Consider the following 169,536-nt stretch of genomic DNA (forward strand, 5'->3'; position numbering starts at 1 on the left):
ATTGCAATATCATTAAGCTTGTGTTAATTTCCTAGCGCTTTTTTATCAAACTTAATTTGTTTAATTCTAATAATCTCTTACGGGGAAAGGACATTGGCTACTGCATTTAAACTTAATTCACTCACCAAAGTTATGCTTGCATCATTACTTGTTGCACAGGGCTCAGCATGGGCTGATGACGACCAAAGCAGTCGAAAATCCATGGATACCATTGTTGTTACAGGTGAAAAAACAGAGAAGTCACTTAAAGAGACCATGTCGTCAGTGGCGGTTGTTGATAAGTCTTTACTAGAAAACGGTCAACTTGCTTCGATATCTGAAGCGCTGTCAGAAATGGCGAACGTCGTTGTGTTAACGGGCTCTGTACCAGATATGCGAGGTGTGTCAGGTAATGGTGGTGCAACGGGTTTCAACTCATTTAGTGGTGGCTCTAAGGCTCGTGTTTCAACCTTGATTGATGGTGTTAGCCAACCATTTGTAGCCGATTTAACCGGTGATACGGGTCTGTGGGATGTAGAACAAATTGAAGTTTACCGAGGGCCGCAATCAACCAGCAATGGTCGTAACAGTATTGCGGGGGCTGTCTACATGACAACCAAAGCACCAACTCAAGAATTTGAAGGGGCAGTGCGTGTCGGTTATCGCAACCAAGATAGTTACCTAGATACTGCCGCAGTGGTATCAGGGGCGTTAGTTGAAGATGTATTAGCATTTCGTTTATCAACTCAGTATGTTGATGGCGAAACGTTTTCAAACCCATCGGTATACGAAACAAACCCAACTGATCGTGAATTAAACAAGTTAAATACCAGCAGCACACGCGCTAAATTACTTTACACACCAAGCGAAGATCTTGCTGTACAGCTAACTTATTCAACTTACAGTGAAGAAGGTAATTCGGGTCGTAAATACTTTTTAGCGGATGAGCCATTTGATTATGAGCCGCTATATCAACGTATTATGGATACTGAATCTGATACCACGCAAGTGAATGTTGATTACAAGATCAACGATGATTTCTCGTTAGATGTTTTAGTTGCTTACATGGATTACAAATGGGGCTTTGAAGCATACGAGCCACTTGAAAGCGCAGAATCTGATGTATCAATGGATGAGAGTAACATCACGGTAGATACCAAACTTAACTTTGGTTTAAGCAATGATTTTTACTCAGGCTTTATTGGTCTTGCTTATTTTGACCGCGACCAAGACTTTGAAAGTGTGGGAGCAACAAACTATTACGGCGACGATAGCAGTAAATCGACCGCAGTTTATGGTGAAACAAGCTTTAACCTAAGCCGCGAATTAACATTAACAGCGGGCCTGCGTATTGAGCGTGAAGAACAATTACGTAATTTCAATATGGCATTTCGTGGTGATATGCTCGTAGAGCAACTTGATAATTCACACACACTACGTTTACCAAAGCTCGCGATTCAATATGATATTAGTGACGAAACGACGTTATTTGCCAGTGCGCGTCGTGGCTACAACGCGGGTGGTGGCGCACTCGATTTTACCGCTGAAGATTATTACTACTACGATGAAGAAACTGTTAATACCTATGAAATTGGTTCGCGCAGCGTTTTAAATAATGGCGATATGAATATTAGTGCTAATGTGTTTTACAATAACTTCAACGGTTATCAAGCGCTTAGCTCAGCACGTAAAATCACTAATATTGAAGATGCTCATAGCTATGGTTTAGAAGTTGAAGCCTACAGCATGTTGGGCGATCAGTGGCAGTTACATGGCGGTTTCGGTTTATTGAAAACTAAAATTGATGAATCATCAGCCTTTCCTGATGCCGTTGGCAATGATTTAAATTCTGCACCGGAGTTAACGGCGAGTTTAGGTCTGTCGCATTGGTTTACCGATAGTCTAAAAGTGAATTTAAGTGCCAATTATGTTGATGAGTTTTATGGCGACTTAACAAACACAGAAGAGCGTGTTGCGGGTGATTACACTATTACGCGTTTATCGATGACTTATGATACTGAACAATGGTTGATAAGTGCCTTCATCAACAATGCCTTAGATGAAGAAGCATACACCTCACAAGAACCTGTCAGTGGTCGTTACCCACAAGGCTACGTGGCTGTGGTTAACCCGCAAACTATCGGTGCATCTGTAACTTACCGATTTTAAACTAATCGCTAGTCGCTGAGCTGGATCAGCGACTAGCTTAATTTAAAGCGATTAATTTGCCCGTTTAAATTATTCGCCAAGTTAGCCAGCTTACTCGATGAGTCCGAAATGCTTTGCGTTTGTTGCTGCGACTTTCGACTGGTATCTTGTACTTCGTTTAAGCGCTGGGCGATTTCTTCTGTCACTTGAGATTGCTGCTCAGATGCAGAAGCTATGGTCATGTTTGCATCAGAAATGGCTTTTGCTTGTACGCTAATTTCATCGAGCATATGGCCCACTTTTTCTGAGTTTATCACTGCCTCTTTAATTTGATTATCGCTAGAGCGTATCCTCTGCGTCACAGCATTGGTTGCAGATTGTAATGAGTCAATTTTATCTTGGATCTCAAGAGTAGAGCTTTGCGTTCGACTAGCCAAAGTTCTTACCTCATCAGCAACAACGGCAAAACCTCGGCCTTGTTCACCTGCTCTCGCAGCTTCGATTGCGGCATTCAGTGCCAATAAATTAGTTTGTTCGGCTATATTACTTATAACACTTAAAATAACCGTGACTTCATTTACAGAGGACTCGAGTTGGTTAAGGTCTGTTAGTGATTTGGTGAGTGTATCGGCCACTGATTCAACAGAGCTAACTCCTTGTTGTACAACCTGTAGACCTTCTTGGGTTTTCTGATTAGCTGCGGTGGCACTGCTTGCCGCTTCTGCACAGTTTTGAGAGACTTCTTTAACGGCCGTTGAGTTTTCATAGACTGAGCTTGAAATCACCTCAATCGCTTGGCTTTGAATATCATTTAGCGTTTTAGCTTGCTGTGAAATTTCGTCGAGGCTTTTTGCAGCCACTTGCGCTTGCTCTGATTGATCATGTATTTCTTTAAGAAGCTGAGACAGCTTATCAACCATGATATTAAAGCTGCTCGCAAGCTGGCCTATTTCGTCATCAGCTTTATGATCAATATAACAAGATAGATCCCCTTCAGAGATACGCTTAGCTTCATCAATTAAGGCATGAGTTGCTTTAATCACTTTTTTCTCTAATTGCCAGTAACACAATATCAAGGTAGCAATAATAGTCAGGACTAAAGCTGTGCTAATTAAACTTAGGGTGACAACACGGTCGTGATTGCTTTTAACTTCTGCAGCACTTTTTTCCTCGATTGAACTTAAAAATGCTTTTACGGGTTGCTGAATTTTCTCAACTTCGGCCATGTAAGCATCATTGGTTAAAAGTTCGATAGCTTGTACCCACCTTTTATGCTCACTGACGGTTAAGTTATTTGTATCACGGCCAAGTAAATCACTGACTAAGCTAAATGCTTTTTCTTCTGTTTCAACTAATTTGAGTGATAAGTCGTTGGATTTTTGCAACAGGGCTAAATCATCAGCAGCCACATTAAATGCTCTTAAACGCTGTTCATAACTTTTCTTTTCGCCATTTAGCCAAACAGCTTTTCCTTGAATTTGATCAACAAGTTGATGGTATTCAACTTTATAGCGAGGATCTAAAGTTACCACGTGTTGACGAGCTAGTTCTGTAAGGTGAATCGAGTTTGAAGATGAAAACTTGGCAAGATGACTTAGTTCATAACGTTGTTGAGCCGACTCCATACTTTCATCTTGGCCTGATTGCAAAAACAAAATAATGAGGAGAAGTCCGGCAGCTAGGGCAATGGTTGCTGCGAAAACCGCTCTGAGTAAAAAGCGAATAGTCAAAATATTACCCTTCTCATTGAAAGTAAATATTATTAACCATAGTACAAAAATCTAATTTCGATAAAAATTACGAGTAAGTTAATTAGAAGACATCATTTAAGCTTGTAATTAAGGGTGCTAAAAATAACAAGGGCAGTGTCAACTACCCTTGAATAATACATTTATTGGTCTGCGGGGTACACAACGCCAAGTTGACTTCGTGCTTCATCAAGCACTGCCATGACTTGTTTTGACAGTGTATGAGTATTAACTGAAGACTCAATTTGTCCGGCATTCGCTGCTTGAATAAAGTGGCTTACTTCATGGCGCATAAAGTGTTCATCAAATGGCTCAGATAGCTCTTCAACCGTGCCATCATTACCGATAAATTGCATACGCTTTAATAAAGAGACTGCTTCGATACGAATACGGCCTTTTTCACCTTGGATCTCAGTAAAATTATCGCCTTGCGAGATTTTAGAATAGCTGATCACCGCTTGCTTATCAGCGTAATTTAATAATACATCGCCAGCTCCATCAACGCCGGTTTCAAGTAACACGCCGCTTGCTTTTACACTCTGAGGCGCGCCCCATAATCCGAGTAAAATATACAGCGGATAGATACCTAAATCGACTAATGCACCGTTAGCAAATTCTGGCAAGAAAGTATTTGGCCGCTCGCCATTTTTATATTTATCGTAACGTGATGAGTACTGACTATATTGACCAATATATTTGCGGGGTGTGCCAATTTTTTCGATGGCATTTTTTAAGCGTGCGAAGTTTGGTAAATGGGTGGTCATCATCGCTTCCATGTATAAGCGTTGATGTGTTTTTGCCGCCTGAATGATAGCCTCTAGTTCTTTACTGTTAGCAGCCGAAGGCTTTTCACCTAAAACATGTTTACCGGCTTTTAAACACATTACAGCATAGTCTTTGTGTAAGCTATTTGGTGCGGCGATGTAGACGGCATCGACTAATGGGTCTTGGCATACTTGCTCAATATTGGTAAACACTTTTGCGTCTATAGCGTCGTGCTTTGCAAGGAAAGCCTCGCCTGTTTGCTGCTCTCGAGAGCACACACCGTATAAGGAGAATTGTTCAATTTGTTTAGCTGCACTCAGTAGTGTATCGCTTATAAAATTGGTACCTACAATCACAAAGTTCATGGTTACTCCTCGCTGTTTTGTACAAGCCATGCTTGCCAATCCTGTTCAAACTTTTCCATTTGTTTATGTTTTTTGCTTAACAAATGTTTGTCTTCATCTTCTTGTGCCATATAAGGGCCTACTCGGCATAATGCACAGTGTTTATCACCTAAATAAGCGGGTAAAGTCAGCTTTTCAGTAATGCTATTGTCAGTTTTTTCGCTAAATACATAGGTAATGCCACTGGTGTCTTTAACGTGTTTATCGCGATCAACATTGCGAATTTTATAGCCTGGGAATAAGTTAATATCGAATGGCATTTGGCCAAGATATTGGCAAGTCAGCCCTTGATTTAAGCTGCCTTCAATATTCCATTCGCGGTATGGTTTTACATCTTTAGAGGTGATGAAGCAGAGCATCGGGCCGTTTTTATCTAATGCGAACTGGCTTGCGTAGTCTAGGTAGCGATGCAACAAAGCACGGTTTAAAACATTCATACCACCTTGTTGGGTATTTGCTTTAAATGCAGCTTCACCTTTAAACGCTGGTATAAGTGGAAATTGAAAAATAACCACATCGAAACAAGTGCCATCTAAGCGCTGCCACGACTCAGGATTTGTTACATCAAACTCGGTTAGTGTTTCAATGTTAAGTTGTTGCAAGGCGCTAAGGGCATTGTCGGCATATTTTTGTTCTATGATGTTTGCATCATCATAAGTTGAAGCAACAAGCTTGGCAGGTTTTATATAACGAGCAATAGAGTGCGAAAATGATAAATCACCATCGCCAACCGTTAATATGCGCCAACTAGGGTCTAAAAACATGTTGCTATTTGCCTTGTTCTGGCGTTGTTTCTTGCGCGATTTCAGGGCAAAGGGCTAAGCGAGTTTTAAGCCCTTCAATGGCTATTTGCTTAAAGATTAAGTTAAAACTAATCAATACGGCAATAACGATATGAATAGGACCATGGGTAAACCCCGCGTCTGTGTCAAAAAGCATTAAGCCGAATAACAAGAACATGGTAGCTAAAAATATTTCAATCAACTGATTTGAATATAGCTTTAAATTGCCTTGGTTTTTATGATCTTTTTTAATGTGAATCGCACAAAAAAACGGGATCACTTTTATTTTAAAGTGAGCGTTTTTTTCTACGTAATTTTCGCCAAGGTGGTCTAGTTTAGCGCGCAGTTGATCTATCATAGCAAGTCCTTAAAAAACTGAGCCGCGGATGTTACCGCAAACGTAAGAAAAGGGCTACTCAGGATAGATACTCATGCCAATTACAAATATGTGGCATACAAATACCACAGACGTTAAAACAAAACGCATTTTTTGATAATCAACGTGATAGGTTTGCCACTGCGGTGAGCTTTTTTCAAATAACAGTACTAACCAAAAACTTGCTGCTAGCCAAGCCAGTGTCCAAGTTGCTGGTAAAAAGCTTAAAAAGCCAATCGGTAAGATAGGAATAATCGCTTTAATAGCATCAGCATGCGTTTGCTGACCTGCATGCCATAAATTGCCAGCCATAAAGGCTAAAATAGCGATGCTATAAAAAGTGAAAAAGTCTAAATTGACGGCATTACTTCCTGCAATAAGTGGCCAACCTACGCAGCCTAAAAATGGTAGTAAACCTAAGTAACCAAGTTGAATGTGATTAATAAACTTTTCCATAATGACCTTTAAACCGCTTAAATTAAAAAGCATACCTAACGGTATGCTTTATTTAATAACTATTTTATACCAGTTAGGCGGCTAAAACGATCGCTTTATTATTGGCGTAATTCTCGACGTAGAATTTTGCCAACCGTTGATTTAGGCAATTGTTCCATAAAAATGATTGATTTAGGCACTTTGTAAGCACTCAAGTTTTCGCGGCAATAGTCACTCACCTGTTGCTCATCAATCTGCTCTTTTAAAGTAATGTAGGCACAGACACGCTCACCGGTTTTTTCATCTTTTGCACCAATAACGGCTGCTTCACAGATAGCTGGGTGCTGACAAAGTACGTTTTCAACTTCGTTAGGGTACACGTTAAAGCCAGAAACAATAATCATGTCTTTTAAACGGTCTACAATTTTGTAATTACCGCTTGGAAGCTTCAGACCCACATCACCGGTTTTGAAAAAACCTCGCTTCATACATTTGTCGGTTTCGTCTTGGCGTTGCCAGTAACCCATCATCACCTGCGGGCCTTTAACAACAATTTCGCCAGACTCACCGTCAGCAACAGGCTCGTCGTTTTCATCCCAAATTTCCACAGTGGTGTTTGAGAGTGAGCGGCCAATGCTACCAATTTCTTCTTTTTTAAAGTCGTTTAACGTTGCAACAGGCGAGGTTTCTGATAAACCATAGCCTTCTGTGATTGTACAACCTGTGGTGGTCATCCACGCATCAGCTGCAGCATGTGTTAAAGCTGCGCCCCCTGACACGGTCATTTTTAGGTTTGAAAAATTCAGTGCTTTAAACCCTGGGTGCATACACAAGCCAATAAATAAGGTGTTAATACCTGAAAAGTAATTAATTTCAAATGGTTCGATTTGCTTAACTAACGCATCTAAATCACGAGGGTTTGGGATCAGAACGTTAAATTGCCCCATGGCAAATAGGCCAACCATATTCACCGTAAAGGCGTAAATATGATAAAGCGGAAGTGGGCAAATACCCGTTTCTTGACCGGGCTTTAAAATGTCATCAAAGCGCTCATTCATTTGCTCGGCATTGGCTAAAATGTTGCCATGACTAAGCATCGCAGCTTTGGCAACCCCTGTGGTACCGCCGGTGTATTGTAAAACAGCAATATCGTCACGACTTGCTTGATGAGCATCAAGAGGGGCGAGTCTTTCACCTTGGCGAATGAGTTCGTTTAACGAAAATTGACCCTCTTGCAATGTTGGCTCAGCAACAGCCGCTGCAACAATAACGGTTTTGATCGACGTATCATTGATAACCGTTGCTAACTTATCGGTAAGAGCATCAAGAATAACAATGGCTTTCACATTTGCATCATTAAACTGGTGTAGCATTTCACGAGCAGTATAAAGCGGGTTGGTATTGACTACGATTAAACCTGCACGAATTGCTGCATAGGTAACGATAGGGTAATCAACAATATTAGGTAGTTGAATGGCTATTCTGTCTCCAGCAACAAGACCACTTTGTTGTTGAAACCACTGTGCCAAGTAGCGAGACTGTTGTCCAACTTGGGCATAGCTGAGTGTTTTACCTGCACTGTTATAGGCAGGAAGGTCAGCATAAGTTTGACACGTATGCTCTATTAATTGCGTTAGGTTATCATGTGTGTTCATGGGGATTCCTTAGCGTGTTGTTCTTATTAATTGTTGTTTTATGAGGCGATCCATCACAGAACCCATTATCCAATTCGGTAAGTAACGACTCATGATATAGGTTAGTTTAGATTGTAAGCTTAGGATCACCATTAATTTTTGTTTATCCAAGCTGCGCAAAATGTGTTTTGCAGCATAGGCTGGGTTGGCTAAAGCACTGTGCGATTTACTTGCACAAATTAAACTGACTTTTATGTTGTTAGGTTTAAATTTCTTACGTAGTTCTTTGGCTAATATCAAGGCGCTGGGCTGTGGTGTAAATTGAGTGGCATCAATAGACTGTGTGGTCAGTGCTAGGTGGCCGTTCATGCTTAAGTGTGGCGTTATTAGTGTTGCAAAGTGCTGACAAGCAATACTATTTTCTTTACTTAGTTGCACATTGGTACTGCAGCTAAAAATGGCTAAATCTGGTTTGCCTATCGCTGCGATTGCATTATTTACTTGAGTTTGCAGTGCTTCATTATCGCAGATATGCGTAGCAAAATACTCAATGTATTGGTAATCATCAGCAAGCTCACTTAACGATTGTTTTGTTTGTTCGTTGAAATGTACGTCAAATAAAGCGACATCGTCACCACGGCTAATATATTGCTTTGCCAATTCGAACCCAATGCCACTGTTGGCACCGGTAATAAACACTCTTCTTAACATTGCATGACCACTAATTAGCGAAACTAGCTAGTCAATATATATAAATTGTTAACAGAAAACTTAGCTTTAAACGACCCATTTTTAACTTTTTACGCCATTAACTCGAGTGTGTCTTACGATAATCTTTTGGTGGAATGCCATACCAGCGCTTAAAAGCGCGAGTAAATTCGCTGTAATTAGAAAAGCTTAGGATATCTGAGATGTTCGATAAACTGAGGCTAGATTCAGTTAAATATTGATGTGCTAGATTACAGCGTACATCATCGACTAATTCACGAAAGGTAGTGTCATGCTTTGTTAAGTGTCGCTGCAAGCTGCGAGCACTCATTGATAGCTTTTCGGCTATTAGGTTTACGCCAAATTCTTCGTGCAGTAAGTATTGCTTGATCAGCACTTCAACATGGTCTGCAATATTTTCGCGTTTTGTGTCTGCTGGCTGTCCAAGCTGCTGGCTAAGTATAGAAAACAATTGCTTATCTGAGTTCTTAATAGGAAGTTTTAGGTATTTTCTTTCAAATACAATTGCTGTGTGCGCACAGTTAAATACTGGAATTTGCCCTAGCGCTTGGCGATAAACACTTTGGTTTTCATCGCAGCTATGGGGAAGCTCCAAATGAGATAGTTTTATTTGATCATCGGTTAACTGCTTTAATAAATTGACCCCAACGCTTAAGGCTAAGTCGGCACCATGATAAACACTCACCTTTAGGCTAGTGCGAACTAAAAAAGATAGTTTTACATAGTCTTGGTCTACTTCAAGGAGTAAGTCAGCGCTATTTTGGTGAACATGATAGTACTTAGTTAAATTTTTTAGCGCCATTTCAAGGGTGTCGCAATTGCCCATCAAATAACCAACAGACCCTAAAATATTCAAGCTTTGCCAACGGCCTAATTCGAGCCCGAAATAGGGCAGGTTTAATTCTTTCGCCGTGAGTTCTAATAGCTGAATGAGTTGCTGATACTGCACAAAGTTATTGGCATCTTGTAATTGCTTTCTGTCTAAACCAACGCGCGATAATAGTGCGTCAGGGTTCACCAATTTACTTTCGATCAGTTCAATATAGCCGTGTAGAGCAGATACTCTAATAAGATCAGGTGCTTGTGTTAAACGGGGCATAGTGTGCTCTTTTTTAGTGCGTTGGCGTAAAAAGTAAAAAAATTGCGTGAAAAGTAAAGTAATACAGGTCATTAAAGTTTAACAATGTATTAACTATTTGGCCTGCTAGCTGCAATTAAGGCTGTAACGTGCTTAGAGGAACACACAATGAACTACTCAAAAGTTTTTATTAGTGGTGGTAATGGCTTTATTGGCCGCACACTTGCGCGCTACTTTAAGGCGCATGGAGTCGATGTATGCGGCGTTGATTTAACACCCTGTGAAGAATTTAACATTGTTGCAGGTAATTTGAATGAGCCAGCGAGTTGGCGCTCATTAATGAATGACTGCGATTTAGTTATTCATACAGCGGCTATTGTTTCAAATGCGTTTAGCTATAAGCAAACATGGCAGGCGAATGTGGGTTGGACGAAAAACTTACTGGATGCAGCGGTGGCTGTAAACACAGTAAAGCGCTTTATTCATATTTCGTCGACGGCCGTCTATGGCAGTGATTGGCAAACTGATATTAAAGAAGATGCGCCTTTGTTCCCTGATGGCAGAGCCTATAACGATTCGAAAATGATGAGCGAGCATTTATCGCTAAGCTATCACGCCAGTAAAAACTCAATGTCACAATAATTCGCCCGGGCGATGTCTATGGGCCCGGCTCAAGGCCGTGGATAGCTTACCCATTACAAGAAATCGGCAAAGGCATGTTTATGGTACCAGAGGGCATGTTTGGGCCTGTTTATATTGATGATTTAGTCAAAGGTATTTACCAAAGTGCCATGAGTGACGATGCAAGCGGAGAAATTTTTAACCTATCGGGCCCTGAGCAAGTAACTAACCAAGTTTATTTTAATTACTTAGCACAGGCACAAGGGAAAAAGCACGTCACAGTAGTGAATTTGGCTTTGGCGTTAAAGCTAACAAGGTTCATTGAGTGGTGTTATCACCTTGTTGGTAAAACCACAGATATCAATCCGTCGACCATGCGCATGCTAAGTCGTAAAAGTGCAGCGTACAGTAATGAAAAGGCGCAAAACATTTTTGGGTATAAACCAGAATTTACCTTACAGCAAGGTATGCAACATGCATTGCAGTGGGCGTATGAACAAGGGCTATGTAAAGAAGAGCCACGCACAGATACCGCCACAGCAAATTAAAGATAACTAGTTAACTTATTGAAGCAAGTGAAAAGAGGGCACACATATGGCATTACCAGATATTATTAATCATCAAGATTTCTTACTGACTATTCATACTAATGATGAAAAGCTAATTAAAAACGCTTTACCGGGCGTGCACATTTATCCACTCATGCTCGATTCTGAAAATGGGGTATGGGTATTACGTGTTTTATTTGAGCCGGGTACGGTTTTGCCAAAGCACTTTCATACTGGTGTTGTACATTTATATACCTTGGCGGGCAGCTGGCACTACACAGAATACCCAGACGATTTACAAGTGGCTGGTAGCTATTTGTTTGAGCCAGGCGGTTCGATTCATCAATTTCAAGTACCAGCAGACAACACTGAAGTGACCGATACCTTTATGGTTGTTATGGGGTCTAACATTAACTTTGACCCAGATGGAAACTATATGAACATTATGGATGCAGGTTGGATTGAGCAAGTGATGTTAGCAGCCGCAAAAGAGCAAGGAATTGAGCCTAACTACATTAAACCAAAGAGTTTATACGGTTTTAGTAAGTAATTTTATTCCCTGAAGTGAAAGCCCTTGATAACATAAGTGATTGAGGGCTTTGCAGTTTTTACTATTTTGTGTATTTCAATCTAAAAAACAAATCAATTTAATCTAAACAATCAATTTTATTTTAATCGCTCACACCTCTATTGTATTAATCAAGCAGACGCAAGGCTGCGTTAATTAAACATTTTTAAATACATCAATGAGGAATACTATGAGCACTTCATTAATTAACACAAAACTACAACCATTCAATGCAACAGCTTACCACAACGGTGACTTTGTAGAACTAACAGAAAAAGACGTGCTAGGTAAGTGGTCAATCTTCTTCTTCTACCCAGCAGATTTCACTTTCGTATGTCCTACAGAGCTAGGTGATGTTGCTGATTACTACGAGCAACTTCAAGAAATGGGTGTTGAAGTTTACTCAGTATCTACTGACACACACTTCACTCACAAAGCATGGCACGATACGTCTGACACAATTGGTAAAATCAAATTCCCAATGATTGGTGACCCTACAGGTCGTATTACTCGTAACTTCGGTGTGATGATTGAAGACGAAGGTCTTGCTCTTCGTGGTACATTCGTAATGAACCCTGAAGGCGAAATCAAAGTAATCGAAACTCACGACTTAGGTATCGGCCGTAGTGCGAAAGAGTTAGTACGTAAAGTACAAGCTGCACAGTACATTGCTAACCACGATGGTGAAGTATGTCCTGCATCATGGCAGCCAGGTGAAGAGACACTTGCTCCTTCACTAGACCTAGTTGGCAAAATCTAATTTGCCACTGCATTAAACGATAGCAAAGCTTTGCTTTGCTATCTCAATGCAACCTTAATTGCCCATCACAACTCACATTAAGCACATTAGCGGGTGGTGGGCAGTTATATTTAAAATTTTTCTAGATTATTTATTCTGAACTCAAGGGCTAAGCCATGTTAGATACGAATATCAAAAACCAATTAACAAGCCACTTTGCTTCTATTACCAGCCCTGTTGAGCTGCTTATCGCCTTGGATGACAGCAATAAATCAACAGAACTTAAAAACTTAGCAAACGATTTAGCTTCGTTAAGCGACAAATTCTCGGTGCGAGATAACCCTAACCAAGACGTACGTCGTCCATCTATGGTGGTATCTTCACCTATTAACAATACGCAAATCACATTTGCGGGTGTGCCTATGGGCCACGAATTCACCAGTTTGATCCTTGCTCTACTGCATACAGGCGGTCATCCGAGCAAGGCAACAGAGACTGAAATTGAACAAATTAAATCATTGCCTGGGCCGCTTAACTTTGAAGTGTATATTTCATTAAGTTGTCAAACATGTCCGCAAGTAGTGCAAGCACTTAACTTGATGGCGGCACACAATGAAAATATTACGGCTACGATGATTGATGGCGCCTTGTTCCAAGACGAAGTGAACGAGCGTAATGTGTTAGCAGTACCGGCTGTGTACTTAAACGGTGAGTTATTCAGCCAAGGCGCTGTAAACTTGACCGATATTCTAAATAAAGTAGATACCAAAGCGGCTGCACGCCAAGCCGAAGCACTGAACGATAAAGAATTATTCGATGTACTTGTTGTTGGTGGTGGCCCAGCAGGCGCTTCTGCGGCAATTTATTCAGCACGTAAAGGCTTAAATACGGGTGTGGTTGCAGAGCGTTTTGGTGGTCAGGTATCAGATACATTAGCAATTGAAAACTTTATATCAGTTAAAGCGACCGAAGGTCCTAAATTGGTTGCACAACTTGAAGAGCACGTAAAAGAATACGACGTTGATGTAATGCAAAATCAACGTGCGGCATCGCTTACTAAGCAAGATAATTATCAAATTACGCTAGAAAATGGCGCGGTTTTAAATGCTAAATCAGTGGTATTAGCAACCGGAGCACGCTGGCGTGAAATGAATGTGCCAGGGGAGAAAGAGTATCGCGGTCATGGCGTTGCTTACTGTCCTCACTGTGATGGTCCGTTGTTTAAAGGTAAAGCGGTAGCGGTTATCGGCGGTGGTAACTCAGGTATTGAAGCTGCAATTGATCTTGCAAACATAGTTGAGCATGTCACCGTGCTGGAGTTTGCTGATACCTTACGTGCTGATGAAGTGCTTATTCGTAAAGCAAATAGCTTAAACAACATTACGATTATCAAAAACGCGCAAACGACAGAAGTTGTTGGTGATGGTAAACGAGTAACAGGCTTAAGCTATATTGACCGCATCTCTGGCGATGAAAAATCACTTGAGCTTGCCGGTATCTTTGTGCAAATCGGCTTGGTGCCAAACACTGAATGGTTAAAAGATTCAGCGTTATCGCTGACTCGCTTTGGCGAAATCGAAATTGATAGTAAAGGTGCAACATCATTACCGGGTGTATACGCGGCAGGTGATGCAACAACAACGCCGTTTAAGCAAATCATTATTGCCATGGGCAGTGGTGCAACGGCAAGCTTAGGTGCATTTGATTACTTAATTCGCCATAGCGATGAGACTCAAAGCACAGAAGATGCAGCCTAATTAGTTGCATAAACAATGACTCTTGATTAGGCAGCTCACACCCATAGCTGCCGCTTTAAAGCCGCCCTCTCCAAAGGCGGCTTTGTTTTTATTAATCCAGCTACTGATACTGCGCTGCGGTTATAAATTCCTTAAAACTTTCACACCAAATAACCACTGTATTGTAATCACTGACATCAATACCTTGTGGTACAACTAATTTAAAGCCATTGAACGAGCGCACCCCTGCAACACGCTGCATAGTGCCTTTTTGTGCTAAAAAGTCGGCTTCGTTATCAATAAAGTTTCGCGATAGATAAAGTTGATAGTCGGGACCAGGTGATAACGTGCCCTGCATAGAAATAGCATCATTCGTTAGATACACCTTGCCATCACCATAATGTAAGCGATCTGAGCCTTTGAGGTCGGGCTTAAACGTTGCACTAAACTGCGATCGACCTTGGTGCTGCTTCAAAATAGCAATATCGGGTGCTGGTTGTTCAGTTAAAATAGGTAAACTGTACACTCCAGCTATAAAACCCGCAGCAAAAATCGCCAATGTCATAATGATAATTAGCAGCGCTTTTAGCATGCTTACTCCTTATTTTTTAGCGTTATGATGTGACGTTGCTTTAAAGAAAATTGTTTTTCAACATCACCAAAGTATTGCAAATAGAGCTTCTCAAGTTCACCTGATTGCTGCAGTTTTTGCATACCTTGTTCTAGTATATCTCTAATGTGTTGATTTTCTTTGCTTAAGTAAAAGTAATAGTCGCTGGGGTACTGCAACATAATGTTTGGCGCAATGACAAAATTGAACCGTTTTAGTCTATTCAGTTCGGTGCCAATTGCCAGTACTGAGCGTGGAAAGTAATCACCGAGCCCTGTTTCAAGGGCTTTTACCATCCCTGGGTAATCAAGCTCGCCATTAACTGTTAAACCATTGTTTTTCAGTACGCTATAATCAGACCAGCTCTGTTTTTGGAGGCCAACCAAGGGAGTTAATCCTGCAAGGCTTTTAATATCACTAAACTTTTCTTGGTCTTCGTGGCGAATAATAAGCAAACGTTTGCCGTGTAAGCCCTTGTAGAGAGGAATAGTCGTTCTGACTAATGAATCAACTTGCTCGTGAGGTAAAGAAAGCCATGCTAAGGTAATTGTTTTATTATGGCTTAGCTGCTCTACAACACGTTTATTATTCATAGGCTTAATATTGTAAAGCAGTACAACATCCGCACCCATTGCGGCAAAACTTTTGTCGAGAATATCGTGAATATATTGATTTTTCGCCGCATCATTATAGTTAGGTTTAGCAAGCTGAATAACAATTTGTTCATGAGCTAATACTTGTAGACTCGACAGAGCAAATGTCATTAGAAATATCAGTATTGCTCTGTTCATTAATTTAAGTCCTTTTTTGAGCGCACGTTTATACGACTATACTTTGAAAACATGCACCTGTTGTTGTAGACGCGAAGCCAATGAGGCCAATTCTTGGCTGGCTTGTGCATTTTGTTGCGAGCTTTCGCTAACCAGTGAAATGCTACTACTAAATTCATTAATATTACAACTTAGTTCGTTAGCAACAGTGGTTTGCTCATCGGTTGCGGTTGATACTTGGTTGTTCATATCGGCGATAAGTGCCATTTCTTGAGTAATTTCAGTCAGTAATTGTGATGAGCGTTCTGCGTATTCAACACTTTGTTTAGCACTTTCGTCAGCATTACCCATGGCGGTCACTGCTTGCTGCGCCATTGTTTGTAGTTTACTGATCATTTCGTTAATACTGGCTGTGGCTTTTTGCGTGTTGTGTGCAAGCTGCCTTACTTCATCGGCTACTACTGCGAAGCCGCGACCCGACTCACCAGCGCGTGCCGCTTCAATAGCTGCATTTAAAGCGAGTAAATTGGTTTGTTCTGCAACACCTTGGATCATCATTACCACCTGATTGATATCGGTTGATTGTGTATTTAACTCATTGATTAATATTGTATTCGCATTAACGATGTGTGATAGACGGTTTATTGAATCGATATTTTCTTGCACAGACTGCTGACCCAGCTTGGCTGTTTTATCAGTGTGAGTGGCTTTTTCTGATGTTGATAATGCATTTGCAGCAACTTGCTCAATAGCACTACTCATTTGCGTTATGGCAGTAGCAATCATTGCTGATTGATGTTCTTGCTCTGTGGCTGTGCTTGCAACTTGGTCGCTAATTGAGTTCATTTGCTCAGCAGCAGATGAAAGGGTGAGTGTTGCACTGGTTACATCATTTACTAAGGCATGAATGCGCTCCATCATGGCATTAAAGTGATGTGCTGCTTGGGCTATTTCGTCATTACCATAGGTTGTTGCACGCAGACGTAAGTCAGCATTTTCTGAGATAGAGCCTATCGTTTCACTAAGCGATAATAATGGGTTATGGATAGAGCGGTATATAATAAAGGCAATAGCCAATAATAAAATTATTAATACAGTGATAGAGGCAGTCATAGCGATACTGACTTGAGCAAAATCTTTATCTGCGGCGTTTTTAAACTTGTTAGCTTCATTGATTTGTAAGCTTATTAGCCCTTGATAGCTTTCGCTCAGTGGGTCAAACACATCATAAAGACTTTTTACGAACACCTCGTTAGGAATTGCTTTAAGCTGGTTACTTTTAACTTGGTTTAAAAACGTGCTTAGTTCGCTTTCTACTACAGCTAGATTCTTTTCCACGATATTAACTAAGCGCTGCTCTTCTGTGGTTAGTTTGGTCCCTAAGTAGCTTTTCCATTTGCTGTCAGCCACGTCTTTTGCATTTTCAACGGCGGCTAGAAAGTCAGTTTTTGAAATTTGCTCAGCGCGGTATTTATGAAATAAATCAACAATACTAACCGCGTAATTGTCCGATACTGTTTTTATTTGTTCAAGGGGGATGACTCTATCGTCATACAAACTGTCGATGCCTTTTACCATGTTCGACATAATAGACATTGTAAAAATAGAGGTGATCACAAAAACTGTAACCGGTAACAAAGCCAAAACGGCTAATCGCGTACGAACGGTGTAGTTATTTAACATGAGCGTGCAAATTTTTGTAAGGACTTAGTATTAAAGCTAATAGAGAAATGGTTTTAAGCAAGTTTTTGCAATTGTTTTGCTGGCTTTTTCTTGAGATACATATCTATTACGACTTAAAGGTAGCGACAGAGGGCGTTACCTTTCGTTAAGATAGCAAAGCCAGTATTTACACTGGCTTTGTTTTGTTCCTGTTTTTACATTAATGGCCGCGATTGGGCATTTGCCGAGGCATTTGTCTTTGTGTATTACGGCGCATTTGTTGGCGCTGCATACCTTGCTGACGTGCTCTATTTGCCCTATTTAATTGCTGCATACGATTTTGTTGCCTATTTTGAGCGTGCTGGCGTTGCTGTAATGTTTGCTTCGCTTTACTTTTATCTATGCTTTGCAATTTATTTTGCACTTGTTGGCGGTCAATATTTTGTGCCCGATCTTTGATTTGTTGCTGTTTATCGGTAGGTAATGTTTGCCATTTACCTTCAACACGTTGTTGCCATTTATCGGCATCACGCTTGAGCACGTTACCTTTTTGATCAGCGAACACATTGTTTGCTTTATCGCGTTGGCTGATGGCTGTTTTTAAATCGCGTTTCACTTGCTGCTTTGAAGCGAGACGCGATTTACTCTTATCACGTTTATAAATATTATGCCTTGGTTGTTTATTATGGTGGCCAGGTTTATGGCCAACATTAATTTTGTTACCAATATTGATATTGCCATTATTAATAATAACAGGGCCGCGGTAACCACCGCCATACCAGCCATTACAGCAATGATAAGGTCGATAATGGGTTGGCCATCCAACATTCCAATTCATCCCTAGATTTAAAAAACCATTGCTCCAACTTAAGCCAAACGACCAACCCGTCCAGTTGTTATAGCCAATATTGAAACCCCAAGTCGGTGGGCGAGGGTAGTAGTAGCCACCGCCCCAGTATGGTGGGTAATACCAACCTGTACCATACACTGGCACGCCATAATAAGGGTATGACCACATGTAACCTGGGTAATAACCAACATACACCACTTCAGGAGTTGACTCGTATATCTCGACATAAGTGACGTTGTAAACGGGGGAACTTGGAGGAATTTTTGCGATGTCATCTTTTGGAATGCTATCAGCAACTAGCCAAGGGCCTTGTGCGGAGTCTGCCTTAAACCACACTGCATTATCGACTGCATAATATTTGCCTTTAATTTTCAGCACTTGTGCATCGGTATTAATGGCATAAGAAACCTGCGTGCCCGGGATCCGTTCAAATTTAGGTTTGCCATCATAATACACAATTAAACTAGTATCTTTACGGCTAATAGCCGCTGTTTGCGGCACTTTTGCATCTAATACAGCTTCGTCAGCTTCTTCAGTGCCAGCAACTGAAACTCTGAGACCCCCTAAATCTGATTCAGGTGGAATATTGGCAAAGCTTTCGGGTAGTTCATCGCCACGTACAAAGGTCCATGGGCCTGTTTGTTGTTTTGCGCGATACCAGCGTCCAGATAACAAGACATACATGTTATTCGTTTGCATTTCACGTAGCCAAGGGGTTTCAGTGTTAAACACATACATGAGCTCGCCACCGGTTAGGCTTTTCCATTTCGCAGCGCCATCAGTTGCAATAAGCTCTGTAGGTTTAGTTGCTACAACAATGGCTGGTGGTGCACTTAGATCTGAGCTTTGGGTATCTTTAGGAAGCATTTTTACAAGTTCAGCCGGTGGCGACTGAATATACTCATAAGGCCCTTTGGCTTGTTTTGCCTGATACCAAAATTGCCCATCGGTGAGATAACAAAGTTTGCTTTTGCTATCTTTAATCACTGTCATGGCGGTGTTTAAAGCGCGCTCATATTGGCTGTTTTCAATTTTACTAAACTTAGGTTCACCATCAAAACTCAATAATACCGACAGTTGCTCTTTGAAAATAATCGTTGGAGGGTCGGTTTTTAACTGCGTTAAACTTTGTTCTGCTGCTTCTGCACTTTCAAGGCTGGCGGTGAGTTGCGAAAGCGAGGTTTCAAATTGACTGGCTTTTATTGCTTCATTAACGACAGCAGTAAATTTTTGTTCGCCTGCATCTTTTGACTCAGGCCAGCGTACATCGGTGACAGTCATATTGCGAACGGTGACGGTATCGTTTTCGCGATCAGTATCTAATTTAGCTCTAAACCAAAATACGCCAAACACAGCGTCACTACCTGAAACCGAAAATGACATTGCTGCACGGGCTGTTAAAGTATTACCGTTTAGTTTCTCGGGTTGTGGCTGATAAACAATGAGTGTGCCTTGTGATGTTTGCACTTGTTGCGGCCATTCAATAGCCTGGCTATAAAATGAAAATAAACACAGAAAAGAGAGTATTAAAACCCTGCAGGCAATAATAAAAGGTAGGGGGAGTTTCATGGTCAATCCTTGGCTAACATAACTCTTTAAAGTATAGCCAATGACATCGAAAACGCTTAAAAATTGTTCCTGTTTTTAAAGCGTTAGCTTAAGCAACTTGAGTTAAAAAATTTGAGCCCGCATTTAAACCCATTTCATAGCCCGCACTGAGTTTTTCAAATGATTTGGTTGTTCGACCAACTGCAAAGTTGGGTGGCGGTGCAATAATATTAATTTTACAATCGCTTGGTGGGTTGGTAATAAAATCAATGCTTTGATTGTAATTTTTTGCGCGTCTTAAGGTGGCTTCTGCTAATGCAGGGGTGTTTTTATAAAGGCGTTTAACGAACCAAGGCGCTTTTGAAGGCTTTTTCTTATAGCCAAGAGGCTGAGATAAAATAACGGTGATTTCTTTATTACCCATCTCGTATGCTTTACGAATAGGAATAGAATCTGCCACGCCACCATCAGTGAGTTGCAAATTGTTGATAACAGGAAATTCTCGATAAGCAATCGGCAGCGCACATGAGGCTTTTAATTGCTCTTCAAGATGAACCGCATTTGCTTTTAAGTACTCTGGCTGCCCTGTTTGTATATTGGTTGTGACTATATAAAATTCACTGGCTTGTTTTTCGAAGGTGTCGAGATCTAGACGAATATCACGGATGGTTTCTTGCCACAGCCAGTCTAAATCAAACAGGTGGCCACCTTTAATAAAGCGAATAAAATCGATGAACTCTGGTCGGCAAGAGTAATCGGTGATCACTGCATGGTTACGTTTGTATTGGGCGCACAAATAAGCGGCAATGTTAGTGGCTCCGGCAGAAACACCATAGCATTGATTAAAAGGTTGGTAATTAGCTTGAATAAAAGCATCCAGAACGCCAGTGGCAAAAATGCCACGCATTGCACCACCTTCTACAACGAGAGCCTTGTTATTGTTCATTTTCGCAACCTTGCTTGTAACCGTGAGTGCTTCTAACCATAGCAAACACGGTTACAAAACTAAATAGAGTTTTGACTCTAAATAAGGTTTGATTCTTGCTGAGTTATACTGCCTCTACCCAAAGTACGCCAACTTGTTTGTCGGTTACTTTTACTGTGCTACCAGCAGCAATGGGAGACTGACTCTTTAATTGCCATGTAATACCCGAATACTGATGTGTGGTTAACCCTTTATCATCAACATTGGCATTAACGACAAAGGTAAGCTCAGCAAAATCGCTATGTATCGGCTTAGTATCGGTTTTATCCTGCATGCGTTTGAGAGGTTTCCAAAGCACGAGAGCAAAACCAAGAGTAAACACGATATTGCTCCAAAGCGCGGTAGTGTAACTCGTATCAAGTAGACCTATATTCATTAGTAAGCCACTGGCAAATAAAGATAAGCCTAAAAACAGTAATACATAGGTACTCATACCCAGTACAGCAACTTCAACAATTAGCGCGATAACACCTATAATCATCAGTGCTTCGGCTAAATGGGTATCTAAAAATGCCATCAGCCCACCTAACTTTGTTGCTTTTTATTCAAAGAGTTAATAATAGACATACCTTGAGCTACAAGCGAGCTTGCGTCAGTACCATTTTCAGGAAGTAATACCACAGATGACTCACGAGCAATGGCTTCTTTAGCGGCAATGGCTTTAGTGGCTAGGTCGAGTTGAATTGCTTTTTGGCCTTGTTCGGTGTCAGCGGCTTCACCTACTTTACGTAGTGCATCTGCTTGTGCTTCAGCAACGGCGATAATCGCTTTCGCTTCACCTTCAGCGCGTAAAATTTGCTCGGCTTTTTCAGCTTCGGCAGCAAGGACTTGGGCTTGCTTTTTACCTTCAGCCACGTTGATGGCAGATTGTCGGTCACCTTCAGACTCTAAAATTTGCGCACGTTTTACACGCTCAGCTTTCATTTGTGCTTCCATGGCTTCCATTACAGAATTAGGTGGCACAATATCTTTAATTTCGTAACGTAAAACCTGAATACCCCAAGGCTCAGATGCTTGGTTAATCGCGGTAACTATGTTGGTGTTTAACATGTCGCGCTCTTCAAAGGTTTTATCTAGTTCCATTTTACCAAGTTCAGAACGCATCGTTGTTTGCGATAGCTGAGTAACTGCAAATACATAGTCATCAACACCATACGTAGCTTTATACGGGTCAAGCACGCGGAAATACAGCACACCATCGACGATAAGCGAGATATTATCTTTGGTGATAGCAGACTGCGAAGGCACATCTTGCGCTTGTTCTTTTAAGCTGCGGTCAGCGGCAATACGGTCGATAAATGGCACAATAAAGTTTAAGCCGGCTTCTTTGGTCGAATGGTACTTTCCAAAACGCTCGATTAACCAGGCACGATTTTGCGGCACAAATTTAACGCTACTTTTTAGTAGCACTAAAACAAAAATTAGAAGAAAGACTTCTACATTTAACAACAGGTCTAAAATGCTAGAAACGGGGTCCATGTACTTTCCTTAATACAATTAATATTATTTTTCACTGCTCAGATTACCACCACAAAGCAAAGCACGCTATTGATTTGTAATCGTTACCTATTTAAGTGCAGTTTTATTCTTTATGCATTGTATTAATAATTCAGTGCATGTTTTATCAAATACATGTGTTGATCAGCTTGAGCCACAATTTCATCGGCTGTTTTTTGCGTGCCTAAAAACATGGTGACGCCAACACTGGCTGAGCCCTTATAGTTAAGATCTTGGTGAATAAACTCAACTTCGATGGCTGTTTGCAGTTTATCGGCAACGCGATGGGCATTTTGTTTGGCTGTTTGCTCATTTCGGCTTAGCCCTTCAAGTAATACAACAAACTCATCGCCACCAATGCGGGCTAAACAGTCTTTTTCGCGCACAACGGTTTTCATTCTTTCAGCAATCTCAACAAGATAAGCGTCGCCGGTATTGTGGCCATATTGATCGTTTAATTTTTTAAACTTATTAAGGTCAATAAATATCACTGCACCATAGTTTTGGTCGCGCTTGCTCATTTGTAATGCCAGTGATAAACGAACATAAAAATAACGGCGGTTTAAAAGTTCAGTTAGCGGGTCGGTAGAGGCAGCATAGAGGAGTTGTTCTTCAAGGTGTTTTCGTTCGGTAATGTCTGTTGCAATACCTAAAATGCCGATGACTTTGTTAGGCTCTGTGTCGCAAATAATAGGGGTTTTCACTTCCCAGAAAATATATTGGTGTCCGTCGGGAAAGGTAAGCTCAACTTCTTCACGTGTACGCTCACCGCTGAGCACCCGCTTGTCTATTTTTGCTAGCTTTTTTACGTCAGGAACCGGGAAAAAGTCCACATCACTTTTATGCTGTAATTCTTGCTCAGAGCAAGCAAATAAACCCAAGGTAAGCTTATTAGCATAAACGTAATGCCCGAGCTCATTTTTTATGTAAACGTATGCGGGTACGTTATCAAGTGCAAACTTTAATTCAGCAACATGAACGGGCAATTTAGAGTTATTAAGTTCGGCCACAATATGTCCCTATATAACAAGCCATAAATTGATAGTGAACGAAAATATCTTATTAAACAAGACTGACCACAGAGCAAAAATTATAACTAATGATTTAGGTATAGTTATGAAAAATAAATAAAAAATTAATAGTTAGGATGGGTGATGAACTTTGTTATTAGGTGTGTTTTAGACTCATTTGGTTATCTCAAATTTTAACTATTTTTTATTACTGTGTGATTAAAAACTTCCTTGTTTTTAGTCATCACTTTGGCTTTTATGCCTTGTTGAGAATGGCAAGGTGTTTTGTATGATGCGCGCTAAATAAGCGACAAAAAATATAACCCGTTACAAACATTGATAAACTATAGGTTGCACCTGGAATTGCCATGGCGGCATTATTGATTAAGGTACTCGCAATTAAAATGGCAAGGGTGCCATTTTGTAGCCCAACTTCAACCGCAATGCTCATTTGTTGCTTGTGATCTAAGCCCGATATTTTTGCAAAAAACAACCCTAGTAACAGCGTGCTGAGGTTTAATGTCAGCGTTGCAATGCCACTGGTTGCAAAAAAGCTCAGCATTTGGTCAGCATTTTTATGAATAATGCTAAGCACTATCATAATTAAGAATACACTCGAAAAACGACGTATAAAGGGTTCTATTTTCAAGCTCAAATGGGGTTTAAAGTGATTAAATACCATTCCTAAGCAAACAGGAAGTACCGTTATTATCAGCATTTGCACTATGGTTTTAATCACTGGCAAAGCGAATTCGTGGCCCGGCACACTCAATGTTTGCATGGCAAAATGCATAATCAGTGGCAAGGTAAACGGTGAGATAAATGTTGCTAGCGTTGTTAGACTTATTGACAGCGCAACATCCCCTTTGAATAAATAGGTATAGAGGTTTGAAGTCACACCACCCGGGCAGCAAGCTACTAAAATCAGGCCAATAGCGAGCTCTGGGGTTAGGGTAAAACTCATTGCTAATAAAAACGCAACGCTTGGCAATAACAGTATTTGGCAGCTTAAGCCTATTGAAAGTGCTTTGGGGCTAATAAATAATGCCCCAAAGTCTTGCTTTTTAAGCCCTAACCCCATGCCAAACATGATGATAAATAGTGCTAAAGGCAGCACTATTTTAGTCATGATATCAATTTGCATGGTATATCCTTATTGATCGTAACCCGGACTTTTATTGTCGAGTAAGCGCAGTAAGGCAGGCCAAGCAATTGCGCCACCCAGTCCCTTAGTAGCAACTTCAGTTTGCCCTTTGATACCCTCAATAATCGCGCTAGGTACTTGTACGAGTTGCTCGGTATTTTGTGAAGTACGAGTTTGTACAGCGCATGCAGCTTCAAAAACATACATAAACAAAAATGCATCAGCGACCGTTTTACCTACTGTTAATAGGCCATGATTACGAAGCATTAGAAAGTTATTAGAACCTAGGTCACTCACTAAACGGTCTTGCTCTGCAGGATTAAGGGCAATGCCTTCGTAGTCGTGATAACCCAAACCTGAGTGCACAACAACAGCTTGCTGAGAGATAGGTAATAAGCCTTCTTTGTTGGCAGACACTGCCGTGCCATTGAGTGAGTGGGTGTGAATAACGCAATGGGCATCATCACGCGCCATATGAATACAGCTATGAATATTAAACCCCGCAGGATTAACTGGGTATTCGCTGTCATGCAGCTTATTACATTGTTGATCTACTTTGATAAGACTTGATGCGGTAATTTCGTGAAACATCATGCCATACGGGTTTATCAAAAATTCGTTTTCTGTGCCGGGAACGCGCATTGAAATATGGGTAAAAATTAAATCATCCCAGCCATATAAAGCAACTAGGCGATACGCGGCAGCGAGCTCAACACGGGCTTGCCATTCTTGCTCTGATACTGTGTGTTTCATGGTCATGGTGTTTTCCTAAAATGGTACTTTGCGAATAATAATGTCTTTAAACATGACCCAATCACCAATAAAGCTATAAAAAGGGTGTGTAAAAGTAGCGGGGCGATTTTTTTCAAAAAAGAAATGACCAACCCAAGCAAAGCCATAGCCCACAACTGGGCATAAAATTAGCCAGCTATATTGCTGCTGATAAATAGCGGCAAACAAAATAGCCAAAACAATCCAACTGCCAATGAAATGTAAGCGTCGACAGACTTTATTTTTGTGCTCTTGTAAGTAATAGGGGTAAAACTCTTTAAAGTTCGCGAACTCGCGTTTACTTGCTACAGTGCCCATATTGTTGTCTCCGTTGTTAATTACAGGTTAACAATAGGCTTTTATTCTTTTATTTACTTGATAATATAGGTCATTAAATTGTTTATTTAGGACGCTCATGAGAACCTTATCAAGCTGGTGGCTACGTGCTATGGCTGAGTCGTTTAAATGGCAGGGCTTACCAATTAATGAGTTGTTTGCAGCGGCAAATATTTCTTTAGCAGAATTAAGTAGCCAAACAGCCCGATACCCACAAGCCAGTGTCAGTATGCTTTGGAAGCAAGCGCAAGCCATGTTACCAAATACCCACTTAGGTCTTTATGTTGGCAGTAACATGAATGTACGCGCTATTCCGGTGGTAGGCATGGCGATTATTCAGTCAACACAGTTATTGAGTGCTTTTCGGCTGATATTGCGGTATCAAAAATTGATGGGCGATACACATAATGTATCTTTGATCGATCACGGTAGTGAGTATGAACTTCGCTTTAACTTTAGTGATGGTGAGCGGGATATGTCACTGCTAAGCTACGAAGCGCCCATGGCGTTTTGTGTGAAAATAGCGCGCACTGTAAAGGGAAAAGATTGGCACCCAACGCGAATTTGCTTGCAACGTAAAGAGCCACACAGCGAGATTAATGCGCACTTTAATTGCAAAGTTGAATACGGCGCAATGACCCACAGCCTGTTTTTTAGCGAAAATACCGATAGTGAACCTGTGTTATCAAGTCAGATGAAACTAGTGACGCAAACGAATGTGACGCAGGTACTGAGAATTTTACTTGAAGAGCATTTAATTCAAGGGCAAACAACCAGTAAAGCAATGGCAAAAGCACTTAATATGAGTGAAAAAACGCTGCAGCGCCGTCTTGCAAAAGAGGGCACAAGTTTTGGTAAAGAATTGGCAAGTTTAAGACAGCAAAAAAGTGTTTCGTTGTTAAACGAAACAGATCTTTCAGTTACTGAGATAGCCTTTTTATGTGGATACTCTGAAATTAGTGCATTTCATCATGCATTTCATCGCTGGTATGGCATGTCGCCAAAAGTGTACAGGCAAAAAAGTTAATGCCATAAGTCGAGTGCACTGTTGCACTCGACATGGTTTTTAAAACTAATTAGAAGCTATAACTAATGCTTGCAGAAATACTACGACCAGAACTTTCGAGCCCTTCTAAACTATCTGAAGCTGAATGGTTGGCAAGGCTGCCATGCTGATAATAAGTTTTGTCGAACAAGTTACGAATAGCTAAGTTTAGATTAGCTTGACCAAAGCTTGCTCGCGCTAACCAATCAACCGTACCGTAGCCCGGTGTTTCGTAATTGCCTTCGTTTACTTTGGTCATTTTTTTAGCAAAGTTCACGATTAAATCACTACCAAATGTGTCACCTTGGAAGCTCACACCCAAGTTACCTGATAGAGGGTTGATTGAGCTGATGTATTCATCGGTTTCGTCATTTTTACCGTCTTGATAACTGGCATTTAAAAACACAGAAATAGCGTCTGTTGCATAGTAAGTTGTAGAAAACTCTGCACCTTTGATGGTTACTGAGTCAATGTTCTGATACTGATATTTATCGTGAATATATCCAAATGAGCCGTCGTCATTAAATACGGTTTCACGATCTATTAATTCGGTTGCTAAAAAGTCATCAAACTTGTTGTGGAATACTGCTGCTGTAACTGTAAAATCGCCTATGTGGCCACGTAAACCAAGCTCGAAAGTATCGCTTTTCTCTGGATCTAAATCATCCGCAGGTAATACTTCATAAATGTATTCAGCGGTAGGTTGGTTATAATGCTCAATGTAAGCTAGGTCATAAGCAGGTACTTTAAAGCCTTGCCCGTATTGCGCATATGCGCTCAGCATATCATTGATATAATATAAGCCACCTAAATTAAATGAGAGGTTGCTTTCATCAATTTTAGCGTATTCTTCACCATCTGTTTTTATAGCGCCGTTTGGATCCATACTGTAATAATCAAAACGAACACCTGGCGTTACAACCAACTTGTCGTTAAGTAATGAGATTTCGTCATTGATGAATAAACCAGCACGAAGAGTATCGTTTTTAGGGAACTTATTGGTGGTATCGTCTTTGGTTGTTTTGCCTTCAACTTCACGATATTCATGCACAGTACGTAAGCTTTCGGTTGTTTCAACATCAATGCCATAACCAAGAGTGTGATGTTTATTTAAGGCTTTACTTGCATGAGAGATCAAACCATAGGTTGTTTGCTCATAGGTGCCTGTTTTCCACATGTCACGCATTTCTACAGTACCAAACATTGGCGCGTTGATGTCTAATAGCGCATATTCTTGGTCGTCTTGACGGTTATTAGTGTAGTAAAGGTTAAACTGAGCGCTATCCCATAAACGATTGCCTGAGTTATTGTTGTAACTAAAGCGATATGAGTCGCTATCTTTTTCTGTTTGCGTGTTTTCAGTGGCAATATTGTAACCATATTGCGCTAAGCCACGGAAATAGCTAAGAAGACCATCAGCACTGTCGCCGTTGACATCTTGGCGCCACAGATCAGCAGAGAAGTTAATGTAATCTTTATCGTTTATGTTGTATTTAAGTTTGTAAAGAAGGCTTTGTGAATCAATTTCGAATGGCGCATTGCTGTCGTGTTTATTCTGCTCTTCCTCGCCATCACGCGCTGTTACACTCAATAGGTGATCAAAATTACCATGTTGGGCATACAGTGTTGCACCTAAACTGGTTTGATCATCTAAGTCGCTGTAACCTAATTTCACACGGCCGCCAAACTGCTCACCGTCTTGTAAATAGTCGCTTGCATCTTTAGTTGTAAACACCACGATTCCGCCCAGTGCATCAGAGCCATAAAGCGAAGATGCAGCCCCTTTTGCAACTTCAACCTGCTTTAAAGTATCGGTATCAATAAAGCCACGACCCACAACATCGTTCAAGCCGTTTGCACCGTAGCCTTCGTTCATTCGCATGCCGTCTTTGATCATCAAAATACGATCAGAACCCATACCACGTACTTGAATGTTTTGTGCACCGCCAACACGGCCAGTTACCTGAATACTTGGGTCATATAAGAATAATTGACTCATATCAGTGACAACTTGTTTTTCAATATCGTCACTTGTTATTACAGAAATACTCGCAGCAACATCTTTTAATGGTTTTTCAGTACGCGAGCCACTAACAACAATTACTTCTAAATCGTCAGCTTTGATTGATTCATCGGCAATGGTAGGTGTTGCTGAAGCTGCAAGAGTCGCAGCGATTAAAATGCGTAAAGAATGTGTTTTAGCTAGGCGCATTATTGGTTTCCTTAGGAGCTTTATATTATTTGTGTACAGAGAACTGTTTAATTTTTGCCAGAATAATACGCCTATTTTTGTAAAGATCAATACAAATGCAAATTGTTATTATTTGCATTATTGTAATGGTGTGTGTTTTCACGTACATTTGTGCTGGTCAAATTTACTGGGGTAATAATGTGAATATCCAAATAATCGAACAAGTTATGGCTGATGTGTCAGCTCTTCTAATGGCACCTGTGATTTTAGTGATTGCAGTGCTCTTTGTTTATGCGTTTTTCGCAGCAGGGAGGTTCGTATCTGAATATCTAATCAGAAGAAAAAATCAACTTGCTTATCAGCGAGATATAGATACTAAAACGGCCACGAATTACAGAGGCTTTTATGTCCATAATTACTATGTAGCGAACCCAACAGCATCTGAAGATGAGCTTGAAGTATTTGCGTTAAAACAACTAGAAGTACTTAGAGTTGTTACTCGTATAGCACCTATGCTTGGTCTAATTGCTACTATGATCCCAATGGGACCTGCATTAAAAGCCCTTGCCGATGGCAACATTCAGGGGATCAGCGAAAATTTAATCATTGCCTTTGCAGCGGTTATTTGGGGTTTGGTTATTTCGACTCTAACGTTTTGGCCAGCTTCGGTTAAAAAACGTTGGTGCGCTCAAGAGCTTATCAATATTCGTAAATTAAGAGGGCAATAACATGCGCTTCTTAGACGAAGACGAAGAGTTAAACCCAATTGTCAGTGCCGTTAATCTTGTTGATGTATTTCTGGTGATTATTGCTGCACTTCTTATTGCAATTGCACAAAACCCACTCAGCCCTTTTACTGCAGAAAACGTGACTGTTGTTAAAAATGCCGGTGAGCCAAATATGGAAGTAATTGTTAAAGAAGGCAAAGAAATTAAACAATATAAATCTAACGGTGAAATTGGTTCTGGCGAGGGCATGCGCGCTGGTGTGGCTTATAAAATGGCTGACGGTAGCTTTGTATATGTACCCGAAAGTGATGGCTCAGCAACGAGCAAACAAGAGAATACACAATGATAAGAATAATAACGTTTGCGCTGCTTTTATTCAGTGCACTGACTTCACATGCCGCACAAAAGCCTGAAGTACTTATAATGATGTCGGGTCATGTGTCTAAATCGAAAGGGGCATTGCTAACAAGCCTTGCTGAAGATCAACCGTTCACCTTTACTAATTTTAGTACTAAAGGCAAAACAGACGAAGAGATTAAACAAGCTTGGCAAAATGCCGAGCTTATTTTGTTGGATGGTATAAACCCTGCGCTTTCAAAATATATGTTTGCTAAGTATCAGCCATATTTAACTGAGTACCCCAATGTACCAGTGATCTCACTCGGTGATATGGATAACTCAGCAATGAATAGCGGTTTATCTGAGCTGCAACATACTCACCTTGGTGGTTATTACAATAATGCTGGGCGCGATAATTATCGTAATATGATGCTTTATATTGCGAATGCCATTTTTAAACTCTCAGATGTCCCAGCAAAGCCAGTTAAAGTCATTCCAAACGTTGGTTTATATCATCCTGAGTTTGACGACCATGTTAGTGCTGATGAAACGCAGTTTTTTAATTGGTTAGATGCTAAGCCAGCTCAACCAGTTTTAGCGATAGCGATTCATCGTTCAGTCATTGATTATGAACAGCAACAAATAGTTGATGCATTAATTACTGGTCTTCAGAACAAAGGTGCGAAAGCATTGGCGTTTTTCTTTGAAGGCAATGACGAAGCATTAACCTATCCAGAGTTACTAAGTGATGAAACCGGTTCACGGGTAGATTTAATCATTAACTATCGTTCATTACACTATGTTGAGAAACGCCGCGCAGAGTTTATGCAAATTGGCGTGCCTGTTATTCATGCACTTAACTATACCGAAGGCGATGAACAGGCCTTTAAAGAAGATCATGCGGGTGTATCACCAGCACTCACTCCGTTCTTTCTTGTAATGCCAGAAGATACGGGTAGCACCGACCCAATTATTATTGCCGCCAATGAAAAGGGCAGTAAGGTGGCAATGCAAGCGCAACTTAATGCGTTGGTTGAGCGTGCATTTAATCATGCCAATTTAGCGCACATTAAAAACACAGATAAAAAAATCGCCACCTTCATTTGGAACTATCCGCCGGGTGAAAAGAATATTGGCGCTGCATTTTTAGATGTACCGAGTTCGATTGCTAACATCGCAAAAGCGATGAACGACAAGGGTTACCAAGTAAAACAAACGGATACAGCCACGTTAGTTGAGCAAGCGGGTAAATTGCTTCGCCCTTATTATCGTGGTGAAGATGCTGAGGCTTTGGTAAAACTCGGACTCGCAGATTATTTACCGCTAAGTAGCTATCAAACTTGGTTTGATAGCCTGCCTCAGCATGTCACTCAGCCAATTATTGATAAATATGGCCAACCAAGTGAAAGCGCTATGTTGCGTATGCACAATGGCGAAATGATGTTTGTCATTCCGCGCATGGAGCTGGGTAACATGATCGTACTTCCTCAAGGTGTGCGTGGTGAAACGGCAAAGCAGCATGCTGCCCAGTATCACAGTACTAAATCGGTCATCAATCATAGTTATTTAGCTATTTATCTATACGCACGTGATGTTTTTAATGCTGATGCGGTGGTGCATTTAGGTACTCATGGTTCACAAGAGTGGCTAAGTGGTAAAGAGCGTGGCTTATCGGTTTATGATGCGCCAAACTTAGCGATAGGCAATATTCCTGTTTTCTATCCGTACATTATTGATAATGTCGGTGAAGCGATGCAGGCAAAGCGTCGTGGTCGTGCCACCATGATCAGTCACTTAACCCCAGGCTTTGCAAAAGCAGGGCTATACACTGAAGTGGCAAAATTAAACGAACTGATCACCAACTATTTAATGTTGGATGAAGGGCAAACAAAATCAAATACGCAGCAAGAAATAATTAAGCTTGCTAAGCAATTGAATATGTTAAAAGACCTTGATCTTGATGAAGCTATTTTAGCTGCTCAATTCGCTGACAAGATTACTGTCTTACAAGATCACTTGAACACACTGGCACAGATGAGCCAGCCGCTAGGAGTTCATATTTTTGGTGAGCTACCAATCAATGCCCATCTTTACAGTACTATTTTGCAAATGCTTGGTGATGATTTCACTAAACAAGCAGGTGAATTTGAGCGAGAAATAGGTATTGCTATTAGCGAGTCTGAACGTGAAGACGAGCGCAAGGTTGTAAAGTTAGAGGCATTAGAAGGATTTCAGTTACTAGCGCGTGTGCTGGGTGAAAATAGTAACTTAGCCATTCCTGAGTCGTTACAAAGTGATATTGCGACAGCAAAAGAGTACTGGCAAAACTTTCACAGAAGTGAAGAAATCACCGGTTTGCTGAATGGTTTAAATGGTCAGTATATACCAGTAAGTCACGGTAATGACCCTATCCGTAATCCGGCGGCTGTACCAACAGGTCGAAACTTAATTGGCTTTAACCCAGCGAAAGTACCTTCAAAAGAAGCTTATCAGGCTGGGGTTAAGATGCTTGAACAAACTGTACAGCAGTATCAAGCAGAACATGGCCGTTACCCACAGAAGCTTGCTTTTTCACTTTGGTCACTTGAAACAATGCGTCATCAAGGTGCATTAGAAGCACAAATTCTCCATGCAATGGGGATAAAGCCGAAGTGGAATAATCAGGGCAACATTGTTGGCACAGAAGTGATCCCATACTCTGAGCTTGGCAGGCCACGTATTGATGTAGTGGTTTCTGCGACAGGCTTGTATCGTGACGCATTTCCTAATGTCATGCTATGGATTGCTGAGGCAATAGATAAAGTGGCAAAGATGAAAGAAGATAATAATTTTGTTTATCGCCACTCAATGACCCTTAAGCAAACACTATTAGATGAAGGTAAAAGTGAAGAAGATGCAGATTACTTATCTTCTGTGCGTATTTTCTCTAATGAAAGTGGTGCATACGGTACAGGGCTTGCGGGGGGAGCGCTTGACTCTGATAGCTGGGAAAATGACAGTAAGCTGGCTAATTTATATTTAGATCGAATGGGCTTTGGTTTTGGTAAAGATGAGGCTCGCTGGAGCGAAAATTTATCAGAAACAGGACTATATAAAAAGGTGTTGTCGGGCACAGATGGGGTGGTGTTTTCTCGTTCAAGTAACCTTTATGCACTCATGACGAATGATGATCCGTTTCAATACTTTGGTGGCATCGGCCTAGCGGTTCGTAATATTGATGGTAAAACACCACAAATGTATGTCTCTAATTTACGCCGTAAAGGGCAGGAGAAAATTCAAACTTTAGATCAGTTTATCAGCAACGAGATGCGCAGTCGTTATTTCCATCCTCGTTGGATTAAAGCGATGCAAGACTCAGGTTATGCTGGGGCTACCGCTATTTTAGACCGTATGAACAACATGTGGGGCTGGGAAGTTATGACCCCCGACGAGGTAAGAGATGATCAATGGCAAGAATTCTTTGAAGTGTATGTTGATGATAAATACGATATGCAAATGCGCGAATTCTTTGAGCAACATAACGCTGAAGCATTAGCACAAATCATTGAGCGAATGTTAGAGGCTGTTCGCAAAGGTTATTGGCAAGCTGATGCCGAGACACTTAAGAAAATGCTCGAAACCTACACTGAAATTGCTAATCAACATGATGTTGTTACAGACAATGAAACATTTACTGAGTTCGTAAAAGAGCAAAATGCTGGCTTTGGTCTTGCACCTTTAGTACCTGGGCAAGCTGCACCAGAACTTGCCAACAGTGTAAGTTCAGCTAGCCAGCAAGTGAGTGGCCAAAAACTCGAACAGGTTGAACAAGGTAAACCGACAGAATCTGACTATACATTATGGTGGCTATTAGGCGGGATTTTTTTCACAGGGATGATAAGCCCGCTATTGCAAAGAAAGGAATAGTCTAAGTTTGGCAAGGTAATAAGTGATGGCGCTTATTACCTTGCTTTATTTGTGTGCATGCCGGGTACAATTATAACGTTTAGCATAACTCATATTGTAGTTTTTGTACTTTGTATTGGTTTTTTCAATTATTAAGCGATTAAAAGCTTAAATAGCAATTGCTTAACACAGACTTGTTACCTAAAATTATTGATAGGACGCAAGGATGATCTAAAACCAAAACTCCACCATTAAGTATGAGGCTTGCTGAATGCGAAATCTATCGCTGCGCACTATTTTTATTAGTTTTGTGTTAATTGCATTGTTTGTTGTCACTGTGGTTAGCGCCTTAATCAATACCAGCCAATTTTCTCGGCTTTATTACCAACAAACAGAAGAGCAATTATTGCCTGACGCTGTGGGTAAAGTGGCTGCCGAAATTGACGCTCAAATGCGTTATCCGATCTCTGTGTCACAGTCTTTAGCTGAAAACAAAATTCTGCATACGTGGATGAGCGAAGGTGAGAAAAACTCGCCAATTCATCAACGTGTCATGGCGTACTTTGCTGACTTACAAAGAAAAAGCGGTGCTTCATCGGTGTTTTGGGTAAGTAAGAATTCGATGAGTTATTACACACAAGACGGCTTTTTCAAATCAATTTCACAAAGTGAGCCAAGAGACAGTTGGTTTTTTGACTTTATTAGCTCAGATAAACGCCAAGCGCTCGCTTTAGATGTGAGTGAGCAGGGCGGACACCTCACTTTATACGTTAACACGCTAGTTGAAATTGCAGGGCAACGCCTCGGTGTGGCAGGGCTTGGTTATGATATTTCAGATATTTCTAGCATTGTCACGTCGCGTAAAATTGGCGAGCAAGGGTATTTATTTTTAATTGATGACAGCAAGCGAATTATTGCACACGCAAATGATGCTTATATTGGTAAACAAGCCACAAGCGTCGCTTCATTAAGCGCATTACAAAGCTTTTTGAGCAGTAAACATACTGGCTTTACTCTATCGCAAGTCGAGCTCGCAGATGAAGATGTTTACGCTGGGGTTATGCCAATTGAAGGAACTGGCCTTACTCTTGTGGCGGTTCAGCCCAAGCAAGAGATATCAAGCGCGATTAATACAGTAGTTTGGATGTCGATTATCGTAAGTGTCGTGCTTGCAGGTATATTTTTAGTGCTAACGCTTTATTTTGCTAATTGGCTGAGTAAGAAAATACGCAGTGTTGGTGACGAGCTACTTGGTATGGCAGGTCACGGCGGTGATTTAACAAAACGTTTAGATGACAGTGTTGATAATGAGCTGGGTCATCTTGCTAAGGGCTTTAATGCCATTATTGGTAAAGTAGCTGAGCTGGTGGATGAAATCAGTGTCACCGAGCAAGCGATGCGAGAGGGGATTGACGATCTTGCGAACTTTGCCAACAAAACCTTTGCTGCTACCGAAGATCAGCGCGCGCAAACCGATCAAGTTGCCACAGCTATTACAGAAATGGGGCAAACAATTAACGAGGTGTCTGATATTGCTCATCGTACAGCAAGCGACACGGAAGAAGCAGTGCGAGAAACCGTGCAAACCAATCAAAGTATGGCTGCCACAGCGCAAACCATGAATGAGCTGAATGATATTTTGATCACGGTTGATAAAAGTATCGGTGAGTTTGCTAATCAAGCAGCTGAGATCAACTCGGTTGTTGAAGTGATCAATGCAATTTCAGAACAAACTAACTTATTGGCGCTCAATGCGGCAATTGAGGCGGCAAGAGCGGGTGAGCAAGGCCGAGGCTTTGCGGTCGTCGCTGATGAAGTACGCTCACTTGCACAGCGTACGCAAACATCGACTTCTGAAATTAGAGAACAGATTTCGCGTTTACAAAACTCATCATTGCAATCACAAGAAGCAATTGCCGAAGGCACGCAAAGTAGTCAAAAAGTGACTGAGCTTACGCATATTGCAGTGTCTGCGCTTCAGTCTATTCAGCAGAAGTTTGAAATTATCAGCCAAGGCAATCATCAAGTTGCAGCAGCAACCGAAGAACAGGGCACGGTGGTAGAGCATATCAATCAGTCTGCCCATGATATCTCCGATAGTGCAATGCAAATACATGATAACGCTGAGCAACAACAGCGTGGTACGCAAAGCTTATTATCGCGTGCTCAGCACCTAAAAGATTTAGTCAGTCAGTTTAAAGTTTAATAGCCGTCACTGAATCTACTTTGAGAAAAGGCGTTAACAACATGTGTTGTTAACGCCTTACTGCTTTTTAGCTTACAAGTGAGTGTTTCAGTTTACTTGTTTGCTGCTAATTCCTTTCTTATTACTAACACATCGTGCAAAAAACTTTCAAAAAGGGACTATTAACTAAGTTTTTAGTGCGTTTAAGTGCGCTGCGTATTACAATTGAGACTTTATATCATTACCGCATTTCCAGCTGATAGGTATTTCACTTCTTCATGACAGATATTACAACACACCAAGCATCTAGACGCCGCTTGTTGATTGCCTTAGCCATAACGTGCTCGTTTATGGTGATACAGGTTATTGGCGCCTATTATTCGAATTCGCTTGCTGTACTTGCTGATGCTGGGCATTTGTTTGTTCATAACAGTTCTTTATTCATCGCGCTTATTGCCTCAAGCATGGCGATATATTTCGCGAAAAACTTTAATGATGGCTACCAGCGCGCAGAGCTTACTGGTGGCTTGATCAATGGCATCTTATATTTAAGTATTAGCTTGATTATCCTTTATGAGGGTGGTGAGCGTTACTTTCATCATAGCGATGGCCATGATTTACAAATTAATAGCTATCTGATGTCGGTCATTTCAGCTATTGGTTTTTTGTTTCATGGTGCTGCAGCTTGGGTGTTATACAAAGGGCGCAAAGCCAGTATTAACGTTTATGCAGTGTTTTTACACTCGTTTTTTGATTTAATTTCAACTGTTTCAACCTTCTTTGCTGGTATTTTAATCCACCTAACTGGCTGGGCAGAAATCGATATTATTTCGAGTATGTTGATTGCTACCTTTGTCTTGTTTACTGGGGTCAAAGTGATCATTCGTTGTATTCAAGGTTTACTTGAAAATAGAAGTAAGCTGCCGAATGTAGCTGATATTGAACAAAGCATTGCCACTGTTGAACACGTAGAAAATGTCCACAATGTTACGGTCATGCGCCAAGACAAAGACATCATTGTTGGCGCGCATGTTGTTTTAAAGCAGCATTGCACCGTTGAAAAGCATGATGAAGCGTGTCGCTTAAAGGTCGAACAACTACTGCTGTCACGCTTTAAAATTGGAAAAAGTGTGCTGCAAATAGAAAGTCATGAATGCCAGCATGTTAATTAAAGTGGCAAAAAGTTTAATTTTCTTTTAATTTAAAGGTATCACTATGAAGTTAGGATACCTTTTTTGCTTCAAAATAAGCCTTCATTTTTCAACTTTTTAGCTGCAGTACTGCTTGGATGTATTGCAGGAGTTGTTAATTTACTACCAATTTGGTTTTTAGATAGCTCAGAGTTTCTTCTTGGCCAGTTTTTTGTGATCTTAAGCTTGCTGCTACTTGGTTGGCGGTTTGCAATTATCACTTTTATTATAAGTACAGGGTTTATTTTTTACAGGTGGGGGCATGCTTGGCCTTCCATTGTATTTGCTTTAGAGCTCATCTGCTTACAGCTTTTCTGTTTATCAAAATCGCGACCAGTTTTTTTTAGAGGTATGCTGTTTTGGCTGATGATAGGTTTGCCACTACTTTGGAGTTTTGGCCATTTCTTTTTAGGTTTACCAATTCTAACGATTGCTATTGCACTTGCTAAGTACTGTTTAAATGCTGCAATTTACTTATCTGTTATTGATTTACTGAGCTTTTTCTTTAGTCGCTATTCGTGGCATAAACATTATTCATCGCTCTATAAAATACTCAATTATGTAGTGACCTTACTGGTTGTGTTGGTAGTCATATTAACCTCCGTAGTACTAACCAATAACCATTATGCGCGCATTGAGTATGAGATAAATGCGCAGTTAAAAGAAAAAGCCAAAGAAATCGCACGCACAATTGATGCACACCTCGACCATAACAAAAAAGGGGTGGTATTAACCGCCAGAAGTATCGCCAATGGTGTTCCTCCTCAAGTCGCTCTTGAGAATATGGCAAATTTATATCCTGATTTTAGAACGCAAATCATTACTGATGCTTTTGCTGATGTAACTCACTTTTATCCACAATCGTTAGCGATTAGTTTGCAGCAATCAAACATACGCGCCAATGTGGCAGATAGAGATTACTTTATAAATGCACCTAATAATGAGCTTGGTTATATCTCTACAATATTTAAAGGTCGTGGTTTTGGTTCTTTACCTATAGTTGCAGTATCAGCACCGATTTATATTGAAAATACCTTTACTGGCGTTGTTGAAGGCTCACTGATGTTTGATTATTTTGCAGGCCTTAGGCCCAGTCTATTTAGTCATCAAGGCGAGTTGTTGATTTTAGATGCCAGCAACAAAGTGGTATTTAGCACATTAGATGACTTTGAAGAGCTGCAACAATTAACAGATCAAGAAATAGATTCGTTTGCAGATGAAGCACGCTTTAAAATGTTTGATGCTGAGAACGAGCAGCAGTTTTATGCCAGAGAAGCTCGCTCAACAGAACATAACTGGATTGTAATGACCATGCTCAATCGCAAGCATGCCAACAATGTTGCTGTGAGTGCATGGGGTCAGTCCTTGGTGATGATATTGTTCATTATTTTATTAACCAGTGTGTTTATCACGCAATTAAGTCGCTGGTTAATTACTCCTATCGAAAAGTTAGCTGAACAAATCGACAAATTTGAACCTGAGCGGGCAATCACAGATACCGACTTACCAGAAACTTGGCTAGAAGTGAGTCGTTTGCAGTCGCAGTTTTCGAGTTTAGCTAATAAGCTAGCGCTTAATTTTAATCGCTTGCATCAAGCTAATCACGAAAACGAAGTGTTGAATAACAAACTGACCGACTTTAATGCTCAGCTCGAGCAACAAGTTAATGATAAAACTAATGAGCTAGTCGAAGCTGTTCGCATTGCGAATCAAGCCAACCGTACTAAGTCGCAATTTTTAGCGAATATGAGCCATGAAATACGTACCCCGCTTAATGGTATTTTAGGCATGACTCAACTGCTATTAGAAAACCCTAAACTGCCCGAAACTGAGCGCGATGAGCTGGCGATGATCCACCAAAGTGCCAATAACCTGCTATTGATTTTAAATGACATTTTAGATTTTTCGAAAATTGAAGCGGGGGCACTTAAATTAGAAAACCGCGCTGTTGATATTAAGGCCTTACTACAACAATTAGCAAAAGTATTTAGCAATACCAGTGTGAAAACGGGTGTCGAATTTAACTTAAGCATAGCAAAGGACATACCTGAGTATATCCGCCTAGATCCACTGAGGTTTAGCCAAGTAATCAATAACATTTTGAGCAATGCGGGTAAATTTACTGAGTCTGGTGAAATAAACATGCAATGCAAAATGGCAAATGGTGCACTAGCAATAAAAATTCGCGATACAGGTATAGGTATTTCTGCAGATCAACAGGCTAAATTGTTTACAGAGTTCACTCAAGCCGATATATCGACCACCCGTAAATATGGTGGCACTGGGCTTGGGCTCACCATTAGTAAACGTATTATAGAGTTGATGGATGGAGAGCTCTCTTTAGTAAGCCAAGAAGGTAAGGGCAGTGAGTTTACTGTTGCTATCCCTGTGACGGTAAGCGGTGCAGAAGCAACGGCAGAACAAAGTACAGACAAGCCAACACTGAGTGGCATAAATGTATTAATTGTTGAAGATAACCCTGTAAATCAAATCGTGTTGCATAAAATGATGCAAGACACCCAGTGTACTATCAAAAAGGCAAACGATGGCTTACAGGCACTTGAAGAGCTTAAAAGCTTTACGGCAGATATTATATTGATGGACTGCCAAATGCCACACATGGATGGCTATCAATGTACACAAGAAATAAAACAGAACCCTGCGCTGTATGGCGAAGCTATCATTATTGCTATTACGGCGAACGCCTTTGAAGAGGACCAAAAGCGCTGCCTTGTAGCTGGCATGGATGACTTTATCTCGAAGCCCATTAATAAAGATGAGCTTTATCGCTGCTTAAATAAATGGTTTAAAGCGCGTTTAGTCGATCAATGATTGCCTGAATCGTGCTTTCTGCAATGAGATCATCGGCCAACATGGGTTTTGCGAAGTAGTACCCTTGTAAATCTTCGCAGCCCATCTCTGTTAAGAAGCTGATTTGCTCGCTAGTCTCAACTCCTTCAGCAATACAATATAAGCCTAAGTTCGATGACAACGCATGGATGGTTTTTATTATTGACTCATTACTTTTATCTTGGCCAATGTTTCGCACGAAGCTTTGGTCAATTTTGATCACATCAATCGGGAATTGACTTAGGTAAGTTAGTGACGAGTAACCTGTGCCAAAGTCATCCAGTAATAGTTTGAAGCCGGCATTTTTAAGTTTTTGCAGCTGCTTAGAAGCTTTCTCTTTATCTTCTAAAAGCGTATTTTCTGTAATTTCAAGGCGCAGTTGCACAGGCTTAACCATGTGATTATTCAAAATAAGTAATAAGCGTTCAGTTAAGTTTGATTTTAAAATATGCGTTGGCGACAAGTTTAATGATAAATAAAACTGTGGGTTAGCACGTAGCATTGGCAGCAGCTCTGTTAATGCTCTATCAAGTGCTTGCTCAGTCAACGCATCGATTAGACCTATCTCTTCAGCAATAGGAATAAATTCGGCAGGTGATACAAAACCTTGCTCATTCTTCCAGCGCATTAAAAGCTCAACGCCGTTTATTGTTTTAGTTTTAGCATTAACAATAGGCTGATAGTTATTAAATAACTCATCGTCTTTAAACGCATCTTTCAAGGCATTTTCAAGTAACAGCTTTTTGGTTAGCTGGTTATTCATCTGCTCTGTGAAATATTTAAAATTGTTACGGCCAGATTGCTTAGCATGCATCATAGCTATATCTGAATTTTTAATTAAATCATCTGCTGTTTTCGCATCAAATGGGTAAAGAGCGACACCAACACTCGCTGAAATGTTGATTGAAAAGTCGTCAATTATAACCTTGCTTGCCAGTTCTTCAGTGAGCTTTTTAACGAGATCACTGAGTGTTTGCGGTGAGTGTAAATCTTTAATAAGAACCAAAAATTCATCACCACTTTGACGACCAATTACGGCGTTATCAGGTAACATTAGGCTTACTCTTTGCGTGATATCGCAAAGTAATTGGTCGCCGACAGCGTGCCCGAATGAATCATTTACAGGCTTAAATTTATCTAAATCAATAAATAATAATGCAGCTAGTTTATTGTATTTTTTGGCGTTATTTATACAGTTGCTAATTTTTGTATACATTAAAGAGCGGTTAGGCAAGCCTGTTAGCGGATCATAGTTTGCTAAGTAACGCAAATCGTCTTCAGCGCGTTTTTGCTCTGTTAAGTCTGAAATTACAATTACATAATGACTAATTGATTGGTTTTCCTTGGCTACAGCCGTGACACTAATATGAACTGGGTGTGCAGGGCTTTTTAAAGTACGAATGACAGCCTCTGTTTTCCAATTTTGCTTTGGTTTAAGTGTTTTTAATACGTCTATATATTCAAGGTATTTTGCACGGCCTATGGCTGCAATAAAGTCGCGACTAGTAAGCTCTGCAACATTGTTTGGCGTGGCGAATGCTTCACCAAAACTAGCATTAGCTGAAAATGGTTTGAGTTGATTGTCTAAAATTAGCAACCAGTCGTTTATTTGCCCAAATGCTTCGCCGAGCACACTGGCTTGCAGGGCATTAGCGCGTTGCTCTGTAATATTGGTATAAATACCGGTTATTTTTAATGGGCGGTTGTTTTCATCGGTAGCAATAATACGACCAATGTCTTCATACCAAAGCCAGTTACCATTTTTATGTTTTAAACGGTAAGTAGTATTCCATTGTTGGTTATTTGTTTGCTTACAAAATAGTTGCCACTGGCTAGTTACATTATTGCGATCGTGCGGGTGCACTAAGCCCACAAACTTGTTGAGGCTTATACCATCTTTATACTCGGCATAGCCCAGTTCAGCAGAAAAGCGGGTCGTTCTTAAAAATTGTTCTGCTAGGTTAATCTCCCAAACACCACTTTTAGTACTACTTAAAGCGAGTTCGGTTTGTTGTTGTGATTTTACAGCTTCTGCATGCGCACGGCCGATCATTTGCTGACGAGCGCGGTATTGCCAAAATAGGAAAAACAAAACAGCTAAAACAATAATGACATAACTTGCTTTTGCAGCAGGGGATGACCAAGGTGCATGTGCAACATTAAATCTTAGTTGTCTAGACGCTGATATTGCATCGCTTAACTCGGTTGACGACGACACTGATAACACATAATCACCAGGCGGTAACTTAGTGAAAAAGACCTCATTGGTTGTTAGCTTGTCATATTGCAGTGAGGTTGGCCCATCAAGGGTCACTCGGTACGATGTTTTATCTTTATTAATGGTATCAAAATTAGAAAAGGTGACTGCTAAGCCCATATCATCATAAGTGATTTGAAGAGGCGTATTCACATATTTATATGGATGGTAGTTAAGCTCTCGCGAAAGCAAAGTTACATTGGTAATTTCGGTAGTTATATTACCAGCCTCTACAGGTGACGATAAAAAGTCCTCTGGTGAAAGTAAAAGTACGCCTCGGGTACTACCAAATGCAAGTTGTCCGTTATGTAAGGTGGTGTCGGCATCAATGTTAAATTCATTAACTGCTAAACCATCGCGAATAAAGTAACGGTCAAGTTCTAAGGAGCTTAAGTCAAGGCGGTAAAGGCCATTTTGAGTCCCTAACCATAAAAAGCCAAAACGATCTATTTGCAATGCAAAAACAGATTTAGCTTTTAAGCCCGACTGTATATTAATACGGTGTTTAACTTCGTAAGTTTTAGCATCTATGCCAATAAGTCCTTCGTCAGCCGAGCCAAGCCAAAGGGTATTGTTATAATCCATCACCCAGTCATCAATTGTGGTGAACGCTAAAGGGTTATAGTTTTCTGTTTGGTATATCAGTGTTAACTTTTGAGTCTGCTCATTGTAGCGGTATAACTTGCCAGACATACTCAGTACATATTCGTTGGGATGGTCAGGCAGTGGCTCTAAAAAAGCATGGGCATTAACTAGGTCAACTTGTTCTTTTAGTCCTTTAATTGTTGAAAGTTCACCTGTTTTACCATTGTACTTATAAAAATTTTGGTCATCTAAAAATGCAAATTGATCATTACCCATAGCACGAAAGCCCCAGTTAGGGCCGTAATTTATAAGGTGCATGGCCTCAGCATTGCCTTTTATAGGCACTAGTTCGCCAGTCTGTTTATCAAACAAGGCAAGACCTACGTATTTCATTAGCCACAGATAACGGTTGCTGTCATCAATGTTAGCTTCAGTAATACCATAAATACCATGCTCACCATGAAAGGCTTTTTCATCGTTACTAACTAAATATGGTGTAATATCTTTAGTAAGTTGGTTGTACTTCATTAGGCCATTATCTGTACCTATCCAAACGGTATCATTTTGATCTTGTAATACCGACCAGACATTATTATTGAAGCGAGCTTGGTTATTTTTTAATTCAATGTGTTTAAAACGTCTTGCTAGTGTTGACCATGTAAAAACGCCTTGAGAACGAGATGCAAGCCACAGCAAGCCAGTTTTATCAATCATTACATCTTGAATTGAATTGTCAGACATCAAAAACTTACTTTGTTCAAAGTTTAAGATGAACTCAACCGACATGGTTTGGCGATTAAATTCGAACAATCCTTTTTCTGTGACGATATATTCACCAAATGAGTTAACAGAGTAGTCCCAAATATTTAAGTTAGGGATTAACAGCCTTACCTTATCAAATGCCAATAAACGGTTAGCGTTAAAAGGTATATCAAACATGCCCTCTACAGTGCCAACAAATAAGCCCAGTTGCGCATCGACCCTTAAAAATTTTACGTTTTTATTATCTTCGGTGACCTGAGATTTATCGGTAAGCGGAATATGCGAGATATGCTCATCTGCAAGGTTTTTTGAGAAAAGCCCATTTGATGTGCCTATATATAAAAAGTTGTCGTGCAGGGTGAGTGCTCGCACAATATGCTCTTCTTTATTGATAGAGAACTCATGCAAAAACTTTTTTGATTGCTTGTTGTATGAATAAACGTGCTGAGCAATAGCGAAGTAAAAAAAGTAATCGTCTTCAGTGATTGCTAAAATGGGCGAAAAGAAAACATCTTCAGGGTCTAGTTTGCCAGAATAGATTTTTTCAACTTTTAGTGTTTTTGGGTCTATTAGAAAAGCACCTGAAAACTCAGTGCTGACGAAAATGTTTCCGTCGTCAGTTTTATGCATTGTGGTAATTTGTCGCTGATCGAGCATGTGCTCTCCAGCAAAAGGCGCTACCTGATAACCATCATACCTATTTAAGCCTTGGTAGGTACCAATCCAGATAAAGCCTAAATCATCTTGCACGATTTTAGTTACACTGCCTTGCGTAAGTCCTTCATCGGTTGAAATACGCTGCATTTGCAAAGCATAGTTTTGTGCCAACGCCGAAGAGGAAAGCGTGAAGAACAGCAAACTGAAAATCAAAAGAAAAAGTTTAGGCACTGACTGATTAACCCTAAATTATTATTTGCGCATAATTTTTAACAAAATATAGCACAATTATGGCTGTAATTAATGGTTCTGAAAAGAAAAAATAGTAATAAGGTCTACTTGTTGCTGAAACTGAGACCTATGCTATAACTAGTTCAATTATCAGCAATTTGAGAACGTGATGCGCCATTCATTTATATGCCAAAAAAGTAAAGCAATGTTATTGATTATTGACCTTCAGGCTGGGCTTGAACCGGTAATTAATGGCTTTGGCTCAGCTGTTAATCAGACCGAAAAGTTAATAAAAGCAGCTAAAGCTTTAGATATTCCTTATTTATTTACCGAACAAAACCCAACCAAGTTAGGTAAAAGTAGTGAACATCTCTTACCTTTTATAACTGGCACTAACTGCTATCACAAAATACATTTTAGCGCATGCCAAGAGGTTCAATTTAACAACCTATTGGCTGGCTTTAACCGTAAGCAAATAGTGGTAACGGGCACAGAGTCGCATGTGTGTGTACTGCAAACTTGTTTAGACTTAATTGCCAATGGTTATCAAGTGTTTGTAGTGGAAGATGCCATTGCATCACGCAACGAAAAACACAAAGAGTTAGCAATTAAGCAGCTATTGGCAGCAGGTGCTATTATTAGCTGTACAGAAAGTGTGATATTTCAATGGCTAGAAAAAGCAGGGACCGATCAATTTAGAGCATTATTGCAATTAATAAAGTGAACCATGATGCGCATCAAACCGTATTGGCTCGATTAATTGTATTTTTGTAAATTATTTAATAATTAAGGCTTTATCTATGACGAGTGTGCGCCGCCTTTTTACTTATTTGTTCCTTTTATTGTTTATTGAATCTTTAGTTTTAGGCTTTATTTATTCGACCTTAATTACAGGTGTGGTAACGGGTTTATTATTACTGTCTTTACCGCTTTGGATGCTCCATCAATTCCCTACGAGCAAATTAACTGCTCATGTTGTAGCTGCCGGTTGCATGATGTTTTCGTTTTTACACATCCAACAAAGCTACGGCCTCATAGAAGTTCACTTTGAAATTTTTATTTTAATGGCTGTGTTGATCATGTTTGTTGAATGGCGCGTGTTTATTACAGCACTTGCTTTTGTGGCCGTTCACCATTTGAGCTTTTACTTTTTACAGAAAAACGAAGTCGGTTTATACGTTTTTGACCCAGACAGACTGTATTTTAGCACCGTACTTATTCATGCCGTGTATGCCATTGTTGAAGCAATTGTAGCCGGCTACATTGCAAAAACTCTTCATCGTGAACGTAGTTCTGGCTTATCGTTAAGCACAACGACAGAGCAGATAATGGCCGACGAAAACAGTATTAATATTAGTTTAAGAGCGGATGATAGTCACAGTGAAGCTGTAGCGGGTTTTAACCGTTTACTGGGTTTCGTATCGAGTGTGATAGGTGATGTTCAAAGCCAAAGTAGTGTTTTAAAAAATCAGTCTAAACAATTGCTTGAAGTACACGACGAATTGCATGAGCAAGCACTTCATCGTGAGCAGTTATCGACGGATATTGCGCAGTCAGGTGAACGAGTCGCCGAAGGCTTTGCCCATGTTGAACAAGAAAGTAATGAACTACAAACACAGTTTGAACAGCTCCATTTAAGTGCCACAGAGGCATTAAATGAAGTGGCGAATACCGATAGCAAAACCGCGGAGCTTGCTAATAACCTTCAAGAAGCAGATCAAAACATAGGCCAACTGGTGAGTGCATGTTCGCATATCTCAGAATTACTTAATGAGATTTCGTCAATTGCTGAGCAAACGAATTTACTTGCGCTTAACGCTGCAATTGAAGCTGCACGTGCTGGTGAACAAGGCCGCGGCTTTGCGGTAGTGGCTGATGAAGTTAGAAACTTGGCAACACGCAGTAAAAACACGACGGATAAAATAACCAATACGCTTGAAAGCTTAATGCAAAACAGCGCCTCATCAACTAAGTCGATGCAGGGTAGTGTTGCGCTTATAGAGCAGTTATCTGCAATTAGTTCGCAGATGAAACTGCAAATTACCGAGATGACAGAGCAGGTGAATGTTGCTGCAAGTAGCTCACAGTCGGTTGCTCATGTAGTGCAAAATCAAGCGGGTAATACGCGTGCTATTGCCGATAATTCACAGGCCTTAATTGCTAACCAAGCCAACGACAACTTGATGATTGAAAAACTCACCGATCGCGTACAGTTAATTGATGTCAGTATCGATGTACTGGAGCAAGGTATTGCTAAATTCAAATAGCAAATGGCTGATAATGGCAACTCTGCTTTGGGTTGCCTCTGTGGCATTAGCCTTGGTGTTTGCTTATTCTCAACAAGCAAGCACCTTTGATCCAGATAAAAAGCTAGCCACAACAAATTGGTTACCTGCTTTTCAACAAAGTATGGAGCTTGGCACCACAAATACAGATACCTTGTACATTATTGATGAAAATACCTGTGTATGCTCAGAGCGTTCACAACCGCACATAACAAGCCTTAGCAGCTATGCAGCAGAGCAAGGTATTGAAGTAATAAAACTTAAACCAACATCTGCGGTTGCTGCAATATTACCCGCTCAACCTGCCGCAGTACTTGTTTCAGAAAATCAACAGCTTGTGTATGCAGGCCCATTATCAAAAGGACTCGCCTGTTCAAGTCAGAATGGCTTTGTTGAGTTAGTAATCGCAAACTTACGTGCGGGTTTCAATAGCCAGTTTATTAACTCAGATGCTGAGGGGTGTTATTGTGAGATTAATTGAGCTAGAAAGGTAAGTAAAAGAGGCCAAGTAATATTGGCCTCTGACTTTATAAAATTATTGAATTTGGCCTCGTATCTCACCGCTTGGGTTTGCAGGCGTATGAATGTTTACATAATGACCGCCTGAAGCTAAAACTGAAAAGATATCGGCATCTATCATTAAGCCTGTGCTGTTCATCCAGCGATTCATATCATCACTGTCTTGTACTAGAGGAGCTAACACAGGGCCATTCTCACCGGCTGCACCGGTATGAATGTGTGCTGCAGTTGCATCGCTTACACCCGATGTAAGTACTTGCAGCTCAACACTATAATCATTGGTATTCACTAGCGCATAACCATCACCAGATGCATCCGTTGTAACCGCGGGAACTTCTTGTTCACCACTTAGCGGGAAGGTTACAAACACATAGTTATCGGTAAGGATTTGACCACGTAGTTCGCCACCTGGATTAGCTGGAGTATGCACATTAACGTAGTGACCACCTGATGCGAGTACTGCAAAAATATCAGCGTTAATCATGGTGTTTTCAGGTGTTTGCCACAGGTTCATGTTATCGCTTGACTGCTCTAACGCTGCAAGAACGTCGCCATTGGTGCCTATACGACCTGTATGAATGTAGGCAGCAGTTGCGTCACTCACACCTTCGGTTAACGCTCTTAATTCTAAATGGTAGTTATCCATGTTAACTAAGGCATAACCACTACCTGATGCCATCGTATCAACGGCTGGAACTTCTTGCATACCACTAAGTGGGAAAGTTACGAGCTGATAGTTATCTGTTAGGATCTGACCTCTAATTTCGCCACCCGTGTTAGCAGGCGTATGCACGTTAACGTAATGACCACCTGATGCAAGTACTTCAAAGATCTCAGCGTTAATCATGGTATTTGCTGGCGTCATCCACATGCCTGCGTCAGTTGTTGACTGCTCAAGTGCAACGAGTACGTCGCCATTCGTGCCAATTCGGCCGGTGTGAATGTGCGCACCTGTCGCATCATCAACACCCATTGTGTTTACTAATAGCTCTAAGGCATAGTTATCCATGTTGATTAATGCATAACCTTCACCGCTCGCATCAGTTTCGACTGCAGGAACTTCTTGTTTACCGCTTAGTTTAAAACTCGTAAAACCATAGTTACTGGTTAAGATTTGCCCGCGAAGCTCGCCGCCAGCATTAGCAGGTGTATGAACATTGACATAGTGACCGCCAGAAGCCAGCACTGCAAAAATATCCGCGTTGATTTGCGTGTTGCTTGGTGTCATCCAGACATTACTGTCGTCCATTGATTGTTCAAGAGCTACTAATACATCGCCATTAGTACCGATACGGCCTGTATGAATGTGCGCAGCACTTGCATCGTCTAAGCCTGACGTGATAACAGTTAGCTCTACACTGTAGTCTGTTGTATCAACAAGGGCATAACCATCACCATCAGCCATGGTGCTGACCATAGGAACTTCTTGATTACCACTTAAGTCAAAGGCCGCAACTGCATAGTTGTCTGTTAAGATTTGGCCGCGAATTTCGCCACCGGCAAATTCAGGCGTATGAACATTAACATAGTGACCGCCGTCTAAAAGTACTGCCAGAGTGTCGCTGTCGATCATGGTGCCTTCTGGTACAACCCAGTCAGTCATGACTTCGTCGTCTTGTTCTAAAGTCACGAATACATCACCATTTGAGCCTAATTTTCCTGTATGGATGTGAGCTGCTGTAGCATCGTCAACACCCATAGTCACCGCACGAAGTCGTAATTCTGTCGTGGCGCTATCATAAGATGCATAGCCATAACCCATTGCATCGCTGTCGTTCATAGGCACTTGCTGATCGCCATTTAAAACAAACGTGATGATACTCGTTGTATCAGGCACAATTTGCGCACGGAGTTCGCCGTTTGCATACTGTTCGGTATGAAGGTTAATGTACCAATCGCCATCCATTAAATCAGCGATCAAGCTTTCATCAAGGTCGGTAATTGCGACTTCATACATACCATCGGTAGTGGCTTCAAATGCAAAAGCAACATCACCATTAGCGCCTAAATCGCCGTCGTGTATGTGTGCTGCACTAAAGCCTTCGACTGAGCTTGCATCAAGTGTTGCACGAAATTGCATTAAACTTTCGTCAAGCTCTACCGTTGCAGTCGCTGTTTGCATTGAGTCATTCATTGGCACTTCTTGTTTGCCACTTAAAGTTACAGAATAGGTTTTACTTGGAGTGAATTCTTGAACTGGGGGAGGGGTAACAACTTCGGTATTATCGTCATCATCATCGCTACACGCGGTGAGAAAAAGTAAGCTGCTGGCCAGGAGTATGTATTTCATCGTTCTTCCTTATATCTTTGTATGTTCGGACGTTACGACGTGTCCATTTCAATAAGGCTTACGGCAGGTGTTTAAAAAGAGATCACAAAAGGTTATTTAAAAGTTAAAAACTGGTTTTTTAGTATTAGTTTGTTGAAAGAGGGGATTAATAGTTAAAGTTTAATATCGCTAACTTTAAAGGAACATACATGCTTAGCAACATAAAAAGTTTTGGGTGGTAAATGGGTACGAATTGTGCATCTATTTTGTTTTCAAAAGGTTTATAGCTAAACGTCAAAAAATTAACGATAGGAAAACTATGCAGCTAACTTCGTACACATCCTCATTCCTAAAAGAGCCATTATTAGATCAGCAAAATAAAAATGAGCTAAACCCAGAAAGTGAAAAAGCAACAAACCTTCAAGGCTCTAAACAACAAGAAGCGGGCGTTGATTCTGATCCACAAGCAGAAGCTCAATCAAAGACATCACACACACAACAAGAGCTAGTAGTAAAAATAAAGGAGTTACAAAATAAGATTAATAGTTTAAAAAGTAACAAAGACCTAGCTCCAGAACAACGAGAAAGTGAGTTACTTGAGCTTAATAAACAACTTGATGAAGAAATAAATGCAGTCCAGCTTGCCGTAAAAAGTAATGTTTCTACGATGATAAACTCTTTGTTTGCTCCTACTTCTAGTAATCACTCTGGTATGCTGTTTAACAATAAAGCCTAAGTTGAAGGCAAAGCGCTTGCTCGCAGTTGCTTTGCCAATTGCATATTTATAAGTCCGCTAAATTACATACTTTATAAGTGAGTAGATGAGAGTACATATAAAGGTAAATAGGAAGAACCATTTTATGTGAACTGTTATTGGTGACCCGCGTTTGGCTGTTCTGATCATAGTGACTGGGTAATCATACTCAACAAGTGTCTTGAAGAGTTCAGGATGCTCTAAGCTCCAGTCATTTAAAGGAATTGAATCACCATAGCGAGTTTTAAAAATAACAGAAAATAGATAGGCACGCCTAGGTTGTGGATCGTTAATATCGTAGCCGCTTTTGGTGCGTGTAAAATTCCATATGGCCTCAACATTAAGTAAATCTTCTCTTTTAATTGTTCGTGGTTTTCTGTCATCGAATAAAAGTGCAGGCAAGTAAACCTGTTCTTGGTTTATTTTAATTTCGCACAACGGGGATTCATGGATGAAGTAACGCTTATTGGCGATAAACATTTGAACTAAAAAGTAACTGAGATATGTAATGATCACAGTGGCAATTGCACCTGCACCGGATTGTGTTTTCCAAAGAAGGTGGCAAGCAATGATGAATATAGCACCAGTGATTAATTTTGCTTGAATTTCTGCGCTTCAGGTAAAGGGACTGCGCATCTCAAGATAGGTATTTCAGATTGCACTTTCGTTTTTATGAGAGTCTGAAAAAAGATGGAGCTAAAGTTATCACGGGTTAATTTAAAAGTAGGCGCTTCCATGTGTCCTCGATTACATATTTAGTATTAGGGGGAAAATAGCAAACGCAGTGCTTTACTATCAACTAAAAAACACCAGATTTTGTTTAAGTTTGGTTGGAGCATAACTTGCTTTTTATTGGTATAGTAAGTTACTGATAAATATGTAAATGTGAACTGGTGAAATGATAGATTATTTTCTTATTATTTTGATGGTACTTTCGGCTGTTTTATTTTTGTTTGTAATGGTTTTGTTTATCTTAGCTCCAAAATTCGCAAAAAAAGAGATTTTCATAAACTACTACGGCGGAACAGGTGCAATTTATCATGGTTTTAAGCTGTTCAAAGTTGAATCCTATCGGGAAGACAAAGTGTGGGCTTGTAAAGTCATTAAATACTCATCCATAGCAATTGTAGTATTGTTTTTCATTATGGTTTTTTTAATAAAATTGAATGGAATTCAACAGAGCTAGGAGTCGGTTCTTGTTTTTCTTTCGTGGATTATGGTTAAGCACTATGCCAAAAAACGTAACAGTTTTTTTCTGAGCTAATCGAAGAGACTCAAGTTAAATGGTGGAGATACTATGAAGTATTTAATTTTTATCCTTTTATTCCAAAGCGGCATTTGCATGGCGTTACAGCCTATATCTGAATATTGTGAAGACTCTTATCTGTTAGGCCGAATCGGAGGTGATATTTTTGCAGCAAACAAATGCCTAGTATATGGTTACACTGCTGAGGATATGACTTTCTTCAAGAATAGAAACACAAGTATTGAATTCGATGATATTAAACCTTTAATAGAAAAGTTTATCAATATTGTCAATTCTGAAGGAGATTCATTTTTCGATAAACAAAAAGCTTTTGATGAATACACTGGAGTGATAGATAGTTTCTCAGTGCCTCTATTTTCGAGCTATGATGAATTCGAAGATGCTAAAGCTTCATTAGTATTTTCGATTAACTACACAACTCATTGTAACATATCAGTTTTAGATTACAGTGGAGGTGATAAATTCATGATTGGATATAAACTTAATCGAATGACTGATGAAGGTAAATATAACTATGATTATTTGTATATAGTGCTCCCTAAAGAAGCAAAAATAAATAAAGCGGATAGTGATGGTTTAATAGATGCTTTTTGTCATAATGATTTAAGCTTTAAAAATAAAGAATAATGGTAAGTAGCTTTTATCTATCCAAAGAGGCCAAGCTACATTTTTCCCTCTAAATTATAATACCCACTTCAGTTCAGTCTTTAGTTGAGGTCAATATGAAAGACCTGAACCCATTTTGTGTTCGTTCGATATTGGCTCGGGGAAAAGAAACTAGCATGGTTCATATGGCAACTTCGGCCCATAGATTAGCCATAGGAGATTTAGTTAATGTATGAACTTATTTTCAGTCCGATTTTATGGGAACCAAAATTGGTTTTTACTTAACACTTGTTTGTTCTGTTCTACTAATATTGTGCTGCCCGAAGATAAAATACTGGTACGAAAATAAACTACAGTTTGAAAAGAAAGTTAACTTCTGGTTTGGCTTCTTATTTGTATTTGGCTTTTTTGTAATGCAGTCACTGTCATTTTATTGCCTAGTATTAAAATCTAATGACATAGATTCTGGAAATTATTCTACAGTTGAAGGAGCTATTGAAGATATTCAAATTGTTGAAAGAAATAGTAGAGAAGAGGCTTTTACTGTTGATGGAGTCCGCTTTAAGTACAATGATTACGGAACAGAAAACACCTTTTTTACGAATAGAAAGCATGATTCAGATACAATCCAAGAGGGGCGAGTTGTAAAAATTGCTTACCTTAGAGAAGGAAATGAAAACCTGATTTTTGAGTTGAGCGTAAGAAAGTAAATGTTAGCAAGGATGTGCTCTTTTTAACTCAAGCAAACAGCTGCTGGAGGCGTTCTATCAGATCTCCAAGGGGGGCAAATTTGAACATAGTTTTATCACTGCTGCTATTAGAAAGGTGTTGGGAAAATTCAGACCAATGCAACGTATGGGCGTGTAATAATCCAAGCAATTGCTGGGGGACTGTGGATGTGACCACAACAAACCAAGCTCAATATAGTGAAGGTTTGTATTAGTATGAGTTTGAGGTTTTTTAAAGATGGAACCTTAATCAACGATAATTTAATTGATTATTCTACTGAAATTAACTACGAGTCACAAACAGTGATTGGTAGCAAGTCTCACTTTCGGGTATTGGGTGGTTTTGGGAATAAAGGGGTCATATGCGAAGTATAATTTTTTTGGTATCGATAATCCTAAATTTTGTATTAATTTATATAGCTTATGGTTATAACCATGATGAGAATGGGGTTTTTATTCTAGCTAATCATTATGAAAGAAAGTGTCTAATGGACTGGAAATCTAAAGACCCAAACGTTTCTTATATCAAAGAACATAAAGTGAGCGGTCCTGAGCCTTTTAAGGAAAGTGTCATATTGGAGTTTGGAGGCTACCCTTCAAATGTATCTTTCGAATATGAGTTTTCCTCTTGTTTTAGTGATAGTTTTACTTGGGTAAAATCACTAGAAGAGTTAGATGTTACGGTGGAAATCTTCAAGTCCCAGTCAAAAAGTGTTGGATTCTATAAACCTATGGATTCAGATAGAATACTTGTTTATGGAGATCATGATCGCTAAGGGGCCTCAATAGACTTTTAATCTAGAAAAATAGTTGTAATGGGTTAATTTAGCACTTTCTGATTTTGTGTAACTTCCTTTGCTGAAATGAACAGTCTAAACAAATTTGAAGGTTATTTTAAAACCAATAGGGTCAGATCTTTCTTTTTGCCTTTTAGCTAGTCGAATGTCATATATAAGCAATGGTTTAATAGAAGTTCTCAACGTGTAGGGCATTTTACGATGGGCAAGCACAAGTTCCGGAATGGATTTAAATCATAAAGTGTTACTTCAATTTGGCAAATCTAAAGCAACATCAAGGCGTAAGTTAGCTGTAATTGTCGAGCAAAGAAAAGAGTTGGGTGATTATTTTCAATTACACTATTCGCGTGTTAGTAAGATTGTTGCAAAAGGCAAGACCTGACCCCTAGATGCTTGCTGACACTGCTACAATTTCAATAACTCCAGCAGGTAAATAATGGACAAAATATTAGAAAAATTTTTACGAAAGCGTAAGCTGGCGATAAAAAATCCTGAAAAGTATAGAAAGGTTTATATAAATAATAAAAAAGAGCTTAATTTTTATATTGAGCAAGGAGAAACGCAAAGAGGTATACCTAGCAATGATAAATTGCCTTTCTTTAACTGGGAGGTATTAAATACAGAGTTGTCAATTCCATGTCATTATTATGAGATGGATGCACAAGCTAGTTTTGTAGATGATAACTTACTTGATTTAGGTAAGTTAAGCATATGCTTAACTTATGGATACCACCTGCTTATGATAGAAAACTATAACCTAAAACGCTTCACACATCGCTTTAGTCGTGAACCTTTAAGGTTGGTATCACCAACATCTGTATTTCAGCTAAGTATTGCAGTGATATTGCATAATAATGAATATGCTCGCCAAATTTATACGTTATTTCAAGCAGGTTACATGAAGCACTGGGTGAATAGATCAAAAAGTCACATTGGTGATTTTATTATCTTGCTGTTTGATAAGGTAAAAGGTGGCAATACCCTAAAGCCGATCGTAGATGATTTTGCTTATCAAGCTATTTTAGATACCTGGGATAGTACAGACTTAACAAAAGTTACCGCTTATCTAAATCAGTTATGTGATGATCAAGTCGCTCAGGTTGCATCACCACCGAGTAAGATGTTTTTTGAGTTCGATAATATGAACTGGCAATTTACACCTTATGCTGCACTTATGCTGCTAACGCTAAGAGCACAACATGGCCTTGAAAACCCTGATTTTGAGCACCCTGGTTTTGGCAATGTTACTTCTTTACTATTAACGCAGCCTGTAGCCCCTGAAAAAGATGATCTGCTTGAACAGCTTGTAGTCAAATTACATGAGCAAGGCTTTGATGAAAAAGTGTTACTAGCGTAGCATCTAAAAAGTGTCACTAAAATGGTCAGGTCTTTCTTTTTGCCTTTAAGCTAGTCCAATGTTGTTTATAAGCAATGGTTTAATAGAAGTTCTCAACGTGTAGGGCATTTTACGATGGGCAAGCACAAACTCCAGAATGGATTTAAATCGAGAAAGTGTTACTTCAATTTGGCAAATCTAAAGCGATAGCAAGCCGAAAATTTGCGCTATTTGTCGAGCAAGGAAAATAATTAGGTGATTATTTTCAATTACACTATTCACGTGAAAGTAAGATAGTGGCAAAAGGAAAGACCTGACCCCGAGGTCACGTACTATCACAGAGCGGTAGTGATTGGCATATACAATGTTTATGCATATCAGACTACCCAAAAAGTTACTTATCAATATCAATAAAACAGCAATAGTGGAAGGTGTTCTTGTACTATATATTCAGGAGATGGTAAATGTTAAGGTCCCTTTTTCTTTGTTTTTTATTTTTTAGTTTTAGTTTACAAAGCAAAGTAGTGTTCACTAATATATATTCTTTGCTAGGAAACTCTGACAAATATTTAAATAAGGAAGTCAATTTTTCTGGCTATCTTGTGAGGAATACTGGCGGGATTTATGAGTTATATCCCTCAAAGTCAGATAGTGAGTTTTTTCTCAAAGATAGATATTTAGATGTCATCACCTTCTATGATGGAGTCAATTTACTTGATGCTTGCGTGCAAAGCTATGTGTTTATACAAGCTAGATTTACTTTTCATAAAGATAATTCTGAAACACGAGTCTTAGATAAGGTCTCTTTTGTTCATAAATATGATGAAAACGAAAAGTACACTAAGTTTAGTCCTTGCTATATAAAAAATAAAAAGTAAGCGTTGAGAGCTAGTATAAAAAACCAATAGGGTCAGGTATTTCTTTTTAGCTAGTCCAATGTCATATATAAGCAATGTTTAATAGAAATTATTAACGTGTTGAAAAGAGTTGGGTGATTATCTTAAGCTTCATTACTCCTACTCAAGCGCGAGTCGGGTAGTGGCAAAAAGCAAGACCTGACCCCTAGATGCTTGCTGACACTGCTAAAATTTCAATGACTCCAGCAGGTAAATAATGGATAAAATATTAGAAAAATTTTTACGTAAGCGTAAGCTGGCGATAAAAAATCCTGAAAAGTATAGAAAGGTTTATATAAATAATACAAAAGAGCTTAACTTTTATATTGAGCAAGGAGAAACGAAAAACGGTGTTCCTATAAATGAAAAATTACCATTTTTTAACTGGGAGGTATTAAATACGGAACTGTTAATTCCATGTGATTATTATGAGATGGATGCACAAGCTAGTTTTGTAGATGATAATTTACTAGATTTAGGTAAATTAAATATATGTTTAAGTTATGGATATTACATGCTTACAATACAAAGTTATAAGTTCAAGCGCTTCACACATCGCTTTAGTCGTGAACCTTTAAGGTTGGTATCACCAACATCTGTATTTCAGCTAAGTATTGCAGTGATATTGCATAATAATGAATATGCTCGCCAAATTTATACGTTATTTCAAGCAGGTTACATGAAGCACTGGGTGAATAGATCAAAAAGTCACATTGGTGATTTTATTATCTTGCTGTTTGATAAGGTAAAAGGTGGCAATACCCTAAAGCCGATCGTAGATGATTTTGCTTATCAAGCTATTTTAGATAACTGGGATAGTACAGACTTAACAAATGTTACCTCTTATCTAAATCAGTTATGTGACGATCAAGTCGCTCAGGTTGCATCACCACCGAGTAAGATGTTTTTTGAGTTCGATAATATGAACTGGCAATTTACACCTTATGCTGCACTTATGCTGCTAACGCTAAGAGCACAACATGGCCTTGAAAACTCTGATTTTGAGCACCCTGGTTTTGGCAATGTTACTTCTTTACTATTAACGCAGCCTGTAGTCCCTAAAAAAGATGACCTGCTTGAACAGCTTGTAGTCAAATTACATGAGCAAGGCTTTGATGAAAAAGCGTTACTAGCGTAGCATCTAAAAAGTGTCACTAAAATGGTCAGGTCTTTCTTTTTGCCTTTAAGCTAGTCCAATGTTGTTTATAAGCAATGGTTTAATAGAAGTTCTCAACGTGTAGGGCATTTTACGATGGGCAAGCACAAGCTCTAGAATGGATTTAAATCGATAAAATGTTACTCCAATTTGGAAAATCTAAAGCAACATCAAGCCGTAAGTTAGCGGTAATTGTCGAGCAAAGAAAAGAATTGGATGATTATTTTCAATTACACTATTCAAGCGTGAGTTTGGTAGTGGCAAAAGGCAAGACCTGACCCTATGTGTGTAGGTTCTTGTTTTCTCTTTCGTGGATTATGGTTAAGCACTATGCCAAACAACGTAACAGCTTTTTTCTGAGCTAATCGTAGAGACTCAAGTTAAATGGTGGAGTTACTATGAGATATTTTATTTTTATCCTTTTATTCCAAAGCGGCATTTGCATGGCGTTACAGCCTATATCTGAATATTGTGAAGATTCTGATTTGTTACTCAGTTTTGCTGGTGATACCTTTGCAGCAACAAATTGTTTGGCTTATGGGTTTAATGCGGAAAATGCGTTCTTTTCTAAAGCTATTAATACAAGTATTAGATTTGAAAAAATTAAGCCTGCAATTGATACATTTGTCAAAATTGTCAATACCGATGGAGGGTCATCCTTTGACAAACAAGAAGTTTTTTATAAGTACGTTGGGGAAATAGATAGTTTCTCAGTGCCTCTATTTGCGAGCTATGATGAATTCGAAGATGCTAAAGCTTCATTAGTATTTTCGATTAACTACACAACTCATTGTAACATATCAGTGTTAGATTACAGTGGAGGTGATAAATTTATGATTGGATATAAACTCAATCGAATGACTGATGAAGGTAAATACAACTATGATTATTTGCATATAGAGCTCCCTAAAGAAGCAAAAATAAATAAAGCGGATAGTGATGGTTTAATAGATGCTTTTTGTCATAATGATTTAAGCTTTAAAAATAAAAAATAATGGTAAGTAGCTTTTATCTATCCAAAGAGGTCGAGCTACATTTTCCTTCTAAATCATAATAACCACTTTAGTTGAGGTCAAAAAAGAAAGGCCTGACCCCATGGTCACGTAATATCACAGAGCGGTAGTGATTGGTATATACAGTGTTTATGCATATCAGACTACCCAAAAAGTTACTTATCAATATCAATATCAATAAAACAGCAATAGTGGAAGGTGTTCTTGTACACTATATATATTCAGGAGATGGTAAATGTTAAGGTTCCTTTTTCTTTGTTTTTTATTTTTTAGTTTTAGTCTACAAAGCAAAGTAGTGTTCACTAATATATATTCTTTGCTAGGAAACTCTGACAAATATTTAAATAAGGAAGTCAAATTTTCTGGCTATCTTGTTAAGAATACTGGCGGGATTTATGAGTTATATCCCTCAAAGTCAGATAGTGAATTTTTTCTCAAAGATAGATATTTAGATGTCATCACCTTCTATGATGGAGTCAATTTACTTGATGCTTGCGTGCAAAGCTATGTGTTTATACAAGCTAGATTTACTTTTCATAAAGATAATTCTGAAAGACGAGTCTTAGATAAGGTCTCTTTTGTTCATAAATATGATGAAAACGAAAAGTACACTAAGTTTAGTCCTTGCTATATAAAAAATAAAAAGTAAGCGTTGAGAGCTAGAATCAAACAGGGTCAGGTTTTTCTTTTGTCTTTTAGTTAGTCCAATGTTGTTTATAAGCAATGGTTTAATATAAGTCATCAAAATTCTGGGCATTTTACGATGGGCAAGCACAAGCTCCAGATTGGCTTTAAATCGACAAAATGTTATCCCTTATTTGAAAAATCTAAAGCAACCTCCGGTGAAAAATTAATTTTGGAGAGCAACCCAAGCCAAGCAAAACAAAATTAATACGGTCAGTTTAATAGAAGTTCTCAACATGCTGGGCATTTTACGATGGGCAAGCACAAGCTCCAGAATGGCTTGAAATTGACAAAATGTTACTCCAATTTGGAAAATCTAAAGTGATAGCAAGGCGAAAGTTTGCTTAATTTGTTGAGCAAAGAAAAGAATTGGGTGATTATCTTAAGCTTCATTACTCCTACTCAAGCGCGAGTCGGGTAGTTGCAAAAAGAAAGACTTGACCCCATGGTTCTTATATGAATTTTATAAAGTTAGTATTCTATATCATAATGTCAAAGCGAGCCTTTATAGTTATAGGTATGATTATTGGGGGTATTATTTATTATTTTACAGGAAGTTATGTATATTCAATTTGTGGTGGTCTTTTGTTGTACATATTTTCTTATTGGAATTTCTTTGGTCCTGTAAGCCTTGCTGTTAAAAGAAGTATTGTAAGGTTAAAGAAAAGGGATCTTGCTATTGATACCTATAGTTTATTTTTTTCGAATGAAGTGAAAGACTTTGGTATTTTGAAAGAAAATTGGTTTCATGGTTATGGTTATATTGACCACTTTATACGTATTTATAAGACTCAAGTAGTGGAAAAAGGTATTGCATTTTACCCGATGACTATTCCTTATTTCCATGTATATATTATACCTTGGGGCACTATTAAAACCGTTAGTCAAAACAGAGATTTCTGTGTAGAGAGTAAAGTAAACCCTGAAGAAACTCTCGAAATCAGCTTTAAAGGTAATGAAAGAATTTTTTTACCAATAAGTTCAGATATGCTTAAGGTGATAAATGAAAGTTTAAGTAAATAAACAGTATTGGCACCTCGGCCTTCTTTCTCAATAAAAAGCTATCAAATGCGCTGTTAATCCCCGTAGAACTGCGCATTTGCTAACAGCAGACTGTGCAATTTATGTCGGTGCTACTAATGGGGCAAGCACAAACTCCAGAATGGATTTAAATCGGTAAAGTGTTACCCCTATTTGGAAAATCTAAAGCAACATCAAGCCTTAAGTTTGCGCTATTTGTCGAGCAAGGAAAAGAATTGGATGATTATCTTCAATTACGCTATTCGCGTGTAAGTAAGATGGTGGCGAAAAGCAAGACCTGTCCCCATGGTTTGAACCTATCTAAGCGTCTCAATGCGCCTGTTTATGTAACTTTAATGTATTCTAGAACTGAAGTTTTTATACATTCAAATATCAACTCAAGGGAAGCAATAAATGAATAAATTTTTAGTATTTTCAATCGTTGTTTTTTTAATAAGTTGTCAGAGTCAAGGAGCAATTTCTGTTAATGAGTTACTCAATAAGCGTGATAAGTATAATGATAATCAAGTAACGGTGGAGGGTTTTTTCGGTTTTGACACTATTTATAGTAATAGAAATGACTATGATAATTTTGGAGATGGCTTCCTTTTTGTCTTAATAAAGGGCGAAGGTAATGAGCAATTTTTTACAGAGTGTACTGAGCAGGAAGCAATATTGACAGGGACTTTCAGAAAAGGGAAATCAGATGGAGGTACTAGAAACTATTTACTCCATATTATTGAATTCAGGCCAGTAGATTCACCAAAAATTAATTGTTTGAAGCTTTTGGAATATTAAAAGTTATGAAGTGCACAACCAATCCCAGTAGAACTGTTCACCAACTAGCAGCAGACAGTCCAATCTGTGTCAGTGCCACTAATTAGTGGCGCTGGCTCAAATAGCTAGCACTGTTGTTTAAAAGTGACACCGTTTACTGAATTTACATGAACACGGAACTTGTTTTATTTGCCCTTAATGAAGTGTATTCATGTGGCGGTTATTTACAATAAATGAGTCGATACAGAAGTTGTTGTTTGAGTGCTTTTTAGCTCGTTGGTGGAGTTGGTTGAAATAAAAGGTTTATAAGCTCAACGATTTATGAATGGCGAATGAAGTTATAAAAACGATTCATCCCATCAAAAGAATTAGCTACCAGCCCAATTTTAATCGCTTGATCATATAGCTTATTATACAAACCAAGCGTTGGCTGTATGGTCAAACAGTTGCCAGATATTAATCTCATAGGGAGGCTAAAGTCCTTGAAAAGACTATAGGATCAGGTCATTCTTTTCGCCTTTTGCTTATTGAGAAAAACCAGATATGTTCCTGACGATTACGAGTTTCTGAAGCGTTGGCTTCTTTGTTTTACATTGCCGAATGATCTGTATTTAAGCCAGTCCATCTTTTTCATTCAACTACAAAACTAACCCCTCTCAAAAAAGTTAAAAATTTTTTCTTTGCTCGTTTTTAACTAACTGCCCAAATCATAAGGGAAAATTTTTAGCTGTGTGCCATTTAGGAAATTTTGGTATAAAAGTTATGCAAATATTGCCTATAACACTATTGCGAACTATTACCGTTTAGATTAATATGCTGACCATCAAGAGAAATGAGAGTGGTTTGCATTCATGTATATCTGTTTATGTCATGGTGTGACTGATAAAAAAATCGAACAAACAATTGATGATGGCGCTATGACGATGCGCGATTTATCAAAAGAGCTGCAAGTGGGTAGCCAGTGTGGCAAGTGTTGTGGTTGTTGCAAAAAAATTCTTAATCGCAAACTGATCGAAATTGCAGATATCACTGAGCAAGTAGCTTAATTACTTGCTCTTAAGCATGCGTGCTTAACTATTTTTCCTTCGTTTAATTCTTCTAATTTATCCCCATACTTACGAGTTTTTATTTGCTTTTAACCCCTTCATTTATTAGGGTTATAACAAAGCAGATACGTGTATCACACGGTCATTGGTAGGAAGCCATGATAATAGACTCTTCAAAATCACTTTTTTGTGCAGTACTCATTTTAATCACCGCGGGCTGTGCGCAGTTACCTTCACGAGAGTCCATTCAACCAAGCTATGCCATTGCAGCGGATACACCCAGTACCATAGGAGATGCAGTGGGTAATAATCATCCTGGGTTATCAGGGTTTTATCCTTTAGCAGATGGGGTCGATGCCTTTGTAGCTAGGTTAGCACTCATTGATTCTGCAGAGCACACCATTGATGTGCAGTACTATTTATACCACAGGCAGCAAACCACCATTTTATTTACGGCCTTTTTATTAAAAGCCGCAGATAGAGGGGTAAGAATTCGCTTGTTGCTTGATGACTTATCGCAAGCCGACAGTGAGCTTGATTTAGCTGCACTGGCTGTTCACCCTAATATTGAAGTTCGATTATTTAATCCATTTCCTAACCGTCGTTTTAGAGCGCTTGGTTTTGTTACCAATTTTAGCCAGCTTTCAAGACGCATGCATAACAAGAGTTTTATCGTTGATAATCGGATTTTTATCACCGGTGGGCGCAACATAGGTAATGCGTATTTCTCGGCTGAAGATCATTCTGAATTTATTGATTTAGATGTTATGAGTGTTGGCGAGATTGTGCCAGAGGCATCAAAAGCATTTGATTTATATTGGAATCATCAGCTGTCTTACCCTGTTGAAGATTTGCACGGTGAACGTGATGAACAATCACTTATTGATATCACTAAATCCTTATCGACCTATGTTGAGCAGAATCAGCAGAGTAATTACGTTGAGCAGTTACGCGAAAGCGCCTTTGTAAAACGTTTATTGCACGATGAAATAGAATTCGATTGGCAAAAGTCTGTGTTGTTTTATGATCATCCCGATAAGGTAATGAACGACGTCAGTGAAAAATCGGCCAATATGTCGCCCATGTTGTTTAAAGAAATGGGCGAGCCGAAACAAAAAGCAATTATTGTGTCGCCGTATTTTATTCCTCGTGAGCAGGGCGTTAAATTACTAACCAATTGGGCAAAGCAGGGAGTTGATGTCACAGTGCTCACTAACTCTTTAGCTGCTACCGATGTATCCGCGGTGCATGCTGGTTATAAAAAGTACCGAGAAGATCTCGTTAAAGGTGGGGTTAAGCTGTGGGAGTTAAAACCCAGTGACTTAATGGCCATTAAGCGCAAAGCGGGGCGTAAAGTAACCGGGTCATCACAAGCAAGTTTGCACGCAAAAACCATGACCTTTGATGATGAAAAGATTTTTGTGGGCACTATGAACCTAGACCCTCGCTCGCTTGATTTAAATACCGAGATGGGCGTATTAATCGAAAGCGAAAAGCTTAGCCGTTTTTTGGCCCATTGGGTTGATACGCAAATGCCTGAATATGCCTGGAAAGTCGAGCTTAAAGATAATGACTTAGTTTGGCTCGATACCGTGAGTAATGAGCAGTTTGATGAAGAACCACAAACGTCTTCGTGGCGACGCTTTCAAGTGTGGTTTATATCGTTATTCCCTATCGAAAATGAGCTATAAGCCATTCCTTCAGTATTTATACCTAAGCCCAACTTTTTAGTTGGGCTTTTTGTTTTCAGCCTTTAGTTGTTAACCATTTCGGGATAAAAAATGGTGTTTGAGCGTACACGTGTAAACCCATTGTATTCAAGTGCTTAGCGTGCAAAGAAAAAATAAATATAAAAAAATGTTAAAAAAACTGGTTGGACCAATTGATCTATTGCTCGTTTTATGACGTAATGTAGGTATTACTATCTGGTCGGATGAGTTTATTATGAGCTTACGTACAAAATTAAAAAAAGTATTACCTAGTATTTCAATTACAGAACAAGAAGCGTTAGATGCGGGTGATGTTTGGTTAGAAGGTTCAATCTACCAAGGTAAACCTGATTTCGATGCACTTCGTGACGTGCCAGCAGCTAAGCTGAGCGCTGAAGAGCAAGCATTCTTAGATGGCCCAGTAAAAGAATTATTATCTATGATTGATGATTCTGAAATTCAAAATGGTGTTCATCTTCCTGATTACATTCTTGATTTCTTGAAAAAAGAGCGTTTTTTCTCGCTTATCATTCCTAAATCATTCGGCGGTTTAGAATTCAGCCCTTATGCAAACTCTACAATCGTTGCGACTATCGCGACTAAGAGTTCTGCGGTTGCGGTAACCGTGATGGTTCCTAACTCATTAGGCCCAGGTGAGCTATTACTTCACTTTGGTACTAAAGAGCAACAAGATCACTACTTACCACGTCTTGCAAATGGTCGTGATATTCCATGTTTCGCACTAACTAGCCCAGAAGCGGGTTCAGATGCGGGTGGTATTCCAGATATCGGTGTTGTTAAACGTGGTCAGTTCAATGGCGAAGAAGTGTTAGGTTTAGAAATTACCTGGGACAAACGCTACATCACACTTGCGCCAATTGCGACAGTATTAGGTTTAGCATTTAAAGTAGTTGACCCTGATGGTTTACTAGGTGGCAAAGAAAACCTAGGTATTACCTGTGCGCTTATCCCTAAAGACCACCCAGGTGTTGAACTTGGTAATCGTCATGATCCTATGGGCATCCGTTTTTACAACGGTACGACTCGCGGTGAAAAAGTATTTGTACCAATGGACTTCATCATTGGTGGTCAAAAGAACATCGGTCGTGGCTGGCAAATGCTGGTTAGCTGTTTAGGTGCAGGCCGTGGTATCTCTCTACCGGCATTAGGTGTTAGCTCATCACAAGTGGCATTCAAAGGTGCTTCTGAGTACGCAGCAGTACGTGAGCAGTTTGGTCTGGCGATTGGTCAATTCGAAGGTATCCAAGAGAAGCTTGCTGATATCGCAGGTAAAACTTACCTTCAAGAAGCAATGCGTGTATTAACAACAGAAGGTTTAGGCATGGGCTTAAAACCATCTGTAGTCACTGCGATTGCTAAATACCACATGACAGAAATTGGTCGTAACGTGCTTGATTCAGCAATGGATATTCAAGCAGGTAAAGCAATTCAAAATGGTCCGCAAAATACATTAGCAAGTGGATATGTTGCACAACCAATCGCAATCACGGTTGAAGGTGCAAACATTCTTACTCGTAACCTTATGATTTTTGGTCAAGGTGTAATGCGTTGTCACCCTTACCTACAAACTATGGTTGAGTCTATCCACAGCGAAGACAAAAATGCAGATAAAGAATTCAACAGCATCTTACGTAAAACAGTGGGTTACAGCGTAGCTAACAGCTTACGAGCTTTCCGTTTAGGTGTATTACCGTTTACTGCCGGTGCTAAATCGTCACTACCAGAAGTACGTGAATACGAAAAAGCAGCGCACAAACTATCTGCAAAACTTGCAGTTTACGCTGACTTCTCGTTATTGGTACTGGGCGGCAAACTTAAGCAAGCAGAAATGTTATCTGCACGTTTAGGCGACGTAATGAGCTTCTTGTATGCGGCGATGGCATCAATTAAATACTACGAGCAAAAAGTAGCAAGCAGTGAACGTGAGCAAGCTGCGCCTTATTTCCACTATGCGACTCGCTTTGCACTACAAAGCGCTGAAGAAGCATTACATAAGTTCTTAGATAACTTCCCTGCAAGTGGTACTCGTAAGTTTATGCGTTTCATTACGATGAACTACTCAATGAAAATGCCTAAGATCAGCGATGATTTAATCCGTGAACTTGCGACTCAAGCGCAAATGGATACCGCGTTTAAAGCGCAAATCACTCACTTGGTTAACCCAATTGAAGGTGATGGTCATTACATCAATGAGCAAGCGTACAAAGCGAAAATGGCGTGCCTTGATTTACTTAAGAAAGTTAAAAAAGCACTGCGTGCTAAAACTATTAAGCCGGGCGTTCGTTTTGCAGAAACGCTTGATAATGCACTTGTTGCAAGTGTTATCAACGAAGAAGAGTATGCAAAACTGATTGATTACAACAAGAAACGTGAAAAAGCGATTCGTGTTGATGAGTTTGACTTTGATATGAACTTACTGGATGACAATGCAAAGCCAGTAAACCCACTTAAAAGTGTGGTAAACGAGTAATTCAACAATGCAAGTCCTGAGCAGCATTAGGACTTTATCTTCGAAAACCCGTGCTTAGCGCGGGTTTTTTATTGCCTATAGGCCGTTGTGCCAATAGCCAATATCACCTACCATTGCCATCGGTTTATATAAATTACAGAGCGTTATGGATCTTAGGCAATTCGTTACTTGTCACTTTTCAAATATTACAGAGCTACAGCAAGCTGCATCAGTATGGAGTGGATGCGGTGAGATTATTCGTTGCCAAATGAATGGTGCTGCTGCGGTAATTAAAGCGATTGAAGTGCCTAGTCAGATCAATCATAGTCGTATAAAACAAAGTGATTTTGCACTTGCCAGAAAGCGGCAATCTTACTTAGTCGAATTTAATTGGTATCGGCATTACGATAAGCAATTACCCCATGAAGCTGCGGCTATACACTGTATTGAGGCAATACAAGAGGGCAGTAAGCAAGCGCTGTTATTTAGTGATTTCAGTGCACTTGGCTACCAGCAAGCAAGTGCTACACACAGCGATATTCAAGCAATTATAAACTGGCTTGCACACTTTCATGCTTTTCATTTAGCAAGCTCTGCCGACGGCCTTTGGCTGCGAGGTAGTTATTGGCACTTAGCAACGCGGCCCGATGAGCTACAGCGCATGAGCGATTTAAGCTTAAAAGCGCAGGCACACGCTATTGACACTGCGTTGAATGAGTCACCTTACCAAACATTAATTCATGGTGATGCTAAGCTTGCCAATTTTGCGATTGCGCCACAAAACCAGCATGTTCTTGGCTATGATTTTCAATATGTTGGCAAGGGTGTTGGGGTGATTGATGTCATGTATTTTTTAGGCAGTTGCTTAAATGATACGGCATTAAAATCAGTTGCAGATGACTATTTAAATCACTACTTTGACACACTCACACAGGCACTAAAACGTTATCAACCGAATGTAAACCCAGCGCATGTTGTTAGCAGTTGGCGAGCGCTCTGGTGTTACGCATGGAGCGATTTTTATCGCTTTTTAGCCGGTTGGAGCCCTGATCATGTAAAAATAAACGGCTACATGCAGCAGCAATTTGAAACTTACTTAAAAATAAAGGATTAGCAATGAATAAGCCAATGCGATTTGCCATTATTGGCTGTGGTGCTGTAACCGAAGTGAAAAGCGGCCCTGCTTATCAACAAGCAGAAGGTATTGCGCTTATTGGGGTGACACGCCGCGACTTAGAAAAAGCCCATGATTACGCTAAACGCCATAATGTCGCAAAGGTGTTCGCATCGCCAAGCGAACTCATTAACGATACCAGTGTTGATGCCGTGTATATTGCCACGCCGCCAGATAGCCATAAAGCGTATGCTCTTGAGGTTGCTGCGGCAGGTAAACCGTGTTGTATTGAAAAGCCACTGGCGCCAAGTTATCAAGACAGCCTTGACATTGTCGCAGCGTTTAAAGAGGCTAAACAGCCGTTATTTGTGGCTTATTATCGCCGTTCATTACCACGCTTTAATCACGTTAAACAGTTACTAGAACAAGGTGCGATTGGTAAGCCTCGGCATGTTAGTTGGCATTTAAGTAAAGCTCCTAACACCCTTGATTTATCGGGTGAGTACAACTGGCGCACAGATCAAAAGGTGGCACGAGGAGGTTACTTCGACGATTTAGCAAGCCATGGTCTTGATTTACTTGCCTACCTTTTAGGTGACTTTAGTAAGGTGCATGGTTTATGTGCTAATCAACAGGGCTTATATTCTGCGTTCGATGCTATTACCGCGCACTGGCAGCATCAATCTGGTGTTACTGGCACCGGGAGCTGGAACTTTGCTTCATCTAATCGTTTTGATGATGTGATGATTTACGGCAGTGAAGGCGAGCTTAGCTTTAGTGTTTTTGACGAAAAGCCGATTGTGCTTAACAACGCACAGGGTAAACAACAGCTCGTAATTGATAACCCTGCACATATTCAACAATATCATGTTGAAAACATGGCGAACTATTTTCATGCTCAGCAACCTCATCCATCAACCGGTGAGAGCGCACTTCACACAAGTTGGGTTATGGAGCAGATTTTATCGGCTTAGTGCTCAAACGCTGTATTGAAGGCATTTACAATTTGTGTGTTTTCACCTTCGTGAAATAACTCCATCAGGCGCTCACTAATTAAAGTGCGTACCTTCTCGGTTTTAAGCGCTTTATCGAACAGCGCGATTGCTTGTTTGCCGACCTCTGTTGGTGAGCAAGCAATATAACCAAACACCGCGGCTTTTTCTGGTTTAAGGCTGATATATCTAACGCTACTGAGATCAGGGAAACGTTTATAGCGCTCAGAAAAGATACCTTGGTATTCAACGACTGCGTCGATTTTATTTTGAAACAACATTTGACCTAAACGAGGTGCATTCGTAGCCCCCTCTAAAATAAAGAAATGCTCATCATTTAAACGAACAAACTTATCAATCTCTTCTGAGTATGAACGACCTTTGGTGACACCTATTGTTAAGTCGTAGTAATAGATAGCTTGTAATAGGGTAATGGCGTCTGGAATGGTAGGCTTATTAAATACCACTAGCTTATTTGGGGGAAAAGCCATCAGAGGGTACTGACTAAACACAGCATGAGCCTCACGTTCTGGGGTTTTCAATTTATTGTACAAGCAAACATTATTCATTTTGCCTAATTCCTGCCACTCTCTTAAGCGGCTTGCAGGTATAAAATGTAGGCTGATTTCATCGCCTAATTCAGCTGCGGCAGCCAGCAAAAATGTGGTGGCCTCATTCTCAGGGTTACCGCCATCTTGCGGAACAAAGTCTGCCATAACTTGAATATCGAGTGTTTCACTGTGGACCGGTAGGCAAATACACAAAAGTAGTATTAAAGTGAGGATAAACGTTTTCATTACTGCGGGCCCAAAATAAATAAAATGTTAAACATTGCCGGTACGTGTTGTTGCAAAAAAATTAATATTTGCAGCTGATAGTGTAATTTTAGACCAATTCAAAGAATTAATGCGATGAACATGCATTTTTTGCAGTCGAGAAGACTATTTTGCGCTAAAATAGGCGTAATTTATCTCATTTAGGTTCTACTTATGTCTATCCATGTAATTACTCATCCGTTAGTTCAACACAAACTTGGCCTTATGCGTGCAGAAGGTATTAGTACTAAAAGTTTTCGTGAGCTGTCGTCTGAAGTAGGTACTTTGCTTACTTACGAAGCAACAAAAAACCTACCATTAGAAAGTGTTCAAATCACAGGGTGGGATGGTTCAACATTAGATGTAGAACATATCAAAGGTAAAAAAATTACTGTTGTGCCAATTCTACGTGCCGGCCTTGGTATGATGGATGGTGTTATGCAGTTATTACCTGCTGCAAAAGTAAGTGTTGTTGGTCTTCAGCGTAACGAAGAAACATTGGAGCCAGTGCCTTATTTTGAAAAACTAGTTGGTAAAATTGATGAGCGTTTAAGCCTTGTTATTGACCCAATGCTTGCAACCGGTGGTTCAATGATCGCAACTATCGATATGCTTAAAAAAGCAGGCTGTAAAGATATAAAAGTGATTGTATTAGTGGCAGCACCAGAGGGCGTAGAAAAAACCCTTGCAGCTCACCCAGATGTTGAAATTTTCACAGCATCTTTAGACAGTCACTTAAACGAAAAAGGATATATCATTCCAGGCTTAGGAGATGCCGGTGACAAGATTTTTGGCACAGTGTAAGGCGCTCACGTGGAAAATCATCAAACATTTTCGTTAAAAACCATTCTAACAGGCGCGCAAATGCTGTTTGTAGCATTTGGCGCACTGGTACTTGTGCCTTTACTGACAGGCCTTGATCCCAATGTGGCTTTATTTACCGCAGGTTTAGGAACCTTGCTGTTTCATGTGGTTACCAAAGGCCAAGTTCCTATCTTTTTAGCATCGTCTTTTGCTTTCATTGCACCTATTATCGCCTCGGTACAAATGTGGGGCATTCCTGCAACAATGGGCGGTTTAATGGTGGCCGGTTTTTGCTATGTTGTGCTTAGCTTGATTGTAAAATTTAAAGGCGTCAATGCACTGCATAAAGTGTTACCTCCTGTTGTTGTTGGCCCTGTTATTATGGTGATTGGTTTAGCTTTAGCCCCCGTTGCTGTGAATATGGCAATGGGTAAAGCAGGGGATGGCAGTGCACAATTAGTTCCTTATGAGCAAGCAATTTGGGTTTCTGGTTTATCATTACTGGTTACGCTGATTTTTGCGGTATGGGGTAAAGGTGTATTTAAACTTATTCCTATTCTTGCTGGTGTGGTAGCAGGTTACCTTGCTTCGTTATTTATAGGTATTGTTGAATTTAATGCGGTCACAGAAGCAAACTGGTTTGCGGTACCGGCATTTACGTATCCTGAGTTTAAATGGCAGGCTATTTTATTTATGGTGCCTGTGGCCATTGCGCCAGCAATTGAACATATTGGCGACATGATGGCTATTAGCCAAGTAACAGGTAAAGACTATTTAAAGAAACCGGGTTTACACCGCACTTTACTAGGAGATGGCTTAGCAACCTCTGCGGCATCGGTTTTTGGTGGTCCACCTAATACAACGTACTCAGAAGTAACGGGGGCGGTAATGCTTACGCGTAACTTCAACCCTCGAGTGATGCTTTGGACTGCAATCATCGCAATTGTGCTGGCGTTTGTGGCAAAAATGGGTGCTGGTTTACAGACGATTCCGGTTCCTGTGATGGGCGGCATCATGATTTTACTATTTGGTTCAATCGCCGTTGTTGGTTTAAATACCTTAGTAAAATCAGGTGAAGACCTTACCGCGCCTCGCAATCTGACTATCATCGCACTGATTTTAGTGTTTGGTATTGGTGGCATGCATATCGGTGGTGATGAGTTTAGTTTGCAAGGTGTGAGCTTATGCGCAATTTTGGGGATTATCTTAAATGCTGTTCTCCCCAAAGCAGTGCAACAAGCTGATTAGAACTTAAAAACTGCTTGAATATTGCACCAAAAAAGCGCATTAAATATGCGCTTTTTTTGTAACCATTTAAAAAATAAGGAGTTATAAAACTGGTCTACTAACTGCATTTATCTCTATGTCATACTGGTAGGAGCGATTATGCAAGAGGCAAATGTTGTGGATATTACCCCGTTTTTAGCGAAGCATCAGTTACCACTCAAGTATCAATACTTAAGTGAGCAGTTTTTTATACCCCTCGCGCACGATATCTTGAGCGCAAAAATGACCGGCCAACCTATGCTGGTGGCAATTAACGGCTGCCAAGGGTCAGGTAAAACGACCCTCGCTGATTTCTTAGTGACCTGGGTTAATAGCAATACCGAATTTAATAGCGTGTCATTATCAATCGATGACTTTTATTTAAGTCGTGATGCACGCAATGAGCTTGCTAAAGATGTTCATCCTTTGTTTGCGAGTCGTGGTGTACCGGGTACGCATGATACGCAACTAATGGAACAAACCTTATCAGCTTTGTTGGCAGGTAAAGTGGAAGTGCCATTACCTCAATTTGATAAACTAACTGATGATCCGGTACCAAAAGAGCTGTGGTCTAGTAATCAAAAGCCGATTGATATCGTGTTTTTTGAAGGCTGGTGTGTAGCCAGTACACCTCAGCAGCCTTATCAACTGCAAACTCCGGTAAATGAATTAGAGCAACTAGAAGATGCCGACGGCATTTGGCGTCGCTGCGTAAATAGTTGCTTAGCGAATGAATATCAAAATGTATTCGCAATGGCCGATTACACCATTATGTTAAAAGCGCCTTCATTTGAAGATGTGTATGCGTGGCGCTTAGAGCAAGAGCATAAACTAATTGCCAAAAAAGGCCAGGGGCAGGGCACGTTTGACGAAGTGAGTTTAAAGCGTTTTATCTCTCATTTTGAACGTATTACGCGGGAAAATTTAGCCACTCTTGCGCACAGCGTTGATGCGTTACTATTGCTCGATACTGAGCGTGATATCACCAAGATGGAGCTTCTCGCTGACCAGATTGCTCAACCACTTATTTTTACTGACTTAGACGGCACATTGCTCGATCACGATAGTTACGAATGTGAGGTGATCAAACCATTTCTGGCAAAGTTGAATGATACCGGTGTCAATGTGATTTTTAACACCAGCAAAACCTTTGCTGAAGTCACTGATATTCAAAAAGGTTTGGATCATCATCAACCCTTTATTGTGGAAAATGGTGCTGCTGTTTATATCCCGAAAGACTATTTCAAAGTAAAGCCGATTGGCTGTGATGAATATAAAGGTTATTGGCGCTTTGCCATGACGCAAAGTACCGATAAATTGCATGAAGATCTTAAACAATATGCAAGCCAATTTAGTCATTGTGTACGTTTGTTTAGCCAATTTAGTGCACAAGAAATAGCCGAGTTAACAGGACTCCCCGTCGATAAAAGTGAATTGGCTTTACAAAGGCAGTACTCAGATCCGGTTTGTTTTTCGGGCAGTGATGAAGAAAAGCAGGGCTTGATAGATGCAATGAGCCAAGCAGGCTACGAAGTGCTTGTTGGCGGGCGTTTTATCCATTTAACCAAAGGTAACAATAAAGGACTTGCACAAAAGTGGCTGTTAAATCAGTTCAAAAAAGCCTATCGCAATCCATTTACTGTGATAGCGCTTGGCGACAGTCAAAACGATGTAGCCATGCTAAAAGCGGCCGACACCGCTATTTTAATCAATAACCCTGGCAGCCAAGTACAATCACAAATATTACAAAAAGCATGGCAGCTCAGCGAAAAGCCCGCCCCTGCAGGTTGGGTTCAAGAAGTTTCTGCGTTAACTATCATCAAAGCGCGTTTTGCAGCAAAACAGGAGCAATCTCATGGCTGATTTTTATCAAAATGGCATTATCACGACTTTACACAATATTGCTGACCGCCCAGTAGAAGAACTAGAAAAAGAGTTGTTGGGCTTTTCAAAACAACGCCCAATGGGCCTGATTTTGCCTTCGCTTTACAGTGAGTTAGAAGGACCCGCTCTGCAAAATATTATTGCTGAGCTGAAACATGTGCCTTATTTATCGCAAATTACCATAGGCCTTGATCGCGCTGATGAAAGCCAATATCGCCATGCACTGCAGTTTTTTGCGGAGCTTGATCAGCCTCATAAGGTACTTTGGAATGATGGCCCGCGTTTACAAGCTCTTGATAAAGAACTACAAAAATTGGGCGTTGCGCCACGAGAGCTAGGTAAAGGTCGCAATGTTTGGTATTGCATGGGCTATAAGTTGGCAACCTCAAAAGTAGAGTCTATTGCACTGCATGACTGCGATATTTTGACTTACGACAGAGCGCTATTAGCACGTTTAATTTACCCCGTTGCTCACCCTCGTTTTAACTATGAATTTTGTAAAGGGTTTTACCCGCGCACCGCTGAGGGCAAAATTAATGGTCGCGTGTCACGTTTGCTGGTAACGCCGTTATTGCGTTCTTTTAAAACAATATTAGGCAGCAACGATTACTTAGAATACATGGATTCGTTTCGTTACCCGCTTGCGGGTGAGTTTTCATTCCGTCGCGATGTACTTAATGATATTCGTATTCCAAGTGACTGGGGCTTAGAAATTGGCGTGCTATCAGAGATGTATCGCAATTACTCGCATAACCGTTTATGTCAGGTAGATATTGCTGATAACTATGACCACAAACACCAAGACTTATCGCTAGAAAACCAAGCGGCGGGCTTGTCGAAAATGTCGATTGATATCACCAAAGCTTTATTTAGAAAGCTGGCTACCCAAGGGGTGACTTTTACGACAGAAACCATTCGCTCATTAAAGGCAACCTATTACCGTATTGCACTCGATTTTATTGAAACTTATCACAACGATGCGTTAATGAATGGCTTAACACTTGATATTCATCATGAAGAAAAAGCCGTTGAAATGTTTGCTCAAAATATTATGAATGCAGGTCAGCACTTTTTAGAAAATCCAATGGAAGCACCCTTTGTGCCGAGTTGGAACCGAGTAGCTTCGGCAATGCCAGAGGTGTTTGCTCGCTTAGAAGAAGCCGTAGAGCTTGATAACAAAGAATATATTTAACGGGGAAGGCACGTGACTTTAGAGCTTTTGCAACAAAGGGTTATTCAGCATTTAACCTGCATCTACGGCGAGGTTGAGCTATCAACAACGCTTGAACAACTCGCAGATAGATTAATCGATACCATGTTAGGTGATGATCCTGTTCGAGACCCAACGCCGCATAAAAACCGTTGGGATGAGCAAGACATGATTTTAATTGCCTATGGTGATTCGATTATTCGTCATGCTAATACGGATGAAGCCGTTGCTAAGCCTGAAGAGCCGCCTTTGCAAACGTTACATCGCTTTGTAAAAAACCAATGCTTACCTGAACTTAATGCACTGCACATCTTGCCGTTTTACCCATATAGCTCAGATGAAGGCTTCGCGGTAATGAATTATGTGCAAGTGAATGAAGCGTTAGGTAGTTGGCAACATATCCGTGATATTTCAGCGGATGTTAGGTTGATGGCAGATTTGGTGATCAACCATTGCTCTAGCCGCAGCGTTTGGTTTGAAAACTTTATTCAGGGCAAAGAGCCGGGAAGAGGGTATTTTAAAACGGCAAGCCAGAGTGATGACCTTGTGCAAGTTGTTCGCCCGAGAACATCGCCACTTTTACAGGCGGTTGAAACTAAAGACGGTTTGCAACATGTGTGGTGTACCTTTAGTCATGACCAAGTCGACTTTGATTTTGCTAACCCAGATGTGCTCAATGAATTTGTCAGCATTATTCGTCATTATCTAGATAACGGTGTGCGTATATTCCGCCTTGATGCGGTGGCTTTTTTATGGAAAAAACTCAATACCCGCTGTATTAACCTGCCAGAGACACACGAAGTGATCAGATTACTTCGCACCCTTATTGAGCATGTTGAGCCTAATGTGATTATTATCACAGAAACTAATATCCCGAACCGCGAAAACCTATCGTACTTTGGTAATGCCAACGAAGCACATTGTATTTATAACTTCTCATTACCACCGCTGTTATTACACACTTTACTCAGTGGTGACAGCACCGCATTAAAACATTGGATGATGAGTATGCCACCTCCTCAAGAAGGCACGGCATACTTTAACTTTATAGCTTCACATGATGGTATTGGCTTGCGCCCCGTTGAAGGCTTGTTGGAGCAAAGTGAAATTGCCGAAATGGTCAATACTACGGCTAAATATGGCGGTAAAGTCTCATTACGTACCGCCCCAGATGGCACCAATACCCCTTATGAGTTAAACATTGCCTTATTTGATGCGTTGCAAGGTACCCATAAAGGCCCAGATAAATGGGGTGTTGCACGCTTTTTATGTGCGCATGCCATTATGTTTGCGCTTGAAGGTATTCCAGGTTTGTATATTCATAGCTTACTCGGTACCACCAATGATTATGAACGCTTTGAAAATAGCCAACATAACCGAGCGATTAATCGACACCGCTGGCAAGAGTCAGATTTACTAGCAAAGCTGAGTAACGAAAATGCCCATCATCGTACTGTGTTTAAAGCGATGAAAAACCTAATGGCTATTCGTAAGGCGCAAAGTGCATTTCACCCTAATGCGACGCAATATACGTTACATTTAAGCGAAGGGCTCTTTGGTTTTTGGCGACAAAGTATCAACCGTTCGCAAAGTATGTTTTGTGTTTATAACATTAGTGACGAGCCGCAAACGCTTACGCTTGCCGACTTAAATTTGATTGGTACCGAGCAATGGCGAGATTTGATCAGCGGTGAGCAAATTACTGAGCAAACACAAACAATGTCGCTAACACCATACCAAGCTGTATGGCTCAGCAATAAATAATGTAAATGCCCTTTACAGTTTGCTATTGGTTGCTTTAAATAGAAGTGATTCAACACTGAAGGGAAGGGCATTTTTATTCGCATTACTGAAAACGCGAAAGTTAATTGCTAAGTTATCACTGTGAATTTGTTCAACTAGCTTAAGCGTTTGTTCGCTATGTTGGCTGAAAATGGCCACTTCATGATGCATAGATCCAGTTGCGTAATTATTGAGTAGATCATGAACATTTACTATAGCTAAAGCTCCTAGCATGACATGACCACCGATAGTGACGTCTATTTTTTCTGCCACAACTCTGAGCGGCCAATTTATTGCGCCAACCAATACATCTTTGCGTTTCTTTAACTCATCAAGCGCTGCAATCGCCCCTAATGCCATGGCATCATTGGCAGCCCAAACCATATTGATGTTAGATTGATGGCTAAAGTAGCCAAGACTCTGGCGATACGCTTGGGTTGCTGACCAGTTGGCAACTGTTTTAGCGGTGATATTAGCATTATCATGCGTTTGAACACTTTGCTCTAAACCTTGCTCTCTATCAAGTGCTGCATGAGTGGTGTAATCACCATTAATCGCGAGAATATTTGCCGTGTGCTGAGTTTTTTCAATCAGTTTTTCAGCTAATAGTTGACCCGCTTGTTTGTTATCGGGCACCACGCTACCTGCGATATTAATACCATGATCAATCAAACGGTTTAGTTCTTGTTCTGATGGGCGGTTAAGTAAAAAATAGATGGGCGTAGAGATGTGCTTTAAGCTTAAAAGTTGTTGGGTAAGCACACTTTTCTCATCAACTAAAATCAGCATATCTGGCTTTGCTTTAATCGCATTAGCCACTAATGACTTCATTTCAATATGATTTCGGTTGGCATAATGAATTGTTAAATCGAGATCAAAGTCTTTGGCAGCATCACGCATCAACTGCGACACTTCAAACCAAAACGGGCCTGTGACATTGGTATTGGCATGACCTGGGTTTATAAAAATAATTCTTTGCTTGGCAAAAACACTCGGTAAGCAAAATAGGCAGATAATGAAAAATACCGTTTTGAGCATAGTCTTATTAAGTTAAAAGGCCGATAGGGAAGAGTATAGCTTGAATTTTCAGGTTTTAAGTAAATGATTGGCATAGGATAGTTTTTAAATATCTGATAGAAAAAGGGCTACACAAATGTGCAGCCCCAAGAGAATCAAATATTTTACGATTAGAAATCGTAAGATAGTCTTAAGTAGCCGAAACGACCGATGTTGTCGTAACTTGCACTACCAGAACCTGTACCTAACGTACCGTATGGAAGTTTGCGGTTGAAGATATTATCTACACCCAGCTTCACACCAAAACCATTTTCAAAGTTATAACCAATTGTTGCATCAGAGATAACGTAAGTACCAAATGTCATTAAGCTATTTGGATTCGGGTTATCTGCAAGTTCTTGGTCAGTGTAAAGGCTTACTTCATCTAGATAACGCGTATCAAAGGTTGTAAAGAAGCCATCACGCTTATAAGAAATTGAAAGGTTTGCTTGCCATTTCGCTTCGCCAGTTGTGCCTGCGTACTCATAGTAGTCGCTCGGTTGGTCTTGGAATGGGAAAGTTTTACGCTCAATTAAGTACGTACCAATTAAACGTGTTGAGAAGTTGCCTTCTAGTGCATCAAAGTCATAACCTAATTCAAAGTCAACACCTGATGCTTCTTGACCAGACACGTTCAGAACTGAGTTTTGAATAAGTGTAATTTCACTTGATGCGCTATCACGTGTGATTAGGTTACAGTATTGGTTATTAATACCACCTTCTGCATCTACACAGCGGTCAAGAATGTCTTGTGAACCAATGGTCGAAATCGCGTCTTCAAGTTCAATTTTCCAGTAGTCAACTGTCACTACAGCGTTTTCGATGAATGAAGGTTGGTAAACAAAGCCAATTGTTGTACTGGTTGATTCTTCACCTTTCACATCTCGGTTACCACTTACTAAACCTTCAAGGGTTTGCGCATCGTAGTCTGATTCAAAATCAGCAGGTACACCAAGAGCTGCACAGTTCGCACGGCGTACTTCTGAATTTTGTAAATCATTCAAGTTATCAGCTAAACATGGATCGTCAACACTGTAGAATGTTTGGCTTGGCGCACCGAAGATTTCGCTAATGTTTGGAGCACGAAGTGCTTCTGATTGCGTTGCACGTACACGTAGTTGATCGTTAACTGTCCAATCTAAACCAAGTTTCCAGCTTGTTGCATCACCAATTGTACTGTAGTCAGCGTAACGTACCGCTGTATCGAGTACTAGGTCTTGAACAAGAGGTAAATCAGCAAGAAGTGGGATTGATGCTTCGAAGTAAATTTCATTTACATCAAACTCACCTTTGTCTTCGCCAAGCGCGTTAAAGAAGGTACCGGCTGCGTTGTCTGGCTCTTCAGTTTCGCTTTCTTCTTTACGGTATTCAACACCCGCTGCAAAACCAATGTAACCTGCTGGTAATTCATAAATTGCTGAATTTGCAAGTGAAGCAGACACAACCGTTTGAGTAATCTTTGAAGTACCTACTGAAACAGTATTGATGTAATCAATCGCTTCTTGGCTCGGTGCACCAAAGCCCATGATATTAACAGGTACACACCCTTCAGCACGTGCTTCTTCGCTACGACAAACAACATTGCCTGAACCATCATCAATAGCATCTAGGGCATTGTAGTAGTTTGCCATGATCATGTTAGCGCCATTAACACGCTCTAAATCAGTTTGGCCATATACAACTGACGCATCTAATTCCCAGTCATTGAATACCGTGCCTTTTAAGCCTGCAACAAAACGGGTTGTTTCACGTGTATTGTTTTCAACACGACGACCTAAGTCAGTCATCATGCGGTTAACCATGATTGAGCTAACACCTTCTTGTTCCATCAGATCTTTAACACTTGAGTCAAGATAAGGGTTGTCAATCTTGATGCTGTTATTTGGGTTAAAGAAGAAGAATGCAGGCTGACCAATACTTTGGCCTTCGCTGTTAACATACTTAGCTTCAAGATACGCATTCATGCCCTCTGCGATATCGTAGTTCGTTTTGAAGTTAATGTTGTAGCGTTCAAACTCAGGTTGAATTTGGTTAAACTGTGCTAGGTTAAATGAATCACAGTTAGCACATGCAAGGCCATCAACTTGGTCACCAATGTTAAGTTCACGATAAGTACCATCTGGGTTAAATGAATTTACATAGCCATTACTTAGCGCAAACACACCTGCGTTATTAATCGCATAGTAACCTGCATTTGGCGTATAAATGTAGTCAGGAAAAGCTGGATCATCTTTGTTTTCAGCTGTTTGAGCTGTATTACGCATATTGCGGTAAGAGCCATCAGTCCATGGGTGGTCTAACGCATTTAAAGTATCTTGACCCGAATACTCAACAGAGAATGCCACGTTACCGCGATCATTATCGAAGTTTGTGCCGTAAGAGAATGTTGCTTTTTCGTTGCTGTAATCGCTTAGGTCTGATTCGCCTCGAGTTACACTTGCGCTAAAGCCTTCGATATTCTTTTTAAGAATGAAGTTAACTACACCCGTTACAGCATCGGCACCGTATACAGCTGACGCACCACCGGTGATAATTTCAACACGCTCAACCCATGTGCTTGGAATTGTATTTGTATCAACTGATTGAGAGCCTGCAGAGCTAGAAACGTGACGCTTACCATTAACAAGTACTAGCGTACGGTCAGTACCCATATTACGTAAGTCAAGAATACTTAAACCCGCAGTACCGATGTAACGGCCAGAGTTTGAAAGTGAAAAAGTATTACCAAGAGCTGGTAATTTATTAAGTGCCTCACCGATATTAACCGCGCCTGTGTTAACTAAGTCATCACCACTGATAACTGTCACTGGCGCAGGGGCAATAGCACCTTCACGTAAAATACGAGAACCAGTTACTTCGATACGGTCGATTGTTTGTACACCTTCTTCATCAGCAGCAAATGACTGACCTGAAATTGCAAGTGCAGATGTGCACAGGGCAAGCTTAATACTTGCACCTAAGATGTTATGTTTTTTCATTGTTTCACCTGTTAGTTTTTATTTTATCCCTTAAAGGGTTGTTAACAGTTGTTCTTAAAATGTTAACGCGATGCACTTTATCATTGTCCCTATTATTTGCAAACAAAAACTACGTATCAATTTGTACACATCTAATTTCAATTTAAACAGTATGTTAGATTTTTCGTAGGGTTCAGGTGTTTTTTGTTTGTTGTGAAAAGGTGATTACGGAATGTTTACTTTGTTGCAGTATTGGGTATTTTAATGGTATTAGGTTTACGTAGCGTTTCGCTTTATAATGGGTGCATAATTTGTATTTGGTTGAGAGTGTATGAAAGCCATTTTTATTAGTTTTTTAATCGTTTTTTCCAGTCTGAGCGCGGCCAATAATATTGATCTTGAGGCCAATATGAAGAACATGGGGCTTGCTTATAAAAATTCTGTACGCGCTACAGATTTAGTAAGCTTTAATGCCGCTATCGATGAATTTATTGAGTTGTTAGAGACAGCCAAAACAGCTGATTTTAAACAGCATAAAACAGCGTCTTTAGAAGGGCTTGATAAAGTCATAAATCAAGCAAAGCAAGCTAAGCAACTTGCAACGACCCGTGGCCTTGAAGCTGCAAAAGCGCCGCTTAAATCTATTGATGAGTTACGTAAGAAATACCATGAGCTACATGAGCCGCCAGGTTTTTGGGAGTTGTTATTTGGCCAATAAAAATAAACTAACGAGTTAGATTTACTTTAATTTAAAAAAGGTGCCGAGGCACCTTTTTTAACGCTTTTTCTTTTTACCCTGAACTGCCTTCAAGCGCGGATTGTCTTTATTAATAACATAGACACGACCTTTACGCTTTACGATTTGGCAGCCCGGGCGGTTCTTCGCGCTTTTTAATGAACTTAATACTTTCATGTTCTTACCTATAGCAACTACTTGCTCGCTAAGTTTTTGAAACGACGATTAAACGCAGCAACACGGCCATCGCTTGCAACGGCTTTTTGCTTACCGGTATAAAACGGGTGTGAATCGCTTGATACGTCAATTGGCACATAAGGGTAGGTTTTTCCCTCAAGTTCAATTGTGCGCGAAGTTTTAATTGTCGAACCAATAATAAAGTAGCTGTCTGCCGCTGTATCATGAAACGCGACTTGCTGGTAATCAGGGTGGATATTTGGCTTCATAATGGAAATCTTTGTTATGTGATAATGTAGCGATTATAGGGTGGTTGACTATTTAGATCAAGATAAAAATGATTCTTATTTATGTTGGTTTGTCTTAATTTTGTACAAGCTGAACAATCAATAAGCAGTTAGATTTAAAAAGCTGGATATTGTCGATAAGGCTGTTATAACTAGGTATGCGTGCTTATTTTAAAGAAGGATAAGGAAGTGAGTGATAAAACTAGCCGTGAAGAACTAGATCAAAATGTAATGAACACGCTTCGCGATAAAGACCATTCTGTTTTAGCTAATCATGTAGACACCTTGTCGTGTACTCACAACGATATTATTGAGTTGTTGGCACAGTATTTAGCTCTGAGTGAACAAGATGATGATGAGCGTTTCGATACCTGGTTTGATAATCTAAGTAAAGAGCAACACACCGTTGTGAAGACTTTCGAAGTGTATCGTGGTCAGTACGAGCATTTAGATTCTTAATACTTGATCAAGTTGTTTTTACATGAAAAAAGCCACCCGAAGGCGGCTTTGCTGATTAGCGCTAACTAATTAATCTAACATGTAAGCTCGCATGGTAATTTGCTCTGCTTGGCTTGAACCATAATCTGAAACAATCGTTCGAATATGGACAAAGTCACCGACGTTTCCAGTATTAGGGATCGTAGCTACCCATTCACCGTCAATGTGTTCAACTTGTGCATCTAACCAGTTTTCGCTTGAGAACTTCGTTGATACAGGGCAATAGATATAAGCAGGCACGTTAGCAATTGTACATTCTTGGCCGTATGCATATTGTAACTGTACATCTGCCAGCGCCACTTCACCTACACCGTCAAGTAAACCTGTTAACTTAACTTGAGCCGCTTCACCCGCTTTCATGCTGTTATTAATATCAACAGGTAAATCAACCATAGGCACTAAAATTGGCTGAACACCTTGTTGCTGCTCGTCAGCTGTAAATGTATAGAAACCTTGGTAAAGAGAACCTAGCTTATCATTGACTGGAGAGCGCTCACCGACACCGCGAGCATAAGATCGCATTTCTAAGGTAATTTGATGAGAGCCCGGCTCAAGGGTTAATGTGCCTTGATACGGAGATGCTGGCTCACCATTTACTTTTAAACCAAATGCTGAGCTACCCATAAAGCCGAAGATACCATCATGGTTTGCGGCATCGCCAAACGAGGCAAGATTAAAGTAAAGAACATTGGTATCGCGGCTAATAATCGCTGAGCCACTGCTGCCTAAGCTACCAGCACGTGGACCTTTAAACCAAGTAGTGCTTTGCTCAGCACCTTCAGTCATTGCGCGTGGACCATCAAAATAAGCGCCTCCACTTTGAATTTTATAGTTTGGCATAACGACATTCGTCCATGCATTTTTTGCACTTGCTGTGTAATATTCATCACGTTGATGAGGCAACATAATTAACTGTGAGCTACCTGTTGAGTAGAACTCCCCGGTACTGTTGGTCATTGCCATAACATCAGTCCATGCAGGGCGCTCATCATTTTGCGAGTGATAAGACGCACTTATTTTATGCATTTTATGTTCAGCAATATTGATTTGCCCAGGTTGAATTCGGCCATCAGTAATATGGTTTATTGAATAAGCATAAGGTGAGCGTTCAGCCGCAATACCAGACCAGCTAACGATATTGTTGCCAGCCTCGATTTCTGCCATTAAGGCTTCACCTTGTTCGGTACTAATACCAATCACGGGGACTTTTGGTGTGCCTGTGATTGCCCCTTTATATCGACCGCCACGACCAGGACGATAAAAGATCACACCACTAGCGCCATGTTTCATCGCGTTACCGACCATGTACGACGTGAGGTAATTAGGGTTAGCAATAAGCGCAATTTTGCCGTCTAACTCAAATTGATTCCAATCAGTGCTGTAACCAGCATCACCTACAGGCACTACTTCTGCAGAGCCTTCACCATGAAAAGACAGTGCTAAACCTTGTTTGATGTAATCAAGTTCAACCCCGTTTTGCATAGTGACGGTTGTTTCTGGAGCTACAGCGCGGGTGGTGATAAATGAGCGAAAGCGATCGTCATGACCTTGTGACCATGCATACATATCATTTACGTAATCAGGAGCCATTTCGATAGCTGCAAGCTTCGCAACTTCTTGATCGTCAATCGCGTAAGTAAAGCCAAATGAATAACCTTGTGGATCAAGAGGCTGGTCAGCTTTAAAGGTGACAGGTTGAGCGTTACGTGCATCAAAGTTAATCTCTGTTTTGCCATCAATCTTACGATTTAATACAGCCATTTGTGCCGCTGATTCTACTAAACCAGAGCTGGTTTGCGGATTATCGTAAGTCATAATGTTAGCAATCAACGTATAGTAACCAGCAGGTACATCGATATTGGCTTTACCGCCAGTGAGCCTAACAAGACTGCCCCAATCATCTTCTTCATTTATTAAGTAAAGCTTAGATGGCGAGCCTGCTTGATTACCCCAGCGATCAGTCAGGTTTACCGTTAAATTAACGTGAGGTTGGTCAACCCAAAATGATACTGGCACAGTCACTTGTTGGTCGGTATTGCCAACGGTTGTACCTGTGATACGACCTGTAATTGCACCATAAGCACTGTTATTAAGTGCCACACTAGGGTCAATCCACATAGGGACTTGAGCAACACCTTTGGCTGGGATTGTCACAGATTTAATATCTAATCCTGCAAGGGTCGCCGGTAATTGTGTTTTGCCATCTTCACCGATTAAATCTAATTTCAATTTTAATTTAATACTTTCATCAGACGTGTTTGTTAGCGTGATCTGTGTTTCTGTAAATGCGCTATTGGCATTATCAAAGTAGCCAAGTTCACGGTTTGCAGGGGCCACAATAGCTTGGTCAATGGCACGGTCGATATTCATGGCACCGGCACCTTGCTCCAGTACGTGAGAATCACCACTAAATACAGATGATGTAAGCACGTCTTTAATTTCTTTTGGCGTAAGGTCTTGGCGAGCTTGCATAACAATTGCAGCACCACCGGCAACATGAGGGGCTGCCATCGAAGTACCTGAATACACGCGGTAAGCCGTATCACCTAAGCCACCAGATGCTGCGGCAACCACAGAGACACCTTGCGAGGCAATATCTGGTTTTGCTGAGTGGCCATCTGGCGATGGACCGCGCGAAGAGAACGACGCCGTATTGCCGTCACGGTCAATGGCACCCACGGTTAATGCACTTGGTGCACAGCCCGGTGAACCAATCGTTTCGCGGGTAAAGCTATTGCCCGCAGAGATAACAAATAAAGCCTTATCACTCAGCGCTTCAACCATCTCAACCAATGGGCCACTACAGGTTGTTGCTGTGCCACCCAATGACATATTTACAATGTCAGCGCGCTCTGAAAGCACCGCCCATTGCATGCCATTTAAAATACCGTAGGTTGATCCTCCTCCTGTATTACCAAGTACTTTACCGATAATTAAATCGGCGGCTGGTGCCACACCGACCCATTTACCTTCTGACTCCTGACCATTGCCTGCAACGGTTGAGGCTGTATGAGTTCCATGACCATTTAAGTCATCTACACCGTTGCTCGAATACGTAAAATCACGGGATGCAATGACACGACCTAGTAAGTCTGGGTGCTCGGTATCGTAGCCTGTATCAAGCACGGCAACTTTAATACCTGCGCCATTATAGTTAATTGCTGACTCACCATATGCGCCGGTTAGTGGGACTGTTGGAGTCAGTGTTTCTGACTGGGTAACCTTGTGAGCATGAACGACAGCATCAAGCCAAAGACCTTCAACGTCAGCTTGTGCAACCAGGGTTTGCCAAGTTTGCGCTGCTTTGTCTTTGCTGATTGCAAATGCAGCGCTGTCGATTAGCTCAATTTCACCGGTTAATGACATACCAGCAAGAGTTGCTGGGACTGCAGGTCCTGCAAGGGTGCCGTCGCGGTATTCAACAATGATGGGGAGCGCGTCGGTTGATGCATCATCGTAACCCGATTCATATAACTTATTAATGTTAAATAACTCTAAATCGATCGCATTTGAATCAACTAAGGCTTGAGCATGGTTTGGAACAACATAGGTGTTGTTACCACGTTTAAAGATACTGGTAAATGTATCTGAGCCGTCTGCATTGACTAATCGAATGCCGCCTAGCTTGCCGTCTTTATTGACAACAGCCGATACTTTGTCCCCAGTGATCAAAGTGAATGTAAGGGCATCCGCTTTACTTTGTTGTGTAACAAATGATTCTTCTGCGGTTGCTGGCTGGGCAATCGATAAGCCGAGCATGGCTAAGTAGGTCGCCTTTAAGCGACCAAGCCTTGGAAAAGGTTTCATCTTTTCATCCTGTATTTTGATTTAATTAGTTTGGAAGAAAGGAGTTATTGCTAGGTGTCAAAACAACAAATATGACAAGAGCAATAACTCAACCAGACCAATCTATCGATCAAGCAGATGAAAACCTACAAAACAAAGGTAGCAAATTGTATTAACTTATTTGCAACAAAATAAACGCTGCTTTAACTTTGTGCGGTTGTTCAGTTGTGCTTCATTTAAAGCGCAAAATGAAAGGTTATTTTACCGATAGATCGTACTTTGCCACTACGTCATCAATATAACGATGGCGTAAGGTGTTTTTACCTTCGTTGCCCGTACCATGACTTAACGCGCGGTTCATTAATTTGAGCGCCTTATGCAAGCTTTGGCGCTCTTCTACGCTTAAACCTGATTTAGTACGCAATTCAGTAATGTCATCAATCAATAACTTAGCTACGTCGAGCTGCACGGCTTCTTCAACTAAGCCATTTTGTGTCAGCACACCGTATTTACTGCAAAGAAATTGTTGCCAAACTTGCTGTAAGTGCTCGTCAATTTCACTGCCAAATAATTCTTCATCGATAGCAAAGCCTTGCTCGGCAAGCTTACTGAGTTGATTTGAATATTGCTGAGCAAAATAATTAAATGCTTGGCAGGATGAGCTTATGTCATGTTTGATAATTAGTAGCCCCCAACTAGCGGCACCACGAGGGTAATAGTCTTGATATTCTTCGCATTGATAAATGCCCGAATACGAACTGCATTCTAATTGACTCTGCAAACAGTAACTTGGCTTTGGAAATAAACTACTTTGTTGCCATGCTGATAGCGTTTCCTCATCAATTGAGAGGGTATGGCACAGCTCTTCGGTGGTATAAAAGTAGGTTGCCAAAAATTTTGAAAGTTGCATTATCAAATACTCACAATAAACACTGTTAATTTATACAGTGTTTGATTTTGGCTTAACTTTGATTTTTTCTCAAGTATTTTTATTTATTGCAGCACACTACTCGGAAAATGCCTGTGTTTGTGATACAAATAGCGCAAATTTTCCAAACATTAAAAAAGTTATGCGCAACCTAGAAACAATTAAACAAGCAAGTTTGATCACCGCTATAAAAACACCTTATTTAACCAATGGTGAAATTGATCTTGCATGTTATGACGACCTTGTTGAACAGCAAATTGCAGCTGGTGTTGATGGCATTATTGTCGGTGGTACCACAGGTGAAGGGCAATTAATGAATTGGGAAGAACACTTAATGCTAATTGCTCACAGTGTTAGTAAATTCTCTGACCGTTTATTAATTGTCGGTAATACAGGTAGCAACAATACACGCGAAGCGATTAAAGCAACCGAGTATGGTTTTGCCACCGGTATGGATGCAGCGCTACAAATTAACCCTTATTACGGACGTACGTCGCTGGCGGGTGTGAAAGAACACTTTAACCGTTTACTTGATATTGGTCCTGCGTTTATCTACAACGTAGCAGGTCGTACAGGCCAAGACTTAACACCAGATATCATTGAGCCACTCGCTAAGCACGAAAACTTTATCGGTGTAAAAGAGTGCGGTGGCAATGAGCGTATTGCTCATTATGAACAGCAAGGTATTGCTTGTTGGTCAGGTAATGACGATGAAGCGCATGATGCAAGACACATTCATAAAGCCCACGGTGTTATCTCGGTTGCATCTAATATTATTCCAGGCTTATTCCGTCAGTTAATGGATGAGCAAAATGATGCACTTAATGCAAAACTACAGCCACTTATGGGCTGGTTATTCTGCGAGCCTAATCCAATTGCAATTAATACGGCACTTATGATGACAGGCGCGGTAAATCCTGTGTTCCGTCTTCCTTATGTGCCACTAACAAGTGCTCAGCAAGAAATTGGTTTAGGTTACATTAACGAACTTGATGTTGCTGATATAGTAGGCGAAAAAGCACAACTTTTAACCGAAAAAGACGTTATTTTGCGATAAAAATGAATGAGTGCTTAATTGCGGCTGTAATTAAGCACCATTGTTTTACTTTTTTGTAGCTAATAGGTAAAATTAGCAATCGTTTGGCGTTATAAGAATAATATTTGTGAAATTTGTTGTTGAGAATTTGTGTTTATGGGTTGCACCCGAGCAACAAATAGCAGAATTAAGCCATCTCAATCTTCTTGACCTCGATTTAAGCTGGGTTGCACCGATGCAGCGCCGCCGCCTAAGCCCGTTTATGAAAATGGCTCTTCATACTATGCATCAAGCGCAAGGTGAGTATCAGCAGCTAGCTGTTAATTTTTCATCGCGTCATGGTGACTTACCAAAAACATCGCAACTATTGCATTCACTTGTTGAACAAGAGCCACTTTCTCCGACTGCATTTGGTTTGAGTGTACATAATGCTGCAACCGGATTGTTCTCGATTATTGCAAAAAATAAAGCCCCGATGAATGCTATTGCTGGTGACCAAGGCAGCATTATTTCTGCCATGATTGATGGTTTTGCGCGTGTTTATAGTGGGGGTGAGCAACAAATTTTGATTGCTCATGCCGAAAGTGTATTACCAGATGAGTACTTACCATTTAGCGACGAGCAACAAATTGCTCATAGTGTATCGTTCGTATTATCAACTGCGCAGACCGGTAAGCCGTATTTTGAATTAACAAAACTTCCTGAATCAGAACATACTCAAAGTGACTCGTGTTTACCACTGAGTTTGCAATTAGCAGCTGCTTTAACAAGCAAAGGATCACAATCGCTGCTTTCACATCAACAATCAGCTTGGATGCTACAGTACCATGGCGACTAACGTTTACATTAAGTTGAATAAAATTTGGCGGGTACTGGCAACCGGGTTTTGTTTTTCTGTATTTGGTTTTGGCGGTATTGTACTCACCTTGTTGGTTTTGCCTTTACAACGTTTATTTGAACCTTGCCAAGCGAAACGTAAGCAAAAAGCCCGTTTAACGGTTCACTATAGTTTTAAATTCTTTGTTGCCTTAATGCATTACACTGGTGCTATCCATTTTTCTGTGCAAGATAAACAGAAATTTCATGACCTGAAAGGGCAATTAGTGCTTGCCAATCACCCTTCATTAATTGATGTTGTGGTGCTGATATCTGTGATTAAAAATGCTGACTGCGTGGTCAAAGCACACCTATTTAAAAATCCATTTATGCGCGGTGTAATTAAAGGCACAGGTTATATTAGTAATGAAGACCCGCAAGAGTTACTTAATGATTGTGAAGCATCACTCGCTGCTGGAAATAACCTGATTATCTTTCCTGAAGGCACCCGCACAACCCCAGGTGAACAGTTAAAATTTAAGCGTGGCGCTGCGAATATTGCTGCGCGCTGTAAAGCCCCAATTACCTCAGTGCTAATTAGTATGAAACCCAGCACTTTGACCAAAGGCACACCATGGTACTGCGTTGGTGCAACAAAAGCGCATTTTGAGATGCGCTTTGCCACTGAGCCATTTACGTTTAACGACACTTTTAATAATGAACAACCCGCCATGCAAGCACGACAATTAACCCGTGATTTGCAACATTACTTTTCAGAGGAACTCAGGCACCTATGACTGAACTAAAGAACAAAATAAAACAATTAATCATTAGCAGCTTAGATCTTGAAGATATTACCGTGGATGATATTGAAAATGACCAACCTTTGTTTGTTGATGGTTTAGGCCTAGATAGTATCGATGCGCTTGAGCTTGGCTTAGCCATTAAAAAAGAGTTTAACGTTAAGATTGACGCTAACTCAGAACAAACAAAAGCCCATTTTGCATCGGTAGATGCACTGGCAGAATTTATTAACCAACACCAATCATAATACAGACTTAGAAGTAGGAATAAGCATGAAAACCGCTGCTGACATTTACAACGTTTTACAGGGCATTTTAGTAGATGAATTTGAGATCGATGCTGATGATATCAGCCTAGATGCGCACCTGTATCAAGACCTAGATCTTGATAGCATTGATGCTGTTGACTTAGTTGTAAAACTACGCGAAATCACTGGCAAGAAAATTGAGCCAGATGCATTTAAGCAAGTGCGTACTGTGCAAGATGTTGTAAACGAAGTAGAAAAACTCGTTTCATAAACATTACTATGCTCAAAGCGATAACCACAACACTGGTCTTAGTATGCTTATCTTTATACCCATTTATTGTGTATTTTGGATTGCAGCATATCTCATTAAGGCAAGTGAGCTTGGTACTGATGGTATTGTTAGGCTTAAGGCTTTTGCTGAGCAAAAAGCTGCTCACATCTATGCCATGGATAAAGCCAGCCTCTATTTTGGCTATTATCGCTTTAGCAACAACGCAGTTTTTTAACAGTGATCTGGGCTTAAAGCTTTACCCAGTCATTATAAATACAGTAATGGCCATAACCTTTGCTTATTCGTTGAAAAGTGGCCCAACAGTCATTGAGAGTTTTGCTCGAATTAAAGAGCCTGATCTTGATGAAAAAGGGGTTAATTACACGCGCCAAGTTACTAAAGTATGGTGCGCGTTTTTTATTATTAATGGCAGTATTGCGTTATACACAAGCCTATTTACTTCGTTACAGACATGGACTCTGTACAACGGATTAATAGCCTATATTCTGATAGCTCTCTTAGGCCTTGTGGAATGGCTTATAAGACAAAAGGTTAAAAGTAATGGTAGCGAGTAACCTGAAATTTCACCCAGACGCTGCATTTGTTGTTGCAGGGCAGCCAATAACACAAACACAGTTTTTTGCTGATATTGCGGCTTATCAAAGTAAGCTCACAGCGCTTAAAGCTGGCAGCCATGTGGTGTTATTCCATCCTGATACCTACCAATTTGCAGTGCGCTTATTTGCCTTAGCGTGTAGTGGTTATAATGTTATTTTGCCACCTAATGGTCAGCACGAAACCTTAAGTTTATTGCTAGCACAGTCTGCTTTTTTTGCCGGCGATGCGACCAATATCAATGATGATGTGCTTTTTACTAACCTTGAGCAAAGTCTTGGTCACACGCCTTTACAAACTAACCGTTTACAATGGCCAACAAACACAGCGGTTATATTTTATACTTCAGGCTCATCAGGACAGTCTAAACCGATTGTGAAACCTTGGCGGGTATTAAATCGAGAGCTTGCAGTACTTTCAATGTCATTTGACTTACCCAGCCAATTTACGTTTTTAGCAACTGTTTCGCATCAGCATATTTACGGCTTATTATTTCGTTTACTTTGGCCGTTGGCGAAAGGCCATATAATTGATAGTGAACAAATTCAGTACCCTGAACATATTGCGCAAAGGTTAAAAAATATTCGTTATGCAGCGCTCGTTTCAAGCCCTGCGCAACTTGGCCGTTTATGCGCTGATAATGTGTTAGTTCCTGAGCGCGACAAAATTAAGTGGTTATTTTCCTCTGGCGGACCACTCAACAACGAACATGCCGAAACTTTATTTAACCAGTTAGCTCGCCCAGCAACACAAGTGTTTGGTAGTACAGAGACTGGCGGTATTGCTTATCGACAAGTTACACAGGCAGCGGTTGATGTACCATGGCAGCCGTTTAATGGTAATTTTTTATCGCTGAATCAGGAAGGGCGCTTGATGCTAGATTCTGCGATTTTAGAGCAATCGAACTTCCCTTTAGATGATAGAGCGCTTATTCATAAAAATGGTCAATTTAAACTGTTGGGCCGTATAGACAGAACGATAAAAATTGAAGAAAAGCGTTTAAACCTAGATGAGCTTGAGAGTTATCTGCAAAGCCATGACTGGATAAAAGAAGCAAAAGTGGTTGTTATTCCAGCCAAGCGCGTGCAAATTGGTGCGGTGGTTGTACTCAGTGATGAGGCAAATAAAGAGCTTGAATTGCAGGGTAAATTGGCAATTAACCGCGCTTTACAAGCACACCTCTCAAACCGCTTTGAACGAATTTGCTTACCACGTAAATGGCGCTACATCGATGCACTTCCTTTTAACAGCCAAGCTAAATTAAGTTTAAAAACATTGGAGCAGTATTTTGCCAAGCCTGAATAACGTGACCCCAGAGGTGGCCGTTTTATCACAAACAGAAACTAGCGTGAGTTTAGCGTTAACCATTGCGGCTGATTTAGATTATTTTCGCGGCCACTTTCCAGGTGCGCCAATTTTAGCAGGCGTAGTACAGCTGGATTGGGCAGTAAAATATGCTCAGCAATATTTGGGTTTTGGCAAACTAGTACAAGATTTAGAAGTGTTAAAGTTTCAGGTAGTAACAACCCCTGATATGACGGTAAACCTCACCCTTGAGCGCAATGCAAAAGGCAAATGCTTGTTTAGCTATCAATCAGAAAAAGGCCAGCATGCGTCTGGTCGAATTGTATTTTGTGATTAAGCCATGAACCAGTTTTGTATTGTTATTCCTAATTACAATCACACCCATGCTATCGCTGCAGTACTCAATGAGCTAAAAGAGCTACAGCTGCCGATAATCATGGTTGATGATGGCAGTGACGATGATGCCAAACAAGTATTTGCAGAGCTTGACGCAAAGTACGATTTTTTAACCTTGATAAGCCACGCTCAAAATCAAGGTAAGGGTGGGGCAGTTCAAACTGGGTTGATGGCTGCTTACCAGCAAGGGTTCAGCCATGCCATTCAGGTTGATGCTGACGGCCAGCATTCGTTAGCAGATATTAGTAAGTTGATTGAACTAAGTAATGCATCACCTAACAAGGTGATCAGTGGTTGCCCAATTTATGACAGCTCCGTGCCTAAGCACCGTTATTTAAGTCGTTACATCACCCATTTTTGGGTATGGGTAGAAACACTAAGCTTTGATATTGTTGATTCAATGTGTGGTTTTCGGGTTTACCCCTTAGCAGCCGTTGAACAATTAATGGCTAAGCAAACGCTTGGCAAGCGCATGGACTTTGATATTGAAATTTTAGTCAGGCTTTATTGGCAAGGTGTTAAAGTCACGTTTTTGCCAACCCAGGTTATTTACCCTGAAAATGGTGTATCTCATTTTCGAGCCTTACACGATAACGTGGGAATTTCTTGGCTGCACACGCGCTTATTCTTTGGCATGTTGCTACGCTCACCTAAGCTACTTTGGCGTAAGGTGGCAGGCTAATGGCTGTAAAGCACTGGTCAAAAATGCAAGAACGTGGCAATCGCTTAGGCATGCAAATATTGCTCGTGTGTTATCGCGTATTTGGTCGAAAAGGCTTGTGGTTGGTGTTGTTTCCGGTGGTGTTTTATTTGTTTTTAACAGGCAAAACTGCCCGCCAAGCGTCACATGCATTCTTAACCCAAGCGCGTAAAGTGAATGGCAATAGTAAAGCAGTTACTTGGCGCGATAGCTTTCGTCATTTTCGCTGCTTCGCTGACAGCGCCTTTGACAAAATAGATGCATGGCTTGGACGAATTCAGCAACATAATATTCTTTACACCAACGAAGCGCTTTTCAAACAACTTGATGAGCAACAGCAAGGGGCTATTTTTATTGGTTCACACCTTGGCAATTTAGAGGTATGTAGAGCTCTTAGCCAACACCGAAATAGTAAAAGAATCAATGTGTTGGTGTTTACGCATCATGCCGTTGAGTTTAATAAATTACTGAAAAGTATTAATCCGGATGTTGCAGTAAACCTTATTCAAGTAACCGATCTTGGCCCAGATATGGCAATTATGCTCAAAGAAAAAGTCGAGCAGGGTGAAATTGTGGTGATAGTCGGTGATAGAACCAGTACCACCACTGCAGGAAGAGTTATCGAAGCTGACTTTTTAGGTAAGCCAGCCCCTTTTTCACAAGGGCCATTTATTTTAGCTGCTCTGTTAGATTGCCCGGTGTTTCATCTTTTTTGTTTAAAAGATAAAAAGCCCAATGGCGAAACATTTTACCGCGTGATTTTTGAAAAATACGCCGACAAACTCGTTTTACCGCGTAAAACGAGGCAACAAACATTACAACAAATTGTTAGCGATTATGCGCAAAGGCTCAGTTTTTATGCTGCGGCCTATCCGTATCAATGGTTTAATTTTTATGATTTTTGGCAAAATGACGAGCAAGTGTCTCGTAGTCAAAACAAGGAGAACTAAGGTGTCAGAGCACTCGACTACCGTTTTTGGCCAACAGCGTTTATCAATCGAAGATATTGTTCATATTGCATTAGAGCAAGGTGCTGTAGCGTTAACATCAGACCGTCAATTTGCTAATAAAATAGACAGCGCCGTGGCGTTTTTAGATAAGTTGCTTGAAGACGATGGCGTGATTTATGGCGTAACCACAGGTTATGGCGACTCGGTAACCGTAAAAGTGCCACTTGATTTAGTTAATGAGTTACCACTGCATCTTACTCGTTTTCATGGTTGTGGCCTTGGTGATGTTTTTAATCAAGTCCAAGGGCGCGCTATTTTAGCGACTCGTTTAACCTCGCTTTCACAAGGGTATTCTGGCGTTAGCTGGGAGATGTTGAATTTATTGCGTGACTTTTTAAATCACAATATCGTACCGGTGATCCCACAAGAAGGGTCTGTAGGAGCCAGTGGTGATTTAACGCCGCTTTCGTATGTAGCCGGTGCTATGGTTGGTGAGCGTGATGTGTATTACAAAGGCGAAATTAAAAACAGTCTAGAGGTGATGCAAGAACTAGGCTTACAGCCATTAAAGCTACGCCCAAAAGAAGGGCTGGCAGTCATGAATGGCACTGCCGTGATGACAGCTTTGGCATGCCTTGCTTATGATAGAGCAGATTACTTAGCCAAACTGACCAGCCGTATAACAGCCCTTGCAAGCCTTGCATTAAAAGGTAACAGTCATCACTTTGATGATATTTTGTTTTCAGTGAAGCCACATCTAGGGCAACAGCAAGTAGCTGCATGGATCCGTGGTGATCTAAACCATGTAGAACACCCTCGTAATGCTGACCGCTTACAAGATAGGTATTCAATTCGCTGTGCTCCACATGTGATTGGTGTGCTGCAAGATAGTTTGCCGTGGTTTAGGCAAATGATTGAAAATGAACTAAATTCGGCAAATGATAATCCAATCATCGATGGTGAAGGTGAACACGTACTGCATGGTGGTCACTTCTATGGCGGTCATATTGCAATGGTAATGGATAGCATGAAAACTGCTGTTGCTAATTTAGCCGACTTAGCCGATAGACAAATCGCATCCTTAGTTGATACGCGCTATAACAATGGTTTACCTTCTAACCTTTCGGCGAGTAATGATGAACGTCGTTACATTAACCATGGTTTTAAAGCGGTCCAAATTGGCGCCAGTGCATACACGGCCGAAGCATTAAAACTGACCATGCCAGCAAGTGTATTTTCTCGTTCAACCGAGTGTCACAACCAAGATAAAGTGAGCATGGGAACCATCGCTGCGCGAGATTGTTTGCGTATCTTACAGCTAACCGAACAAGTGGTTGCAAGTACCTTGCTTGCGAGTATTCAAGGTCTACGTTTACGTATTAATAGCGGTGAGCTTGAATTTGCTAGTTTAACTAGTGATTTACAAAGTATGTATCAAGACATTAGCGAGTTTTTCCCGCTGCTTGATGAAGACCGTCCTCTAGAGGCTGTTCTTCGCTTTACGGTTGACGCTATTCAAACAAAACGTTGGAGTTTATATGCATAGTAGAGGCTCGTTGCTGAGCACTCATGTTGAGATTGAAATTCCTTTTCATGATTGCGATCCAATGAATGTGGTATGGCATGGTAATTACCCGCGTTATTTAGAAGTCGCGCGCTGCGAATTACTGCGTTTGTTTGATTATGATTATGTGCAAATGCAAGAGTCTGGCTATGCATGGCCGATTATTGACATGCATATTAAGTACGTCGGCTCTGCATTGTTTACACAAAAAATCCGAGTTGATGCCTACTTAAAAGAATATGAAACACGATTACGTATTGATTACGTAATCACTGATTGCGCTACAGGTAAAAAGTTAACCAAAGCAACGACTATCCAAGTTGCGGTTGATATAGAGAAAAAAGAAATGCAGTTTGTTTCGCCGCCTGTACTACATGAAAAACTTCAAAAGGTGATTTAATGCGATTAAGCGTGTTGTTACTCAGTGTTATTGTCTTTTTCCCTGTGTTTGCATCAAGCGCGGTGACAGAGCAAGGCACATTTAGCCAAGAGAAGCACTTTAAAGGATTTAGTAAACCTTTTATTTCAACAGGTTCGTTTGAACTTGCTGAAGATGGCCTCACTTGGCAGGTTGAATCTCCGGTTAAAAGCACGCTATTAATCAAGCAAGGGCAAGTATATACCCTTAACGATCAAGGTGAGCCGCAGCTACAAAAAGGTGCAGAACCTTACGTTAATTTACTGCAAGCAATTTTAAAGCATGATGAAGTAGCACTTGCAGAGCAGTTTACGATGACAGAGCATGCAGAGCCCGGTTGTCAGACTTTATTGCCTAAAGATGACTTGCTAAAGCAGCTATTTAGTCAGTTCGAATTATGTGTAGCAGCAGAGCAAGTGAGCCGTGTGCGTCTTCAAGAAGCAAATGGTAACTTTACTGTGCTACGCTTTGCTTATCCTAATAAAGAGCAAAAACAGTGAAAGCATGGGGCCTAACGCTCGCTTGGCTGAGCTTTTTAGTTAGCGCCTTAGTGGTTGTTTTTATTCTAAAACAGCCGACGTTGAATAATGATATTTTGGCTTTGCTGCCAAAGTCAGAACCGCGTTTACAGCAAGTCGAAGAACACTTTTTTTCAGCTAATAAGCAGCAGTTAAGCTTTTCTTTTCGGGGTGAGAATGCAGTAAAAGCTTATGATGATTTACATCAGTGGCTGGCGAGTAAAAACATTGAGCCTCGTTTTAAGTTACCCGAAATCTCCCAATTAGCAGCATTTTATGGTCAGTACGCCGGGCATTTAATCTCTGAGGAATATAAACAAGCGATTGGCGATGCTAATCGCTTTCAACAGTATTACTTTAGTCAGTTGAGTAAAGTCGCTGATCCTTTTGTTTCAAGTACTATCAACCAAGACCCAACACTTGCTACAGCAGGGTTCTTATCTGAGGCAATGACACACATGCAGCAATTTGAGCTGCAAGATGGCCGAATTAACATTAACTATCAAGGTGATGAGTATTTAATGTTATTTGTGCAAAGTGCTGACAATGCCTTTTCAATCAATCAATCAATAGCTTTAAGCAATGAGATAGTTGCCTATATCGCTGAGCTTGAAGGCCGCTATCCCGATACACAAATTCGCTATGCCGGTGCGTTATTTCACACCGCAGCAAATGCGCAGCAAGCCAAATTTGAAATGACCTTGTTTGGTTCGGTGAGCTTGCTGGCTCTTATTGTGATGGTGGTGTGGGTGTTTCGCACGATAAATGCATTGTGGTTGGCCTCTGTAACCGTGATAAGCGCCGCTATTGGCGGCACCATTGCGCTGATCAGTATTTTTAGTCAGGTGCATGTATTAACCATGGTGTTTGCCGTGACGCTGATTGGTATTGCCATTGATTATGCATTTCATGGCATGCTTGATTTAACCGAGCAGCCGCAAGGTTTTAGTCAAGGGCTTAAACTGGCACTATTGTTGTCGTTACTAACCACTACACTCGGTTACGCGAGTTTGTTTTTCTCACCGGTGCAGTTACTCAGTCAAGTGGGCGTATTTGTTGTTGCAGGGCTAGTTACAGCTTGGCTCTGCACACGAATCTTATTGCCTTATTGGCAAACAGGTTTAACCATTAACACTGCTGCGCATCAGTTAGCAAACATGTTAAGTGGTTATTTAAAACGATTAACGCATTACCGCGTCGCACTCAGTAAGCTGATGCTAGTGTTTCTGAGTGCTTTTGCTTTACTAAAACCCCCTGTGATTAATGATGATGTAAAGCTGTTAAATGCAAGTCCTGCTGATTTAATGCAAAACGAAGCGCTGCATATGTCTTTATTAGGTAAAGATAATGGCCAAATCATGATTTTATTTGCCGATAATGCGCAGCAGTTATTAGTACAACAAGAAGCATTAAAAGCAACTATTCTCGGCCTTAATGGCCATGTTCTGATGCTTAGTGACTTAGTGCCTAGTAAACAATTACAACAGCAAAACTATGAGCAGTTGCATTTGGCCCAGCAAGCCATGAGTGTAGTTAGCCAAATGACAGGGACGCCTGTTGAGCTCTCAACATCAATGCTTGATTTAAACGCGGCACTTAATTCACCGTTAGCGCCGTTAATCGCTAACCAAGTGATCTCAAACAAAACACTGACCGCAAGCTGGTTTATGGTAACCGGTGTAAATAAATCAGAGCTGATGGATTTAGCCAACGCTTACCCAGATTTAATTGTTTACGATAAAGTCGCGATGATAAGCGAAGGTTTAAGTCATTACTCAAATTCGTTACTGATAACATTGGCCATTGCGATTACCTTTGCGTTACTACTTTTTAGCGTCAAATTTGGTTTTAAAACGGCGTGTAAACAAACGTTAGTGCTTGTACTAACAACCTCGGCTGTACTGCTACTATGCAGTGCGCTGCAATCTCAGCTGTCGATTTTTAATTTATTAGGCTGTCTATTGATATTAGCGTTGGCAATCGATTACTTGGTGTTTTATCAGGTCAATAATTTAAGCTCGAGCAATGTACTCGCAATTAGTTTGTCAGCGGCATCATCGATGTGGGTATTTGGCATGTTGGCCGTTTCGAAAACGCCGGCCATTTTCAGTTTCGGATTAACGGTATTAGTGGGGCTATTTTGTATCTATATCCTGGCGCCGCTCAGTATTGCATTACCTAAAAATAAGGAAAAATAATAGGTGAATAATCAAGTTCAACAGGCTGATGTTGTTATTATTGGTGCTGGCCCTTCAGGTGCCGTGGCTGCCAGTTTACTGGTGAAAAAAGGTTGGCATGTGGTGGTGTTAGAGCAGCAAACCTTTCCTCGTTTTTCGATTGGTGAAAGCTTATTACCCCAGTGCATGAGCTTTTTAGCAGAAGCAGGCCTTGAACAAGCGGTACAAGCACAGGCACAATCACTTGGGTTTCAGTTTAAAAATGGTGCGGCGTTTCAGCGTCGGGGCGACCAAACAACAATCGATTTTACCGAGAAATTTAGCGAAGGCCCTGGCACGACTTTTCAAGTAAAACGCGCTGACTTTGATAAATGCTTAGCCGATGGTGCCATGCAGCAAGGGGCTGAAACTCGATACCAACATAGCGTGTTAGCGTTTACCAATTGTGAGGATGGCGCTTTACTTGATGTTACGGATGAAAACCAGCAACGCTATCAAATTAAAGGGCGTTTTGTACTTGATGCTAGTGGTTTTGGCAGAGTATTACCTCGCTTACTTGATTTAGAGTCAGCATCAAATTTCCCTGTACGTTGGGCTTTTTTCAGCCATTTTAAAGATAATATTAGCGATCCCCAGTTTGACCGTGAAAAAATCTTAATTAATGTTCATCCAGAGCATAAAGATATTTGGTATTGGCTGATCCCATTTAGTGATGGTACGGCAAGCATTGGTGTAGTTGGTAAACCAGAGCAACTTGAGGATAAACAACCACTCGCTGGCTTAAATGAATTTATCGAACAAGATAGCTATTTAAGTGGGTTATTAGTCAATCGAGAAGCTATTGGTGAAGCGCGCGCTATCAAAGGCTATTCGGCTAATGTGTCTAGTTTGTATGGTGAGCATTTTGCACTACTTGGTAATGCTGGTGAGTTTTTAGATCCAGTGTTTTCATCTGGGGTGACGATTGCATTAAAATCAGCTTCATTGGTTGCTCCTTTAGTTGATAGCTACTTACGTGGTGAGCAAGTTGATTTCAAAAACGATTACAGTGAGCCTTTGCAACAAGGGGTTAATTGCTTTAGAACCTACGTCAGTGCTTGGTATGATGGCTCATTTCAGGACGTGATTTTTTACAGTGAGAAAAACCAACAAGTACGCGAGATGATCAGTGCTATTCTTGCTGGTTATGCATGGGATTTACAAAACCCATTTGTAAAACAAAGCAACAAACGCTTAAATACACTGGTTGAATTATGTCGCGATTAACACGCTCTTTGCTTTTATCTTTGAGCATATTAGTGGCGAGTTGTGCCAGTGAATTTGCAGTAAAAACGGGCGTTGATTTAGCGCCAAATGCAGGAATTTATTTGCTTGATCCACCGCCATCATTAGTTGCTGATAATTGGCAGCAAGTACTTGAAGTACGCTATGGCGATGAGCAGCATACACTACTAGCGCAACTGAGTTTAAACAGTGAAACGGGTATTAACTTGGCTGTTATGACGGCTCAAGGTATGCCGATATTTCAGTTAGAAAAAGCGCCACTAGGGCCGATTAAAAGCGAAAAAATGCTCCCTATCAACGCGGTTGATCCTCGCTATATTCTTGCTGATATCATGCTAGTACACTGGCCGGTTTCTCTGCTGAACTCGCAACTTTATGGTTTGAACTTGGTTGAACAAGGCTCGACACGGCGTTTATATCAAGGTGAACAGTTAATTAGTGAAATTCGCTATTTAGACGGTGCAACAGAACTTGTAAACTTTCAGCGAGATTACAAAATTAAATTTCAAAGGGTTAATTGATTATGCCATTTTGGCTTAACGACTTAGGTATTGTTAGTGCATTGGGGGTTGGTCATCAACAAACAATGCAAAGTATCAGCTTACAACCTAAACAAACACTCACAGAGGTGACGTCGCTTGCATTTGAGCAGCGCCCAACTTTTGTGGGGTTGGTTAATGAACTGCCATTAACAGCATCAATGCGATTTTATCAGCTAATCGATTTAGCGCTGGGGCAAATTGCTGACACATTAGCAAACATAGACATTCCGAGCAGCCGTATTGCTGTGGTTATTGGTACCAGTACTGCTGCAATTCAAGAAGGTGAAAGAGGTCGAATTGCTCATGCAGCTAAGGGAAAGTGGCCACAGGAGTTTGATTATTACGACCAAGCGCTCGTCGCACCCGCCAATTATATTGCCAAGAAACTCGCTGCAAAGGGGCCAAGTTACAGTATTTCAACTGCGTGTAGTTCAAGTGCCAAGGCGCTTATTAGTGCGCGTGCCTTACTCAGTGCCGATTTAGCCGATGTGGTAATTTGTGGTGGGGTAGATAGCTTGTGCCAACTCACTATCAATGGCTTTGATTCGTTATCTTCTATTAGCGATGAAATTTGTAAGCCGTTTAGTGGCGACAGAGCTGGCATTAATATTGGTGAAGCCGCAGCGTTATTTGTTATGAGTAAAGAGCAGCATACAAAACAAAGTATTGCCTTTTTAGGTGGTGGTGAAAGCTCCGACGCCCACCATATTTCAGCACCGATTGCAGACGGTTCTGGCGCAATTGCTGCTATGACAACGGCGTTGCAAGACGCGAATTTAACGCCTTCAGATATCGACTACATTAATGCCCATGGAACAGCCACACCGCAAAATGATGCCATGGAATCTCTGGCAATCAGTGAGGTATTTGGCAAAGATACCAAGGTCAGTTCTTCTAAACATTTGACTGGCCACACCTTAGGCGCTGCAGGAGCCTTAGAAGCGGGCTTATGTTGGCTCTATTTGGCTTACCCAGAGTTTAATCAATTAGTATGCAATCAGGTTATAAAAGACGAATCATTGGCTGAAATTGGTTTAATAACTCAACCAGAAACGGCAGAAATTAACACTTGTTTATCAAATTCGTTTGCCTTTGGTGGCAATAATGTCAGTGTAGTACTAGGACATCTAAATGAATCACTATAAAATTGAGCAAGTAGTCCCTCATAGCGAACCAATGATATTGCTCAATCGCCTATCCAATTACAGCGAAGAGTCAGGTTGTTGTGAAGTGGATATAAGTTCACACAGCCCATTTTATGACGAGAGCTTAAATGGCGTTGCCAGTTATATTGGCTGTGAATATATGGCGCAAACTATCGCAGCGTATGCTGGTGCGCTGGCAAAAGACAAAGGAAATGAAGTACAAATCGGTTTTTTAATTGGTACGCGCAAATATAAAACCTATGCACCGGTATTTAAAAACGAGCAAACGCTTAAAGTCTCGGTGACAAAATTATATCAAGAAGAATCAGGGTTAAGTGTATTTGAGTGTCAAATACATAGCGATGAAACATGCTTAGCAGAAGCAAAAATTAATGTGTTTCAACCACAAGACCCAATGCAGTTTATAAGAGAAAATCAATGACAAAACGTATTTTAGTCACCGGCTCAAGCCGTGGTATTGGCAAAGCAATCGCACTTAGATTAGCTAACGATGGCTTTGATATTGCTGTTCATTGTCGCAGTGGTGTGGCTGAAGCAGAGCAAACCTGTGAAGAAATCAGTGCGCTTGGTCGTCATGCTAGCTTATTGCAATTTGATGTTTGCGATAGAGAGCTTGCAAAACAACAAATTGAAGCTGATATTGCCGATCACGGTGCGTATTATGGGGTGATCTGTAATGCAGGTATCACGAATGATATGGCGTTCCCAGCGATGCAAGGTGATGATTGGGATAAAGTGATCCGTACTGGCCTTGACGGTTTTTATAATGTGGTTCATCCAACGGTGATGCCAATGGTGCAAGGTCGTAAAGGTGGCCGTATTGTCACTATGGCGTCAGTGTCAGGGATTGCCGGTAATCGCGGGCAAGTTAACTACAGTGCCGCTAAAGCGGGCATTATTGGTGCGACCAAAGCGCTTTCGCTTGAGCTTGCAAAACGTAAGATCACCGTTAACTGCGTAGCTCCAGGGTTAATCGAAACCGAAATGACAGACGATTTACCGGTTGATGAAATGCTAAAAATGATCCCATTAAAACGTATGGGGTCGGTTAGTGAAGTCGCGGGTACTGTGTCGTTTTTATGTTCAGATGACGCCGCGTATATTACCCGCCAAGTTATTTCTGTGAATGGTGGTATGGTGTAATGAAGCGCGTTGTTGTTACAGGCATGTCTGCCATTACTGCATTAGGTGATACCTGGGGCGAATTTAAAACCGCTTTGCAAAAAGGTGAAAATGCCGTTCAGTACATGACTGACTGGGATGTTGCGCCAGAACTAAACACTCGACTAGCAGCACCTGTTACTCATTTTAGTAAACCAAGCCACTATAAGCGTAAACAAGTTCGCTCAATGGGGCGTGTTGCTATGATGTCGACCCGTACTACAGAGCTTGCTTTAGAAGAAGCCGGGCTATTAGAGCACTCAAGTCTAACCGACGGCTCTACAGGCATTGCTTTTGGCTCATCTACGGGGTCAACGCCACCATTATTGGCTTTTGCAAAAATGATGGAAACCGGCGAAATGACAGGCGTAACGGCCACCAGTTACATCCAGATGATGGCGCATACAGCGCCTGTGAATGTGGGTGTCTTTTTTGGCTTAAAAGGTCGGGTGATCACTACCAGCTCTGCCTGTACATCGGGCTCGCAAGGTATTGGTTATGCTTACGAAGCGATTAAGTATGGCCGTCAAAAAGCTATGGTGGCTGGTGGCGCAGAAGAGTTATGCATCACAGAAGCTGCGGTATTTGACACCTTATATGCGACGAGCACAAAAAATGATGCTGCGAAAAGCTCGCCACGACCATTTGATCAAAATCGTGATGGTCTGGTTATTGGTGAAGGTGCAGGCACACTCATTTTAGAAGAGTATGAGCATGCCTTAGCCCGTGGAGCGACCATTTATGCGGAGCTCGTCGGTTTTGGGTGTAACTCAGATGGTCAACATGTGACGCAACCTACCGCAGAAACTATGCAAGTGGCTATCGAAATGGCCCTCAATGATGCACAGCTTACTGCCGACCAAATTGGCTATGTGAATGCTCATGGTACGTCAACAGATCGGGGTGATATTGCGGAGTCACTGGCGACTTTCAATGCCCTTGGCAAGAAACCTATTAGCTCATTAAAGAGTTATTTAGGTCATACCTTAGGAGCGTGTGGCGCCATTGAGGCATGGGCAAGTATCAATATGATGAATGATGGTTGGTTTGCACCTACTATCAATTTAACGGATGTCGATCCTGAGTGTGCTGATTTAGATTATATCAAGGGCAATGGCCGTGAAATGCAAACAGATTACATTATGAGTAATAACTTTGCGTTTGGTGGCATCAATACCTCGTTAATTTTTAAAAAATGGCAAGCATGATTAAGCGCTGCATCATAAGTATTTTATTTATTCTAACTTTTAATGCTTATGCTGCAGAAGACAGTGTAGAAAAGGGCACTGCAAAAATGGAGTTCGGTGCAGGCCTTTTTTATGCAGATATCCCGCATTATTTAGGTTCAGATGAAAGTGAGCAATACCTATTGCCTGTGCCTTATTTTCGTTATCAAAGCGATAAAATGGCCATCGACCGTAATAACTTCACTGGCTTTTTGTGGCAACAAGAAAATCTCCATTTAGATTTATCTGCCAACGTTGGTCTTGCAGTTGACAGTGAAGACAACAAAGCCCGAGAAGGTATGGATGATCTAGATTGGGTGTTTGAATTAGGGCCTTCACTTAATTACTACCTAATAGGTGAACCAAACGCTAAACAGCATTTGTATTTAAGCCTGTTTGCACGCAAAGCCATTGCGACAGATTTCTCAGGTATTGATGATATTGGCTGGCGTTATGGGCCAAGTGTGTATTATCGAGTGCCGATCATCGAAAAGTCGGATTCACAATTTTCATTAGCGTTTCGTGGCAATATCAACTTTGCTAGCGATAAATACCTTGATTACTACTATGGAGTGAGTGACTTACATAGCAATGAAACTCGCCAAGCATACTCAAGCCGTTCAGGTTTTTCTGGCGCTGATGTATCAATTGGGGTACATTTTGACACACCAAAGTATTGGTTAGGTGGTTTTGTTAAATACCATCACCTTGCTAACAGTCAACAAGATGCAAGCCCACTCGTTAAGCAAGATTATAATGTTTCGGTTGGTTTTGGTGTTGCATGGAAATTTTATAGAAGGAATTTTTAAATGAAGTTATTGACCCTTGCATGTGTTTTAGCAGCTTGTTTGTTTTCAACAAACAGTTTTGCACGTGATGATTTACAAACGCTACCTGTACAAGCATTACTTGAAACTACCAAAGCGAAACAAGCGCTGTTAGATATTCCGCTGTATTTTGCTGATCAAAGTCATAGCAGCATTAAAACCAATTATGGTGAAGTGATCACCAACAAGAAAACCAACGCATTTAATAAAACTGACCGAGAAGCGTGTGAGTGGGTAATGCTGAGTGCTTTAAAAGCATTACAAGAGCGTGCTGTTCGTGAAGGCATGAATGCAGTTGTAAATATTCAGTCGTACTACAAAAAACGTGAGTTCGTTAGTCAAACCGAATATCAATGTGGTGCGGGCACATTTGTTGCTGGCGTGGCATTAAAAGGCACTTTAGTTAAGTTATAACTAACTAAAGTCATTTTTTTTCTGTATAATTTGCGACCCTTGATATGATGGCCGCAGGTTATACAGCATGAATTTTAAATCATTTAGTTTTTCTTCTGAGCTTTTACAGGCATTAGAAGAGCTTAATTTCGAAACGCTTACTCCCGTTCAACGTAGTGCAATTCCTGCGGTAAGAAAAGGCAAAGACGTACTTGTCAGTGCGCAAACAGGCACGGGTAAAACCGCTGCATTTGCTTTACCACTTATCCAAAAATTATCAGAATCAGCGGTTAGTGAAAATAATGCGCCAAGTGCTTTAGTGCTTGCACCTACCCGCGAGTTAGCTGAGCAAATCGCCAATAATTTTAAAGCGTTTGCAAAATACACAGAACTCAAAACAGTGTGTTTGTTTGGTGGTATCAATCTAGCGGGTCAAGCTAACGATTTGAAAGCAGGTGTCGATATCGTGGTTGCAACACCAGGGCGCTTACTTGACCATCTGCGTTTAGGTAACATCAGCTTAGCTAATGTTAAGCATTTAGTGCTTGATGAAGCTGACCGTATGCTAGACATGGGCTTTATCAGCGATATGCAAACGGTTATTAATGGTAGTGATGAAACGCGTCAAATCTTGTTGTTCTCTGCCACTTTCCCGGCGGCAATTAAACAATTTGCGAGTAAAGTACTAAAGCAGCCTGAAATTATTCGTGTAGATCAAACCAACAGTACCGCAGAGACAGTGCAACACGTTGTTTATCCTGTTGAAGAGCGCCGTAAGCAAGAGCTTTTATCTGAATTGATAGGTAAGAAAAACTGGCAGCAAGTACTTGTTTTCGTAAACATGAAAGAAACCGCTGATGAGCTTGTAAAAGAGCTTAACCTTGATGGTATTCCTGCTGTTGTTTGTCATGGAGATAAAACCCAAGGTAACCGCCGCCGCGCTTTACGCGAGTTTAAAGAAGGTAAAGTTCGTGTACTAGTCGCAACCGAAGTGGCTGCCCGTGGTATTGATATTGAAGGGTTACCACGTGTGATTAACATCGACCTACCTTGGCTTGCAGAAGACTACGTTCATCGTATCGGTCGTACAGGTCGTGCTGGTAAGCCGGGCCAAGCAATTTCGTTTGTGAGCCGTGAGGAAGAAAACACCTTATTCGATATTGAAAAGTTAATCGGACAGCGCATCAAGCGCATTGTTTTACCTGGTTACGAGGTAAGCAGCCGTGAAGTACTGATTGATAAAATTGGTAAAAAGCCGTCACATTTACGTCGCAGCCGTACAAATAAAGCTTCAGGTCAGGCAACGGGTGAAGCGCGTGCAAAGAATCGTTCACGTATCGCAAATGTTCGCAAATCTTTGAAAGGCAATAAATTAAGCCTTAAAAAGTAATAAATTCCGATAATAAACGTATAAAAAAGCCCCATTGCTGTTTGGCAATGGGGCTTTTTTTGGCTCTGTTAGTAGTACAAATGGAGTATTTTGTTAAATTTTATGACATAAAACCGAGAATTAGATTAACAAATGTACCTTGCTGAATTACAATCGCTTTGAAATCAGTCAAGTAGCGCTTCTTGCGCGTCAGTGTCTAAATGGATGTTTATGCAGTACTTAAAAAGAATAATAAATAAAATAATCGCCCCTACTTTTTTACTTAGTGTTGTTTGTGTGCCTTTTGCTGCCAATGCATTTGATAAAGCAGAGTTCTCCCTTGCCCATATTAAAGAGTCTATTAGCGTTGATGGTGTGATGGATGAGTCGCACTGGCAATACGCCACAAAAGTGCCATTAAAATATCAGAATGAACCAACCGAAAAAGGCACGCCGCTCGTGCAAACCGATGCCTACATGTATGAAGATGGTAAATACTTGTATGTTGGTTTTATTGCAAAAGATAATGACCCTTCGCAAATTCGTGCAGCCCTTCGAGATCGTGACACACTTTGGCAAGACGACAATGTTGCCTTAATGATTGATACCTTTAATGATGAACGAACCGGCTATGAGTTTTATGTAAACCCTCTGGGTGCGCAAGGCGATATGCGCATGACGGATATTGATGATTGGGTGGAAGATCCATCATGGGATGCCATTTGGGACAGTGCAGGGCAAATTACCGACGACGGCTATGTGGTTGAAATGCGTATTCCATTCACTGCACTTCGCTTTCCAAAAGATCAAGCCGAGTTAACCTGGAGTTTTGCTGTATGGCGTAATTACCCGCGTGATGTGTATTATCAAATGTCGAATGTTGGTTTTGACCGAGATGTGAAATGTAGCTTTTGCCAGTTTGATAAACTAACAGGCTTTGCCAACATGACAGAAAGCCAAAACATTCAGCTTACGCCAACTTTAACTGCGCTTCGCCATGATACCAAAGATACAGTGCCGGGTGATTGGCAAAATGGTGATATTGATACTGAAGCGGGCTTGGACTTACGTTGGGGGGTGACGCAAGATGCGGTTATTAATGCCACCATTAATCCTGACTTTTCGCAGGTCGAGGCAGATTCACTTGAACTTGATGTAAATACTACTTACTCAATTTATTATGCTGAAAAGCGTCCATTCTTTTTAGATGGCGCCTCTTATTTTGATACCAGCCAACTAGAGCTTTTATACACGCGAATGATTGCTGAACCTGATGTGGGTTTAAAATTAACAGGTAAAACCGGCGCGCACAGCTATGGCTTTATGTACGCTGACGATCAGAATACCAGTGTCTTACTTCCGACAAATCAAGGTTCGGGCTTTGCTAATCTGGCAGATAAAACGCAAGCAGTAGCGGGGCGTTATCAGTTTGATATTGGCCAAAAAGGCACAATTGGTGTGATGAGCACTCACCGTGAAAATGATGATTATCATAATACGGTGTTATCTTTAGATGGCAGCTACTGGTTTAATCAATCAGATAGTTTGCAATATCAAGTAGCAAACACAGATACCACTAACTCAGAATTTTTAGTTGATTATTATGGCGTTGATAAAAATCAATCAGATCAAGCTTATGCTATTGAATTTACTAGAACTAAGCGTGATTACGAAGTTTATGCTAATTACGAAAATATAGGTAAAGAATACCGCTCAGACTTAGGTTACCAAGCTAAAGTTGATTACGAGCAAGTACAATTAGGTGGTGGGCAAACATGGTATCGCGATGCTGATGATGCAATCACAGAGTACAGCTACAATGTTGAGTGGGATAAAACATGGGCGCAAAATGGCGACCTACTCGAAGAAGAATATGATGGCTTTTTTACGTTTAAAGGTAAGATGCAGTCGCAAACAGAAATTGGCTTTATTCATCGTAATGAGTTTTATGCCGGCGAGTTTTTTAATCAAAACATAGGTTATATCTACGGCGGTTTTAGACCCATTCGTGACATTAGCTTTTTATTGTATGCTCAATATGGCAGTAAAATTGATTACAGTAATGCAGCTTTAGGTACTATGGTTCGCATTGAACCTGAGATGACATGGGATATAAACGATCATTGGCAGATGCAACTAGAGCACAGCTACAGCTACCTAGATAACGAGCAAAATGAGCGTGTTTATACTGCTAACTTAACGGATCTACGCGTTTATTATAAATTTAATATGCGTTCAATGCTGAAACTCGTTTTACAGTTTGAAGATGTAGATCGGAACAACGAAGCTTATCGATTTGATGTAAGCCAAACTAACCGCGATTATGGTAGTCAGCTGGTGTACTCGTACAAGATTAACTCACAGACACTGTTTTATTTAGGTTATTCTGATAAAGGCTATCAAGATGATTCGTTGAAGAATCTTGAGCGTGATCAGCGTACCTTCTTCACTAAGCTAAGCTATGCATGGCAGCTTTAAAAATTATAAAAAAGGAAAATCATAATGAATATTGCAAAAATATCAGCTGTTGCAGTTGCAGCTACCGTACTTGCGGGTTGTGCAGCGAAACAAGATGTAAGTCGTTTTGAAGCGGAAAAACCAAAAACCGTGTGTATTGCAGAGCATCAAGCGGTAAAAGAAGGTGCTGTAACATCACTACAATCAGGCTTTGCAAAACATAACGTGAAAACGCGTGTGATCCCAGCCAACTATGTTATGAAACATCAAGCGTATCAAACAGACATCTCAACTGCTAACACAGATGGTTGTGATGCTGTTGCGTTTTATGTTGCTAACTGGCGTTGGGATTTAGCCCTTTATATGGCATATGCCAATATTTGGGTCACTAATGTTGACCAAACTGAAACAATTGCTCAGGCAAGCTATCGCACGGGTGGTGGTTTAGATAAGTTTATTGATGCGAACGAAAAAATCATTGAGCTCGTTGATTCGATGTTTCAGCAAGTTGAAGCTAAGAAACAACAAGAAAGTCAGAAAAAGGCAATATAAAGCAGCATGTTGGTCAGCTTATAGCTGACCAACTTCTTCGTTTACTTTACTTCTTACCACTCCTTCAAGGCTTTTTAAGCCCCATTGCTTACCAATCTCAACAGCTTCATCAACTGGCTTTTTTAAGGTTATGGCATTGTATAGCGCTACAAGAGCACCGACACGGTTGCTGCTAGCACAGTGCAGTAAGGTGGTTTGCTGTTGGTGCTCATTGAGCAAAGCCTGAAGTTTCGTAGCATTTTCAATGGTAATATCAGCCTTAGATTGCACAGGAATATGGTAATAGTTCATACCAAGCTCAGTGACTAACTCTTGCTCAGACCAATTCGTTTCGTTATCACCGCGAAGGTTGATGATGTTCTCAACACCAAGTTGTTTTAATTTCGCAAAATCAGTTTGACTTGGCTGCCCTGAAGTTAGCACATGCTCAGACTGCGCCTTAAGATTTAAAATATCCAGTTGCGTAGCAGCTGTTTGTGCTGCTAATGCTGAAAATGACAGCAGCGCAGCACATGCCAATTGTATAAACTTATTCATGTTACTCCTTAAAGTGTGTTTAATACCAATCCGCAATAATACTTAATCATTTTGAGGGATTAAACCTGTCGCTACCTGCGTTAAAAACTTCTCTTTTAGAACAACTAAATAACGAAATTTTTGCCTTGCTATCAACAAGGTTTTCTTGCCTCAAAATAGACTACTTAATTAAGCGAATTGGTATAATTTTTGCTGTAGACGGTTTCACCACGGCTAATGGTTTCTAGCACTTGCAAGTTATGTAGCTCTGTAGGCTTTATTTTCAACGGGTTGTTATCAAGGATAATTAAATCTGCTTGCATCCCTTGTTTTAATTGCCCTTTTGAGCTTTCTTCAAAGTGTTGATACGCAGGCCATATGGTCATTGCTTGTAGTGCAGTATACACAGAAACGCGTTGATCTGGGCCTAATACTTGGTCTGTACGAGTCGTACGGTTAACCGTTGCATCTAATACACGCAGTGCATTGGGCAGAGCTACAGGTGCATCATGATGGGTGCTAAACATTAATCCTTGTTTGCGAACCGCATGGGTGGGTGAAATAAAATCTGCACGGGGGTGACCAAGCACCGAATTTACATGCCAGTCGCCCCAATAAAAGGTATGCATTGGGAAGAGCGATGGAAATATGCCTAATTCTTTAAGACGGTTTACCTGATCTTGACGAATAGTTTGCCCATGAATAAGTACAGGGCGGCGGTCTTTTTTACCAAGCTTGTTATTAGCATTTTCAACAGCATTTAAAAATTGCTCAATAGCGGCATCACCATTTGCATGAGTCATCACTTGCCAGTCATTGGCAAAGGCAGTTTCAATATACTGATAGGCTTGTTCATCATTAAAAGTAGGGTAGCCTGCATAGCCTTGCTCTTGGCCTTCAGGTGCTTTTAAGTATGGGTGAGATAACCAAGCGGTTTTTCCTTGTGGTGAGCCATCAAAGTTAAGTTTTACACCACCAATACGAAAATGATTTGTGTAGTTTTTACTGTTATAGGGTGAGTCCATAAAACTGCTGCTGGTGGCCATATCGGCATAGGCTACCACATCAATGACAAACTTATCCGCTTTGGATGCTCTTACCATCGAATCATAAGCTTCTTGAGTTGCTCGGCCTTCTTGTGCTGTGGTGTAGCCGTATTTTGTGTAGAGTTTTTGCACTTCTTGCAGCATTAAATCTTGTAAGTCTGGATCAAACGACTGCATGAGTTTAAACAGTAAACCAAAGTGCGCGTTTTCTTCGAGCACCCCATTGGGTTCTTGTGAGTTGGCCATACGACGAATTAGCCCACCGTCAGGATTGTCTGTGTTTTCGTCGATGCCGGCCATGGCTAAGGCTTTACTGTTTGCAACACTTAAGTGCCCTGAGGTATGAATGATGATGACAGGCTTTTCTGTACTAACGCGGTCTAAATCCATTTTAGTTGGGTATCTATCAAGCTCAGCATCATCGTAACCAAAGCCTAAAATAGCACCCGTTTTTTTAATAAATGTGGTGTAGTCAGGGTTATTTTGTGCGGCTGTGAGAATATTAACGATTTGCTCAACACTATTGGCATCACCATCTGGACTAGGTAATACATTGGCTACCAAGGCTTGCAAACCAACACCATAGACATGGCTATGGCCATCAACAAAGCCTGGCATTAAGGTTTTGCCTTGCAAATCAATCATTTTTGTTTTGCCAAACTTATGCTCAAGCGCTTTGTTTTTATCACCCACAAAAATGATTTTTTCACCTTGGGTAGCGATTGCCTGTGCATACTCGGGTTTGTCGCCAGTCATTGTAAGAATATCACCACCAAAATAAATGGTATCTGCTGCACTTACTTGCAGTGGTAGCGTTTTAGTTGTTTGTTCTGGGGTTTTATCACAAGCCGTTAAGGCAAGTAATGAACAAGCGATTGCAAGGTGATGTTTCATATAAATCTTCCATGAATTTCAATTATGTCTAAGAATATAGTCTGTTTTAAAATTTTGTCTTTAAAAAATGGACTTAAATTTCGTTAAAGTACAAGACAATAGCTGCACCATCGAGGCTACTACCGTTGTGAATATTGATGCCGATACCAAAGTTGTCAAACCACGAGGTCCATTTCCTACTGTCCCATAAAAAGCCGATACCGTATTCATAAAAATGATCGGTCCCAAAAGCTACGCGACTATCGCCGCCTAAATCGATTCGCTGGCCTTTGATGTAAAAAGCTTGCTCAAAAAGCCCAATTTTGAACATGTTAAATTTAGCTTTTATACCATTAAGTGTGCGCCATGTTTCGGGTGCTGCATTACTTATCCCATCAGGGTGAGAGAGTGCCCATCCATAGTAATAATTAAAGTTAAGTTTGTATTCGTAATAGCCCCAATGCCTAGGTAAGCGATAGATCATGGTCGCATTTGGGTTTAACACCAGTGCATTACTATTGAGGTTGGTGTAAAGATTTTCAGCTAAAGGCTTAAAATTACGTCTAGACTCGGGAGAGTTATACTCATAGTCATTGTTGTAATGTAAGTAGTGAGTGTTAAAGCCAAATTGATATGACCATTTAGAGCCTAGTGCTTTTTCGGCATTAAAACCGATCATGCCGTTATATACAGTTTCTGAAATATAGTCGTCAGCCACATTATCAAATAGCGAAATGAAATCTGATTGATTCAAATAGCTTACCCTGCTGGTCAAACTTAGTTTGTGTTGATAAATAGGCTCATCAAGCTGCCAAGTATAAGGAATACTGTAGAGTCTGAGCTTTTTTCTAAGCGCGATACTGTCTTCATCTTTACTGCTATGCTGTGGGTCAAACAGTGTTTGTGGGTCAAAATCACCTATACCTAAGGTAATACTGTCCCCATCCGTTAAAACCAACGATGTTGCAAATGCGGTTTCAAGTTGCTTAGTTGGATTGGCATATAAATTAGATACACTTAATGCGTGCAATAGAAACCACAGCTTAAATAGCTTTTTCATATAAAATAACAATAAAAATTAATGTCTTAATAATAGTCATAAAGTTAGCTTTCAACAATCTCAGGTACAAAAAAGCCAAGCTAATGCTTGGCTTTTTACCTCTCTAAGAAGATTAAGGCTGATAGTAAATCGGTGATTCAGGGCCAACTGGGAAGCCCAGAACAAATACCCATAAATAGAATAACGCAACCCAACCAACAAAGAAGATCATGCTGTAAGGAAGCATGGTCGCAACCAATGTACCAATACCCATGTCTTTCTTATACTTAGTGGCAACAGCCAGTATCAAGCCAAAGTAACTCATCATTGGGGTGATAAGGTTAGTAACCGAGTCACCAATTCGATACGCCGCTTGAATGGTTTCTGGTGCGTAGCCTATTAGCATTAACATTGGCACGAAGATTGGTGCTGTGACAGCCCACTGTGCAGATGAAGAACCTAAGCTTAGGTTCACTAATGCACACATTAAAATGAATAGTACGAATACTTCTGGGCCAGTTAGGTTTAAAGCTTGTAACAGAGCGGCGCCGTTAATGGCTAAAATCGTACCTAGGTTGGTCCATTTAAAGAAGGCAACGAACTGTGCAGCAAAGAAAACCAGCACAATATACATACCCATCGAGCTCATGCTTTTACTCATGGCATCGATGACATCTTTATCGTTTTTCATGGTGCCTACGACACGGCCGTAAACAAAGCCTGGAATACCGAAAGTTACAAAGATAAATACCACAATGCCTTTTAAAAATGGCGAGTGTGCAACAAGGCCTGTTTCTGGATTACGCAAAATGCCATCTTCAGGAACAATTGTCCAAGCAAGTAATAATGAAACCACTAACAGTGAAACGCCTGCCCATTTAAGGCCTGACTTTTCTTTATCGGTTAAACCAGTAATGTCATTTTTTGGTAAATCATTGCTTGCTTCATCTGGATTGTACTTGCCAAGACGAGGCTCAACGATTTTCTCTGTAACTAACGTACCTAGAGTCGCGATTAGAAATACTGAAATCATCATGAAATACCAGTTTGCTTCAGCGCCAACTTGGTAATTTGGATCAATCATTTGTGCTGCAGGTGTGGTGATACCTGCAAGTAGCGGGTCAATGGTGCCGAGCAATAAATTTGCACTGTAACCACCTGAAACGCCGGCAAATGCCGCAGCAAGACCGGCAAGAGGGTGACGACCAAGACTGTGGAATATCATTGCTGCTAATGGGATTAGTACGACGTAGCCAAGTTCTGATGCCGTATTTGATAAAATCGCAGCAAACACCACCATAAAAGTAACTAAACGCTTTGATGCGCCCATTACCATGCCGCGCATAGCAGCAGAGAGTAAACCTGAGTGCTCTGCAACACTCACACCTAATAAAGCAACCAGTACCGTCCCAAGTGGTGCAAAGCTCGTGAAGTTTGTAACAAGGCCTGTAACGATGCGCTGAAGGCCTTCGGCACTAAGTAGGCTGACAACTTCAATAACACCATCAGGGTCTCGACCTGCAGCGCCTTCTGGGCGTGGGTCAATAGCACTTAAACCATACCAATCGGCAATGCCGCTAAAAACTATAATGGCAACGCAGAACATTGCAAATAAAGTGATAGGGTGGGGTAGCATATTACCCAAAAATTCAACAGTGGCTAAAAATCGGTTAAACAACCCATTATTGCCACCCTCATGGGTGTTGTGAGAGTTTATAGTTTTTGACATGTCCAGTTCTCATTATTTCAAAATGGCGCTAACCTAGCATTTTTTACCGAACAGATCATGTTTTAGCGGTGGGATATCTAATAGGTACGTTCCAATACACCCTTATATAGCAAGGGGTAGCGGCGCAAACGTTTACCAATGTAATCATCGGCTAAAATTTGCGCACAGATTTGCTCTACATCGTTACTTGCTTCAAATACCCAATCAAAGCGCTCAATAGCAAGCAAAAAGCCACGCTTGAGGAACTGTTGTTCGCGATAGTAGCTAAGGTTTTCGCGAATGATATCTAACTTATCTGGGTTAGATTTTAGCTCAATAATAACTTGGTTGATAAATGCCTGCTGTTGCTTTGACTCAGCTTTTACCCGTCGTTTCATTACTTCTTTACAGTTCCTGTTCTGCGATATAAAGCACTTTCTTTAAAAAGTCTTCTTTGTTCTTTTCATGTTGATAGTCAAGGTGATAAGTATTATGAAAGCCAAAGCGCAGTAACACGCCACTGCCTTTTAGATATACCGTATAACCATCGATATCCGAAAAAGCACAAATACCCTCATAAAGCTTTCCATCTTCATGATCTTCACCGTGTTGAATGATTTTTTCATACACAGATAGAATTAATTTACCGTCTAGCTCATTTTTCATGATGACTCCTTTTTGAAGTAATACGTTTCAGATCTATAAAAAGTTTAGTGCTATTTTATGCAGGTATTAAACGTGCTGTGTGTTTTTAAAACCTTACTTTGCGATAAATCACTAAAATCATATTTAGATAGCAGATGTCGAAAATTTACAATATTTTCTCTTACCTTAAATCTAAGATAGATTTTATTTGAGGGACACACAATGAAATATAAGTTTATACCCCTGATACTACTAACAGGTTTGTTGCTTGTAAGCCAAAGCACATCGGCGAATACAGCCCCTTTGGTGCTAGAGAATGAAGCAGGACAAATAGTCAAACTTGGCAGCTACTTAGGCAAAAAACCAGTTTACTTAAAGTTTTGGGCTACTTGGTGCAAGCCATGTATGGAGCAAATGCCGCATTTTCAGCATGCTTATGAGCAATATGGCGATAAAATTCAATTTGTGGCTATTAATATTGACCTAAATGATGACGCACACGCTGTTGCTAAGGTTAAAGAGCGCTTTTCACTCACTATGCCACTATTTACTGATCACACAGCCCAAGTTGCTAAACATTATGAATTTATGGGCACCCCGTTTCATGTGTTAATTGATAGCGATGAAAAGGTGATTTTTCAAGGCCATGAAGCTGATAAGCCGCTTGATAACACATTACGTTTGTTATCACACAATGGCAAAGTTGATAAAGCGCGTTTGCTAGGCGAAAAGCACGGTCAAGCGACTCCTTTGGTTATTCCGAAACAAGGCAAAAAAGCCGTGCTGTTCACCGCCACGTGGTGTGACTGGTACTTAGCCGATACTCGCCCTGCAATGGCAAAACAGTGTGTATTAGCGCAACAACACGTTAATACGCTGGCAGAGCAAGGAGTTGATGTCGAGGTTAAAGTGAGTCAGTTATGGACTGACCAAAGTGCAGTGCAAGAATATGTTGATAAATTCACTGCAACCATGCCGGTTTCTATCGATTATGGTAATGATTTATTTATCGAAAATGGCATTAATTCGGTTCCCAGTTTACTTCTCTACAACGATGGGAAATTAGTTTCTAAGCAAGCTAAATTTTAGCTCAAAACCGCTTAATTTTGCTTTGTTATTATGCAAATTTAGCCTATGCTCAAGGCTCATTTTACAGTGAGCCTATAGCATGATAGATAAGGCATTATTAGCAAAAACACGCGAGTTATCTGACCGATTAATCGCATTGCAAACACCCATTCGTATTCTTGATGCGATCAACTGGGATAAACAAATCAAAGAAGAGTTTTTTAAGCATAAATGCCAGAAAAACCCAACGGTTGATCAAGCCTATTACCAACAGCGTGATCTTGGTTTTGTACCAAGCGAGTTGCGCCGCGCGTTTTCTGATTTAAATCGCGATATCATCAGCCAGTTAGGCCAGCTAAATCCTATTGCCCAATATATGAGCAAGATGTGCACTGAATATAAAACAGTACTCAGTATGATTGAGTATCGTGGTACCCCAGAATTTCATGATCTGTCTGTTGAACTGTTCGGTCATCCCAAGGATTTATTCCATGCAGGAGAGCCTTCACTTTCTGAGCTTGCCACCATGCTTGAGCAGCCACTAAAGAGTATGCTTGATGCGGATATTTTACCGGATGATCCAAAAAACATAGATGCGCAAGATGCAGTGAAAATTTTAGCATCACAAGTGGCTCAAACGATGCCGGGTATCGATGTTGAGGTTATTCTGAGCGATGGTATTGTCAGTGATGCTGCGGCAGGTGCAAATAATATTAAACTTAATCAAGATGTTAAATTCTCTCAAAGAGAGCTAGATATTCTTGAGGTGCATGAAGGCTGGATCCATGTCGGAACCACGCAAAACGGTCTTGCTCAGCCATATTTAACTTGTTTAAGTAAAGGCACACCGAGCTCTACGGTCACCCAAGAAGGCCTTGCTGTCTTGACCGAAATTATTACCTTAAAGTCGACGCCACGACGATTAGCAAAATTAGTGAACCGTATTCAAGGTATTACTAAGGTTATTGATGGCGCGGAGTTCGTTGATATTTATCGTGATTATGTAGCGCAAGGTTTGAGTAAAGACGACAGTTATACACTTACTCAACGGGTGTTTAGAGGCAGCACAGCAACAGGCTTACCATTTACTAAAGATATCGCCTACATCAAAGGTTTTGTGCTGGTGTATAACCTTATTCGGGTTGCCATTCAGTTAGGTCGAATTGATCAATTGCACTTATTATTGGTCGGTAAAATCTCAATTGATGATTTTAGACTGATATCGCAATTACATGATTTAGGTGTAATTGAAGACCCTAAATTTATTCCACCACACTTTAAAGACTTACGAGGCCTAGCAACCTGGCTAAGCTTTGGCCGCTTTATTGGTAACTTGTCGTTTGAACAATTAGAAAACGATTACAAACCACTGTTTCTTTAAACAAAGAAATAAAAAAATGCAGCTGGAATGAGCAGCTGCATTTTAAGAGTTAAAGCATGTTGCCTTACATGCTTTTAGTCGAGGAATCGATTAACCGGCGAGTGCGTCAACCTGCACTGCATCATTCAGAACAATAACTTCTGCACGTTTAAAGAAGTTAAAATCTGTTGCTGTTGCTAATGTGTAAGCGCCCATCATACGGCTGATGATTAAATCACCATTGTTTAATTTTGGTAGCATGATTGACTCACTTACTACGTCGATGCTATCGCAAGTTGGGCCTGCTAATACTGACTCAAAGCGTTCGTTTGATTGCTTTAACGAGTCGATAGGGTATGAAGCTTCATCAAACATTAGACCACTGAATGAGCCGTAAATTCCATCATCTAAGTAGTACCATGGCTTGCCATCACGTACCGCTTGACCCATTACCGATGCAACACTGGTTACAGCACTAGCAACAATGAAGCGACCTGGTTCAGCAATTACGCGAACTGTCTCTGGTAACTGTGATAAGGCATCATTGATCGGCGCACAAAACTGATCAATTGGCAGCACATCTTTGTTGTAAGGCACTGGGAAACCACCGCCGATATCAAGCGTACTAAGCGCAGGTAACCCTAATGCGGCTACGTCGTTAATCACTTGGTTACATGCAGCAATAGCAGTGACATACTTAGCTGGGCTCGCTGTTTGCGAACCAACATGGAACGACAACCCTTTGATACGAATACCTAATTGTTGCGCGTAGCGAATGATTTCAATGGCCATTGCTGGGCTGCAACCAAATTTTTTCGATAAATCTGCGAATGCCTCCGCATTACGGAAACTTAAGCGAACAAGCAACTCAACCTGGTCTTTGTATGCAATGAACTTTTCTAATTCATTGATGTTATCAACCACAAACACATTACAACCGTATTCAAGTGCATCACGGATATCACGATCACGTTTGATAGGGTGCGTGTGAATTGTACGATCACTAGGAACGCCTTGGCTGGCGACTAAGTCAACTTCGCCGCTGGTTGCTAAATCAAAGCTGGCACCTTCTTCTAAAAGCGTACGAACAACCGCAGGATGAGGAAGTGGCTTTAATGCAAAGTGTAAAACAACGCCAGGTAAAGCATGGCTTAATGCACGGTATTGGTGACGAACAGATTCACAATCTAGCACCATTAATGGCGCGCCATTTTGTGCAACAAGTTGCTCAATAAATTGGTTTGATGGTTGTGCGACTGGTTCGTTTGCAGCAACCGACGCTGCAGGTACTTTGATTGTTAAGTCTTGTGTAAGTGTTGAAATAGCCATTTTACTCTCCGGCAATTAAGCAACTGCTCGGAAAAAAATGGAAGTCCGAGTCAGTTGAGTGTTATTAAGCGCACAGTATGTTCTGTGCAATCAAATACACTCTTGGATAGTTGCTCTATCGCCTTGCTACAAACAGGGTTTGTAATGTACTCGGATTGGCTATCATCAAGAAGCGGCGAGATAATAGATCTGCTTTTTTATTTGCGCAAGTATTTTTTAAATATTTTTTGAATTAATTTTATACAGTAATTAATAGTCACTTAGTTACTGTTTTCAAAGCGTATTCCGTAGCTTTTTGAATAAATATCAAGCATAGCTTTTGCGTCATCGGGGTGATTACTTTGGCTGTGTAATTGCTGAATATAGGCTGCCATTTCCGCACTTTTCATATAATTATTAAAAAGTTTAATGGCACGATAACCCGCCGCGGTTTTACTGCAGGTAAAAAAGCCATTAATAAATTGAGGGTATTCTTTTATCGTTCGTGAGCTGATCAATTTTAATTGCTTCGCGTCTAGGTGCGAATATAAAGACTCTCGATACGCAACGATATAATCAATACGACGATTTAGTAGTAGCTTACTTAATTGTAGAAACGGGTTTTCACCATAAATGTGAGCTATTTTCGTATTATGCTTTTCAAAAACAGGGTCCAGTTGTTGGTAGCTTGTAGAGCCTATAACACCAAAAATTTGTTTATTTGCTAAAAGGCTTTCAACGGATGCAGAAGATGGAAGGTTGTCGATATTCGGCTTTAAAGCGAACAGTTGTCTTTGCATGTGCATATAAGTAGGCACGTTTGAAAACAACATGTTTTTAGCTCGTTCGGGTGTCTTAATCGCATTGTAAGTACAACTCGTTTTTTCGCTTGCTAGGCGTTTCATTAACCGAGCGTGATTAGTGAATTGGACACTTAGCTGAAATTCATCACTTAACGCAGGTTCAATCACTTTATAAAAGTGTTGATTTATGTTCTTTTCGTCATACTCATTCGCAAAATAGGAAGGAGTTAGAATAGTTAAAGAACTCTTTTCATTGGCTTTAACAGTTATACTAATAAAGGTTACAACAATTACTAAAGGAAGGTTAAATACCCAAGCCATTTGATAAAAAAAACGATTTTTTTGATAGTTAAACGCTAGTTTTTTCATAATGACCTGAGTATTAAAATATAACTTACTTATCGAGCATTGGTGCTCTCAAAAATTTTGTCAGCTGATGCTGCTACAAAACCTGTGTATAGCTCACCATCTGGTTTTGCATAACGCAGAGCAAACTCATAAAAACAACTCGGTACGGCAACAACACCATCGCTAAATTCAACTTCGCTGTCATCAGCAAGAGTCGAAGATTGCTCAAGTAAAACCTCTGGTGAACCTTTGATTTCGCCGCCAGATGTATTTAGCGCAAAACCCGCGTCTTTAAGTGCTTGGTTTACACTTTCGATATCATCGAATTTAGCTAATTCATTGATGCTCACGGTAAAGTGATTAGCACGGTAACCCCATGCTGACATCCATGCAGCGTATTCGCTTTCTGCTAGCAACTTTTTGTAGGTGTCTGAGCTTACTTGCCAGTGCGTACCTGAATATAGGAAATTATCCGCTGTTACAGCGTTTTCGTCAATCTGATCAACCATGTCGTTAACGATAGCTTGTAATTCTTCTGAGCATTGCTCAACAAGTAATTCAGAAATGAAAACTTTAGGTTGCTTAGGATCTGAATGTTCGAAGTGCTTTGCGTATAGTTTTTTCGCTTCGAAGTGGTACTCGCCGCATTCTTTGTAGCCAACAGCTAAAAAGTGCGCAGCTAGTTTTTCTAAACCGATTTTTTCATGGTTAAAAGTACGTAGTGCGATGTGATCGTTAATCACGTCATCTTTTTGTGTAGAGCCAAGTAACTCATGTACTTTTACCGCCGATGGCGTAACTGATAAATAGTTGTCCCATAGGTTTTCAAATAGGGCGTTTACATCTGTGTGCATGTTTAATTCCTTCAATTAAGGCGGCGAGGCCGCCAAACAATTATTCAATAATTAAGCCCGGCGCAAGGGTCTGTGGTAAGTTAACTTTTTCGGCTTCAACAGAAGCAACAGGGTATGCACAGTAGTCAGCAGCGTAATAGGCACTTGCTCTGTGGTTACCACTGGCACCAATACCACCAAATGGTGCAGCGCTTGATGCGCCTGTAATTGGTCGGTTCCAGTTAACGATACCGGCACGAATACGTTTTAAGAAATGCTGGTAGTCATCGCTATCATCACTTAATAAACCAGCAGATAAACCAAATGAGGTGTTATTTGCTTCATTAATCGCGCTATCGAAATCTGTGTAGCGATAAACCTTGATAAGAGGACCAAAGTGTTCTTCATCAGGCATATCTTTAACAGCCGTTACATCAATAATACCAGGGCTTACAAAACCAGTACCCGGTTCAAGATGCTTAAGTTCGACAAGAGAGGTTGCTCCCATATCAAGTAACTGCTGCTGAGCTGCAACCATACCTAAAGCTGCTTTTTCGCTGATCATTGCACCCATGAACGGTTGATCTTCGCTGAAGCTGTCGGCTACTTTGATATTTTTTGTTGCAGCAATTAATTTTTCTAAAATTGCATCGCCATTTGCCGAGTTCTCAATGAATAAACGACGAGAACAGGTACAACGTTGGCCAGAAGTAATGAAACCAGACTGAACAATATCGTGAACAGCCGCACTTACATCTGCGACATCTTTTACGATCAGTGGGTTATTACCACCCATTTCCAGCGCTAAAATCTTACCTGGGTGACCTGCAAATTGCTTATGTAATAGGTGACCTGTATTTGAGCTACCCGTAAAGAATAAGCCATCAATATCTTGGTGAGATGCCAAAGCAATACCTGTGTCTACTTCACCTTGAACAAGGTTGATGACACCGGCTGGTAAGCCTGCTTTTAGCCAAAGTTTTAAGGTGAACTCAGCAACATGAGGCGTTAGTTCTGATGGCTTAAATACAACTGTATTACCCGCTAAAATAGCTGGCACAATATGGCCATTTGGTAAGTGACCAGGGAAGTTATAAGGACCAAACACCGCAACAACACCATGTGGCTTATGACGAATAAACGCTTTAGCGCCAGGCATTGGGTTTTCTGTGGTACCTGTACGTTCGTTGTAGGCTCTGATTGAAATGGCGATTTTACCCGTCATTGCACCTACTTCAGTACGTGTTTCCCAAAGCGGTTTACCTGTTTCACGGGCGATGATCGTTGCAAACTCTTCGCTGTGCTCTTTAAGCTCTGCAGCAAAGTTTTCAAGAATAACGATACGCTCTTCAAGAGTCATATCAGCCCAGCCTAGCTGCGCACTACGAGCTGCTTTTATTGCATCAGCGACTTGTTCAGCCGTGGCTGTTTTACCTTGCCAAACAACCTCGCCATTACTTGGGTTGATTGAACTAAAATCATGACCAAGGCCAGCTTGCCATTGGTTATCGATAAGTTGAGTTGTGACACTCATTTTAAACTCCTTAAGTGGTTACAAACGGAAGAACCGTGCTGCATCCCCTTGTTTTAATTTAAGTGCATCTGCCACTTCTTGGCTGATGATTAAGGTGTGCTTGGCGTGGTTATAATGAGCATGCTTGGTAAATGTGGCTCTAAAGTCATTCACACCATGGTTGCAGATAGCTAATGTATCTGAGCTTTGCTCATTGATATGCGCAAGCTCACCAATAGTGATAGGGCACACTTGTGACTCACGAACACTGCGAATATTGCCAAGTTTTGCTTCAACAGTTGGCCCTGCATCGAATAGGTCAACATAACCACGGTGCTCAAACCCTTCTTTTTCTAGAAGTTTAAGCGCAGGCTTGGTTTTTTCATGAACCTTACCAATCACAGCTTGTGCTTTTTTACTCAGTAAGTTGGCATAGATAGGGTACTTAGGCATTAACTCGCTAATAAAGACTTTATCGCCTAAACCTACTAAGTGATCAGCTTGCGGGAACTCAATGCTAAAAAAGTGTTCTTGTAACCACTGCCAAAAAGGTGAATGACCGTCTTCATCACTTACACCGCGCATTTCTGCAATAATGGTGTCAGCAAAACGTTCGCTGTGCTGGGCCATAAATAAAAAGCGAGAACGTGATAAAAAGCGACCCGTTAAGCCTTTGCGGTTTTGCTCACGTAAGAACAAGGTACAAATTTCAGAGCAACCCGTATAATCATTACACATACTCAGAATATCAACTGTGTTATATACGTTAAGAGTAGGTGAATGGTGAACAGTTTTACCTTGGTGGTAATGATACAAAGGAACCGACATTCCTACAGCAGCTTCGATAGCCGTTGTGCCGATAACGTCACCCGTTTCACTGTCTTCTAATACAAATAAATAGGTTTCGTCTTGTGGTTTATTAATATCTTTTGCAAAACTGCGTTCAGCGCGTTCAATTTTTTCTTGTAGTAAATTGTCGTCAACCGGTAAAGAGGTAAAACCATGACCAGATTCAACAGCAATTTGTTTTAACGCAGCAAAATCATTTGCTGTTATAGGACGTAATACTTGCATTAAGTGCACTCCAATGGCGCATGCTAAAGCATGCGCCAACTAGGATTAACCGTTTACAACGTCTGCAACCGCTTTTTCAAAGCGAGCTAAACCTTCTTTGATATCCTCTAATGGAATCACTAAAGATGGCGTAAAGCGCACAACGTTTGTACCAGCAACAAGGCTCATTAAACCGTGTTTAGTGCTTGCTACTAGGAAATCCCGTGCACGGCCTTCAAATTTGCTGTTAAGAACTGCACCTAATAATAGACCTTTACCACGTACTTCACTAAATACGTCGTATTTTTCGTTGATTGCTGCAAAGCCATCGCGTAAAAGCTGTTCACGCTCTTTAACACCTGCAAGTACTTCTTCACTATTAACAGTATCAAAAGCCGCTTCTGCTACAGCACATGCAAGTGGGTTACCGCCGTAAGTAGAACCATGTGTGCCTACTTTTAAATGCTCTGCAATGCTAGCTGTTGTGATCATCGCGCCAATTGGGAAACCACCGCCTAACGCTTTTGCTGTTGTTAGGATATCTGGCGTTACATCTAAGCCTTGGTATGCGTATAAATCACCTGTACGGCCAACACCTGTTTGTACTTCATCAAAAATAAGTAAAGCATTGTGTTTATCACATAATGCGCGAACACCTTTGATAAAATCGCTCGTTGGCGAAATGATACCGCCTTCACCTTGTAGTGGTTCCATCATTACGGCACATGTGTTGTCACTGATAAGCGCTTCAAAAGCAGCTAAGTCGTTATAATCACAGTGATCAACAGCAGCAGGCTTAGGGCCGAAACCATCTGAGTAAGCAGCTTGACCACCTACAGTAACAGTGAAGAATGTACGACCGTGGAAACCTTTGTTAAACGCGATGATTTGGTTCTTTTGCTCGCCGTGTACATCTAAAGCCCAACGACGCGCTAATTTTAATGCCGCTTCGTTAGCTTCTGCACCTGAGTTTGCAAAATATACTTTATCTGCAAATGTAGCGTCAGTTAACTTTTTAGCTAAGCGAAGTGCAGGCTCGTTTGTCATTACGTTTGATAAGTGCCAAATTTTTTCGCCTTGCTCTTTTAGGGCATTGACAAGAGCTGGGTGACAATGCCCTAAACAATTAACGGCAATACCACCTGCAAAATCGATAAATTCTTTACCGTTTTGATCCCAAACACGTGAGCCTTCACCGCGAACAGGAATCACCTCTGATGGGTTGTAGTTTGGTACCATTACGTCGTTAAAAAGTTCTCTTGTTACTTGCATTTGTTGCACCTAAATCTGGCTTAGTATGAAAAAAGTTAAATTGCAAAAAGTAGGTCAGTTAAGCCGTTCCTGCCTAATTAAGCACGATGAGATTATTTTTCTTATCTATTTTTCTTATTATCTGGGTTAGGGACTTAAATTTGCAGTGCTATTTTGTGAAAAATGACTAAAATAAAAAGCAAATTAACGAAAAGAGTAGTCAAAGTGATAACTTCACAAGATGAAAAACTATTAGCTATCTTAAGAACCAACGCGCGTGCGAGTATTTCTGACCTAGCGAGAGCGCTTAATTTATCGCGCTCAACAGTTCAAAGCAGAATGTTGAAATTAGAAGAAACAGGGGTGATCAAAGGCTATAGCGTAGACTATGGTGATGCCTATTTGAGCCAAATGGTATCGGCGCATGTGTCGATTAAAGTGAAACAAAAACTGACTACCAAAACGAATCTTGAACTAAAGCAGATTGATGCTATTTCACAGCTCTACGCAATTAGCGGTGAATTTGATTTGATTGCCGTTGTGCAAGCGCAAAACCTTGAAAAGTTAAGCCACCTATTAGATGACATTGGTAACTTAGATGGTGTTGAGCGAACAACGTCGTCAGTGATTTTAGAGACGAAGTTTAAGCGTTAACCCTTTATCGGGTAAAACTGACTCTATTGTCTATAATGACTTTAGTTTGTTAGTTATTTAGGCTTATGTAGATGCTTGCTTCATTATTGCTTTCACTCACTGTGGCTCAGCCTTTTCAGTTAGGTACTAATCTGCCAATTAACGCACCACACAACGCAATTACGCATGTTGAATGTATTTTCAAGCAAATCAATGTGCCATTTCACTTGCAGAAGTTACCTTGGTTAAGGGCCAAAAGGGAAGTGCAGCTAAATCGGCTCGATGGTTACTTTACCGCAAACCTGTTATCGCAAATGCAAGAGTATGGTGAGCTTTCTGCCCCGATGTTTTTAGAAAACTGGTACTGGTTTACCCATGCAGATTCAGCTTCAATAGCTGAACACGAACTTCGTTATGGCGTCGTAAGAGGGAGTCATCAGGCTGATTGGTATCAATTAACAAATCGGAAAATTGAAGTCGAAGTTAACACCACGCAAGAGCTTATAAAAGTATTTAAAAAGCAGCGGGTAGATAGAATACTGCTTGATTTAGAAGAGTTTGAATTCAATGCGGTGCAGTTACAAATAAAGCCAGATGAATACACGCAAACATTCTATCGTTATGTACCTTTGGGATTATTTGCTGCAAATAAAACACTTGAGGAGTTTCCTGACTTTTTAAATGCCTTTAACAGCCACATAAGTAGCTGCTCACAAAGTCCTTTTGTGTTGTCAAAAATTGAAAAACTTACCTTAGTGCAAGAGCTTTTAGAAAAAATACAGCAATTAGCTAATTCAGAACAAGTGCAACAAGCAGTTATTAAAAGTAATCAGCAACCACTCGCACAGCAAGACCTCGAACAGCTTGATCATCAATGGGCAAAACAAGTTCGTGACAATACACCTATACTTGCAGAGCGCTACTTAAAACTTGAAGGTTCACAATTCTTACAAGTATGGCAAAAGCAGATGCTAGGTGTTATTACAGAAATAATTGTCAGCGATAAACAAGGTAAAAATGTCATTATTAGTGAAGTCACAACTGACTATTGGCAGGGTGATGAAGCCAAATTTTTAAATATGTATCAGCAAGATGATGATTACTACATTGATACTGTGGAATTTGATGAATCTACCAAACACTTTCAGGTACAGTTTAGTGTGCCCATATTTGATAAGGAAAATCAGCACATGGGAGTGCTGATATTAGGTGTAGATATCGAAAAAGCGCTCTCTAAATAACGCACTTAGTCATTGATTGGTTTTGGGCGCTTTGCGAATGACTTTCTTTTCGACTTCATCGAGCTTTATCACATAGGCATTACCGCCAATGCCTTTAAACTCTTCGTCTGTAAAAACAATTGTGTTGTCATCGTAAAAAGTGATTGCTTCTTTTTGCGTAACAATGCCTAAGTCAATGCGCGATACATCCCCTGAAAAAAACTTATCGCCTTGATAATTTTCAAATAACCAAATGCTAGTTGAATCAAGTAGAACTAACTTGGTTCTATCAGGGCTCAGAGCCGCAGAAGTGATCCAACAAAGTTTTTCCATTGTGGTGCAAGTTTGAAACGAATCTATTAATTGTGCATCAAAGTTAGCCGCATGATCGCCAACTTTATACACTTTTGTAATACCATCAAATGGCTCAGTGCGATTCTTAGTAAATAAGTAGAGGTGTCGGCCAAGGGCTACAAAGGCTTCTAAATCAAAATTACGTTGATCGGGCTCAATAGGGCTGCCATCCATTTCAGGGTAAGTAAACTTGATTATCTCTGCTTCTGTAGTGTTACTTTTAATATCGATTGGGTTTTCTATTTTATAAATGGTTAACCATTTTCTGTCGTTTTTGTTATTGCCAAAGTCCCCTAAAAAGAAGTGACCAAATTTGTTTTGTGTCATATCTTCCCAGTCAATGTTTTTAGCATTGGTTACCAAAATTTCTTTTGCTATAGAGCCATCTTCATTAAGACGGTATAGTTTTGGCTGGTCACCGCTGTCATTAATGGCCCAAAGTCGATTGAACTTATCAAATTCAATACCAGAGATTTCTCTCAGTTTTGGGTCCACAGTTAAACGTTTTTTGCTGTAAAGGGTATAAATAGAAGAGCCAACCAGTATTCCAATAATGGTGACTGACAAGATAAAAACTGTAAGTAAGCTTTTTTTTAACATTAACAAGGGAGTGGCTTTGAATAATGTGTTTAGTATAACTTACTAAAGCGGCTGCTGTATATTCCAAACCCCTGTTCCAGTAACAGACATAAAGTTAATGTTATCTTGCAATACTTTATGGCCAACATTGACAGACGACTCAGGGTGGCTCACTAGGTAGCCTTGAACACTGTTTATACCCATCGATTTAACTAATTCAAATTGAGCGAGTTCTTCAACTCCTTCGGCGACAACTTTAAGGCCGAGTTTTCGGCCAAGCTCGCTGACAGAGTGCATGATTTCATTATATTTATGGTTATCGTTAGCTTGCGCAACAAACAGTTTATCGAGTTTGATCACATCGATAGGTAAATCTGCAAGGGTACTTAACGAGCTAAAACCAGTACCAAAATCATCAATCGCAATGGTGATCCCTTCGCTTCTGAGTTTTTCTAACGATTGAATAATCTTGTTGCTTGCTTTGATTAAGGTTGATTCGGTTATTTCTAGCATCAGCGCTTTTGCAGGCAGCCCTGTTTTGGCAAGTTTCTCCATGACCCACTCATAAATATCGTAGTGCTTTAATTGCACGCCAGATATATTCACAGAAATAGACACTTTCTTCATCCCCGCATTATACCAAGCAGACATTTGCCTACATGATTCCAGCATGATCCAATCACCAAGTTCTAGTATCAGATTAGACTCTTCAGCAATGGGGATAAACTCGTCAGGCGTGATTGAGCCTTCAACAGGGTGATCCCAGCGAACTAATGCTTCAAAGTAGTCAATGGCACAATCATCTACATGTACAATAGGTTGAAAAGACAAATGAAAACTGCTGCTAGCAATAGCAAGACGCATTTCTTCTAGCAAGTAATGATAGCGTCTAATCTTTTTACCCATTTCAGGAGAATAGACTTTAAAAATTCCACGACCATCTGTTTTGGCTCGATACATGGCAACATCAGCCATTTGCAGTAATGCTTGTGGGGTGGATGCACTATCTGGGTAAACCGCAATACCTATACTAGCGCTAATTTTGATTAGCTTGTTACCTAAAACAAAATCACGTTCGATTTCGTGCAGTACATTTTGTGCAACCTCTAGTGCTTTGTCTTTATCATCTTTTAAGTTAATGAAAATAGAGAACTCATCACCACCAAGGCGTGCTAAGTTTTGTTCTAGTTGACTAATTGGGGAAATATTACTTATTTTATGGTGGCGTAAAACACTGCTCAAGCGTGTTGCTACTTGAATTAACACATCGTCACCAAAACTGTGACCAAAAGAGTCATTCACCTGTTTGAACCCATCTAAATCTATAAATAGTAAAGCACAGCTGAATTTATCCATCTCAGCAAGTCTCAATTGCTTGGCAAGGTGTTCTATATAGGCATGTCGGTCAATAAGGTGGGTTAACTTATCTTGATAAATACTGACTTCAGATTCACGTGTGTAATTAGTTATATGGGTTGTAAGTGTTTGAAAATTTACTTGTAACTGTTCAAGTTGTGTATGCTTGTTTAGACCTGATTCACTGGCTAAGTTTAGACTATTGAGTAATTCAATTGCTTTAGTATTGAGCATCTTGAGAGCGTATTTCTCATGATTATTTTGAAATCTTAAGTTAACTAACCAACTGATGGCTAATGCTAACAAGATTAAAATGATAATGTTTACCGGTGAGAATAATGTAGTGAGTATAAGATCCGAAGTCATCGCGGTTACGACTGACTTATTTGTTGTATTAATAACAATATAAGAAATATTATTATCGTAAACTAAATGCTGGCCACTTAACACGAGGTTATACCAAGGAGCTGTTACCACTGTAACATCTGTACCTTGGAAAGTATGTAGTTCTAAGCCTTTTGGCGCGTACATCAAATCATTGACCTGTTTAGTCAAGAAGATATTTAAGCCATATATAAAAGCTATTAAAGTTATAATACTTATTGATAAAGTTCGAAGAGCATTGGCCATACATTACTACCATTGTGGTGTCTTTGTTTTACAATAAAACCTCACCAGTTAATACATCGAGTATATTGTTTGTATCTAGATTAGACAAAACCTTTCTCATACTTTGGGGCATGGATGAGTATAGAATGTGAAAATTCATAGTCATTAGTGCTAATGCTCTAAAGTGTTTTTCCTATGCTAATTAATTGAAGTCTTACTTTTATACTGCATTATTGCTATTCATCGAGCAAACTTTAGCACTGTTTCCGAGAAAAATGCTTAGATACTTTCATACTAATAGTGTTTATGGTTATTGTTTAGCTAAACAATAAGTCACTACTTTGTATTTATTTTATTATCTCTGATGGCTATGTGTGGAATTTATTATTTTTTTCGCTAATTGTTAATTTTTAAATGTTATATACCAACTTTTGCTGTGGCCTGCTAGTTTTATCCGAATCAGGTTTTAAGCTAGCTATTCTTGTGGTCAGAAAAAGTGGTTATAACATTACTGAAAAGCAGCACTGTTAATGCTTTCAGGGATTGGTAGTTCGTTCGAATTTACGCTTTTCTACTTATTGTGTTTGTATATGCACTGAGATAATTTTTAAAAACGTTAATTGGGTAGTGCGGGATTAGCGTCTGGTTTATAAAATTAAATTTGCGTTGCGTTTTATAAGTTTTCCTGTGATAAAAAATTAATAATCAGTCAAAAAATAAAGATTTTATTACCATCTTGTTTGTTAATTTATTTAACGAGGCTGTACGATGTAAATCTGTTTTGTCTTGTTTTTATAAATTGTTGGTAGTGTATTTTTGACGAAAGAAGTAGTGTTTATTTTAGTATGATTGCTCTAACTTTCCACTTCAATTTTATTCACTTTACCCAATCTAAATTGTTATCTACTTTTTTATAAGTTGCGAATGAGGTTGATAAAAAAGGTACTGAAAATAAAGTATATTTTATTATCAACTTGGTTCAGTTATTGCTCGTAATAATACAGCAATATGATTGTTGTAGTTTTTGTGTGTTTTATGCACTATGGTGGTGCGAAAAATATACAGATGCACTGTCATAATGCGTAAATATAGGTTTGGTTTACTAGATACAAACTTGATGTTTTAGTAAGCAAGTTAATAAACCTGAAACGCACAGCTTCCGCTGAATGAGTCGTTGAATGCGGTACTGTGGCAAGGATTAATTTACCAATTGGTTGAATTGGAGCCCACTATGCTAAGTAAACGTTTTTTTAAAACTAAAGACGAAACAGAAGTTACCTTTGAATTTCAACACCCTGATGCTGATGATGTGCAATTAGTTGCAGAGTTCACAGATTGGCAGCCAGTGCCAATGAAGTTTAATAAAAAAGAACAAGTATTCAAATGCAAGCAGCGCTTACCGCTTGATCAAGAATTTCACTTCCGTTACTTAATCAATGGCGAAACATGGGACAACGATCACCAAGCAGATGGTTATATTCCTAACGGTTTTGGTACTGATAACAGCATTGTTAATACCCAACGCGCTTAGGTGTTTTGATGCAGTCACTTTCGCAGTTATATTACCTGCATGGCATAGGCTATGAATATACTAAATACACTGGTGAGCATGTTATTTTCGATGAAAGTACACGCATGCAGGCACTTAGTTGTTGTGGTGTAGATACTCAGGATACTGATGCAATTAACCAACTTAATTTTGCATTAGATGCAGGTACATGGCTGAATTTGTTGCCTCATACAAGCATTATTGAGGCACACCACCCAATTTTGAAAGTACGCGTTGATGAGCGTTTATTATCACGCTCATGTACTTTAAGCGTGCCTTCGCTTGATATTCATTTTACTTGTGAAAACTTACAAGGTTTAGCTGTTCTTGGTGACTATGGTCTAAACGGTATTCGTTATCTTGAGCTTGCATTGCCAGTTCCTGAAATGCCAATTGGTTATCATGATGCCCTCATTACTGTGGCTGATCAGCAATCTCACAGTCAGCTATGGATCACACCTAAAGAAAGCTTCTCTATTGATGACAAAAAGCGTTTGGGCTTATCCATTCAGCTTTATAGCTTATGCAATGAAGAGGGGTTAGGAATTGGTGACTTCGCTGACTTAACAAAGCTTATTAAAGCAGCCGCGACAAAAAACATGGATTATGTGTTGCTTAATCCGCTGCATTTACTGTTTGAACACAGCCCAGAGAGGGCGAGTCCCTATAGTCCAAATAGCCGAGCGTTATTGAACCCGCTGTATATTGCAGTGTCATTATGCGAAGACGCCAAAAATAATAATGCACTTATTAAATTGTTAGCGGATAAACCGCAAACCGATGCGACTTACATTGATTATACATCAGTTAGTGACTTTAAATATCAAGTGTTTAGCTGTTTATATCAACACTTTTGTGAGTTTGGCTCAGCAGAGCGAAAACAGCAGTTCACTCGTTTTTGTGAAACCCATAAACACAGCCTGTCGACCATGTTGGTTGGAGACCGTGATTATGCTAGCTATTTACAATGGCAAGCTCACCTTCAATTAAATATCTGCCAGCAAGCTGCCCGTGACAATGGTATGGCTATTGGCCTTATTAATGACTTAGCCGTTGGCTGTGCAGGTGATGGCAGTGAGTTCAAGAGCCAAAATGAATTATTTGCCGAAAATGCACATGTTGGAGCTCCGCCAGACCCTTGGGCTGAACATGGTCAGAATTGGGGCTTACCGGCACTTAATCCACAAAAGTTAAGTAAAGACAATTTTGCTTTTTATCGCTCACTTATCCGCGCCAATATGGAAGATGTTGGTGGCCTTAGAATTGACCACGTTATGGCGATACGCCGACTTTGGTGGTGTTTTGAAAATAACTCCCAGCAAGATGGTTGTTATGTCTATTATCCCTTTGAACAATTATTAGCAATTCTAAAGATTGAATCTCACCTCAATCAATGTGTGGTGATTGGCGAAGATTTAGGTGTTGTACCTAATGAAGTGCGTGAAGCACTAAAAGCAAGTGCAATCTATTCAAACGGGTTGTTCTACTTTGAAAAAGATCACCAAGGTGAGTTTTTAGCGGCTGAGCATTTTGCTCCTCATAGTCTTTTAATGATAGCCAACCATGACGTACCACCATTCAAAGGCTGGTGGATTGGCCATGATATTACGATTAAACAACAATATGGTTTGCTTGATGATGAGCAAACTCGGGCTCAATTCGATGCGAGAAACATTGAAAAGCATCGTATGCTTAATTTTATAGCACGAGAGTCAAATCAGCATTTATCGTTAGAAACAGATGCCTTTACGGTTTATGAAGCGTTGGCATCCTCATTAGCGGCAGCACCAGCAAAGCTATTTACTATTCAAATAGATGACTTAGATCAGCAAATACTGCCTGTAAATATCCCCGGTACTGATAAAGAGTACCCAAATTGGCGGCGTTTATTGTCGCGTCCAGCGGCGCAGATTATCGAAGCGCAACAGTCATTCTTAGCCAATTTAATTTCGATAAGGAATCAATAATGCGAAGTCGTGTTCGTCAAGAGCAAAGTGCACAACCTGTTATTTATCAAAAACAAATCGATGCATTAGCCAGTGGTTGTTTTAGAGATCCTTTCAGCTTTCTTGGGGCGCATAAAAGTGGCCCTACAAGCTATGAAATTCGTTGCTTTTTGCCTGGCGCAAGCAGTGTTTCGATTCTGCTTGGCACAGAAAAAGTCGTTGCGCAGCAACAAGGTGATAGTCATTTATTTATCGCAAATATCAAATCAAAAACTAAGCCTGACTACCAGCTAGATGTTAGTTATAGCAATGAGTTTGCTCATCAACAATATGATGAGTACAGCTTTGAAAGCAGCTTAGATGAACAGGCAATGTATCTGTTTAATGAAGGCAGTTTAGAGCATGCGTATCAACATTTTGGTGCACATTTTGTGACTCAACAAGGCGTTGATGGTGTTCGTTTTACAGTGTGGGCACCAAATGCTAGCAGTGTATCGGTTATTGGTGAATTTAACTATTGGCAGCGTAATCGCCATTTTATGCGTTTTCATCCTGCCAGTGGGGTATGGGAGTTATTTATTCCTGGGCTTAAAGAGCATCAATGCTATAAATTTGCTATCACCACTCTAACAGGAGAAGTGCTTGATAAAGCCGATCCATTTGCGTTTAAGATGCAACAAGCACCGGGTACGGCGTCAGTACTACAAAAGCTAAAAACAGGTATTCAGCTTTCTGAAAAGGCGTTAGCAAATCGTGCAAAACGAAACAGTATTGATGCGCCTGTTAGTATTTATGAAGTGCATGCGGGTTCTTGGCAAAGACGAGATGATGGCGAGCGCTACCTCACATGGCGTGAACTTGCTGATAATCTTATTCCTTACACAAAAGAGCTCGGTTTTACGCATCTACAATTAATGCCAATCAGCGAGTACCCATTTGATGGTTCTTGGGGTTATCAACCTGTTGGATTGTTTGCCCCGACCAGTCGCTATGGCAGCTTTGAAGATTTTGTTTACTTCGTCGTGCAATGTCACGAAGCCGATATTGGCCTTATTCTTGACTGGGTACCAGGTCATTTCCCAAGTGATCCTCATGGTTTACATCGTTTTGATGGCACCCATCTATACGAACATGCTGATATTAGGCAAGGTTTTCACCCTGATTGGAATACCTATATCTACAATTATGATCGCGCAGAGGTTCGTAGCTTCCTAATTGCGAATGCAATGTATTGGCTGCATGAATTTGGCATTGATGGTTTACGCGTTGATGCGGTTGCCTCAATGCTTTATCTAGACTATAGCCGTGAAGAAGGGCAGTGGGTTGCCAATCAATACGGTGGCAGAGAAAACTTAGGCGCCATTGAGTGCTTAAAACAAGTCAATATGCGCTGCTATGCAAAAAATCCGGGCATTATGATGGTGGCTGAAGAGTCAACAGCATGGCCGGGTGTTACGCGCCAAGTTGACCATGATGGTTTAGGTTTTGGTTATAAGTGGAACATGGGCTGGATGAACGACAGTTTGCATTATATGCAGCGCGATTCCATTTACCGTTCGCATCACCACCATGAAATGACGTTTTCGATGGTTTACGCCTACAGTGAGAATTACATTCTACCGCTTAGCCACGATGAAGTGGTGCATGGTAAAGGCTCATTAATTGAAAAAATGCCAGGGGACGACTGGCAAAAGTTTGCAAATTTACGTGCATACTATGCCTTTATGTGGGCGCATCCAGGTAAAAAATTATTGTTTATGGGTGCAGAAATCGCCCAGCGAAAAGAGTGGAATCACGACCAATCGCTTGATTGGCATTTACTTGAACATATTAGCCACAGAGGCATGCAGCAAACGATTAAAGATTTAAATGCTGTATACACTAGCACGCCAGCTTTATACGAGCAGGATACAAGCCCTGCGGGTTTTGCGTGGCTTGATAGCAATAATGCTGAGCAAAGTATGTTTAGCTTTATTCGCTATGCAAAAAAAGCTGAAGATTTTGTGGTGGTGATCTGTAATTTAACGCCGCAGGTGTATCACGACTACGTGATTGGTGTGCCAAAAGCTGGTACCTATCAAGTTATTTTGAATACCGACAAAGAGGATTATTTTGGTTCCGGCGTTGAAGCAACTAATCATGCAGAGCAAATAATTGTAAGCCAAGCGAAAGAAAGTCATGGCTTTAATCAAAGTATTAGTGTTTCTTTGCCTGGCCTTGCGACAATTTACCTTAAGAAGGTGAGCGATGAGTCATAGTGTCGAACTAGAAGTCGGTGTGAGCTCGCCTTTAGGGGCGTCTGTTGTTGGTGAGGGCGTAAACTTTGCAGTGTACGCACCACAAGCACAACATATGTCTCTGTGCTTATTTGATAGCAGCGGTCATTCAGAAATTCTTACCCTTGCGATGCATATGAACGAAGGTGGTATCTGGACACTAAAAGTGAGCCCTTTGAAAAGTGGCGCCTTGTATGGCTTTCGCGCTGATGGTGAGTACGCTCCCGAAAAAGGACTATTTTTTAATAATCACAAATTGCTGTTAGACCCGTATGCCCGAGATTTATATGGTGAGTTTACCTGGAGTGAACGTCACTATGGGCAAATGCCTGTTGGAAAGTTAAGTCAGGTTAATAATGCCATTGATATGCCGAAATCACGAGTCCGTGAACTGGCACCTTACACAGGTAAAAAACCCAATCATTGCTGGGGAAAAACGGTTATTTATGAGTGTCATGTGGTTGGTGCAACCTGCCGCCACCCTGAGATCCCAAAACCGTTACAAGGTAAATTTTTAGGTTTAAGCCACCCTAGTTTTATAGAACATTTACGTACTATTGGTGTGACTTGCTTAGAGTTATTACCCGTTCATGCTTTTATCAGTGAGCAGTTTTTAACAGCCAAAGGCTTACAAAACTACTGGGGCTACAACACCCTTAATTTCTTTACACCGCATAAAGAGTATCTGGTTAATGATGATATTAGCGAGTTTCAAGAAATGGTGGCGGCGCTTCACAAAGCAGATATCGAAGTAATACTCGATGTGGTTTATAACCACACTGCAGAGGCGGGCACAGATGGACCTATCTTGTCGCTACGTGGCTTAGACAATCTAGGTTACTACCGCACCGTTGCTGATAAACCCCAGCATTATATTAATGATACCGGCTGTGGTAACACCGTAAATATTGATTCGCCTCGCTCTTTACAGTTGGTACTTGATAGCTTGCGTTATTGGGTTGAAGTGATGGGGGTCGATGGCTTTCGTTTTGACTTAGCAACCATTTTAGCGCGTAACCCGAATGGTTTTAATCAGGCGCATGCGTTTTTCCAAGCGATTAATCAAGACCCAGTACTAAGCCAAGTTAAACTGATTGCAGAGCCGTGGGATATTGGCCCAGGTGGATACCAATTAGGGGCTTTTCCTGCGCCTTGGCGTGAATGGAATGATAAGTATCGCGATACGATAAGACGCTTTTGGAAACAAGAGCAGGGCGTAATTGGCGAGCTTGCAAAACGTTTACATGGTTCGTTTGACTTGTTTGAGCATAACCTACGTGGGCCACTTAACAGTATTAACTTTATCACCAGCCATGATGGCTTCACGCTTGCTGATTTAGTCAGCTACGAGCATAAACACAACGAAGCCAATGGTGAGCAAAATCGTGATGGCCACAGTGGCAATCACTCATTCAATTGTGGTGTCGAAGGGTTTACCAACGATCCACAAGTGAGCAAATTACGCTTACAGCAACAAAAAAATATGCTGTTAACTTTGTTACTTTCTAAAGGCGTGCCTATGCTTTCATTAGGAAGCGAAATGGCACACTCACAAGGCGGTAACAACAACGCCTATTGTCAAAACAATCGTACAAGCTGGCTTGCATGGAAAGACTCTCAATTCAGTCATCCCCTAACTCGATTTATTGACGATGTACTGCGCATTCGTAAGCAGTTCAGCATTTTTAAACACCGCTTTTTTGTTCACGATAATGACCCACGTTATGAAGTCGCGTGGTTCACCGAATCAGGCTCCAATATGCAACAAGACGATTGGCATCAAGGTGATCGCCAAGTTTTGATATACAGCCTGACCGACAAGCATACAAATCAAGCTTTATTGATCATATTAAATGCAGGATCAGAGCCGGTAACTTGCCAACTTCCTAGTTTAGATAAAGGAAAGTGGCAGTTAGCACTGACCAGCATTCATCCTATGTCAGCACAATTTGTTGATAAGGAACACCAGATTGCTGCAATGAGCAGCTGGGTTTTTACCGCCAATTCAGAGGATCTAAATCATGGCTAAAAATGCCGATCAAGTATGTATTGTAAAGGGCTGGCAGGATGCGCCTACAGTTGATGAAAGTACACTAGATGATGACTTATCACGCCATTTTTATTACACCCTTGGGCGTGACAAAGTAGGTAAATCACAGCTGTATTTATACCATGCATTAGCATTAACTATTCGTGACCGATTAGTTGCTCGTTGCCGTGTGACCAAACAGCAAATCCATGAACAAAAACGCCGTAAAACAGCTTACTTATCACTCGAGTTTTTAATGGGGCGTGCTCTTGGTAATGCGATTTTGAACTTAGACTTAGATGAGCAAGTCGCTAAAGCGTTACAAGAATACTGCACAGAGCTTGAGCAAGTTGCTGAGGCTGAGCATGATGCAGGCCTTGGTAATGGTGGCTTAGGACGCTTAGCTGCATGTTTCTTAGATAGCTGTGCAAGCCTTGCATTGCCAGTGGTAGGCTATGGTATTCGTTATGAATACGGCATGTTTAATCAAGCTATTGAAAATGGTAATCAGATTGAACAACCAGATAACTGGTTACGTGAAGGACACCCGTGGGAACTAAGTGCACCTGAGCAATCAAAGCGCGTAAAATTCTTTGGTCATGTTGAAAGTTATACTGATAAATATGGTCGTGAGCACCGTCAATGGCTAGATTCTCATGATGTTTTAGCTGTGCCTTATGATGTGCCAATTCCGGGTTACAAGAATGATATTGTAAATACCTTACGTTTATGGAAATCAGAAGCCACAGACGAATTTGATTTGAGCGAGTTCAATGCGGGTAGTTACTCAGAAGCAGTAGCGCGTAAAAACTTAGCTGAACAAATTACCATGGTTCTTTATCCGAATGACAGCAGTGAGAACGGTAAAGAACTGCGTTTACGTCAGCAGTACTTCTTATCATCAGCGAGCTTACAAGACATTATTGACACTTGGGTTAGCAATCATGGCGAAGACTTCTCTGATTTTGCTGATTACCAAGTTTTTCAATTAAACGATACACATCCAAGTATTGCTGTCGCTGAGCTTATGCGTATTTTGGTTGATGAGTATGAGCTAGATTGGCAAGAAGCTTGGTCTATCACGACTAAGACCATGGCCTATACAAACCACACTTTACTTCCTGAAGCATTAGAGAAGTGGTCAGTATCTTTATTTGCTCGATTATTACCGCGTATTTTAGAAATTATCTACGAAATCAATGCACGTTTCCTCGCTGAAGTGGCGTTAGCATGGCCAGGTGATGTTGAAAAACAACGTGCGCTGTCGCTTATCGAAGAAGGCCCTGAGCCACAAATTCGCATGGCATATTTAGCGATTGTTGGTAGCTATTCGGTGAATGGTGTGGCTGCACTTCACACTGAGCTACTTAAAGCTGGTCTATTCAATGAGTTTTATCAGCTATGGCCAGAGAAGTTTAACAACAAAACCAATGGTGTAACACCTCGTCGTTGGTTAGCACATTGTAATCCTGAGCTGGCTAAACTGCTTAATCAATATATTGGTGATGAGTGGGTTGCAGACTTTAGTAAAGTTAGTCAGGTACGTCGTTTATATGACGACCCTAAATTCCATAAACAATGGCAAGCTGTAAAACACAGCAATAAGCAACGCCTTGTTGAGTTAGTGAAAAACCGCTGTGGCGTAGAGTTTGATGCCGAAATGATGTTTGACGTGCAAGTGAAACGTATTCACGAATATAAGCGTCAGCTCTTAAACGTATTGCACGTTATTCACCTTTACGACCGTATTCGCCAAGGCGATACAGCAAACATTGTTCCTCGTTGTGTGCTATTGGGCGGCAAAGCTGCACCAGGTTACTACATGGCGAAGAAAATTATTAAATTAATTAATAACGTAGCAGAAGTGATCAACAAAGATCCGCTTGCTAAGCCGTATTTAAGAGTTGCTTTTTTACCTAATTACAACGTGACAGCAATGGAAACTATTTGCCCAGCGACGGATTTATCTGAACAAATTTCTACAGCAGGTAAAGAAGCATCAGGCACAGGTAACATGAAGTTCATGATGAACGGCGCATTGACTATAGGTACGTTAGATGGCGCTAACATCGAAATTCGTGATGCTGTGGGTGCTGACAACTTCTTCTTATTTGGTGCACGTGCAGAGCAAATTGATGATATCAAAGCGCACTATAATCCTGAGCAGATTATTCACCAAACTGACAGCCTCTATAAAGTAATGCAATTACTCGAGAGCGGTCACTTCAATTTGTTTGAGCCTAATTTATTTGACGACATTATTGCGGCGATTAAGAGCCCGCACGATCCATGGTTAGTCGCTCATGATTTTGCCAGCTTCGTCGAAGCGCAAGAGCAAGTTGAACAAGCCTACTTAGACACAGCTCACTGGACCAAAATGAGTATTTTGAATACTGCAGCCAGTGGCATGTTTTCGAGCGATAGAACCATTAGTCAATACAGTGAAGATATCTGGCATTTGGAGCCATTACTGGACACTAGTGCACAGCAAAACACACAGAAGAAAAGCAGCTAGCTTAAGACGGAGAGAGTTATGCCAAGTTATGCAAACCGATACATAAGTAGTTTAACCAGAGAAACGTATGCCCTAATTCTTGCCGGTGGACGTGGCTCACGTTTACATGAATTAACAGACTGGCGTGCTAAACCAGCAGTCTATTTTGGTGGTAAACACCGAATAATCGACTTTCCATTGTCGAATTGTATTAATTCAGGTATTCGTCGAGTTGGTATTGCTACTCAATATAAGTCGCACTCGTTAATTCGTCACGTAAACCGTGCATGGGGTCACTTTAAGAAAGAACTGGGTGAATCTGTAGAGATTTTACCTGCATCTCAGCGATATGGTGACGAGTGGTATTGCGGTACAGCTGATGCGGTATTCCAAAATATGGATATCATCCGTCATGAACTGCCTAAGTATGTCATGATCCTCTCTGGTGACCACGTATATTGTATGGACTACGGCGGTTTGTTGGCAAAACATGTTGAGACAGGTGCTGATATGACGGTTTGTTGTATTGAAGTACCTTGCGAAGAAGCTGCAGATACATTTGGTGTAATGACGGTTGATGAAAGCAATCGTGTCCGTCGTTTTGATGAAAAGCCTGCTGAGCCAACGTCTGTACCGGGTAAACCAGGAACCTGCTTAGCATCAATGGGTAACTATATTTTCAATACTGAGTTCTTATTTGAACAATTGAAAAAAGACGCAGAAACGGAAGGCTCAGGCCGTGATTTCGGTCACGATATCATCCCAGCTATCATCGAAGAGCATAACGTGTTTGCATATCCGTTTAGAGACTCTAACACAGATGGTCAACCATACTGGCGCGATGTGGGTACGCTTGATTCATTCTGGGAAGCTAACATGGAGCTGGTAATGCCAGAGCCTCAGCTTGACCTTTATGATCCAAAATGGCCAATCTGGACTTATCAGGAGCAGTTACCACCTGCTAAGTTTATTTTTGATGATGATGACAGACGTGGAATGGCTGTTGATTCAACAGTTTCGGGTGGCTGTATTATCTCTGGCTCTAAAGTTAAAAAGTCACTGCTGTTCTCGAATGTATATGTTCACTCATTCTGTGAAATTGAAGAGTCTGTGATTTTACCTGGTGCGAAAATACAGCGAAATTGCCGAATTAGGCGTGCTATTATTGACCGTAATTGTGAGATCCCAGCAGGCCTAGAAATTGGCTACGATCACAAAGCTGACAAAGAAAATGGTTTTAGAGTCTCGAAAAAAGGGATTGTGTTGGTAACTCGTGATATGTTGAATGAACTTGCAAAAAAGTTAAAACAACAAGAACAAGATAATAAACGACTTGCTTAAGCAATCGCGTTAAATGAAAAAGGGAGGGCATGTCCCTCCCTTATTTATATTTGAATAATACCAATTCGCTTAATTAAGTATTATTGCTGATTGGTATAACAGTTTTATGGAGTACTGCAAAGCATGCATGTATTGATGGTAGCTGCAGAGAATGATGCATTACCGAATGCAAAAGTCGGTGGTGTAGCGGATGTTGTTAGAGATTGTCCTAAAGCGTTAGTAGAAAAAGGCCTTACTGTTGATGTGGTGATCCCTGATTATGGCTTTGATTATTTAGAGCGTCATCACATAGGTGTAGTACATGTGCCATTTGCAGGTCAAATGCAAAAACTGGATGTGTGGAAGCTAGCTCAAAGTGATGAAGGTGTAACGCAACTGCTTATATCTCATTGGGAATTTAGTCGCCATAATGGTGCTGTTTATTGTAATGATGAACCAGGCCGCCCCTTTGCAACCGATGCAAGTAAGTTTGCTCTTTTTAATGCTGCCGTTTGCGAAGCTTTATTACAAGGGCTTATCCGCACGCCGGATGTTGTGCATTTACATGATTGGCACAGTGCTTGTGTTGCTCTATTACTTAAAACAGATAGTCGCTATAAAAATCTATCGCACTTATTTTTAGCTTACACAGTACATAACCTTGCCTTGCAAGGGATACGTCCTTTCAAAGGCGATAGTTCAAGCCTAGAAGCCTGGTTTCCTGGCTTAGGTTATAACGGCGAACGGTTATGTGATCCGCGTTATTTTGATTGTTTTAACCCAATGCGCAGCGCAATTAATCTGGTGGATAAAGTACATCTTGTTTCGCCAACTTATTGCCAAGAAGTACTGCGCTCAAGTGATGCAGAAAAAGGCTTCTTTGGTGGTGAGGGGCTTGAAGCTGACTTGCAAGCTGCTTATGAACAAGGCCGCGTAGTTGGCATTCTTAATGGTTGCGAATACCCTGGAATGAAGCTTGAGGACATTAGCTTAGCGAGTCTTTATCAACATGCCGAAAATGCATTATTTCAATGGATGGCAAAAAGTCCGGTTTTAGATTCAAGCTATTACATAGCGCATCAACGCTTACTTAAATTTAAAACTCAGCCGTTTTCTGGGCCACTAGTAACCAGTGTGGGTCGTTTAACGGACCAAAAAGCACTATTACTTCGCCAGCCTTATGATAAAGGACTGGTGTTAGATGAGCTGTGTCAGCGCTTAAAACAATATAACGGTTATATGATTATTTTAGGCTCAGGAGATGCTGAACTTGAGCAAATTATGACATCGGTTATGGCTCGCCAAGAAAACCTGCTATTTTTAAAAGGATACGCACATTTTGTTGGCGAATACATGTATCACTTAGGCGATTTATTTTTAATGCCAAGTTCATTTGAGCCATGTGGTATCAGCCAGATGTTAGCCATGCGAGCAGGACAGCCGTGTTTAGTCCATGGTGTTGGCGGTTTGCGTGATACGGTAGAACATCATGTGAGTGGTTTTAGTTTCCAAGGTGAGAGTTTAGCATCACAAAGCTACGAACTTGTTACTAGTTTTAGCGATGCGCTTGAGCTTAAAAAATCACAACCAGAACAATGGTGTGCAATATGTGAACAGGCTAAAAATGCCCGTTTTACGTGGCAATCCGTTGCAGAAGGCTATTTATCAGGCTTATATCAATAAAAAATGCGTGATTCATGGTAATTAAGTGACTTTTTTGTCAATTTCAGCTATTAATTACTTAGTGTGAGATAAAATATAAAAAGTAGGTAAAGTGGCTGTATTTGTTGCTAGGCAAGCGGTCTTTAATCGTCGTCAACAAGTTGTCGCCTATGAGCTACTATTTAGAGATAGTTTAAAAAATAGTTTTCCTGATGTGTCAGAGAGTACGGCAACGGCTCGGCTGATTATGGAAAACCAGCTCAATTTAGGTACCCGTCATATTACGTCGGGCAAAAAAGCATTAATTAATATAGGTCCAGAGTCTTTGAAGCTGGACCTTTGCGCGTTTTTGCCAACTCAAGATGTAGTGATTGAGTTACTCGAAACTATGGAACCTACCGACGAAAATTACGAATATTGTCGCGAGCTTTTTCACAACAACTATAAGTTGGCACTGGATGATTTTGTCTACCAACCTGAGTGGGATCGCTTTTTAAAACTTATTCGTCTTATCAAGTTTGATGTTCAGCAAACACCCTTTGAAGAAATTGCCCCTGTTGTAAATAAGCTTAAGAAACATAAAAAAATAAAGCTTTTGGCTGAAAAGCTTGAAACAGCCGATGATTACGACAAAGCCTATAAAATGGGCTTTGATTTCTTTCAAGGTTATTTCTTTGCTAAACCCAAAATGATTCAGCATCGCGATATTGATTACAACTACGCGCTGGTATTATCAATTTATGCTGAAGTCATGCGCCCAGATCCAAACATTAGCGAAATTGCAGGTTTGTTCTCGTTAGATACCGCACTTGCTTATAAATTGCTACGCTTAATCAATAGCGGCGTGTTTCCTATCAAAAGTAAAATTGGCTCTCTAAAACAAGCGCTTGTATATTTAGGACATGAACGACTGAAAAAGTTTGTAAGCCTAATTATTACTGCCCACAGTGCCCAGTCAAAACCAGCCGAGCTTACTCGGCTTTGTGTTGTTAGAGCGCGCTTTTGCGAATTAATAGCGCAGCGTGTTGCTAAGCAACAAACTGGTGAGGCATTTTTAACGGGACTGTTTTCGTTGCTCGATGCCATATTAGATCAGCCAATGGAAAAGCTATTGGATCGATTGCCGTTTCCTGACGAAATTCATGCCGCTCTCATGCAAGAAAAAAATATTCTCTACTACATACTAGAGACTGTCAAAGCGTACGAAACTGGCAGTTGGTGGGCGCTTGAACAGGCTGTTGCCTATTTAAGTATTGAAAGTGCTGACCTTCCCAAGATATACGAAAATGCAGTAAATTGGAGCGATAGCTGCAGGCAAAACCTATAAGGGATTTATGCGCAATATAAATATGGATGTTTTACGGGGTATTGCGGTACTCGGCTTGATGTTTATGAACATCTACACCTTTGCTGTGTTTGAGTACGATTATACCCCAAGTGCTACGCCACCATTTTCAGATTCACTCATTCACACCATAAATACTGTGTTTATTGATGGGCGTTTTAGAAGCCTTTTTTGCTTGTTATTTGGTGCGTCTTTAGTTATTCAATGGCAGCTTTGGCAAAGCGTCGAGAAGCAACATAAGCGACTAAAAGTTTTGGCTTGTATTGGCCTTGCCCATGGCTTTTTATTGTGGGCTGGCGATATTTTGTTTATTTATGCTTGTGCAGGCTGGTTAACCCTTAAATTTAGCCAGCAAGATAACGAAAAAATACTGCGTATGGGCATGTTGTTCTTAGTTCTCGGTGCCTTTATTTCATTTTTACTTGCCTTTGTAGAGCCAGAGTTTAGCCCTGTAACGAGAAGCTCTGAGAGTTTTTTAATGGCGTATGACGCGGCTTATTCTTCTTATTTTGCAGGATTCGTCAGTAACTTTCTGATTTTTATAATAATGCTTATTGCTGTGCCGCTTATCACTATGTGGATGGCTGCAGGGTTAATGCTGGTGGGCGTTTATTTATATAAACAAGGGGTATTTGTTAAAGGTTTAACACACTCTCAGCTTAAGTTGATTACTGTTGCAGCGATAAGTTTTACGGCTCTAAGGTTGATGATAGAGCCTGACCAAAGTGTATTCATGTACGCGATAGCTGAACCGATTAATTGGCTGGCTGCTTTAGCTATGGCCATTTGTTATTGCCACATCATTGTGAAAATAGTTAAAAATTCCCCCAGTAACTGGTTGCTGCTACAGCAAGCTGGTCGCATGTCATTAACGCTTTATCTAATGCAAACAGTGATTTTTATCCTGTTTTTTAAAGTCGTATACCCAAGCGCAGCACTTAATTTTGATCGCATAGATTATTGGTTGGTTATTGCTGTTGTGCTTGTTTTTCAATTGTTTTTTTGTAAAGTGTATAGTCAGTACTTTACACATGGTCCGTGTGAATTAATTTGGCGGAAATTGTCTAGATAATTCCTCGTATACTACAATCAAAGAAAAACAAAGCGGAGTGGTAATGCGAGTTTGCTTGTTGGTTTTTACATTGCTTTGCTGTTCACCACTTTATGCTGGCGAGCAACTCTCTGTGCTGTTAGTTAATCCCTCAGTTAAAAGCGATGTATTTTGGCAAAAAGTGACTGATGTGATGCAGGTTGCTGCCAAGCAAAATAATGTTTCCCTCACAACAATTTATGGTGGTGGAAATCGCCACATTCAATTAGCCGAGCTAAAACAATACCTGCAATATAACCCTAAACCTGATTACGCAATTTTAATCAATTACCCAGGCGGCGCAGAGCAGTCAATGAGCTTGCTTGAACAACACAAAGTGAATTTTATCACTCTCGAAGAAACGATTGTTGGCGTAGAGAGAGATGAAGTGGGTAAACCCCGTCAGCGCTTTAAGTATTGGTTAGGTGAAGTATTTCACGATAACTTCAAAGCGGGTGAACAACTTGGTAAAGCCTTACTTGATGAGGCAATAAATACAAAGCAAACGCCTCACTTCGTTGCGATTAATGGTCATTATGGCACTGAATCTGACACCCGTAGTGACGGCCTTGTTCATTATTTACGAAAACAAGATGTTGAGCTTGAGCAAGTTGTGTATGCAAATTGGAGTAAGCAGGAGGCCGCGAATAAAGTGAGCCGATTATTACAACGACACCCAGATACAAATGTGATTTGGTGCGCCTCTGATTTAATGGCACAAGGTGCCCTTGAAGCAGTAAAAGGTGAAACAGATAGAGCCTATTTTATTGGTGGCATTGATTGGCTTGATGATAATTTAGATTTAATAGAACAGCAAAAACTTACGGCCAGTGTTGGCGGGCATTTTATGATGGGAGCGTGGGCACTAATTAGCGTGGTCGATCATCATAATGGTAACCCTTATTGGCATAATCACGATGCGATTAAATTTCAGCTTGGGGTGATCACACAGCACAATATTCAAAGTTACAGCTGGCTAAGAAACATCGAAGATTGGTCGGTTATCCCTTTTGAAACCTTCTTACTGCAAAACAGCAAAAGCACTGAATACGCATTCGATTTTGATACACTACATAGTTTATTGAGCGAAAAGCCCAAAAACGCAGCACTACACTAAAAGTGTAGTCAAAGAGCCTAGATTCTACCTAGCTTGGTAAAGGCTTCTGGTATAAACTAGCGGCTTTAAAATCCAGACAGAAGTGTGCCATGACAGAGTTAAAGCGATTAAATAAATTTATCAGTGAAACAGGTTTTTGTTCACGCCGTGAGGCAGATAAATATATTGAAGAAGGTCGTGTTACTGTTAACGGCAACTTGCCTGAAATGGGGGTAAAAGTTAGTGACGCCGATGATGTACTTATAGATGGCAAACCTTTAAAAGCAAAGCCTAAGCTGGTTTATATTGCCTATAACAAACCTGTTGGTATTACTTGTACGACTGAGCGAAAAATCAAAAGCAATATTGTTAAAGCAGTTAATTACCCAGAGCGTATTTTCCCAATCGGACGCTTAGATAGACCTTCAGAAGGCTTAATTTTCTTAACTAACGAAGGCGACATCGTTAATAAAATTCTTCGCGCTGGTAATAATCATGAAAAAGAATACGTAGTGACCGTTGATAAACCGCTTAATCGTCAGTTCGTGAATAAGATGGCAAACGGTATTCCTATCCTCGATACCGTTACTAAAAAGTGTAAGGTCAAGCAAACTGGCCCACAGCAATTTACCATTGTGCTAACACAAGGCTTAAACCGCCAAATACGTCGTATGTGTGAATATTTAGGTTATGAAGTGGTGACACTAAAGCGCACACGAATTATGAACGTGACCCTAAAGGGTTTAAAGGTAGGGCAGTGGCGTCACTTAACCGAACAAGAAATGGCTGAGATCAATAACTCAATTGCCGACTCAGGTAAAACGGAAGAGCGCTCAATTGATGAAAACAAACAGCCAACGCAAGCTCGTGCTAAGCAAAAGCCACGCAATGAAGAAGAAAAAAAGCGCGACTTTTCTAAATACGTGAAAAAAGCACGCAGTGATGCCAAACAAGGTCAATCAAGATCAAAGGCTGGCAATTCACACTCATCAAAACCAAATCAAACGAAGCGTAGCAGTACTAAACGTACAGGTACATTAAGCTTGAAAAAGTAAGCTCAGCGCATTAGAGCTCTGGCTAGTATTTATTTTAATTAGTTACCTTCAGGGTTCTAAATGATACTGATTTCAACCCTAGCCTTCATTAGGGTTAATGGCATCAGCTTTAAGACGGACTATTTTCTGTTGAAACTCTTTTTTAGTGAGTTTTTTCGCGATAATGTCGTTAAGTTGATGTTTGTTTACAATGAAAAGCTCTTTCGTATTGTCATCTTCAAATAGTAATTGTGCTACTTCATTATTTTTAACGCTTGCTTCAATCAATTTGAATCCATTCACAATCAAGTTAGGTCTAAAATACAGAGCAATCTGACTGTTTTGTGGAAAGTCGTAATGAGATTCAACAGTCGTGGTTGAAACAGAATCACACCCGAGCTCTAAATCGGGTGATTGTTGCCCTTCACAAATATCTGCGATTGGTGTGCCTATTTCCCCAAAAATCCATCTTGAGTTAAATATCAATCCATTTTGTCCTTCAATTGCTAAAACAGCATCAGATAAACTTTCAACGGCAACGTGAAAAGCTACATTAGACTCATGCTGATAGTATGTATTTTCATTGGCGCTTAAAGTACCACTGAATATTGTAATCAATAAGTAAAGTACTTTTCTAAACATCTTAATCCTTCAAGTATTAAATCAGCAGCAATAGGTTAGCACACAAGCTGATAGGTTAATCATTAAACAGACACCCACTTTAAACAAACCTTTTGGCAGCTAAGAGCATACTTGCTAAGGTACTCTCACTGATAGGTTAACTTATTTAATAAAGCTGGTGCTAATTCTAGGTAGTTAGTGTTGATATTTGGAGAGGCTGAACTGGTTTTATTTGTATAGCATTTTTTAAAAGGTTGTTGATGGTTTGAATCAGGTGAAAAAATAAATGTTATTTACTTTTCTTGTAATCTCATTTTTGGGATTTATATATTTTAAGTTATTTGCGAGGAAAAGAAGTGGGCTTGCGATTTGGCTATTTTATATTTCTACCGTCATTTTTGGCGTCTTTTCGATGAATGCTTTCATGGAGAGTGAAGAAATGTTTTACCTTGGAGTTTTCTCTTTTTTTATCTTCGTAATTACTATTTATTTGATGAGTGTGAGAATAAAAAATAAGTAGAAGCGCGTCTTTCCATTTCCCATTTGTTACCTTTAAAAAGCTATCAAGCACAGTTAACCTCAGTAGAACTGATGAGCACTTGCTGACATTTGCAGTACAATCAGTGCCATTAAGTTAAATAGACACCCACTTTATTCACAACCATAACTAGACCACCATAAATGGACATCCACTTTAAAAGTAACTAGACACCCACCTTAATAACAAAATACTTATGCTAGACACAGGCGAGCTCTCGGCATTCGACTTTACCGAGAATAATAAATAAGTTAATAATTGATAGCTGACCAATTTTCACGACTAATAAACAGGGTTATCAATGGCTAGCTTTCAGAATGTATTTATCTTTATTGCATCTCTATTGTTTGTTGGTTATGGGGTGTTGGGATTACTAACGAATAAAATACGTGTAGGTAGCAGAAGTTATACAGGGAGCATTAGCACCATCCATAAGCACCAAGAACCAGTGCGCTTTTATTTTTGGTGTTGTTTATTTTTATTTGCTGGCTGTGGCGGATTTTATTACCTTTTTGCTTATTAAAATAAAAGGTAATAAAGAAAAGCCCTAACAGTTTGCTGATAGGGCTTTTGGTTGAGAGTCAATCTGTATTAATTAGCGTGACGCTGCTTTGGTACTTTGATCTTAAACAGCATGGTATAGAGCACAGGCACAACAATTAGTGTCAGCACTGTCGCAAAACCAAGGCCAAACATAATGGTTACCGCCATTGACTGGAAGAACACGTCAAATAGCAGTGGGATCATGCCTAAGATGGTGGTAATTGCAGCCATCGCTACAGGGCGAACACGGCTTACACCAGAGTCAAACACTGCTTTGTAAGGGTCTTTGCCGCTATCGAGTTCAAGGTTAATTTGATCGACTAATACAATGCCGTTTTTAATGAGCATACCGCTTAAGCTCAGTAAGCCAAGCAATGCCATAAAGCTAAATGCTGCATTCATTAGTAATAAACCAGCTGATACACCTACAATGGCTAGTGGCACTGTTGCCCAAATCACTAAAGGCTTTTTAACTGAATTGAACAGCAATACAGTTATAGCGAACATAGCTAAGTAACCAAGAGGTAATGAGCCGAAAATAGCTTTTTGCGCATCTGTTGATGACTCATATTCGCCGCCCCATTGCAATTCATAGCCACGAGGTAGTTCAATAGCTTCTATGTCTTTGCGAACACGTGCAAACAGCTTCGCTGGAGTTTCATCACCAATAACATCGTGGTCGGCCATTACAGTGATGGTGCGCTTACGGTCACGTCGCATGATCAAGCTGTCTTCCCACTCAACAACAAAATCATCAACCACTTGTGTCACCGGTACAAATACACCTAACACTGGGCTGTAAATTTGTAAGTCGCGCAAGCTTTCAACGTTTAAGCGCTCTTCAGCAGGTGAGCGAGCAATAATAGGCAGCATTTGCGTGCCGTCTTTATAAACGCCCACTTGTTTACCCGATAAGCTAGTTAACAGCAGTTGATCAAGGTCAGATTTAGCAACCCCTAAACGACGGGCTTTTTGCTCGTTAAATTGCGGACGAATTAACTTCGAGCGAGCACGCCAATCGTCACGAATATTAAATGCCCCCGCATCTTGATGCAGAATGTCTTTTGCCTCTTTTGCTAATTGGCGAAGTACCACAGGATCAGCACCAGAAAAACGCGCTTCAATTTTTGCATCTGTTGATGGGCCAATTTCCATACGTTTAACTTTAAGCTGAGCATCAAGTACATGTTCGTGTTGGTAATCGCGTACTTTTTTGATCATGGTTGTAACAGCTTCGCGGTCTTTTACTCGAATAATCAATTGCCCATAGGCTGGGTATGATTTTTCAGGTGCGTAAGTCAGCATAAAACGCGGTGCACCTTGACCAACCGTTGTGGTTATTTCTTCAACCAGTGGGTCGGCTTGTAAAAATTTTTCAAGCTTAGCAACACCATCCATAGTGGTATGAATATCAGCGCCTTGCGTATGCCAATAATCAACATAAAACATAGGGGTATTCGATGCTGGGAAGAACGACTGCTTGATAAATTTAAAGCCATAAACTGAGCTAACAAGCAGGACCACCATCAGCAGTAACGTAGTTTTACGGTACCGCATTGCTGTATGCAACACGCCTTTATAAACATTGAAAATAACACCTTGATAAGGGTCATCATCGTGATGCGGCTGTTTTTCAGTGGCTTGTTTAAACATTAAATCAGCGAAGAAAGGCGTTAAAGTAATGGCTGTGATCCAGCTTAGTAACAATGAAATAAACAACACCCAGAATAAGCTGCCAGCAAACTCACCACTGGCATCTGAACTCAAGCCAATCGGCGCAAAGGCAGTGATAGCAATAACCGTAGCCCCCAGTAATGGCCACTTGGTTTGATTTACAATGTTAGTCGCCGCTTGCAGTTTTGTTTGTCCGCGTTTTAGGTTAATCAATATGCCTTCGGTAACCACAATGGCATTATCAACCAGCATCCCTAAGGCTATGATTAAAGCACCTAATGAGATCCGCTGTAAATCAATGGCAAATAACTTCATGAAAATGAAGGTACCTAGTACGGTCAGTAGGAGTATTACACCGATCAATACACCGCTCTTAAAGCCCATGAAGACTAAAAGCACGATAATAACAATAGCAACGGCTTCAAGTAGGCTGATAATAAAGCCACTTACTGACTTTTCTACTTCAGCAGGTTGGTTATAAACGCTGTTTATTTCCATACCATGTGGTCGTTGATATTCTAGTGACGCTAAATGGGCATCAATATTTGCACCTACATCAACAACGTTAACGCCTGTGCTAAACGATACGCCTACCAGTAATGCTTGCTGCTGGTTATAGCGAATAATATTGTTAGGGACTTCTGCATACTCACGAAAAACGGTAGCAACATCACCTAAGTAAATAAGCTCATTTTCACCTGGTTTTGAAATTAGTAGGTTTTCGAGCTCTTTTACGTCTTTAAATTCACCGGTTGGGTGTAAGCGAATTGATTCGTCGCCAACGCGGACTTTACCCGCGTTAGACACGCTATTTTGAGTTTGTAAAAGCTGATAAATTCGATTAGGCGAAATACCTAATTGGGCAAGTTTGCGGGTTGAAATTTCAACCATGACTTGTGCTTGTTGCTCGCCACCCACGGTTACTTTACTAACGCCATCAACCAAAACAAGCTCACGTTTTAAATAATCAACGTAATCTTTAAGCTCATCGTAAGAATAACCATCACCAGTGACTGCATACATCACTCCGTATACATCACCAAAGTCATCCATAATCTTGCTTGGATAAACACCAGAGGGCATCGACGATGCTTGATCATTGATTTTACGACGCAACTCATCCCATATTTGGCGTAAGTCTTGTTTACGATAATTGCTTTTCATCTCGACGGTAATTTGCGACTTACCTGGTGATGAAATACTGGTTACGTAATCAACATACGGTAGCTGTTGAATTGCATTTTCAATAGGGAAGGTGACTTCTTCTTCAACCTGCTGTGGTGACGCGCCCGGATAAAGGGTGATCACCATGGCTTTTTTTAGGGTGAATTCAGGATCTTCTAGTTGTCCTAAGCCAAAGTAAGCGACGGTTCCACCAATCAGTAAAAACAGCGCGAACATCCAGCTAATGACTTTTCTTTCAATAGCGAGTGCAGCAAAGCTCATTATAAGCCTCGCTCTTTTTGCCATGGACGCACTTTCATGCCTTCTTCTAAAAAGTGCACACCAGCAGCCACAACGATTTGGCCTTCTTTAATACCTGAGAGTACTTCAATGCCATCACGGTGTAATTGGCCAACTTCAACAGCTTGCTTGTGCACTAAACCCGTGTTTTCGTCATAAAGCCACACATAGCTGTTGTCGTTTTCAGACTCGGTAGGTTCTGAGAATACCGCCTCAACAGGCAGTAATGTATAAGGAGATTGTGAACTGGTGATTTTGCTTAAGTCTATATCAACGCGGCCAGTCATACCGGCAAGTAGATTAAAATCTTCTGGCACAGGTAATGAAAACACAACTTTATACGTTAAAGTAATTGGGTCGGCTTGGGTATCAAACTCTTTAACTGTTAATTGATATGACTTGTTTGGGTAACCATCAAATACAACTTCAGGTTGGTAATGTACGTCTTTATCGATACGTGCAATGAGCTTTTCAGGCACTTGAATAACCACGTCCATTAGATCGCGAGTTTCAAGGCGAAGGATGTTTTGTTTTGCTTGAATGTTTTCAAAGTTTTTTACAAACACCTTTGCCACAGTACCTGCGAATGGCGCGCGTAATTCACTATTATCTAGGTTGGTTTTGGCAATTTTTAGCGCTGACTCAGCAACCTGTTTATTGGCAAGGGCTTGGTCTAACTCAGATTGACTAGCAATAGAGCGGTTAAAAAGCTTTTGCACACGCTCAAGTTGAGACGCTGCAAGTTCAAAACGTGCTTTACGCTCTTCATACTGCAGTTGAAAATCTTCAGGATCCAGTTTTGCTAAAAGCTCTCCTTTTTCAACGTGTTGGCCCGCAAGAGCAGGGAACTCAAGTAACTCACCATTTACTCTAAAAGCGAGATAAGAACCTTGGTTAGCAACAACTTCAGCAGGAAAGCTGCGAATGCTTTGCTCTGAATTATTACCAATATTAAAAAGTTTAACAGGACGTACTACCGGCTCTGCTTCATCTTGCTGTGCTTGCTCTGAACATGCCGCAAGAAGCAAAAACATGCTGCTCATTAACGTGGCGGTTGCCAATCTCATTGTCTTCTCCATAGATAAGAAAGCATAAATTTGCTGCAGGATACGCTGCAAAGATATAAAATAAAAATTATTAAATTTTAGAAACAGCATAAATTTTATTTATATAGTTTGCCATTAATGAATTTAAATCAATTAATCATTCTAGATGCTATTGTGCAAAGCTCTAGTTTGAGCCAAGCCGCACTTAAATTGCATAAGACTCAACCAGCGCTCACGTTAGCTATTAAGAAGCTAGAATCAGAGCTAGGGTTTGAGTTACTAGACCGAAGCCAATACAGGTTACATTTAACTGAGAAGGGCCGTATTTTTTATCGTGAGGCCAAGCAATTACTTAATGCAAACAGTGAGTTAAGCTCACTTGCTAAAGAGCTGGCACTAGGTAATGAAGCCAATTATAAAATTTGTTACGAGCAACTTTGCCATCAAAACAGTTATAACCAAGTGATCAGCCAAACCTTTAAACGTTTTGCTAGTACTGAGTTTAGTATTTCTTCAGGTAAGCGCTTTGTATCTCTAGAGCAGGTTAATAGTCATCAGGCTGATTTAGGAATTGGCCCTTGGTTTGATTTGTTTCATGCAACAGGGGATCTCGAAAGTTTACCGATTGGTAAATTTGATATAGGTATTGTTAGCGCGCCTGATGTAGTGCCAAGTGAAATCAGCTTTGCTGATATTCAAAATTACCCGTGTTTGGCCATGTTTGAAAGCGACTTAAGTTTTGACAGTGATAGGCTTTCTTATACCCTAGGCTCTGCATTAATGAAAATTGACGATATAACCAGTGTTAAGTCGTTTTTGCTCTCTGGTGCGGGCTGGGCAATGATCAGTTTGCAGCATTGCCAAGCGGAAATCGATGCTGGTTTATTACAACAAATTAAAATTATCGATCGTGAACACCAGTTTGGCGCAGAAATTCGTGTATTTAGACAGCACTCAGTTCATCATGGCCCTGTTGCAAGAGCTATTTGGCAGGATTTTAGCGAGGTTAGTAAACAGTATTTGGAGTCGAGTCGTGCAGCAGGCAACTAAAGAAGATTTAATTTATACCATTATTTGTGCCATTCCTGAGGGGAAAGTTGCCAGTTATGGGCAAGTCGCAAAGCTTGCTGGATACCCTAATAACTCAAGGTTGGTGGGGCGGTTATTAAAAGTGATGCCCGAAGGCTCAAGCATTCCATGGCATCGGGTGGTTAATAGCCAAGGTAAAATATCGTTTCCAGAAGGTAGTAATAAACACCTTGAGCAACGACAAAAACTACTCAGTGAAGGTGTTACTTTTAATAAGGCTAAAATTAATATGCGCCTGCATCAATGGGACTAATAAACATACAAGCTAATTGATAAGTAGTGACAAACACAGCCAACTAGCACAAACACATGCCAAATTGCATGGCTGTAATGGCGGGTTTTAGCGCTGTAAAACACAGTGCCTAAACTGTAGGCAATCCCGCCAGCTAGCAGCCACCATAAAGCGCTTAAATCGAGATTCAAATAAAGTGGGTAAACAAGTGCTAATGCAAACCAACCCATTAATAAATAGGTAGCGAGAGAGACCTTTTTATTCGTGTTTTTGACCAGTAATTTATATGCAACACCACCAAGCGCTAAAGTCCAAATAAACACCAAAGCAGCAATTGCCCAAGCCCCAGATAACGAAATAACCAAATAAGGCGTATAGGTACCGGCAATAAGCAAGTAAATTGCACAGTGGTCACATTTTTTATAAATGGCTCGTATACGCTCTCTGGTACTGGCGTGATATAAGGTCGAGGCTAAAAATAATACCAGTAGGCTTGAGCCGTACACGATGGCACTTACCGTAGCTGACACAACTTTAGATTGTGAAATTAAGTCCCACAGTACATATACCGCAAATAGGACTCCCATGCCGTGAGTAAGCACGTTAAGTTGTTCTTCTTGGCGTGAATAAGGGAGTTGTTCTGTCATATCTATCTACTAAAAATGAGTGAATAAAACAGTTTCAGTGTACAAGTGTGCGCTGAAGTTGGCAATGCTTATTTTTTCGCTAAATATTGGTCAAAACATTTAAATTGGTTGGTTTTATTAACCAATGCTGAATAAGCTTAAAAAATAAATTAATTTTTAATCCATTAAAAATCAATGATTTAAAATTTATTTTCAGGGTGGCACAACCTTTGATTAAGTAATTACGACTAATTACTTAAAGAGACAAGGAATACCACTATGAATAACTCACTTAAATTAACTACTGCTGCGTTACTTGTATTAGGGTCAACTCAAGCAAGTGCTACTGACTTTGAATTAGATATCAGCAATACAATTACACAATCTGTTAAAAGCTATGTTCAACAAGCAAGTAACGAGTTGAAGGAAAGCGTAATGAACAGCATTGAGTTTGATGCTCAAAAGTTACTAGATACTTACATGAGTGAAGATGCAATTGCTTCGAAAGAAGAAGAGTTAAAAGTTGCTCAAGCTCCTAAAGCAACAAACAAGCAGTAAGGAAACAAGACAATGAGTAGTGAAATCAGCTTATTTTTACTTATGGTTGCACCGGTTTTGAGTTTACTCAGTGCATATGCATCAATCGAATTATTTCGTAACGTTGCACAATGGTTCAACTTCTAAGGAACAAAGTAGATATTAAGATTTCATGAAATATTGATCGGCGGATTAAAAGCGCACGTAATTAAAGGCATGTGGTTTTAGAATAGTAGACTTTATGAAGCGTGCGATTTTTCCTTTACCGGTTTTTATTTTACCTGAAGGGTTCACCAAGCTAAGAATTTTTGAACAGCGTTACTTAACGATGGTCAAAGAAGCTGTACAAGATAACACTGGTTTTGTGCTGTGCACTTACCAACACGATACAGATCTTAACTTGCCCGAGATTGGTTGTTTAGTGCAAATAACCGACTTCAATCAAGATGATAATGGTCAATTGTTAATTGATGTTTATGCTGAGTATGCAGTGTCTATGCATAACGCTTTTCAGGATAAGCAGCAACTTCGACATGCTGACATCGAAATAATTACGTCACCTTCATGGTACGTAAGCACGCCAATTAATGACGAAAACACTTTATTGAGTGACACACTTCGTGCTGTATTTGCAAATCAGCCGGATTTAGCAGGCCTATATAAAGCCCCACAATTCGATAACCTTGCTTGGGTTGTTGCCCGCTGGCTTGAAATTTTGCCTATATCGTTACTTAAAAAACAACAACTTGCTTATAAATCTAACTTTGAAAACTTGCTAAGTTTCCTCCATACTCTAATCAACAACGAATTTACTGATTAATGTGATCTAACATCAACTTTTTGCCGTATTACTTTAAACGACAATAATTGGATGACATAAAGATGGTAAGTCAACAACTTCAAACAGGTTGTAAACCTAACACAGGTCAATACTCTGCCATGCCAGATACTCCAAGCAAAGAGCTTGCTGATGCTTTATTTGCTGTTGCTGAGCACCGTGATAAACGTGCGTTTGCAATACTTTTCCAATATTTCTCACCAAAAATTAAACGTTTTGGAATAAAGCAGTTCGGTTCTGAAGCACAAGCGATGGAATTAGTTCAAGAAACACTAACCTCAGTTTGGCGTAAAGCACACCTTTACCATAAAGAAAAAGGTGCAGCGACAACTTGGGTATACACAGTAATGCGTAATGCCTCTTTCGATATGCTAAGAAAAATGAAGAGCAGCAAAGAAGAATGTATTAGTGAAGATATTTGGCCATTGATTGATGAAGCCGAGCCGGGCCAGCACGAATTTAGTGACCACTTAGAAGATAAACAGATTAAACAATACCTTGATAAATTACCCCTTGCGCAACGTGAAGTTGTGCGCGGGGTGTACTTTCAAGATATGTCGCAAGAGCAGCTTGCTGAGCATTTAAATATTCCCGTAGGCACAGTGAAATCTCGTCTTCGCTTAGCCTTGCAGAAGTTACGCAATGAAATGGGAGATCACCATGATTAAGCACCATCCTAGCAACGAATTACTTGCCAAGTTCTGTGAAGGTAATCTACCTGCCACTTTGAGTGTTGCAGTCGCTATTCATGTTGAAATGTGCCCTGTGTGTCAAAAAGAACTCGCTGCGCTTGAAGCCAAAAACGCTGACAATGTATTTACTGAATCAGCTACAGACTTTGATGATATGTTCGATAAAACACTTTTTGATGCCATCACCGCTGATGAATCAATTGATGAAGTGTACGAGCAAGAACAGGTGTCGGTTGATGTTAAAGATAAAACCTACACTTTACCTAGAGCACTTACACGCATTGGCCACAGCAATTTTATGCAAATAGGTAAACTCGCCCGCTCTCGTATTGATTTAGAGGATGGCCCATTACGAGCAAGCCTGCTTCATATCGATGCGGGTGGTGAAATACCTGAGCACACACATACTGGATTTGAGCTCACTTTATTATTAGATGGGGAGTTTAGTGATGAAGACGGACACTATGTACCAGGTGACTTTATGATGTTAGATGGTCGTCACAATCACACACCAAAAACGATTGAAGGGTGCTTGTGCTTTACAGTTGTCAGTAGTGCCCTACACTTCAATAAAGGTATTAGTAAATTACTGAACCCAATTGGAAATCTTATCTATTAGTAGAGTTTATATGCAGCAATCGACAATTAAAATTGGTTTAAGCGCCTGCTTAGCAGGCGACAAGGTACGCTTTGACAGCGGCCACAAAAAATCTAATTTTTGCATGGATGAGTTGGCTAACCATGTTGAATATAAAAAGTTTTGTCCTGAAGTAGCAGTAGGGCTACCAATCCCTCGACCAACTATTCGTCAAGTACGTGTTGGCGATACTATTAAAGTGTGCCGCCCAGATGGCACTGGCGATGTTGGCCCTAAATTAACAGAATACGGTAAACGTGTTGCGACAGAACAAACTGCAGAATTAAGCGGCTTTGTGTTTTGTGCAAAAAGCCCTAGTTGCGGTATGGAACGTATTAAAATCTACAACGAAGCGGGTACTGGTAATACCTCAGAAGGCGTGGGTTTTTTTGCTGAGCAAATTATGGCACATAACCCATTGCTACCATGCGAAGAAAACGGTCGTTTAAATGATATGCACCTTCGCGAAAATTTTGTAATGCGTGTTTATACCTACAAGCACTGGCAAACATTAAGCGAACAACCACTCACAGTACATAGATTGACTCAGTTTCATGCCCAATATAAGTACTTATTGATGGCTCATAATTACGAAGCTTACCGTAGCTTAGGAAATCTACTTGGCACTTTTGATGGCGAAGATATCCAAACTTTGGCTGATGAATATATTTTAGGGTTAATGACTGCCCTTAAAAAACCAGCTTCACGTAAAAATAACGCTAATACATTAATGCACTTGCAAGGTTATTTTAAAAAATCACTTTCTAAAGTTGAAAAGCAAGAACTGCGTGATGCCATTGATGAATATCGCCAAGGGTTAGTGCCACTTTACGTACCACTTACGTTAATTAAGCATCATCTAAAAGTGCACCCAAACGAGTATCTTGCTAAACAAGTGTATCTTGACCCCTATCCGAACGAATTAAAACTACGCTACGGAATTTAATGAATACATTATTTTGGTTTAGGCGCGATCTGCGCCTTTTTAATAACGACGCCTTGTATCAGGCAATCGAAAATGGCTGCCAACATGCGGTATTTTTTATTACTGAAAAGCAATGGCAAAAGCATGATGTGGCTGCTATTCAGCTAGATTTATTAAAGCGTAGGCTTAGCTTCTTGGGGGAGCTTTTAGCTAGCAAAGGTATTGAATTACATATTATTGATGCAGCTGATTACGCCGGTTGTGTTGAAAAGTTAGCGTCATTTTGCGAGCAACATCAAGTAAAAAATGTATACGCCAACAACGAATATGAGCTTAATGAAGTAAACCGAGATAAAGCCTTTTTACAGCACGCTGATAGTCAAGGAATTGCTTTTTACGCATACGACGGCGATGTAATTGCGCCACCGGGAAGCATCAAAAATCAAAGCGGCGAAATGTTTAAAGTATTCACGCCATTTAAAAATGCATGGCTAAAAGTTTATCAAGACACCCACTTTTATTTTGCTGAGCCGCCACAGATGTTCGAACCCATTGAGTGGCAGCCAAGTGAGTTATTAGCCTCAGACGGCAACTCAGAAAAGTGGCCTGTCGATGATGAAACGCTCAGCCACGTTTGCGCGCGCTTTATTGAAGAGAAGCTAGCAACATATCAAGACCAGCGTGATATCCCAAGCATTAAAGGCACCTCAGGTTTAAGCCCTTACTTAGCACTTGGCATTATCAGCGTTCATCAATTATTGGCACTGATCCAACAGCGCCACCCAGATGTACTACGCAGCAGTAAAAGTAACTTATTTTGTTGGGTTAATGAGTTGATTTGGCGTGAATTTTACCGCCATCTTATCGCGATTTATCCAAACCTAAATAAATACGATAACTTTAATGAGAAATACAACGCCGTGAAGTGGCGTGATGATGACAGCGACTTTAAAGCATGGTGCGAAGGTAAAACAGGCTACCCGTTAGTTGATGCTGCAATGAGGCAGCTACTGCAAACTGGCTGGATGCATAACCGTTTACGCATGGTGGTCGCGAGCTTTTTAACCAAGCACTTATTAATTGATTGGCGTAAAGGCGAACGCTTTTTTATGCAGCATCTTATAGACGGCGACCTTGCATCTAACAACGGTGGCTGGCAATGGGCTGCAAGTACGGGGTGTGATGCTCAACCATATTTTCGAATTTTTAATCCTATCACCCAAAGCGAGCGATTTGATCCAGATGGTGAATTTATCCGTAAATATTTACCAGAGCTGGAAAAAATACCTGCTAAACAAATCCATTTTCCGCATGATTACTTAGAGAAACAGGGTAGGTCTAGCAGTTATTGGCCAGCAATTGTTGATCATAAAGCCGCGCGAGAGCGAGCGCTAAACGCATTTAAGGTGTGACATGGACAAGGCGATCCTTGATAGGTTTATTGATGTTTATCAATCACTCAATAAAGACAATTTACAGTTACTGGATGAAATTTATCACCCAGATATTCAGTTTGCAGATCCCTTGCATGCGGTAAATGGTCTTGGGGAGCTGCGTGACTATTTTAAAAACCTCTATGCCAATGTGGTTTCTTGTGAATTTGCTATCGAAGACAGCTATGTGACTGAAAATATTCAGAGCAAAGACGACATCGCGTTTATTTATTGGACCATGCATTACCGCCATCCAAAGCTTAATAAAGGCCAAGCAATTTCGGTTGCGGGTCATAGCCGTTTAAAATTTACTGGCGATAAGATAATTAATCATCGCGATTATTTTGATGTAGGTGCTATGCTCTACAGGCATATTCCAGTGCTTGGCTCGGCTGTGAAATACATCGATAAAAGAGCGAGTGCATAATGACGACATTAATTACAGGTGCTACCTCAGGTATTGGCGAGTCGTTGGCAACGCTTTATGCAGACAATAATGAACAGGTCATTGTATGCGGTAGAAATACAGAAAAGCTGGCTAAATTGAACCAGCATCAAAATATAGAGTCTTGCCAGTTTGACGCAACCGATCTTAAAGATATTCGTTCGAGCACAGTGGCTTTTACACAATTTGACCGGGTTATTCTAAATGCTGGCAATTGTGAATACATTGATGATGCTCGCAATTTTGACAGCAGTTTGTTTGAGCGGGTGATCACGACCAACTTGCTCAGTATGGGCTATTGCCTTGAGGCGTTATTACCAAAAATAAAGCCCGGTGGTCAGCTTGTGATCGTAAGCTCTAGTGTGACTTATCTACCCTTACCGCGCAGCCAAGCTTATGGTGCGTCTAAAGCGGGTGTAAGTTATTTAGCCAATAGCTTAGCGGTTGATTTAAAAGATATCGATGTCACTTTAGTTCACCCAGGTTTTGTTAAAACGCCGCTTACAGACAGAAATGACTTCCCGATGCCAATGGCGGTGAGTGCAGACAAAGCGGCAAATTATATTTATAAAGGGGTCGCGAAAAGGCGCAAAGAAGTGCACTTTCCGCACCGTTTTACCTTCATTTTAAAATTTTTAAGAATGCTTCCTACGCCACTTTGGCTGAAGCTTGCAAAAGGATTATCACGTTGAAAAAAGTGGCTGTTATTGGATCTGGCATAGCGGGTTTAAGCTGTGCGCACCTATTGCATAAACACTACGATGTAACCGTATTTGAGAAAAACGACTACATAGGTGGCCATACTGCAACCATAGACGTAAAAGTTGATGGCGTTGAGTACGCTGTTGATACAGGCTTTATTGTCTTTAACGACCGAACTTACCCATATTTTGAAAAACTACTTAAGCGCTTGGGCGTTGAGCGTCAGAAAACGCAAATGAGCTTTAGTGTGCATAACGAACAAACCGGCTTTGAATATAACGGCCATACTTTTTGGAGTTTGTTCGCACAAAAGCGCAATATCTTTCGCCCTAAATTCTGGAAACTTTTAAAAGACATTGTGCGCTTTAATGATGTGTGTAAATCATTACATGCTGAAAAAAATTATAAAGCAAATCAAACTCTAGGCGAGTTTTTAGACGAGCATGAATTTAACGAGTTCTTTCGTTTTCATTATATCTTGCCGATGGGCGCTGCTATTTGGTCAACAAGCATTAAAGAAATGGCGCAAGTTGGCGTAGAGTTTTTTGTTAAGTTTTTTTATAACCACGGTTTGTTGGATATCACTAATCGCCCGCAGTGGTATGTTATTCCGGGTGGCTCTCGCGAATACATTAAACCTATGATCCAAGGTTTTGCTGATAAAATTCGTTTAAATAGTAATATTAGCTCGGTATCTCGAAAAGACGATAGTGTGCATGTCCATTTTGATGATGGCCATAGTGAAACATTCGACAAAGTTGTGTTTGCTTGCCACTCAGATCAAGCTTTAAAGCTGTTATTAGACCCTAGCGAAGACGAAAAAAGCGTTCTCTCAGCGATACCTTATACGGCTAATTCAGTGGTACTACACACTGATACTACACTGCTACCAAAACGCAAAGCAGCATGGGCGAGCTGGAATTATCTGTTAAATAACAACACAGACAAAGCTGCTGTTGTGACTTATCAAATGAATATTTTGCAAGGCATTAAGAGCGACACGCAATTTTGTGTCACGCTTAACCACCTTGATGGCATTAATAAAGATAAAATTTTACGCGAGTTTACCTATCATCATCCGGTATTTAATAAACAGTCGATTGCCGCACAGCAGCAAAAGTCTCTTATTGACGGTAAAAATAATAGCTATTTTTGCGGTGCTTATTGGTACAACGGCTTCCACGAAGACGGTGTAAGAAGTGCTGTAAATGTGGCAAAGCAACTCGGAGTCGAGTTTGAATAGCGCCATTTATGTAGGAGATGTTCGCCATAGGCGCTTTGCCGTGAAAGAGCATCACTTTAAATACCCGCTTTATATGATGTGGGTCGATTTAGCTAAGCCTGATGAACTTAATGGTGTTCATCCTTGGCTTGGCTTAAGTGGTTTTAAGGCGCTTAAATTTAATCAGAGCGACTATTTTAATTATCAAACCGATATGCAGCTGCCACTCAAGCTGCGTGCACTTAATAAAATTAAAGAGCTTGGCATTGACGATGAATTTACCCATGTTTTTATGCTCGGACAGGTGCGCTGCTTAGGAATTTATTTTAGCCCGGTTAATTTTTTCTTCTTTCAAACTGGTAATGGCGAGTTCACTCACATGCTTGCTGAAGTGAGCAATACGCCTTGGAATGAGCGTCATTATTATGTCGTACCCCTTGAAAAAAAAGTGAACTTTAAAAAGGTTTTCTCCGTATCACCTTTCATGAACTTAGATATGAACTATCATTGGCATATTAGAATGAATTCTGATAACACCATGATTCATATTGAAAATAAAAAAGACGACACTCTTTTGTTTGATGCAACCCTGCGTTTGCAAAAGCACCCTCTCACGAAAGAGCAGGTTAGTACTGTGCTTAAACAGTTTCCGGCTATGACGCTAAGTATTTTTAAGGGTATTTACCTTCATGCTTTGAAGTTGTTTTGCAAACGGGTGCCATTTATTGGCCACTCGGGCAAACAAGAGAATTCAACTAGGTGATGTGATGGAAAAAGTATCAAATTTAACACAAGCCCAAACGACTGGCTGGATGACAAAGCTTTATAAAAAACTGGTAATAGGTGCATTCAACAGTATCAATGTCGGTTGCATTACCCTCAAAGAGGGTAACCAAAAAGAGCAATTCGGTGACATAACCAGTGATTTACACGCTACGGTCACGGTAAACGATGCTGCTATGTATAAGTCATTTGCTTTGTCTGGCAGTGTGGGGGCTGGTGAGGCATATATTCTTGGCTATTGGGATTGTGACAACCTCACTAAACTTATTGAAATATTTGCCCTTAACCAAGATCAGCTAGATGCATTCGAGAAAAAATTCGCCTTTTTAAGTGGTATTGCGCACCGAGTTAATCACATTAAAAATAAAAACTCAGCAAGCGGTTCAAAAAAGAACATTGCGGCGCACTATGATTTAGGTAACGACTTATACAGTGCATTTTTAAGTGACGAAATGTTGTATTCATGTGCTGTTTACCCTTCAAAACAAGCTAGCCTTGAACAGGCCCAAGAGCACAAACTAGCATTGATTTGTGAGCAGGTTGATTTACAACCAGGTGATTCGGTGATTGAGATTGGCACAGGGTGGGGCGCCTTTGCGATTTATGCAGCAACACATTTTGATTGCCATGTAACGACGACCACCATTTCTGATGAGCAACATGCCTATGTTGAACAAAAGGTTAAAGAGCTTAACCTTGAGCATAAAATTACTTTATTAAAGCAGGATTACCGCCTCTTAGAGGGCAAGTACGATAAGCTTGTATCAATCGAAATGATTGAAGCTGTCGGTCATGAATATTTGCCTGGCTTTTTTGCAAAATGTCAGTCTTTATTAAAAGACAGTGGTGCAATGCTTATTCAAGCAATCACCATAGCTGATCAGCGTTACAGCCATTACCTTAAAAATTCCGATTTCATCCAGCAGTACATCTTCCCAGGTGGTTGTTTGCCTTGCTTAGACGAAATGAATAAGCAAATAAAACAGCAAACAGACATGGTTGTGCATAGTGTAAAAGATATTGGTGTTCACTATGCAAGAACACTGGCTGATTGGCGCGAGCGCTTTGTCGCTAGCTGGCCTGAAATAGATAAAGTGAAATTTGACCAGCGATTCTATCGTTTGTGGTTATTTTATTTAGCTTACTGTGAAGGTGCTTTTAGAACCCGTGCTATCAGTACAGTTCATTTAGTTGCACGTAAACCTCGTTTTGGCCATTCTGGCGATGATATCGCGCTCGATTATTAATTTTGCTTTGTTTCAAGGGGTATGGTTTATGGCCTTACTCCTTGAGCATAATTCTCTGATACCCGCTTTAGTTGTTGTCGCTTTGATGATTTATCTATCAAAGCAACGCGAGCAAGATAGTTGGCTACTCTTATGTGGCTTGCCTCTCGCACTGGGCTATGAATGGCTTGCCAGCAGCTTAAACTTACTTGCCTTTAAAGTAACCCCTTTTCCTTTATGGCTTGCTGTACTTTGGGCTGCACTGCTTTTAACCATTAATACTTCGATGCAGTTCCTACAAAAGCTGCCTTGGTATATTGCCTGGGGTGTTTGCGCGTTATTTGCTCCTGCTAGTTACTACGCTGGAATGCGCTTTGAAGTGCTTAATACTGAGCTCGTTGTTTGGCAATTTTGGCTGGTTTATGGTTTGGGGTGGGCAAGTATGTTTATGGCGATAATCGCTATTAATAAGCGATTTTTAGCGGCTAAATGATCAGTTTTAGGTGGTTTTTCGTAGTGTTTGATAACACAACTTTAAGGATTATTTGATGAAACAGTCACTTAATTTAAGTTTATTTGCTGCGTTACTGTTCTGTGCGGGCGTATATGCAAATGGCTTTAAAACGGTGGGCCAAGCGAAAATGGAGTATCTGTTTTGGGATGTTTATAACGCTAAATTAGAGACCCCATCGGGTTCGTATCAGTTTGGCCAACACCCCAGCAAACTTACACTCACCTATTTGCGGGATTTCGATGCGAAAGATATCGTCAAAGCAACCAACGAGCAATGGCAACATTTAAAGCTCAATGACATGGTAGGTGTTTACGATAAACAATTATTAGCCCTTTGGCCTGATATCAAAAAAAACGATTCGTTGTCGTTTCAAACCAACGAGCAAGGGATCGGTACTTTTTACTTTAATGACAAAGAGCTAGGTCAGATCGATGATAATAAATTCGCTGACAACTTCTTAGCAATTTGGTTAAGCGCCGACACGTCTGAACCATCACTTCGTAAACAGCTTATTGGAGGGAAACATGATTAAGCTCAAAGCACTCTTTATTTTCGCTATGGTACTGTTAATTACCAGCTGCTCTGCGCCAGATGTTGATTATTATCAAGGAACAGAGCCTAAGTTTGACTTTAAGCAGTTTTTTAGTGGTGAGCTCAAAGCCTACGGCGTTGTGCAAGACCACAAGGGCGAGTTAACACGTAAGCTGGTAGTTGACATGCAAGCATCTTGGAACGGCAATCAGGGAGTGATTGACGAGCAATTTGTTTATGATGATGGCGAAACGCAAACCCGTGTTTGGTACATTACCATTAATGATGATGGCAGTATCACAGGGACAGCATCAGATGTGATTGGCGAAGCAAAGGGTGAGAGCAATGGAAGCGTGTTCCATTGGACATATTCTGTCGAGCTTCCATATGATGGTAGTACTTTAGTGGTAAATTTCGATGATTGGATGTACTTGGTAACACAATCACGCTTGATAAACCGTACCGCTATTGATAAGTTTGGCTTTGAGGTCGGGGAAGTTACCTTGGTTATCGAGAAAATTGAATGATGGTTTAGCTATCATAAAATTTTGTGATGGAAGTTAAATTAAGTCTTTATTAATACTGATGTCACTAACCTTGTGATTGATAGTTAAATAGTAGTCATTTTTGAATAAATTACGTAAAAATAGCAATTTGCTGTTGCTAACTTCTCAAAAATGCATAAAGATAGGTTTTGCGAAGGCAAAATAATAACGAATAGGAATCTAACAATGAATAAAGCTCAATTAGTTGAAAAAATTGCTACTGATGCAGAAATCTCAAAAGCGGCAGCAACTCGTGCACTAGATGCATTCACTGGCGCAGTTACTAGCTCTCTTAAAGAAGGTAACTCAGTAGCATTAGTTGGTTTCGGTACTTTCTCAGTAAAAGAGCGTGCAGCGCGTACTGGCCGTAACCCACAAACTGGTGCAGAAATCCAAATCGCAGCAGCAACTATCCCAAGCTTTAAAGCGGGTAAAGGTCTTAAAGACCAAGTTAATCCTTAATAGGATAACTTACAAATTTTTGAAAAAAGGGCTTATAGCCCTTTTTTTGTATCTGGAGTTTTGTCGCGCTAGCGAAAAAGGCTTATGCCTTTAACGCTTTATCACCACGACCAATGCCAACCGCACCTGAACGTACAACCTCAATAATGTCTGATTCATGGCGCAGGGTATCAAGGAAAGATTCTATCTTTTCTGTGCTCGCTACAAGCTGCAGTGTGTAGCTGTGGCGCCCCATATCTAAAATAGCGCCTTGGAATACATCAGCAACACGCGTTACTGCTGCTCTGGTGGTTTCATCTTGGGCGAAAACTTTCACTAATAGTAGCTCACGCTCGATATGTGCCATTTCGGTTAAGTCAATAATCTTAAGAACATCTACTAGCTTGTTCACTTGTTTAGTGATTTGCTCAACGATGCGATCATCACCCATGGTTGTAATGGTAATACGCGAAAGAGAATGATCGTCAGTCGTGCCAACAGTAAGGCTATCGATGTTGTAAGCGCGCTGTGAAAATAAGCCTACAATGCGCGATAACGAGCCAGGTTCGTTTTCTAATAAGATTGATAAAATACGGCGCATTATGCTTTTACTCCTTTACGTAACCACATATCATCGACTGCCCCTAGCTTGATTTGCATAGGGTATACATGTTCTTTTTCATCTACACAGATATCTAAAAATACCAGTCTGTCGTTTATAGACATGGCTTTTTCAATAGCAGGCTGAAGCTCATCAATATGATCAACGCGAATACCTACGTGGCCATAGCTTTCAACTAATTTTACGAAATCAGGAAGTGACTCCATGTAAGAAGATGAGTGACGACCTGAATACATCATATCTTGCCATTGACGTACCATGCCCAGTGAGCGGTTATTCAATGACACTACTTTTACAGCTAAATTGTATTGTAAACAAGTTGATAGCTCTTGAATGTTCATTTGGATTGAACCATCACCCGTCACACAGATAGATTCTTTTTCAGGGAAGGCAAGCTTAACGCCCATTGCCGCAGGTAAACCAAAGCCCATGGTGCCTAAGCCACCAGAATTAATCCATTGGCGAGGGTGTTTAAACGGATAATACTGAGCTGCAAACATTTGATGCTGACCTACATCAGAGCTAATGTAAGCATCCCCATTAGTTGCTTTGTAAATTGCCTCGATAACGGCTTGTGGTTTGATTTTATCGCCATCAGTGCTGTAGTTTAGGCATTTTTGTTCACGCCAGCTAATAATTTGACGCCACCAGTCTTCTTGTGCCGAACGATCAATTGAAATAGGGCTCTTATCAATCGCCGTTTGTAACTGCTCAAGCACTGTTTTCAAGCAGCCAACAACCGGGATGTGCGCTTTAATTGTTTTAGAAATAGAGGTTGGGTCAACATCAACATGAACGATAGTGGCATTAGGGCAGAACTTTTTAACGTTATTTGTTACCCGATCATCGAATCGAGCGCCTAAAGCTAAAATAACATCAGCATTTGCCATGGCTTTATTTGCCTCAAGGCTACCATGCATACCTAACATACCAATAAAGTTAGGGTGAGTACCACTGATACCACCTAGGCCCATTAAGGTGTTAGTGATTGGCGCATTTAATGATTCAACCAAGTGAGTTAGTTGCTCAGAGGTATTTGATAGAATAATGCCGCCACCAGAGTAAATAACCAGTTTTTTAGCTTCTAAAATTGCGCTAACTGCTTTGCGAATTTGTTTTGAGTGACCTTTAGTATTCGGGTTATAAGTTCGAAGCTCAGTTGTTTTTGGAAATTCGAATGGGAACTTTAGCTCTGGATTAAGCATATCTTTTGGTAATTCAACCACAACCGGGCCCGGGCGGCCTGTGCTGGCTAAGTAGAATGCTTTAGCTAAGATTGTTGGAATATCTTTTGCGCTACGACAGTTATAGCTGTGCTTTACGATAGGGCGAGAACAACCAACAATATCAGTTTCTTGGAATGCATCATCACCAATTAAACCAGTAGGAACTTGGCCAGATAACACCACCATTGGGATAGAATCCATGTATGCTGTCGCGATACCTGTAACACAGTTTGTAGCGCCAGGGCCTGAAGTTGCTAGTACCACACCAACTTCACCGGTAGCACGGGCATAACCATCAGCCATATGAGTTGCGGCTTGTTCGTGACGTACTAAGATATGTTCAATATCTTCTTGTTGAAATAACGCGTCATATAAATCAAGAACAGACCCGCCAGGGTAGCCAAAAATATACTTAACATTCAATTCTTTAAGTGCCCGAACAACTAGTTCGGATCCATTATATTCAGTTGTACTCATCCTCATTCCTCTGTGTGTGCAAGCATAAATGCATAAAAAAACCCCCGCATATGGCGGGGGTTTTTTAAAAAGCATGCTTTCACCTTTTAATAGCCTCCCGCTGGGCTTGTAACTAAGACCAGTACGAGAACGTTGACGACTAAAAGGTGACGGCGAATATTCATTATTTTTTAATTTTCTTCTAAAAAATGCACAGCCGACTAGATGGCTGCTGTTTAAAAAATGTTAGGAGTATTTTTAAGCGTTTTGGAAACTGATGTCAACCGCAAATGTGGCTTTTTGCATTAATTTTTCTGTATTTAAGTTTTTAGATATTTTTGTTGCACCTAAATGCTTAATTGTTATTGTTTTTGGGTGGAACTATGCATTGAATTGTTCGTGTGGCAAATTGCTAACTATACCAATAGATAATGCATTTACGTTACTGCCTTGCATAACTTAGCTACTATCAGAATAGGTTTTATTTTTATAATTAGACACCCACTTTAATACCTCGCTACCATAAGGTTTGGTTAATTTTTAAAAAGATAGCCAATTTAAATATTTAACCAGACACCTAATTTTATTTTACTAAGAATCAGCTTAAGAAAGGTTTGAATTATTCAGAACAATTGGAATTGCTGGGGAAGTAGTGATTTTTTTATTGTCATTAATTAAATTTCAGCCTTATGTGCTGAGTTATTTTTTAGTTTTACACACTAGTCAGCGATAGTTGCAAAAGTTGTTATGCCTCTAGAATTTAAAGGGTTGGATTTGTAAAATTGACTTCTAGTGTCGAATGCGTAACTAAGTAAATAAGGCTAAGCTATTAGCTATAGAGCTTCTTCGTTTTCGCTTCATGTGATTTGTATAAGCTGTGATTGCTTGTTCCTTACCTGCAGTATTTTTAAAAGAGCGTGTAAAGGACGTGGTGAGTGTGAGCCAGTTTTCTGTACAGATGTTTAACCTTTCAAGTATTGGTAATGCCTCTTTTGGGATTTTCCCTAGCTTATCTTCTCGGATTGAGCGGCCAGTCCAATCAACAAGTTGCAGGTATGTTTTGAGTTCAAATGGTAGTCCTTTAGGCATATGTTTACGAGGTTTACCTGCAAAGCGCATAAGTGATTTCGGTTGCTTATTATTTTGAGCTGCATTAATTCTAGATTTAATACTGGT

At 40.5% G+C, this 169,536-nt stretch carries 146 protein-coding genes and 1 pseudogene; 97 read left to right on the plus strand and 50 right to left on the minus strand.

Annotation, left to right across the window (positions count from 1 at the left end; all coding sequences use genetic code 11):
• Nucleotides 1-132 precede the first annotated feature (132 nt).
• A complete protein-coding gene (locus MTF66_RS03320; RefSeq protein ID WP_248526491.1) occupies nt 133-2,148 on the plus strand; it encodes a TonB-dependent receptor in 2,016 nt (671 codons plus the stop codon).
• Between the two features lie 32 nt (nt 2,149-2,180).
• On the opposite strand, the gene MTF66_RS03325 is transcribed toward MTF66_RS03320, so the two are convergent.
• From MTF66_RS03325 to MTF66_RS03360, 8 genes are all read right to left on the minus strand, one after another.
• Nucleotides 2,181-3,857, minus strand: coding sequence for a methyl-accepting chemotaxis protein (locus MTF66_RS03325; RefSeq protein WP_282454008.1), 1,677 nt, complete (start codon nt 3,855-3,857; stop codon nt 2,181-2,183).
• A gap of 161 nt (nt 3,858-4,018) precedes the next feature.
• Complete coding sequence (locus tag MTF66_RS03330; protein WP_248526373.1) at nt 4,019-5,005, minus strand: Gfo/Idh/MocA family protein; 987 nt, start codon at nt 5,003-5,005, stop codon at nt 4,019-4,021.
• A 2-nt stretch (nt 5,006-5,007) separates the two neighbouring features.
• Nucleotides 5,008-5,808, minus strand: a complete 801-nt coding sequence (locus MTF66_RS03335; RefSeq protein ID WP_248526374.1) for a class I SAM-dependent methyltransferase — start codon at nt 5,806-5,808, stop codon at nt 5,008-5,010.
• A 4-nt stretch (nt 5,809-5,812) separates the two neighbouring features.
• Nucleotides 5,813-6,184, minus strand: a complete 372-nt coding sequence (locus MTF66_RS03340; RefSeq protein WP_248526375.1) for a hypothetical protein — start codon at nt 6,182-6,184, stop codon at nt 5,813-5,815.
• A gap of 54 nt (nt 6,185-6,238) precedes the next feature.
• Nucleotides 6,239-6,658 carry a DUF3429 domain-containing protein gene (locus tag MTF66_RS03345; RefSeq protein WP_130167664.1) on the minus strand — a complete coding sequence of 140 codons (420 nt, stop codon included), beginning with the start codon at nt 6,656-6,658 and terminating at the stop codon, nt 6,239-6,241.
• A gap of 98 nt (nt 6,659-6,756) precedes the next feature.
• Nucleotides 6,757-8,292, minus strand: coding sequence for an AMP-binding protein (locus MTF66_RS03350; protein ID WP_248526376.1), 1,536 nt, complete (start codon nt 8,290-8,292; stop codon nt 6,757-6,759).
• A 9-nt stretch (nt 8,293-8,301) separates the two neighbouring features.
• On the minus strand, nt 8,302-8,982 hold the full coding sequence (locus tag MTF66_RS03355) for an SDR family NAD(P)-dependent oxidoreductase (RefSeq protein ID WP_248526377.1): 681 nt from the start codon (nt 8,980-8,982) through the stop codon (nt 8,302-8,304).
• Between the two features lie 97 nt (nt 8,983-9,079).
• Nucleotides 9,080-10,099: an AraC family transcriptional regulator gene (locus MTF66_RS03360; protein WP_248526378.1), complete on the minus strand. Its 1,020-nt coding sequence runs from the start codon at nt 10,097-10,099 to the stop codon at nt 9,080-9,082.
• Between the two features lie 147 nt (nt 10,100-10,246).
• Here MTF66_RS03360 and MTF66_RS03365 point away from each other — a divergent pair, with 147 nt between their 5' ends.
• The 5 genes from MTF66_RS03365 (at nt 10,247) to ahpF (ending at nt 14,311) form a co-directional block, all read left to right on the plus strand.
• On the plus strand, nt 10,247-10,720 hold the full coding sequence (locus MTF66_RS03365) for an NAD(P)-dependent oxidoreductase (protein ID WP_248526379.1): 474 nt from the start codon (nt 10,247-10,249) through the stop codon (nt 10,718-10,720).
• A gap of 74 nt (nt 10,721-10,794) precedes the next feature.
• On the plus strand, nt 10,795-11,247 hold the full coding sequence (locus tag MTF66_RS03370; RefSeq protein WP_248526380.1) for a hypothetical protein: 453 nt from the start codon (nt 10,795-10,797) through the stop codon (nt 11,245-11,247).
• 46 nt (nt 11,248-11,293) lie between these two features.
• Complete coding sequence (locus MTF66_RS03375) at nt 11,294-11,797, plus strand: 2,4'-dihydroxyacetophenone dioxygenase family protein (RefSeq protein WP_054562481.1); 504 nt, start codon at nt 11,294-11,296, stop codon at nt 11,795-11,797.
• A 208-nt stretch (nt 11,798-12,005) separates the two neighbouring features.
• Complete coding sequence (gene ahpC, locus MTF66_RS03380) at nt 12,006-12,575, plus strand: alkyl hydroperoxide reductase subunit C (protein WP_054553958.1); 570 nt, start codon at nt 12,006-12,008, stop codon at nt 12,573-12,575.
• A 155-nt stretch (nt 12,576-12,730) separates the two neighbouring features.
• Nucleotides 12,731-14,311, plus strand: coding sequence for an alkyl hydroperoxide reductase subunit F (ahpF, locus tag MTF66_RS03385; protein ID WP_058584712.1), 1,581 nt, complete (start codon nt 12,731-12,733; stop codon nt 14,309-14,311).
• A gap of 100 nt (nt 14,312-14,411) precedes the next feature.
• On the opposite strand, the gene MTF66_RS03390 is transcribed toward ahpF, so the two are convergent.
• The 11 genes from MTF66_RS03390 to MTF66_RS03440 form a co-directional block, all read right to left on the minus strand.
• On the minus strand, nt 14,412-14,882 hold the full coding sequence (locus MTF66_RS03390; RefSeq protein WP_248526381.1) for a DM13 domain-containing protein: 471 nt from the start codon (nt 14,880-14,882) through the stop codon (nt 14,412-14,414).
• A 2-nt stretch (nt 14,883-14,884) separates the two neighbouring features.
• The gene (locus tag MTF66_RS03395; protein WP_248526382.1) at nt 14,885-15,691 is read right to left on the minus strand and encodes an ABC transporter substrate-binding protein; all 807 of its coding nucleotides are present in this window, start codon (nt 15,689-15,691) and stop codon (nt 14,885-14,887) included.
• 36 nt (nt 15,692-15,727) lie between these two features.
• Entirely contained in the window at nt 15,728-17,353 is a 1,626-nt protein-coding gene (locus MTF66_RS03400) for a methyl-accepting chemotaxis protein (protein ID WP_248526383.1), read from the minus strand.
• Between the two features lie 199 nt (nt 17,354-17,552).
• Nucleotides 17,553-19,751 (minus strand): carbohydrate-binding family V/XII, encoded by a 2,199-nt coding sequence (locus tag MTF66_RS03405; RefSeq protein WP_248526384.1) that lies wholly within the window; start codon nt 19,749-19,751, stop codon nt 17,553-17,555.
• Nucleotides 19,752-19,839: 88 nt separating this feature from the next.
• Nucleotides 19,840-20,676 (minus strand): patatin family protein, encoded by an 837-nt coding sequence (locus MTF66_RS03410; RefSeq protein ID WP_248526385.1) that lies wholly within the window; start codon nt 20,674-20,676, stop codon nt 19,840-19,842.
• 103 nt (nt 20,677-20,779) lie between these two features.
• Complete coding sequence (locus MTF66_RS03415; RefSeq protein ID WP_058584718.1) at nt 20,780-21,232, minus strand: NfeD family protein; 453 nt, start codon at nt 21,230-21,232, stop codon at nt 20,780-20,782.
• A gap of 8 nt (nt 21,233-21,240) precedes the next feature.
• Nucleotides 21,241-22,194, minus strand: a complete 954-nt coding sequence (locus MTF66_RS03420) for a slipin family protein (RefSeq protein WP_248526386.1) — start codon at nt 22,192-22,194, stop codon at nt 21,241-21,243.
• Nucleotides 22,195-22,316: 122 nt separating this feature from the next.
• A complete protein-coding gene (locus MTF66_RS03425) occupies nt 22,317-23,222 on the minus strand; it encodes a GGDEF domain-containing protein (protein ID WP_248526387.1) in 906 nt (301 codons plus the stop codon).
• 256 nt (nt 23,223-23,478) lie between these two features.
• Nucleotides 23,479-24,366, minus strand: coding sequence for a bile acid:sodium symporter family protein (locus MTF66_RS03430; protein ID WP_248526388.1), 888 nt, complete (start codon nt 24,364-24,366; stop codon nt 23,479-23,481).
• A 9-nt stretch (nt 24,367-24,375) separates the two neighbouring features.
• Nucleotides 24,376-25,125 carry a class II aldolase/adducin family protein gene (locus MTF66_RS03435; protein ID WP_248526389.1) on the minus strand — a complete coding sequence of 250 codons (750 nt, stop codon included), beginning with the start codon at nt 25,123-25,125 and terminating at the stop codon, nt 24,376-24,378.
• 9 nt (nt 25,126-25,134) lie between these two features.
• Nucleotides 25,135-25,455 (minus strand): DUF962 domain-containing protein, encoded by a 321-nt coding sequence (locus MTF66_RS03440; protein ID WP_175078825.1) that lies wholly within the window; start codon nt 25,453-25,455, stop codon nt 25,135-25,137.
• 97 nt (nt 25,456-25,552) lie between these two features.
• Here MTF66_RS03440 and MTF66_RS03445 point away from each other — a divergent pair, with 97 nt between their 5' ends.
• The gene (locus MTF66_RS03445; protein WP_248526390.1) at nt 25,553-26,500 is read left to right on the plus strand and encodes an AraC family transcriptional regulator; all 948 of its coding nucleotides are present in this window, start codon (nt 25,553-25,555) and stop codon (nt 26,498-26,500) included.
• Between the two features lie 49 nt (nt 26,501-26,549).
• On the opposite strand, the gene MTF66_RS03450 is transcribed toward MTF66_RS03445, so the two are convergent.
• Entirely contained in the window at nt 26,550-28,730 is a 2,181-nt protein-coding gene (locus tag MTF66_RS03450; protein WP_248526391.1) for a TonB-dependent hemoglobin/transferrin/lactoferrin family receptor, read from the minus strand.
• Between the two features lie 179 nt (nt 28,731-28,909).
• Between MTF66_RS03450 and MTF66_RS03455 the strand changes: the two genes are divergently transcribed.
• The 6 genes from MTF66_RS03455 (at nt 28,910) to MTF66_RS03480 (ending at nt 39,868) form a co-directional block, all read left to right on the plus strand.
• The gene (locus MTF66_RS03455) at nt 28,910-29,437 is read left to right on the plus strand and encodes a MotA/TolQ/ExbB proton channel family protein (RefSeq protein ID WP_248526392.1); all 528 of its coding nucleotides are present in this window, start codon (nt 28,910-28,912) and stop codon (nt 29,435-29,437) included.
• Nucleotide 29,438: 1 nt separating this feature from the next.
• Nucleotides 29,439-29,783 carry a DUF2149 domain-containing protein gene (locus MTF66_RS03460; protein ID WP_187489457.1) on the plus strand — a complete coding sequence of 115 codons (345 nt, stop codon included), beginning with the start codon at nt 29,439-29,441 and terminating at the stop codon, nt 29,781-29,783.
• On the plus strand, nt 29,780-33,682 hold the full coding sequence (cobN, locus tag MTF66_RS03465; protein ID WP_248526393.1) for a cobaltochelatase subunit CobN: 3,903 nt from the start codon (nt 29,780-29,782) through the stop codon (nt 33,680-33,682). The genes MTF66_RS03460 and cobN overlap by 4 nt, the downstream gene beginning before the upstream one ends.
• 250 nt (nt 33,683-33,932) lie before the next feature.
• Entirely contained in the window at nt 33,933-35,867 is a 1,935-nt protein-coding gene (locus MTF66_RS03470; protein WP_248526394.1) for a methyl-accepting chemotaxis protein, read from the plus strand.
• A gap of 257 nt (nt 35,868-36,124) precedes the next feature.
• Nucleotides 36,125-37,018 (plus strand): cation diffusion facilitator family transporter, encoded by an 894-nt coding sequence (locus tag MTF66_RS03475; protein WP_248526395.1) that lies wholly within the window; start codon nt 36,125-36,127, stop codon nt 37,016-37,018.
• A gap of 369 nt (nt 37,019-37,387) precedes the next feature.
• Nucleotides 37,388-39,868 (plus strand): response regulator, encoded by a 2,481-nt coding sequence (locus MTF66_RS03480; protein ID WP_248526396.1) that lies wholly within the window; start codon nt 37,388-37,390, stop codon nt 39,866-39,868.
• Here the strand turns inward: MTF66_RS03480 and MTF66_RS03485 are convergent.
• Nucleotides 39,843-44,294 carry an EAL domain-containing protein gene (locus MTF66_RS03485; RefSeq protein ID WP_248526397.1) on the minus strand — a complete coding sequence of 1,484 codons (4,452 nt, stop codon included), beginning with the start codon at nt 44,292-44,294 and terminating at the stop codon, nt 39,843-39,845. The genes MTF66_RS03480 and MTF66_RS03485 overlap by 26 nt on opposite strands.
• Nucleotides 44,295-44,583: 289 nt before the next feature.
• Between MTF66_RS03485 and MTF66_RS03490 the strand changes: the two genes are divergently transcribed.
• From MTF66_RS03490 to MTF66_RS03500, 3 genes are all read left to right on the plus strand, one after another.
• Nucleotides 44,584-45,102, plus strand: coding sequence for an isochorismatase family protein (locus MTF66_RS03490; protein ID WP_248526398.1), 519 nt, complete (start codon nt 44,584-44,586; stop codon nt 45,100-45,102).
• A gap of 76 nt (nt 45,103-45,178) precedes the next feature.
• The gene (locus MTF66_RS03495; RefSeq protein ID WP_248526399.1) at nt 45,179-46,645 is read left to right on the plus strand and encodes a methyl-accepting chemotaxis protein; all 1,467 of its coding nucleotides are present in this window, start codon (nt 45,179-45,181) and stop codon (nt 46,643-46,645) included.
• Between the two features lie 13 nt (nt 46,646-46,658).
• Nucleotides 46,659-47,144: a DUF6436 domain-containing protein gene (locus MTF66_RS03500; protein ID WP_248526400.1), complete on the plus strand. Its 486-nt coding sequence runs from the start codon at nt 46,659-46,661 to the stop codon at nt 47,142-47,144.
• Nucleotides 47,145-47,198: 54 nt separating this feature from the next.
• On the opposite strand, the gene MTF66_RS03505 is transcribed toward MTF66_RS03500, so the two are convergent.
• Nucleotides 47,199-49,472 (minus strand): CHRD domain-containing protein, encoded by a 2,274-nt coding sequence (locus MTF66_RS03505; protein WP_248526401.1) that lies wholly within the window; start codon nt 49,470-49,472, stop codon nt 47,199-47,201.
• Between the two features lie 298 nt (nt 49,473-49,770).
• Here MTF66_RS03505 and MTF66_RS03510 point away from each other — a divergent pair, with 298 nt between their 5' ends.
• The 17 genes from MTF66_RS03510 (at nt 49,771) to MTF66_RS03590 (ending at nt 67,798) form a co-directional block, all read left to right on the plus strand.
• Complete coding sequence (locus MTF66_RS03510; RefSeq protein ID WP_248526402.1) at nt 49,771-50,187, plus strand: hypothetical protein; 417 nt, start codon at nt 49,771-49,773, stop codon at nt 50,185-50,187.
• A gap of 1,315 nt (nt 50,188-51,502) precedes the next feature.
• A complete protein-coding gene (locus MTF66_RS03515) occupies nt 51,503-52,099 on the plus strand; it encodes a hypothetical protein (protein ID WP_248526403.1) in 597 nt (198 codons plus the stop codon).
• A gap of 236 nt (nt 52,100-52,335) precedes the next feature.
• A complete protein-coding gene (locus tag MTF66_RS03520; RefSeq protein ID WP_248526404.1) occupies nt 52,336-52,788 on the plus strand; it encodes a hypothetical protein in 453 nt (150 codons plus the stop codon).
• A gap of 234 nt (nt 52,789-53,022) precedes the next feature.
• Nucleotides 53,023-53,181: a hypothetical protein gene (locus MTF66_RS03525; RefSeq protein WP_161936934.1), complete on the plus strand. Its 159-nt coding sequence runs from the start codon at nt 53,023-53,025 to the stop codon at nt 53,179-53,181.
• A 113-nt stretch (nt 53,182-53,294) separates the two neighbouring features.
• Nucleotides 53,295-53,582, plus strand: coding sequence for a hypothetical protein (locus tag MTF66_RS03530; protein WP_248526405.1), 288 nt, complete (start codon nt 53,295-53,297; stop codon nt 53,580-53,582).
• Between the two features lie 457 nt (nt 53,583-54,039).
• Nucleotides 54,040-54,960 (plus strand): hypothetical protein, encoded by a 921-nt coding sequence (locus MTF66_RS03535; RefSeq protein WP_248526406.1) that lies wholly within the window; start codon nt 54,040-54,042, stop codon nt 54,958-54,960.
• A gap of 503 nt (nt 54,961-55,463) precedes the next feature.
• Nucleotides 55,464-55,817: a hypothetical protein gene (locus tag MTF66_RS03540; RefSeq protein WP_248526407.1), complete on the plus strand. Its 354-nt coding sequence runs from the start codon at nt 55,464-55,466 to the stop codon at nt 55,815-55,817.
• A 235-nt stretch (nt 55,818-56,052) separates the two neighbouring features.
• A complete protein-coding gene (locus MTF66_RS03545) occupies nt 56,053-56,973 on the plus strand; it encodes a hypothetical protein (RefSeq protein WP_248526408.1) in 921 nt (306 codons plus the stop codon).
• 416 nt (nt 56,974-57,389) lie between these two features.
• Nucleotides 57,390-57,986 carry a hypothetical protein gene (locus MTF66_RS03550; RefSeq protein WP_248526409.1) on the plus strand — a complete coding sequence of 199 codons (597 nt, stop codon included), beginning with the start codon at nt 57,390-57,392 and terminating at the stop codon, nt 57,984-57,986.
• Between the two features lie 313 nt (nt 57,987-58,299).
• The gene (locus MTF66_RS03555) at nt 58,300-58,653 is read left to right on the plus strand and encodes a hypothetical protein (protein ID WP_248526410.1); all 354 of its coding nucleotides are present in this window, start codon (nt 58,300-58,302) and stop codon (nt 58,651-58,653) included.
• 491 nt (nt 58,654-59,144) lie between these two features.
• Nucleotides 59,145-59,711 (plus strand): hypothetical protein, encoded by a 567-nt coding sequence (locus tag MTF66_RS03560; protein WP_248526411.1) that lies wholly within the window; start codon nt 59,145-59,147, stop codon nt 59,709-59,711.
• A 411-nt stretch (nt 59,712-60,122) separates the two neighbouring features.
• Nucleotides 60,123-60,506, plus strand: a complete 384-nt coding sequence (locus MTF66_RS03565; protein WP_248526412.1) for a hypothetical protein — start codon at nt 60,123-60,125, stop codon at nt 60,504-60,506.
• 830 nt (nt 60,507-61,336) lie between these two features.
• Nucleotides 61,337-61,531 (plus strand): (2Fe-2S)-binding protein, encoded by a 195-nt coding sequence (locus MTF66_RS03570; RefSeq protein WP_054554573.1) that lies wholly within the window; start codon nt 61,337-61,339, stop codon nt 61,529-61,531.
• Between the two features lie 158 nt (nt 61,532-61,689).
• Nucleotides 61,690-63,222, plus strand: a complete 1,533-nt coding sequence (locus MTF66_RS03575; protein WP_248526413.1) for a phospholipase D family protein — start codon at nt 61,690-61,692, stop codon at nt 63,220-63,222.
• A gap of 253 nt (nt 63,223-63,475) precedes the next feature.
• Nucleotides 63,476-65,731 (plus strand): acyl-CoA dehydrogenase, encoded by a 2,256-nt coding sequence (locus MTF66_RS03580; protein ID WP_054562441.1) that lies wholly within the window; start codon nt 63,476-63,478, stop codon nt 65,729-65,731.
• Nucleotides 65,732-65,876: 145 nt separating this feature from the next.
• Nucleotides 65,877-66,824 (plus strand): phosphotransferase, encoded by a 948-nt coding sequence (locus MTF66_RS03585; RefSeq protein WP_248526414.1) that lies wholly within the window; start codon nt 65,877-65,879, stop codon nt 66,822-66,824.
• A 2-nt stretch (nt 66,825-66,826) separates the two neighbouring features.
• Complete coding sequence (locus MTF66_RS03590; protein WP_248526415.1) at nt 66,827-67,798, plus strand: Gfo/Idh/MocA family protein; 972 nt, start codon at nt 66,827-66,829, stop codon at nt 67,796-67,798.
• Here MTF66_RS03590 and MTF66_RS03595 read toward each other — a convergent pair.
• Nucleotides 67,795-68,613, minus strand: a complete 819-nt coding sequence (locus MTF66_RS03595) for an ABC transporter substrate-binding protein (RefSeq protein WP_248526416.1) — start codon at nt 68,611-68,613, stop codon at nt 67,795-67,797. The genes MTF66_RS03590 and MTF66_RS03595 overlap by 4 nt on opposite strands.
• A gap of 192 nt (nt 68,614-68,805) precedes the next feature.
• Between MTF66_RS03595 and upp the strand changes: the two genes are divergently transcribed.
• From upp to MTF66_RS03620, 5 genes are all read left to right on the plus strand, one after another.
• Nucleotides 68,806-69,435: a uracil phosphoribosyltransferase gene (upp, locus tag MTF66_RS03600; RefSeq protein WP_054562437.1), complete on the plus strand. Its 630-nt coding sequence runs from the start codon at nt 68,806-68,808 to the stop codon at nt 69,433-69,435.
• A gap of 9 nt (nt 69,436-69,444) precedes the next feature.
• Entirely contained in the window at nt 69,445-70,683 is a 1,239-nt protein-coding gene (locus MTF66_RS03605; protein WP_248526417.1) for a uracil-xanthine permease family protein, read from the plus strand.
• 138 nt (nt 70,684-70,821) lie between these two features.
• On the plus strand, nt 70,822-72,564 hold the full coding sequence (locus MTF66_RS03610; RefSeq protein ID WP_248526418.1) for an HAD-IIB family hydrolase: 1,743 nt from the start codon (nt 70,822-70,824) through the stop codon (nt 72,562-72,564).
• Nucleotides 72,557-73,777 (plus strand): hypothetical protein, encoded by a 1,221-nt coding sequence (locus tag MTF66_RS03615; protein WP_054562434.1) that lies wholly within the window; start codon nt 72,557-72,559, stop codon nt 73,775-73,777. The genes MTF66_RS03610 and MTF66_RS03615 overlap by 8 nt, the downstream gene beginning before the upstream one ends.
• A gap of 12 nt (nt 73,778-73,789) precedes the next feature.
• Nucleotides 73,790-75,559 (plus strand): sugar phosphorylase, encoded by a 1,770-nt coding sequence (locus MTF66_RS03620; RefSeq protein ID WP_248526419.1) that lies wholly within the window; start codon nt 73,790-73,792, stop codon nt 75,557-75,559.
• A 12-nt stretch (nt 75,560-75,571) separates the two neighbouring features.
• Here the strand turns inward: MTF66_RS03620 and MTF66_RS03625 are convergent, their stop codons facing one another.
• Both MTF66_RS03625 and MTF66_RS03630 read right to left on the minus strand, forming a co-directional pair.
• Nucleotides 75,572-76,615: an ABC transporter substrate-binding protein gene (locus MTF66_RS03625; RefSeq protein ID WP_248526420.1), complete on the minus strand. Its 1,044-nt coding sequence runs from the start codon at nt 76,613-76,615 to the stop codon at nt 75,572-75,574.
• Between the two features lie 149 nt (nt 76,616-76,764).
• Entirely contained in the window at nt 76,765-79,611 is a 2,847-nt protein-coding gene (locus MTF66_RS03630) for a TonB-dependent siderophore receptor (protein ID WP_058584103.1), read from the minus strand.
• A 310-nt stretch (nt 79,612-79,921) separates the two neighbouring features.
• On the opposite strand from MTF66_RS03630, the gene MTF66_RS03635 reads away from it, so the two are divergent.
• Nucleotides 79,922-80,308 carry a cytochrome b562 gene (locus tag MTF66_RS03635; RefSeq protein ID WP_248526421.1) on the plus strand — a complete coding sequence of 129 codons (387 nt, stop codon included), beginning with the start codon at nt 79,922-79,924 and terminating at the stop codon, nt 80,306-80,308.
• 57 nt (nt 80,309-80,365) lie between these two features.
• Here MTF66_RS03635 and ykgO read toward each other — a convergent pair whose 3' ends face one another.
• On the minus strand, nt 80,366-80,503 hold the full coding sequence (gene ykgO, locus MTF66_RS03640) for a type B 50S ribosomal protein L36 (protein ID WP_058584105.1): 138 nt from the start codon (nt 80,501-80,503) through the stop codon (nt 80,366-80,368).
• Between the two features lie 17 nt (nt 80,504-80,520).
• Nucleotides 80,521-80,772, minus strand: a complete 252-nt coding sequence (locus MTF66_RS03645) for a type B 50S ribosomal protein L31 (RefSeq protein ID WP_058584106.1) — start codon at nt 80,770-80,772, stop codon at nt 80,521-80,523.
• Nucleotides 80,773-80,979: 207 nt separating this feature from the next.
• On the opposite strand from MTF66_RS03645, the gene MTF66_RS03650 reads away from it, so the two are divergent.
• On the plus strand, nt 80,980-81,249 hold the full coding sequence (locus tag MTF66_RS03650; RefSeq protein ID WP_248526422.1) for a hypothetical protein: 270 nt from the start codon (nt 80,980-80,982) through the stop codon (nt 81,247-81,249).
• A gap of 69 nt (nt 81,250-81,318) precedes the next feature.
• On the opposite strand, the gene MTF66_RS03655 is transcribed toward MTF66_RS03650, so the two are convergent.
• Both MTF66_RS03655 and MTF66_RS03660 read right to left on the minus strand, forming a co-directional pair.
• Nucleotides 81,319-85,095: a S8 family serine peptidase gene (locus MTF66_RS03655; protein WP_248526423.1), complete on the minus strand. Its 3,777-nt coding sequence runs from the start codon at nt 85,093-85,095 to the stop codon at nt 81,319-81,321.
• Between the two features lie 235 nt (nt 85,096-85,330).
• Complete coding sequence (locus tag MTF66_RS03660; protein WP_248526424.1) at nt 85,331-85,984, minus strand: DUF6058 family natural product biosynthesis protein; 654 nt, start codon at nt 85,982-85,984, stop codon at nt 85,331-85,333.
• Nucleotides 85,985-86,144: 160 nt separating this feature from the next.
• Between MTF66_RS03660 and dapA the strand changes: the two genes are divergently transcribed.
• The 25 genes from dapA to MTF66_RS03785 all read left to right on the plus strand — a co-directional run bounded on the left by dapA (nt 86,145) and on the right by MTF66_RS03785 (nt 108,796).
• A complete protein-coding gene (gene dapA, locus MTF66_RS03665; protein ID WP_248526493.1) occupies nt 86,145-87,059 on the plus strand; it encodes a 4-hydroxy-tetrahydrodipicolinate synthase in 915 nt (304 codons plus the stop codon).
• Nucleotides 87,060-87,165: 106 nt separating this feature from the next.
• Nucleotides 87,166-87,876: a beta-ketoacyl synthase chain length factor gene (locus MTF66_RS03670; RefSeq protein ID WP_248526425.1), complete on the plus strand. Its 711-nt coding sequence runs from the start codon at nt 87,166-87,168 to the stop codon at nt 87,874-87,876.
• Entirely contained in the window at nt 87,866-88,651 is a 786-nt protein-coding gene (locus MTF66_RS03675; protein WP_248526426.1) for a 1-acyl-sn-glycerol-3-phosphate acyltransferase, read from the plus strand. The genes MTF66_RS03670 and MTF66_RS03675 overlap by 11 nt, the downstream gene beginning before the upstream one ends.
• Nucleotides 88,648-88,905 (plus strand): phosphopantetheine-binding protein, encoded by a 258-nt coding sequence (locus MTF66_RS03680; RefSeq protein ID WP_054554555.1) that lies wholly within the window; start codon nt 88,648-88,650, stop codon nt 88,903-88,905. Before MTF66_RS03675 ends, MTF66_RS03680 begins: the two co-directional genes overlap by 4 nt.
• A gap of 25 nt (nt 88,906-88,930) precedes the next feature.
• Nucleotides 88,931-89,176, plus strand: coding sequence for an acyl carrier protein (locus MTF66_RS03685; protein WP_054554554.1), 246 nt, complete (start codon nt 88,931-88,933; stop codon nt 89,174-89,176).
• Between the two features lie 8 nt (nt 89,177-89,184).
• Entirely contained in the window at nt 89,185-89,751 is a 567-nt protein-coding gene (locus tag MTF66_RS03690) for a hypothetical protein (protein ID WP_248526427.1), read from the plus strand.
• Entirely contained in the window at nt 89,738-91,096 is a 1,359-nt protein-coding gene (locus tag MTF66_RS03695; RefSeq protein ID WP_248526428.1) for a class I adenylate-forming enzyme family protein, read from the plus strand. Before MTF66_RS03690 ends, MTF66_RS03695 begins: the two co-directional genes overlap by 14 nt.
• Nucleotides 91,080-91,433: a thioester dehydrase gene (locus MTF66_RS03700; RefSeq protein WP_248526429.1), complete on the plus strand. Its 354-nt coding sequence runs from the start codon at nt 91,080-91,082 to the stop codon at nt 91,431-91,433. Before MTF66_RS03695 ends, MTF66_RS03700 begins: the two co-directional genes overlap by 17 nt.
• A 3-nt stretch (nt 91,434-91,436) precedes the next feature.
• A complete protein-coding gene (locus MTF66_RS03705; protein WP_248526430.1) occupies nt 91,437-92,174 on the plus strand; it encodes a glycosyltransferase family 2 protein in 738 nt (245 codons plus the stop codon).
• A complete protein-coding gene (locus MTF66_RS03710; RefSeq protein ID WP_248526431.1) occupies nt 92,174-93,142 on the plus strand; it encodes an acyltransferase in 969 nt (322 codons plus the stop codon). The genes MTF66_RS03705 and MTF66_RS03710 overlap by 1 nt, the downstream gene beginning before the upstream one ends.
• Nucleotide 93,143: 1 nt before the next feature.
• On the plus strand, nt 93,144-94,688 hold the full coding sequence (hutH, locus tag MTF66_RS03715; protein ID WP_248526432.1) for an aromatic amino acid ammonia-lyase: 1,545 nt from the start codon (nt 93,144-93,146) through the stop codon (nt 94,686-94,688).
• Entirely contained in the window at nt 94,681-95,106 is a 426-nt protein-coding gene (locus MTF66_RS03720) for a thioesterase family protein (protein ID WP_054554548.1), read from the plus strand. The genes hutH and MTF66_RS03720 overlap by 8 nt, the downstream gene beginning before the upstream one ends.
• Complete coding sequence (locus tag MTF66_RS03725; protein WP_248526433.1) at nt 95,106-95,624, plus strand: outer membrane lipoprotein carrier protein LolA; 519 nt, start codon at nt 95,106-95,108, stop codon at nt 95,622-95,624. Before MTF66_RS03720 ends, MTF66_RS03725 begins: the two co-directional genes overlap by 1 nt.
• Nucleotides 95,621-97,840 carry an MMPL family transporter gene (locus tag MTF66_RS03730; protein WP_248526434.1) on the plus strand — a complete coding sequence of 740 codons (2,220 nt, stop codon included), beginning with the start codon at nt 95,621-95,623 and terminating at the stop codon, nt 97,838-97,840. Before MTF66_RS03725 ends, MTF66_RS03730 begins: the two co-directional genes overlap by 4 nt.
• Nucleotides 97,841-97,843: 3 nt before the next feature.
• Complete coding sequence (locus MTF66_RS03735) at nt 97,844-99,085, plus strand: NAD(P)/FAD-dependent oxidoreductase (RefSeq protein ID WP_248526435.1); 1,242 nt, start codon at nt 97,844-97,846, stop codon at nt 99,083-99,085.
• Nucleotides 99,073-99,624, plus strand: coding sequence for a DUF3261 domain-containing protein (locus tag MTF66_RS03740; protein WP_248526436.1), 552 nt, complete (start codon nt 99,073-99,075; stop codon nt 99,622-99,624). Before MTF66_RS03735 ends, MTF66_RS03740 begins: the two co-directional genes overlap by 13 nt.
• 2 nt (nt 99,625-99,626) lie before the next feature.
• Nucleotides 99,627-100,790, plus strand: coding sequence for a beta-ketoacyl-ACP synthase (locus MTF66_RS03745; protein ID WP_248526437.1), 1,164 nt, complete (start codon nt 99,627-99,629; stop codon nt 100,788-100,790).
• Entirely contained in the window at nt 100,777-101,232 is a 456-nt protein-coding gene (locus MTF66_RS03750) for a hotdog family protein (protein ID WP_062565713.1), read from the plus strand. The genes MTF66_RS03745 and MTF66_RS03750 overlap by 14 nt, the downstream gene beginning before the upstream one ends.
• The gene (gene fabG, locus MTF66_RS03755; RefSeq protein ID WP_248526438.1) at nt 101,229-101,954 is read left to right on the plus strand and encodes a 3-oxoacyl-ACP reductase FabG; all 726 of its coding nucleotides are present in this window, start codon (nt 101,229-101,231) and stop codon (nt 101,952-101,954) included. Before MTF66_RS03750 ends, fabG begins: the two co-directional genes overlap by 4 nt.
• Complete coding sequence (locus MTF66_RS03760) at nt 101,954-103,180, plus strand: beta-ketoacyl-ACP synthase (protein WP_248526439.1); 1,227 nt, start codon at nt 101,954-101,956, stop codon at nt 103,178-103,180. The genes fabG and MTF66_RS03760 overlap by 1 nt, the downstream gene beginning before the upstream one ends.
• The gene (locus MTF66_RS03765) at nt 103,177-104,007 is read left to right on the plus strand and encodes a MipA/OmpV family protein (protein ID WP_248526440.1); all 831 of its coding nucleotides are present in this window, start codon (nt 103,177-103,179) and stop codon (nt 104,005-104,007) included. The genes MTF66_RS03760 and MTF66_RS03765 overlap by 4 nt, the downstream gene beginning before the upstream one ends.
• Entirely contained in the window at nt 104,008-104,439 is a 432-nt protein-coding gene (locus MTF66_RS03770) for an excinuclease ABC subunit A (protein ID WP_248526441.1), read from the plus strand.
• Between the two features lie 67 nt (nt 104,440-104,506).
• Entirely contained in the window at nt 104,507-105,808 is a 1,302-nt protein-coding gene (locus tag MTF66_RS03775; RefSeq protein ID WP_248526442.1) for a DEAD/DEAH box helicase, read from the plus strand.
• A gap of 210 nt (nt 105,809-106,018) precedes the next feature.
• Complete coding sequence (locus tag MTF66_RS03780; RefSeq protein ID WP_374236521.1) at nt 106,019-108,265, plus strand: DUF5916 domain-containing protein; 2,247 nt, start codon at nt 106,019-106,021, stop codon at nt 108,263-108,265.
• Between the two features lie 24 nt (nt 108,266-108,289).
• Nucleotides 108,290-108,796 (plus strand): Sbal_3080 family lipoprotein, encoded by a 507-nt coding sequence (locus MTF66_RS03785; protein ID WP_248526443.1) that lies wholly within the window; start codon nt 108,290-108,292, stop codon nt 108,794-108,796.
• 18 nt (nt 108,797-108,814) lie between these two features.
• Here MTF66_RS03785 and MTF66_RS03790 read toward each other — a convergent pair whose 3' ends face one another.
• From MTF66_RS03790 to MTF66_RS03815, 6 genes are all read right to left on the minus strand, one after another.
• On the minus strand, nt 108,815-109,333 hold the full coding sequence (locus MTF66_RS03790) for a protein tyrosine phosphatase family protein (protein WP_248526444.1): 519 nt from the start codon (nt 109,331-109,333) through the stop codon (nt 108,815-108,817).
• 164 nt (nt 109,334-109,497) lie between these two features.
• Nucleotides 109,498-111,252 carry an amidohydrolase gene (locus MTF66_RS03795; protein ID WP_248526445.1) on the minus strand — a complete coding sequence of 585 codons (1,755 nt, stop codon included), beginning with the start codon at nt 111,250-111,252 and terminating at the stop codon, nt 109,498-109,500.
• A gap of 73 nt (nt 111,253-111,325) precedes the next feature.
• Nucleotides 111,326-112,291 (minus strand): Solitary outer membrane autotransporter beta-barrel domain, encoded by a 966-nt coding sequence (locus tag MTF66_RS03800; protein WP_248526446.1) that lies wholly within the window; start codon nt 112,289-112,291, stop codon nt 111,326-111,328.
• 112 nt (nt 112,292-112,403) lie between these two features.
• Nucleotides 112,404-113,999, minus strand: a complete 1,596-nt coding sequence (locus MTF66_RS03805; RefSeq protein ID WP_248526447.1) for an AbgT family transporter — start codon at nt 113,997-113,999, stop codon at nt 112,404-112,406.
• Between the two features lie 77 nt (nt 114,000-114,076).
• The gene (locus tag MTF66_RS03810) at nt 114,077-114,376 is read right to left on the minus strand and encodes a hypothetical protein (RefSeq protein WP_248526448.1); all 300 of its coding nucleotides are present in this window, start codon (nt 114,374-114,376) and stop codon (nt 114,077-114,079) included.
• Between the two features lie 7 nt (nt 114,377-114,383).
• Nucleotides 114,384-114,644, minus strand: coding sequence for a DUF3081 domain-containing protein (locus MTF66_RS03815; RefSeq protein WP_054554528.1), 261 nt, complete (start codon nt 114,642-114,644; stop codon nt 114,384-114,386).
• Nucleotides 114,645-114,845: 201 nt separating this feature from the next.
• Between MTF66_RS03815 and MTF66_RS03820 the strand changes: the two genes are divergently transcribed.
• Together MTF66_RS03820 and MTF66_RS03825 are read left to right on the plus strand one after the other, a co-directional pair.
• Nucleotides 114,846-115,712, plus strand: a complete 867-nt coding sequence (locus MTF66_RS03820; RefSeq protein ID WP_282454009.1) for a thioredoxin family protein — start codon at nt 114,846-114,848, stop codon at nt 115,710-115,712.
• Between the two features lie 79 nt (nt 115,713-115,791).
• Nucleotides 115,792-117,072 (plus strand): flavohemoglobin expression-modulating QEGLA motif protein, encoded by a 1,281-nt coding sequence (locus MTF66_RS03825; protein WP_058584118.1) that lies wholly within the window; start codon nt 115,792-115,794, stop codon nt 117,070-117,072.
• A gap of 90 nt (nt 117,073-117,162) precedes the next feature.
• Here MTF66_RS03825 and MTF66_RS03830 read toward each other — a convergent pair whose 3' ends face one another.
• From MTF66_RS03830 to MTF66_RS03855, 6 genes are all read right to left on the minus strand, one after another.
• On the minus strand, nt 117,163-118,380 hold the full coding sequence (locus MTF66_RS03830; RefSeq protein ID WP_248526449.1) for a type III PLP-dependent enzyme: 1,218 nt from the start codon (nt 118,378-118,380) through the stop codon (nt 117,163-117,165).
• 260 nt (nt 118,381-118,640) lie between these two features.
• Nucleotides 118,641-119,531: a transporter substrate-binding domain-containing protein gene (locus MTF66_RS03835; protein WP_248526450.1), complete on the minus strand. Its 891-nt coding sequence runs from the start codon at nt 119,529-119,531 to the stop codon at nt 118,641-118,643.
• A gap of 29 nt (nt 119,532-119,560) precedes the next feature.
• Nucleotides 119,561-120,364, minus strand: a complete 804-nt coding sequence (locus MTF66_RS03840; RefSeq protein WP_058584121.1) for a DUF1338 domain-containing protein — start codon at nt 120,362-120,364, stop codon at nt 119,561-119,563.
• Nucleotides 120,365-120,404: 40 nt separating this feature from the next.
• Entirely contained in the window at nt 120,405-121,877 is a 1,473-nt protein-coding gene (gene astD, locus MTF66_RS03845) for a succinylglutamate-semialdehyde dehydrogenase (protein ID WP_248526451.1), read from the minus strand.
• An 18-nt stretch (nt 121,878-121,895) separates the two neighbouring features.
• Nucleotides 121,896-122,930, minus strand: a complete 1,035-nt coding sequence (astA, locus tag MTF66_RS03850) for an arginine N-succinyltransferase (protein ID WP_054562391.1) — start codon at nt 122,928-122,930, stop codon at nt 121,896-121,898.
• A gap of 45 nt (nt 122,931-122,975) precedes the next feature.
• The gene (locus MTF66_RS03855; protein WP_054562390.1) at nt 122,976-124,181 is read right to left on the minus strand and encodes an aspartate aminotransferase family protein; all 1,206 of its coding nucleotides are present in this window, start codon (nt 124,179-124,181) and stop codon (nt 122,976-122,978) included.
• Nucleotides 124,182-124,385: 204 nt separating this feature from the next.
• Here MTF66_RS03855 and MTF66_RS03860 point away from each other — a divergent pair, with 204 nt between their 5' ends.
• Together MTF66_RS03860 and MTF66_RS03865 are read left to right on the plus strand one after the other, a co-directional pair.
• Nucleotides 124,386-124,814 (plus strand): Lrp/AsnC family transcriptional regulator, encoded by a 429-nt coding sequence (locus MTF66_RS03860; RefSeq protein ID WP_054554593.1) that lies wholly within the window; start codon nt 124,386-124,388, stop codon nt 124,812-124,814.
• Nucleotides 124,815-124,885: 71 nt separating this feature from the next.
• A complete protein-coding gene (locus MTF66_RS03865) occupies nt 124,886-126,034 on the plus strand; it encodes a cellulose-binding family II protein (protein ID WP_248526452.1) in 1,149 nt (382 codons plus the stop codon).
• A 9-nt stretch (nt 126,035-126,043) separates the two neighbouring features.
• Here MTF66_RS03865 and MTF66_RS03870 read toward each other — a convergent pair whose 3' ends face one another.
• Both MTF66_RS03870 and MTF66_RS03875 read right to left on the minus strand, forming a co-directional pair.
• The gene (locus MTF66_RS03870) at nt 126,044-126,967 is read right to left on the minus strand and encodes a hypothetical protein (RefSeq protein ID WP_248526453.1); all 924 of its coding nucleotides are present in this window, start codon (nt 126,965-126,967) and stop codon (nt 126,044-126,046) included.
• A 42-nt stretch (nt 126,968-127,009) separates the two neighbouring features.
• The gene (locus MTF66_RS03875; RefSeq protein WP_248526454.1) at nt 127,010-128,932 is read right to left on the minus strand and encodes a bifunctional diguanylate cyclase/phosphodiesterase; all 1,923 of its coding nucleotides are present in this window, start codon (nt 128,930-128,932) and stop codon (nt 127,010-127,012) included.
• 1,210 nt (nt 128,933-130,142) lie between these two features.
• On the opposite strand from MTF66_RS03875, the gene MTF66_RS03880 reads away from it, so the two are divergent.
• The 11 genes from MTF66_RS03880 (at nt 130,143) to rluF (ending at nt 146,773) form a co-directional block, all read left to right on the plus strand.
• On the plus strand, nt 130,143-130,442 hold the full coding sequence (locus MTF66_RS03880; RefSeq protein WP_054562386.1) for an isoamylase early set domain-containing protein: 300 nt from the start codon (nt 130,143-130,145) through the stop codon (nt 130,440-130,442).
• 8 nt (nt 130,443-130,450) lie between these two features.
• Complete coding sequence (gene malQ / locus MTF66_RS03885) at nt 130,451-132,427, plus strand: 4-alpha-glucanotransferase (protein WP_248526455.1); 1,977 nt, start codon at nt 130,451-130,453, stop codon at nt 132,425-132,427.
• Nucleotides 132,427-134,664 (plus strand): 1,4-alpha-glucan branching protein GlgB, encoded by a 2,238-nt coding sequence (gene glgB, locus MTF66_RS03890; protein WP_248526456.1) that lies wholly within the window; start codon nt 132,427-132,429, stop codon nt 134,662-134,664. The genes malQ and glgB overlap by 1 nt, the downstream gene beginning before the upstream one ends.
• Nucleotides 134,654-136,711: a glycogen debranching protein GlgX gene (glgX, locus tag MTF66_RS03895; protein ID WP_058584128.1), complete on the plus strand. Its 2,058-nt coding sequence runs from the start codon at nt 134,654-134,656 to the stop codon at nt 136,709-136,711. The genes glgB and glgX overlap by 11 nt, the downstream gene beginning before the upstream one ends.
• Nucleotides 136,704-139,226, plus strand: coding sequence for a glycogen/starch/alpha-glucan phosphorylase (locus MTF66_RS03900; protein WP_248526457.1), 2,523 nt, complete (start codon nt 136,704-136,706; stop codon nt 139,224-139,226). The genes glgX and MTF66_RS03900 overlap by 8 nt, the downstream gene beginning before the upstream one ends.
• Before the next feature lie 18 nt (nt 139,227-139,244).
• The gene (glgC, locus tag MTF66_RS03905; protein ID WP_054562381.1) at nt 139,245-140,546 is read left to right on the plus strand and encodes a glucose-1-phosphate adenylyltransferase; all 1,302 of its coding nucleotides are present in this window, start codon (nt 139,245-139,247) and stop codon (nt 140,544-140,546) included.
• Nucleotides 140,547-140,669: 123 nt separating this feature from the next.
• The gene (locus tag MTF66_RS03910; RefSeq protein ID WP_248526458.1) at nt 140,670-142,208 is read left to right on the plus strand and encodes a glycogen synthase; all 1,539 of its coding nucleotides are present in this window, start codon (nt 140,670-140,672) and stop codon (nt 142,206-142,208) included.
• A gap of 91 nt (nt 142,209-142,299) precedes the next feature.
• A complete protein-coding gene (locus MTF66_RS03915) occupies nt 142,300-143,514 on the plus strand; it encodes an EAL and HDOD domain-containing protein (RefSeq protein ID WP_054562379.1) in 1,215 nt (404 codons plus the stop codon).
• Nucleotides 143,515-143,521: 7 nt separating this feature from the next.
• Nucleotides 143,522-144,604 carry a DUF418 domain-containing protein gene (locus MTF66_RS03920; protein ID WP_248526459.1) on the plus strand — a complete coding sequence of 361 codons (1,083 nt, stop codon included), beginning with the start codon at nt 143,522-143,524 and terminating at the stop codon, nt 144,602-144,604.
• Between the two features lie 43 nt (nt 144,605-144,647).
• Complete coding sequence (locus MTF66_RS03925) at nt 144,648-145,739, plus strand: ABC transporter substrate-binding protein (protein ID WP_248526460.1); 1,092 nt, start codon at nt 144,648-144,650, stop codon at nt 145,737-145,739.
• Nucleotides 145,740-145,828: 89 nt separating this feature from the next.
• Nucleotides 145,829-146,773 carry a 23S rRNA pseudouridine(2604) synthase RluF gene (gene rluF, locus MTF66_RS03930; RefSeq protein WP_248526461.1) on the plus strand — a complete coding sequence of 315 codons (945 nt, stop codon included), beginning with the start codon at nt 145,829-145,831 and terminating at the stop codon, nt 146,771-146,773.
• Between the two features lie 78 nt (nt 146,774-146,851).
• Here rluF and MTF66_RS03935 read toward each other — a convergent pair whose 3' ends face one another.
• The 3 genes from MTF66_RS03935 to MTF66_RS03945 form a co-directional block, all read right to left on the minus strand.
• Nucleotides 146,852-147,394: a hypothetical protein gene (locus MTF66_RS03935; protein WP_248526462.1), complete on the minus strand. Its 543-nt coding sequence runs from the start codon at nt 147,392-147,394 to the stop codon at nt 146,852-146,854.
• 1,108 nt (nt 147,395-148,502) lie between these two features.
• Nucleotides 148,503-151,574, minus strand: a complete 3,072-nt coding sequence (locus MTF66_RS03940) for an efflux RND transporter permease subunit (protein WP_248526463.1) — start codon at nt 151,572-151,574, stop codon at nt 148,503-148,505.
• Nucleotides 151,574-152,659 carry an efflux RND transporter periplasmic adaptor subunit gene (locus MTF66_RS03945; protein WP_248526464.1) on the minus strand — a complete coding sequence of 362 codons (1,086 nt, stop codon included), beginning with the start codon at nt 152,657-152,659 and terminating at the stop codon, nt 151,574-151,576. Before MTF66_RS03945 ends, MTF66_RS03940 begins: the two co-directional genes overlap by 1 nt.
• Nucleotides 152,660-152,776: 117 nt before the next feature.
• Between MTF66_RS03945 and MTF66_RS03950 the strand changes: the two genes are divergently transcribed.
• The gene (locus MTF66_RS03950) at nt 152,777-153,688 is read left to right on the plus strand and encodes a LysR family transcriptional regulator (RefSeq protein ID WP_055021070.1); all 912 of its coding nucleotides are present in this window, start codon (nt 152,777-152,779) and stop codon (nt 153,686-153,688) included.
• Nucleotides 153,672-153,980 (plus strand): MGMT family protein, encoded by a 309-nt coding sequence (locus MTF66_RS03955; protein ID WP_054562368.1) that lies wholly within the window; start codon nt 153,672-153,674, stop codon nt 153,978-153,980. The genes MTF66_RS03950 and MTF66_RS03955 overlap by 17 nt, the downstream gene beginning before the upstream one ends.
• Here the strand turns inward: MTF66_RS03955 and MTF66_RS03960 are convergent.
• On the minus strand, nt 153,977-154,606 hold the full coding sequence (locus MTF66_RS03960) for a hemolysin III family protein (protein ID WP_248526465.1): 630 nt from the start codon (nt 154,604-154,606) through the stop codon (nt 153,977-153,979). The two genes, MTF66_RS03955 and MTF66_RS03960, sit on opposite strands and share 4 nt — an antisense overlap.
• Nucleotides 154,607-154,864: 258 nt before the next feature.
• On the opposite strand from MTF66_RS03960, the gene MTF66_RS03965 reads away from it, so the two are divergent.
• The 15 genes from MTF66_RS03965 to MTF66_RS04035 all read left to right on the plus strand — a co-directional run bounded on the left by MTF66_RS03965 (nt 154,865) and on the right by MTF66_RS04035 (nt 166,077).
• Nucleotides 154,865-155,143, plus strand: coding sequence for a hypothetical protein (locus MTF66_RS03965; protein ID WP_054562366.1), 279 nt, complete (start codon nt 154,865-154,867; stop codon nt 155,141-155,143).
• Between the two features lie 220 nt (nt 155,144-155,363).
• Nucleotides 155,364-155,942, plus strand: coding sequence for an LON peptidase substrate-binding domain-containing protein (locus MTF66_RS03970; RefSeq protein WP_248526466.1), 579 nt, complete (start codon nt 155,364-155,366; stop codon nt 155,940-155,942).
• Between the two features lie 62 nt (nt 155,943-156,004).
• Complete coding sequence (locus MTF66_RS03975; protein WP_054562364.1) at nt 156,005-156,628, plus strand: sigma-70 family RNA polymerase sigma factor; 624 nt, start codon at nt 156,005-156,007, stop codon at nt 156,626-156,628.
• Nucleotides 156,621-157,271 (plus strand): ChrR family anti-sigma-E factor, encoded by a 651-nt coding sequence (locus MTF66_RS03980; RefSeq protein WP_248526467.1) that lies wholly within the window; start codon nt 156,621-156,623, stop codon nt 157,269-157,271. Before MTF66_RS03975 ends, MTF66_RS03980 begins: the two co-directional genes overlap by 8 nt.
• Before the next feature lie 10 nt (nt 157,272-157,281).
• Nucleotides 157,282-158,235 carry a DUF523 and DUF1722 domain-containing protein gene (locus MTF66_RS03985; protein ID WP_058584142.1) on the plus strand — a complete coding sequence of 318 codons (954 nt, stop codon included), beginning with the start codon at nt 157,282-157,284 and terminating at the stop codon, nt 158,233-158,235.
• Nucleotides 158,235-159,626, plus strand: coding sequence for a deoxyribodipyrimidine photo-lyase (gene phrB / locus MTF66_RS03990; RefSeq protein WP_248526468.1), 1,392 nt, complete (start codon nt 158,235-158,237; stop codon nt 159,624-159,626). The genes MTF66_RS03985 and phrB overlap by 1 nt, the downstream gene beginning before the upstream one ends.
• Before the next feature lies 1 nt (nt 159,627).
• Nucleotides 159,628-160,074, plus strand: a complete 447-nt coding sequence (locus MTF66_RS03995; RefSeq protein WP_248526469.1) for a nuclear transport factor 2 family protein — start codon at nt 159,628-159,630, stop codon at nt 160,072-160,074.
• Complete coding sequence (locus tag MTF66_RS04000; RefSeq protein WP_248526470.1) at nt 160,074-160,784, plus strand: SDR family NAD(P)-dependent oxidoreductase; 711 nt, start codon at nt 160,074-160,076, stop codon at nt 160,782-160,784. Before MTF66_RS03995 ends, MTF66_RS04000 begins: the two co-directional genes overlap by 1 nt.
• On the plus strand, nt 160,781-162,037 hold the full coding sequence (locus tag MTF66_RS04005; protein WP_248526471.1) for an NAD(P)/FAD-dependent oxidoreductase: 1,257 nt from the start codon (nt 160,781-160,783) through the stop codon (nt 162,035-162,037). The genes MTF66_RS04000 and MTF66_RS04005 overlap by 4 nt, the downstream gene beginning before the upstream one ends.
• The gene (locus MTF66_RS04010) at nt 162,030-162,779 is read left to right on the plus strand and encodes a DUF1365 domain-containing protein (protein ID WP_248526472.1); all 750 of its coding nucleotides are present in this window, start codon (nt 162,030-162,032) and stop codon (nt 162,777-162,779) included. Before MTF66_RS04005 ends, MTF66_RS04010 begins: the two co-directional genes overlap by 8 nt.
• 4 nt (nt 162,780-162,783) lie before the next feature.
• Complete coding sequence (locus MTF66_RS04015) at nt 162,784-164,046, plus strand: cyclopropane-fatty-acyl-phospholipid synthase family protein (protein ID WP_248526473.1); 1,263 nt, start codon at nt 162,784-162,786, stop codon at nt 164,044-164,046.
• Nucleotides 164,024-164,518 (plus strand): DUF2878 family protein, encoded by a 495-nt coding sequence (locus tag MTF66_RS04020; protein WP_248526474.1) that lies wholly within the window; start codon nt 164,024-164,026, stop codon nt 164,516-164,518. The genes MTF66_RS04015 and MTF66_RS04020 overlap by 23 nt, the downstream gene beginning before the upstream one ends.
• Before the next feature lie 55 nt (nt 164,519-164,573).
• On the plus strand, nt 164,574-165,071 hold the full coding sequence (locus MTF66_RS04025) for a chalcone isomerase family protein (protein WP_248526475.1): 498 nt from the start codon (nt 164,574-164,576) through the stop codon (nt 165,069-165,071).
• Nucleotides 165,064-165,597, plus strand: coding sequence for a DUF3833 domain-containing protein (locus MTF66_RS04030; RefSeq protein ID WP_054562353.1), 534 nt, complete (start codon nt 165,064-165,066; stop codon nt 165,595-165,597). Before MTF66_RS04025 ends, MTF66_RS04030 begins: the two co-directional genes overlap by 8 nt.
• Nucleotides 165,598-165,801: 204 nt before the next feature.
• Nucleotides 165,802-166,077, plus strand: coding sequence for an HU family DNA-binding protein (locus MTF66_RS04035; protein WP_004586404.1), 276 nt, complete (start codon nt 165,802-165,804; stop codon nt 166,075-166,077).
• A gap of 82 nt (nt 166,078-166,159) precedes the next feature.
• Here the strand turns inward: MTF66_RS04035 and ilvN are convergent, their stop codons facing one another.
• The 3 genes and pseudogenes from ilvN to MTF66_RS04050 form a co-directional block, all read right to left on the minus strand.
• Nucleotides 166,160-166,657: an acetolactate synthase small subunit gene (gene ilvN / locus MTF66_RS04040; protein ID WP_054551998.1), complete on the minus strand. Its 498-nt coding sequence runs from the start codon at nt 166,655-166,657 to the stop codon at nt 166,160-166,162.
• Nucleotides 166,657-168,381 (minus strand): acetolactate synthase 3 large subunit, encoded by a 1,725-nt coding sequence (locus tag MTF66_RS04045; protein ID WP_248526476.1) that lies wholly within the window; start codon nt 168,379-168,381, stop codon nt 166,657-166,659. Before MTF66_RS04045 ends, ilvN begins: the two co-directional genes overlap by 1 nt.
• A 786-nt stretch (nt 168,382-169,167) precedes the next feature.
• Nucleotides 169,168-169,536: pseudogene (locus tag MTF66_RS04050) on the minus strand (transposase); the annotation flags it as partial.

The organism is Pseudoalteromonas sp. 2CM39R (assembly GCF_023161845.1).

Bases quoted from the DNA above. Each gene is read 5' to 3' on its own strand.
- MTF66_RS03320 (WP_248526491.1), top strand. From the start codon at position 133: ATGCTTGCATCATTACTTGTTGCACAGGGCTCAGCATGGGCTGATGAC.
- MTF66_RS03330 (WP_248526373.1), bottom strand. From the start codon at position 5,005: ATGAACTTTGTGATTGTAGGTACCAATTTTATAAGCGATACACTACTG.
- MTF66_RS03335 (WP_248526374.1), bottom strand. From the start codon at position 5,808: ATGTTTTTAGACCCTAGTTGGCGCATATTAACGGTTGGCGATGGTGAT.
- MTF66_RS03340 (WP_248526375.1), bottom strand. From the start codon at position 6,184: ATGATAGATCAACTGCGCGCTAAACTAGACCACCTTGGCGAAAATTAC.
- MTF66_RS03345 (WP_130167664.1), bottom strand. From the start codon at position 6,658: ATGGAAAAGTTTATTAATCACATTCAACTTGGTTACTTAGGTTTACTA.
- MTF66_RS03350 (WP_248526376.1), bottom strand. From the start codon at position 8,292: ATGAACACACATGATAACCTAACGCAATTAATAGAGCATACGTGTCAA.
- MTF66_RS03355 (WP_248526377.1), bottom strand. From the start codon at position 8,982: ATGTTAAGAAGAGTGTTTATTACCGGTGCCAACAGTGGCATTGGGTTC.
- MTF66_RS03360 (WP_248526378.1), bottom strand. From the start codon at position 10,099: ATGCCCCGTTTAACACAAGCACCTGATCTTATTAGAGTATCTGCTCTA.
- MTF66_RS03365 (WP_248526379.1), top strand. From the start codon at position 10,247: ATGAACTACTCAAAAGTTTTTATTAGTGGTGGTAATGGCTTTATTGGC.
- MTF66_RS03370 (WP_248526380.1), top strand. From the start codon at position 10,795: ATGTTTATGGTACCAGAGGGCATGTTTGGGCCTGTTTATATTGATGAT.
- MTF66_RS03375 (WP_054562481.1), top strand. From the start codon at position 11,294: ATGGCATTACCAGATATTATTAATCATCAAGATTTCTTACTGACTATT.
- ahpC (WP_054553958.1), top strand. From the start codon at position 12,006: ATGAGCACTTCATTAATTAACACAAAACTACAACCATTCAATGCAACA.
- ahpF (WP_058584712.1), top strand. From the start codon at position 12,731: ATGTTAGATACGAATATCAAAAACCAATTAACAAGCCACTTTGCTTCT.
- MTF66_RS03390 (WP_248526381.1), bottom strand. From the start codon at position 14,882: ATGCTAAAAGCGCTGCTAATTATCATTATGACATTGGCGATTTTTGCT.
- MTF66_RS03395 (WP_248526382.1), bottom strand. From the start codon at position 15,691: ATGAACAGAGCAATACTGATATTTCTAATGACATTTGCTCTGTCGAGT.
- MTF66_RS03400 (WP_248526383.1), bottom strand. From the start codon at position 17,353: ATGTTAAATAACTACACCGTTCGTACGCGATTAGCCGTTTTGGCTTTG.
- MTF66_RS03405 (WP_248526384.1), bottom strand. From the start codon at position 19,751: ATGAAACTCCCCCTACCTTTTATTATTGCCTGCAGGGTTTTAATACTC.
- MTF66_RS03410 (WP_248526385.1), bottom strand. From the start codon at position 20,676: ATGAACAATAACAAGGCTCTCGTTGTAGAAGGTGGTGCAATGCGTGGC.
- MTF66_RS03415 (WP_058584718.1), bottom strand. From the start codon at position 21,232: ATGGCATTTTTAGATACCCATTTAGCCGAAGCACTGATGATTATAGGT.
- MTF66_RS03420 (WP_248526386.1), bottom strand. From the start codon at position 22,194: ATGGACCCCGTTTCTAGCATTTTAGACCTGTTGTTAAATGTAGAAGTC.
- MTF66_RS03430 (WP_248526388.1), bottom strand. From the start codon at position 24,366: ATGCAAATTGATATCATGACTAAAATAGTGCTGCCTTTAGCACTATTT.
- MTF66_RS03435 (WP_248526389.1), bottom strand. From the start codon at position 25,125: ATGACCATGAAACACACAGTATCAGAGCAAGAATGGCAAGCCCGTGTT.
- MTF66_RS03440 (WP_175078825.1), bottom strand. From the start codon at position 25,455: ATGGGCACTGTAGCAAGTAAACGCGAGTTCGCGAACTTTAAAGAGTTT.
- MTF66_RS03445 (WP_248526390.1), top strand. From the start codon at position 25,553: ATGAGAACCTTATCAAGCTGGTGGCTACGTGCTATGGCTGAGTCGTTT.
- MTF66_RS03450 (WP_248526391.1), bottom strand. From the start codon at position 28,730: ATGCGCCTAGCTAAAACACATTCTTTACGCATTTTAATCGCTGCGACT.
- MTF66_RS03460 (WP_187489457.1), top strand. From the start codon at position 29,439: ATGCGCTTCTTAGACGAAGACGAAGAGTTAAACCCAATTGTCAGTGCC.
- cobN (WP_248526393.1), top strand. From the start codon at position 29,780: ATGATAAGAATAATAACGTTTGCGCTGCTTTTATTCAGTGCACTGACT.
- MTF66_RS03470 (WP_248526394.1), top strand. From the start codon at position 33,933: ATGCGAAATCTATCGCTGCGCACTATTTTTATTAGTTTTGTGTTAATT.
- MTF66_RS03475 (WP_248526395.1), top strand. From the start codon at position 36,125: ATGACAGATATTACAACACACCAAGCATCTAGACGCCGCTTGTTGATT.
- MTF66_RS03480 (WP_248526396.1), top strand. From the start codon at position 37,388: ATGCTGTTTTGGCTGATGATAGGTTTGCCACTACTTTGGAGTTTTGGC.
- MTF66_RS03485 (WP_248526397.1), bottom strand. From the start codon at position 44,294: ATGCAGCGTATTTCAACCGATGAAGGACTTACGCAAGGCAGTGTAACT.
- MTF66_RS03490 (WP_248526398.1), top strand. From the start codon at position 44,584: ATGTTATTGATTATTGACCTTCAGGCTGGGCTTGAACCGGTAATTAAT.
- MTF66_RS03495 (WP_248526399.1), top strand. From the start codon at position 45,179: ATGACGAGTGTGCGCCGCCTTTTTACTTATTTGTTCCTTTTATTGTTT.
- MTF66_RS03500 (WP_248526400.1), top strand. From the start codon at position 46,659: ATGGCAACTCTGCTTTGGGTTGCCTCTGTGGCATTAGCCTTGGTGTTT.
- MTF66_RS03505 (WP_248526401.1), bottom strand. From the start codon at position 49,472: ATGAAATACATACTCCTGGCCAGCAGCTTACTTTTTCTCACCGCGTGT.
- MTF66_RS03510 (WP_248526402.1), top strand. From the start codon at position 49,771: ATGCAGCTAACTTCGTACACATCCTCATTCCTAAAAGAGCCATTATTA.
- MTF66_RS03515 (WP_248526403.1), top strand. From the start codon at position 51,503: ATGAAGTATTTAATTTTTATCCTTTTATTCCAAAGCGGCATTTGCATG.
- MTF66_RS03520 (WP_248526404.1), top strand. From the start codon at position 52,336: ATGGGAACCAAAATTGGTTTTTACTTAACACTTGTTTGTTCTGTTCTA.
- MTF66_RS03525 (WP_161936934.1), top strand. From the start codon at position 53,023: ATGAGTTTGAGGTTTTTTAAAGATGGAACCTTAATCAACGATAATTTA.
- MTF66_RS03530 (WP_248526405.1), top strand. From the start codon at position 53,295: ATGGACTGGAAATCTAAAGACCCAAACGTTTCTTATATCAAAGAACAT.
- MTF66_RS03535 (WP_248526406.1), top strand. From the start codon at position 54,040: ATGGACAAAATATTAGAAAAATTTTTACGAAAGCGTAAGCTGGCGATA.
- MTF66_RS03545 (WP_248526408.1), top strand. From the start codon at position 56,053: ATGGATAAAATATTAGAAAAATTTTTACGTAAGCGTAAGCTGGCGATA.
- MTF66_RS03550 (WP_248526409.1), top strand. From the start codon at position 57,390: ATGAGATATTTTATTTTTATCCTTTTATTCCAAAGCGGCATTTGCATG.
- MTF66_RS03560 (WP_248526411.1), top strand. From the start codon at position 59,145: ATGAATTTTATAAAGTTAGTATTCTATATCATAATGTCAAAGCGAGCC.
- MTF66_RS03565 (WP_248526412.1), top strand. From the start codon at position 60,123: ATGAATAAATTTTTAGTATTTTCAATCGTTGTTTTTTTAATAAGTTGT.
- MTF66_RS03570 (WP_054554573.1), top strand. From the start codon at position 61,337: ATGTATATCTGTTTATGTCATGGTGTGACTGATAAAAAAATCGAACAA.
- MTF66_RS03575 (WP_248526413.1), top strand. From the start codon at position 61,690: ATGATAATAGACTCTTCAAAATCACTTTTTTGTGCAGTACTCATTTTA.
- MTF66_RS03580 (WP_054562441.1), top strand. From the start codon at position 63,476: ATGAGCTTACGTACAAAATTAAAAAAAGTATTACCTAGTATTTCAATT.
- MTF66_RS03585 (WP_248526414.1), top strand. From the start codon at position 65,877: ATGGATCTTAGGCAATTCGTTACTTGTCACTTTTCAAATATTACAGAG.
- MTF66_RS03590 (WP_248526415.1), top strand. From the start codon at position 66,827: ATGAATAAGCCAATGCGATTTGCCATTATTGGCTGTGGTGCTGTAACC.
- MTF66_RS03595 (WP_248526416.1), bottom strand. From the start codon at position 68,613: ATGAAAACGTTTATCCTCACTTTAATACTACTTTTGTGTATTTGCCTA.
- upp (WP_054562437.1), top strand. From the start codon at position 68,806: ATGTCTATCCATGTAATTACTCATCCGTTAGTTCAACACAAACTTGGC.
- MTF66_RS03610 (WP_248526418.1), top strand. From the start codon at position 70,822: ATGCAAGAGGCAAATGTTGTGGATATTACCCCGTTTTTAGCGAAGCAT.
- MTF66_RS03615 (WP_054562434.1), top strand. From the start codon at position 72,557: ATGGCTGATTTTTATCAAAATGGCATTATCACGACTTTACACAATATT.
- MTF66_RS03625 (WP_248526420.1), bottom strand. From the start codon at position 76,615: ATGCTCAAAACGGTATTTTTCATTATCTGCCTATTTTGCTTACCGAGT.
- MTF66_RS03630 (WP_058584103.1), bottom strand. From the start codon at position 79,611: ATGAAAAAACATAACATCTTAGGTGCAAGTATTAAGCTTGCCCTGTGC.
- MTF66_RS03635 (WP_248526421.1), top strand. From the start codon at position 79,922: ATGAAAGCCATTTTTATTAGTTTTTTAATCGTTTTTTCCAGTCTGAGC.
- ykgO (WP_058584105.1), bottom strand. From the start codon at position 80,503: ATGAAAGTATTAAGTTCATTAAAAAGCGCGAAGAACCGCCCGGGCTGC.
- MTF66_RS03645 (WP_058584106.1), bottom strand. From the start codon at position 80,772: ATGAAGCCAAATATCCACCCTGATTACCAGCAAGTCGCGTTTCATGAT.
- MTF66_RS03655 (WP_248526423.1), bottom strand. From the start codon at position 85,095: ATGAAACCTTTTCCAAGGCTTGGTCGCTTAAAGGCGACCTACTTAGCC.
- MTF66_RS03660 (WP_248526424.1), bottom strand. From the start codon at position 85,984: ATGCAACTTTCAAAATTTTTGGCAACCTACTTTTATACCACCGAAGAG.
- dapA (WP_248526493.1), top strand. From the start codon at position 86,145: ATGCGCAACCTAGAAACAATTAAACAAGCAAGTTTGATCACCGCTATA.
- MTF66_RS03675 (WP_248526426.1), top strand. From the start codon at position 87,866: ATGGCGACTAACGTTTACATTAAGTTGAATAAAATTTGGCGGGTACTG.
- MTF66_RS03680 (WP_054554555.1), top strand. From the start codon at position 88,648: ATGACTGAACTAAAGAACAAAATAAAACAATTAATCATTAGCAGCTTA.
- MTF66_RS03685 (WP_054554554.1), top strand. From the start codon at position 88,931: ATGAAAACCGCTGCTGACATTTACAACGTTTTACAGGGCATTTTAGTA.
- MTF66_RS03690 (WP_248526427.1), top strand. From the start codon at position 89,185: ATGCTCAAAGCGATAACCACAACACTGGTCTTAGTATGCTTATCTTTA.
- MTF66_RS03695 (WP_248526428.1), top strand. From the start codon at position 89,738: ATGGTAGCGAGTAACCTGAAATTTCACCCAGACGCTGCATTTGTTGTT.
- MTF66_RS03705 (WP_248526430.1), top strand. From the start codon at position 91,437: ATGAACCAGTTTTGTATTGTTATTCCTAATTACAATCACACCCATGCT.
- MTF66_RS03710 (WP_248526431.1), top strand. From the start codon at position 92,174: ATGGCTGTAAAGCACTGGTCAAAAATGCAAGAACGTGGCAATCGCTTA.
- MTF66_RS03720 (WP_054554548.1), top strand. From the start codon at position 94,681: ATGCATAGTAGAGGCTCGTTGCTGAGCACTCATGTTGAGATTGAAATT.
- MTF66_RS03725 (WP_248526433.1), top strand. From the start codon at position 95,106: ATGCGATTAAGCGTGTTGTTACTCAGTGTTATTGTCTTTTTCCCTGTG.
- MTF66_RS03740 (WP_248526436.1), top strand. From the start codon at position 99,073: ATGTCGCGATTAACACGCTCTTTGCTTTTATCTTTGAGCATATTAGTG.
- MTF66_RS03745 (WP_248526437.1), top strand. From the start codon at position 99,627: ATGCCATTTTGGCTTAACGACTTAGGTATTGTTAGTGCATTGGGGGTT.
- MTF66_RS03750 (WP_062565713.1), top strand. From the start codon at position 100,777: ATGAATCACTATAAAATTGAGCAAGTAGTCCCTCATAGCGAACCAATG.
- fabG (WP_248526438.1), top strand. From the start codon at position 101,229: ATGACAAAACGTATTTTAGTCACCGGCTCAAGCCGTGGTATTGGCAAA.
- MTF66_RS03760 (WP_248526439.1), top strand. From the start codon at position 101,954: ATGAAGCGCGTTGTTGTTACAGGCATGTCTGCCATTACTGCATTAGGT.
- MTF66_RS03765 (WP_248526440.1), top strand. From the start codon at position 103,177: ATGATTAAGCGCTGCATCATAAGTATTTTATTTATTCTAACTTTTAAT.
- MTF66_RS03770 (WP_248526441.1), top strand. From the start codon at position 104,008: ATGAAGTTATTGACCCTTGCATGTGTTTTAGCAGCTTGTTTGTTTTCA.
- MTF66_RS03775 (WP_248526442.1), top strand. From the start codon at position 104,507: ATGAATTTTAAATCATTTAGTTTTTCTTCTGAGCTTTTACAGGCATTA.
- MTF66_RS03780 (WP_374236521.1), top strand. From the start codon at position 106,019: ATGCAGTACTTAAAAAGAATAATAAATAAAATAATCGCCCCTACTTTT.
- MTF66_RS03785 (WP_248526443.1), top strand. From the start codon at position 108,290: ATGAATATTGCAAAAATATCAGCTGTTGCAGTTGCAGCTACCGTACTT.
- MTF66_RS03790 (WP_248526444.1), bottom strand. From the start codon at position 109,333: ATGAATAAGTTTATACAATTGGCATGTGCTGCGCTGCTGTCATTTTCA.
- MTF66_RS03795 (WP_248526445.1), bottom strand. From the start codon at position 111,252: ATGAAACATCACCTTGCAATCGCTTGTTCATTACTTGCCTTAACGGCT.
- MTF66_RS03800 (WP_248526446.1), bottom strand. From the start codon at position 112,291: ATGAAAAAGCTATTTAAGCTGTGGTTTCTATTGCACGCATTAAGTGTA.
- MTF66_RS03805 (WP_248526447.1), bottom strand. From the start codon at position 113,999: ATGTCAAAAACTATAAACTCTCACAACACCCATGAGGGTGGCAATAAT.
- MTF66_RS03810 (WP_248526448.1), bottom strand. From the start codon at position 114,376: ATGAAACGACGGGTAAAAGCTGAGTCAAAGCAACAGCAGGCATTTATC.
- MTF66_RS03815 (WP_054554528.1), bottom strand. From the start codon at position 114,644: ATGAAAAATGAGCTAGACGGTAAATTAATTCTATCTGTGTATGAAAAA.
- MTF66_RS03820 (WP_282454009.1), top strand. From the start codon at position 114,846: ATGAAATATAAGTTTATACCCCTGATACTACTAACAGGTTTGTTGCTT.
- MTF66_RS03825 (WP_058584118.1), top strand. From the start codon at position 115,792: ATGATAGATAAGGCATTATTAGCAAAAACACGCGAGTTATCTGACCGA.
- MTF66_RS03830 (WP_248526449.1), bottom strand. From the start codon at position 118,380: ATGGCTATTTCAACACTTACACAAGACTTAACAATCAAAGTACCTGCA.
- MTF66_RS03835 (WP_248526450.1), bottom strand. From the start codon at position 119,531: ATGAAAAAACTAGCGTTTAACTATCAAAAAAATCGTTTTTTTTATCAA.
- MTF66_RS03840 (WP_058584121.1), bottom strand. From the start codon at position 120,364: ATGCACACAGATGTAAACGCCCTATTTGAAAACCTATGGGACAACTAT.
- astD (WP_248526451.1), bottom strand. From the start codon at position 121,877: ATGAGTGTCACAACTCAACTTATCGATAACCAATGGCAAGCTGGCCTT.
- astA (WP_054562391.1), bottom strand. From the start codon at position 122,930: ATGCAAGTATTACGTCCTATAACAGCAAATGATTTTGCTGCGTTAAAA.
- MTF66_RS03855 (WP_054562390.1), bottom strand. From the start codon at position 124,181: ATGCAAGTAACAAGAGAACTTTTTAACGACGTAATGGTACCAAACTAC.
- MTF66_RS03865 (WP_248526452.1), top strand. From the start codon at position 124,886: ATGCTTGCTTCATTATTGCTTTCACTCACTGTGGCTCAGCCTTTTCAG.
- MTF66_RS03870 (WP_248526453.1), bottom strand. From the start codon at position 126,967: ATGTTAAAAAAAAGCTTACTTACAGTTTTTATCTTGTCAGTCACCATT.
- MTF66_RS03875 (WP_248526454.1), bottom strand. From the start codon at position 128,932: ATGGCCAATGCTCTTCGAACTTTATCAATAAGTATTATAACTTTAATA.
- MTF66_RS03880 (WP_054562386.1), top strand. From the start codon at position 130,143: ATGCTAAGTAAACGTTTTTTTAAAACTAAAGACGAAACAGAAGTTACC.
- malQ (WP_248526455.1), top strand. From the start codon at position 130,451: ATGCAGTCACTTTCGCAGTTATATTACCTGCATGGCATAGGCTATGAA.
- glgB (WP_248526456.1), top strand. From the start codon at position 132,427: ATGCGAAGTCGTGTTCGTCAAGAGCAAAGTGCACAACCTGTTATTTAT.
- glgX (WP_058584128.1), top strand. From the start codon at position 134,654: ATGAGTCATAGTGTCGAACTAGAAGTCGGTGTGAGCTCGCCTTTAGGG.
- MTF66_RS03900 (WP_248526457.1), top strand. From the start codon at position 136,704: ATGGCTAAAAATGCCGATCAAGTATGTATTGTAAAGGGCTGGCAGGAT.
- glgC (WP_054562381.1), top strand. From the start codon at position 139,245: ATGCCAAGTTATGCAAACCGATACATAAGTAGTTTAACCAGAGAAACG.
- MTF66_RS03910 (WP_248526458.1), top strand. From the start codon at position 140,670: ATGCATGTATTGATGGTAGCTGCAGAGAATGATGCATTACCGAATGCA.
- MTF66_RS03920 (WP_248526459.1), top strand. From the start codon at position 143,522: ATGCGCAATATAAATATGGATGTTTTACGGGGTATTGCGGTACTCGGC.
- MTF66_RS03925 (WP_248526460.1), top strand. From the start codon at position 144,648: ATGCGAGTTTGCTTGTTGGTTTTTACATTGCTTTGCTGTTCACCACTT.
- rluF (WP_248526461.1), top strand. From the start codon at position 145,829: ATGACAGAGTTAAAGCGATTAAATAAATTTATCAGTGAAACAGGTTTT.
- MTF66_RS03935 (WP_248526462.1), bottom strand. From the start codon at position 147,394: ATGTTTAGAAAAGTACTTTACTTATTGATTACAATATTCAGTGGTACT.
- MTF66_RS03940 (WP_248526463.1), bottom strand. From the start codon at position 151,574: ATGAGCTTTGCTGCACTCGCTATTGAAAGAAAAGTCATTAGCTGGATG.
- MTF66_RS03945 (WP_248526464.1), bottom strand. From the start codon at position 152,659: ATGAGATTGGCAACCGCCACGTTAATGAGCAGCATGTTTTTGCTTCTT.
- MTF66_RS03950 (WP_055021070.1), top strand. From the start codon at position 152,777: ATGAATTTAAATCAATTAATCATTCTAGATGCTATTGTGCAAAGCTCT.
- MTF66_RS03960 (WP_248526465.1), bottom strand. From the start codon at position 154,606: ATGACAGAACAACTCCCTTATTCACGCCAAGAAGAACAACTTAACGTG.
- MTF66_RS03965 (WP_054562366.1), top strand. From the start codon at position 154,865: ATGAATAACTCACTTAAATTAACTACTGCTGCGTTACTTGTATTAGGG.
- MTF66_RS03970 (WP_248526466.1), top strand. From the start codon at position 155,364: ATGAAGCGTGCGATTTTTCCTTTACCGGTTTTTATTTTACCTGAAGGG.
- MTF66_RS03975 (WP_054562364.1), top strand. From the start codon at position 156,005: ATGGTAAGTCAACAACTTCAAACAGGTTGTAAACCTAACACAGGTCAA.
- MTF66_RS03980 (WP_248526467.1), top strand. From the start codon at position 156,621: ATGATTAAGCACCATCCTAGCAACGAATTACTTGCCAAGTTCTGTGAA.
- MTF66_RS03985 (WP_058584142.1), top strand. From the start codon at position 157,282: ATGCAGCAATCGACAATTAAAATTGGTTTAAGCGCCTGCTTAGCAGGC.
- phrB (WP_248526468.1), top strand. From the start codon at position 158,235: ATGAATACATTATTTTGGTTTAGGCGCGATCTGCGCCTTTTTAATAAC.
- MTF66_RS03995 (WP_248526469.1), top strand. From the start codon at position 159,628: ATGGACAAGGCGATCCTTGATAGGTTTATTGATGTTTATCAATCACTC.
- MTF66_RS04000 (WP_248526470.1), top strand. From the start codon at position 160,074: ATGACGACATTAATTACAGGTGCTACCTCAGGTATTGGCGAGTCGTTG.
- MTF66_RS04015 (WP_248526473.1), top strand. From the start codon at position 162,784: ATGGAAAAAGTATCAAATTTAACACAAGCCCAAACGACTGGCTGGATG.
- MTF66_RS04020 (WP_248526474.1), top strand. From the start codon at position 164,024: ATGATATCGCGCTCGATTATTAATTTTGCTTTGTTTCAAGGGGTATGG.
- MTF66_RS04025 (WP_248526475.1), top strand. From the start codon at position 164,574: ATGAAACAGTCACTTAATTTAAGTTTATTTGCTGCGTTACTGTTCTGT.
- MTF66_RS04030 (WP_054562353.1), top strand. From the start codon at position 165,064: ATGATTAAGCTCAAAGCACTCTTTATTTTCGCTATGGTACTGTTAATT.
- MTF66_RS04035 (WP_004586404.1), top strand. From the start codon at position 165,802: ATGAATAAAGCTCAATTAGTTGAAAAAATTGCTACTGATGCAGAAATC.
- ilvN (WP_054551998.1), bottom strand. From the start codon at position 166,657: ATGCGCCGTATTTTATCAATCTTATTAGAAAACGAACCTGGCTCGTTA.
- MTF66_RS04045 (WP_248526476.1), bottom strand. From the start codon at position 168,381: ATGAGTACAACTGAATATAATGGATCCGAACTAGTTGTTCGGGCACTT.